The sequence below is a fragment of the Rahnella sp. PAMC25617 genome (assembly GCF_050606005.1).
GTDB classification, from domain to species: domain Bacteria; phylum Pseudomonadota; class Gammaproteobacteria; order Enterobacterales; family Enterobacteriaceae; genus Rahnella; species Rahnella variigena.
Genome location: NZ_JBOCUM010000002.1, coordinates 115,344 through 300,672, shown reverse-complemented (window position 1 = coordinate 300,672; position 185,329 = coordinate 115,344). Strand labels below are relative to the sequence as shown.

The following is a 185,329-nucleotide window of genomic DNA, read 5'->3' as shown; positions in this document are numbered from 1 at the left end:
GCCGACGCCCACGACCTTGATTTTGAATTTGACTTGAGCTTGAGCTTGAGCTTGAGCTCAAAGCACATGTGATGCGCCCCCCACATCCATTCTCATCTCCCGCAACTCCATAGCAACTATTGTTGTTTTACATCTTTTGTTCCTGACTTTAATAATCCCTGTTAACGACGTGTTGCGAATAAAGGGAAAAACGATGGGATACCGTTTAAGTTTGCTGGAAAAAAGTCCGCTGGATGAGCATGAAGATGCCGCAGGGGCATTACGCCGGACGCTGGAACTCGCCAGAAATGCAGAACGCTGGGGCTATCACCGGTTCTGGCTGGCGGAGCATCATAATACTGACAAACTGGCGATCTCTTCGCCGGAAATCGTGATCGCCTGGATCCTCGCGCATACGCAGCACCTGCGGGTGGGTTCCGGCGGCGTCATGCTGCAACATTACAGTCCGTATAAAGTGGCGGAAAATTTTAATCAGCTGGCGTCACTTGCCCCCGGCCGCGTGGATATCGGCATTGGCAAAGCGCCGGGCGGATTACCGCTTTCGACCCATGCGCTGCAATACGCGGTGGATCCGGCACGTAAGGGCGATTTTGCGGAACAATTGCGTCAGCTCGACGACTGGCTTTCAGTGCCCGTCAGAGGCAAAGACGCCGATGCGCTTTCTGCTACCCCACAGCCGCCGCAGTCCGCCTTACGTTTCTTATTAGGTGCCAGCGAACAAAGCGCCCGTCTGGCTGCCAGTCTCGGCTGGAATTTCGTCTTTGCTGCGCACCTGAATGCCGACGAGCGCGATATTTCCAGCGCCCTTTCCGCTTATTCGCACGACAGTCATGGCAAACGCGCGCTTCTGGCTGTGCCGGTAATTGTCGCTGACACCACCGAACAGGCCGCACGGCTGGTGGATAAAACGCAGCGGTATCGCGTTATCACCAGCGACGGGCAAAGCGTCAACGTCGGCAGCCAGGAACAGGTTGAGGCGTATCTGCGTCAGTCAAAAGCCAAATCTCATCGTATTGAAGAACGTCAGTCTGAAGTGCTGTACGGCACCGGTGAGGATGTTCATCAGCAACTGGAAGCGTTGCAGGCAAGGTACGGTGTGGAAGAATTTATCATTGATACGCCGGTTTCTCAGCCCCGTGCGCGCCTGCGTTCCCTCGAACTGTTAGCCACGTCCAGCGTTGCGCTGGCTTAAGGACACACGATGAGCCACGTGATCCGCCTTGCTCAGGAATCAGAAGCGGCTGCGCTGCACAGCCTTTTGCAAAAAGCTTACGCGCCGCTGCTGGAACATGGCATTCATTTCACCATCACCCGCGCCAGCGTTGAGGATGTGCGGGATGTTATCCGCAATGAAACCACGTATGTGCTGGAAAAAGACGGCGTACTGACGGCGACGCTGACCACGCGTTTTCTGTGGACGCCTGCGAAAAATCATCTTGCGCCGTGGCCGTTTGTTCACTGGTTTGCAGTGGCGGAACACGCCAAGGGTCAGGGTTTTGGCAATGAAATTATCCGCTACGTCGAAGAAACATTCTTACGCGACACGCTGAAATCACCGGCGGTGTATCTGGCGACGGCGGTAAACCATCCGTGGCTGACCGCATTGTATCAGCGACGCGGTTACGAGCCGTTTCATCGGGCGACCAATCCGCTGGGCGTCGAACTGGTGTATCTGCGCAAAATTCTCAATCAGCAGGCTTTTGATGCCCAGGAGCAGGCGCTGCTCGTTCGCTCTGTCGCTGAATTACGCACGCTGGCTTAACGGCGTCTGAATAATATAATCTTAAGGATGAATCAATGAGTCAGAAAAAACAGTTACGTCTGGGTGCCATTATTCAGGGTGCGTCCGGAAATATGTCCGCATGGCGTCATCCGGATGCCGTCGCTGATGCCAGTATTAATATTCAGTTCTGCCAGCAATTAGCGCAACGAGCCGAACAGGCTAAGTTTGATTTCTTATTTGTCGCCGACGGACTTTATATTACTGAGAAATCTATTCCGCATTTTCTCAACCGTTTTGAGCCGATTACCCTGCTTTCAGCGTTGTCGCTGGTGACTCAAAAAATCGGCCTGGTGGCGACATTATCGACCTCTTACAGCGAACCGTTTACCGTCGCACGCCAGTTCGCCAGCCTCGATCATCTGAGCGGTGGCCGTGCGGGCTGGAACGTCGTGACCTCGCCGCTGGAAGGTTCGGCGAAAAACTTCTCCCGCGATAAACATCCTGAACATGACGAACGTTACCGCATTGCCAGCGAATACGTCAGCGTGGTGAAAGGCCTGTGGGACTCGTGGGAAGAAGACGCGTTTGTGCGCAACAAAAGCACCGGCCAGTTCTTTGCGCCACAGAAACTGCACACGCTCAATCACCACGGTAAATACTTCTCGGTGCAGGGACCGCTGAACGTCGGACGCTCGCCGCAAGGCCGTCCGGTAGTCTTTCAGGCCGGAGCATCTGAACAGGGCAAAGCCTTTGCCGCCGAAGCTGCCGACGCTATTTACACCCGTCAGGAAACCCCGGAACTGGCACGCGAATTCCGTCTCGACGTCCAGCGCCAGTTAGCAGAACACGGCCGTGACGCTGAGGACATCCGCGTCTTCCAGGGTATCAGCGTGATTATCGGCGACTCGTCTGCCGATGCCGAACGCAAGTACCAGGAAACCGCGCAACTGGTGACGCTGGAAAGCGCGCTGGATTATCTAGGCCGCTACTTTGAGCATCACGATTTTGCGCAATACGATCCGGATGCTCCATTCCCGGACATCGGAGATTTAGGGCAAAACAGTTTCCGCAGCACGACAGATGAAATCAAACGCAACGCTCATGAACACGGACTGACACTACGACAGGCCGCGCTGGAAGCCGCCACTCCACGCCCGACCTTCTCTGGCACTGCCGAAGACGTCGCCGACGGTCTGGAACACTGGTTCACCTCAGGCGCAACCGACGGTTTTATCGTTCGCGGCGGCACCCCGACGGCATTCGATGATTTCATCGACAGCGTGATCCCGATTTTGCAGGCACGCGGGTTATACCGGACGGACTATGAGGCGCAGACCCTGCGGGGGAATCTGGGGTTAAGTGAGCCGGAGAATCAATTCACTGCTAAGAGTGTGCATTCCGATGCACTGACGGTTTAAGGTCAACACCTTGGGTTGCCACCCAAACCGGCCCTAAGAGGCGCCTATCGCCGCGCCTCTTAGGAATCTCCGGCTCTTTCACTGCGCGCTCCGCTCGCTGGCTATGTTTCAGGTATCGCAGCGACAGGCTGGAAATCTTGCCGCTTTGCGGTTCCTTCTCTCGGTCTTCGAGCCATAGGTCTCGAAGCCGCTCCGTTCAGCAAGATTTCTGAATCGCCCGCACGATCTTAAATTCAAAAGCGGGATTGTTTTTCATCTTTTAAAAAGGTTGATTGGCGTGATCAAAAATGGCACCGAATGAACGGTTCGAGACCCAAGGCTCGACACCTGAAATTCGGGAATCGCGCAGCGATGACATTTTGCGCCACTCACTGATGCAACAGGACATGTCCGTCGTACCTGCGACAGCGCGCAGTTAAAAAAGCGCGGAGTCCAGAGGCCCGCGCGTTACCGGGTCTCTGGTCGGTGTGGGCCGACGCCAGCAACCCTGAGTTTGAGGCAGTCACTCAAAAAACAGAGTTAGGCCGCGACGTGCTGGCGCGTATCGTTTATGGCAGCCGTTATTCCCTGCTGATTAGCCTGGCGGCGATGGTTGTCGCGGTCAGTATCGGCACCCTGCTTGGCCTGCTGGCGGGTTTATTCAAAGGGCCGCTGGATGAGCTGATCAGCCGCGCGGTGGACGTGGTTTCAGCCTTTCCGGATTTGCTGCTGGCGCTGATGCTGATTGCCTTTACCGGTCCCGGCACCACCAATCTGATTTTCGCACTCGGCGTGGCGTCAGTGCCCCGCTTCACCCGCGTAGTGCGGGCACAAACCTTTCTGGTGATGTCTTCAGGCTATGTCGAACAGGCGCGCACGCTGGGGCTGAAGCGCCATGTGCTGGTCTGGCGGCATGTGTTGCCGCACGCCATTGCGCACGTTCCGGCGCTGGCGACGCTCGGGCTGGGCACGGCGATTATCGGCACCGCCGGGCTGAGTTTTCTCGGTATGGGCCCGCAACCGCCGACCGCCGAATGGGGGCTGATGCTGGCCGAAGGCCGTAATTATCTGCGTAATGCCTGGTGGATTGGCGACTGGCCGGGCGTGGCAATCACCCTGACCGTGATTTCAGTCAACACACTCGGGCGTTACTGGCAGGCCACTTTTGAAGGAAAACGTCCATGAGCGACGAACTGTTAATTGATATCCAAAACCTGTCGATTTTCTTTCCGTCGGCAAAGGGTGAAAAAGCCGCCGTCAGCGGGCTGAATCTGCAACTGCGTCGCGGGGAATCCGTGGCATTTGTCGGTGAATCCGGCTCAGGGAAAACCGTGATAGCCCGCAGCCTGCTCGGCTTACAGGATGGCAAAGCGCGTATTACTGCCGATCGTTTTGTTATTGGCGGTGAAGACATGCTTGGCGCCAGCCAGCGGCGCTGGCGTAAAATTCGCGGCAGCCAGATTGGCTATGTATTGCAGGACGCGCTGGTGTCGCTCGATCCGTTACGGCAGGTCGGGCGGCAGCTTCGCGATGCGCTGACCGCCAGCCGCAAAACCGATCCGAAGTTGCTCAGCGAGCAGGTGATCGCCTCTCTGAAATCGGTCGGATTTCCCGATGCGCAAAACCGCCTCAGTGCCTATTCGCATCAGCTTTCCGGCGGGTTGCGTCAGCGGGTTTTGATTGCCACCGCGCTGGCCGGAAATCCCGGTTTACTGATTGCCGATGAACCGACCACCGCGCTGGACATGACGGTGCAAAAACAGATCCTGGATTTGCTGCAACAGCGGCGCGATAAAGGCGAAAGCCTGCTGCTGATCAGCCACGATTTGTCGGTGGTCGGGCAACTGGCAGACCGTATTCTGGTGATGCATCAGGGCAAAGTGGTTGAGGAAGGTTGCGGCGAAAAGCTGCTGTCCGCGCCGGACCATCCCTATACGCAACAGCTACTGGCGGCGGTTCCCAGCCCCGCGACGCGCGGTCTTAAGCTTTCTGGCAAACGTGGTGAACCGCTGCCTGCACGCAATATTTCCGTTTCTAATCCGGTGCTGGAAGCCCGTCATATCAGCAAAGCGTACGCCGGTAAAACCGTGGTCAGTCACGTCAGTCTGTAACTGTTTGCCGGTGAAACGCTGGGCATTGTCGGCGAATCTGGCTCAGGGAAAACTACGCTGGCGCGGATGATCCTCGGGCTGACCGAACCGGTATCCGGCACGATAGAAATTCAGGGGCAGCGCTGGAGCCAGGTTCCGGAAGCGCAGCGCAGACTGCAACGTCGTGGTATCCAGCTGATTGCGCAGGATCCGCTGAGTTCATTTGATCCGCGCTATAACGTGGAAAAAATCATCGGCGAAAGCCTCGACTGCGTGGGCATTTTTGATGAGGAACGGCGCAACCGCGTCCGTCAGTTGCTGGATGAAGTGCAGCTTGGCGACAGTTTTCTGCACCGTTATCCGCGTGAATTGTCCGGCGGACAGCGTCAGCGAGTGGCGATTGCCCGTGCTTTTGCGCCGAATCCTGCGCTGCTGGTGGCCGATGAACCGGTCAGCGCGCTGGATGTTTCGATTCAGGCGCAGGTACTGGATTTGCTGGCAAAAATGCAGGCCGAACACCGCACCGCGCTGTTATTTATCTCCCATGATTTAGGCGTGGTGCATCATCTGGCTGACCGGGTGATGGTGATGAAAGACGGCAGCGTCGTGGAGCACGGAAATGTCGATGATGTGTTCTACCATCCGGCGCATCCTTGGACGAAAAATCTGATTGATGCGCTGCCGGTTGTCAGTTCAAACCGGCACAATAAAGATTATCCGCTCCGGTATTATGCATAATATTACGCCCCGCATATCGTTAGCGATTTAAAGCATTTGTCGCAGGCAACCGAAAAGTTAATATTCCTTTAAGGAAATATGCGCGTTATTTATATTAACCAGCGGGAGTATGCATGATCACTGTCAGCGGACTGAATAAATCATTTAACCAATTCCCTGCCCTGTCGGATATTAATTTCACCGTAAATAAAGGTGAAGTGGTTTCGATTATTGGCCCATCAGGTTCCGGGAAATCCACTCTGTTACGTTCGCTGAATTTGCTGGTCAGGCCCGATTCCGGCCAGATCCAGATTGGAGATAAACACATTAATGCGGACACACTCACCCGCAGACAAACAGCCGATTTTCGCCGCCAGACTTCGATGGTTTTTCAGCACTACAATTTGTTTAAAAATAAAACCGCACTGGAAAACATCACTGAGATCTTACGTTTTACCCAAAAACTGAACAAAGCGCAGGCACGCGAACGGGGTGAAGAATTGCTGGCGCAGGTGGGTCTGGCGCACAAAGCGGCGGCTTATCCCGGCACACTCTCCGGCGGACAGCAGCAGCGCGTCGGCATCGCCCGCGCCATGGCCGTTGATCCGCAGGTCATTTTATTCGATGAGCCCACGTCTTCCCTGGATCCTGAAATGCGCCGTGAAGTGCTGAACCTGATTGAAGGACTGGCCGGACGCGACTTAACCATGATGATCGTCACGCATGAAATGGGTTTTGCACGGGATGTCTCTGACCGGATATTTTTCATGGAGCACGGTCATATTATCGAACAAGGCGAACCGGCCAAAATCTTCCAGACCGGCTCTTCGAACCGCACCCGTTCTTTCTTACACGATTATGCCTGATGGCCGTACACGGAACTTTGCACAATGAATTTTGATTTTCCTTATATGCTCGGCGTTATTCCGCAGATCCTCGTTTATCTTCCCGTGACCTTGCTGATTTCATTGCTTTCCATTTTGCTGGCTACCGTTCTGGGTATTATTTTCGCCCTGTTACTCAGGGCCGGTAAAATACCCGCGGCTTTCGCCCACCTTTATATTTCCTTCTTTCGCGGCACGCCGGTTCTGGTGCAGTTACTGATTATTTATTTTGGTTTGCCGCAAATTATTCCTTCGATGAATTCACTGAGCGCCATGAATGCGGTGATCCTCGGTTTAAGCTTAAACACGTCCGCTTATCTGGCGGAAATCTTTCGTGCCGCCATCGACTCTGTTGATAAAGGGCAGCTGGAAGCCTCTCTGGCCTCCGGACTGAGCATGTTTAAAGCCTCCAGCCGCATTCTGTTTCCGCAAGCCTGCCGCAATGCCATTCCGGCGACCGGCAACGTGTATATCGGCCTGATCAAGAACTCTTCGCTGGCGTTCACTTTAGGCGTTAGCGAACTGCTGGCCGCCGGAAAAATGGTGGCTACAGAATCGCTGAAATTCTTCGAAGCGTATTTCGCCGTGGCGCTGGTCTACTGGGCGCTGACCATCATTTTCAGTGAGTTACAGCGTCGCCTCGAAAAACATCTCGGCAAACCTTATGCCGGTTAAACAGGAAATTATGTTATGCGATTGTTAACACTGGCGATTTGTTCGCTCCCTCTTCTGCTGACCGCATGTGATAAACCCGCCGAAAAAGCGGATGACGAACCGGTTCTGCGGGTGGGTGCGACACCCGACGGTTATCCGCACTATTTCAAAGAGGGCGACACCATCAAAGGTTTCAGCGCGGACATTCTCAACGCCGTTGCCGGTAAGATTCACTATAAAGTTGAATGGGTAACGTCCGACTGGGTGGGCGTGCTGGGCTCTCTGGAAACCGGCAAAGTGGATACCGTGGGCAATTTCGCCGACACGCCGGAGCGGCGCAAAAAATATGATTATTCGGCGCCCTACTATTACTCAGCGGCGCAGTTAGCGGTGAGTAAAAACAACACCACCATTCATGGTTTGCAGGACATGAAAGGCAAAACCGTCGCCGCCGATCTCGGTTCGAACTATGCCAAAGTCCTGAAAGAGTTTGACCCGAAAAATGAAATCAAGCTGGTGACCTTCGAGGGGATGGATGTGGTGGTTAACAGCGTGGCGCAGGGAAAAGTGGATGCCTATGTTTCCGGCCAGGTGATCCTGCTCGGGCAGATCAAGCATAAAAATCTGCCGCTGAAAGTTGTCGGTGAACCGTTTGGCCTGAAACAGGTCGCCCTGCCGTTCAGGAAAGATGCGCGCGGAGAAGCACTGAAACAGAAAGTGGATGTCGCACTGGGCGAATTACGGGCAGACGGGACATTGAAGAAGATTTCTGAAAAATGGTTCGACCGGGATCTGAGTGTGGATACAGAATTAACGTCAGTCAGCAAAAGACAATAAACCTGCCGTCTCTCCAGTCTGAAAACCCCGCCGGAACCAGGCGGGGTTTTCTTTTACGTCCGCAACCCCTGACGACGTTTTATCGATTTACCGGCCAGATACGCCAGCGAGGCGCACAGCAGGTAATACATCAGCCCGACCAGCAGGAAGATTTCTGCCGGATAAATTTGTACCCGGTTATTCACCTGTCCGGCGACGGTGGTCAGTTCCGGCACGTTGACGATAAACGCCAGCGACGTGTCTTTCACCAGAGAGATCAGCAGCCCGAGATACGACGGCAGCAAATTCGGCCACGCCTGCGGTAACAGCACGAACAACAACACTTTGCCGTTACTCATGCCGGACGCAATTCCCGCTTCAGTTTGCCCGCGCGGCAAGGCTTCCAGACCGGCCAGCGTCGAATGCATCACCGCCGCCGAGGTAAACCAGGCCAGCGCCAGAATCACCGTCATCGGTCCGGGGATCGACCCGCCAAATACCACCGGCAGCAGGAAATACAGCCAGAAAATCACGAATATCAGCGGAATACCGCGGATAAACGATGCCCAGATAAACAGAATTTTCCGCGTCCAGCCGCCGAAACGCCACGCCAGCGCCGCCATCAGCACACCGAACACTAACGCCAGAACACCCGCCGATGCCGCCATCATTAGCGTCAGCAATACTCCGCCCGGCTCGCCATCCGCCAGCCTTCCCCACAACAGATAAGTGAAATTATCGTGTATAACGGACCAGTCAAACTCCATCGCGGGTTTCCTCCTTCATTACCACCTGCGGCCTGTGCTGCGGTCGTTTCGGGCCAAACGCCGTCATCAGCCAGCCGAGGATCAGTCCGAGCGCCAGATACAGCAGCGTCCCGACGGCGAAACTCTCAAAGGCGTGCGCGTTATAACTTTCTATCTGGCTGACCTGATACGTCAGTTCCGAAAAACCAATACCTGTCGCCAGCGAGGAAAGCTTCATCAGGTTGAGATACTGGCCGGTGATAGGCTGCCACGCGTTGATCAACGCCTGCGGCAGGAGAATCGAAAGCAGCAGCGTTTTACGGCTGAACCCCTGAGAAATCGCCGCTTCGGTCTGGCCCTTAGGCACAGAATTCAGCCCGGCCTGCACTTCTTCCACCAGAAACGCCGCCGTGAACAGTGCCAGCCCCCAGGCCGCACACAGAAATTCCGGCGTCAGCCACGCAATGTTGCCCGGAAACGTCGCCCACGGATGGTTGTCGCCGATATAAAAACGCCAGCTTTGCGGCAGCGCGCCGTACGCCGCGAAATACCAGAACAGCAGTTGTACCAGCAGCGGCGTGTTGCGAAAAACAGAGACAAAGGCTGCCACCGCACCGCGTGCCAGACGCGACGAACTCAGGCGCAGCGCCTGCAGCAACACCGTCAGTAACGTGGCGAGCAGGCTGCCAACAATGCTGACATACAGCGTGGTGAGGAAGCCGGCTATTATCCATTGCAGAGGCTGGCCGGTCAGCACGCCAGCCCAGTCGGGATGCCAGTTCATAGCGCGGCTCCGCTTTGCGGATGCAGCGGGAACAGGACTTTCTGCAGAAACCGCTGCGCACGCGGATGTTGCGGACGCAGGAAGAAATCTTCCGGCTGCGCCTGTTCAAGAATTTCACCGCCGTCCATGAAAATCACCCGGTCAGCGATTTCACGGGCAAAACTCATCTCGTGCGTCACCACAATCATGGTGATGCCGCTTTTCGCCAGTTCCTGCATCACCAGTAATACTTCGCCGATCATTTCCGGATCCAGCGCCGACGTCGGTTCATCAAATAAAATGATGCCCGGATCGGTGATTAACGCTCTGGCAATCGCCACCCGCTGCTGCTGACCGCCGGAAAGCTGCTCAGGATAATGCAGCGCTTTATCGCCCAGCCCGACGCGTGTCAGCAATGCACGTGCCTTTTCGCGTGCCTGAGTTTTCTTCCAGCCATGTACTTTGATCAGCGCCAGACTGACGTTGTCTTCGGCGGTGAGATGGGCATATAGGTTGAACTGCTGAAATACAAAGCCGATGTGCGTGCGCAACTGGCGTAATGCGGCGCCTTTGAGATTGCGCATCGGCTGGTTAGCGATAAGAATTTCACCGCTGCTGACCGATTCCAGCTGATTAATCAGCCGGATCAGCGTGGATTTTCCCGAACCGGAGGGCCCGCAAACTGCCACCACTTCGCCGCTGTCCACACGCAAATCCACGTTACGGATAACCTCATGCGGACCAAAAGATTTACTGACCTGGCGGAATTCAACGGCTGCCGTTTTTCCGGCGGATGAATGTGAAAAAACCGCAGACGTCGCTGCGGTTGAGAGAGTGTCTTGCTGCATGTGTCTTACCTTGCATAAAACAGATTATTTGGCTTCGATTTTGAACAGACGCGGCTGAGGTGATTTAGTCTGCGGACCGAACCAGACGTTATAAATGCTGACCGCCTGACCGTTTTTCTCCAGATTCAGCAGCTCGTCATTAACCACTTTCAGCAGGCTGGTTTCGCCTTTTTTCACGCCCACGCCAATCTCTTCTTTGCTCAGTAATTCAGGCAGCACTTTGTATTTTGCTTTGTCCGGCGCGCCATCCAGCAAACCCGCCAGAATGGTGCTGTCCTGAGTAATGGCCTGCACGTTGCCGTTACGCAGCGCAGAAAGTGCCAGCGGAATATCGTCATAAGACAGCACGCGGGACTGCGGGAAGCGGTTATGCAATTCCTGCTCGCCGGTGGTGCCTTTCACCGCGCCGATACGCGCCGTGGCATACGCATCCAGTTTATCTGGCGAATTTGCCGGCACCAGGAACTGCTGGCCGGTGACGAAATACGGCACGGAGAAGTCGATCACTTTCGCGCGTTCCGGCGTGATGGTGATATCAGCCACAATCAGATCCGCTTTACCGGACTGTAACAATGGAATGCGGTTCGCCGGATTAGTCGGCACCAGTTGCAATTTCACACCCAGCGTTTTCGCCAGTGCTTTAGCGAAATCTACGTCATAACCCACGATGTCATGCGTTTTGGCATCCACAGACCCAAACGGCGGATTGGAATCGAAGGTCGCGACCTTCACCACACCGGCTTTCTTGATGTCCGCCAGCTGATCTGCGTGCGCGGCAAAAGAAGAAATCGTGCTGAGCGCCAGAAATAATCCGGCGGCAATCTTGGTTTTATTTACGTTAATGACAGCCATCGTTTTTCCTTATGAATAGTCTTCAGAGGGCTTATGCCCCAATTTTTCAAAGTGGAGTATTCAGAACAAATACAGACCTGTTTTTCTTTTGTAAGTCAGAGAATTGCACAAGGGATGAAGGCGGTGCCACTAACAAAAAGGGATATAGATGGGTGATTTAGGCATAAGGAGAGGAGATGTTGGGTTTGGGGGCCAAACTGCCCCTAAGGTCAAGGTCGTGGGCGTCGGCCCACACCGACAACACCTTGGGTTGCCACCCAAACTGGCCTCAAGAGGCGCCTATCGCCGCGCCTCTTAAGAATCTCCGGCTCTTTTACTGCGCGCTCCGCTCGCTGGCTATGTTTCAGGTATCGCAGCGACAGGCTGGAAAGCTTGCCGCTTTGCGGTTCCTTCACTCGGTCCTGGAGCCTCTGGTCTCCAGGCCGCTCCGTTCAGCAAGCTTTCTGAATCGCCCGCACGATATTAAAATCAAAGGCAGATTGTTTTTCATCTTTTAGAAAAGCAGATTGGCGTGCTCAAAATTCANNGCTGAACGGAGCGGCTTCGAGACCTGTGGCTCGAAGACCGAGAGAAGGCAGTGCGAAGCACCTGGATTTGCGCCACTCACCAATGCGCCAGAACATGTCCGTCATACCCGCGACAGCGCGCAGTGAAAAAAGCGCGGAGTCCAGAGGCCCGCGCGTTACCGGGTCTCTGGTCGGTGTGGGCCGACGCCCACGGTTTTGAAGTTGCAGTTGCAGTTGCAGTTGCAGTTGCAGTTGCAGTTGCAATTGAAGTTGAAGTTGAAGTCAAAGGCCGATCACACGCCCCCCCGGCCTGTAATTCCCTGATTTTCCTAAAATCCCCCTCTTTGTACATTCCGTTACACGCCGATACCAATCACTCACGGACAGCAGCGATCCACATGCCTATTATTCTTTCACCGGCCCCGCAGTGGGGTGGACACTTAAACTAAGATTCTTAAGGAATTACACATGAAAAAAGTATTAGCTCTGGTTGTTGCCGCTGCAATGGGCCTGTCTTCAGTTGCTTTCGCTGCTGAAACCACTGCAACGCCAGCACCTGCTGCAACAGCAACTACCGCTGCTCCGGCTCATGCAACTAAGCATAAAGCGCATAAAAAACCTGTGCAGAAAGCTCAGGCTGCCAAGAAACACAAAAAAGCAGCTAAGAAAGCACCAGTAGCTCAGAAAGCTCAGGCCGCTAAAAAACACGTAAAACACGCTAAAAAAGCTGCACCAGTAGCTCAGAAAGCTCAGGCTGCTAAAAAACACGTGAAACACGCTAAAAAAGCTGCACCGGTAGCTCAGAAAGCCCAGGCTGCTAAAAAACACGTGAAACATGCTAAGAAAGCTGCACCAGCTGCAAAAGCAACGCCAGCAGCATAAGTAGTCAGTAAGAAGTCTTTGTGAGCGTATCTACTCACCATTATCAAGACTGATGATTTAACACCCGGTTCGCCGGGTGTTTTTTTCTCCGGTTCTTTATCTTGAGGTACTGATGGAAGATGCTGCGCCGCTACCTGTTCGAAATCACCCTGTGCTCTCTGATCCTCTGCGGTCTGATCACCCTGTTCTTCTACTTCTGAAGTATCCCGGATGACGTCCGTCATCTTCTCAAAAGATTGAGTTATCAGACAAATCTATCCAACACGAAAGATAACCGTCTATAATCGTTCCATAATAACTGGTTATCGGGTTCTCCCTGTTTTCAAGGTCAGAATGTTATGCGCATCGCGTTACCGCTTTTTTTGTGCTTTTTCTGTTTTACCGCCAGTCCTCTTGTTCATGCAGATTCTCCGGATGATGCAGACAGCGACACACCTTCAATCAGCTTAAAAGAAAAAACGGCCCTGTTCTTCGGTCACGATCAGCGAACTCAGGTTTCTGCGGCGGCGCACTGGCCGTGGCAGGCCATCGGTCAGATTGAAACCGAAAGCGGTAATTTATGTACCGCCACCCTGATTTCCAAACATCTGGTCCTCACCGCCGGTCACTGTGTTCTCGCGCCTCCGGGTAAGATCGACAAAGTCATTGCCCTGCGTTTTATTTCTCACAATCAGAAATGGCGTTATCAGATAACGGCATTGCAAACCCTGGTGGATCCTAAGCTCGGTAAGAAACTGAAAGCCGATGGCGATGGCTGGATCGTTCCGCCAAAAGCCGCACCGTTCGATTTCGCGCTGGTCCGTCTGACGGATGAAAAGCTGGCGTTACCGATCAAACCCCTGCCGTTGTGGGAAGGTTCACGCGATGATCTGACTGCGCTGCTCAAGCAGGAAGGCAGAAAAGTGACACAGGCAGGCTATCCGGAAGATCATCTGGATGATTTATACGTGCATCAGGATTGTCTGGTGACAGGCTGGGCACAACCGGGCGTGTTATCGCATCGCTGCGACACGCTGCCGGGCGACAGCGGTTCGCCATTGTTGCTGAAAAATGCTGACGGCTGGTCGTTGGTCGCGATTCAAAGTTCCGCGCCTGCCGCGCAGGATCGCTATCTTGCAGACAACCGCGCGCTGGCCGTTCCGGCCATTCGTGACGCACTGAACACGCTGTCTTCTGGCGTCATCAGCGCCAGCACACCGGTGAAGGCTCCCGTTCAGTAAACGTCTGAATCACCGTTACAGAGCATAAAAAAACCGCCTTAGTCTGTAAGGCGGTTTTTTAGTTTAGAGAACCGGTTAAACCAGCTGTTCCATGGTCTGCAGGATACGTTTATCCGAAATCGGATACGGCGTGCCCAGTTGCTGAGCGAAGTAGCTGACGCGCAGCTCTTCAATCATCCAGCGCACTTCTTTTACATCCTCACTTTGCTGACGCACCGGCGGCAGTTTGTTGAACCACTGCTGCCATTGCTGCTGGATGTTTTCCACTTTTAACATCTGTGCACGGTCGCGGTGCGGATCCATGGCCAGTTTGTCCATCCGGCGTTCAATCGCCTGCAAATAACGCAGCGTATCCGGCAGACGCTTCCAGCCGTTTTGCGTCACGAATCCGCGATAAATCAGCCCGGACATTTGCGCTTTGATATCAGAAAGCGCCAGCGCCATGGTGATATCAATCCGCCCTTTCAGCCGCTTGTTGATGCTGAAAACAGTCGTCAGGATTTGCTCCACCTGAATCGCAATCTGTACCACCGTCTCATTCAGGTTGGCGCGTACGTGCTCATGCAGTTTCGCAAAATCTTCCTCGCGCCACACCAGGCCGCCGGATTCAGCAATCAGTTTGTCGATACCGCAGGAAATGCAGTCGTCGATCAGATCCAGCACTTTACCGTACGGGTTAAAGTACAGCCCCAGTTTGGCTTTGTTCGGCAACTTCTCGTGCAGGTATTTGACCGGAGAAGGAATGTTCAGCAACAGCAAACGCCGCATACCGCTGAGCATCGCCTGTTGCTGTTCCAGCTCGCTGTCGAACAAACGGATCGCCACGCTGTCTTTCTCATCGACAATCGCCGGATAGGCTTTCACTTCGTAGCCGCCACGTTTTTGCTCGTAGCGTTCCGGCAACGTACCGAAACTCCAGACATGCAGATCGCGCTGTTCGATGCCGTCATCCGCCACCGCAGACAGCGTTTGCTGAACCTGCTCTTTCAGGCCGGATTTCAGTGCCAGCAGGTCTTTGCCCTCACGCAGCGTTTTGTTTTTGTCATCAACAATGCGGAAGGTCATTTTGAGATGATCGGGCACCTGATCCAGCTGCCAGTCTTCACGTGACACCGTCACGCCACTCATCTTACGCAGCTCTTTTTCCATCGCATCGAGCAATGGCATTTCGAACGGTTTAATGCGACCGAGTAAAGCGTCGGCGTAATTCGGTGCCGGAACAAAATTGCGGCGAACCGGTTTTGGCAGCGATTTAATCAGCGCCATAATCAGGTCGCGGCGAATGCCAGGGATCTGCCAGTCGAAACCTTCTTCCGTCACCTGATTGAGCAGCGGCAACGGAATATGCACCGTCACACCGTCGGCATCCGTACCCGGTTCAAACTGATAAGTGACGCGCAGTTTGAGATTGCCCTGATGCCAGAAGTTGGGGTAATCGTGGGCGCTGATGTTGCCCGCGCCCTCTTTAATCAGCATGCTTTTTTCAAAGTTCAGGCTGTCCTGCGGCTGTTTTTTCCACCAGGTATCAAAGTGGCGCGCAGACACGACTTCCTGCCCGATGCGCTGCTCATAGAACAGGAACAGGGTTTCGTCATCGACCAGAATATCGCGGCGACGGGATTTGTGTTCCAGCTCTTCGACTTCGGTACGCAGACGCAGGTTAGCGCGGAAGAACGCGTGACGCGTCTGCCAGTCGCCTTCCACCAGCGCGTGACGAATAAACAGCTCGCGGGAAACCACCGGATCAATCGTGCCATAGTTCACACGACGCGCCGCCACAATCGGCAGGCCGTACAGCGTGACTTTTTCCGTTGCCATCACCGCGCCCTGTGCCTTTTCCCAGTGCGGTTCGCTGTAACTGCTTTTCGCCAGATGCTGCGCCAGCGGCTCGATCCATTCCGGTTCGATACGCGCGGCAATGCGCCCCCACAGGCGGCTGGTTTCCACCAGTTCAGCAACCATCACCCATTTAGGCGGCTTTTTGAATAATCCGGAGCCCGGGAAGACGGCAAAACGTGCGTTGCGCGCGCCGGTATACTCCTGTTTATCCACATCTTTCTGACCGATATGCGACAGCAAGCCGGTCAGCAGCGAGCAGTGAACTTCGCGATATTCAGCCGGTTCACTGTTCACCGGCAGGCCAAGTTCTTTCACCACCTGACGCAGCTGAGTATAGATATCCTGCCATTCACGCACGCGCAGATAGTTGAGGTAATCGCTGCGGCATAATTTGCGGAACTGCGCCGAAGACAGCTCTTTCTGCTGTACTTTGAGGTGATCCCACAGGTTCACGAACGCCAGGAAATCTGAATCTTTGTCAGCAAAACGGCGATGTTTTTCATCGGACGCCTGCTGTTTGTCCATCGGACGTTCACGCGGATCCTGAATCGACAGCGCGGACGTGATAATCATCACCTCGCGCATACAGCCGTTTTTCTGCGCTTCCAGCACCATGCGTGCCAGACGCGGATCCACCGGCAACTGCGCCAGCTGGCGGCCCAGCGGGGTCAGTGTATAACGCCCGTCAACAGCATTATTGATAGCGTTCAGCTCTTCGAGCAGACGCACGCCATCCTGAATATTACGTTTGTCCGGCGCTTCCACGAACGGGAATGCGCCAATATCGCCCAGCCCCAGCGACGTCATTTGCAAAATAACGGACGCCAGGTTGGTGCGCAGAATTTCGGGGTCGGTAAACTCCGGACGCGACAGGAAATCCTGCTCCGAATAAAGACGGATACAGATACCTTCGGACACACGTCCGCAACGTCCTTTACGCTGGTTGGCGGACGCCTGAGACACCGGCTCAATCGGCAGACGCTGCACTTTGGTGCGGAAGCTGTAACGGCTGATACGCGCGGTACCGGGGTCAATCACATATTTAATGCCCGGCACGGTCAGCGAGGTTTCGGCGACGTTGGTCGCCAGCACAATACGGCGACCGGAATGCGACTGGAACACGCGGTTCTGCTCGCTGTTCGACAGTCGTGCATACAGCGGTAAAATCTCGGTGTGCGGCAGATCCAGACGGTTCAGCGCATCAGCGGTATCACGAATTTCACGTTCACCGCTCATGAAAATCAGGATGTCGCCCATGCTTTCGCGACCGAGTTCATCGACCGCATCGAAAATCGCCTGCAACTGGTCACGATCCACATCGTCGGCATCATCAACAATCGGGCGATAGCGCACGTCGACCGGATACGTCCGGCCAGACACTTCAATGATCGGCGCATTGTTGAAATGGCGCGAGAAACGCTGCGGGTCAATCGTCGCCGAGGTAATAATGACTTTGAGATCCGGACGCTTTGGCAGCAACTGACGCAGGTAACCGAGGATAAAGTCGATGTTCAGGCTGCGTTCATGCGCTTCATCGATGATCAGCGTGTCGTACTGCATCAGCATGCGATCCTGCTGGATTTCCGCCAGCAGAATACCGTCGGTCATCAGCTTAACCAGCGTGTTTTCGCTGACCTGATCGTTAAAACGGACTTTATAGCCGACCGTGTTACCGGGCGTGGTATCCAGCTCATCGGCAATACGGTTGGCCACGGTGCGCGCTGCCAGACGACGCGGCTGGGTATGACCAATCACGCCTTTGATCCCGCGACCGAGTTCCATGCAGATTTTCGGGATCTGCGTGGTTTTACCGGAGCCGGTTTCGCCCGCCACAATCACCACCTGGTGGTCGCGGATAGCGTTATAAATGTCTTCTTTTTTCTGGCTGACCGGCAGGTTTTCCGGATAGCTGATTTTTGGCCGTGACGCTTCACGGGCGCTGACTTTCTTCAGGCTCTCGTTGATAGCGGTCTGGATTTCAGCACTTAACGCGTCGAGTGCTTCGGGTTTATCAATCTTTCTGGCACCCTGCAAACGACGTTGCAGGCGTTGCCGGTCACGTAGCATCAGCCCGTCTAACTGCGCTGATAATGCCGCGAGCGGTGATTTCACGATCGGAATTCCTTGTTACATGTCAGCCGGAGAGCAAATCATCTGCGCCAGCTGAATCTGAATGGGGGATGAGGAAGGTTCACGCCTTGCCTGCTTGTGTCTATGTTAACACAAGGTATTGAAGATGCTGAAAACGGGTGATTTTGCGACCGGATTTGAAGTTGTTCAAAAAAATCGATGATAGGTCTCTAAATATTGCGCTATCACTGCATAAGCTTTCTGAATAAAGTAAGTTCCATTCGGGGAACGTTCTGGTTATAAAAACCAACACCCTATGTACCACACAGTTAAGGAACTCACTAATGAGCAAAGTACTCGTTCTGAAATCAAGCATTCTGGCTAACTTCTCTCAGTCAAACCAACTGGCCGATTACCTGGTTGCACAGTATCAGTCTGCAAACAGCGGTTCTACCGTGACAGTTCGTGACCTGGCGGCTAACCCAATCCCTGTATTAGATGGCGAACTGGTTGGCGCACTGCGTCCTTCCGATGCTCCGCTGACACCACGTCAGGAAGAAGCGCTGGCGCTGTCTAACACCCTGATCGACGAACTGCAGGCGCATGACGTGATCGTTATCGCTGCACCAATGTACAACTTCAACATCCCGACTCAGCTGAAAACCTATTTCGACCTGGTTGCCCGTGCTGGCGTGACGTTCAAATACACCGAGAAAGGCCCTGAAGGTCTGGTGAAAGGCAAACGCGTTATCGTTCTGACCAGCCGTGGTGGTATTCATAAAGACACCCCAAGCGATCTGGTTGCCCCATACCTGTCTCTGTTCCTGGGCTTCCTGGGAATGAGCGACGTAGAATTCGTTTACGCGGAAGGCATTGCATACGGTCCTGAAGTGGCGACTAAAGCACAGACTGATGCGAAAGCTGCCATCGACGCCGCTATCAAAGAGCTGGCTGCCGCATAATTGCAGTGATCACAATCTGAGCAATCATTCACTTAAGAATCTGTCCGTTACGCTCAGATGATGTTGTGATAAAACTATTGCGTGCCGAGAGGCGCGCTTTTTTTTGCCGTTTTTCCCCAAAAATTACCCGCTCTCTTCTGTAAACCCTATTTCTGCAACCACTGTCCGTTAATGCCGCGGACGTATTCACCCTTCCCGGCTCTGGCGACCAGTTTCTGTCCGGCCAGTTTTGCCACATCGTCCGTGCTGACGTTATTTTCCTGCGCCACCTGCTGGTATTGCTGTTTGCGCGCCTCGTTGATTTTTGACGCCAGCGCGACACTTTCCGCGTCTTGTTTTAGCGGTGCCAGATAACCGGACAGCGTTTCGCCCACGCGCCCCTGTTGCTTGGCTTCATTGAGCGTTAATGCGAACGCCTGACTGCAAAACAGTAAACCACCGGCCAGCAACATCAGGCTGATTCTTTTGAGGCCATTTTTATTGAAAATTATCGCGGACATAGTGGCTCCTAGAATAAATCGCTCTGATTTTTCAGCAGATCTTCCACGTCTTTATCCACTTTGATATGAATTTCGTGTTCAATTTTCACGTTCATATTGATTGTGATCGGCTCTTTCGGCGCAGCCAGTTCGATGCGCGGCACGCATCCGCTGAGCATCACTACGCAAAGCGCCACGCACGGTCCTGCAAATTGCAGTTTCATTGTTCCTTCCTCACTGTTGGATCCTTTTTCTGCCCGGCTGCAGCGGAGCCTTTTGACAGCGCATTCGCAGGCAAAGACATCTGCTGTTGCAGCCATTCCTGAAGATTGTCGCCAAAGCGCAAGCTGCGCCAGAGCTGGTAGATGTTTTCCTCGTGGGAATAGTTGAGGACGATTTCACGTTTTTCTTTGTCACCGCCGTGCGTCGTGTCGGTGTAGTTCACCCCGTCCACTTTCGCTTTCATGGACAGCACGCCAAGATTATCCAGGCTGACCAGCGCATCAGAACGGCTGATTTCCAGATAGCGCAGCAGGCCAATCACCATGTTATTGGCGAAATTCCCGCTGGCCATTGCGTCCGCGAATTGCGGATCGAGGCGCAGCGTCAGGCCACCGTCATTTCTGATCCAGCCGTTATGGATGATCCACTGCGGATTTTCCACGTACAGCGGCAGTTCACCGTAGACGACGCCCGACATCGCCAGTTGTTTCGGTTTCAGCGCCGTGAAGAGTTCGCTGAGATTGATCTTGTCGAACTTCAGCACCGCCGCATCGTGCTGCGGCATACGCAGCGCCGAGAGGCTCAGATGCCCGCGCAGCATATCGACACCGAGATTGCTCAGGGTCAGCGGCGTCTCTTCACTCCACGGATAATGACCTTGCAAATCAGCAGTCACATTCTGCATTTTGACCAGATTGTTCACTTCGCCGATGCGCAGCGTCACCGGTTTTTTCACGCCGAGCTGCCAGACCTGATCTTTCAGGCGATAAGGCAGACTGAAATCCAGCCCGCTCAGGTCGCCGTCCTTCATCCAGAAGCCGCCGTTTTTCACTACCCAGTGGCCGCCAGCGACAAATCCCTGCCCGCGTGCCGCCGAGAATGCCGACTGCGCGTAGAACGATCCTGCACGTAATTTGATGTTCAGATCCGGCGTCAGCAGTGTCTGGAACGCGGTGAGTTGTTGTTTAGGCCACCAGCCTTCGCCGCGCAGACGTTCGCCGTCCCAGCGCCCGTTGAGGCGGATCGGCCCAATCGGTTTGGCATCAAGCATTCCGCGCATCGTGAAACTGTCGGGGCTGTCGCCGCTGAGCTGTAACGCCAGCGTTGCCGGAGGCAGATATCCGCCGTTCTCCAGCGCAATTTTTTTCGCCACCAGTTTGATGTCACCTTTAAATTCTGTCGGTAAATCAGGGTACTGCGGTTTAAAACGCGAAGACGGCGGACGTTTCCACAGTAAAGGATGTTCCAGTGTCAGACGCGGCGCATCGACATCGACGAGGCCGTAATGCAGCCGGTCAAAACCGGTGGAAAGCGAATTAATGCTGATGAGATTGTCATGCCACTGGCCTTTGCCGGACATATCCCAGCGACCGTTTAGCGGCGGCAGATGACCGTTGCCCCAGTAGTTGAAATTCCACTGGCCGATATCTGGCCAGAATGTCAGCGCTTTACCGCTAAGATGTAAATCAAACGCGCCCCAGAAGCTGTGGCGTGCTTTAAGAATGGCCTGAAGTGGCCCGCTGACGCCCTCAGCCGACACTTTTACGCCCGCCAGCGGCCAGCGCGCATCGCTGATCGTCAGCTCCGGCGTCGGTTTCCCCCACGCACGCAGCAGTGAACCGCTGCGCAGTGACAGCGTCGGATTCAGAACCGAACCACTGAGCTGGCCGGGAAGCGACGCACTCAGAGAAGTGGCCTGCAAATTGGCTTGTCCGGTGAGGCGGAAATCGAGATTACTGTCGAGCAGCCCGACACGACCCGGCCCCATGGTCAGCACCACGTTCGCCTTACCATTGTGCCCCTGCGTCAGCACGTTCAGCCGCGCCGTGATATTGGTTTGATCGAACGTCGGCGTCCAGTCACTGAGCGTCAGATTTACGCCACCGGCCAGCGGTTGCGCGGCATACGGCCAGCGCCACTGTCCTTGCGTAATGTCTAAAACGTTATTGCTCAGTTTCCACGGCAGCATCAGTAACGGCTGCTGGCTGTCTTTTTCTGTCAACGTCAGCACGCCTTCAGTCGCCTGCCAGCTGAGCTGAATATCCAGCGGGTTGGGCACCTGCGCAGTTTGCATTTCGGCGTGCAGTTCGCCGGATTCCGGGAGCGTATCTAACGTCGCAGGCAGCAGCAATTTGCCGCTCAGCGTGACCGGCTGGTCGCTGCCCGGTGGCGTCAGGCTGAAGGAATGGATCGTCAGCTGACGGTTGCCGTCCAGCACCGCGTCGAGTTTCAGCGATTCGCCATTAAAGGAAAGATGCTGCGTGCCGCCAGCATTACTGATCTGCAACTGACCGGCATAGCGCTGCCAGGGCGTGACAGAAAGATGATCGATGCTGATATCGCCGGGCGGCAACATCTGCTGAATATCGGCCAGCGAAAGCGTCAGCTGACTGTCGCTTTTCGGCATTTTAGCCAGACAGGCGGTGTCGACGCTCAGGGCGTCCAGCTTCAGCGCCCATCGCCCGCCATTATGGCTGAGGCGGGTATTGCGCGCGGTGGCAAGCTGGCAGTCACCGGCGGCATAACTCACGCCCGGTAACTGAAGTACACCGTCAGCCCAGCGCGGCGCGCCTTTGAGCGTCAGTTGCGTGCCTGCGGGCAGCCAGTGCCCGGCCACAACGGGCAACCAGCGCGGCACGGTTTTCCATAACACCCACATTAGCAATGCGACAATCACCACTATACTCAGGAGTATCTGCGCGCTTCTCTTCAGTCCGTTCCTCATGACTTGCCTTGTCTTATACTTCACTAAATGACCTAACCGCCCGCAAGATATCATAATTAGCGTAACAACTGATGGCCGGATTGCCAGAACACCTGAGCCAAATAGCACGGGAAAAATTGTCTGCGCCCCTGCGCTCTGCTAGTTTGGTAGCATATTGCGAATTGTTTCTGAAACTGTTTATTCCTTATAAAACAGGTGGAAACCGTTTCGCCAGAGATTCAAACTCACTGCGGAGAAACACCATGAAAGTGGCTGTCTACAGTACTAAAAATTACGACCGGAAATATCTGGAACTGGTCAATCAACATTATGGCTATGAACTGGAATTTTTCGATTTTCTGCTGACCCCGCAAACGGCGAAAACAGCGATAGGTTCTGATGCAGTCTGTATTTTTGTTAACGACGATGGTTGCCGCGACGTGTTACAGGAACTGGCAACCCTTGGCATTAAAACCCTCGCCCTGCGTTGTGCCGGTTTTAACAATGTCGATTTAGATGCAGCGAAAGAGTTGGGGATTTCGGTGGTGCGCGTACCGGCCTATTCGCCGGAAGCGGTGGCCGAACACGCAGTGGGTATGATGATGTGTCTGAACCGTCACATTCATCGCGCCTATCAGCGCACCCGTGAAGCCAACTTCTCACTGGAAGGCCTGATCGGTTTTAACATGTATCAGCGCACCGCCGGCATTATCGGGACCGGTAAAATCGGCGTGGCCGCCATGCGTATTCTCAAAGGTTTTGGTATGCGCATTCTGGCTTACGATCCGTACCCAAGCCCGCTGGCGCTGGAACTCGGCGCTGAATATGTCGATCTGGATACGCTGTATGCTGAATCCGATGTGATTTCGCTGCACTGTCCGCTGACGCCGGAAAACCACCACATGCTGAATGCCGGTGCGTTTGCCAAGATGAAAGATGGCGTGATGATCGTCAACACCAGCCGTGGCGCATTGCTGGATGCCACCGCCGCGATTGATGCGCTGAAAAAACAAAAAATCGGCGCGCTGGGCATGGACGTTTACGAAAACGAACGCGACCTGTTCTTCGAAGATAACTCCAACGAAGTGATCCTCGACGACGTATTCCGTCGCCTGTCATCATGTCACAACGTGCTGTTCACCGGCCATCAGGCGTTTCTGACCAGCGATGCGCTTACCAGCATTTCAGAAACCACGCTGATGAATATTGATCAGCTGTCGAAAGGCGTTCACTGCCCGAATCTGCTGACCGCATAAGGATCGTAAAACGGGTAAGGCTCACTTTGGTGAGCCTTTTTTATTTCTGCTGTCGCTGTCAGCGGCTGAGTTGTCAGCGACTAAGTTGTCAGCGACTGAGCACCCGGCTGATTTCCGTGCCATAACCGGTGATGGTCAGCACGTCATCGGCCAGCGTCACCGAGGAAAACGGCAGGCTATTTTCGCCGTCGACCATTCCCTTGAGCGTTATAAAATCGGTATTCCCGACACGATCGTAGCCGCCGCGATGGTCGTGACCGGCGAAATAAGCACGCACGTCATAACGGCACAGCAGTTCGACCAGCGTCTCGCAGTTCCACAGATTATGGCTGTTTACCGGCGTCAGCGGGTAGTGCCCGAAAACCAGCACCACTTCACGCCGCTCGCGGGCTTCTCGCAGATTCTGTTCAATCCATTCAAGCTGTTTGCGACCTACCGCACCGTTCCACGGCTGCGCCTGCGACTGCTGGCATTCGGTCAGTTCTTCCAGCATATATTCAGCCAGCTGATGGTCGTCGCCGTTGGCATGATTGCAGTACAAACTGACGTCGTTGCCGTCAATGACCAGAAAACGATAGCCCGGCAGACTGAACGAATAATAACTTTTCGGCAGACCAATCGCCGGTTTCTGCGCACCGAGATGTTCAGAAATCACCTGCGCATCGTGGTTGCCGATCAGCACCGCATGCGGATGTCTCAGCGCGTCATAACGGTCAAGAACCGCCTGAAAACTGGTCCAGTCTCTGTCCACCAGGTCACCCAATGTGACGACAAAATCCAGTTTTAAGTCATTCAGCTCATTGATAGCCGTAGCCAGTTTATTCAGGCTGTTGCGGTAATAACGGATGTTATGCGGATCGGCATCTGCATATTGTGGATCCGCAATCAGCCCGAACCGCAGCCGTGCGCCGTTTACCAGCGCATCATGCACCTCCGGCGGTTCGTACAGTGAACTGACATTGCCCAGCGCCTGTGCCTGCCGCTCAGATAACAAAGGGGATGAAGTCTTGACGGTCATAATATTCTCCTGTCAGGTGCTTATCGGATCCCTGCCCGCATAAAAGATTGGACGAACTGGCGCTGAAAGATAAGAAACAGCACCAGTAATGGCAGCACGGTCATCAGCGTCGCGGCGCTGATCAGCGCCCATTGCACGCCCTGTTCCGGCGCGGAAAACAGCTGAAGTCCGACGGTAACCGGCCGCACTTTCACCGAATCGGTAATGACCAGCGGCCAGAGAAAATCGTTCCAGTGGAAACTGATGGAAACCAGCGCAAAGGCGACGTAAATCGGTTTCGCCAGCGGGATGTAGATTTTGCGCAGAATATAGAACCGGCTGGCGCCTTCCACGATGGCGGCTTCTTCCAGCACCAGCGGAATACTTTTAAACGTCTGGCGCAGCAGGAAGATGGCAAACGCCGAAGCAAAATACGGCAGCGCAATACCGGCCAGCGTGTCACGCAGCCCCAGCGCACCAATGGTTTTGTAGTTGTTCAGTATCAGAACATCGGGACTTATCATCAGTTGCAACAAAATCAGCGCGAAGATAAATCCCCCCGCTTTGAGTTTAAATCTGACCAGCGCATACGCCGCCAGGGTCGCCAGTATCAGCTGGCAGATCACAATCATCAGCACCAGCAACGTGGTGTTGAGAAAGTAACGGGCGAAGGGAGCCGCGTTCCAGGCATTGATAAAATTCTGCAAGGTCAGCGGTGCGAACAGTGAAAAACTGCCCTGCGCCGAGGCCGGATGAATGGATACCCAGACAGCCACCAGCACCGGCAAAAACCACAGCAAAGCCGCCAGCCAGATGGCGAGGTTCAGGGAAAAACGGCTGAGAGAAAAACGATTCACTGATAGTGCGCCCTTTTATCCAGCAGATTAAATTTGATCAGCGCAATGGCGGCGAGGATCACCAGCAGGACGACCGTCATGGCTGACGCGGCCGGTAAATCCCAGTAACTGAACGCTGTGCGGTAGATGTAAAAGAGCAACAAACTGGTGCTGTTATTTGGGCCGCCGTTGGTCATGGCAATCACCTGATCGACAATCCTGAAAGCATTCATCGAGGCATTGATCAGGATGAACAGCGTGGTCGGCATCAGTAACGGCCACTGCACGCGAAAGAAGAAATAGCGTTTTGACGCTCCTTCAATTTCAGCGGCTTCGGCAAGACGCGGATCGATTTGCTGTAGCGCCGCCAGATAAAAAATCATAAAGAATCCGGCTTCGCGCCACACGGAAACCGCCATCAGGCTGTAAAGCGCCGTGCCGGGCTCACCGAGCCAGTTGACCGCAGGCAGCGAAAACAGCGCCAGCAGCTTGTTGAGCAACCCGAGTTGCGGCGTGTAGAAAAACAGCCACAGGTTGGCAATCGCCACCATCGGCAGCAGCGAGGGAATGAAAAACGCCGCGCGGGTGATGGCGTTACCGCGCAGACGACGGTTCACCGCCAGCGCCATCATCAGCGCAAGAATTACCGACAGCGGAATGGTGATCACGGCATAAAGCAGGTTATTGCGCAGCGACAGCATAAAGATGTCGTCGTCGAGCAGTGCGCGGTAGTTATCCAGACCGACAAACTGCGCGGAATGCCCGCTGCGCGCGGCGCTGAACAGGCTTTCCCACACCGTCGCCAGCGCCGGATAATGGGTAAACAACAGCAAAAAACAGAGCGCGGGCAACAGCAGCAGATAACCGTAAAGCTGTAAAGACAGCCCGCGAGTGCGGGCGGCCGGTGCAACAGTGTGCAGGATGCTCATGCCGGTCCTTACTGATAAGGTTTCAGCAGGCGGTCGGCCTGTTTCTGTGCCGAACTCAGCGCGTCTGCCGGCGTTTTGGCCTGCGTCACGGCGGCTTCGATCGCGTGATTCAGCAGTTCCTGGATCTGTACGCTGTTATACGTCGACAGCTCCGGCTGGGAATATTTAAGCTGCTCACGCGCCACCAGCGCCTGCGGCACCTGTTTCACGTAATCCTGCATGACCGGCGTTTCCCAAGCTGCGGGTGATGTGGCGACGTAGCCCGTCGCGATACTCCAGCGGGCGGCCTGCTCAGGCGCAGAAACCCAGCGGATAAACGCAATGGCGGCTTTCTGCTGTTCCGGCGAGGTGTTTTTAAAAACGTACAGGTTGCCGCCACCGGTCGGGCTGCCGCGCCGGGTTTTCTCCGGCAACATCGCCACACCGAACGGGAATTTGGCGTTTTCACGCACGGTAGTCAGGTTGCCGGTGGTGGTCACCATCATCGCCGTTTTACCGTCGATAAAGTCCTGCGGCGTGGTGCCCCAGGCAATAGTGCCTTTTGGTGATACGCCGTCTTTTTGCGACAAATCAGTCAGCCATTGCAGCGTTTCGACGTTGGCTGGCGTATCAAAGGTGACCGCCGTGCCTTTGCCATTATCCAGATGGCTGCCGTTGGTGGCGGCAATCCCCTGGAAGTTCCAGTAACCATTTGGCGTTGAAGGAATTTCGATACCCCACTGCTTCACTTCATTACCGTCACGTACCACCAGTTTTTTGCCGAAATCCACCACCTGCTGCCAGTTTGCTGGCGGCGTATCGCCATTCAGCCCGGCTTTCTCAAACGCCTGTTTGTTCCAGTACATCACCACGGTTGAACGCTGGAACGGGATCCCCCACACCTTATCCTGAATATGGCGGATAAAGGCCGGATAAAAACCGTCGATCCATTTTTTGCCGTCTGCATCATTTGCCAGATCACTGACCGGCAAAATCGCGCCCGCGTCGATCAGCGAATAGGCTTCAATGTCGCCAATCACCGCGATTTGCGGGGCATTGCCGCCACGGAACGCGGTCAGCGCTTTGGTGACTGTGGTGGCGTAATCCCCGGTATACACCGGCTGAATGCTGATATCCGGATGTGTTTTTTGGAAATCTTCCACCAGCGTATCCACGGTATGGCTGATTTTTCCGCCCACGGCGATCGGGTAATACATTTGTAATTTCACAGGATCCGCCGCAAAAGCCGAGGTTCCGGTGATTAAAAGCATCGCTGCGGTCAGACGTGAGAAACGGTGCGCAATAGACATGATGTTCCCTTCGGTAATAGTCGTTGTAAGAATAAAAGTGACTCAAAAAAACCTGCTACACGGCGACGCGGTTATCTGAAGGCTGGCAGGCTTGTTCCGCCTGATAACAGCGCTTTCCGTCCGCTGTGAAGAAAAAATATTGTGCGCCCGTCGCCCACTGCAACCCGACGGACTGGCCTTCGGCGTAGCGTTTCATCCCGGCGACTTTGACCGTCAGCGGTTGCGCATATCCGGCTAAGGCGCAGGCGATGAGAGTATCCGCACCCATGTATTCGTGGCTTATCACCTGCGCGGTCAGGCTGGCGTTTTCGGCGGCAATCAGCTGAATATCTTCTGCACGCAGCCCCAGACTGATCGCGTCCTGATGAAAATTTTCCACCACCGGCAAGGACATGGTGGCCAGATAATGGTGATGACCCCGGCGTTCGAGCGGCAGAATGTTCATCGGCGGCGCACCGATGAATTGCGCGGTAAAAATGCTGGTCGGGTTGCTATAGAGATTGTCCGGCGTGTCGTGCTGTTCGATACACCCGTCGTTGAGCAGAATGATTTTGTCCGCCATGCTCATCGCTTCGGTCTGATCGTGGGTGACGTACACCATCGTCAGACCGAGCTTTTTCTGAATCGCACGGATCTCACGACGCATACTCTGACGCAGCTTGGCGTCCAGATTGGAAAGCGGTTCATCCATCAGACACAGCTTGTTATTGGCAATCACCGCCCGGCCCAGCGCCACACGCTGCTGCTGTCCGCCGGAAAGCTGCGCCGGAAGCCGGTCGAGCAAGGGTTCCAGCTCCATCAGTTTGCTGACTTCCTGTAACCGCGAAGCGAAATGACGTTTATCCTCGCCGCGCGCCCGCAATCCGAATAACAGGTTTTCGCGAACGTTCATGTGCGGAAACAGTGCGTAGGACTGGAACACCATAGAAAGCTTGCGCTGTGACGGTGTTAGCGCTGTCACGTCTGTGTGCTGGAAATAAATCGCGCCGCTGTCCGCGGATTCCAGGCCGGCAATCGTGCGCAGCATGGTGGATTTCCCGCAGCCGGACGGCCCCAGCAACGCAATGAAATCGCCCTCTTCCACATCAAAGCTGATGTCGTTGAGTGCCACTTTATTGCCCCAGGATTTTCGGATGTGGTGAAGTGATAAATAGCTCATGCCGCCGGTGTCTCTCTGACTCGTGATGGGCATAACCTATCGGGCTAAAATGACGCTTTTATGATGGGGAGATGACGGGATAAAGACGGACAAGGTTTTAAGCTACATCGCAGTGGAGGGAGTTAAGGGCTTAAAATCCCCATCCATTCACGCTATAATACTCCAACAAATATTGCATAAGTCAGTTGAATGTATCGACATGGCGAGTGCTAAAGGAATATTTCTCAGGAGAGAAGATGAAGAAGTCACTGTTTATTCTGGCCGCCGCGATGACTCTGGGTGCCTGCAGCATGAATCAAGACACTACTGTGAAACAAAACGACCTGCAGCACCACCGCTTTGAACTGCTGAGTGTCGATGGTCAGACGGTTCCTGCAGCGCAGGGACGTATTCCGGAAATTGAATTCGGCTCAAACATGCATGTTTCCGGCAAAATGTGTAACAACTTCATGGGTCAGGGCAAGCTGCAAAACAACGTGCTGACCGTGAAAGGCCTGGCGTCCACCATGATGCTGTGCCCGGATGAAAATCTGAATAAATGGGATCACGTGATCAGCGACGTTCTGAATAATGGCGCGGCAGTGACCCTGCAGGATCACAAACTGACCCTGACGCAGGGCAAACACCAGCTGGTATATCGTCTGAAAGACCGTATGTAACAGCAGGTATGTCGTAGCACGAATGCAAAAACGCCAAACATCAGTTTGGCGTTTTATCAGGCTTTACAGAGTCCCTGCATCAGCGCGCCTTCAGAGCACTGACGGCCATTCGCCATCGAACACATGCCGACACGACTGCCATCAAGCTGCGGCGCCATTCGTAACTGGCCTCCCGCCATGGAACAGGCTGCATAAGCCGGGCTGTCTATATTAACGGTGCGCTGTCCGATATTAACGCTGTTGCCTTTTTGCACAACATCAGCCGAATCGTCGTGGCTGCTGCATGCGGCTAACACCAGCACACCCGCGGCCAGTAACACGCGAAACGCAGTGATCATCTGTCCTGCTCCTGAATATGACGGGGGAATTTTTTTCGAATCGCCATCATATCCGACGTTTTTCATCGCCGTCGAGCCCTCCGGAGAAATAACATCAACTTTTTCCTAAAAAAAGGGCGTATTTAAACACTCAGACACATTTTATTTCGCCTGGTTATTTCTTCTGCTAATAAAATTAACGGTTATTAACCTCTTTTCCGTCTACATACACTGGAAAATATAATCAACAAGGAGCCTTTTTATGCTGACAGATTTTCTCCTGCGTATTGCCCTCGCCGGAGCCCTGGGTGGCTTAATCGGTATTGAGCGTCAGAAAGGAATAAAACGCATCGATATTAATTAATCGCCGTTTGATTTCCTCACTCCCCTATTTAGCCGCTGCTGAGTGTTTGTTTTCTCGCAGCGGCTAATAAAAATCCTTACACCGCGGGTCATTGCGTAACCGGTTCAAAAATAGAGCGAAATAGCCCTGCACACAATCAGGATAAATCGATTAATCCGCCCTCTGCTAAGCTTTTATCATTCTTGCCAGCAAACCGAATTTCCTGCTGGCCGCAATTGTGAGCAACGCAAAAGGGTATTCCATGATCACCACTGACGGTAATAACGCAGTCGCTTCCGTGGCTTATCGCACTAACGAAGTGATTGCCATCTACCCGATCACACCAAGTTCCACCATGGCCGAAATTGCCGGTGCGTGGTCTGGCGAAGGAAAGCAAAATCTGTGGGGCGATGTCCCGACAGTAATGGAAATGCAGTCCGAAGCTGGGGCAATTTCTACCGTTCACGGCGCATTGCAGACCGGTGCGCTGTCGACCTCCTTCACCTCGTCGCAGGGTCTGTTACTGATGATCCCGACGCTCTACAAACTGGCCGGTGAGCTGACGCCGTTTGTGCTGCACGTTGCGGCGCGCACCGTCGCCACCCACGCGCTGTCGATTTTTGGCGATCATTCCGATGTGATGGCCGTGCGCCAGACCGGTTGCGCCCTGCTCTCTGCCGCCAGCGTGCAGGAAGCACAAGACTTCGCGCTGATTTCTCAGGTCGCCAGTCTCAACAGCCGCGTGCCGTTTATTCATTTTTTTGATGGCTTTCGTACCTCGCATGAAATCAACAAAATTGCCCCGCTGAGCGATGACACGCTCCAGCAAATGTTGCCGCAGGCGCAGATTGACGCGCACCGCGCACGCGCCCTTTCGCCGGATCATCCGGTGATCCGCGGGACGTCTGCTAACCCGGACACCTATTTCCAGTCACGCGAAGCCACCAATCCGTATTACGACGCGACCTGTCAGCACGTTATCGACGCCATGAATGCGTTTGCCGCCCTGACCGGCCGCGAATATAAGCCGTTCGAATATGTCGGCGATCCGCAGGCAGAACGGATGATCGTGCTGATGGGTTCCGGCATCGGCACCGCAGAAGAAGTGATTGAAACCCTGAATGCGCGCGGCGAGAAAGTCGGCGTGCTGAAAGTGCGTCTGTACCGTCCTTTCAGCGCCGAACATATGTTATCCGTGCTGCCGCAGACGGTGAAAAGCATTGCAGTGCTCGATCGCACCAAAGAGCCGGGCGCGCTGGCTGAGCCGTTATACCTCGACGTGATGACCGCACTGGCAGAAGCGTATAGCCGTGGCGAACGGGATTCGCTGCCAAAAGTGACCGGCGGACGTTACGGGCTGTCCTCGAAAGAGTTCGGCCCCGACTGCGTGATGTCGATATTCCGCGAGCTGTCACTCAGTCAGCCACGTCCGCGCTTTACCGTCGGCATTTATGACGACGTGACAGGCCTTTCCCTGCCGGTGGTGGAAGAAGATTTACCGCAGCACGCTTCGCTCGAAGCCCTGTTCTACGGGCTGGGCAGCGACGGTTCGGTATCAGCCACCAAGAACAACATCAAGATTATCGGCAACAGCACACCGATGTACGCGCAGGGGTATTTCGTTTACGACTCCAAAAAGGCCGGTGGTCTGACGGTGTCGCATCTGCGCGTCAGCGAGAAGCCGATCAAATCCGCGTATCTGGTCAGCCAGGCGCATTTTGTCGCCTGTCATCAGTGGCAGTTTATCGATCTGTATCAGATGGCAGAACGCCTGCGTCCGGGCGGTATTTTCCTGCTCAATACGCCGTTCAGCGCCGATGAAGTCTGGGCACGTTTACCGCTGGAAGTTCAGGCGACGCTTATCCAGCGCGAAGCCCGTTTCTATGTGATCAACGCCGCCAAAATTGCCCGCGAGTGCAAACTCGGCGCGCGCATTAACACCGTCATGCAGATGGCGTTCTTCCACCTGACGCAGATCTTGCCGGGCGAACAGGCGCTGGCCGAATTGCAGGGCGCGATTGCCCGCAGCTACAGCAGCAAAGGCGAGGAAATCGTCACCCGCAACTGGATGGCGCTGGCGGCCACGCTGGAAGAACTGGTATCAGTGCCGTTACAGGCGATTCCGGAAAACCCGCGCAAACGCCCGCCGATTGTGTCCGACGCTGCGCCGGATTTCGTCAAAACCGTCACTGCCACCATGCTGGCCGGTCTTGGCGATGCCCTGCCGGTTTCGGCTTTCCCGCCGGACGGCACCTGGCCGACAGGCACCACGCAATGGGAAAAACGCAACATTGCCGAAGAAGTGCCGATCTGGAAGCCGGATTTGTGTACTCAGTGCAACCATTGTGTCGCGGCCTGTCCGCATTCCGCCATCCGCGCCAAAGTGGTTCAGCCGGAGTTTATGGAAGACGCGCCGTCTGCACTGCAATCTCTGGATGTGAAATCCCGCGACATGCGCGGCCAGAAATACGTGTTGCAGGTTGCGCCTGAAGACTGCACCGGCTGTAATCTGTGCGTGGAAGTGTGCCCTGCAAAAGACCGGCAGGATCCGTCCATCAAAGCCATAAATATGGCCGACCGCATTGAGCATCTGGAAGAAGAACGCGCCAACTATGACTTCTTCCTCAAACTGCCGGAAATTGATAAAACCACGCTGGAACGCATCGATATCCGCACGTCGCAGCTGATCACACCGCTGTTCGAATATTCCGGTGCCTGCTCCGGTTGTGGCGAAACGCCTTACATCAAACTGCTGACCCAGCTGTACGGCGATCGTTTGCTGATCGCCAACGCCACCGGCTGTTCGTCAATTTATGGCGGCAACCTGCCTTCAACGCCGTACACCACCAACGCCGATGGCCGCGGTCCGGCCTGGGCAAACTCGCTGTTTGAAGATAACGCCGAATTCGGGCTGGGCTTCCGTCTGACTGTCGATCAGCATCGCCGTCGCGTGCTGCGTTTAGTCGCCTCGCTGGAAGAACATATTCCCGCAGAGCTTTTAGGCGGCCTGCGCGATGAGACGTCCACGCCGGAAGTGAAACGCGAACATGTCACGGCGCTGCGCAAAATTCTGGCAGACATTGATACGCCGGATGCGCGTCAGCTGGCGACCGACGCCGATTATCTGGTGGATAAATCCATCTGGCTGATTGGCGGCGACGGCTGGGCGTATGACATCGGTTTCGGCGGGCTGGATCACGTGCTGAGCCTGACGGAAAACGTCAACGTGCTGGTGCTCGATACCCAGTGTTATTCCAACACCGGCGGCCAGCAGTCGAAGGCCACGCCGCTTGGCGCGGTGACGAAATTTGCCGAACAGGGTAAACGGAAATCGCGTAAGGATCTGGGCGTCAGCATGATGATGTACGGTCATGTGTATGTGGCGCAAATTTCGCTCGGTGCGCAGCTGAACCAGACGGTGAAAGCCATTCAGGAAGCCGAAGCGTATCCGGGGCCGTCGCTGATTATCGCGTACAGTCCGTGCGAAGAGCACGGTTACGATCTGGCGCTCAGCCATGACCAGATGAAACAGCTGACCACCACCGGTTTCTGGCCGTTGTACCGCTTCGACCCACGTCGCGTGGAAGAAGGTAAACCGGCACTGGCACTGGATTCAAGGCCACCTTCCAGTGGTCTGACGGATACGCTCAACAACGAGCAACGCTTCCGTCGCCTGAATTCCCAGCAGCCGGAAGTGGCAGAAATGTTGTATGCGGCGGCAGAGAAAGAGTTGCAGCAGAAATATGACTTCTTAGCCATGCTGGCCGGGAAAAAGGCGGAACCGGAGTCTTAAAACTGAAGCGCTGCCGCCCTTCCCGGGCGGCTTTTTTCATCGTAAATCACCCTGCTCGAATTCTGCTGAAATCACAGGTGAAGTTTCTTTAATTACTTAACGCGATTTCTCAGGCCAAATTTCTAAAGGGTACTAACATCGTTCCGGGAGCACGTCTCTCGTTCCAAAACTAAATTTTAGTGATCATTCACTGGCCTTCGCTCGCGAAGGCTTTTTTTTATAATTTCTGTATTAAACGATATCTGTGATCAGGACAGTTATCAGACGAATATTGCCTGCCGAAAAACTTAACACACTAAATAAATCACTCCCTGAGCGTTATTTCATTCGTGTTAAACGGCGAACCAGGTCCATTTCTGCACGACGGAACGGAATGCCGTATTCATCCAGCACATCGTGAAACCACAAATGCGCATAATCGTGATTGCCCTTACGCACCGAGGGCCACGGCAGCGTGGTCTGCGTTTTACCGCGCACTAATCCCCACTGATAACAGCCCGCATTGAATGCGCTGAACAGCGGCAGTTGCTCCTCGAACACGCTGCCGACGTGGCGAGCCAGCCATTCGGTACATAACACCGGACGGTCAAATTTCTGCCAGAAACGCAACGCCTGCAAAAGTTTCGGCGTGGCGACGTAGGCGTGGAAACTGATGATATCGGAAAGTTTTGCCGCTTCGACATCAATGGGATGAGTGAAAAACTCGTTTTCCGGCTCATCCGGATCCTGCGAGAAATGCCATGCGCAGACAGTCAGCGGCTGAAGCGGATCTTCATCCCGCGCCCAGACAAACGCTTTTTGCATCAGTTCCAGCGCAAAGACTTCGAGTTTTTCATCGTATGACACTTCCTCAAGCCCGCTGGCAAAGGTGCCACGGTTGCCCGGCTCGTTATACAAATCCCAGATGGCGATACGTTCATCGGTGCGGAAATAACGGACAATATCGCGCACATAACGCTCCACTTCCGGCCACATATCGCGGTTACACACCACATCGCGCCCCGGACTGGCTGCCGCCTGGCTGTTATGTTTACCCGGTTCCGGCGCTTTTTGCGGCCCGAGGAACGGTTCGTCACCCGAGAACCCGCAGTCATCCATCAGCGTCAGCATCACTTTAATCTGATGACGGGCGGCAATCGCCAGAAACGCGTCAATGCGCGCCAGCAAACCGTCGCGATCATCCTGCCAGACAATAAACGGCAGATTGATGCGCAGCTGGTTGTAACCCGCCTCATGCGCCCAGCCGAGTTCCTGATCGATAGTTGGCGCATCAAAAGTCTCGCGCTGCCAGAGTTCCGTCCAGTTCACTGCCGTGCGTGGCAGATAGTTAAATCCACAAATCCAGCCTTGTTGCCGGCTCCACACGGATGCCTGCTCCCTGCTCCACTGCTGTTTCATTCATCGCTCCTGAAGTTAAATGCATTAACTGACATTATTAGCTGTCTTTTATTCTCTGCAGAGAATGGCTGCAAATTAATTGCTCAGGTTATGGAGTTGAGATCACACTCTTTTTACCTGATTTGCGCAGCTATCAGGGGATTTTAATGCGGTGACAAAGTGTGAAATTAAAATAGAGCGAAGGGATAAGCCGGAGTGAAAAATTCTATTGCATACAATGAGATAATTATATTGCACGTTTGTTACGGATAATAATATTAATCACCATAAATAATGGCGGAAATAACGGCAGTAAATAAGATGAATGATTAATGCTTTCAGGTTAAGGGGAATATCGGAGATGCAGATATTCCCCTTTGCAGAATCAGTCCAGATCCACGCCGTTGCTGGCGATCACTTTCTTGTACCAGTAAAACGATTTTTTTCTCTTTCTTTCCAGCGTGCCATTTCCGGCATCATCACGGTCGACGTAAACAAAGCCGTAGCGTTTACTCATTTCGCCGGTCGAAGCGGAAACCAGATCGATACAACCCCACGAGGTGTAGCCGATCAGCGGCACGCCGTCGCTGATCGCCTCGCCCATCGCGTGAATATGCTCGCGCAGATAGCTGATGCGGTAGTCGTCGTTGATTTCGCCCTGCGCGTTGATTTCATCTTTCGCACCGAGGCCGTTTTCCACCAGGAATAGTGGTTTCTGATAGCGGTCGTACATCATGTTCATGGTGATACGCAGGCCGAGCGGATCGATTCCCCAGCCCCATTCGCTGGCGTCGATATAGGGGTTTTTCAGCGATTTGACGATGTTGGCCGCGCTGCTGTTGTTGTCGTTCATGTCTGCCGATGCGCAGCGTGACGCGTAGTAACTGAACGAGACGAAATCGACGGTGTTTTTCAGGATCTCTGCGTCGCCCGGTTCCGTCACCACGTTCACGCCCTTCTCTGCAAAGACCCGCCGGGTGTACGTCGGATATTCGCCGCGCGCCTGCACGTCGATGAAGAACAGGTTTTCGCGATCTTTCTGCAACGCTGCCCAGACATCCGCAGGCTTGCAGGTTTGCGGATAAAAATTCCCGCCCGCCAGCATACAACCGACCTGATTTTGCGGATTCACTTCATGGGCGATTTTGGTCGCTAAAGCACTGGCAACCAGCTCATGATGCGCGGCCTGATACTTCACCTGCTCCTGATTTTCACCTTCTTCGAAGACCAGACCCGCCCCGGAGAACGGGCTGTGCAGCAGAATATTAATCTCGTTAAACGTCAGCCAGTATTTCACCAGTCCGTCGAACGCCTCAAAGCAGGTACGCGCATAACGTGCAAAAAACTCGACCATTTTACGGTTACGCCACGACCCGTATTCGATCACCAGATGCATCGGCACATCGAAATGACACAGCGTGACCAGCGGTTCGATGCCGTACTTTTTGCATTCGGCAAACACGTCGCGATAAAACGCGATCCCTTCCGCGTTCGGTGTCAGTTCATCGCCGTTGGGATAAAGCCGGCTCCAGGCAATCGACGTGCGGAACACCGTAAAGCCCATTTCGGCCATCAGCGCGATGTCTTCTTTATAACGGTGATAGAAATCAATCGCCTGATGCGCCGGATAAAACTCGTCTTCTTTCAGTGAGAAACGTTTTTCCTGACCCGTTTTAACCGCCAGACGGTGCGCGCCGTGCGGGATCATATCGACCGTGGTCAGGCCTTTTCCTCCTTCAAAACTGCCGCCCTCAGCCTGATTTGCGGCAATCGCGCCGCCCCATAAAAAACCTTCAGGAAATGCTGATGCTGCCATGAGAAATCCTCTCCTTTAATTTATTTAACTGCGCTCTGCGAAACCGCAAAGACGGCAGGAACCGTTGATTCCGGCGCTGTATTTTTTGGCGCCACGGTTTCCACCGGAATATCTTCAAATCCGAGTAACAGCGTGGTGAAGAAGGAAATCACCACCGCGAGGATCATTACGCCCGCGACCCAGACAATGCTCATCGGGTTTGACGGGTCAAAGAACTGCACGCTGGTAAACAGCCCCGGCGACGCCATCGAATGGCTGGCAAGTCCGCCTAATCCGGCCACACCACCGCAGATGAAACCACTGATTAAACAGGCGATCAGCGGACGTTTCAGGCGCAGCGCCACGCCGTACAGCGCGGGTTCGGAAATCCCGGCGACAATCGCCGATGCCGCCGCCGCCAGCGCCGTCTGACGCAGCTCCGGGTTTTTGGTACGCCATGCCACCGCCAGCGAAGAACCGCCCAGCGACAGGTTCGCGCCAATTTCCGACGGCATGACCATGCCCTCTTTGCCGGTTTCGGCGATGGTCTGAATAATGGTTGGCGTGAACACGCGGTGCATGCCGGTCATCACCAGCAACGGCCAGGCCGCCCCCATAATGGCGACCGAAAGCCAGCCGAGATAACTGTGAACGGTGTACACCACCGCCGAAATCCCGGTACCGATCCAGATACCCAGCGGGCCAATCAGCATGATGGCGATTGGTGCCGCAATCAGCATGATCAGCATCGGTTTGAGGAAGTTTTTGGTCACTACCGGTGTAATACGATCGACCCATTTTTCGATGTAAGACAGCAACCAGGTCATGCACAACGCGGGAATAACCGTGTAAGTGTATTTCACCGCCGTCACCGAAATACCGATAAATTCGACTTTCTGTCCCTGCGCCGCTTTCGCCATTAAATCGATAAATGCCGGATGCACCAAAATCCCGGCAATGGCAATCGCCAGCGACATATTGGTTTTGAATTTCACTGCCGCCGACGCCGCCACCATCACCGGCAGGAAGAAGAACGCGCCGTCGCCGATGGTATTGAGGATAATCAGCGTCGACGCCCCCTTGTCGAAGACGCCGGTCATATCCAGGATCATCGCCAGCAGTTTCACCATCGACCCGCCGATAATCGCCGGGATCAGCGGTGACATGGTGCCGATCAGCGCATCGAGAATGCCGGATCCAATGCGTTTGAGCGTGATTTTGCTTTTGTCCGGCGCGTCATCGCTGGCCGCAGCAAAGCCTTCCGGCAGCAGTTTCAGCACTTCAGCGTAGGCCTGAGAAACATTGTTACCGATGATCACCTGACACTGTTTTTCATTGCGCACCACACCCATCACGCCGGTAATGGCTTTCAGCATGGCGGTATCGACGACAGATTCGTCATTCAGCACGAAGCGCAGGCGTGTCATGCAGTGCGTCACTGCTGCCACATTCTCTGCACCACCGATTGCCGCGACAACCGACTGTGATATTGCTGCAAAATTTTTAGACATGAGAACAACTCTCTCGGATTCATAGGGTTATGAATGTTTTTCAGAAGCCCTGGCTTCTGTGAAACCGCTTTTTATGCAACGTACTGGTTATTTTGTGAAAGGCTGTGAAACGATAGGTAACCGGTTTCATACGAGAATGTGCAGTTCTATTCCTGACATCAATAAAAATCTGCAACGCTGTTTTATTTTTGTGATGGCGATCTCCCGCTGGCGTTGAGCCGGGCTCAATTCATCGCAAAACGCGCGGAATGTGTAGAATGACGGATAATTTTTCTTTTTGGGGTGCGGCTGATGTCAACAATGCAGGAAGTGGCTAATAAAGCAGGAGTTTCCAAAGCCACCGTTTCCCGAGTGCTTTCCGGTAAGGGATATGTGAGCCAGGAAACCAAAGATCAGGTGTTTAAAGCGATTGAGGAAGCGGGCTACCGGCCAAATCTGCTGGCACGGAATCTGGCGACCAGCAAATCCATGTGCATCGGACTGGTGGTGACCAACACCCTGTATAACGGCAATTATTTCAGCGAGTTAATCTCACAGGCGGCAAAAAAACTCGATGCCAACGGACGTCAGCTGATCCTGGTCGATGGCAAACACAGCGCCGAAGAGGAACGCGAAGCCATTCAGTTTCTGCATGATTTGCGCTGCGACGGCATTATTATTTATCCGCGCTTTTTATCCGTCGATGAAATGGATGACATCATCGATAAATATAATAAGCCGGTGATGGTAGTGAACCGTAAATTACGAAAACATCAGAGCCACTGTATTTATTGCGATCACAAAGGTTCAGGTCTCCAGGCCACCAATGCGCTGATTGAGCGCGGCCATCGCAATATTGCTTTTATTACCGGCTCGATGGATTCCCCGACCGCGATTGAGCGCCTGTCAGGTTATAAAGAGGCGCTGATGGCAGCCGGTTTACCGGTAAATGATGCACTGATTATCCCCGGTAAATGGTCAGCAGCCAGCGGTGCCGCCGCCGTAGAAGCCCTGCTCGCCGCCGGTCAGACGTTCAGCGCCATTCTTGCCAGTAACGATGAAATGGCGATCGGCGCGATGAAGAAACTGAATGATGCCGGAATTGCCGTCCCCGCCGATGTTTCGGTGATCGGGTTTGATAATATCCCGACTGCGCCGTTTCTTATTCCGGCGCTGTCGAGCGTGAAAGATCCGGTCAGCGATATGGTCAGCGAAGTCATCAGCCAGATTATTTCCATGCTCGATGGCGGTTATTTGTCCGAACAGAATAAGTTTGTATCAGAGCTTATTTTGCGGGAATCGGTGACGAGCGGACCGGCTCTTCCTTAAGCTTTCCGTAAACGCGGTTTAAATTATCCGTTAAACACCACCGATTAAGCCTTTTCCGAATTGTCGTTTATCCCTTTGCCCTGCATTGTGCGCGTGAACATGATCCACCGTCATGACGGGACACAGGAAACAAAAATGAAAAAATCTGGAATGGTTGTTCTTTGCGCAGCGCTGCTGGTTGCGAGTGTCAGCGTCTTTGCTGAAGGCCCGCGTCAGCCGCCGGTTAAAGAGCCGCAGCCGGTACATAAAACGCACAAGCCGGTTGTTCATCATCAGCCTGCGCATCACAAAGCTAAACCGGTGCCGGTTCATCACAAGGTGAAACCAAAGCCGGAGATGAATAAGCCCGAACATCGCGGCTAAACAATTTCATGACAAGCCGCACACTGTTGCGGCTTTTTTGCATGCTGATTAAACACGTGTAACGCCTGAACGTTGTGTGCCTTTTTATTAAAGTTACTTCCCCGTCTGCCGATAACTTCCGTGCTATTTAAAACCCAAAGAGTGAATTTCACTTAAGGCCGATCTTTTTGCTAAATACGCTTAAATTTAAGCACGTTAGAAGCAAAATTTGGCGAAGTAAGAATTATCTTATGCTAACGTTTCATCCGCACATCACAGCAAAAATGCGTCGGGACAGGCGCACTATTTAGCCGGACTTTAGTACGGAAGGATCCCCGTAAAGGCGGCAGGCTAGCAGGCAAAATAAAATGAGCGAAGATTCTGATGTATTGTATCGGTTGCTGGTTCAGCGCGTAGAAGACTACGCGATTTACATGCTTAAACCCGATGGCATTATTGCGAACTGGAATGCCGGTGCGCAGAGGGCAAAGGGTTATACGCCCGAGGAAATAGTCGGAAAGCATTTTTCGTGTTTTTACACCGAAGAAGACCGCAAAAGCGGCTGGCCGCAGCACGGCCTGGAAACGGCGCGCGAAACCGGGCGCTATGAATCCGAAGGGTGGCGACAGCGCAAAGATGGCACTCTCTTCTGGGCGCACATCATTATTGAAGCATTGCGTGAAGCCGGTGAAATCATAGGTTTTGCCAAAATCACCCGCGATGTGACAGAACGTCGTGAAGCCGAACAGGCATTGTTACAGGCCAAAGAACTGGCTGAATCTAACAGTGAGCAACTTGCTTCCCTTTCGCAGTTTCTGAATACGGTCATCGCCAATATCCCGTCATCCGTGATTGTTGAGAATGCGGTTTCCCGCGAGATCTTACTGGTTAACCGTCAGGCAGAACGTTTACTGGGCATTTCACGTAAAAAAATGCTCGGTAAACGTCCGCAGGATTGCATGGGTTCAGGGCTGAGCACCTTTATCAATAAGCAGTCGGACGAGTGTCTGCGCGCAGAAGGTGTTCACCGCAGCGAACAGCAATTGCTGACCGCCATCGGCGACCGCACGTTACAAACCACCAGTTCGGTGATCCGCGGCAACGATCCGCAGACCAGCTACGTGATGATGATCGCCGACGACGTGACGGATCAACAGGCTGCACATGCCCGGATTCATCATATGGCGCATCACGATAATCTGACCAGCCTGCCGAACCGCATTCTGTTCAGCCAGCGTCTGAGCGAAGCCCTGCAACGTGACAGTTATAGCCACAGCCACACCGCCACGCTGTGTCTGGATCTCGATAACTTCAAAAACGTCAACGACGCACTGGGCCATCAGATTGGTGATGAACTGCTGCGTGCGATTTCCAAACGTCTGCGCATGACGCTGCGTGATGACGATACGCTGGCGCGCATTGGCGGCGATGAATTTGCCGTGGTGCTGCCGGGACTGAAAGACATTTCAGCTGCACATCAGATTTCTAAACGACTGATTGAATCAGTGCGCCCGCCAGTGATCATCGACGGCCATTCGCTGTCTGTCGGTCTGAGCATTGGTATTGCGCTGGCAGATTCGGCAGAAAACACCCCGGATCAGTTACTGCGTTGCGCAGATATGGCGCTGTACGAAGCCAAACGTAATGGCCGTAACCGCTACGAAGATTTCCGAATCGAAATGGATGCCGCCGCCCGCAAACGCCGCGTGGTAGAAATGGATTTACGCGATGCGATTACCTGTAATCAGCTGCGTCTTTATTATCAGCCGATCACCGATGCACGTCATGATGCCGTCATCGGATATGAAGCGCTGATGCGCTGGCAGCATCCGGAAAACGGGCTGATTATGCCGGTCGATTTCATTCCGATTGCCGAAGAAACAGGACTGATCCACAGTCTTGGCTCATTTGCCTTGCACGAGGCCTGCCGCGAAGCCACCACATGGAAAGGCAATCAGACGGTTGCGGTAAACCTTTCGCCGATCCAGTTTAAAAACAGCGGGCTGGTGTCTGTGGTGGAATCTGCGCTGGAAGCCTCGGGGCTGGATCCGTCGCGTCTGGAAGTCGAAATCACCGAATCGGTGTTGCTCGATAACACACTGGGAAACATCAGCATCCTGCGCAAACTGAAGGCGCTCGGCGTGCGTATTGCACTTGACGATTTCGGCACCGGCTATTCATCGCTGAGTTATCTGCGCTCCTTCCCGTTCGACAAAATCAAAATCGACCGCTCGTTCATCAATGACATGCAGGACAGTCGCGAAGCACTGGCGATCATCCGCGCCATCACTGGCATGAGCCGCAGTCTGGACATTCAGACCACAGCAGAAGGCGTGGAAACCGACGAGCAGTTCCGGCGTCTGAAAGAAGAAGGTTGTACGTTGTTCCAGGGATATTTCTTCGGACGGCCTCAGCCCTCAGAGTCAAGACTGGTTGGGTTTGCACCCCTCTGATGATAGCTATTAGACACGGGTTTTGTCGGGAGTGATCGGGGGAACAGCGGTATATATGGCTGTTATTTCTGACGATAACCCCAAACAAAGACCGTGGGTTGCCACCCACACTGGCCCTAAGAGGCGCCTGTCGCCGCGCCTCTTAGGAATCTCCGGCTCTTTTACTGCGCGCTCCGCTCGCTGGCTATGTTTCAGGTATCGCAGCGACAGGCTGGAAATCTTGCCGCTTCGCGATACCCTCTCTCGGTCCCGGAGCCTTGGGTCTCCGGGCCGCTCCGTTCGGCAAGATTTCTGAATCGCCCGCACGATCTTAAATTCAAAGGCAGATTATTTTGGGTTTTGCCCTGGCTACTCTGCGAAAACCTGACCAGTACTCACAAACTTGCAGACGAAACCACTGCCCGTGTCCGCTACGACTTGCGAATTATTCCTTAATACCCCGCCCGACCCTTTCCTTCTTTGGTGAAGCAACCATATAGCGAACCATTAGCCAACTTATTACGCTTATTTGATCTACTTCTCATACCGCCACACCACGCACCATTACGATCCGTTAACATTAATTTAACGCACCACGCGTGTGCATATCAGCCAGATATCAACACCTTATAAATACTGAAAGCGATCTTCCAATTAAAGTGTGTAATTTTTAGTCGTTTGAAATTAAAAACAAATTTCCCGTTCTGCCTAAGTTTCTCATGAACCATTAAAAAATTGGTTCAGAAAATGCAAAGGACTGATTAACGATTTTATTCCCAGCGGGAAACTGAAATATGCCAACAAATTCCGGGGCGCTGTCCCCTTCTAACGGGACCTCGAACTCAGCACTGGAACAGCTGCGTCAGCTGATACAGCAGCATCCGGATCAGACTCAGCCGTTACCGGCGGAACGCGATCTGATGCAGATGTTTGACGTCGGCCGCCGTGAAATCCGCCGGGCGCTGGATGTGCTGGCAGAAGAAGGCCGCGTGTGGCGCAAACAGGGGAAAGGCACGTTTATCGGGCCGAACGGTCCTGCGCAGCCGCTGAGTTTACAGACGTTACCGAAGCAATCGAACTTGCAGGAAGTGATGGAAGCGCGTTTGCAGCTCGAACCGGGGCTGGCGAAATACGCCGCACTGCGCGCCACACCGGAACAGATAAAGCTGATGCGCCGTTTGCTCGATAAGGTGAAAACCATGTCGCGCGGCGATCCGGATCAGATTGAACTGTGGGACAGCGCATTTCACCGCGCGATTGCCGATGCCGCCGGTAACCGGCTGTTACTTGGATTGTTCGATGCCGTCGATGCCATCCGCCGTGATCCAAGCTGGCTGGCGGTGCGTAACGCCGCACGAAATCAGGAGCGCCTGAACCGTTACGACGATCACCATGAGCGCATCGTAGAACACATCGCCGCACGCCAGCCCAAAGAGGCCGCCAGAGTCATGCGCGAGCACCTTCTGGCGCTGCAACAGGCGTTTCTTTCCACCCTGAATGATGATGACGAGGATTTTACTGATGACTGACCCGGCCAAACCCGTCACGCCGCTGTTACATATCAGCGACCTGCGGGTGCAGTTTTCCGGCTCCCCCGCGACCGTGCTCGACGGCATTTCCTTGCAGCTGGAAGCCGGAAAAACGCTGGCGCTGGTCGGGGAATCCGGTTGCGGCAAAAGCGTGACATCGCTGGCGCTGATGGGGCTATTGCCTGCCAGCGCCAATGTGTTGCAGGGCGATATCCGCCTGAATGACACCTCGCTGCTCGGGCTATCTGAACGCCAGTACGCCGACCTGCGCGGTCAGGAGCTGGCGATGATTTTTCAGGAACCGATGACCTCACTCAATCCGGCGCTGACACTCGGCGATCAGCTGGCTGAAGCCGTAATGCGCCATCAGGGTGCGGATAAAAAACAGGCACGAATGCAGGCGCTGGAAATCCTGAAAAAGGTGCAAATTCCTGCGCCGGAATTGCGGATGGACGCTTATCCGCACCAGCTTTCCGGCGGTATGCGCCAGCGGGTGATGATTGCGATGGCGCTGATCAACCGTCCGCAATTGCTGATTGCCGATGAACCGACTACCGCGCTGGACGTCACCATTCAGGCGCAGATCCTCGCCCTGCTCAATCGCATTCAGCAGGAAACCGGCAGCGCATTGTTGCTGATCACCCATGACCTCGGCGTGGTGGCGGAAGTCGCTGACAGTGTGGCGGTGATGTATGCCGGACAAATCGTCGAACAGGGTCTGGTGGCCGATATTTTCAATAATCCGCAGCATCCGTACACCATCGGGCTGATGGGATCGATGCCGTCGCTGGCCTCGCGTCAGGGCGCGCTTTCCACCATTCCCGGCGCCGTACCGTTGCCGAAAGACATGCCGAAAGGCTGCCGGTTTTCGACGCGCTGTCCGTTTGCCGATGCGCGCTGCCATCAGGAACGTCCGGCGTTGCGTCCGCTGCATCAGTCTTCGCACCACGTCGCCTGTTTTTATGCGCCGCTGGAAAATTTTTTTGCCCTGTCCGCTGAAGGAGCCTGCGCATGAGTCTCGCACCCCGCCCCATTCTGGAAGCCGCCGGGCTGACCAAAGTCTTCAAAGGCCCTTCAACGCTGTTCACGAAACCCAAAATCGTGCAGGCGGTGGATCGCGTTTCGCTGCGCGTCTGGCATGGCGAAACGCTGGCGATTGTCGGCGAATCCGGCTCGGGAAAATCGACCCTTGGACGTCTTTTATTACAGTTACTCAGCGCCACCGACGGCGACGTGTTTTATGAAGGCGAAAACCTGAAACTGTTTTCTGCTGACCAGATGAAAAAGCTGCGCCGCGACCTGCAAATCATTTTTCAGGATCCGTTTGCCTCGCTCAACCCGCGCATGACGGTAGAAGAAATCGTTGGCGAACCCCTGTGGTTGCACAACATCGTCAGCGGCAAAGCGGACAGGCAGGCCAAAGTGCGCGAACTGCTGACCACCGTCGGCCTGCCCGCCGCATTCAGTAACCGTTATCCGCATGAGTTTTCCGGCGGTCAGCGCCAGCGTATCGGCATTGCGCGTGCGCTGGCGTCATCGCCAAAACTGCTGCTGGGTGATGAGCCGGTCTCTGCGCTCGATGTGTCAGTGCAAGCGCAGGTAGTCAATCTGCTGGAAAATCTTAAACAGCAGTTTGGCCTGACGATGATCGTCGTCGCGCACGGTCTGGCGGTGATCCGCCATATGAGCGACCGCGTGGCGGTGATGTACCTCGGGCAAATCGTCGAACTCGCCAGCACCGATGACATTTTCGACCAGCCGCTGCATCCGTATACCCAGGCGCTGATCGCTTCCGCGCCACAGCTCGCGCCGGGGGTGAAACGTCCGGTGCCGCTGCTGCAGGGCGATATGCCCAATCCGGCCAATATGCCGACCGGCTGCCGTTTCCATACCCGCTGCGCCTACGCCACCGACGAATGTCGTCTGGTGGAGCCGCAACTTGAAACCGTCAGTGACAACCGCATGGTGGCCTGCCACCGCTGGAGCGAACTGCAACGGGATCGCACTTCGGTGCTGGTTCCGCCGCCGTCCGCCGCTTTCACCTTACGGCGTGCGCTGTTTGAACAAGCGAGCCAGAACCGGCTTTCACTTTCCACTCCGACATCAACTCTGGGAACCCGACCATGAAATTTGCACCCCGCTTAACTGCCTGCATTCCGGCCTTCATGTTGCTGACGTCTGCGGGCCTCGCCCATGCGGAAAGTACACTGCGTATCGGCCTTGGCAGCGATCCTGACATGCTGGATCCGGCCACGGCGCGCACCTATTACGGGCGTTTCGTATTCAGCGCCATGTGCGAAAGGCTGGTGGATGTCGATCAGCATCTGCAAATCGTTCCGGGTCTGGCGAAAGACTGGGCGTACAGCGAGGATGGCAAAACGCTGACCCTGAATTTGCGCGAAGGCGTGACTTTCCAGGACGGCGAAAAATTCGATGCGCAGTCGGTGAAATACAACATCGAACGTTATCTGACGCTGCCGGGTTCTTTGCGTAAAAGTGAGCTGTCCTCGGTTGAAACCGTTGAAGTCACCGCGCCGTACACCGTGGTTTTCCATCTGAAAACGGCGGATGCCGCGCTGCTGATGCAACTGACTGACCGGGCGGGCACCATGATGGCGCCAGAGGCAACGGCCAAGGGCAACGTAGCCGCGCATCCGGTCTGTTCTGGTCCGTATGAGTTTGTCAGCCGCGTTCAGCAGGATCGCATCGTGCTGAAACGGTTTGAGAATTACTGGAACAAAGGCGCGTATCACTTCGATAAAGTGGTGTTCCTGCCGATCCCGGATGCGTCCGTGCGCCTGGCTAACCTGCGTGCGGGTGATCTGGATATCACCGAAGGTATTGCCGCCAGCGACACCGCCACGGTGAAAGCCGACAGCAATCTGCAACTGGCCAGCACCACCGGACTGGGGTATATGGGGCTGACAATTAACCTCGCCAACGGCACCGCCAACACCAATACACCGCTGGCGAAAGATGCCCGTGTACGTCAGGCATTATCGCTGGCGATTGACCGCGATGCATTGAATCAGGTGGTGTTCCAGGGGCAGTACACGCCGGCGAATCAGGCCTTCTCGCCTGCCAGCCCTTATCACGCCGACATTCCGGTGCCAAAACGCGATATCGAAAAAGCCAAAGCGCTGCTGGCTGAAGCCGGTGTGAAAACGCCGCTGACCATTGATTTCCTGGTCGCCAACAACCCGACGTCCCAGCAGGTTGCGCAGGTGCTTCAGGCGATGGTCAGCGAAGCGGGCATCAACCTGAATCTGCAAATGACCGAATACGCCACGCTGCTGGATCGCCAGCAAAGCGGTGAATTCAAAATGAGCATGTCCGGCTGGTCAGGACGCCCGGATCCCGACGGTAATATCTTCTCGTTCCTCAATACCAAAGGCGGTCTGAACGATGGTAAATACAGCAATCCGCAGGTTGACCAGTGGTTGCAGGAAGCCCGTCTGACCAGCGATGTGGAGAAGCGTAAAGCCCTCTACAAACAGGTCGTCGTACAGGAAAACCTCGACGATCCGCTGGTGTATCTGTACTTCGAACCGCGCATTTTCGGAATCAACAAGAAAGTGACCGGTTTCGTGCCTTACGCCGACGGGCTGATCCGTTTGCAGGGTCTGGCGCTGAACAAGTAATTGCCTGAGGAAAGACAATGTTAGAACTGGTGGTGAAACGGCTGATTTCAGCCATACCGACGTTGTTTCTGGTCACGCTGATGGTGTTCTCTTTGCAGAAATTGCTGCCGGGCGACCCGATCACCGCGATGGCTGGCGAGGAACGGGATCCGGCAGTCATTGCGCAGTTACGCGAGCAATACCATCTGAATGATCCGATCCCCAGCCAGTATTTCCACTGGGTCGGCAACGCGCTGCGCGGTGATTTCGGCACCTCGCTGCGCACTCAGGAACCGGTGTTACAGCTGATCGCCAGCAAACTGCCGGTGACGCTCGAACTGTCGCTGCTGGCGATGATTGTGGCGCTGATCATCGGCATCACTATGGGCGTGCTGGCGGCGGTGAACAAAGGCACCTGGATAGATAACGGCACCAATTTTCTGGCGCTGTCGGGGATTTCGATCCCCCATTTCTGGCTGGGTGTGCTGCTGATTATGCTGTTCTCGGTGAAACTGCACTGGCTTCCGGCGTCCGGTTACGTGCCGTTCTCAGAAGATCCGCTGCAAAACCTGAAAACCATGCTGCTGCCTGCGGCGGTGCTCGGTACCGGCCTTTCCGCCACGCTGATGCGCCATACGCGTGCGGCGATGATTGCAGTGCTGAAAGCCGATTACATCCGTACCGCCCGTGCCAAAGGGCTGCTGCCGAAAAAGGTGATCATGAAACACGCGCTGCGCAATGCGCTGGTGCCGATCATCACGCTGACCACCTTGCTGTTCGGCGAACTGCTGGGCGGCGCGGTGCTCAGCGAGCAGGTATTCACCATTCCGGGCTTTGGCAAAATGATTGTCGATTCAGTGTTTAACCGTGATTACGCCGTGGTTCAGGGCGTGGTAATGGTGGTCGCGGTCGGTTTTCTGCTGATGAATCTGCTGGCCGACGTGTTGTATGTGCTGGTCAACCCACGTATGCGGAGAGCCTGAGATGACTGTATCTGTGATTTCCGTGACAACGTCACTTCCGGTCCGCGAACCTAACCGTGTGCTGCGCAAATTTTTGCGTAATAAAAGCGCGGTGATTGGCGCAGTACTGGTCGTCACCTTCGCCCTGCTGGCTTTACTTGCACCGTGGATTTCACCGTTTGATCCGATCAAAGCTGATTTCATGGCAGTGCGTAAAGCGCCTTCTGCCCTGCACTGGCTGGGTACCGATGAGCTGGGCCGCGACATTTTATCGCGCCTGTTCTGGGGGGCACGCACCTCGCTGATGGCCGGTTGTGTGTCGGTGATTATCGCGATTGTGATTGGCGTGCCGCTCGGCCTCATCGCTGGTTTCTGGCAGGGCTGGCTGGACAGCGTGATTTCCCGCGTGGTTGAGGCGCTGCTGTCGTGTCCGTTTCTGGTGCTGGCGATTGCGCTGGGCGCGTTCCTCGGTCCGAGTCTGGGCAATGCGATGATCGCCATCGGACTTTCCGCCATGCCGATTTTCGCCCGCCTGACGCGAGCACAGGTGATGAGTATCCGCAACGAGGAATACATTGAAGGCGCGCGGGCGATTGGTCTGCCCGACCGCTGGATCCTCTGGCGCTATGTGCTGCCGAACGTGCTGTCACCGATTCTGGTGCAGGCGACGCTGGCGATTGCCTCGGCGATCATCACCGAAGCCAGCCTGTCGTTTCTCGGCCTCGGCCAGCAACCGCCGGGCGCCTCCTGGGGTGCGATGCTTAATACTGCGCGCAGTTTCCTCGAGCAGTCGCCGTGGATGTCGATTTTTCCCGGTCTGGCGATTTTCCTGACCGTACAGGGTTTCAATTTGCTGGGTGACGGGCTGCGTGATGCGCTCGACCCGCGTTCTGAATAAAACATCTGCCGCTTTTTTAAGGAAGAAACATGTCTGAGAATTACGATTTTAACGTAGCTTATCCGACCCTGCGTCCTTCGATGATGGGGGCTAATGCGGTCTGCGCGTCACAACCACTGGCCGCACAGGCCGGTATGAAAATGCTGATGCTGGGCGGAAATGCCGCCGATGCGGCCATCGCCACCGCCATCGCGCTGACCGTGCTTGAACCGAGCGGCAACGGCGCAGGCAGCGACGCGTTCGCTATTATCTGGGACGGCAAAAAAGCCCACGGACTGAATGCTTCAGGCCGTTCACCCGCCGCGTGGACACCGGACTATTTCGCCGCTAAAGGTCTGGACGCTGTGCCGACTTACGGCTGGGATGCCGTCACCGTACCGGGCGCAGTCTCCGGCTGGGTGGCGCTGGCAAAACGCTTCGGTACCCTGCCGCTGACCACGCTGGCACAACCGGCGATTGATTATGCCCGTAACGGTTTTCCGGTATCGCCGCTGATTGGCCGCCTGTGGGAAATCGCGGTCAAAAAACTGCATAACCAGCCGGGCTTCATGGAGTGTTTCGCGCCCGAAGGTCGTGCGCCGAAAATCGGTGAAATTTTCCGTAATCCGGCACTGGCGGATTCATTAGAGCTGATCGCTAAAACTGAAGGCGAAGCGTTTTACCGCGGTGAACTGGCAGAAAAAATGGTGGCGCACAGTCAGGCCCACGGCGGCGCGCTGACGCTGGACGACCTGGCGAATCACAAAGCCGATTGGGTGGAAACCATGCAACAGTCTTTCGCGGGCGGATCCGTTCATGAACTGCCACCGAATGGTCAGGGTATCGCCACGCTGATCGCACTGGGCATTCTCGACAAACTGGATATCGGCAGCCAGCCGGTGGACTCGGTCGAAACCACGCACCTGTGCATTGAAGCGATGAAACTGGCGCTGGCGGATTTGGATCAGCACGTCACCGACAGCGAGCATATGTTCTTCGATCCGCAACTGTTCCTTAACGACGATTACCTGGCTCAACGCGCGAAACTGATCGACCGCAGCAAAGCCAGCGACGTGACCTACGGCGCACCGCGTCCGGGCGGCACTGTGTATCTGACAGCGGCCGATTCCAGCGGCATGATGGTCTCTTTCATTCAGTCGAATTACATGGGCTTTGGTTCCGGCGTCGTGGTGCCGGGCACCGGTCTCAGCATGCAAAACCGTGGCTGTGGATTTACTCTCGACACGGCACATGCCAACTGTGTCGCGCCGAATAAACGCACGCTGCATACGATCATTCCGGCCTTTGCTCAGGACGCCGCAGGTAAACCGCTGATGTCATTTGGCCTGATGGGCGGTCCGATGCAGGCACAGGGACATCTGCAACTGGCGCTGCGCGTGATGCTGTATAAACAAAATCCGCAGGCCGCGATAGATGCGCCACGCTGGCGGATCAACGGCGGGCGTCAGGTGGCGATCGAGTCGACGTTCAATCACAATACGCTGGCTGCACTGCGCGCGATGGGGCATGAGCTGATCGTCGAAGACCCGCTCGGCGGCCATTCGTTCGGCGGCGCGCAGGTGATTGTCACTAATCCGGCAGGCGGTTATCTGGCGGGCACCGAATCGCGCAAAGACGGACAGGCGCTGGTGATGTAGTTTTGGTTTTCCTTCCTCTTTTATGAGAGGAAGGAATTAATCCGCCTTTGTGACTTCCCTTCCAAATATTCGCTAAATCTATGTAATTCGATCCCATCGCTATAAAAATTTGAAACAGCGTTCTATAAATGGAGTGGCGAGTACTTTGCACTTTCATATGGAGAACGAATGTATGACCAGTCCACTGTTTCATGGCGTGATCCCACCTGTCGCGACAATCCTGAATGAGAACGAGCAGCTTGACCGTCAGGGGATGGCGCGTCTGATTGATTTTACGATTGCAGGCGGCGTAAACGGCCTGTTTTTTCTCGGCAGTGCCGGGGAATTTGCGCATATGTCACAGGCGCTGCGTCACGAAGTGGCGGAGTTCTGTACTCAGCATGTCGCAGGACGCGTTCCCGTTCTGATTGGCGCAGCGCATCCGGGCACAGCAGAAACGCTCGCGTTCGCGCAGCACGCGAAAAGCATCGGCGCGGACGGCGTGGTGGTGGTGAATCCTTATTACAATCCGGTGACTGAAGAAGCGCTGTATCTGCATTACCGCACGATTGCTGAAAACGCGGGTTTACCGGTGATTATGTACAACTATCCGGGGCTGACCGGGCAGCCGTTGCCCGTCAGTCTGATCAAACGTCTGGCGCTGGAATGCCCGAACATTGTCGGCCTGAAAGACACCGTCGACAGCCTGAACCACATCCGCGAAACGATACAGGCCGTGAAACCTGAGCGCCCTGATTTCGCGGTGTTCTCCGGGTACGATGAATATCTGTTCGGTACGCTGATCCTCGGTGGCGATGGTGCAATCCCCGCCAGCGCCAATTTCGCCCCGCAGCTGACCTGCGGAATTTACCGCGCCTTTAAAGAGAAAGATTTCGCCACCGCCGTCGCACTGCAACAACGGTTGTCATTTCTGCCGCCGCTTTACACGCTGGATACGCCAATTTACAACGTCATTAAATACGCCATTTCACAGGTCATCAGCGGAATGCCGGTGCATTCACTCAAACCGGCGCTGCCGCTGAGCAATGACAAACAGAAAATTGTGCGTGAGATTTTGAAACAAGCGGGTGTCAGCGTCGTCTGCTAAACCCCCTCCCGGCCTCCCCTGAACAGCGGGAGGCAAAAACCCTCAATCTAAATCGAAATCATTACTATTCCGCTTTAATATTCGTTACTCTATTCCCATGATTTACCAAGCCGAATGACTTCATAACGCAATGATGCAAACACTCCTCGACAGTTTCCGCGAAACGCCTGTGAGCTGGGTCGCCGACACTTTCAAACCGATGTCGCCGCTGGTGACTAACGCCGTGCCGATGTCGCATCTTACGACGGCGGAAGGTTGTGCCAGCGTGCTCAAACGCTATCTGGACGCCAATGCGGCCGATGCCGCGAAGTGCGATACACGCCGGGCGCGGATCTCGATGTGGTCACAATGGTATTTCGCCACCCTGCTGCCAAGCTGGGTGATCGTCTCCTTGCGCCATGGCTGGCAGTTACCTATCGCCGCTGAAAATGTCTATCTGTGTATGCAGGAAGAAGGCTTACCGGCGCAGATTTATCTGGATGGCGAAGGCGAAGCGCTGACGTCTGCCGAGCCTATGGCGCGTTTCGATGTGATGATCGAGCAGCAATTACGCCCTGTTTGCGAAGCGCTGGCCGAATTCTCCGGTCTGAAACCAGGCATTTACTGGAGCAACGCCGCAATACGCGTCGGCTGGGGCGTCAAACAGGCGGAACTGGTCAATGCCGATATCTCTGACGGTATGCAACTGATGGCGTCGCGGGAGCTGCGTTATGGCGGCAAAAATCCGTTATTCCAGCCGCTGCGTGCGGAAGATCCCTCCGACCCTGACAGCCCGCAATACCGCAAGCAATGTTGTCTGCGCTACGATCTGGCCGATCACGCCATGTGTCCTTCCTGCCCGTTATTGCTAGCAGAGCGAAAATCTGGCAAAAGACGTAAAACTCTCGCGGAGTAATTTGCAGATCTGCCAGCCACTTACAAAACCTGAATAAACTTAGCGTAAAAAATGATTGGATCTTAGCAGCGGATAATTATAAGAATTGGGTTATATAGACCAACGAGGTATTTATCATGACTATGAAAACACCGAAGAGCTGGCCCTCCGCTCTTAACTCGCTGGCCTCAGAGGTGATTGATTCTCTGGCGCAACCCGTTAACCGCGTATGGAATACGTTAACTGGCAAGCAAGAACCGCTCAGAGCAAGGATTGTTCATCGTTACGCGATTCCGTCTTCCCGGACGATCAGCGTCACGGAAGGATTCTTCGGATTTATTCCGGTGGAATCTTATGAGAACGAACGTTTTATTTTGGAAGTCGCTTACGCTGACAAACAGTATCAGGTAGAAGTCCCGCGGGCTTACTACCAGAAAAGCAATATCGGTGACGGCATCGACATCCACACGCTGTAATCGCACCGCGTTAAACAGGCTGCTCCTTCCGAGGCGCAGCCTTTTTTTATGTATAGTTTGATCCTCTGATGATTTTTTAGCATCCGACATAATAAGTATTCCCCGCTCTCATTTGCTCTTGACCTCGTTTTCTGCTTAATAAGAAACCAAATGACAGGAATTACTATGGTCAAGGAGTACCAAAATTAATAATTCGTATAATGCTGCTGCAGTTTACGCTGCTTTCCCGTATATTAAAGACACATGGATAAAGGCATAAAGCTTGTTAACATAAATGACGAGTTTACGTCTTATTTTAATCAGGGAACAGGTAAGATATTTATGTTAAAAACCAAAAAAAATTCAATCGCGATTTTAATAGTTTTAGGTGTGGTAGGCGTCGTTCTATCAACACGATACAGCAAACAGAATGAGTTGCCTCATATATTAATGCCAACAATAGAAAGCGGTGTTTTATATGACGTTTCTATGACATCTTCTGATTTACCCACTCTTCGGCGGGGAGTTGGGGTAGAACAGTATTATCACATATTACTGAAAGCTGGGATATCATACAAGTTTACCTCTCACGTTGATTGGTTGGGGATGGAGGCTCATTTATATGCTGACGATGGTAAGCAGATTGGTGAGATGGAGTGCGCATACCGAGCACGCTGTGATTTTTATGTTACTCCAAAGAAAGATACTTGGGGTTTATTAAGAATTGTAGGCAACTACGATGCTGTGGATACAGATAAAAAATTCACTCTAGAAGTTGGAGAGTCAGCAAGTCTTTATGGTAGTACCCCGCCCCCAAATCGAACAATTACATTACGTCCAGGCCCCCTTCCAGTTATTAATTCTAATATTGACTATACGGGAACAGTTTCTCAGAAAGACGTCCCTTTCTATAAATCAGGTGAAGGAAGTATTCAAAATTACTCTATTCATTTGCCTGCTGGTCAGAAAGTACAAGCTATTGCTAAATCATCTGGATTTGATATCTCACTTCAAATACTCGATGCGGATAGAGTATTGGTAAGTAGATTTTCTGAAGAAGATAAGCGGGATGCATGTTTGCAAGTAACGCCTCCCAAGGAGGGAATGTATATCCTGCGCGTCATGACTAGAAATCTTGATAATCTAAAGACTCCAGGAGCGGGTGACTTCACTCTCGAAGTATCTACTAATGACAAAATTTCACAGCCTTGTACTTAACAGTTCGCCATATATGGCGAGCTGTTCATGTAAAACAGTTGTCCCTATTTAGGGGGATTACTGCTTCATACATCCCAAATTACCAAAAGAACCGATACTTGCTGGGCATTAAAAAGGTTCTCGCCTAACCGCGATGAACCTTTTTTTATGCCAAAAAACCTGCCTGACCCCACACTTCCCGCTTTTATTTTGTTCAATACATGAAAATTATTGACATAATAATCACCGAAATTTAGAAAATTATTTACATCTTAATTCGCCCGCCCTTTTCTTTTTCTTGTGAGGTTTATGATGACCCGCCAGGTTTCTCCCGCAGTCGCCAGCGCCAGCCAGTCACGTCGCGCACTCGTCGCCGGTTCGGTCGGCAACTTTATTGAATGGTATGAATTCGGTGTCTACGGCTATCTGGCGACGATCATCGCCGGTAACTTTTTCACGCTGGAAGGCCAGACCGGCATGACCGGTTTGCTCCTGACGTATGCGTCGTTCGCGCTGGCGTTTTTCTGCCGTCCGGTTGGCGCGATTATTTTTGGTCGCATCGGTGACCGCATTGGCCGCAAGCCGACACTGATTGCCGTCGTTCTGCTGATGACACTCGCCACGGCGATCATTGGTTTGCTGCCGACGTACGCGCAGATTGGTGTGGCCGCCCCGCTGTTGCTGACGCTGATGCGCATGTTCCAGGGCTTGTTTGCGGGCGGTGAATTTGGCGGAGCGGTGTCGCTGATGACCGAATTTGCACCGAAAGGTAAACGTGGCATTTATGGCGCGTGGCAGTCGTTTACCGTGTCGCTGGGCTTGCTGACCGGCGTAGCGCTGGTGGCGTTGCTGGTTCAGACGTTGCCTGAAGCGCAGATGAAAGACTGGGGATGGCGTGTTCCGTTCCTGCTGGCACTGCCGATGGGGCTGGTGGCGCTGTATCTGCGCCTGAAACTCGATGAAACGCCAAACTTTGTCGCCAGTAAAAAAGCAGAGCCGAAAGTGCAGAAAACGGCGGCGGAAAAAGCCTCTGCCATTGCCACCGCTAAGGCCATCGCGCTGGGGATTGGGCGCATGATGGGCTGGTCTGCGGGCGGTTATACTTTCCTGGTGGTCATGCCCTCTTATCTGCAAACCTCGCTGCACGCCACGTTTTTACAGGCGCTGGTGGCAACCGTACTGGCAAACGTCGGTTTCGCGCTGGCTATTCTGCCCTCCGGCTGGCTGAGCGATAAAATCGGCCGCAAGAAAGTGATGATGATTGCCGTATTCGCGGTGATTGTGCTGAGTTTCCCGCTGCTGCATCTGCTGCAAAATCCTGAAAGCAGCCTGCTGGCAAAAGGCATTGCGGTGCTGATTGCCGGTGCAACGATCGGCATGATTGCCGGTCCGGGTCCGGCGATGCTGGCGGAAATGTTCCCAACCCGCGTGCGTTATACCGGTCTGGGATTATCCTATTCATTGTCGAACGCCGTGTTCTCCGGCTGTGCGGGACTTATCATCACCGGCCTGATTAAAGAAACCGGCAATCTCGATATTCCGGCGTATTACGTGGTCGCCACCTGCGTGGTCAGCCTGTTTGCGCTGATGTCGTTGCGCAAAGACGACCATTTACGCGATCTGGACGAATAACCATGAGTGACACCCATTTGCAGGCGCGACTGAACGCATTACAGGGCAGCTTTTCTCCGGCGGAAACGCGCATCATCACGATGATCCGGCTCGACCCGCCGGGCGTCGCCAATATGGGTGTGACGGAGCTGGCAAAGTCCGCGGAAACCAGCACCGCCACGGTGGTACGCACCAGCAAACGGCTCGGTTTCAGCGGCTATCCGGCGCTGCGGCTGGCGTTAGCGGCAGAATCTTCCAGCCCGATGCCTGTCGATATGCCGCTGGCCGCGAATATCGGCGAGAACGATTCGCCTAAGCAAATCCTGCAAAAGCTGCTGGAATTTGAAGTTAAAGGCGCGAATGAAACCACGCAGTTACTGAGCGCGGTGACGCTCGAACAGGCGGTGGCGTTTCTTTCGCAGGCCCGGCGGATTGATATTTACGGCGCCGGTGCGTCGGCGCTGGTCGCGCAGGATTTCTGCCAGAAACTGCGGCGTATCGGCGTTGTCGCCCAGACTTACGGCAGCACCGATGAAAGTCTGGTGAGCGCCTGTCAGCTTGCTGCCGGGGATGTCGCGCTGGCAATTTCTCACTCCGGTAAAACTGCCGGAGTGGTGGAAGCCCTGTCGCAGGCTAAAGCCGCCGGCGCAACGACACTGGCGATCACCGCCAATGGCCGCGCCGCCGTCGCCCGCAAAGCCGATGTTGTGCTGCGAACCAGCAATCGCGAAATGGGTTTTCGTGCCGCTGCCATGGCCAGCCGCACCAGCCAGTTGCTGATTATCGACTGCCTGTATATCGGCGTGGCGCAGCGTCTGCCGGGCGCGCGTGAGGCATTGCGCAAAACTCACGAGGCGGTACAACAGCACCGCCGCTGATATTCCTCCGTTACACGGCGCGCCTTCTATACTTCATAAAACACTCCGGTTTATGAGGGCATGCATGTTCACCCATCGTTTGGTATTTCCTGCCAGCGTCCTGCGCGGACGCGGCGCCATTAAACATCTGGGCGCGATGTGCGGACGTTTAGGCCAGCGGGCAATGTTAGTGGGCGGCCAACGCGCCATTGCCAGCGTCGAGGCGAAAGTCGCCGATCAGCTTGAGCAGCAGATGGTCAGTTATCTGGGCAGTGAAATCTTCGGCGGCGTCTGTTGTCAGGAGGAAATCAACCGGCTGGCCGACGTGTTCCGCACGCAGGGCGTGGAAGTGATTATCGCCACCGGCGGCGGCAAAGCACTGGACACCGCCAAAGCGGCTGGCGTGGCCTGTAATATTCCGGTAGTAACCTTACCGAGCATTGCAGGCACCTGTTCAGCGGTGACGTCGCTGGCGTTCCGTTATCATCAGGACGGCGAGTTCCGCGACATGATGCCATTACCCTGCGGCCCCGCCGCCGCGGTCATCGACGCTGATTTGCTGGCAACAGCCCCTCTTGAATGGCTCTCGGCGGGGATCGGCGATACGCTGGCAAAATGGTATGAATATCGCGCCATCAGCGACCTCAGTCAGCTTACCGGCCTGGCGGGTGTCGCCCGAACCAACAGTGAACTCTGCTATACGCTTATTGAACACTTCGCCGCTGACGCCTGTTTTGCGGTGCAGGACGGCAAAGCCAACAACGCTCTCGAACAGGTGCTCGACGCCATTTTCCTCTACGCCGGACTGACTTCCATCATGAGCAACGGCGCACACACTGGCGCTTCCCACGCATTATATGAAGGTTTCACCGCCTGCCCGAAAACCCGTCACATCGCCCATGGCCTGCTGGTCGGCTACGGCAATCTGTGCCTGCTGGCACTGGAAAACCGCAGCGACGAGGAGTTGCTGACCGCTATCGCCCTCGCCCGCGCCAGTGCCGTTCCGACTCAGTTAGCGCATATCGCGACAGATCTGACGGAGCAGGATCTGGCGGTGATTATCGACCGGAGCCTGAGCACGCCGGATATGGCGAACATGCCAGGCGATATTACATTTGAAGATGTCAGGAGGGGGATTGAGAGGGTTGAGGTGCTTGGGGCAAAAATTAATTATTTTTTTGCACATGCTGTGCAAACTGGCATTAAGGTCAAGGTCGTGGGCGTCGGCCCACACCGACCAGAGACCCGGTAACGCGCGGGCCTCTGGACTCCGCGCTTTTTTAACTGCGCGCTGTCGCGGGTATGACGGACATGTTCCGGCGCATTGGTGAGTGGCGCAAATTCAGGTGCTTCGCACTGCCTTCTCTCGGTCTTCAAGCCATAGGTCTTGAAGCCGCTCCGTTCAGCTGAATTTTGAGCACGCCAATAAACTTATCTAAAAGACTAAAATCATCGGTTTTGAATTTAAGATCATGCGGGCGTTTCAGAAAGCTTGCTGAATGAGAGGTTGCAGACCCAAGGCTGCAATCCCGAAATGAAGGAACCGCGCAGCGGCAAGATTTCCAGCCTGTCACTGCTATACCTGAAACATAGCCAGCGAGCGGTAGCGCGCAGTGAAAGAGCCGGAGATTCCTAAGAGGCGCGGCGATAGGCGCCTCTTAGGGCCAGTTTGGGTGGCAACCCAAGGTGTTGACCTTAAGGCCAGTTTGGGTGGCAACCTAAGGTCTTGTCGGTGTGGGCCGACGCCCACGACCTTGAATTTGAATTTGAATTTGAAATTAAAAACTAAACGGGATCGAAAGGCACTCCTTTCAACTCCCCCACTTTCCGCTTAATCAGTTGTCTGAGCCTGAGCGCTGCCTGCGACGCCGGTTGATCCCGGCGGCTCAGCAAAATCACCTCAAACGGCAGCGGTTCCACCACCGGCACAATCTTCAGCTGATCGACATACCGCCGGGCGGTAAACGTATCGACCACGCCGACACCGCCGCCAGCCAGCACCATGTCAGCGATCACCGAGTAGGTTTTGATGAACAGCGCAGAATGCGGCATCAGACCGTTTTCACGCAGGACGCGGTTGAGCACCTGACCCAGCGGATCCTGCTGCTGCAACATCAGCAGATCGTTGTCACACAGCCAGGCGAGCGATACCGGCCCTTCGACGTCCGAATCTTTTGGCAGCAGCGCCACCATATTGCCCTGATAAATCGACTCGGCGACCAGTTCCTGTGTGGCCTGCTCGCCGAACGCCAGCGCGAAATCCATTTTGTATTGCAGCAGGTCCTGACTCAGCGTGTTGAAATGTCCGGTCACCAGTTCGACGCTGCCGCCGGGCGTCTGACGGCGGAAATCCACCAGAACCGGTGCCATCACGCTGTGCCCCAGCGCGTGCGCAGAACCGATGCGTACATGCTGGCCTTCGCCTTGTCGCAGCTGTTCCGCCAGTTCGCCGATGGCCTGAATATGGCTGAAAAGCGCCTCGACTTCCGGCATTAACCGCCGCCCTTCCGGCGTCACGATTAATCCCTGCGGCGTTCGGTCGAACAAGGTAAAACCCAGTTGCTGCTCAGCGTGATTCAGTACGCGGCTGACGTTGGGCTGCGACACGTTGAGCAAACGCGCCGCGCCGCTGACGCTGCCCGCCTGTAAGACCGCCTGAAACACTTCGATGTGGCGTAAACGCATTCCTGCCCTATTTCTGCGTGGTCGCTAAGTACGAGAAGGCACTTAACAGGCTGATAATGTTGGCGACAGTCGGGCTGTGATACCCGACAGTGACCGCATCAAGACGCTCAACGCCCGGGATCAGACAAAACAAATCTGCCAGTACCGGTTTAGCGGTCATCAGCTCAAGATGATAAGGCGCGCTGAATCTTGCGGCGGTGAGCGGTGCAGGTTTGCTGACCGCAATCGTCGCCTGTTTGCGGATTTTGGCACAGGCGATAGACGGGCTGTCAGACTCGGCCGCATTGGCGGAAATCGCCCGTTTGACGCAGACATATTGCGATTCAGGGTAATAACGGCGGATCCAGGTTTCGAGGTGATCGTCGCCGGTCACCAGCCACAATGGAATGTTAAGTTCCGCACCGGCAGCGGCGTATAAGTCGCTTTCGCCGACCACGTTGCCGTTGAGTTTAACGCGGTAAAAGGCGCGGCCATTAATGGTGTGCGCCAGTACGCCGTTTTCGCCCGCGGCAGTGTGATAGCCGACAAACATCAGGCCGTCGTATTGCTGTTGCTGCAATCCTTCGACCATTGACAATCCGCGCGGTTTACCCTGTACCAGACGGGCACGCGGGTCGATTTTATCGGCACGCAGGTTTTGCATCATTGCGTGGCTGTCGGCAACGGTGACTTCCATCGCGCCACCGGCAAAAGCGCCGTCGATGGCGGCGTTGACTTCACCTTCCATCAGCGCACGGGCAGCGTCGTAATCCGCATTACCCGGACTGCATTGTTCCGGGCGCATTACGCCTGCAATACCTTCAATATCCGCAGAGATAAACACTTTCATCAGTTGTTCCCTTCTTGGTTTGGTTACCAGACGGAGGCGAAACCCACACCCCATCCCAGCCTTCCCCTCGTGAGAGGGGAAGGAGCCAGGCTAGTTCGCCAGATTATCTAATACTTCACTCAACCCCAGCCGGTAATGTCCGTCGAATCCGCAGACGGTTTCTGCACTCATCAAGGCATCAATAATAGCGTGTTCTGTGGCATCTGCCGCCAGCGCCAGTAAAGGTTCCAGTTCGGCATCCGGTAATGTGACACCGTCACGTTGCGTGGAAAACGCCAGCGCGATATCCCCTGAGCCATGCCCCCAGTAACTGCCGAGACGGCCTAACCCGGCACCGGCGCGTTTGGCGATGCGTCCGAGCTGGCGGCTGTCGAGATAACGGTCGCAGGCCATCACAATAATGATCGAACCCGCATCAGCCTGCGGGGCCAGTTGCGTCTGGATTTGGGCGATGGCATCTCCGGCGCGCACGCCGTCGAGGGTCAGTTCAGAGAGTTTGCCAAAGTTCGCCAACACCAGTACGCCTAATGTCGCGTTAAGCGTTTCGCACCAGCGTGAGGCCGTGCCGATGCCACCTTTTAATCCGAAGCAACTCATGCCCCGTCCGGCACCCACGCTGCCACGGGCGAAGATTTTTGTCGCGCCGTCGAGTGCGGTCAGCGCATCGTCTTCACTGACTGCCATCGCCTGAATATCGTTTAAATAGAAATCGTTGCACTCAAGGATAACCGGATTGATGGTGGAATCCGGGCGGCCAATTTGCGGGAATTGCTGGCAGCTGCGTTTCACCATCGCGTTGAATAATGTGCCAGTGGCGAAGGTATTGCTGAGCAGCACCGGCGTTTGCAGTTCGCCCAGTTCCATCACCTGAATCAGCCCCATCGGTTTGCCGAAACCGTTTAGCACCGCCACGCCGCACGGCAGTGGTTTTTCATACAGATTATCGCCGGGCGGCACGATGGCGGTGACGCCGGTCTGCACATCTCCGGCGGCCAGCGTGCTGTGTCCGACAGTCACGCCGGTCACATCAGTCAGTGAATTGGTGGCACCACAAGGGAAGCGCGGGCGAAAAATCTGGCGCGAGGTGCGCCAGCGTTGCAGCAAAGCAGACAGCGCCTGCTGCTGAAATTCATCTTCATGTTGTTGCGGATGCATCAGTTTTCCGTTTCAGCTGTTCAGTGGCTATTACTTTTTCAGTTTAGGATCCAGCGTATCCCGCAGCGCGTCGCCCAGCAGATTAAATGCCAGAACCGTGAGGAATATCGCCAGCCCCGGGAACACGCTGACGTTCCATTTTCCCGCCATCATCATATTGCGGCTCATCGCCAGAATATTGCCCCACTCCGGCACGTCCGGTTCCGGCCCCAGACCGATAAAACTCAGGCTGGCGGCCGTCAGAATACTGGTGCCGATACGCATGGTGAAATAGACGATCACATTCGACAGCGTACCCGGCAGAATATGGCGCAAAATCACCACCCTGTCTGGTGCGCCGACGCAGCGAACCGCTTCGACATAAGCACTTTGTTTAATCGATAACGTGGCGGCACGCACGATGCGGGCAAATACCGGCACGCTGAATACCGCGACCGCGATGATCACGTTATTCAGCCCCGGTCCGAGAATAGCCACGACGGCAATGGCCAGCAACATGCCCGGAAAGGCAAATAAGACGTCGGAACCGCGCATGATCAGCATATCGAGCCAGCGGCCATAATATCCGGCCAGCAGTCCGAGCAATACACCGGCGATCATGCCGAGCGTCACGGAGAAAATGCCAACATAAAGGGATATGCGCGCGCCATAGATGATGCGGCTGAGAACATCTCGTCCCAAATCGTCGGTGCCAAACCAGTGCTCCGGCGTCGGGCCTACACCCAGCGCCATCCAGTCCGGCGTCATCGGGTCGAAAGGTGCCAGCCACGGCGCGAATATCGCCACAAGCACCAGCAGCAGGATAAATCCGCCGGACACCAGCGCCATTGGATGGCGAAGAAACGTGTGGAAAAAGTCATACCACGGCGAACGGATATCATCGTTTTGCGAGGCTACCGCAGCCGGTGTGGTTTCTTCCAGCACAGAGACAGGATCGGTCATGAGCAGCTCCTAACGCAGACGGATTGCCGGATTGACCACCGCATAAAGCAGGTCAACCAGCAAATTTATCAGAATAAATTCAAACACGAACAGCATCACCAGCGCCTGAATGACCGGCTGATCCTGCGTTTTGATGGATTCAATCAGTAACCAGCCGAGCCCCGGCCAGCTAAACACGCTTTCGACGATAATTGAGCCACCGAGCAAAAAACCAAACTGCAAGCCGAGCATGGTGATAATCGGGATCAGCGCATTGCGCATGATGTGTTTCCACGTCACCAGCCGCGCACGTAATCCTTTGGCGTTGGCGGTGCGCACGTAATCTTCCTGCGCCACGTCGAGAAACGCCGAGCGGGTGAAGCGCGCCATCACTGCCGCCACCGAGGAACCGAGGGTGATCGCCGGTAAGATAATGTCAGCGGGCGAATTAAAGCCGCTGACGGCGAAGATCCCGAACGGCATGGCGACAAACTGGATCAGCAACAAACCGAGCCAGAACGGCGGCATGGAAATTCCACCGACCGCCATGCTCATCAGTGTCCAGTCCTGCCATTTTCCGCGTTTGAGCGCTGACACCACGCCAATCACCAGCCCGAGCACCACCGACCACGCGAAGCCCGCCAGCGCCAGCAACAGCGTTGGCATAAAACCGCTTTCAATCACACTTAACACCGGCTGACGCGTGCGATACGTCGTGCCCAGATCGCCGTGAACCATACCGTTCAGCCAGTGCCAGTACTGCGCGGGCAGCGGATCGTTAAGGCCAAGCAGTTGCCGTGCTGACTCAACCGCCTCAATCGGCGCATCCTGTCCGGCGTAAATACGCGCAGGGTCACCCGGCAGCAGCTTGATAAAGCCGAAAACCAGCAACGACACCACCAGTAAAACGGGGATCATTTCCAGTATCCGGCGGATAAAATAGGTCAGCATAAAAGTGTTTCCCTGAATTCGGTAAGCAGCCTCCCCGCACACGGGGAGGCGATATTGCAAAACGCTTATTTAAACTGTGCCTGATTAAAAATCAGCGAGCCGTCGGCCAGCATGTAGACGCCGGAAAGGTCTTTGCTTTTGCCGACCAGATTGTCCGGTACGCCGAGATAGGCCACCGGTGCATCCGCCCACAACAATTTCTGGGCATCGGCATACGCCGCTTTGCGTTTTTCGACGTCAGCGGTTTGCAGACCGGCGGTGATCGCCGCATCCACCTGTTTGTTGCTGTAATAAGAGACGTTATACGCCGACGGGATCCAGGATTCGGTGGCAAACAGCGGACGCAACGCCCAGTCTGCATCGCCGGTCGAGGCAGACCAGGCGCCGTAATACATTTCTACTTTCGCCTCTGCCGGTTTCGGTGTGCTCCACAGACGCTGCGTCAGCGTACCGGAATCCATCGGCACCAGTTTCACGCGCACACCAATCAGGGAAAGCTGTTGCTTCAGGAACTGCGCGCTGCGGATACGGTCGGTCTTGTTCGAGCTCCACATTTCAACGTCAAAGCCCTTTTCATATCCGGCTTCTTTCATCAGCGCTTTGGCTTTGGCAATGTTATAGCTGTAATCCGGCGTGGTTTGTTTCTGATAGAACTGGACATTTTTCGGCAGCGGCGAAGTGGATGGCGATCCCAGACCGGCGAAACCGACTTTCAGCCACAGATTGCGGTCGATGGCGTAGTTAATCGCCTGACGGACGCGCACATCCGAGAACTCTTTTTTCTGCGTATTAAAGGCGATGTAATACAGATAGATGCCCGGATCCTGCGCGATATCCAGCTTCGGATCGCTTTTCACCGTATCCACCAGATCGGACGGCAACGGATAGACCGCGTCCACGCCGCCGGATTTCAGTTTTGCCACCTGTGTGGAATCTTCCGGCGTCGGATACAGCGTGACGGAATCCACTTTCGGCCAGCCTTTCTGCCAGTAGTTGTCGTATTTCACCAGCTTGACGTCTTTACCCTGCTGCCATTCCACAAACTTGAACGGGCCGGTGCCGACCGGATGCACACTCAGATCCTGCTCATTCGGATATTGTTTCAGGGATGCCGGGCTGTGCATGACCGCAGAAGGATGCGCGAGGGTGTTGATCATCGCGCCGAACGGTTTGTTGAGGGTGATTTTCACCTGGTACGGGCTGACGGCTTCGACGGATTTAATCATGCTGAACAGCGAGTTACGTTTCAGGTGACTGGCCGGATTAGCCAGACGATCTAGGTTAGCTTTGACCGCGTCGGCGTTGAAGGGCGTACCGTCCTGGAAGGTCACGTCGTGGCGCAGATTGATGGTAAATTCGGTGGCATCGCTGTTACTGGTGTAATCGGTCGCCAGCACCGGCACGACGGCCATCTTGCTGTCGAACTGGAACAGGCGTTCAAAGATGCCGCTCTGAATGGAATAACTCAGCGTATCGGTGGTGTCGTGCGGGTCGAAACCGGTCACGTCCGCATACATGGAAATACGCAAATCTTTGGCCTGAGCGGACGCCGCAAAGCAAAGCGCCAGTCCGGCGGCAAGCAGGCTCTTACGCAGTAAAGTCGAATGCATGGTGTTCTCCTGTGTGTCCCAAAAAAGAAAGTTGAGTTATCCCTGTGCGACCCAGTGATGTTCACTGACGCGGGAATATTTGAGTTTTTCTATCTGTACACCCGCCGGATGCACCGGCGATTTCACTTCCACATCATCGAACTGACGCAACGCACGCTGCGTCGGATCCGCCACCGGCACCGAACTGAGCAGGCGTCGGGTATAGGAATGTTGAGGATTACTAAACACCGCATCGCGGGGACCAATCTCCACAATCTGTCCGCTGTACATCACCGCGACGCGGTTGGCGATACGCTCCACGACGGCCATGTCGTGCGAAATAAACAACCACGCCACGCCGGTATCGCGCTGTAAATCCATCATCAGGTTGACTACCTGCGCCTGAATCGACACATCCAGCGCCGACACCGCTTCGTCAGCAATAATCACCTGCGGCTGCAACGCCATCGCGCGGGCAATGGCGATACGCTGGCGCTGGCCGCCTGAGAATTCGTGCGGATAACGCCGCGCATGGGAAGGTTCAAGACCGACGCTTTTCAGCAACTGATTCACTACCGGCGTGGCGTCGGCCAGCGACTTTTTCAGGCCGTGCAGTAACAAGGGTTCGGCAATGGAAAAGCCGACGGTCAGGCGCGGATTGAGTGAAGCGTAGGGATCCTGAAACACCATCTGGATCTGACGGCGCACCGCCTGAAACGGCGTGTCGCGCATCAGGGTAATTTCTTTGCCTTCGAGATGAATGCTTTCGGATTCACTGCCGACCAGCCGTAAGATTGCGCGGCCGGTGGTGGATTTGCCGCAGCCACTCTCGCCTACCAGCGCCAGCGTTTCGCCCGGCCAGATGGAGAAATCAATTTGCTCAACGGCGTGGACTTCTTTGGTCACGCGTGACAATACGCCGGAACGGATCGGATAGCAGACGCGCAACCCGCGCACGTCGAGCAGCGGTGGCGCAGCATAATCAGCGGTTTTCTGGTCGTCTTCCGCTGGCGGAATGTGAGGCAGATCACCTGCAACCGATTGCTTTTCGGGCGAAATATTTTGACCGGTTTTGGCGGCTAACAGCGGGAAGCGACGCGGCCATTTCAGCCCCTGCATATCACCCAGTTTCGGTACGGCGGCCAGCAATGCGCGGGTATACGGATGCTGGGCGTTGGCGAAAATCTCGGTCACGCTGCCCTGCTCCACGACTTTGCCCTGATACATCACCACCACACGATCGGCGATTTCCGCCACCACGCCCATGTCATGCGTAATGAACAGAACCGACATCTCGGTGCCCTGTTGCAGGTCGCGCAGAATTTGCAGAATGCGCGCCTGCACCGTGACATCCAGCGCGGTTGTTGGTTCGTCGGCAATCAGCAATGCCGGATCACAGGCCAGCGCCTGCGCAATCATCACCCGCTGACGCATGCCGCCGGAGAGTTCATGCGGATAACATCTGAGGATGCGTTCGACGTCAGGAATACGAACCTGTTTCAGCAATTCACGGGCTTTATTCAGCGCCGTGGCTTTACTGGCGATGCCATGATCCAGCAGCCCTTCGGTCAGCTGATCGCCAACGCGCAGCACCGGATTGAGCGAGGTCATCGGCTCCTGAAAGATCATCGACATTTCCTGGCCGCGCAGCTTCCGGCGTGATTCTGCGGACATCGACGTCAGCGCATGACGCGTGCCGTTACGGCCAAAAAATTCGATACTGCCCGCGTCAATGTGCGCCGAATCCGGCAGCAGCCCCATGACGCTCAGTGAGGTGACGGACTTACCAGATCCGCTTTCGCCGACCACCGCCACCACTTCACCTTTATTCACCGAGAAGGAAACGCCTTTCAGCGCCTGCGTTTTGCCTTGCCGGCCGGAAAACGTCACCGACAAATCGTTAATCTGCAAAATGGGCACTGTCATCAATAAACGCCTCCTTTATAGGCTGAACTGTTAAAGCCAGACTTCACCGTTTTCATAACGCAATGCCGGTTCGGCATCCTGCGACAGCCAGATTGGCCCGTCGAGATCGACACGTTCTGCCTGCACCGCCACCGGCAGCGCGGCTTCCATGGCGATGGAAGAACCGAGCATGCAACCGACCATAATCCGCAAACCGAACTGCCGCGCCACGCCGGTCATCGCCAGCGCTTCTGTCAGGCCACCGCACTTGTCGAGCTTGATGTTGATCATCTCGTAACGGTCGCGCAGGCCTTCAATATCGGCACGCTCATGACAGCTTTCATCGGCGCAGACAGGAATGGGATGCAAACAACGCACCAGATCGTGGTCATTACCGGCAGGAAGTGGCTGTTCGATCATCGCCACGTTCAATTCATGCAGCGCCTCAAACACACTGCCGAGATCTAAACCCGACCAGGCCTCATTCGCGTCTACCACCAGCGTGGCGTGTGGCGCAGCGGCGCGGATTGCCGCCACTTTCTCTATTATCTGCTCGCGGTCGAGTTTGATTTTCAGCAACTGCGCGCCACCGGCAACGGCCACTTCTGCCGCTTTCGCCATATTTCCCAGTGAATCCAGGCTCAGCGTTTCCGCGGTAATCACGGAAACAGGCTTCGGCATATCAAGCAGTTGCCACAGGTCCTTGCCCTGTTTTGCCGCATCAAGACGCCACATTGCACAATCGAGGGCATTACGCGCCGATCCCATTGGCAACGCCTGCTGTAATGCGTCGCGGCTCAGCCCCTGTTCCACCTGCGAGCGGATAAGCTCAAGTTGTTCGCACACGCTTTGTGGCGATTCCTGATAACGGGCGGTCGGCGTGCATTCTCCGACGGCGGTAAATTCGCCGTCGGTCAGGGAAACGCGCACCACCGTGACAGCGGTGCGTGTACCACGGGAAATCGCAAACGGCTTTGCCAGCGGCAGTTCGACGGACTGGAAAGTCATCTGAGTCATCAGCCGTTGTCCTTAATCCATTGCGCGATATTTTTGATGCCAAAACGCACCGGGTCAGTGGCAGGCACGCCGAATTCTTCGCTGATTTCAGCCAGCGCGATTTTCGCTTCTTCTTCGCTGACCGCCGACGTATTCAGCGAGAAACCGGCGATTTTGACATCCGGGCTGGTGAGGCTGGCAGCCGCCAGATTGGTATCAAGGCACTGACGCAGCGTTGGCATAAACTGGTGTGGCAGATGGCGCATATGCGGGCGACCTAGCTCATGACACATCACCAATAAATGCGCCTGCGCGCCGTGGATAAGCCCCATGCTGACTCCGGCAAAAGACGGGTGATACAGCGAGCCCTGACCTTCGATGATGTCCCAGTGATCGTCGTCATTGGCCGGAGACAGCGCTTCGACCGCGCCGGAAATAAAATCGGCAATCACTGCATCAATCGCAATGCCCGCTCCCGCCACCAGCACACCGGTCTGGCCGGTTGCGCGGAAATCGGCTTTTAAATCCAGTTCACGCATGGCCGCTTCCAGCGCCAGCGAGGTGTACATTTTGCCGACCGAACAATCGGTACCGACGGTGAGAATACGTTTACCGCTGCGTTTTTTGCCGGTGCCGGTATCAAGCTCCGGTTGCATGTGACGCACGTCAAACAGCGCTACATGATGCTCTTTAGCCAGTTCAACCAGCTCAGGAATGTCGTTCAGCCCCTGATGCAGGCCGTTGGCGACGTTAAGCCCAGCGCGGATCGCCGCTTTGATCGAATCCAGCCAGTGTGTCGGTAATTTACCGCCAGAGTTCGCGGTGCCCAGCACCATGGTTTTCGCGCCCTGCGCTTTGGCCGTTTCGATGTCGAGTTCGGGCAATCCCAGTGACACAGAATCCGTCGCCAGACGAATTTGCCCGACGCAGGCTTCAGGACGCCAGACGTGAATGCCACGCGCGGTTTTCGCGGCCAGCGGATCCATCACATCACCAAGGAATAAAAGATACGGCTTTGGAATTTGCTGCATGTCAGTTTCTCCGGGATTCTTTTTTTAATGGGTTTTAATAAGACCCGGTCAATATTCCACGGGAGAAAGCGGCTGACGAATACTTGTTTGGCTTTGGGGTATAACCTGCGGCTATAGGCTTAGCTACATGAATTTATTATGGTTATTTGAAAATGAGGAACGCGGTCAGGGAGGGAGAAATGACAGGCACAAAAAAAGGCAGAGCCAATGAAACTCTGCCTTTGCGATTACCTTTTTCAGACACAGAATGGGGTAATAATTTAGTTCACTAACTTAGAAGCGGTAAGTCAGTGCTACAGCAACGATGTCATCAGAGCTTACGCCCAGTTTGTTGTTGTCATCGATCTGGTTGATCATGTAGTCAACATAGGTGTACATGTTTTTGTTGAAGTAGTAAGTCGCACCGATTTCGAAGTATTTAACCAGGTCTACATCGCCGATACCGTTTTCAACATCTTTCGCTTTAGACTGCACGTAACCGATTGACGGACGCAGACCGTTTTCGAACTGGTACTGTGCCACTAACTCATAACCCTGAGTTTTGTTCGCGTAGCCGCCTGGGATTGGTGCCAGGTTACGGGTTTCGTTATACATTGCAGACAGATAAATCTGGTTAGCATCGTATTTCAGAGCCGTTGCCCATGCAGACGCTTTATCACCGCCGCCGATAGCGGAGTCACTTTGTGCGTTAGTACGGTCAGATGAAGAACCTGCGATAACAGCACCGATGCCGGAACCTGCGATATCTTCATAATCGATGGATGCGCCGTAACCGTCGCCGTTCGCTTTAGTAGATGCACGACCGTCGCCTTCGTTTTTACCCTGGTATTGCAGGGCAATGTTCAGGCCAGTGACCAGACCGAAGAAGTCCTGGTTACGGTAAGTGGCCAGGCCGCCTGAACGACCTACCATGTAGTTATCGGAGTTAGCGGTATCACCACCAAACTCTGGCAGCATATCGGTGAAGCCCAGTGCGTCGTAAACAACACCGTAGTTACGGCCGTAGTCGAAAGAACCGAAATCTTTCACTTTCAGGCCAGCAAAGCCCAGACGGGTTTTGTTACCCAGGTCGCCCTGAGATTCTGCGTGGTTAGCCTGAATGTTATATTCCCACTGGCCATAACCGGTCAGTGTGTCGTTAATTTGAGTTTCGCCTTTAAAGCCCAGACGCGCATAAGTCATGTCGCCGTCAGAACTTTTGTCATCGGAGAAATAATGCTTAGCGGTTACGCGACCGTAGAGGTCCAGTTTGTTACCGTCTTTATTATAAATCTCAGCTGCATTCGCGGTAGAACCCACTGCAATTAAAGAGACCGCTAAGGCCAACACACTGCGCTTCATCATTATTTAAGTTTCCTTGATTTTTTTATAAAGGATTTCTCATGCCCGTTCTTTTATAGGACTGAAATATCGGGCTGTGAGTATTTGTACATGTTTTAAAATACGTCTGTCTGTAAAACGATTTGAACCTTAACACTGAGCACGAAAAGTTAAAATGGAAAAGTTCGCCTCGATAAGTCTTTTTTGAGTAAAGAGTTGTAACATTATGTTTCTACCATAAGGCGCTAAGCCCCTGATTATATGCGGTTTTCGCATAACAATTTGCACCATCACAGTGCATTGCACCATTAATGTGCAAATAGTTTGTAAATTTGTAAAGTAGTTGCAAGCGGGATCACCTTTATCAAAAGGTTTTTTTCTGTTAACAATCGTTAAGGAATTAGTGCTATCTGAAAAGGCGTTGCATTTAAATAGTGCATAGCATGGTAATCATTTTGATGTGAACTTCATTATCTAATTAATAGAAAAAGCAGCCATAAGATTTTTGTACTACGCAATTTTTTGCCGATTAGGATTTTTAATAAGGATACTGAACAAAATAAAGCCAAATTCAGAGAGGCAATAATTACCTGAGTGATTAAATTGAACGAAGTTGACTATTTCCCATTGCCCATATTGGGTTATTTTTATTCAAAACGGGCTTTTGTTTACAACGGGCATATTAAAAGAAAGAGCATATCTCAGGCGGATCAGGAAATTTTCGGGGAACATTTTGCTGTTGAGTGGCGAGAAATCCGTAAGATGGCCCTCCCCGTTACCAGGGAGGACGCTCAAGATTAGCGGAACTGCGCGGCGTGAAGTTGTGCGTAACGACCCTGTTGAGCAAGCAGAGACTCATGCGTGCCCTGCTCAACAATACCTTCTTTATCGACCACGATAATGCGGTCGGCATTCTGAATAGTTGCCAGACGATGAGCAATCACCAGCGTGGTGCGGCCTTCAGACAGTTCCGCCAGTGACTGCTGGATGGCCTGTTCGGTCGCCGTATCCAGTGCGGACGTCGCTTCATCGAGGATCAGGATCGGCGGGTTTTTGAGGAAAATTCGCGCGATCGACAAACGCTGTTTCTGACCGCCAGAAAGCTTCACGCCCCGCTCACCAATCACGGTATCCATACCCAGCGGCAACGCGTCAATCACGTCATCAAGGCGTGCGCGACTGGCGGCCAGGCGAATTTCCGCTTCGCTGGCATCGAGCTTACCATAAGCAATGTTCTCGCGGATTGTCCCGCCAAACAGGAAAACATCCTGCTGCACGATGCCGATGTTATGACGCAGCGACGTCTGGGTCATGTCACGGATATCAATGCCATCGATGGAAATGCTGCCGCTGTCCAGCTCATAAAAACGAGGCAGCAGCGAACACAAGGTGGTTTTTCCCGCACCGGAAGGCCCGACGAACGCCAGCGTTTCTCCGGCATTAATAGAAAGCGTGATGCCGTTGAGAATTTTGCTCACCGGCGTGTAGCCGAAGACGACATTGTCGTAATGAATGTCACCGCGTAAGTGACTGACCACCTGTGCGCCCGGCCGGTCAGTGATATCCGGCGAGGTATCGATAAGCTGCGTGAAGCGTTTAAAACCGGCAATCCCTTTCGGATAGCTTTCCAGTACCGAGCTGATTTTCGCCACTGGTCGGAAAAACACTTCCACCAGCAACAGGAAACCGACAAATCCGCCGTAGGTCAGCTGGTCATTAATCACATACCAGGTTCCGGCGATCATCACGATAATCTGCACCAGACGGGTACTGAGATAACTCAGCGTCAGACTTGCGGTCATGATTTTGTAGGCTTTCAGCTTAGTGATGCGGTAGTTATTGTTATCCGACGCAAACAGCTTTTGCTCATGATCTTCGTTGGCAAAGGCTTTCACCACGCGAATACCACCGATGCTTTCTTCTATACGTGCGTTGAAATTACCAACCATCCCGAACAGGCGTCGCCAGGTGTCGGTCATCTGCGCACCATAACGGCTGACCATCCAGGTCATTGCCGGAACAATAATGATGGTCATCAGCGCCAGCTGGACATGTACCGTCGCCATCAGGATAAACGCACCGATAAAGGTCATCACTGCAATGAACACATCTTCCGGGCCGTGATGCGCAATCTCCCCCACTTCTTCCAGATCTTTGGTGACGTGGGTAATGATGTGACCGGTTTTGGTGTTGTCGTAATAACGGAAAGACAGTTTCTGTAAATGGCTGAACGCCTGAGCACGCATGTCAGTTTCAATCCCGACGCCCAGCGCGTGTCCCCAGTAGTTCACAATCGCCATCAGTAAGGTGTTGATCACATAAATCAGCAGCAAACCGACGGTCGCGCCAATGATCAGCACCCAGTCGTGTGCGGGCAGCAACTTATCAATAAAGGTTTTGATCGCCATCGGGAAACCCAGTTCCAGTAACCCGGCCAGAATGGCGCATCCGAAATCCAGGAAGAACAGCTTTTTATAAGGAACGTAATAAGAGAAGAAACGGCGGAGCATCAGGCATCCTCATAGAAACGACCCGAAGGCGGGCAAGTCCGTCAGTCTAAATGAAAATGGTTATCGATAAAGATAATTTTAGACCCGCCCCGCCGGAAGACCGTTTTCACAGAAGTTTGCGTACACCGTTTAAAATCACGGCAAAGGCCGCATTCAGTGCCTGCCAGGCAATCTCCTCGGTGATCGCTTCATAGGTCGCCAGCACCGCCACAAAGGTGGATTTCTGTGTCGCCAGCAAAGATTCATATTCTCCCGACCGGAAACTGCCTTTACCTTTTTCAATCTCCCAGGTCAGCTGTAGTAAGGCTTCAATCTGCGGGACGGCACTGTTTACCACCGTATTCCAGTTTGTCCCCAGTGAAGCTTTTGCCGCCGCAATAGCCCTGTCTTTAACATCAAAAATATCACTCATCGTATTCACCTTTATTATTTATTGACTGCTTCTGTACCATTTTTTAATACCAGCTCATAGGTCAGCATCGACTGCATAATCACGGCAACCTGTTTACGCTGAAGAGTGATATACGCCGGAGAATCCTGTTGCGAACAATGCTGCCTTTTATATTTAATCTGATAGAAGATATTTCTCAGGCCAAACATCTGCTGTTCAATAGCAGGATTGTTATTTAAGATTTTGGTGCGGGATTCAATCAGTGCTAAATCCGTTTCAGCGGAATTAAAGAACGCACTGTCGGGTTCCGAAAGGGGGGAAATCAGCAAAAGCGGTTGCCCTGCGACCACGAGCGCCGCATGGCAGGCGACAACCGGCGAGGCGGGTTGCGTATTGTCAGTCATTGCCTGCGCAGTCCAGGCCACAAATTGACGGTCGGCTTTGCTCTGGAAGTCAGTAATTTGTTTATCTAAAGCAGGGTCATACTGATGCGTGGAACAACCGGTCATCGTCATTACGACAATAAAAATCGCGGTCCCGGTTTTCATTATTGATTTCAAAATGCCTCTCCTGTAACTGATTCCGAAGGTGGACATTATTCCATTGTCCCTGCCATCAAAAATTAGTCACAAGAGAAGATCGGCGCAACCGGTCAGTTAATCATTTCCAATCAAATGCTAAAGTCATTTTTATCATTAAAATAAAAAACCTGCGGATGATTATTTTAATTTCTGGCTGGCTTGCCATCGCGTACCATTATCATTGATAACGTCGTATTCCACTTTATCTGACAGGTTTCTCCCTGCCGGAATTTCCACCCGCTCTGAAGTGAAAGGCGCCACCATCACACCGGGTAACTCCGTCTCTCCCGAACGAAGTGAAGAAAGCGTCAGGTGCCACGGCGTCGGATTTTGTATCAAGAGTGTTTTACTGCCCGCCTCACGGTCGATGCTGAACTGCAATTTCTGTGCATCACTTTCCTTAAGCTCCCCTACTTTTTCCGGCCTGAAAAACACCTTCATGCGGATTTTTAACGGCAGCACGACGCATTTTTCATCTTTATGCTGTGTTTCGGTATTTGGCGGAATTTGAAAGATATTCAACCAGTAAACACTTTCGCGATCCTGTGGCAGACTTCCGGCTGAAACCATCAACAGCCGGATATTGCGCATTTCCCCCGGTTTCATTTTAAATACCGGCGGATTGATCACAATCGGCGTATGGACCTTATCCGGGCTCACCGTCGGGTCTCCGTTATCTGTCCAGACCTGCACCACTACCGGTTCTTTCTCGGAATTCACTAATGACAGTGATTCCGCGATACTTCCAGAGTTGAACACCACGCGGGTCTTTTCCGCATTAACCACCGCGCTGGCGTGAAACGCCGTGCAACAGAGCATAATCCCCGCCGCAACGGTAACTTTATTGAAAACTGACCACCACTTGTAACTGCGCATTGACGCTCCCCGCCGTAACTGTTTCGCCACTGATTGCCTCCAGAGACGCCGTAAAATTTCCGGTGTAGGTTGTGATACCGTCCGTTGAATCGCCCTGACTGGTGGTCAGATCTTTATAGGCGTACCAACCGCCGGTATTGCCTGTTGTCGCAGTTTTACTGGAAAGAAGGTTCAAAGCATTCCCACTTTCATCATAAATTCGAATTCCCACGCCTGACGCGACACCTGAACTGCCGTAATTGGTGTCAAGTAAATGCGTTAGACCACTGGTTGAGGTCAGGCCCAGAGCTGTCGCAGCTGTCACCGCTGTTGACTGATTAACTAAGAAACCCATCGCAACATTCGCAGATGAACTCGTTGATTTACCTACACTAGATATAGCTGCATCTTCACAGCTTAAGCTGATATCAAAAGTACTTTGGCTCGTTTCATCATTATTGAGTGATGAAGTACTTATTGTGGGTAATAGAACAACGGATGGATAATCTTTGACGAGGCACATTGCACCACGGACAAATGTAACTCGATTATACATATTTATCTGCCCAGGCCAATCACTATACCATCCATTATAAACCGTCTGTTCATTTGCTCCATCGACTAAAGCAGTGTTCATTCCATTTCCACGGAGAGTACTATATCCGCTTGCGTAATTATTCGCATAAAGATAGTAATTAGTTGAGTTCCCTCCCGTATATACGGTAGAGGCCGTTTTAAACAACTCAATATATACGTCACTAAATGCACTGGCAGGAATATATATATAAGTATCATCAGTCACATATTCATCTGACGTCAATGCTCTTGACTGCCAGTAAGGTGAGTAATAATTTCCCGATTTCAAATTAGTTAACCGGATTGCAACACCATTAAAATTGGTATGGTATGCGCTTTCAACATCACTGGTCTCATATCTCCCTGACATCTCTCCATTTGATTGATTCGCATAAACTTCATATAAAGTATCCGCATCTGCAAGTGCGCAACGATATAATATTTGATTTGATGTAAATGCTGTTGATGACGATGCAGTAATGAAACTGGCTGTCGAACTTGCCAATAATGTACCTGCTGGCATAAAACTATCACCTGAACTTACCGAAATAACAGATGGTAACCCAATGTCTCCTCCGGTTGTTCTCGATACACCCGTCCAGCTCTTAGCTGTATAACCTGCAGCAATAATCTCACTAGATAATGATGATGTGCTTGTAACTTTTCTACAGGTTGCATGAGATGCAATTGGCAACGCCAGCACCAGACAAGTGATAATATGTTTTAATTTAAACATTCTTTATAATCCAAAATTTAAATTTTACAAGGCAACGTCAATTGAACAAATTCATTATCCGCAGTTGCAGGTAACTGATAATTAATCTGGCACTGTTCTGCATCGCCTTTACCCCATGAAACAAACAACACACCGGAGAGATCGTTAATCCGTGCATAAATTTGCCCTGCCTGACCAACCATGCCTAAATTTTTCCCATTTTTATCGGTAACGTCAGCCCCCATCGGGATAATTTGTCCATCCTTTAGGGTTGTGTTAATCAACACCTGCTGGCCGGATAGGGTTTCGAAATTCACCTGAACGATAGCACCGGCATAAGGAACAACTTGCTGACTTCCACCCTGAATATCCACTTTTGAGTTTAGCCCCTTTGGATCCAAACTCACGGTGTTATAACGATACGGAGATAACGACGGCATGATGGCGTAACCAAAGCTATCGATTTTCGCACCCTGCCCGTTCTTTATTTCTGCCCCTTTGGCACCTTTAGCTTTAATTAGTGCAAAGGTATCGCTGACATAAGGCCCATAGGTCACGCCGCCCGGATGAATAAGTAAGGTGCCAGACGTTCCCAGACCAAATTGTTTATAACCTGTACCTTGCGAATAAGAACCACGAAATGCCCCTTTCGAAGTATTCTGTTGCAGTGAACCGCCCCAGGTCATTTCATTTCCGCTGTTCTGATAGTTCTCTACACCGCTGTATAACGAATAGGACAAATTACTTTTTTCACCCACACTGCCGGACACGCTGGTTGTCGCCGATTCTGACGTTTTATTTTTTGATACATTAAATGCAACATTAGAACGTGAGTTCGTCCAGTCCAGTGGCATCGAGAATCCCACAGAAATAGTATTCTCAGTAAATTTCTGACGATTTGTCGTATCCTCAACACCACTGTAATAATTAGTTCGGGTGGTGTAACTGGTTCTTTGTCTGCCCACGTTGACGTTATAACTGATCCTTTTGTAACTGTTGCTATACCCCAACTGCAATTGGGTAATGCGGGAGTTATTGCTGTAATAATCAGAGGTACTGGCATTGAGTGACAATGAGCCATAGTTATCGAAATTTTGCGCAATAGTGGCACTGAACTGATTCTTCTGATTTATCGTATCCGAATAATACGTGGTGGTATCTTCAGCCGCGCGCCTTACGCCCAGCACATCCTGCAAATCGCGGAAACCTTTAGTCGAGTAGCGGTATGCGGCCAGCGTCAGGTTGGTGCCGGTAGTAAAAGTCTTGCTGTAACTGGCTTCAGCCCGCCAGCCTGACTGGGTTTTATTATTTTCAGCCACGGCATGTGAATAAGTCGTGTTAAGGCCGATAGCCCCTAATGGCGTCGCCATGACACCGCCGAGCAAATAAGCCTCATAGTCTTTTGCCAGACGTAGACCGGCGTTGCCGGTAAAACGGTTACTGATCCCGCGCTGAATTACGCCTTCCACGAACTCGTTATCGACGTTGTAATAATTACGCACCCTGCCGAGTGCGACTTCATAATTCCACATCCCGGGACGTATAGAATCCGGTACGGCCGAATACGGCACAGTGAAGGATGACGTTTGCCCGTTGGCTTCAATGACCTGGACCTGTAAATCGCCCTGTCCTCGGGTATTGTTCAAATCGTCAATGACGAAAGGCCCCGGTGAAACGACGGTTTCATAAATTGTTTTCCCCAGCTGGCTGACCACCACGCGGGCTGTCGTACTGGCGACACCGCGAACTTCTGGCGCATAACCGCGTTTGCCCTGAGGCATCATCCGCGTATCACTGGCGAGTTTGACACCGTTGAAAGACAGGCTGCCGAAAAGACTGCTGTTGGTATAGCTGTCACCGATCGTGATTAAAGAATTGATCGACGGCAATGGCCGTTGTGCGTTTGTACGTACGCTGGTCCACTTTTGACGTGTACGTCCGTCCGTTTCGTTGTAACTGAAATTTGACTGATTTCTCAGCTGCCATAAACCGATATTAGTGCCACTATTAAGGCCACTCCAAAGGTTCTTAGTGGTAGATCCTCCGGTATTCTTCGTTTCATAATAGTTGGTATTATGCTTTACGAATAAGCCCAGGCTCCCGCTGTCCCACCGTGAAACAGGAATATAACCACGCGGCTGGCGATACAACGAGGCCTGAGGGATCAGTAATTTTAATTGTTGAGTCGGTTGATCAAACTCCCAGGATGCCCCTTTAGAAAGTGCAGAGAAACTGACGCATTGATCTGCGACCGGTAGCAGGGAGACAACATCCACTTTTAGCTGAATAAGTTTAATATCATCAGCTTTCAGGCAGGGTTGAGCCGCTTCACCTTTTTCATCACTGCTAAATGTAATCTCAGCATTTTCCTTCACCAGCTTATTGTTAACGTAAAGATCAACATAATATTTTCCGGATTCAATCCTGATCACTTTTTGATTTAATTTTTCGAGATTCACAGCAACACCGGAACCTTCCAGCAGACTGGGATCGAAATAAAAATCTTCAGCCTTAACGTTGGGTTGGTGGCAGGCCAAAATACCAACAGTTAATAATGAAAGTGAGGACGATATTTTCTTATTATGGATTGATTTCATACTCATGACTCACTCTTGCTCCCTGATCGTTAATATAATCAATGACCGCCGTGTCATTTTTCTGTAATTGGAGTTTTTTGAACGTCACACTTTGTTGAGAAAAGGGTGGAAGCATGTCCGCAGACTGGGTATAAAGTTTAGCTCCCTGTTTTATCTTTATACTGGCAATAGAAACAAAAAAGGGTGAATCGTTTTTTAACTGTAAAGAAGTTCCGCCAGACTGCGCTGTAGAAATCAGTTTTATTTGATCAGGAAGATTTCCAATACGACTGGCTATAGCTGCAGGTCGGTAGAATACTTTTACCCGGTTTTTAAGCATCACCAGCATTTTATTTTTATTCCGGGTCTCCTCGCCACCTGCATTGAAGGGTGGGATTTGCAGAAAGTTAAAATAAAAAACAGACTCGCGATCCTGTGGTAATTTTTTACTACCCGTAAAGGAAATCCGTAATACCTGGCCGCTGTTAGAGGCGATTTTAAACAATGATGGCGATGCGATAAAAGGTGCCTTCGCCGTCAACGCAGTCGAGTTTACATCTCCATCATCCAGCCAGGTTTGTACGGCGTATGGGATAATATCTTTGTTACTGAACTCGACATTGACTGATTGATTATCAGATGGATAAACAATCCGGTTGCCTGTCATGATCACGCTGGCATAACTTGTTGCAGAAAAGCCAAATGACAGCAACAGCATTGCATTAAATATTTTATTACTGATTGTAGAATTGAATAACATTGGTATTGCTCTTGTCATTGACACTTTAATTTAATTAACGCTAATAAGTAATATGAAAGAAAGATGGCAGAATGCCTGCCATCTTTTAAATAAAGCCAGACTTACAAATAGCTCACCGCATATTCAATAGAACCTGCTACAGTACCTGCAGTGGCCTGGCCTGTTGCATAATACTGCACATAGAATGTTGCACTGGCGCTTTCATCCCCTACAGCTAAACCAAGTTCATTCTTAGTACTGGTCCAGGTGGAACTTAAATCAATCTCATCATTAGTCGTATCCAGTAATTGCAGATTGACATTGGTTGCTGTGCCGGTATTTTTCAGTGTGCCTTTATTTGCTGTATCCACCAAGTTTCCTGAGAAAACAGTATTAATCGTTGTCGCAGCTGCTGCCTCTTCACAACCAGACAGCGCAATTTCAAAAGAAGTAGTTCCGGCAACATTACCCGCAGTCGTTAAAGAACTTACGGCTGCAGTAGGTAATAAAACAACCGGGGCAGAATCGCTGTTTACCGACACTTCACAAGTCTGATCCGCTACTTCACCCTGAAATGAAATGGTGTTATCAGATACAGCAGATGCCGTCATTGAATAACCCGCTACCAGTAAACCACAAGCCACTAAAATTTTCTTATTCACGTCTTTTCTCCATTAGATTAATTTCCTTCTGGCAGGTCCCTTCGCCGGGTACGCTGCCAGTGCTAGTCACTATAAAGTCACGACCTTTTTCGGCAATCAATCTCGTCAAAAACGCATAAATTAGTGAATTATTCTTCTGGCATGAGTTATTTCATACACTAATCCACTAAATTGATGTAGATCCGTTTTCCTGCCAGAGAAATAATCTGCAATTTTAATTAACATCTCGAAAACATATTCCTTCCTTACGATTTCTTAACTAGGAATATTCTAAATATAATTAAACGATTGCCTATAAACTGCGTCATTAAGATGATTAACAGCTCGCAAAATAATCATTCGGCGTGTTATTTAACCGGAAGATATCAATTACAACCAGATTGAATATTTTCAGAATGATGTTTATGTCAGGACTGAGTAAATATTGATGTCGCTCAAGAATCACCAAAAACGTTCAAAAGGGAAAACCATGGCGACATTGATGTGCTTTAGACAAGCAGATGCGAGATAGAAGATGGAAATCATGAGAGGTGAAAATAAAGCGGATTGACCCGATGATGGAGGTACAAAGATAAAAGGGGCACAAGGCCCCAGTCTGACACGCTCAGGAAGTGATTTTATCAATATCCACCGGCCTGCCGTAAAACCAGCCCTGTCCGACAATGCGTGGATATTCTTTCAGGAAGAAGTCCGCCTGATGCTGTTCTTCTATTCCTTCCACAATAATGGTCGCACCGGTCTGGGCGAGCATTTCCAGCATCAATTTCAACATTTTGAAACTGACTGACTGGCTGCCAACAGAATCGGTGAAGATCTTGTCAATCTTAATAAAATCAAACGATAACTTGCTCAGATAATCCAGATTGGAATAACCGGTACCGAAATCATCCAGCGCAATGCGGTAGCCGTAATCTCTCAGCCGGGCTAATGACTCTTTGAGCAGCCGATGGTCTGCCGTCGAACGTTCAGTGATTTCTAATACAATTTGTTTGCGGTGAAGCCTGCTTTTATCGACCTCTTCTTCGAGAAACACCCTGAAATCCGCCTCAGTCACATCCGCGGTAGTGATGTTAATACTCACAAATAAAGCGTTATTCTCCCGTAAGAGTGGTGCGATTTCTGCCAGCGTCCGCGTGACGACAGACCGGGTGAGTGCCTTAATCTGATGTGTCGACTCAGCCAGTTTGATAAACACATCCGGTGGTATATTGTCGCCGTTTACCTCTTTCCAGCGGGCCAGCGCTTCGTACCCAATCACCCTGCCGGTATCAATATCCACAAAGGGTTGATAGTTGATATAAATGTCATCCCGGCTGATCGCCATCCTGAGTTTATTCTGTAATGAACGGGTATTACTGATGTATTGGAGGAGTGCGAAAGTAAACATTCCACCGGCTGCTAATGCTGCAAGAATAATAAATACTGTCGCCGTGGCTGAAAGCGAAAAAAGTCCGATCTGAGTGTTTCTGGCCATCACGCAAATATCATATCGTTTACTGCATTCCGTGAACCGGGCTTTGTGCCACCACGCAAAACCTTGCATTTCGTTAACATCCCGCACCAGTCCGGCGGTGTCGCCAAACAGCCTGAAAACATGGTCGTGCCGGTGGTTGATCAGCACGGCACCGAAGCCGTTATACGGAACATAAATGTCACGAAATGCGGCCGGTGTCGGGAAAAGCAGAACGTTCTTCGATTCCATCATATCGGCGGTGATCCGCGGGTCTACAATGCCGCTGAAGGATGTCCATATGCGCTGACCATAACGGGTGATGGCATCGGGCACCGACATCGTCACCGGCTCCGGTAAACGGCCGCGCATCGCCGTACATTTCAGCTGGTGATCACGGATGTAGCCAATGTCTGAGATAAATACCGAGGTAAATGAGAGATAACGAATTTCATCGAGAAATTTATCACTGCATGTTTCATCGCGTATGGCATTCACTTTACTGACGATTTTACCGGACTCATCAGCAACTTCCAGTCCGCGCGTCATGATGTGTCGGGCATAGGAAGCCAGATAGTCACGATCATACGTCGCGATGACGAGATGTGTGACAATCAGGATAAATGTGGCTACCAGCAAGGTACCTGACAGAAATAATAAAGGCCGGCCAACAGATTTTGCGGTTTTCATGGTGTGCCTGAAATGAAAGTATTGATGCAATATTATTTTAAAGAAACCGGCGGATACTCGCCAAACTTGCTTCCGGCAAGTGCCATGAACTGACTGAATGCCACATTATTACTCACTTTAAGTTTATCCATAATGATGTGCTTCACCCGGCTGATGCGTCGATATTGGGTTTTCATTTTCGTCGCAATTTCAGTAATGCTCATTTGCTGGCTGAACATAATCAGCACTTCCCATTCATAATCGCTTAGTATTTCGAAATCGTAACGAAGTTTTCTGTCTTCGTAAAAGAGTACGCTCACCATGCTCGTTGCATTAAGGATTTGCGCTGCGGAAGCACGGCAGCCCTCAACGCCTAATTGTTTCATATAGATAGCATCTGCATTACTCTGAATCAGTAAAGCAGGAATTTCTATTTCAGTATGAATAATCATATCAATGGCGGGGAATTGTGCTTTAAGTTTTCTTAAGAAATCCAGGCCTTCAATAATAGACGTATTGACATCATAAACCTCACTGAAAACCACATCCAATTTTCGCAATTCCAGCAAAGACTTGAGGGATATGAAATTAGAAAGTGTGCCTTCAATAATAATGTCACTCTCTTCTCTCAGGATCTGCGACATTACATCACTGACCATCGAAAGTGGTTCCATAATTGCCACTTTCTCTCTTCTTTTCCACGCCATTAATTATTCCTTACTTTGATTAAATCCTCGCTTTATTTTATCAAGCCACTTTTGGAATTTTGATCTGGGAATAAATTTTAAGATTAGGTTAATAATTTCGAAAAAACCAGCGAGCGTGGGCAATATCCCAAATAATGTCAGATGTTTGTATTATTTCAGGATAAAAATCTGCCGGGATCCTGACTAAACAAAGTTTAAACAAGATAGTAATAGAATTGCAACTAGGAATATTCTTATTGAAATTAAACCGGGTGGAATTTTTTTGCTGCCAAAGCTGGCCTCAGCAGGCCAGCTTTGGGTGTGAATTTTGACAGTGAGCAGCTCGGCTGGCTCCTCAGCGAATTAACTCAGAACAACTCCTTTTGCCATATGTACGGCTCTGTCGCACATATGGTCAATCACGTCCGCATCGTGGCTGACCAGAATCATGGTCAGGTCACTGCTGGCTTTAAGATCGTTGAGCAGGTTAAGGATTTCCGCCTGCACTGACATATCGAGCGCAGACGTGGGTTCATCGAGCAATAACAGCTTAGGCTTAAGCAACAGCGCGCGCACAATCGCCACGCGCTGGCGCTGGCCACCGGAAAGCTGATGCGGATAACGGTGCATCAGCGCCGGATCCAGCCCGACCTGACGGAATCCTTCAGCAATCTTTTGTTCGATATCCTGCTCTTTGAGGATTTTTAATGGCTCAGCCAGCGTGCGCAGCAACTTGTGTTTCGGGTGCAGCGAGGCGTACGGATCCTGAAACACCATCTGTACGTCACGGCGCAGACTGCCGGTGAACGGCTTGCCGGGTTTTACTTTATGATCGAGCAGCGTCAGGCCGCCGTCCCAGTGACCGTTCAGCCCCGCCAGTACCCACAAAAGAGAAGATTTACCGCAACCGGACGGCCCGACCAGCCCGAAGCACTCACCTTTATTAATCGTCAGGTTGACGTTATGTACCACGGTGCGGACTTCAACGCCCTGACGGTGGGACACGCTCAGCTGGTGCAGTTCAGCAATTGCCTCACTCATGATTCGGCTCCTGTTTTAAAGAGGCCAGCAGCGCACGATCCAGCACCGGCAGGCGTTCGCCGTGGGTAAATTTGCTCGGTCTGCACGACCATAACGTGTGGGTATACGGATGCGTGGCATGTGCCAGCTGATCCGCAGGCAATTCATCGAGCAGTTCGCCTTTGTACATCACCAGTACGCGCTCGCAGTAGTGCGCCACCTGTTGCAGGTCGTGGCTGATCAGGATCAGCCCCATATTGCGCTGTTCGACCAGACGTTCGATTAAGCCCAGCACCTGTTCACGCATGTCAAAATCCAGGGCCGACGTCGGTTCATCGGCGATCAGCCACTGCGGATCGTTGATCAACGCAATCGCCAGCATCACGCGCTGGCCCATCCCGCCGGAAAGCTGATGCGGATATTGCTGTTGCAGAAAAGCCGGATTGGGCAAACCGACGGCATTCAGCATGTCGGCTACTTTTTCCTGACGCTCTTTACGCCCGAGACGCGTATGCAAACGCAGCGGCTCTTCGACCTGTTTGCCGATTTTTTGCGTCGGATTCAGCGCATGTTTCGGATCCTGCATGACCATCGAAACACGATTGCCGCGCAGTTTGTTCCATTCGCGTTCCTTTAACGTCGTCAGGTCGTGATCGCCCAGCGTCAGTTGCGAAGCGCGCAGCTGGCACGGATGCGGCAGCAGCCCCATCAGCGCACGGGCGGTCAGGGATTTACCGGAACCGGATTCGCCAACCAGCGCCACGCGTTCCTGCCCGACGCTGAGTGAAAGGGATTTCACCAGTTCCAGCGGACGTTCGCCCGGCAGATAAATGGTGAGATCTTTCGCGACAAGTTTGTCGGTATTTAAGGAATCAGTTGCCATGTCGTGGATCCATTTTGTCACGCAGGCCATCGCCCAGCAGGTTGAAAGCCAGGCTGGCAAACAGAATTGCCCCACCCGGTGCAGCGGCGACCCACCACTGGTCGAAAATTACTTTACTGCCTTCGGCAACCATCGAGCCCCATTCCGCGGTCGGCGGCTGAATACCCATGCCGAGAAAGCCCAGACCGGCGGATGCCAGAATAATGCCGCCGAGGCTGAGTGCGGCCCGCACCACGGCGCTCGGTAAACACAGCGGGAGGATGTGACCAAACATCAGGCGCAATCCGCCGATGCCCTGCATACGCGCCGCGGCCAGATAATCACTGCGGCGCAGTGCCAGCGTTTCCGCCCTCGCCTGACGGGCAAACGGCGGCCAGCTGGTAAAGGCCAGCGCCAGCGCCCCGTTCATCAGGCCGGGACCGAGAATAGCCACCAGCGCCAGCGCCATTACCAGACTTGGCAATGACATCACGATGTCGGTCAGACGCATCAGAATGCGCTCGAACCAGCCACCGATATAACCGGCGCTGATGCCGATCAGCAGGCCGACCGGAATGGTCAGCACCAGGATCAGTGACACCAGCAGCAGCGTCGGACGCGCGCCGTAAATCACACGGGACAGCAGGTCGCGGCCAAAACCGTCGGTGCCCAGCCAGTGCTGATGTGAAGGCGGCAGTAAGCGCAGTTCGATGTGCTGAATGTTCGGATCAAACGGTGCCAGTAAAGGTGCGAGCAGCGCGGTCAGCACCAGAATGGCGACCAGCACCAGACCGACGCTCAGCGTGGTAATGCGTCGCGCAGGCTTCCAGACGGTAGTCTCGATTTCGACCTGCGCTGGTTGTTCAGGGATCATTTGTTGTGTCATAAGCGAAAACTACCGGGTCCGCGGATCGAGCAAATAAGTAAGGGCGTCAGCCAGTGCGTTCAGCAGCACGAAACAGGTACCGATCAGCAGCGTCGCGCCAAGGATAGCTGGGGTATCTGCCGCGAACAGCGCGGTAGTCAGATAACGTCCGACGCCCGGCCAGGCGAATACGGTTTCGGTCAGTACTGCGCCTTCGAGCAGGCTGGCGTAGGAAAGCGAAAGCACGGTGATCAGTGTTCCGAGCACATTCGGGAAGACGTGGCAGAGTAAAACCCTCGCCCTGCCCGCGCCTTTGGAACGCGCCAGAATCACGTATTCTTTGTTCATTTCACCGAGCATCGAGGCGCGCAGAAGACGGGTAATGCCCGCCATCGACAACATCGCCAGCACGGTTACCGGCAGCCACAAATGGCTGATGGCGTTATAGAACATGTCGCGGTCGCCGGAAAGCCAGGTATCAATCAGCACAAATCCGGTGCGCGGCGTCATGGTGTACATATACAAGTCGTCCAGTCGTCCCGGACCGCCCGCCCAGTGCAGCACCGCGTAAAACAGCAAAAGACCGAGCAGGCTCAGCCAGAATATCGGCACGGAATACCCGAGCAGCGACACCATTCTGGCGACGTTATCCAGCCAGCTGCCTGGTTTCCAGACCGCCAGCAGCGCCAGCAAAATGCCGAGCGATCCGCCAAGCAAAATGGCACAGGTGGCCAGTTCGACGGTCGCCGGGAAAGTACGCATTAAATCGCTGGCGACCGGCTGCGCGGTAATGCGGGAAATCCCCATATCGCCGTGCGCCAGATGATCCAGATAACGGGCGAACTGCACCGGTACCGACTGGTCGAGACCTAAATCACGACGCACCTGCGCATAGGTGGCTTCACTGGCGTGATCGCCCGCTACCTGAAGTGTCGGGTCAATCGGGGCAAGATGGGAAAGCGTAAAGGTGAACGCCAGCAGGCCGAGCAACGTCAGCGCCAGCGAAATCACGCCGGTCAGCAGACGGCCTGACCAGCGCCAACCCTGCCGGACAAATCCGGCGGGTGTTGAACTGTCTGTCATTACTTGGTGACCTTGCTGTAGAAGACCATGTCAGGGTTGATGCCCTGCACGTAGCCCTTAATGTTGTCACGCACGGCGATCAGGCTTTTAGCCTGTAAGCCGATGACAAACGGTGAGTTTTTCTGCAGTTCCAATTGCAGCTGACGGTAATCCGCCACGCGTTTAGCCTGATCCGGCTCGGCAATCGCCGCCAGCGTCAGTTTATTGAGCGCAGGAATCGACCAGTTGGCGCGCCATGCCAGTGTTTTACTGCCATCTTCCGGATTGAAAGCAAACGCGGAAGCATTGGTGTTCGGGTCAAAATAGTCCGGGCCCCATGAAGACATATAGGCGTCGTATTCATGCGCTTTCACTTTAGTGGAAATCTGCGAGCTTAAACCCGGATCGAGTTTAACGGTCACGCCGCCCTGCGCGAAGCTGGCCTGCAACGCCTGAGCGATATCCAGATACGGCGGCTGGTTGGCGGTAGACAAAGTAAAGCTGACGTTGGTCAGCCCGGCTTTCGCCAGAATCGCTTTGGCTTTGGCCGGGTCATAGGTGTAAGGCGTATCGTTCAGCGCGCCCAGATAACCTTCCGGCAGGAACGACTGATGCACCTGGAACTGGTTTTTCATCAGGTCATGCGCGATGTGGTTATAGTCGAACAGGTAACGCGCCGCTTCCCAGAAGGCCGGGTTGCCCAGCGCCGGAGACGCTTTGGCGTTGAACTGCATGAAATATAACGAGGCATATGGCACGGCGAGCGGTTTTACGCCTTTTTTGCCTTCGAGCGCCGCCATCTGATCCGAACCGAGGTTACGTGCCATATCCGCATCGCCCTGCTCAATCAGCAGACGGCGAGCAGCCGGATCCGGTACGTTTTTAATCAGAATGGTTTTCAGCTTCGGCGCGCCTTCAGGAGAGGTCGGGTTGGCGGAGAGGATCACCACTTCATGCGGAATATAGTTACGGATCTGATACGGACCGGAACCGGCAGAATGGTTGCTCAGCCACTGATGGCCGAGGTCGTCAGCCGTCGCGTTAGCTTTCACCAGTTTGCTGTCGACAATCGAGGATACCGGCGCAGACAGCAGGCTCAGCACGAAAGACGGGCTGACATCGGCGGTCCAGCTGACTTTCACATGCTGATCGTCGACTTTCGTCAGGAAGGTATCGACGTTTTTATCAGTCCAGCCCAGCTGAGTCAGAATGAAAGAAGGTTCGAGATTAAGTTTCACCACGCGTGACAGCGAGAAAATTACGTCATCGGCGGTCAGCGGATTACCGCTGGCAAACACGGCTTTCGGCGACAGGGTAAACGTCAGGCTGCGGTTATCTTTACCCGCTTCCCAGGAACTCGCCAGCGTGGGTTTCAGATCAATCGGGTTATTAGGATCTGACTGCACCAGACGCTGATAAATATTGTTGAAAGCCTGAACCGTGGTCAGCTCAAAGCCCTGCGCCGGGTCAAAGCTGGAAGTGTCATCAATGGACTGGGCGATGACCAGCGTGTCCGGCGGTGTGGCGGCCTGAACCGCGAAAGTAGCCGCAATAGCCGTAAACAGGACGGACGGTAATAAAGCTTTCATCAGGTCAGACTCTCCAAAGTAGCGAAATTGCTAAAGTTTTGTTGAGTGTAAAGTTTCTTCAACTTCCCAGAAAGTCTGATAAATACTATCGTTATGCTAATTTTGAATAACGTTATCTGATTGGTTATTAAAGCCGCAGGACGGGCTCTGGCGGGGCATTGTTACTGTACAAACGGGGACGAGCTCGGGCAAAGCGACAGACACTATTACAAGGGCCATCGGCGGCTGATTATACGGGGGATATGAGTCATTTCAGCAGCCAAACCCTGCGGTTTTGGCATACACTTCATTCCTAAATTTCATACTGAGTTATGTGGCGCAGATCACATCTTAATTGTATGATGAATGCATCATTCAACTGGGTGAAACACCATGAGCAATGCAACTTCTCTGGCATTCCAATATATCCGGGCATTTATTCTGATTTATCTGTGTTTATTCGCCGGGAATGCCATTTCATCTCTTCTGCCGCTGACGATCCCGGGCAGCATTATCGGAATGCTGATCTTATTCGCCCTGCTTTCCACGCAGATTCTGCCGTTTAAATGGGTCAAACCCGGCTGCAACATTCTGATCCGCTATATGGCGCTGCTGTTTGTGCCTATCGGCGTCGGGGTGATGAACTATTACGAGCAGCTGCGCACGCAGTTCGGCCCGCTGGTGGTGTCCTGTCTGGTCAGTACGATTATCGTGTTACTGGTTGTCGCGTATTGTTCCCACTATATCCACGGTGAACGCGGCGTGGTGACAGACAAAGCGGAGAAAGAAAATGATTGATATTTTGTGGTCGCTTCCGCTGACCTTGCTGGTCTTTTTCGCCACCCGCAAACTGGCTATCAAACTCAAAATGCCGCTGCTGAATCCGTTACTGATGTCGATGGTGGTGATTATCCCGTTGCTGCTGGTGACCCATATTCCTTACGCCCGCTATTTCGCCGGCAGTAAAATCCTCAATGATTTGCTGCAACCGGCTGTAGTGGCACTGGCGTTTCCGCTGTACGAACAGCTGCATCAGATCCGTGCCCGCTGGAAATCCATCATCAGCATCTGCTTTATCGGCAGCGTCGTCGCCATGGTCACCGGCACGGCAATCGCGTTATGGATGGGTGCAACACCACAGATTGCCGCCTCGGTGTTACCGAAATCCGTCACCACGCCGATTGCGATGGCGACGGCACAGTCTATTAACGGCATTCCGGCCATCAGCGCGGTCTGCGTGATTTTCGTCGGCATCCTTGGCGCCGTATTTGGTCATACGATCCTGAACATATTAAAGATTACCACCAAAGCGTCACGCGGACTGGCAATGGGCACCGCCTCACACGCCCTCGGTACCGCCCGCTGTGCAGAAATGGATTATCAGGAAGGCGCCTTCAGCTCCCTGGCGCTGGTCATCTGCGGGATCATCACCTCCCTCCTCGCTCCGTTCCTGTTCCCGGTATTACTCGCCATGTTTGGTCATTAACGAATAATCACCTCACTCTACGCCCCTCAAAATAGTTCGGATTGGATCAAGGCGGCAACTGAGCGAATCCCCGGGAGCATACAACAAGTATGTGATCGGGGTTCGCGAAGGCAGCCAACGCTGAGCCAGTCTGAAATATGAAGAGGGAAAAAGATGTATGTCGCCAAACCTTAGAAAGACGACATACAAAGCTGAAAGTACCCGGTTTAAGTACAGTCAGAAAAATGCCTGCCGGCCCGCATTTGGCGGACTGGCAGCAGATTATGAAGAGGATAAAACGGGCGCGCGATGCGGGCGCGCCGGAGGGATTACGAGTTCATCTGGAACAGCGACATACCTTGCATGGAGCTGTAGGTCTTGTATGACGCCTGAAGTGCAACCTGTTGCAGCGTGTAGGTGGAAATCGCTGAGGTCCACTCGGTATCAACCAGATTGCTGAGCTTGGTGGAGTTGGTCACGTCGCGGTTATCACCGAGCGTATCGAGACTGTCGAGCTCACTCATTTGCGTACCGAGCTCAGAGCGCACGGACAACACGTTATTGAGTGAGTTGCTCAGGCCACGGTTGGCTTTATCGATCGCGTCGGAATATTCAGTATCCGAGGTGTAATCCGCTGAAGGCGTTTTCAGTGCGGTCAGCGCGCTGTCGATCGTCTTAAAGATATCGGATTCGCCGGTCGTGCCGTCTGGCTCTTTCTTCGCATCACCGGTCAGGGAATTGAAAATCTGATTACCCGTGTGGTTGATGGTCATGGTACGGCTGGCATCAACCTGCTGGGTGATCGCCGTATCCCCGCCGGAATACGTCACCGCACCGGTGGTCGGATCCTGTGTATAAGGCGCGGTATCACTTTTATAACCGGCGAAAATATAGCGCCCGTTACCGTCGGTGCTGTTCGCCATATTCACTAACTGCGATTTCAGACTTTCCAGCTTGGTGGCCAGAGAAGAACGGTCATCGTCACTCAGCGAGCCATCACCGGCCTGTACGATCAGCGTCTGCGCATCCTGAATGGTGGACGTCACGCTCGACAGAATCGATTCTTCCTGACTCATGCTCTGGTTAGCAAAAGTACGCGCAACAGAGAACTGGCTGTTTTCAGACTGCGCCTGACGCACCAGCACGGCCTGTGAAGCCGCCAGCGGATCGTCAGAAGGCTTACTGACTTTCGAGCCGGTAGAAAGCTGTAAACCGGTCGCCTGGAAACGGTTCTGCCCATCCAGCACCGCATCCATGTTTTGTTGGTAAATTATATTGGTACTAAGGCGCATGGCATCAGTTCCTTGTCAGTTCTGGGATCAGCGGAGATTTATAATGGCGTCGAATATCGTCGACGCCGTCTGCACAACCTGGGCATTAGCCAGATAATATTGCTGATAACGTTGCAGATCGCCGTATTCCTCATCGAGGTTAACCCCGGAAATAGACTGCTGTTGCGTCGTCAGCTGCGTCACGATATTGCTTTGCGCGGTACTGGTGGTGGTCAGTGTCGCCACCTGGTTCCCGACGTTGCTCACCAGGCTGGCGTAAGCGCCGGACAGCGTAGACTTGCCTTCCACCAGTTTGGCGGTCTGCAAGTTCAGTAATTTTTGCGCGTTGGTGTTATCGCTCACACCGCTGTCGGCTGCGCTGGCAGCGGCAATCAGTGAAGAATCGGTGATCGCCACCCCCATGCTTCCCGCCACGTTGCTGACGGTTTTGATGGTGAAGCTGTCATTGGTCGATGGCGTGCCGGAAACAGAAACCGATAATCCGTCGAATTCCATGGTCGGATTGCCGCTGCTGTCGGTGCCTGCCGTTGGCGTGATTTTTGCGCCATCGGAAACGCGGGTCACATCCCAGCTGGTGCCGTTATAGGCCATAGTGTAATCACTGGCTTTCACCGCGGTGGTATCTTTGTACGCCACGCTGACATCGGCGGTGCCGGTGTTTTTGGTGTTACCTACGGTCGTTGCGCCGGTGTAAGAGAAGAAATCTGTCCCTGCGTCACCGTTGAGATCAAAACCGGCTTTGTTGGTGCTGTTGAACGCATCAGAGAAGGTCAGCGCCAGCTGCCCGAGCTGATTGATGGCCGGCTCGAGGTTGTCTTTACGAAACGCCAGTGTGCCGCCGAGAGATCCGGTGGTCAGACGGCTTTCCTGAATTTCAGAAACAGTGCCGTCCGGCTGAGTCATACCGACGGTCAGTTTGGACGGATCCGCGCTGGAAGCCACCGCCACCACCGTTTTAGAGTTGCCGCCGCTCACCAGTGGCGTGCCGTTAGCAAAGGAGACGTTGTACGTGTCGCCGTCCTGCTGTGTCACGGTCACACCGGTAATGTCGTTCAGCTGGCTGACCAGCTGGTCACGCTGATCGAGCAAAGCGTTAGGTTCCTGACCGGTGCTGCCACGGGTTGCCGTGATCTGCGTGTTCAGTTTGGCAATCTGCGCCGCATAGGTGTTGATCTGGTCAACGTTCTGCGTGATCTGCTGATTCACCGCGGTGTTCATGTCGTTCAGGTATTTCGCTGAACTGTTGAACTGCGCGGTTAAGCCCTGCGCTTCGCCGAGAACCGCCTGACGTGCCGAGCTGTCGCTGGCATTGCTGGTCAGGGTTTGCAGGCCTTTGAAGAAGGTGGACATGGTGGCGTCGATGCCGGTTGAGCTGTCGCCCAGCAGGTCATCAATTGAGCTTGCCTGATCCAGCTGCGTTGAGAGCGCGCTGCCGGTGGCGCTGGCGCCGAGCAACTGGGTCACTACAAAGGAATTATATTCACGGTTCACGCCGGTCACGGTCACACCGTTACCGATGTAACCGGCGGAGGTGGAGTTGCCGTTGCTTTGGGTGATGATCGCCGTCTGACGGTTATAACCGGCCACACTGACGTTAGCGATGTTGTTCCCGGTGGTACTGAGCGCGGCCTGCGCTGCGTTCAGTCCGCTCATTGCGGTATTAATTAAGCTACTGGACATGAGTGACCTTTTGTCTGCCGGTGACTTTTTTTACCACCGTGTAATTAAGGGAACTGAATCGGGGCTTTCCCCTTTTCCCATTCTGATCTGGTTATCGGCCTGCACCGCCAAAACTTGAGAAAAAAAACGAGGATTTGGGGATCTAAAAGATATCTTTTAAATCATGGCCATAAGCCTTAACCGCCTGCTCGCCTGCCCCTTTAATTTTCTGGATAACGCTGACCAGTTTGTCGGCATAATTCGGGTCGGTGGCATAGCCTGCGCGTTGCAGTTCATGCGCGGCTTGTTCAGGGGTATTGGCGGAGGCCACCTGGGCATAACGCGGGTTGCTGGTCAGCAGTTTGATGTAATCGCTGATGGCTTCCACATATGAGCCGTAAACGCGGAAACTGGCCTGGACTTTTTTCGCCACGCCGTTGGTGTATTCGGTGGTGGTGATATTGGTGGTCGGGCCGTCCCAGCTGCTGCCCGCTTTGATACCAAACAGGTTGAAGCTGCGTTTGCCATCAGCGGTCGGTATCTCGCGCTGTCCCCAGCCGGATTCCAGCGCGGCTTGCGCCATGATCAGCTGATGCGAAATCCCGCTGTCTTTACTCGCCACCTGCGCCGGAATGCTCAGGCTGGACACGAACTGTCCGCTGTCAGCCGGCAGCGGTGCGCCGCCGGTGGTGCGGTCCGGGGCGGTCGGAATGACTTTACGCAGATACTGTTCCATCGCCTGCACCGGCATACTTTTCAGCACTTCACCGTCAAGCGCCATCGGCACCGTACCGGACAGCTCCGAAGGCTGTTTAGAGCCGCCGGTCAGCTGTTCCACCATCATATCGGCCATGCCCAACCCTTTGTCGGACATGTCCTGTGCAATTTGCTGATCGTACATCGATGTATAAAGTTTGGTGGACTGGTTATCGAGAATGCCCCCCTGCGGCAATGCCTGACGCATACTTTTCAGCATCATCTGGACAAAGACGCCTTCAAACTGTTTCGCTACTTCTTTGAGATGCGCCTGCGGATTTTGTCCCACATCCCGCTTCAGTTTGTTGAGGGAATTGGCATCGTACGCCGCCCCTTGCGGGTCGAAAGCACCGGACATCGACATCAGATCGCTCATCAGATAATTTCCAAATCAGCGCGCAGGCAGCCGGCTGTTTTCATGGCCTGCAAAATGGACATCAGGTCGATAGGCGTCGCGCCTAACGCGTTCAGCGTACGGACCACGTTATTCAGGCTGGCACTGGATCGCACCTGCTGAATAGAGCCACCGGACTGACGCACGGAAATATTGGTGTTTGGCGTCACCACGGTCTGACCGCCGCCGAACGGCGTGTTTGGCTGGCTGACATCGTTCTGACGATCGACCACCACAGAAAGATTGCCCTGTGCGACCGCACAGTTATCCAGCGTCACGTCGCGGTTCATCACCACCGAACCGGTACGGGAGTTGATAATCACTTTCGCATCCATCGGCCCGACGTTGACTTCGATATTTTGAATCTGCGCCAGAATGCGCACCTGCGACGTATTGCCGCGCGGCACGATGACCTGAATATTGCGGGAATCCAGCGCCGACGCGGTGCCCATCCCCTGACGGTTAATGGCGTCGCTGACCTGCTGCGCCAGATTGAAATCTTCATCGTTAAGTTGCAGGTTGATCACGCCTTCGGTGCCGAAGGTGCTTGGCAGTTCACGTTCGATGGTTGCGCCGCCGGTAATACGACCGCCGGACACCTGATTAACCGTTACGCTGCTGCCACCGGCAGACGCACCCGCCCCGCCGACCAGCACGTTACCCTGCGCCAGTGCATAAACCTGGTTATCCACGCCTTTCATCGGCGTCATCAGCAAGGTGCCGCCGCGAATACTTTTGGCGTTACCCATAGAGGAAACGACGACGTCAATCGCCTGACCGGCACGCGAGAACGCTGGCATTTTGGCAGTCACCATCACGGCGGCCACGTTTTTCAGCTGCATGTTGGTCCCGGCCGGAACGGTTATCCCTAACTGGGACAACATGTTGGTCAGGGTCTGGGTGGTGAACGGTGTCTGCGTGGTCTGGTCACCGGTTCCGTCGAGGCCGACCACCAGGCCGTAGCCGATCAGGGCGTTATCACGCACGCCTTGTACCGTCGTCAGATCACGAATACGGTCAGCGGATGCGGGCAGTACCACCAGGGCGGACATCGCCAGACAGATAACACCGGAAAGTAGTTTTCGCATGATTGCCTCGTTATAACGGCGATAAGTTTAGGAAGAACCGCTGCAACCAGCCCATGTTCTGCGCTTCATTGATGTAGCCGTTACCCACGTATTCGATGCGCGCATCTGCCACCTGCGTGGAGATAACGGCGTTTGCACCACTGATGGTGCGCGGGTTGACCACACCGGAGAACCGGATGAATTCGGTTCCCTGATTAATTTCGATTTGTTTTTCACCGACAACTTTCAGATTGCCGTTAGCCAGCACTTCCGCGACCGTCACGGTCAGGGTGCCGCTGAAAGTGTTATTGGCTGCTGCGCCGCCTTTACCGGCGAAGGTATTGGCACCGGACATATCCAGATCGGCGCGGGCATTGCCGAACAGCCCTTCCAGGTAGCGCGGCGTAGTGGCGGCGCCAAAGGTGGTTGACCCGTTGCGGCTGGCGTTCGCCGAGGAGCTTTTGCTCGCACTGACGTTTTCCTGCAAGACGATGGTCAGAGTATCCCCGATGTTACGTGGACGGCGGTCTTCAAACAGAGGCTGATAACCATAGTTCATCGGCTGAACGGACTGGAAAATCGAACCGTTAGGCACCGGCGGTGCGGCGGGCGCAGGGGTCGCTGTGGTGGTTCCGGGTACCAGCGGGGTATGCGGCATATACGCGCAGCCGTTCGCCAGTAACGTGATTAACAGCGGCAGCACCAGCTTGCCTGGTCGGTCTGTATAAGAAGTCATTACCGACGTTATTTTTTTGCTCACCACAGTTTCGCCTTAAAAAAATCGACCTGGTAGGGATCTGAACCGGTTCAGGACTGATGCCATCTGGCCCCAGTCCTCTTATTTTTGTGGCTGCCCGAATCTGCGACAGCCACTTTCACTTTGTTGTTACGTACAAAAAGTTGTTACGTACTAAAAGTTATGACGTACTAAAAGTTATGACGTACTAAACACTTACAGCTGCGAAAGTTTCTGCAGCATTTCATCCGACGTAGACACGGCTTTACTGTTGATTTCGTAAGCGCGCTGCGTCTGGATCATGTTGACCAGCTCTTCCGCCACGTTGACGTTCGAGGTTTCGACATAACCCTGATACAGCAGGCCGGCACCGTTAAGTCCCGGAGTACTTTCGGTTGGCGCGCCGGAGCTCTGGGTTTCCTGATAAAGGTTTTCACCCATGGATTCCAGACCGCTGTTGTTGATAAAGGTGCTCAGCGTCAGCTGACCAACTTGTTGTGCCGCCGTCTGCCCCTGCTGGGTCACGCTGACGATACCGTCACGACCAACCGTCATGCTCAGCGCATTGGTCGGAATAGTGATGGCCGGGATCACCTGATAGCCGCTCGACGTCACCAGCTGACCGTTCTGATCCACCTGGAAAGAACCGTCGCGGGTATACGCGGTGGTGCCGTCCGGCAGCTGGACCTGGAAGAAACCTTCGCCTTTGATGGCGATGTCTTTACTGTTGCTGGTCTGCGACAGGTTGCCCTGCGAGAACAGACGTTCAGTCGACACCGGACGCACACCGGTACCAATCTGCAAACCGGATGGCAGGTTGGTCTGCTCAGAAGACTGCGCACCTGGCTGGCGGACAGTCTGGTAAAGCAGGTCTTCGAATACCGCACGCTGGCGTTTAAAGCCGTTGGTGCTGACGTTCGCCAGGTTGTTGGCGATGACGTCCATGTTGGTCTGCTGCGCATCCAGACCGGTTTTCGCAATATACAGCGATGGGATCATGTCATTACTCCTCTGCCATCATCAGCTCATTGACAGCAGATTGTTGGCACTCTGTTCATTTTCATCGACGCTGTGGATGACTTTCATTTGCATCTCAAAGCGGCGGGCGTTGGCAATCATGTCAACCATGGTCGACACCGGATCCGCGTTACTGCCTTCAAGTGTTCCCGGCATCACGTGAATGGTCGGGTCGGCCTGTAAAGCGGCACCGCGCGCCAGCGCCGTGGCCGGGGTCGGACGGAACATGCCGTCGTCGCCACGGGTCACTTCGCTGTTTGCGGCTTTCACCAGCTTGAGCTTACCGAGCTGTCCCATGGTGTTCGGGTCAGCGCCGGCTTCGAGCACGGCGATAGTGCCGTCCGCAGAAATCGTCAGCTGTGAGTTCGGCGGAACCTCGATCGGGCCGTTATCCCCCATTACCGGATGACCTTGTACGGTCAGCTGGTTAGTCGGTGACACCTGCATGTCACCGTTACGGGTATAAGCTTCAGTGCCATCAGGCATCTGCACCGCAAGGAAACCGTCCTGCTGTAAAGCCACATCCAGCGGACGGCCGGTGTAGTTAAGTTTGCCTTGCGTCATGTCTGCGCCCGGCGTGGACGCCGTGACCAGGGTACGGGTCGGCAGGCTTTGACCTTCCACCGGCACCGCGCGCATGGCTAAAAGTTGCGAGCGAAAGCCGGGTGTATTGGCGTTAGCAAGGTTGCTTGACGTGACCGACTGCTGAACCAGTGTCTGGCTCGCTGCGCCGCTCGCGGTGTAGATAGCGTGATCCATAGTGCTGCCCTGTTCTCAAAGTAAAAAAGAGCGTCTTAACGCAGGTTAACCAGCGTGTTCAGGATGGAGTCCTGAGTTTTGATGGTTTGCGCGTTCGACTGATAGTTACGCTGAGCAACGATCATATTCACCAGTTCAGCACTCAGATCGACGTTGGAAGATTCCAGCGCACCACTGGTCATGCTGGCAAAACCACCCGCGCCTGCAACACCGTTAACGGCCTGACCGGAAGACGACGTTGCCGTCCACACGTTGTTGCCTTCAGATTGCAGACCTTCCGGGTTAGAGAAGGAGCTCAGGACAATCTGTCCCAGCAGCTGCGTTTTCTGGTTGGAGTAAGTGCCGGTGATGGTGCCGTCATCATTGATGGTGTAACCGGTCATCTGGCCTGCGGCGTAACCGTCCTGAGTCAGGGAACCGATGCTGTCGCTGCCGGTGCTCTGCTGGATACTGCCGGTGAAGTTCAGGCCAACAGACTGCGGCGTCACGGTGCCATTGGTGGAGGTATTCATCACGATCGGCAGGGAACCGTCAGCATTGACAGTGCCGTCAGCCTGGGTTGCGCTGGCGAGTGCGCCGCTGGTATCAAATTGCAGCGTACCCATTTTGGTGGCGGCAGAACCGGCCACACTGCTGTCGAGTGAGTACAAATCCCAGTTGTTAGACGCGGTTTTCACGAAGTACACGTTGTTATCGTGCGCGTTACCCTGAGAGTCATAGGTGGTGATGCTGTTGACGTAGTTGTACGTGGTGTCGTCGTTAGCATTGAACGTCTTCGCTGCCGGAATAGCCGTGTCGGTAGAGTTCAGGTTAGCGACCATGGTGGCTGCGGTAGTGGCTTTCGCACTCATCATGGTGGTCGGAACGCTCAGCGCGGTAGGCTGCGCACCGGCGGCGATGGTCGGCGGCGTACCCGTTGCCGGATAGCCTGTCACGCTCAGACCCTGCGAGTTCACCAGATTGCGGTTAGCATCAAGGGAGAACTGGCCGTTACGCGAGTAATAAACCGTACCGCTGCTGTCGGCCAGACGGAAGAAACCGTTGCCGCTCAGCGCCACGTCCAGGCCACGTGAAGTGTTGGTCGTGGTGCCATCGTTAAAGTTCTGCGTAACAGCCGCGACTTTAACGCCCATGCCTGCCTGAGAACCGGCAAACATATCGGCGAAAGAAGCGGTCGCTGTTTTGAACCCCACGGTGGCGGAGTTGGCGATGTTATTACCGATCACGTCCAGGTCGGTGGATGCCGCGCTCAGGCCGCTGACTGCTTGGGAAAAGCTCATGTTAGCTCCATTTTTCTGTGTGTAGTTGCTGCATGAAGTTAAGGATTTCAGCTCTTCTTCCTGCAAAGGAAGTGAGCCAACGGCTTATAAAATCTGGCGAACTGAATCGACGGAAGCGGTTCCCCGCACCCCGAGATCCAGCGCTGTGGTGCCTGATGAACTGGTGGTGACACCATTGACCAGCGCATAGTTAAGCGGTGTCGCGACCATTTGCTGTCCGTTGTTCAGGGCATTGATGCTGAAGGTGTAGCCGCCATCCGGTGCTTTGGTGCCATCGTCCTGCGTACCATCCCAGGTATAACTGTGAACACCGGCGGTCTGGCCGCCCAGCGAGATGGTTTTCACCACTTTGCCGGTGGAATCGCTGACGGTGGCCGTGGTGGTATCGGACGCTGTTTCCAGCTCAAAACCGAATGGCGTGGTGCTGACGGTGCCGTCAGTGTCACTGCCGACCAGAATGGCGCTGCCGGAAACCATCACGCCATGACCAATCAGGGAGCTGGCCTGTACGGAAGAACCGCTGGTGATTTGCCCCGAAATGCTGCCGAGTGTGGTATTGAGTTTTTCAATCCCGCTCACGGTGCTGATCTGTGCCAGCTGACTGGTCAGCTGACTGTTATCCATCGGGTTGGTCGGATCCTGGTTTTTCAGCTGTGCGACTAACAGCGTCAGAAAACTGCTGGATAAATCATCGGCAGAACTGGCGCCCGTAGTGGACGAACCGCCAGAACTGGTGCTGGTGATCGTGGTGTTGTCTGTGGTGTCATTAATCGACGTGGTAATGGCCATGGTTCGCTCCGCTATTGCCCCAGAGTGAGGGTTTTCATCATCAACGACTTGGTGGTGTTAAGCACTTCGACGTTGGCCTGATAACTGCGGGAAGCGGAGATGGTGTTCACCATTTCGCTGACCACATCTACGTTTGGCATCTTCACATAGCCCTTGGCATCCGCCATCGGATTGCCCGGCTGGAAGACCAGGCGGTCCGGAGACGGATCATCAACGACCTGCGCCACTTTCACGCCGCCCGTTTCCTGCCCCGGTGCCGCATCCACCTGAAAAACAACCTGCTTAGCTTTGTACGGCTGGCCATCAGGGCCGGTCACACTGTCGGCGTTGGCCATGTTACTGGCACTGACGTTCAGGCGCTGAGACTGCGCGGCAAGCGCAGAACCGGCGATATCAAAAATACCGAGCATTGACATGGGTTATTATCCTTGCAGCACCGACATCATCCCTTTGATCTGGCCGCCGAGGACGGTCAAATCGGTCTGATAGCGCACGCTGTTATCCGCGAAATTAGTACGTTCACGATCCATATCGACCGTGTTACCGTCGGCTGACGGCTGGTCAGGGATCCGATACATCAGATCCATATCTGCAGGCTGGACGTTCGACGCCGGAATATGGCGATCGGATGTCAACGCTAAAGACATACCGCTGCCACTCGCGCGCCCCTGCTCCATCACCTTCTGCAACTGACTGGCGAAATCGATATCGCGCGCCTGATACCCTGGGGTGTCGGCGTTGGCAATATTGGCTGAAAGTATTTCTTGCCGCTGGGCACGCAGGTTGAGCGCTTCCTGTTGGAACTGTAGTGCGGCGTTCAATTTGTCGAGCATGCGCCCTCCGCAAAGTGAGATTTTGGAGTCGACAGCATAAATGCGAGTGTCAACTGCCTATCGTCTGAATAAGCGCAAAATCGTCCGCTATTTGTTCCTTTAGGAATTGAAAAGTGCGCGTAGACTTGTCGCCAGTAGTAAGTTGGCACAAAGGTGAATTGCGTATGAACAGGCAGAGAATCCGTCGTTTCGGTATAACACTGGGCTGCATCTTTTTGGGTGCGACATCCGGTGCGGCGAGTTATGCACAGTCTGTGCCCGTGAAAAACGAGCAGGTCACAAGCGTGCCAGCTTCGGCGAACAGCGATACACTGCTGTCCTCGCAAATCCAGCAGTTCTTCCGCCAGCAATATTCGCAAAGCGGAATGCAGGTGACGGTGCTGGTCACCACACCTGCGGCGCGTCAGCCCCAGTGTTTGTCACCACAATTTATGCTTTCGCCCAACAGCCGTACCTGGGGCAATGTGTCAGTAGCGGTGAACTGTAACGGGCAAAAGAGTTATGTGCAGACCAAGGTACAGGTCAGCGGCACCTACTGGGTCGCGGCGAAAAATGTGCCGTCGGGCGCGCATCTGGCAGAAACGGATTTGCAGCAAAAAACAGGCCGTTTGGATTTATTGCCACCGAAGGCCATTCTCGACAGCAAACAGGCGATTAACGGCATTACGCTGCGCAATATCAGCATTGGTCAGCCGTTAACGCTTTCGATGTTACGACGTCCGTGGATGGTGCATGCAGGACAGGAAGTGCAGGTTCAGGCAACAGGCAGTGGATTCAATGTGTCGAGTGCCGGAAAGGCGATGAATAATGCAGCAGCGAATGACTCGGTGCGGATCAGAATGCCGTCAGGCGTGATTGTGAACGGGATGGTCGGCCCGGACGGCTCTGTGACAGTGGAGATTTAACCCTGTATTGCAACCACTTTTGGACAAAAAGTTGCAATAAAGGCTAAAGTTATTTCGCCACATGTCGATAACAAACGTATCAGAGTCGTCTCACGACGGCATTTTTAGGGTTTTTGTGTTAATTAACAGCCCTGAATACCCTAACCGGAGAAAAGATTATGGCTATCGATCGCACGCAAGGTGTTTCACCTTTAACTTCGATCCAGCAGCGCGATCCTTCTGAAGCTTCTGTTCAGACTGCGCGCAAAGAAGGTACCGTTTCTGGCACCACCACCAGCGGTACGGCGGTGACCCTGAGTTCAGCGCAAGCGTCTCTGACTCAGTCCAGTGCTCAGGACATCAACACGGCACGTGTCGACGAACTGAAACAAGCTATCCGTGATGGCAAACTGACCATGGATACCGGCAAAATTGCCGATGCTTTGTTGCAGGACACGCAGGATTATCTCAAAGGTCTTTAAACTGAGGCTTCAGGATTAAAGACGAATAGTTGGAAGGTATTAAGGCCCGATGAAGAACTTTATCAAGACCATGACTACCTTGGTTGAAACGTTGCAAGCTCTGGATCAAGTGATTAATCACGAACAAACGATACTTTGCTCGGGCCGCGTTAATGGTGCTGCCCTGCAACATATCACCGAGCAGAAAAGCTCACTGTTAGCTACGGTAGACTATCTTGATAAGCAGCGTCGTCAGCATGACGAGCGCCTGAAACAAAATGCACCCTACTTAGATCCACAAGGGCAGCGTCAGCCGGAAATCACGGCAATGTGGGAAGAAGTCGTGCAACTGACCACTAAACTGAGTCAGATCAATCGCCATAACGGCATGTTACTGGGCAAACAAATTGCCTATAACACCGAGGCGCTGGCTATTCTCAATGCCAGCCAGACGCAGAAATTCTACGGACCGAACGGGCAGGAAACCGTGTCGGGGCAAACCGTACGCAAGATCTCTGTGTAGAGCCAGACGGGGGGAATGCTTTCCCCTCAGCACTTCTCCCGCACGACAATTCATATCCACGATATTTATACCAAACCCGCCAGCTGCTCTAATGTCGCCGGGTCTTTTTCGACCAGCTTTATCAGCAAAATGGCCTGACGGTTAGGTTTCGCTCTGCCCTGTTCCCAGTTCTGATAGGTTGTCAGCGCGGTTTGCAGGTAATAGGCAAATACCGCCTGCGAAATATTCAGGTTCTCCCGAATCTCTTTTAATTCCACCGCGCTCAACCTCACTTCACGATCGACAGTTCTTTCCACCGTTTTAAGCGTACGCTTACCCTGACCGGCTTCACCCCATGCATTCAGGCCGTCCGCAATCTCAGTAAACAGATCCCGTTTCATCGTCATTCTTGTTTCGCCTTATGCTGTTTCAACAGCAGTCCTAACATCTTTTTTTGCGCGAATGTCAGGTCATTCACTTCGCTTTTTCCATACACCGTAATGAGAAGAAAATGCGATTTTGCGACCCACCAGTAATAAATAATCCTCGTACCACCCCGCTGGCCTTTATTCCTCTGACGATCAAGAAACCGAAGTTTGCGTAATCCCCCGGTATGCATAATCACATCCCCGCAAGTGGGGAAAAGCAATAACGCATTTTGCAGGATCCGGTATTCATCGTCGGACATATACGCCGAACGGTTTGCTTCAAAAGCGGGTAATTCAACAAATATAGCTTTCATCCATGCCCCTGAGCTTCCCTATACTGTGCCATAACTATCCCCATGTAAAGGATAGTTGAAGGCGTTGAGTGACAACAGGCGCAACAATAGCGGAATGCTTAATGGCTGCTAACTACCAATAGCCAGAGACGGGATACTGCTTCCAGAAGGATTTTTGACGTTTCAGTCGTTGCAGTCGCCTTGCGCTTCTTCACAGAAAAAACGTCAGGCAGCAAAATCGCTGGGGGATATAAGACTGCGCGGAGGGCCCGCGCAGTTTGAAGGGGGAAAGTCTTTAACTCAGGCCGGGCACATCAAAGCCGGGCGTGACCGACAGCAGCATCCGTACCTGTTTTACCAGTTCGCTCATGCAGTCATCACGCATACCGTAATTGTTGAGCTCTTTTTCCAGGGCAAACAAATACTGTGCGTTGGTGCCCAGCGGACCACTGGCCTGCGCAATCAGGGGCGCGATAACCTGATAATCGGTATCCGCTTCGTACTGCGGGTGTGAGGAGTCCATGATAAATACCAGCGCTGTCACCGTGCGGTCATCATCGAGTTCTAACTCGCACCAGGTCGGACGATAGCAGCCGGTCAGCATTTCACGCTTCCACAGCAATTCGAGTTCTTCGTGCAGTTTGTCTTCCGGCAGACGGAATGCCAGCCCGGTGGTCTGCCCGCCATCACGCAGCGCCAGCATGCGGCCCGGTTGCGCATGGGTTCCGCGCCCTGAAGTCAGACGTAAGCAGAAGGCACGGTGATAGCCGCGCAAAATGGCAGGCCGCGCCTCTTCGGAATCGAAAACCGGATTCCACATCAGCGAACCGTAGCCAAAAATCCACACGGGGCTGTTATCGGGGCGACGCGCCAGTGTGCAGCTCAGTGAGGCGGCACGTTGTTCAGGGGTCAGGAGCATCGATTCGTCAATGCTGCCGAATGCTGTTTTACAATCTGCGTTACGCAGGAAATCTCGAGTTAACATTCATTCCCCCTTTGGTACGACTTATTTTTGAACATGCCATGCTGTTGACGCTGTGTTCTCCGCTATCGTGGTTGTGGACTGATCAGGTTATCGGACAGTTTTCGCCTTAACTTGAGGCGCTGGCTGGGTTGATTCGGAATTTTATTATCACCCTGTCTGATGAAACCTTATTCGTTTCTTTCGTTGCAATCAAGATTGAGAGCGATCACAAAACGAAAATAAAATGATTATTTTGTGAACATTGTAAGAAAGTTGATATTTAAGAGGGAAATGACAGCAAAACCGGCGGATACAGGCGGATACAGGCGGGAGTGTGAGAGATAACGGGTCAGGCGTTCCCCGACCCGCCGCCGACATCAGGATTTTTTAGGATGCCATTTGTCGTCATCGCCTTTTTTATAGCTGTGTTTTACTGCGGCCCACGCGACTTTGTGCGCGGTCTCTTCGCGGGAATCATCACCCTGACGATCTTTTGGCTTTGCATACTCATCCCACGCGCTGTTAAAGGCTTCTTTATAGATATCCTGCGCATGTGCCGGAAGAACATGACGAACAGAGTCAGGCAACGCTGAGCGGTTCTGATAAGGCATAACTTGCTCCTTTTTCATGGCGTTCATGATCGTTACATTTAATGTGTGCGCTTCAGGCACACTGGGGTAAGTCTAACTGCTAACCTCAGGTGACTCAGCCAGATTATTCCAAATCTCAGCCTGCGGGCTAAAAAACGCCAGATTTCTCCGATTTTTCATGTGGGTATAGGGATGATTTACAAAAATTGACGCATTACCCGCATAAACCCATTATTAAAAATCAAACCATTGTTTTTATTATGTTTAAATAATTAACAATGAAAATTAACTTGAGATTAAACTGACATTTATTTGATTCATGCAACAAAAAATAGCTGTCATAACAGTTTTTATAGATGAGTCATGATAATAAACTGTTAACAGATTAATTTATCTACTATACTTAACGAGTTACAATTTTATGCTGCTATGCATTTTGCTTACAACCGACAGACAGGCGGTTGTAAATTCGTGAGTGTTTATAAGGAGAATAATCATCATGGTGTCTTCACAGGAACATCCAAAAGTAAAAACCCGCCATCAGGAATACTCCCTGATTTTCCCTATTGCTGCCCTTATCGTTCTCGTCTTCTGGGGCAACAGCAGTAACTTTGCCTCAGTCGTCGGCATCAATTTAATCGCGCTGGTCGGTATTCTCGCCAGCGCCTTCAGCGTGGTACGTCACGCCGATGTCCTGGCACATCGTCTGGGCGAACCTTACGGCTCACTCATCCTCAGCCTTTCAGTGGTCATCCTCGAAGTCAGTCTGATTTCGGCCCTGATGGCGACAGGCGACGCCGCTCCGGCGCTGATGCGTGACACCTTATTCTCGATCATCATGATTGTTACTGCCGGTCTGGTCGGCGTTGCCCTGCTGCTCGGTGGCCGTAAATTTGCCACCCAGTATGTCAATCTCGGTGGTATCAAACAGTATCTGATGGCGATTTTCCCGCTGGCGGTGATCGTTCTCGTTCTGCCTGCCGCCCTGCCCGCTGGCAACTTCTCCACGCCACAGGCCTTGTTCGTTGCGGTAATTTCAGCGGCGATGTACGGCGTATTTCTGCTTATTCAGACCAAAACTCACCAGAGTCTGTTTATTTACGAGCATGAAGATGAAGGCGAAGAAGACGGACATGGAAAACCGTCTTCAAAGAGTAATCTGACGCACACGCTCTGGCTGATTGTCCATCTGGTGCTGGTCATTGCCGTCACCAAATTCAATGCCAACCCGCTGGAGAGTCTGCTGACCGAACTGAACGCCCCTGCGCAGTTCACCGGCTTCCTGGTCGCGTTGCTTATTCTTTCTCCTGAAGGTCTGGGTGCCCTGAAAGCGGTACTGAAGAATCAGGTACAGCGTGCCATGAATTTATTCTTCGGTTCCGTGCTGGCGACGATTTCACTGACCGTTCCTGCGGTCACCGTGATTGCCACCCTGACCGGTCAGGAACTGATTTTCAGCCTGGCGCCAGCGAACATTGTGGTGATGCTGGCGGTTATGATCCTGTGCCAGATATCGTTCTCGACCGGGCGTACCAATGTGCTTAATGGTACTGCGCACCTGGCGTTGTTCTGCGCATATATGATGCTGATAATGCTGTAACAACAAGACCTTGGGTTGCCACCCAAACTGGCTTTAAGGTCAACACCTTGGGTTGCCACCCAAACTGGCTTTAAGGTCAAGATCGTGGGCGTCGGCCCACACCGACCAGAGACCCGGTAACGCGCGGGCCTCTGGACTCCGCGCTTTTTCACTGCGCGCTATCGCTGGAACGACGGACATGTTCAAACACAATTGTGAGTGGCGCAAAATGTCATCGCTGCGCGATTCCCGAGTTTCAGGCTTCGAGCCTAGGGTCTCGAACCATTCACTCGGTGCCATTTTTGATCACGCCAATCCACTGTTCTAAAAGATAAAAACAATCTTTCTTTGAATTTAAGATCGTACGGGCGATTCAGAAATCTTGCTGAACGGAGCGGCTTCGAGACCTGTGGCTCGAAGACCGAGAGAAGGAACCGCGCAGCGGCAAGATTTCCAGCCTGTCGCAGTGGTCCCTGAAACATAGCCAGCGAGCGGAGCGCGCAGTAAAAGAGCCGGAGATTCTTAAGAGGCGCGGCGATAGGCGCCTCTTAAGGCCAGTTTGGGTGGCAACCCAAGGTGTTGAACTTGACCCAAGTCGGTGTGGGCCGACGCCCACGGTCTTGCAGTTGAAGTTGAAGTTAAGGTTATTCAACCTCACCCTCAGATCTCCCCTTTCTTCTTCTTGTTCCTGATCACCAGCCAGCTAATCAACGCCATCACACAGCCGATAAAGATAAACCAGATGCCCAGCATCAGTTGGGGTGCCATTTCTCCCGGCGGGGTTTCAGGGCTGCCGACCACTAAACCGTGGAGGGTGGCAACAATGCCGATCACCAGCAGAATCAGGCTGTTGCGAAGTAAACGACGGGCTACGGTCATGGGTTGTCTTGGGGTGGCCATCAGATGCGTCCTTGAGCAATAAAAAAAAGATAAGGGCGCATCATAGCGCCCTTCGTTTTTATGTCAAAACCGTCATTTCACAATCCGTGAAGGTCAATCAGCGACGATTACGTACCAGCTGATAACGACGGGTCAGATATTCCACCGGCGCGCTCCAGATATGCACCAGACGGCAGAACGGGAACAGCAGGAATAAGGTCATCCCCAGCACCAGATGTATGCGGAAGATAAACGCCACGCCGTCCAGATGCGCGGCTGCACCGCCACGGAATGTCACGACCGACTGCGCCCAGCCGACCAGTTTCATCATTTCGCTGCCGTCCATATGCTGTGCAGAGAACGGAATGGTGCTCAGACCCAGCGCACATTGCACCACCAGCAGAATGATGATCATGATGTCACCAAAGCTGGACGTCGCACGCACACGCTCGTTGCTCAGACGACGCCACACCAGCATACCGCCGCCGATGAGGGTCATCACACCACACGCACCACCCGCCCACATCGCCATTTGCTGTTTCACCGGCACCGGCAGGAAGGATTCATACATCCAGTGCGGCGTCAGCATCCCGAAGGCATGACCGGCGATAATGCCGAGAATACCCACGTGGAACAACGGCGAAGCGATGCGCAGCGTTTTCTTCTCCAGCAACTGGCTGGAGCCCGCGCGCCAGCTGTACTGACCGTAGTCATAACGCAGCCAGCTGCCGACCAGAAATACCGTGCCGCACAGGTACGGATAGATATTGAAAAAGAAGTTGTTGAGGAAGTCGGTCATTTGCGTGGTTCCCCCGCAGGCATTTCATCAAGGTTCAGATACTGTGGTGCGACCGCACCGGCAAAGCGTTTCTGGTGCGCGGCTTCTTCACCCGACGCACAACTTTGCTCACCGAGGAACTTGATTTGCTCCTCTTCCCATACCGCATCCAGCGCGGCAGGCGTGTCATCACGGGCTTCCTGTTTAATCCCTTCGCGCACCGCTGCGGTGGCGATATCACTGCCGGACATCGCCAGCAGTAAATCAAACAGTTCGGCGTAATGGCTGTCACGCTCCTGCAAACGGGCACTCAGCAAGGCCAGGATTGGCGCGATATCGCGCAGGCCGTCGCGGGCCTGTTGTTCGTCATGTGTGGTGAGATATTCCAGGTACAGCGGCAGATAATCGGGCAGCTCACGGCTGTCAATTTCCAGCCCGGCTTCGCGATATTGCGCCATCAGATCAACCATCGCCTGACCACGGTCACGGGATTCGCCATGCACGTGCTCAAACAACAGTAACGATGTGGCGCGGCCGCGATCGAACAAACCGGTATACGCCGACTGCGCATCCAGCAGATCCCTTTTACAGAAATCCGTGATGTACAGCGCCAGATCCAGACGCTGCTCAGAGTCCAGTTCAGCAGACTGAGTCACTGCCTCGAGAAGCTCCATCTTGTGTTCCCACAAGTCTTCGGACGGATAATCCAGCAGCAGGCCGATGATGCGTAAACTGTTCATTAGCCCTTCCTTTCTGTTTTCGCGCCGATGTCGATGGCATCAATGCGTTTGCTGTTGAACAGGTTGAATTTGCTGTCGCTGCCGTGACAACCGTCACCGAAGCTGAAACCACAACCCTTGGCTTCCGGGAAGGCTTCACGCGCCTGTTCACGATGGCTGGATGGCACCACGAAACGATCTTCGTAGTTGGCAATCGCCAGATAGCGGTACATCTCTTCCGCCTGCGCCGCAGATAATCCAACCTGCTCCAGCGCGCTGGTATCCGTGATGCCGTCCACCGTTTCAGCACGTTTGAAGTGACGCATCGCCAGCATACGTTTCAGCGCACGCAGCACCGGTGCGGTGTCGCCCGCCGTCAGCAGGTTCGCCAGATATTGCACAGGAATACGCAGACTTTCGACGTCCGGCAGCACGCCGCTGTGCGGTAATGCACCGGCGTCGGCAGCGGACTGGATCGGAGACAGCGGCGGCACGTACCAGACCATCGGCAATGTGCGGTATTCAGGATGCAGCGGCAGTGCCAGCTTCCATTCAATCGCCATTTTATAGACCGGTGACTGGCGCGCAGCGTCCATCACGGAAATCGGAATGCCGTCTTTTTCAGCCTGGGCGATCACTTCAGGATCATTCGGATCGAGGAAGATGCTCATCTGGCTTTCGTAGAGATCTTTATCGTTCTCAACTGACGCGGCTTCGGCAATACGGTCGGCGTCATACAACACCACGCCGAGATAGCGAATACGGCCAACGCAGGTTTCGGAACAGACCGTTGGCTGGCCCGCTTCGATACGCGGATAACAGAAAATACATTTTTCTGACTTGCCGCTTTTCCAGTTGAAGTAGATTTTTTTGTACGGACAGCCGGTCAGGCACATGCGCCAGCCGCGGCATTTGTCCTGGTCAATCAGCACGATGCCGTCTTCGCCGCGCTTATAAATCGCACCGCTCGGACAGGTCGCCACACACGCCGGGTTCAGGCAGTGTTCGCACAGACGCGGCAGGTACGCCATAAAGGTATTTTCGAACTCGCCGTACATTTCTTTCTGCATGTTGGCGAAGTTCTGATCGGCAGAACGTTTGCTGAACTCGGTGCCCAGATCGTCTTCCCAGTTCGGGCCGCCGGTAATTTTCTTCATGCGTTTGCCAGTCAGCAGTGAACGCGGACGGGCTACCGGCTGATGTTTACTGTCTTTCGCGGTGTGCAGATGCTGATAATCAAAATCAAACGGCTCGTAATAATCATCGATTTCCGGCATGTGCGGGTTGGCGAAGATTTTATGCAGCAGGTTGGCTTTGTTGCCCATACGCGGCTGCAGTTTGCCGTTGATTTTGCGGATCCAGCCGCCCTTCCATTTTTCCTGGTTTTCCCAGTCGTGCGGATAACCCAGACCCGGTTTGGTTTCCACGTTATTGAACCACGCGTATTCCATCCCTTCGCGGCTGGTCCAGACGTTTTTACAGGTCACGGAACATGTGTGGCAGCCAATGCATTTGTCGAGATTCAGCACCATGCCGACTTGTGAACGAATTTTCATTTGGCTTTCTCCTGTTGCACGGCGTCCTGCATGTAGTCATTGCCTTCATCGTCTAACCAGTCGATGCGGTTCATTTTGCGCACAATCACGAATTCATCGCGGTTAGAACCGACCGTGCCGTAGTAGTTAAAACCGTATGCCAGCTGCGCGTAGCCGCCGATCATGTGAGTCGGTTTCGGGCAAACGCGGGTAACGGAGTTGTGAATACCGCCGCGCTGCTGGCTGATTTCAGAGCCCGGAATATTCACGATGCGTTCCTGCGCGTGATACATCATGGTCATCCCCGCCGGAACGCGCTGGCTAACCACCGCACGGGCGCTCAGTGAACCGTTGGCGTTGAACGCTTCGATCCAGTCGTTATCTTCGATACCCAGTTTTGTCGCATCGTCTTCACTCAGCCAGACAATCGGGCCGCCGCGACCTAAGGTCAGCATCAGCAGGTTGTCGCTGTAGGTGGAGTGAATGCCCCATTTCTGGTGCGGCGTCAGGAAGTTCAGCGCCATTTCAGGGTTACCGTTCGGCTTCGCATTCAGCAACGGCTGCGCCGCGCGGGTGTCGATTGGCGGGCGGTACACCAGCAGGCTTTCACCGAACGCACGCATCCACGCGTGATCCTGATAAATCTGCTGACGGCCGGACAGCGTGCGCCACGGGATCAGCTCATGCACGTTGGTGTAACAGGCGTTGTAAGAAACGTGTTCATCTTCCAGACCCGACCACGTCGGACTCGAGATGATTTTGCGCGGCTGCGCCTGAATATCGCGGAAGCGGATTTTCTCGTCTTCTTTATTCAGCGCCAGATGCGTATGGTCGCGGCCGGTATTTTCGCTCAGCGCCGCCCAGGCTTTCACTGCCACCTGACCGTTAGTTTCCGGTGCCAGTGTCAGGATGACTTCTGCCGCATCAATCGCGGTGTTAATCATCGGCTGGCCTTTGGCGGTGCCATCCGCTTTGGTGTAATTCAGTTTTTTCAGTAAATCGACTTCGCTGTCGGTATTCCAGCTGATGCCTTTACCGCCGTTACCGAGTTTCTCCAGCAACGGACCGACCGACGTGAAGCGTTCGTAAGTATTCGGATAATCGCGTTCAACGGCCATCAGATGCGGTGCGGTACGCCCCGGGATCAGGTCACATTCCCCTTTTTTCCAGTCTTCCACGCCAAACGGCTGCGCCAGTTCAGCGGCGGAATCATGCTGGATAGGCAACGTCACTACATCGGTTTCCACACCCAGATGGCCGACACAGACGCGGGAGAATTCTTTGGCGATGCCTTTGTAGATTTCCCAGTCGCTTTTTGAATCCCAGGCAGGATCCACAGCCGCTGACAGCGGATGAATAAACGGATGCATATCCGAGGTATTCATGTCGTCTTTTTCATACCAGGTCGCGGTTGGCAGAACGATGTCGGAATACAGACAGGTGCTGGACATACGGAAATCAAGCGTCACCACCAGATCCAGTTTGCCTTCGCCGCCCTGCGCCTGCCATTCGACTTCTTCCGGCATCACACCGCCCTGAATGCCTAAATCATCACCCTGAATACCGTGTTCAGTACCCAGCAGATATTTCAGCATGTACTCGTGGCCTTTACCGGAAGAACCCAGCAGGTTGGAGCGCCAGACGAACAGGTTGCGCGGGAAGTTCTGCGGATTGTCCGGCTGTTCAGCAGCAAAGCGCACGCTGCCTTCTTTCAGCGCTGCCACGGTGAAATCAGCCGGCGATAAACCGGCGGCTTTCGCCTGTTCCGCGATGCGCAGCGGGTTAACGCTCAGCTGTGGCGCAGACGGCAACCAGCCCATACGCTCGGCGCGCACGTTATAGTCGATCATGCTGCCGGTGAATTTGGATTTATCCGCCAGCGGGGACAACAGTTCCTGCGGCGCGACGGTTTCGTAACGCCACTGGCTGGAATGGTTGTAGAAGAACGACGTGCTGTTCATCTGGCGTGGCGGACGCTGCCAGTCGAGGCCAAACGCCAGCGGCTGCCAGCCGGTTTGCGGACGCAGTTTTTCCTGTCCGACATAGTGTGCCCAGCCGCCACCGCTCTGACCGACGCAACCACAGAAGATCAGCATGTTGATCAAACCGCGGTAGTTCATGTCGAGGTGATACCAGTGGTTCATCCCGGCACCGACGATGATCATCGAACGACCGTGGGTTTTGTTGGCGTTATCGGCAAATTCGTGGGCGATGCGCTCAATGTTCTGCTGAGAAACACCGGTAATTTTCTCGGCCCAGGCTGGCGTATAGGCTTTGATTTCGTCATAGCTTTGCGCGCAGTTTTCATCGTTCAGACCGCGCTCAATGCCATAGTTCGCCAGCGTCAGGTCGTACACGCTGGCGACCAGACCGGTGCTGCCATCCGCCAGTTGCAGGCGTTTGACCGGCAGTTTGTGCATCAGGATTTCATCCAGCGCGACGCTGTTGAAATGCTCGCTGACCGCGCCGCCGAAGTACGGATAACCCACGCTGACCACTTCGTCGTGATCGCCGAGCAGGCTCAGCTTCAGGCTAACGTCTTTATGTTCTTTCCCTTCGCGGGATTCCAGATTCCACTGGCCTTTTTCACCCCAGCGGTAACCGATAGAACCTAACGGTGAAACCAGCTCGCCGGTGTTTTCGTCAAAGGCGATGGTTTTCCACTGCGGGTTATTTTCCTGACCGAGATTGTCCACCAGATCAGACGCACGCAGCATACGGCCTGCGGCATAGGAACCGTCTTCGCGCGGTTCGAGCATCACCAGCATCGGCATGTCGGTATAGCGACGCACGTAATCAGTGAAGTACTGGCTTGGATTATCGATATGGAAAGATTTGAGGATCACGTGGCCCATTGCCAGCGCCAGCGCGCTGTCGGTGCCTTGTTTCGGTGCCAGCCACTGGTCGCAAATCTTAGCGATTTCGGCGTAATCCGGCGTAATGGCGACTGTTTTGGTGCCTTTGTAACGCACTTCGGTAAAGAAGTGAGCATCCGGCGTACGGGTCTGCGGAACGTTAGAGCCCCAGGCGATAATATATGAAGAGTTGTACCAGTCAGCCGATTCCGGCACGTCGGTCTGCTCGCCCCAGGTTTGCGGAGAAGCCGGTGGCAAATCGCAATACCAGTCGTAGAAGCTCAGACACACGCCGCCGATCAGCGACAGATAACGAGCGCCGGATGCGTAAGACACCATCGACATCGCCGGGATTGGCGAGAAACCGATAATGCGGTCCGGACCGAAAGTCTTGGCGGTATAAACGTTGGACGCGGCAATCAGCTCATTCACTTCCTGCCAGCTTGAACGCACAAAACCACCGCGACCGCGTGCGGCTTTATATTCTTTGGCCTTTTCCGGCTGATTAATGATCGAGCCCCAGGCTTCTACCGGATCGCTGTGTTTTAGCTTGGCTTCACGCCATAACTGGATCAGCTTTTTGCGCATCAGGGGATATTTCAGACGGTTTGCGCTGTAGAGATACCAGGAATAGCTGGCACCACGCGGGCAGCCACGCGGTTCGTGGTTCGGCAGATCCGGACGGGTGCGCGGATAATCGGTCTGCTGGGTTTCCCAGGTGACCAGACCGTTTTTAACGTAAATCTTCCAGCTGCATGAACCGGTGCAGTTCACACCGTGTGTGGATCGCACCACTTTGTCGTGCTGCCAGCGGCTGCGGTAGCCGTCTTCCCAGTCACGATTGGTATCCAGCGTCTGGCCGTGGCCGTCAGCGAAAGGTTCAGCTAGCTGTTTGAAATAGCGAAACCGGTCAAGAAACTTGCTCATCCGGAACTCTCCTGTGCAAAGGCTTATTTGCGCTTTGTCATTATGTGAATGGCGGGGAATACAACTTCATTGCTCAATTTGGCCTCAGGGTATTCATCCCACACGCGCGTCTACTTGATTGCGATCAAGGCCGCTCCGTCGTGTATTTTTTTACATAACGATAAATACCCCCAAAGAGGTATTAGCGAGGGGATTTCTATCTTATTGATTTACAATATTTAATTTTAAAAAGGGTAAGGCATCTAACGCAGGAAGAAAGGATATGGAAAATGAGGGGTATTTCAGAAAGCAGCCGGTTTTCTTTGAGAAAACCGGCTGTAAGTCAGAGGAAATCTTTGGCTTTATTCAGCAGTGAAGCTTTAGTGATCACGCCCAGTAACCGCCGCGATTCGGCATCTTCCAGCACCGGAAGACGTTCCAGCGGCGAGTTGCTGAACATCGCCCATGCCTGCTCGTAGCTGGCTTGCTGGAAAATCGTGGTGAACTCCTGCTCGATAAACGAGTCCATCGGGCTGTCGGATTTCACGCTGCCATCGATAAGACCGGCGGCCACCACGTTAGTCGGCACCACGCCGAGAAAACGCTCTTCCCGATCCACCACATACACATAGCGCGTGCGCTGTTTCAGCCCTTCGCTGACCACTTCAGACAGCGAGGCATCAACGTACATTTTCGAACACGGTGAAATCAGCGAGGCCACCGTGCTGTATTCAAAGGCATTTTTCGCCGCAAACCGCGCATTATGCCGTGCCAGCACCGGATAGGTTCCGCCGACTTTAAGGCGGGAAGCCACCACATAAGAGATCGCCGTCGCCAGCATCAGCGGGAACAGCAGCGAACTGTTGAGGGTCATTTCGAACGCCATCATGATTGACATCAGCGGTGCGTGACTGGTCGCTGCCAGCAGCGCACTCATGCCAATGGCGGCGTAAAGTCCGACCGGACCGGGATCAAATCCCAGCCATTGCAGGAAAGTACAGACCAGCGCCCCGCCCGCTGCACCAATCAGTAACGATGGCGTAAATAATCCGCCCACCGCACCGGAACCGATGGTGATCGCCGTCGCGACAATTTTCAGGATCAGCAGCACCAGCAACGACGTCTGTAAGTCGCCATTGTTAAGAATTAAATCGATGACTTCAAAACCGTTACCGAGCACCAGCGGCGAAATCATCGCCACCAGCCCGACACCCAGTCCCCCCAGCCCGAGACGCAGCGCGGGATGAGAAATGGGTTTCATCCACTGACGGACTTTATCGATAGACGAAATGAATAATGGCCCGAGGATCCCCGTCGCCACGCCGATAATCAGCACGGTTAAAATCGCGCCGGGAGACGGGCTGAAAGAGACCGAGGAATAAAGATAAAGCGGCGCATAATCCGTCAGGGAACGCACGGTAAGCACTGCGACCGAGGCCGAAATGAACAGCGGGATCAGCCGCTGCACGGCGGTCACGCCGAAGGCGATTTCTGCCACAAACAGCGCACCGGCAAACGGGGCGTGATACACCGCCGCCAGCCCGCCAGCCGCGGCCATCGCGATAACATCCGACTGATGGACGCCTTTAAACCGTGAAAAGCGCCCGAGCAGACTGCCGCTCAATGCCGAAAGCTGCACCATCGCCCCTTCCCGACCAATTGAACCGCCGCTGGCAATACTGGCCAGTGACGACAACCCGCGCAATACGGTGCTGACTACCGGAATGCCCGGCAAACGCTGATCAATCACATCCAGATAATCGGGCATCTTGCCGTGTTTGTTTTCGTAACGCAGCGCCAGGATCAGGATGAAACCGGCAATCACGCCACCGGCGGTGGTGATCAGCGGCCAGATGAGTTTCGGGTATTCGTTGAAAGCTTTGGTGATGTCACTGCCGTCCGTGAACATCAGGCCGTTGACACCTGAAATGGCACCGCGAAATGCAATCGTCACCAGCGCGGCGACAATCCCGGCAGGAATGGCAATCAGCAGGTTTATCAGATCGCTCTTTTGCAGGTATTCAGGATTTAGGGCTTTCAGCGTCATAAGATCTCATCGTGAGAACAAGGGGAACGAATAACTCTTTTAGGTTTGCCGTACTCCTCCCCTTCGCAGGGGAAGGAGCAGACCAGGCTTTTTAGTGAGCCAAAAACTTCTCGAGGAACTGTTTTGTGCGGGCGTGTTGCGGATTAGAGAACAGCTCTTTCGCGGGCCCCTGCTCCACGATCCGGCCCTGATCCATAAAGATCGCCCGGTCCGCGACATCGCGGGCAAAGCTCATTTCATGCGTCACGATCACCATGGTTCGGTGCTCAAGCGCCAGCGCGCGGATGGTGTTCAGCACTTCGCCGACCAGCTCCGGATCCAGCGCTGAGGTCGGTTCATCGAACAAAATCACTTCCGGGTTCATCGCCAGTGCGCGGGCAATAGCCACACGCTGCTGCTGACCGCCGGAAAGGCGTCGCGGATAGGCGTTTTCTTTGCCATTTAATCCGACCTTTTCCAGCAACTGACGCGCGGTCGCGATGGCCTTTTCTTTCGGCTCGCCCTTCACAATCACCGGCCCTTCAATGATGTTTTCCAGCACAGAGCGGTGCGGGAACAGATTAAAGTTCTGGAAGACAAAACCGACCTGTTTGCGCAGTTCGCGCACTTTATCTTTTTGCTTGCTGATCGGCTTACTGGCATCAATTTCGATATTGCCGACTTTGATGGTGCCGCCATCCGGCTCTTCCAGCAGATTAATACTGCGCAGTAACGTGGTTTTACCGGAACCGCTCGGCCCGATAATCGCCACGACTTCTCCGGCGTTCACCTGCAAATCAATACCGTGTAACACCGTCTGCTTGTTGAACTTTTTAGTCAGTTGCTTTACGTCGATAGTACTCATGAAGGCTCCTGATCCTGACGGTTAACGCGGTCTTCCAGACGGTTTTGCAGGAAGGATAAAACGGTCGCCAGCACCCAGTAGATAACGGAGGCGGCCAGATACATGGTGAACACTTCCAGCGTGCGCGAGGTAACCAGCTGCGCCTGACGGAACAGTTCCGGCACCTGAATGGTGGCGGCCAGCGAAGTATCTTTCACCAGACCGATAAAGCTGTTACCGAGCGGCGGAAGCGCCGTGCGCGCGGCCTGCGGTAAAATCACGCGGCGCAGCGTCTGCCACGGACTCATACCAATACTTGCCGCCGCTTCCCACTGCCCTTTTTCAATCGACGAAATCGCCGCACGCAGGGTTTCCGAGGTGTAAGCCGCGGTGTTTAAAGACAGGCCAATCATCGCCGCCGGAATAGGATCCAGCTCGATACCGAACTGCGGCAGGCCGTAATAAATCATGAACAGCTGAGCAATCAGCGGCGTGCCACGGAATACGGACACGTAAAAACGCGATATCCACGACAGCGGCCAGAAATGCGAAAGGCGCATCAGCGCCAGGATGAAGCCCAGAATCAACCCGAAGACCATTCCGCCCAGACTGAGCTGAAGGGTAAACAGGGTACCTTTCAATAAAAATGGTGCTGAATCCAGCACCAGTTGAATACTTTCTTGCATCTAAGACCTTTAGATTTTCTGGATCTTTGAGATATTCACATATGCTCTAAATAAATGAACTTGCATCAAGGCAGCAAGTGCGCGAGTCCCGATGAGCTTACACAGGTAAGTGATTCGGGCGAGCAAGCGCAGCTAACGCCGGGGCAAGTTCAGTTATGACGAGCATTATTTTGTGACGTCAGCACCAAACCACTTTTCAGAGATCTTCGCGAGTGAACCGTCTTTCTGCATTTCAGCAATCGCCGTGTTGATCGCCGCCAGCAGTTCAGGGTTGTCCTTACGGATTGCTACGCCGGATTCCTGACGGGAGAACGGTGCGCCTGCAACAGCCAGGGTATCACCGGTTTTCTTCACCAGATCCAGTGCCGCCAGACGGTCAACCAGAATCGCATTGATACGGCCTACGCGCAGATCCTGATATTTAGTCGGGTCATCATCATAAGTACGGACATCAACACCCGGCACGTTTGCACGCAGCCATTGTTCGTAGTTAGTACCCAGACCCACGCCGACTTTTTTGCCTTTCAGATCTTCAGGTTTGGTAATCGAGCTTTCTGCGCCCTTCTTCACCAGCGCCTGAATACCGGACACGGTGTATGGCGTAGAGAAATCGTATTTTTTCTGGCGCTCAGGAGAAATGGTCACCTGGTTGATAACCACATCAATACGCTTGGATTCCAGTGAAGCCAGCATACCGTCCCACTTGGTCGGTTGCAGTTTAGCTTTCACGCCCATGTGCTGTGCCAGCGCATCAGCGAAATCCACTTCAAAACCGGTCAGTTTGCCGTCTTCACCCTGGAAACTGAACGGAGGATAGGTGCCTTCAAGACCGACGATCAATGTGCCGCGATCTTTGACTTTCTTCAGTAAACCTTCATCCGCAAAGCTGTTGCTGATAAGCCCGGTGGATAATGTCACGGCCACTGCCCCGAGGACTAAACGACGACGTAACGCTGAAAAACCCATATTCACCTCAATTATTGTTCATTATAAAAAGTTATATGCCTTACTGATTTGCGCACAGTAGCACCGGTCGCATCAGTTATCAGGAATATAATTCTATAATCTTAGCTCAAAAAAGCATAAGCGCATTTTAGGCGATCAAACTTGCGGATGATACGCAAACAGTGCCGGTGCGCCACCCGTGTGAATGAACAGGATCGGGCCTTCATCCGGGAACAAACCACGCTCGATGCCGTCGAGCAATCCGGCCATCGCTTTGCCGGTATACACCGGATCCAGCAGCATGGCTTCCTGCTCTGCCAGCAATTTAACGGCCGCCATACCGGCTTCGTTCGGCTCACCGTAGCGCGGAGCAAAATACTCATCCCACAAAATAACCGGCGGCGCGTTGTCATCAAACTGAAGCGATGTTGCCACTTCACGGGCAATGGCTTCCACTTTCGGACGCTGATCCTGCGCACTGCGTGACACTGTCACGCCAATCAGTTGCGTGTCAGGCATTAAATGATGTAATGCCACCGCCAGCCCGGCGTGCGTTCCCGCACTGCCGGAAGCCACCACGACGGCGCTGAAATCAACAAAATTAGCCGAAGACTGCTCGGCGATTTCCAGCGCGCACTGCACATAACCCAGCGCACCGAGCGCATTTGAGCCGCCGACCGGCACAACGTACGGACGGAACCCTTGCGCTTCCAGACGTTCTGCCTGTTCTGCCAGCTGCGCCATCGGGTCATGCAGCGCGTCGCACATCACCACTTCCACATTAAATAAATCCAGCAGAAGACGGTTACCGTTAGTCAGATAATTGGCTTCGGTGGTGCCGATTGGGTTTTCCAGCAGCGCCACGCATTTCAGACCCAGTTTGGCCGCCACGGCTGCCGTCTGACGCACATGGTTAGACTGAATAGCCCCGGCGGTCACCAGCGTATCCGCGCCTTCTGCCAGCGCGGCTGCCGCCAGATATTCCAGCTTACGCAGCTTGTTGCCACCCAGAGCCAGCGGGGTGATGTCGTCGCGCTTAATGTAAATGTCGCGTCCGGTGAATTCCGAGAGACGATGAAGTTTCTCCAGCGGCGTCGGGCTGCTTAAGAGTTCGAGACGGTCAAAGGCTTCCAGCCGGGTTTTAAGCAAAGAAATTTTAGCAGGCACAATGTTCCCCTGACGCACAGACGTGTCGCCGTGCGAAGTCGTTATAGTCGAAGTTGGGTAGAGTCTGGAGAATGGTAATAAAGTCAGTATATGAAGAATTTATACTTTGCGCAGAGCGGGATGCAAGACAAAAAAACAGGCCCCCGCAGGAGCCTGTTTGTGTGTTGCGTTAAGCAGATTTCTGCCAGGCCAGATACTGGTCGTATTTGCGCAGGGCAATACGGTAGTTATCGTGTCCCGCCACCGGCAAATCACTGATGATCCGCTGGTGGATACTGTCCCCGGAAAGTTTATCCAGAGGATAGTTATTGGCAGAGAGGATTTCATCCAGACGGCGGAGGCGGACAACGTACTCGCGCACCGTGCTGTGATTCATCTCAGTCTGTTCGAACAGATATTGCTTAAACGCCATAATGTCGAAATAAGACGAATGGCTGTTACAGCTTATCTCACTGCAAAAACGACACAGTGCGGTCAGTTCCTGCGACAGGTTGTGCCACACGTCATCATCAATAGGCTGGTCCATCTTGGCGATGGCCTCTTTATTGATGATTTGCCCGCGAAACACCAAGGCCATCCTGTCGAGTTCTTTTGCACACTGTGAGCAGTGAGTCTGACTGTGTTTAAAATCTTTAAGATAACGGCTTAAAGGCCTTGTTTTGATTCCCGCTGGCATAAATTTATTCCTGATAAGGGATATAAAATGTATAACCGGCCAGGAAAAAGCGGATCAGTGGTCGTTTGCCAGACGTGTGCGCAAGCGCTTAATCGCCTGACTGTGGAGCTGGCTTACCCGGGATTCCCCGACATCCAGCACCGCCCCGATCTCTTTTAAATTCAACTCTTCCTGGTAGTAAAGCGTAAGTACCATCTTTTCCCGTTCTGGTAACGCATCGATAGCTTCCATCACCCGGTGGCGCAAATTGCCCTCCAACAGATGATGTAACGGGTTGGCCTCTTCGTGCCCTTCCATCAATGCCTCGGCAGTATCGCCGTGCTCTTCACGCCACTCGTCATATGAAAACAACTGGCTGCTGTTCGTGTCCATTAATATTTGCCGGTATTCCTCAATGGGAATATCCAGCGTCTGCGCCACCTCTCCTTCACTCGGTGGTCGCCCTAATTTTTGTTCTGCGCTATGCATCGCCTGAGACACTTCGCGCGCGTTACGTCTGACGCTGCGTGGTACCCAGTCGCGGCTGCGCAACTCATCAAGCATTGCACCGCGGATACGCTGGACGGCATACGTAGTAAACGCCGTTCCCTGCATCGCATCAAAACGCTCAACCGCATTTAACAGGCCGATCCCTCCCGCTTGCAGTAGATCATCAAGCTCTACGCTGGCGGGAAGCCGCACCTGCAAACGCAGGGCTTCATGGCGCACGAGCGGAACATAGCGCTGCCACAAAGAATTTTTGTCTATCACGCCGTCGGCGGTATACAGATCGCTCACTGTCGTAACCTGGCAAATTGAGGGTCAGTATCATTGTGCCAGTGCTCTTTGCTGTTCAATCGGCTGAATAAGGCCAGAAAAGCGCGGTTATTTTGATTATGTCTCGCACATTCTGTTTTTGACTGCCCATCACGACGCGCGAACGATGGTATAAAAAACCATCACAACATAAAGATTATCCTAAATTATACCAGCGAATGGTTTTCATTTAACCCACTGAATCGTAAATTTTGGTTAAAAAAAACCCCGCCGAAGCGGGGTTTAAGCTGTTTATGACCGGACTGCGTAATTTGTCTGCGAAGACAATTATTGCAGCAGGGACAGAACAGACTGAGGAACCTGGTTAGCTTTAGACAATACTGAAGTACCCGCCTGCTGCAGGATCTGTGCCTTAGACATTGCTGAAACTTCTGTTGCGTAGTCAGCATCCTGAATACGGCTCTGGGCAGAAGACAGGTTGGTAGTCGTGTTGTCCAGGTTGGTGATTGCAGAATCGAAACGGTTCTGAACCGCACCCAGTGAAGAACGGAAGGTGTCAACTTTAGCGATTGCAGCGTCGATTGCAGCCAGTGGATCGTTAGTTGATGCGCCAGAGAATTGGGCAGTAGCTGTTACCCCTGAGGCTGTATCTGCAGGGTCAGTCAAGCCAGTACTTAAAGCAAGGGTTGTACCGCTAGTTGTAACAGCGCCAGCAGCCCCACCATTAACTAGAACGTCCTGACCAGCAGTACCGTCAGTAAGAGCCGCATTAGCTCCAGCAATATAATTTTTGCCCTGCACTGTTACATAACCAATAGCTTTACCGTCCGCATTAGTACCAACTTTAATAGCTTGGTCTGCTTGAGATGCAGAAGCAACCCCATTTGCAGCATCAGAATAGGTAACAGTTGTAGTATTAAGAGTAACAACACCTGTTGTAGCGTTAACTGAAGCCGCATAAGAATCATTGCCAGCTTTAACAACGTAGTTAGCAGTTGCTTTACCATCGCTATCAAGAACGTTATTGAGGGTCAGTTTTGACGCGTCAGAAACACCTAATTTTTTAGCCATTGCGGCGGCGGCAGTATCATCGCCAAATGTAACAGCCACAGGTGCAGCACCATCCGCCCCTGGTACGGTGGTAATAGCATCGCTTGTTTTCAAAGCATTGCCTGACACGTTAAAACCAGACAAGCCCAATGTTGATGAATCAATTTTCTGCAAATCGATGGAAATAGTTTCACCGTCGTTCGCTCCGACCTGAATTTTCATGGTCTGGTCAGAAGCCAATACTTTCACACCGTTAAACTGAGTCTGACCCGATACGCGGTCGATTTCAGACAGACGGGAGGTGATTTCATCCTGGATGGACGTCAGGTCAGAATCAGAGTTGGTACCGTTCTGAGCTTGTACGGTCAGTTCACGGATACGCTGTAAGTTGTTGTTGATTTCGCTCAGTGAGCCTTCAGTGGTCTGCGCAACGGAAATACCGTCGTTGGCGTTACGTGAAGCCTGGGTCAGACCGTTGATGTTTGAAGTGAAACGGTTAGCAATCGCCTGACCAGCCGCATCGTCTTTTGCGCTGTTGATACGCAGACCGGAGGATAGACGCTCAATAGCGGTGCCTAAAGCGGACTGGGATTTGTTCAGGTTGTTCTGAGTCATCAGAGACAGCGTGTTGGTATTGATAACTTGAGCCATGAGTGTATTCCTTCAAATCTGGTTAAGGGTTCGGGCTTATTGCCCACGGCGTTCATCACCGTCCAAACTTGTATCGGCGCTACACCCGCAACCTTTAGAATTATTTCTCAAAAAAGATCGATTTCTTACTTTGAGAATTACCCTTCCTTATACCGCCTATTCACGCCATTACTTTTTGTTGCATTCCATTAAACTTTTTCTCCGTCGTGCCGATAGGGCTTAAAGACTCTTATACAACCCGTACAAGGATACATATGGCCACTGTCTCTTCATTAGGTATCGGCTCAGGTTTAGACTTGTCCACTTTACTGGATAACCTGACCACCGCAGAAAAGGCGCGTTTAACGCCGATCAGCACGGCACAGACCAGCTACAGCGCCAAACTGACAGCCTACGGCACGCTGCAAAGTGCATTGCAGACGTTTTCCGATGCAGCGTCCGCATTGTCGTCCACCGATACTTACGGTGCGACCAGTGCCACATCGAGCAACACGTCAGCATTCAGTGTGACAACCAGCACCGGCGCGGCGGCGGGTAAATATTCTGTTTCCGTCACACAGCTGGCGTCCGCGCAGTCTTTAGTTTCAGCGACTCAATCAAGTAATAAAACCGCGCTGGGTGCGACGACCACTGATAACACCCGCACCCTGACTATCAGCCAGGGCGACGGCAGTACCCCGCTGAGCATCAAACTCACCGATGATCAGACGTCACTGACCGGCGTTCGTGATGCCATCAATAAAGCCGGTGGCGGCGTCACCGCCAGTATCGTAAAAGTGGATGACAGCAGTTATAAGCTGGTGCTGAGCGCTAACAATACCGGTACCGATTCAGAGATGACCGTGAGCGTCGCCGGTGATGACCAGCTGAATAATATTATTGGATATGATTCATCCACCGGCACCGGTGCGATGACTCAAAACGCGACTGCCGCCAATGCCAAACTGACCTTTAATGGCATTGATCTGGAACGCCAGAGCAACACTATTAGTGATGCGCAGGACGGGATCACTTTAAATCTCACTGACACTACATCAACTGCTGCAACCTTAACCGTTGTTAAAAACACCAGTACGGCAACATCAGCAATTAAGACATTCGTTGATGCCTATAACTCATTACAGGATACGTTCACCAGCCTGACCAAGTTTACGGCAACCGCGACGAATACCGATACCGCTGACAGTACCAACGGTGCATTACTGGGCGACAGCGCGCTGCGTACTATCCAGACCCGTCTGAAGGCTGCAGTTACTGGTGTTTCAGGTTCTGGCGCGGTCAGTTCATTGCAAAGCATCGGGATTACCACTGATCCGGACACCGGTAAGCTGGAAATTGACAGCACTAAACTGAGCACCGCGCTGACCAACAATCCGAACGCCGTGCAGACCATGATGGTCGGTGATGGCAAAACGACTGGCGTGATGACCAACATCAGCAACCTGAACAGCGGGTTCCTGAACACCAGCACCGGTACGATTGCTAACGCTCAGACAGCCGTGAACACCACGCTGAAAAGCCTCACCGAGCAGTACAACAAGGTAAACACCAGCATCAACGACACCATCGCCCGTTATAAAACGCAATTCACGGCACTTGATGTCTCGATTCAGAAGCTCAACAGCACGGCAGATTATCTGACGCAGCAGTTCGAAGCCATGTCCTCATCAAGTTCAAGCTAGTAAGGAAACAGATTATGTATAACGCTAAAGGAACTCAGGCCTACGCACAGGTAGGCCTCGAAAGTGGCGTCATGAGCGCCACGCCATATCAGCTGGTCACCATGTTATTTGACGGGGCGCGCAGCGCCCTGATCCGTGCCCGTATTTTTATCCAGCAAGGCAGCATTGCCGAAAAAGGCAAATCGCTGTCTATGGCTATAAATATTATCGACAGCGGACTGAAAGCCGGATTAAGTCGCGAGAAAGGCGATCCTGAATTAGTGGATAACCTGGAAGCGCTTTATTCCTATATGGTCCGTCGTTTATTACATGCCAATTTACACAACGATCAAGAGGCCATCACGGAAGTGCTGGCCTTGCTTGAAAACATCGCCGATGCCTGGCGGCAAATCGGCCCAAACTACCACCCGTCGCAGGACCAATATAATGGATCAACATCAGTATCTGGTTAATGAATATCAACTGATCCTGTCTTTAAGCGAGCAGATGTTGCGGCTGGCGAATGAAGAGAAATGGGATGAGCTGGTCGAGCTCGAAGTCGGTTACGTTAAAGCAGTAGAAGCAACGACGAAGTTACCGATGTCAGAACAGACATCGATCATGGTTCAGAATGATATCCGCCGTTATTTGCGTATCATTCTGGACAATGAAAATACGGTTAAAACGTTATTACAAGCGCGGATGAAAAAACTCACCGAGCTGATCGGGCAGTCGTCAAAACAACAACAAGTAAATATGACTTACGGAAAGATTGATCTCCGTTCGATTGCATTTGGCGATCGCCAGTAATTATTGATCCCTGAAAAATTTAAAGTTAAGTTGGTTTTACTTTTCAATATTTCTTGTACAAAAAGTTTTCAGAGGCAGAGAGCGCCTGGCTGCCAGGGCTGGCACTCTCTGGTCTTCTCTTGTGACACACGCTCCATCCGGCAGCCTGTTTGTATCAGCATAAGCGGGAACTTTATATCAGGCAGCAAGCAACAAATTGCGGTCGTCTTTTTTCGGGCATCATCAACATGGTTCGTAAAATAAAAGTGACACCAGGGATAGGAACTATTTCACTGCTTATTCAGCACAGTGAACTTTTTATTCATGATGTTTATATTAATAAGCCACAGTTGATCCTTGTTCAGAATGGCAGTCTTTCAATAAACTATCAGGAACAACAGGTTACGCTGCAATCCGGCGAAATGCTGGTTCTTAACAGCGGACAAACCCTGAGCCTGACACACCATCTTTCCGATAACGGCCCGTTCAGCAGCGCCATTATGGCGTGGGATCATCAGTTACTCACCGATGCCGGACTCCATGCCACCGGCTTTAGTCCGCCGCTTATCTCTGTCGAAAACTTACAGGTTATTCCGCATATTCCCACCGCCTTTAAACAAAGTTTTACCGACACGCACAGCGCCATTCTCTGGCACCACGGCCTGCCCGCAGCCATTACCCGCCACCGCATGATCGAACAACTCTTATGGTTATCACAACTCGGCGTGCGTTATTCGCTGCAACACCCTGAAACCGTCACAGAACAGGTACGCGAACTGCTGATCAATAATCTGCATAAATCATTTACGGCGGCAGAAGTGGCCGAAAATCTGATGATGAACGAGGTGATGCTGCGAAGACGTCTGGCGGCAGAAGATTGTGTCCTGAGAAATCTGATGATTGATGTACGCATGAACCATGCCCTGCGGCTGTTGCAGTGCACGGATCTGGCGATTTCGCATATTGCCCATCAGGTCGGCTATGAAAGTGCGTCACGTTTTGCGGAGCGTTTTCGTAAACGTTTTGGCTTCGCCCCGACCGCCATTCGCGGACATTTGCGCCCTCTTTCGGCGCAGACGCAAGGCACAACCGAAGAAATATAACAATTCACAACAAAGCGCCACACAACAAAACCTTGAGTAACATCACACAATAATTGATTACCAGATGTTAACGGAATATCATACCCGCCGTCATTTTTATCCATATTCAGGGGTCAGTTGTGCACGTTTGGTGGGAAGTTATTAAGACGATTTACTGGGGCGGACTGGGTATTGCGGTATTGTTTACCCTTCTGGTGAGCCGTGACACGATTAAAATAAGATTGTTAACCTCCGGCATTATCGGTTTCACCTGGCCTATGAGCCTGCCCGTGGTGATGTTGTTCTCTCTGTTCTGATGCATAGTGCCTGATGCAGAGTGCCTGTAGATATTGGCCAAAAGAAAACCCGGCCTGACCTGTAAGGGTCAAAACCGGGTTACGTTCAAAACGCTGTATCTTTAGGGTTCTGACGATTACTTACGTGTCTGAACCCAGAAGCCGTGGATCAAGCCCGGCAGATAACCACACAGTGTCAGAATGATGTTCAGCAGAAACGCACCGCCAAAACCATTACCTATCAGCACGCCCAGCGGCGGCACCAGAATAGTGATTAACACTCTCCAAAATCCCATACTTATCTCCCTTTGGTTATCATTAACTTAATGATAGACCATCGCCCTGGGCCCCGGACATCAGATGAAACCTAATTGATCAGCTCGAGCATGATTTCTACGTCACGGCGGGCTTTTTCCAGTAACTGCACATCCCCGTCACGGTACTCCGCATCTGTGACCTGATGAATCTGACGCATCTGCCATCTCACCTGATTTTTTTGCTCTTCGGTCATGCTGCGGCACATCACGATGATAAAATTGCGCAACATCATTTGTTGCATGGCAGTTTCTTCGGCGTGTTTGTTGACCGTCATGACCAAATCTATAACATGTTTCTCTGCCATCGCGGGAGCCTGCCGGGTTAGTGAATCAGTCAGGCCAGACTAGCACGTGGGCATCAATGCGAAAGGCTGAGCTGATAAGGTTTGACCCGCTATTTCAGCGTGTAGATTTTTAACGGACAAATGACAATGTTTTCCACTGAAGCTGTTTTTCAGCGCCTGGCGGCCTCGCCCTTCCGCCAGCGCTTTCATCTTGGCCCGAAAGAGTATTCTTATTGTCAGGATAAAGGCGCGGCAGACATCAGCCGCCACGCTGCAGATTTTGTTGCCAGCCGTCTTGCGCCATCCGAACCGCAAAATGATGGGAAACAGACACCTATGCGCGGCCATCCGGTATTTATCGCGCAACACGCGACCGCCACCTGCTGCCGGGGATGTCTGGAAAAATGGCATGGCATTCCCGCGCATAGCGAAATGTCAAAAACCCAGCAAGATTATACCGTTACGATAATCATGCACTGGCTGAATATCGAAATGCAGCGCCCTGTTCCCGTCGCTAAGCCGCGAAAACCTAAGCAGAAAAAGCCCGATAACGGCGATGAAGCACAACAACTCAATTTGTTGTAAGAGGAATGTCACACTCAGAGAAAAATAAAAAGTGACTTTCATCACATATTTTTAGCTTTCACCAGCCAGTCCTCCATCGTGCTCTATAATTTTAAGGAATTTAAAAAAGTGTCACGGGTAGCCCTCAGCGCACCCTTTTAGCAGTGCTTCTTGTGCAGTCTTTAAGATGGTTTTTCCAGGTGAAACGAGTTCGAAACTTGTTGTCAGGATAATTGCCCACATTGGGAAAAGGAGCATGCATGTCTGAGTATCATTATTTACTGGTTGGAGGAAGTCGCAACGGACAACGGCATGTCGATAAATGCCATCAGTTTTCGTTGTGCTTCTGGGAAGATGCATCAAAGCACGCAGAGCGCGAATTTTACGGTAAGCAAAACGAGCGCTACAAAGTGAATCCGGAAAAAGGGGCAGACGGGAACTGGTATCTCGTTGGCTATTGCGGAAATTGTTCGAAAATCAAGGCTGATGAATTAAGTAACCAGGCGCTGACCAAGCACGTCAAGCCCCTGATGTAACCCGCAACACATTATGATGAAGTCATTAAACCCCGCCCGTTTCGCGGGGTTTTTGCTTTTAAGCCGCCATCCCCTGAATGTTCCTGGCAAAGAAAGCGACGTGACCGCCCAGCGTAAAGTGCGCTTCATGATGTCCCAGCCGTCCGAGGGGGGCGATGCGCAGGATTTCCCCCTCAAATTCGCCGTCCTGAATGCTGGTGATCACGACATCAAGCTGATAACTGGCCGGATGAACGCCCACCGGAAACGTGAGTAATTTTACCCGGTCGCCTACCTGAAAACGTGTAAGCAACGGCAACGGTGCCTGTTCGAACAGATCCTGATCCATATGTGACTCCTTGTTTTCCAGTGAGATTAATTAAAGGATAGAATATGTCACCGCGTCCTGCCGGATACCGGCGTGAAGCACTTCTCTCTTTCAGCATTTATTGTGCTCAAAACATCATAAGGATTGGCCGTGAAAAAATTAACGCCAGAGCAATGCATCATCCTGACCGGTTTTACCGGCATTCTGCATGGCGAATTTGAGTGGTTTCACGAGGATTTGGAAAAACGCCTGGGCCGCGAAGTTCAGACGTCAGAACTGGGCTACCCGGAATTTATGCAAGAGTGCCGCGGCCTCTATGAAGAAGATTTTAACAACCTGATGCCTGATTAACCTGAACGCGGATCCGTGTTTCCTGATAAACGTGTTTCCTGATGAATAAGAAAGGCCGGACAGTTTTCCTGTCCGGCCTCTGATCTCTTAAGCTTAATGCGTTGAAGTTTAGGGTTTTATAATCCCCCGGATGAAGTTTTCATTCACCCGGATCACATTCCCGGTCTCCACATTCATGACCTGGTATTGCACTGGCGTAAGCTCATCCAGCACAGCGACAACTTCAAACAAACCTGGTGTAAAAGTAAGCGTGACAAAAACGCCAACAGGATAGACAGCCATATTTTTATCCTTAGAATCAATTTCTTATATTTTACTTCTTTGCACCCTGAGTGATCATGCGCCTTCTATTAATCACACAGAGTTATTTCATTGTATACATTAATCACGTTGGATAAATGTTACTGAAATGAATTAGGTATAACCTATAAAAAGAACGCAGTGGTTGAAAATCAGACAACTCTGACAGACGTTTCCAGATCATCATTAAATTTTACACTCTTCCTGCGTCTGCACGGCTTTCAGGCCACAGTTCCCTCATTTGCTCCCTTGTTTTTGGTGTAATTCCGGTTAAGAATACGTGTCCATTTTGTTGCGATGAGAGCCCACGCTGTGAGTGCCCAGATTTTTGAAACCGATGCCACCCACCCGCATTTAACCCGGCTTATTGCAGAGCTGGACGCGTATCAATACCCGCTTTATCCGCCTGAATCTTTTCAGGGGATTAACATCACTGAGCTTGATGAAGGTGAAATTACCTGTTTCATGGCGAAGGTAGATGACGACTGGGCCGGTTGCGCCTGCCTGTATATTACCCGACAGGGGCTGGCTGAGATGAAACGGGTTTATGTAAATCCTTTGTTTCGCGGGCAAGGTATCGCATCACTGCTGATCGCCGCAATGGAAAAGAAACTGAAAGCGCTGGGACACCGGGAGCTGTTTCTGGAAACGGGCGTGTTTCAGGAAAAGGCCATTACCCTGTATGAGAAACTCGGTTATTCACGGACGCAGGCGTTTGGGGATTATCAGCAGGCACCGGATCCGCTCAGTGTTTATATGATGAAAGCGGTGGCATAAAGCGTTACAGGCAGGAAAACAAATATCTCCATAACGCTGCCTTCTGACAGGGTTATGGAGACGCGAAAAGCCATTACATCAAAACGTTGCTTTTCGTTGCCGTGAGATCATTGGAAGGAATAACCCACTTTTTGAAGGTGATAACAAAGTGTTCTTTGCCCTTAGTGATTTTCGCACCCCGGTCACCGCATTCCAGCGCGAGTTTAAAAAACTCATCACTGTTAATATTAAAAGCCAGTTCGACTTTTTTCACTATACCGGAATTAAGCAGGTCTTCGGCTTCGTGCAATGATTTGGCCTGAATGACTGACATAAATACCTCGTGAGAACAGATTGGATTTGTGTTTGCCCCAATAGGTTATTTCACTTTTGTTTCGTAATTATGACAGTCTTGTGAATATTAAAAATTTCGCCCATTCATCGCACAAATAATGTTCATTCCGTGCAATCCGTCACATCTAGCTGAGACGAAAATGTTTATCCGGCACTGGCGTATCCGGCAGCTGCGTCTGGTTGTTCATCTCACGCAAGTTAATCTCGATATTGGTACACATGGCATCCATCGGCAGGTGGTTATTGGCATAAGCAAATGGCATTTCCAGCTCTTCCGCCAGCGTGTCCAGCGACAGGAAAGTGTAGGAAATAAATCCCGACACCAGCAACGTCATGTAATGCAGATCAACGACCAGCGCGAACGGCAACAGGCTACAGAATAAATAGACCGTCCGGTGCAGCAACAGACCGTAAGCAAACGGGATCGGCATACTGACGATGCGCTCGCACCCGCCGACCACCTGAGAAAGCTGTAAAAGCGTGGTGTCCATGTGTGCATACACCACATCTGACAGCTCGCCGGTCCGGCGACGTTCGGCCAGCCATTGCGACAGCCGCAGCTGCACCATGTTGGTTTGTGCGCGGCGCGACAGAATGTCTTCCGCATCCTCACCCAGCAAACGTTCCAGATCAGGACGCGGATCGCTGTGGCGCAACTGATGTTTAAGACTGTAACAAAATGCCAGCAACAGTGCTGTCACACGCTGCGCCTCACCCGGACATACCGCCATCACCTGACTTTGCAACGTACGACAGGCAATCAGCAATCCGCCCCACAGCTGCCGGGCTTCTGTATAGCGTGAATAGGCCACGCTGTTTCGAAAGCCAAGGAAGATTGCGATAGACACCCCGAGCAGGCTGAAAGGCGCCAGCGTGAGCTTAACGCCCAGCGTCTCGTACCAGGGCAGACTGAGGATAGCAGCCAGTGACATCAGCAGATTGAGACTCAGACGGAACAAAATACTGGGCAGGACGGAGCCATGCCAGGCGAACAAACGCAAGAACCAGTGACGGGGAGGACGGATTATCATTTTGAGCAGGTGCTTTATGCAGGTGAAGCGATTTTTTTTGCGATTCTTGCAAATAAACATGCACATGCAAAGGACAATTTTGTGACATTGGTAACATTTTTTCTTGAATCCGTTTACAACCCATTACATTGCAATAATAACGTAACTAAACAATTTGCAACAATTCTCCTCTGCCCCTCACGTTGTGGTTACTTCGTGCCGATAATAGTATTGAGCCGCAATTCTTGCATTCACTGAATGATGTTCATTTTCGCCGCAGTGCTTCAACTGCCGCTATAGTTTGAATATCCTTTTCAGTATATGGCGACAGTCCACGGCAACCTTCCAAATACATTGAAGGATTAGGGCTTTGACAATTTTACTTATTTCTCTGGTTATCTTTATTCTGCTGGCAGCGCTGGTGGCATGGAGAGTAATGAAATCAGCGGCTAAAGACGCTGAGGACAATTATTAATCGTTTTATAAATTTTAGCTTTGTAAAGTTCCCTGCATCTTTCAATTTGTTTCCCTTCCTGTTTGCGGTAACCCGTCTCCCCCTACCGCGAAAACCTCCATACTCATCAAAAGATGACATACAAATCTTTACTGTTCTTGCCTTCATGCGAACAAATGTTAGGATCTAGTATCTGTCTTTTTGAGAATGCTCCAACATGTTTAAAACGTTAGCCAAATATGCTGTTGTCGGCGGTTTCAACACCTTCCTCCATTGGGTGACTTTTGCAGCAGTTTACTACTCGTTCAGTCATGATCAAATGATCAGTAACTTCGCTGGTTTCTGTGTAGCAGTAACATTTAGCTTCTTCGCTAATGCACGCTGGACGTTCAAAAGTGACCATACCGCAGTGCGGTATTTCATGTATGTAGGCTTCATGGGACTTCTTGCGCTGGCGTGTGGTTATATGGCCGACAGGATTGGCCTGAACCCTGTGATTACCTTGGTTGCATTTTCTGCAATCAGTCTTTTAGTTGGTTTCATCTATTCAAACTATGTTGTGTTTCGGGAAAAGCAATAATGAAAATTTCTCTGGTCATTCCAGTCTTCAATGAAGAAGACACAATACCGATTTTTTACAAGACTGTACGAGAGTTTGAAGGGCTAAAACAATACGATGTCGAGATGGTCTTCATCAATGACGGCAGTAAAGATTCTACCGAAGCTATTATTAATGCCCTGGCTTTGTCTGATGATAAAGTGCAGGCGATCAATTTCTCCCGCAACTTTGGTAAGGAGCCCGCGTTATTTGCCGGACTTGAACATGCAACAGGTGATGCAGTTATCCCTATTGATGTAGACCTTCAGGATCCAATTGATGTTATTCCACGTCTCATCGAAAAGTGGAAGACAGGTGCTGATATGGTGCTGGCAAAACGAACTGACCGCTCTACCGACGGACATCTCAAGCGTAAATCTGCTGAAATGTTCTATAAACTGCATAATCAAATCAGCAACCCTAAAATTGAAGAAAACGTGGGAGATTTTCGCTTAATGTCTCGCGAAGTTGTTGAAAACATAAAATTATTACCTGAACGTAATCTCTTTATGAAAGGGGTGTTAAGCTGGGTAGGCGGCAACATAGAAATCGTTGAATACTCCCGAGCCGAACGTATTGCAGGTACATCCAAATTTAATGGCTGGAAATTGTGGAACCTCGCGCTTGAGGGCATAACCAGTTTCTCTACGTTCCCGTTGAGAGTCTGGACATATCTTGGTTTAGCGATCGCTGGAATATCTTTCTTTTACGGCGCCTGGCTGATTATCGATACTCTCATCTGGGGCAATGCTGTTCGTGGCTATCCCTCACTCATCGTTTCGATTCTTTTCCTTGGTGGTATCCAGCTTATCGGGATTGGAGTTTTGGGAGAGTATATCGGGCGAATTTATATCGAAACTAAACAACGCCCAAGATATTTGATTAAAAAAACCCGAGATTAATATTACTTTTATCTTAGTAGCGTACAGATTTAATTTTTCTAATTAGAAACGCTACATGATTGATTTTAGCACAATGAATTTATCAGAATTGAACTTGCGTTGCATAAAGCATTTGTTAAGAGATTTGGTGGGAGAGTGTTTATGAATTCAGTACCAACGGCAAAAATAATCATTTTTTGGTTCATGATTTTCTGCCTGATCTTTATAGCTATGACAGCAAGGAGGCCGGATGTTATTTTTAATGCGCAGCCTTGGGCTGAAGATGGTCGCATCTGGCTCAAGGGTGTTTATGATAGTGGATTGTGGAATTCATTGTTTAAGCCTCAGGATGGTTATTTCCAAACTATCCCAAGATTAACGTATGGGATTGCTCTGGCATTCGGTCTTGGCAAAGCCGCTTTAGTCTCAAATGTAATTTCTATAAGTATCCGGGTATTTTTCCTTTTATTTATTTTGTCAAAAAGATTTAGCTTCATTGACATGAAATTCAGAGTCATTGCTGCGATTTACTTTATCATGATGCCAAATGTAGCTGAAGGTTTTGTAAATATCACTAATGTGCACTGGTATTTATCAATGTATTTGCTGGCGGTAATTATCGCCAGTCCCGCACCCACCACAATTTCAAAAATCCATGATACTTCCGTTATGGTTCTCAGCGGATTAAGTGGCCCATTTGTTATATTCCTGGCTCCCTGCCTGATTATAAAGCGTCTTCACGAAAGAGGCGGCTTCTTAAATGCGTTAAAGGGCATCAATATATTTGATGTCACAATGGCAACTTGTTGCGTGATTCAGATTTTATCTATTTTAACAGCAGGAGGCGGTTCGCGTTCTCCTGCGCCATTGGGTGCCAGTTTTGATCTTTTTACACATATCATCACTGCGAAGTTATTTTTTGGTACTTTTTTTGATAATACGTTTTCTGCAAACTTCTCAAAAATCTACGCCGTCAGGATCTCTGTTTTCATCTTGCTTTCACTAGCCATCCTTTATTCTATTGCCACGTCAGGTTGGAGAGTCCGCAGCATTGCTGTTTTCCCGATTATTATGCTTTCTTTTGCTTTGGCTGAACCCATGGTGAGCTTTATTGAAGCACAATGGCCACCGATTATAAATCCGGGCGTGGGTGAGCGTTATTTCTTCATCACAAATTTTTGTTTTTTCCTTTATTGTTTATTTATAATTAGTAAAATACGGAAACATCAAAACCTTGTGCTCCTCGCATTTTTCTGCGTGCTTATTCCTTTTCTGATATCTAGTTTTAGAATCCCAGCTTTAGCAGAGGTAGGATATAAAAGTGACATACTAAAATTTAATAACGCCCGTACTGGTGAACCTGTCAACATAAGGATAAACCCACCAGGATGGAGTATGGATTTAATAAAAAAATAAGTAAAAATATAGAGTTACGCCCAGCATATAAAGAGGGTGATTCTTAAGTTTACAGATTTTAAATTCAGATAGTTTCTGTATTGAGTTTAAGGAGATTATATGTATAAAGTTATTATTTCGCGAAGAACCTTATTATGGATCTTGCTGTTTTTGTTAGTTTTCATTGCCATTACTGCCAGAAGACCTGACATTATACTTCATGCTCAACCATGGGCAGAAGATGGAAGAGCTTTCTTTCAAGGTGTATATAACAGAGGTTTTATTTCTTATTTAATATCTCCTCAGGATGGATACTACCAAACGCTCCCTAAGTTAGCATTTGGCATTGGTCTTCTATTTGGAGTAAGTAAAGCAGCTCTGGTAGCCACCATCATTGCAATTTCTCTTCGTTGTGCTTTTGTAATGTTTGTTCTATCTCAGAGATTTAATTTCATCAAGTTGCAATATAGAATTGTGTTTTGTATATATTTTATCTTGATGCCAAACGCTATAGAGGGATATGTTAATATAACAAATGCCCACTTCTACCTATCATTTTATTTATTAACGATAATTTTGGCAAGGCCACCGACCTCCTTACCTGACAAGATACATGACCTTTCCATACTTATTTTAAGCGGTCTTAGTGGCCCCTTCATCATTTTTCTTGCACCAAGCTTATTCATAAAAAGATATTCCGAGCACGGTGGGATAATGAATGCAATAAAAAAAATAAATAGTTTTGATGTTATTTTCACATGCTGCGTACTCATTCAGGCATCATGTATTATATTTGGTGGTGTCGACAGACCTCATACACCGCTGGGTGCTTCCCTGGGTTTGCTGGCTGATATTATTTCCTACAAGGTATTATTTGGAACTTTTTTTGACCTGAATTCGGTTCAATGGGTCATCGATACTAAAATCGCTAACAAAACTATTTTTGTTTTCCTTGTCGCTACACTTTGTTACTTCACCATTAAGTCCGGTTGGAGATTTAAGGCATTCATTGTATTTCCTGTCATTGCCTTAGCTCTGGCACTTGCTAAGCCGATCATAACGTTAACCGGTGTGCAATGGCCTTTGTTTTTTATTCCTATTGCTGGCGGAAGATACTTTTTCATTACGGGAATGGCTGTTTTCTGCTTCACTATTTTCCTGATCGATCAAAACTTTAAAAAACCAACAATTGCTTTAATTATAATGATGATTCTTTTAGCACCTGGTTTTTACCGTTCATTTAAAATGCCACCTCTCATAGATGTCGGTTATAATGAAGGAATTAATAAACTACAAAATGCATTACCGGGAGAAAAAGTAATAATAAATACCAACCCTCCTGGTTGGTCTATGGAGTTAATAAAAAAATAACAGGTCGATAAAGAACGGGGCTTCGGCCCCATTCATTTAACGCATATATATTCTTAGTACATTCACACCCTTAATACATTAACGAATAATTCAATTATTACTTGTTTTCAGCATACTGATGCGTAAATTATCATTTCGTTGCTGATCTATAAATTTCAATGGAGTGATCATAATGCATAGCTACAAAAATCCAGCTTATAACCCGATGAGGGAAGATCTAGGCCCGTCACGTTTACGTGCTGAAAGCCTCATCAGTCATGTGGGAAATTACAAAATTTATAAAAGAAATCAATCGTATGATGTTGTGGAAGATGGCGTACTGATGAGTATAAAAAAATCTAAGGGGGAGGCAGAAGAATATTGTGTCATCCTTAGCAAGAATTTCAAAATTTACATGTAATCAGCTATATGTCTGAAATATAGCGCTTGGGGCGTGAAACGAAACGCCCCCAAGTATGACGTTTAAATGGATTCCTAAGAGCTTAAGCTTTGAAATAAATACCCACTTCAATTTATGACGGTGCTAAACCGACATGTTCATCACATCCTGATACGCCGCCACCAGTTTGTTTCTGACCTGAACCCCCAGTTGCAGTGAAATTGACGATTTTTGCAGATCGACCATCACATCGTTCAGGCTGACGCCGGGAACGCCCATCTCGAGCTTTTCAGATTCCAGTTTTGCGTTGTTCTGCGTTTCGCTGATCTTGCCTAATGCCGCTTTTAATTCGCTGGCGAAACCCGCTTCTGATGCCGTATCGGTCTGCGGTGCCGCGCCTGCCTGGATGGCAGTGGCCTGCATCTGCTGTAAAACGCTCTCAATGCCTTGAATTGACATGTTTTCTCCGTCTGTCGGGGTGTCACGGTACAAATGGCCTATTTCATGGAATGACACCCTATCACATCAGTTTTTTCCTAAACGCGGTAATTGAACCTAAAAACCATGGCTTATCGGGCCATTAACTTTGCCTTGAGGGGCAAATAATGGCTCACCTAGAAAATAGGCCTGCCTTTACGGAGGACTGATAAATGTCACGCTTCAACGATTGCGCCACCTGGGAGTCTGTTTTGTTAAGAGACAACATGAACACCACCATCCAACAGCTAAATAGGGATCTTGTATGAGTTCCGCAATAGCCGGCGCAGAAACCCCTCGAAGCGGTTTTACTGCGTTGCTTAATCGCCTGCGCGCCAACCCAAAAATTCCTATCGCCATCGCTGCTGCGGCCGCCGTGGCTATTGTTGTTGTGATGATGCTGTGGGCCAAACAGCCTACTTATAAGGTGTTGTTTAGCAACCTCGGTGACCAGGATGGCGGTGCAATCGTCACTCAGCTGACTCAGATGAATATCCCTTATCAGTTTTCTGATAATGGCGGCGCACTGCTTATTCCTGCTGATAAAGTGTATGAAACGCGTCTGAAACTGGCGGCTGCCGGTTTGCCGAAAGGTGGCGCTGTTGGTTTTGAACTGATGGATCAGGAAAAGTTTGGTATCAGTCAGTTCAGCGAGCAGATTAATTACCAACGCGCGCTGGAAGGTGAACTCTCCCGCACCATCGAAACTCTCGGTCCGGTGTCCAGCGCCCGTGTGCATTTAGCTATTCCTAAGCCTTCCCTGTTTGTCCGCGAACAAAAAAATCCTTCCGCTTCCGTAACGCTGAACCTGCAACCGGGTCGCGCGCTGGATGACGGTCAGATCAACGCCATCGTTTATATGGTGTCGAGCAGCGTTTCAGGATTGCCTCCGGCTAACGTCACCGTGGTTGACCAGAGCGGTCACCTGCTGACGCAATCCGATAACAATGGCCGCGACCTTAATGCTTCCCAGCTGAAATACGCCAATGAAGTGGAAGGCCGCCTGCAACGTCGTATCGAATCCATCCTGCAACCGGTGGTCGGTAACGGCAACGTTCACGCACAAATCACCGCGCAGATTGATTACGCCAGCCGCGAACAGACGGATGAAAATTATCAGCCGAACGGCTCGCCGGATAAAGCAGCAGTGCGTTCGCGTCAGTTAAGCACCAGTGATCAGACTGGCGCAACTGCTGTGGGTGGCGTGCCGGGCGCGCTGAGCAATCAGCCAGCACCGGCTGCAACCGCGCCGGTGACCAATCCGCCAGCGGCTAACAATGCTAACGGCACACAGAATCAGGCCGGTAATAACGCGCAGAACACTGCCAGCAATACCAGTTCTTCCGGTCCGTCTAACCGTCGTCGTGATGAAACCACGAACTATGAAGTGGATCGCACCATCACTCACACCCAGCACAGCGCCGGTGCCGTTCAGCGTCTGTCTGCGGCAGTCGTCGTTAACTATCAGGTTGGTACGGACGGCAAAGCCAAACCGCTGACTGACGATCAGCTGAAGAAAATTGATGATCTGGTGCGTGAAGCGATGGGCTTCTCGCAGGAACGCGGCGATACGCTGAACGTGGTGAATACACCGTTCAACGAAGCGGCCGACGACACCGGCGAATTGCCATTCTGGAAACAACAGGCGTTCTTCGATCAACTGCTCAATGCCGGTCGCTGGTTACTGGTGCTGATTGTGGCCTGGCTGCTGTGGCGCAAGATGGTTCGTCCGATGCTGCGCAAACAGCAGGCAGAGAAAGATGCCGCAGCTGCAGCCGCTCTTGCCGCGTCCCTGCCGCAGCCTGAAGGCAGCAAACCGGTCAAACTCAGCAACGACGAGCTGGAGAAACGTAAGCGTTCACAGCAACGCGTCAGCGTCGAAGTGCAAACTCAACGTGTTCAGGAGCTGGCCGATAAGGATCCTCGTATCGTCGCCCTGGTTATCCGCCAATGGATGAGTACCGAACAACCATGACTATGACCGGAACCGAAAAAAGCGCCATTTTAATGATAACCCTGGGCGAAGACCGCGCGGTGGAGGTGTTCAAGCACCTCTCCCCTCGCGAAGTCCAGCAAATCAGTGGCGCGATGGCCAACATCCATCAGATTTCTAACAAGCAACTGGCGGAAGTCCTTAACGAGTTTGAAGACGAATCCGAGCAGTACGCGGCGCTGAGCGTGAACACCAGCGAATACCTGCGTGCGGTTCTGACCAAAGCGCTCGGCGAGGAACGTGCGTCGAGCCTGCTGGAAGACATTCTGGAATCGCGCGAAACCACCAGCGGCATGGAGACACTGAACTTCATGGAACCGCTGATGGCTGCCGATCTTATCCGCGACGAGCATCCGCAGATTATCGCCACCATCCTTGTCCACCTCAAACGAGGTCAGGCGGCAGATATTCTGGCGCTGTTCGACGAGCGTCTGCGTAACGACGTCATGCTGCGTATCGCCACATTCGGCGGTGTCCAGCCAGCGGCGCTGGCAGAACTGACCGAAGTGCTCAACAACCTGCTCGACGGCCAGAACCTCAAACGTTCGAAGATGGGGGGTATTCGTACTGCGGCAGAAATCATCAACCTGATGAAAACGCAGCAGGAAGAAGCGGTTATCGAAGCCGTTCGTGGTTACGACGGCGAGCTGGCACAGAAAATTATCGACGAGATGTTCCTGTTCGAAAACCTGGTGGACGTGGACGACCGCAGTATCCAGCGCCTGTTGCAGGAAGTCGAAGGCGAATCGTTACTGGTGGCACTGAAAGGGGCGGAACAACCGCTGCGCGACAAGTTCCTGCGCAACATGTCCCAGCGTGCGGCCGATATCCTGCGCGACGACCTGGCGAACCGCGGTCCGATGCGTATGTCTCTGGTCGAGAACGAACAGAAAGCTATCCTGCAGACGGTGCGTCGTCTGGCAGAATCCGGCGAAATGATGGTTGGCGGCGGCGAGGACTCTTATGTCTGATAACCCGATGTCCGACAAACCTGCGCCGGAAAAGAAAACCGCTGAAGAGCGCAACGCCGAACGTATTAATGCCTTGCCGTGGCAGCCGTGGAGACCGGGCGACCTCGCAGTCCCTGTTTTCAGCAAACCCGATGAACCTTTGCTGGCTGACAGCGAAGAGGAGCCGGACGACGGACAACCCAAACTTCAGGTCGATCAGAACGAATTGCTGAATCTGCAACGTCGCGCTGAACAGCAGGGTTTCCAGCAGGGTCTGGAAGCCGGTCAGAAACAAGGCTACGCCGCCGGTTTCCAGCAAGGTCAGGAAGCCGGACAGCAACAGGGTTTGCAGGAAGGCCAGCAACAGCAGGCCGTACTGACTGAGCACTGGCAGCATATGGTGTCGGATTTCCAGCAAACGCTGGATGCCCTGGACAGCGTGATCGCCTCGCGACTCATGCAGATGGCGCTGACCGCTGCCAAACAGATTATTGGTCAGGCACCGATTTGTGACGGTTCTGCCCTGCTTAATCAGATTCAACAGCTGATCCAGCAGGAGCCGATGTTTAAAGGCAAACCGCAGCTGCGTGTCAATCCGGCCGATTTCGAGCGCGTCGAGCAACAGCTTGGTGCCAGCCTGAGCATGAACGGCTGGCGTTTGCTTGCCGACAGCCAGATCCACAGCGGTGGCTGCAAAGTCAGCGCGGAAGATGGCGACATGGACGCGTCACTGGCTACCCGCTGGCATGAACTGTGCCGTCTTGCGGCACCGGGAGATCTCTGATGACCGCCCGCCTGAGCCGCCTGCTGAAAACGCTTGATGACGCGGAAAAACGCATGGCCCGCACGCCGTCGGTTCGCCGTTATGGCCGTCTGACGCGGGCAACGGGTCTGGTCCTTGAAGCCACCGGCCTGCAGTTACCTTTGGGCGCAACGTGTCTGATTGAGCGCCACGACGGGCCAGCAGTGCAGGAAGTCGAAAGTGAAGTGGTCGGCTTTAACGGACAAAGTCTGTTCCTGATGCCACTGGAAGAAGTCGAAGGGATTTTGCCAGGTGCGCGGGTTTATGCCCGTATCGCCGCGGATGGTCAGAGTGCCGGCAAACAACTGCCGCTGGGGCCGCAGTTGCTGGGCCGCGTGCTGGATGGCAGCGCCAAACCGCTCGATAGTTTGCCGCCGCCGGACACCGGTTATCGCGCTGCACTGATCACGCCACCGTTTAACCCGCTGCAACGTACACCGATCACCGATGTGCTGGACGTCGGCGTCCGCGCCATTAACGCCCTGCTCACCGTCGGTCGCGGTCAGCGTATGGGTCTGTTCGCCGGTTCCGGCGTCGGTAAATCCGTGCTGCTCGGCATGATGGCGCGCTACACCAAAGCCGACGTGATCGTCGTCGGGCTGATTGGTGAACGTGGTCGTGAAGTAAAAGATTTTATCGAGAACATTTTAGGTGACGAAGGTCGCGCCCGTTCGGTGGTTATCGCCGCACCGGCTGACGTTTCCCCTCTTCTGCGTATGCAGGGTGCGGCGTATGCCACACGTATCGCCGAAGATTTCCGTGACCGCGGTCAGCACGTGTTGCTGATTATGGATTCCCTGACTCGTTATGCGATGGCGCAACGTGAAATCGCGCTGGCTATCGGTGAACCTCCGGCCACCAAAGGCTATCCGCCTTCCGTGTTTGCCAAACTGCCTGCGCTGGTCGAGCGCGCCGGTAACGGCATCAGCGGCGGTGGTTCTATCACCGCGTTTTATACCGTCCTGACCGAAGGCGACGACCAGCAGGATCCGATTGCTGACTCTGCCCGCGCCATTCTTGACGGGCACATCGTGTTATCACGCCGTCTGGCGGAATCGGGACATTACCCGGCGATTGATATCGAAGCGTCTATCAGCCGTGCCATGACATCGCTGATTGATGACGCGCAGTACGGGCGTGTGCGTAATTTCAAACAACTGTTGTCCAGCTACCAGCGCAACCGCGATTTGGTCAGCGTCGGCGCTTACGCCGCAGGCAGCGATCCCATGCTCGACCGCGCGATAAAACTGTATCCGCAAATGGAGAACTTCCTCCAGCAGGACATCATGGAACGCAGTACCTACGAAGACGCCTGTCTGGAACTGAATATGTTGTTCCCGGGCTAACTTTTTAACCGATAAAGGTAAATCAGATGGAAAACGCATCACCATTGATCACCCTTTGTTCTCTGGCGCAAAAAGCGCTGGATCAGGCCACCAGTCATCTGGGGCAAATCAGGCAGTCACATCATCAGGCTGAAGAACAGCTCACCATGCTGCTCAACTATCAGCGTGAGTACCGGGAAAAGCTCAATACCACCATGACCGGCGGGATTGCGGCGAATACCTGGCAGAACTACCAGCAGTTTATCGGCACGCTGGAAGTGGCGATTGATCAGCACCGCAAACAATTACAGCAGTGGGATCAGCGGCTTAACGCCGCCGTAAACCAGTGGCAGGACAAGCAGCAACGGCTCAATGCCTACCAGACGTTGCAATCCCGCGCCAGTGAGCAACAGCGTTCTCTGGAAAACAAGCTCGATCAAAAACAGAACGATGAGTTCGCCCAGCGCAGCGCACACAGGAAGAAACAATCATGAATCTGAATATTTTGCCTGCTGCCGTGACCACGGCAAAGACCACCGCGAGCGCGGCGTCCGGCAGTTCATCATCAGCAACCGCTTCTGCGGCTGACGCATCAGCGATCAGCGATAGCACGGCGACTTCGCCGGCCGATTTCGCCAGCCAGCTGGAAGCCCAGCTCGGCTCGAAACTCGACCCTAAACTGACCAGCACGTTAGCCAAACTCGGTCAGCAGATTTCAGCCAAAGGCGAAACTGTCGATAAAGCCACGCTGACTCAGGCGGTGACCACCGGCGAAAACGACGGCAGTCTGATGCTTGATGAAAGTGATTTGAGCAAAATGATTGCCGCCATTCAGGTATTGCCGAATGGCAGCCTGAAAGGCAGCGATGCATCGACGGTAAAAAACGCCGGGCTGAGCGATAAAGACAAAGACAGCAAAACTGACGATGCCAATACCCTGCCATTGCAGGCGCTGTTCGCGCAGTTAGCCGCGCAGCAGCAACCGGCACAGCAGGTGCAAACCGCCAGTGCGATGGCAACGCAGACCCCCAGCGATGACGCCACCAGTGCAGACAAAAAAAGCTCGCTGCTTTCTGGTCTGACCGCGTCTTCTTTACTGACCGGTGACGGTAAAACTGCCGTCACCGATACCGATCCGAAAGCTGCCACTGCGGCGAATACGACGACCGCGTCATCACAACATGCCGCCAGTAAAGCCACGACCGCAAATACACCTGATTTCAGCAGTGCGCTGGCTTCAATGAGCGCCGCCAGCGGCAATGCCGCAGCGTTACAGCAGAACGACAGCAGCGCGCTGGATAACAGCACGCAGTCGCTGAATCAGCTGAACACCGCGGCGGTTGCCGTTTCATCAGCGCCGGTTTCCACCACGCCGACCACCACCACCGCGGTTACCGCCCCGTCTACCCCGCTGCTCAACGCACAGCTCGGTACGCCGGAATGGCAGCAGCAGCTCGGTCAGCAGGTGATGATGTTTAACCGTCAGGGACAACAAACCGCTGAACTTCGTCTGCATCCTGAAGATTTAGGTTCGATACAAATCAGCATGAAGATTGAAAACAATCAGGCGCAGCTGCACTTTGTCTCCGGCCATAGCGGCGTGCGCTCTGCCATTGAAGCCGCGTTACCGGATCTGAAAACGGCGCTGGCCGACAACGGCATCAGCCTCGGTCAGAGCAGCGTCGGCAGCGACAGTTCGCAGTGGCAACAGGCGCAGCAGCAAAGCGGTCAGTCCGGTTCACAACAAGGGAATGCGGCCAGCTGGGCAGCATTTAATGGCGGCGGCACGACATCTGCCAGCGACGCCCTGCCGGTTCCGTCGTCTATCGCCCAGCGGATCGGTGGCAACAATAGCGTGGATATCTTCGCATAATCGTTACCTGATGTTTCAGCCCTGCCTGTGCGACCTTAATTCAAACGGCAGAGCTGACCTTATTTTTCCCGCCTATTCTGACTATTGAACAACAGGATAAGCGGGATAATCATTGTCAGAATTGACTCAGCAGCTTCGCGGTTCCCTCGCAACTCTGCTCATACTTACAGGAAATCGCCTCATCCATGTCTGACTCTGCTCTCTCGGCGTCGCGTAAGAAAAAGCGCCCGTTAATGATGATTCTGCTGTTACTGATTGCCATCGGAGCCTGTGGTGCAGCCGGTTACGCCTGGTGGATGTTGCATAAACAGCCCGTAACTGCAGCGCAGGCTGCGGAAGCGAAGAAGAATGAACCGCCTGCGGCCCCTATTTTCCTGGCGCTCGACACCTTCACCGTTAACCTGCAAACGCCGGATAACGACCCGGATCGCGTGCTGTATATCGGCCTGACTCTGCGTCTGCCGGATGAAAAGAACCGCGCTACGCTTAATGAATATCTGCCTGAAGTCCGCAGCCGTTTGCTGTTGCTCCTGTCCCGTCAGAAAACCTCTGATTTAGTCAGCGAAGCCGGTAAACAACAGCTGGTTCAGGACATCAAACAAGTTCTGGATGCGCCACTGGTCAAAGGTCAGCCCCCTCAGGTGATCAACGACGTGCTTTTCACTGCTTTCATACTGCGATAAACAAATTATGGGCGACAGCATTCTTTCACAGGCCGAGATCGACGCGCTGCTCAATGGTGACAGTGACAGCGCACCCGATAATACGGCAACCGCACAGGCCGCCGCGGCTGATGACGGCGTAAAACCTTTTGATCCCACGACGCAACGCCGCGTTGTTCGTGAACGGTTGCAGGCGCTGGAAATCATTAACGAGCGATTTGCCCGTCATTTCCGTATGGGGCTGTTTAACCTTTTACGCCGTAGCCCGGACATCACCGTAGGGCCGATCAAAATCCAGCCTTACCACGAGTTTGCCCGCAACCTGCCGGTACCGACTAATCTCAACCTGATCCACCTGAAACCCTTGCGTGGCACCGCTCTGTTTGTGTTTGCGCCAAGCCTGGTGTTTATCGCGGTGGATAACCTGTTCGGTGGCGATGGCCGTTTTCCGACAAAAGTGGAAGGACGCGAGTTCACCCACACTGAACAGCGGGTCATCAAACGCATGCTCACGCTGGCACTCGATGCCTACGAAGATGCCTGGAGCGGTGTTTACAAGCTGAGCGTGGAATATGTCCGTGCGGAATTGCAGATCAAATTCACCAACATCACCTCTTCCCCGAACGATATCGTGGTGACCACGCCGTTCCACGTGGAGATTGGTGCGCTGAGCGGTGATTTCAACATCTGTATTCCGTTCAGCATGATCGAACCTTTGCGTGAGTTACTGACCAATCCGCCGGTCGAAAACTCACGTAATGAAGAAAGTCAGTGGCGCGAAAATCTGGTCACTCAGGTTCAGCAATCAGAGCTGGAACTGGTGGCGAATTTCGTCGAAATTCCGCTGCGCCTGTCGCAGATCCTCAAGCTTCAGCCGGGCGATGTTCTGCCGATTGAAAAACCGGATCGTCTGATTGCCCATGTCGATGGCGTGCCCGTGCTGACCAGCCAATATGGCACCTTAAACGAACAATACGCCCTGCGCGTTGAACATTTGATCAACCCAATTTTAAATTCTCTAGATGAGGAACAGCCCCATGAGTGACACCAATAAACCGTCTGACGCCGGATCGGATAACGTTGACGATTTATGGGCTGATGCGTTTAACGAACAACAGTCTGCGGGCGGCGCGAAAGCGTCAACTGACGGTGTTTTCGCCGCGCTGGGTGCCCAGGACGGAACCGGCAGTTTGCAAGATATCGACATGATCCTCGATATTCCGGTGAAACTGACCGTTGAATTAGGTCGCACCAAAATGACCATCAAAGAACTGCTGCGACTTTCGCAGGGTTCGGTGGTGGCACTCGACGGTCTGGCCGGAGAGCCGCTGGATATCCTGATCAACGGCTATCTGATTGCCCAGGGTGAAGTGGTTGTGGTCGCCGATAAATACGGCGTGCGCATCACCGACATCATCACGCCATCCGAACGTATGCGTCGTCTGAGCCGCTGATGAGCCAGAATACCGCGACGGATTCTCCGTACATTTCCGGCCCGGTAAACCATGCCACCACGCAGGCAGCGCCTCAGGCAATGCCCGCCGGTTCTGTGCTGACGCAGGTCAGTTCCGTGCTTGGCGGCATTCTGTTGCTGATCCTGTTTATCGGCTGGGTGGTGAAGCGCGCCGGTTTCGCGCCACAGTCGAAAAATAACAAGCTGCTGAAAGTGACTGCCAGCGTGCAGGTCGGACGCAGTGAGAAAGTGGTGATTGTTGAAGTCGATAACACCTGGCTGGTGCTGGGCGTGACCGCGCAAAACATCACCCCGCTGCATACCCTGAGCGCGCCGCCGGTTGAACAGACGCCGGATTCAGGCCATCCCAATAACGCACCCGCTGATTTCCGTCAGCTGATGCAGAAAATGTTGAAACGTCCGGGAAAGCAGGCATGACTCTGTCCGTCGTGAAGAAAATAATGAAATCCCCCCTTACCTTTTGCCTGCCGCTGCTGCTGTTAATCAGCCCGTCGGCATTCGCGCAACTGCCGGGGATCATCAGCCAGCAGATGTCAAACGGTGCACAAAACTGGTCACTGCCGATCCAGACGCTGGTGTTTATCACCACGCTGACGCTGTTACCGGCAATGCTGCTGATGTGCACCAGTTTCACCCGCATCATTATCGTGCTCGGCCTGCTGCGCAATGCGCTGGGTACACCCTCTGCGCCGCCAAACCAGGTATTACTGGGGCTGGGTTTGTTTCTGACCTTTTTCGTCATGGCGCCGGTATTCGACAAAATTTACAGCGATGCCTATCAGCCGTTTACTGAAAACAAAATCACCATGCAGGAAGCGATGGACAAAGGCGCTCAGCCTTTACGCCAGTTTATGCTGCGCCAGACCCGTGAAAGCGACCTTGCGCTGTATGCACGACTGGCGAACATCCCTCCGCTGGCGGGCCCGGAAGCGGTGCCGATGCGTATTTTGCTGCCGGCCTACGTGACCAGCGAACTGAAAACGGCGTTCCAGATTGGCTTCACCGTATTCATTCCGTTCATGATTATCGACCTGGTGGTCGCCAGCGTACTGATGGCCCTCGGGATGATGATGGTGCCACCTGCCACCATCTCGCTGCCGTTCAAGCTGATGCTGTTCGTCCTGGTCGATGGCTGGCAACTGCTGCTCGGATCACTGGCGCAGAGTTTTTACAGTTAATTCAAAACGCAAACTTAATGGGCGTCAGCGTCGCAGCCAGTTTGTTCGCCGCCAGCGCGGAGCACCCGCAGCGTACATAAGTACGTGAGGAGTGCGAGCACTGCCGGAGGACAAAATGGCAAGTGAGCTAGCCCAAGCAGGTTCGCATTTTACGAGAATCTTATGACTCCTGAATCGGTAATGGCACTGGGCAATGAGGCGATGAAAGTGGCATTAGCCGTTGCTGCGCCTTTGTTGCTGGCCGCGCTGGTCACCGGGCTTATCGTCAGCCTGTTGCAGGCGGCGACGCAGATCAACGAACAAACGCTGTCATTCATCCCTAAGATCCTGGCCGTGGTAGCGACTATCGTTATCGCCGGTCCGTGGATGCTAAATCTGCTGCTCGATTACATGCGCACGTTGTTTTCCAACCTGCCGTACATCATCGGGTAATCTATGGTTTCCTTCGACAGCACCCAGCTCGCCGGATGGCTGAGCATGTATTTCTGGCCTCTGCTGCGAATTCTGGCGCTGATCAGCACTGCGCCGATCACCAGTGAAAAGTCAGTCCCTAACCGGGTGAAACTCGGTCTGGGGATGATGATTACCTTCCTGATTGCCCCTTCTCTGCCACCGGTGGACACGCCGATTTTCTCCACCCCCGCGCTGTGGCTGGCGATGCAGCAAATCATGATTGGCACCGCGTTAGGCATCACCATGCAACTGGCATTTGCGGCTATTCGTATGGCGGGTGAGATTATGGGTTTGCAGATGGGGATTTCTTTTGCCACGTTTTATGACCCGAGCAATCGCCTGAACACTCCGCTGCTGGCGCAGTTTTTAAACCTGCTGGCAGTGCTGTTGTTCCTGACGTTTAACGCGCATCTGTGGCTGATTTCCCTGCTGGCTGACAGCTTCCACACCCTGCCTATCAGCCATAATCCGGTCAATGCCGAAGGGTTTATGGCGGTCGCCAAAGCGGGCAGTATCGTGTTCAGCGGCGGAATGATGCTGGCATTACCGATTGTGACATTGCTGCTGACGCTGAACATGGCGCTCGGCCTGTTAAACCGTGTCACGCCACAGCTTTCCGTTTTCGTTATCGGTTTCCCGCTGACGCTCAGCATCGGTATTCTGGCGATAGGCCTGATGATGCCGATGCTCGCCCCGTTCAGCGAGCATCTGTTCAGTGAGATCCTGGATAAGATCGTGCTGATCATGAATCAGCTGGCGATGGATTAACGCCTAGCTTTTAGTACTGCACAGTTATTTACAACAACAAACCCAGGTTTTCGCTGCCATCGGGGTTAAATGAGCTCAGCTCCACTCAGGCACGACCCGGGAAGCCTTATCCATTTCTTCAGGCCAGCGGACGGTTCTGAACGGCGTCCAGTCCGGCGGTGTATCGGTTCGAAGCGGTTTATCAGACACGGCTTTTCCCTGCATATACTGGCAACAGGCGCTCCATAGTCCATACACGTCATGGATACTGCCCACGGTCCAGGTCAGGACAAAGCGATCCGCCACCTGATACGTGCCCGGACGGCAAACCGCGCAGTAAACACGGTGCCCCCAGTCCGCATGTCCGGACATCTCAACCCGCTCGCCCTGAATATCCGCCCAGTCAAATACCTTGATCGTCACCGGCCAGCGAGCCCACGGCCAGATGCTTTTTTTATACTCGTAGACATACACTTTTTGCTGCTTTCGGTTAAAGCGAACAGGTGCGCCTCTGGTAGCAAAAAGTACGGTTCTAAAAACCATAACGACGAATGAAAGCAATACAAAAAGAAATAATAAACCCACGGGATTAGACAGCAGATCAATGTAGTCATAAAGCCAGAGCAAGAATGCAAAGCCAGCCAGACTGATAAAACCAGCAAACCATTGCCCACCCCATCCGTAATTGACATAACGCGGAATTTCCATCCACACATCATTAATTTCATTCACCCGGATCAGACGCGGGTACACCCTTTGTTCTTCTTCCGGATCAGGCAGGTCTTCACTCCAGCCTCTGACCGGTTTAATCAGCCGGGATGTTCTCCTCCCCATCATTTGAAGCTCCACTCAGGCACGGCCCGGGAAGCCTTATCCATATCTTCAGGCCAGCGGACGGTTCTGAACGGCGTCCAGTCCGGCGGTGTATCGGTTCGAAGGGGTTTATCAGACACGGCTTTTCCCTGCATATACTGGCAACAGGCGCTCCATAGTCCATACACGTCATGGATACTGCCCACGGTCCAGGTCAGGACAAAGCGATCCGCCACCTGGTACGTGCCCGGACGGCAAACCGCGCAGTAAACACGGTGCCCCCAGTCGGCATGTCCGGACATCTCAACCCGCTCGCCCTGAATATCCGCCCAGTCAAATACCTTGATCGTCACCGGCCAGCGAGCCCACGGCCAGAGACTACGCTGCTGTTCGTAAACATAGACTTTTTGCTGCTTACGGTTAAAGCGAATAGGTGCGCCTCTGGTAGCAAAAAGTACGGTTCTAAAAACCATAACGACGAATGAAAGCAATACAAAAAGAAATAATAAACCCACGGGATTAGACAGCAGATCAATGTAGTCATAAAGCCAGAGCAAGAATGCAAAGCCAGCCAGACTGATAAAACCAGCAAACCATTGCCCACCCCATCCGTAATTGACATAACGCGGGATTTCCATCCACACATCATTAATTTCATTCACCCGGATCAGACGCGGGTACACCCTTTGTTCTTCTTCCGGATCAGGCAGGTCTTCACTCCAGCCTCTGACCGGTTTAATCAGCCGGGATGTTCTTCTCCCCATCATTTGATGCTCCACTCAGGCACGGCCCGGGAAGCTTTATCCATATCTTCAGGCCAGCGGACGGTTCTGAACGGCGTCCAGTTCGGCGGTGTATCGGTTCGAAGCGGTTTATCAGACACGGCTTTTCCCTGCATATACTGGCAACAGGCACTCCATAGTCCATACACGTCATGGATACTGCCCACGGTCCAGGTCAGGACAAAGCGATCCATCACCTGATACGTGCCCGGACGGCAAACCGCGCAGTAAACACGGTGCCCCCAGTCCGCATGTCCGGACATCTCAACCCGCTCGCCCTGAATATCCGCCCAGTCAAATACCTTGATTGTCACCGGCCAGCGAGCCCACGGCCAGATGCTTTTTTTATACTCGTAGACATACACTTTTTGCTGCTTACGGTTAAAGCGAACAGGTGCGCCACGAGGTTCAAATAGCACCGATTTTAGAAAGAAAAAAATCACTAAAAAGCCTGAAAAAAGCACAATTAAACCGGTAAAAAATGACGCTGGATTTAAAAATAAATGAGAAAAAACGCCGAGTGCGAAGAGTATTCCAAAAGAGAATAAGCCAAGCAAAACTGCAAACCATTGCCCACCCCATCCATAATTGACATAACGCGGAATTTCCATCCACACATCATTAATTTCATTCACCCGGATCAGACGCGGGTACACCCTTTGTTCTTCTTCCGGATCAGGCAGGTCTTCACTCCAGCCTCTGACCGGTTTAATCAGCCGGGATGTTCTTCTCCCCATCATTTGATGCTCCATTGCTGCGTGGTGTCACTGTTCACCCACGATGGTTCAGCTCTTACTGTCAGGCTCATTTGTGTATCCGGCTTTGCGCTGTCTACCCAGTAGTCCGCCACCATCGTCACGCCCGGTGTCCGGCTCTGTTCCGCCCAGACACTGCCCTTCATCACCAGCGTCCCCTGCTCGACCGTCAGCTCATGGGTACCGGCGTAGTAATCCGATGCACGCATACTCTGCTGATGGTCATCCAAGCCAGGCGCACCCTGTGACTCAGAAAACAGCACCCGGCTGTCACCGTCACGGGTCACTTTCACCGACCAGCCTCCTTTCGCGGCATCCCAGCCAGGCAGCGCCACTCTAAACTCCACCCGACTATAGGGCACCGTCTGGAGCGTGGTGGTGCCCCCGAATGCCACATCCGCCACCATTCCGCTGACAATCGCCCGGTAATCCACCATGGCCTCCGCCAGATCATCCATGCTTTCTGCATGCCAGACGATATCCCCGGGATGCCGCCTGGCCGGAACGCCAAAGCAGGTCCGCCGCAGCCAGATTTCAAGCGGTGTACTGCGCAGGGCACTGGCTTTCGCCGCCAGCATAGCTCCCGCGATCAGCATGAGGAACGCGAAACCAAACGGGGTCAGCATAATTCCGGTTTCAGTGATAATCGTTAGAGCAAAAGCCCCCTGAGCACCATAAAAGATTGAAACAAAGCCGCCAATAGTAGCCGCACCCGCTGATGCAACATAATAGTTACCAGCCGTATCATCACCTGCAGCATAGGCTTCCGTAGAATGTATTCCTTCTCTTATCCCCTCAACAACCCCCGCAATCCCACCCAACACGGCGCCAAACCGCACGGGCACCGGTACCTGCTCCGATGCACTCAGTACCAGCCAGTTTTGTTTTATCGACAGCTTGTAGGCAAAACCCATCACTTCAGAGAAGCCCTCTATCAGCAGCAGCGTGCTGATTGCCGTGTCCGCCGTCACATCTACATCGTTACCCACTGACGCTTTCAGCCGGGCCGACAATTCCTGCCAGTGGTACATCTGCAGCCCCATCAGCCCGGCCCCCAAAATCAGGCCAGCACTGTCGCCGCTGACCATCCGGCGCCCCAGCTCACGGTAATACCTCAGGCCCTCCGGCGTTGTGCGCAGCACCGCTTCGCCTGTGCCTTTCTCCGCCAGTGACAGTCCGGAGATAAACACGTCATGGTATGCACTGAGCAGCCGCGGGTTGCTGGCCACTTTTTGCGTAACACCCGCAGCCGGGGTCATCTTGCGCAATCCTGCAACCGTTCCCGGCGCACTGAATTCGACGTCGACGACCCTATCCCGCATTTTCCCCTGAGCCGCCATAATGGCGGTTATCCGTGCTGCACTGCTCCCCTGATGACCTGTTCCGCCAAAGACGTCGCTATGACTTGCCACCGACAAGGCCAGCGCCGGAGAATGCTGCAGTTGCGCCTGCAACTCACCCACCGTCGTCCGGTAGCGCAGGAGCACCACCGGCTCGCCGGCGCTTAGCATCGCGGCCTGGGTCATCCACATAAACCCCTTGCGGGCCGACTCGTCCAGCTTGTCCCCCAGTCGCCCGACGGATCCGCTGGCCGCCAGCATCCTGCTACTCAGGCTTCGTTGCACAATCGGGCTTTTCAGCGCATTCGCAAAATCATCCGAGGTCAGGAGAGTTTTGTAGTTACCAAAGTTGAATACGCTGTCCAGCTGTGATGGATCCATGCCGGTAAAGCCCAGATAGGCAGGAGAGGTGCCTTTCGTCAGCCACTCTTCCTGCCAGACCTTATCTGTCGCCGCGCCCATCGCGCCCCCCTGTACACAGGCCGCCAGCGTGCAGGTCTGTGCCACCCAACTGTTTACGCTGGTCTCCGGGGAGTAGTCATGGTGGATAAGCGACAGCCATTCCTCAGACCGGTACCAGGCCGCGAGGTCATTATCGATCGCCGTCAGCAAACGCTGGGGGGTGCTGAAATAGTCTTCAAATTCCTGCGCAAATTTCGCCCTTGCAGGTTCATCATAGTTGGTCATCAGCCGGGCACGCTGCTCTGAAAAGCTCGCTTCCGCCACATCATCTTTTGAAATCATGCGCGGTGCTTTTCCGAATGATGGTCCGGCCAGCACATACATTGACGGGTCAAGGTCAAATTCAGGATGCGCGTTTTCAGCGATGCCGGTTTTTAGCTTCCGGAGGTAATCCGTGATGGCTTCAGAAATCATATGCCGGTGAAAAACGCCGGGTTGCTCAATATAGGCCTGGGTGTACTCGGCTATCTGCATCCGGCTGTTGTTCAGCTCCTGCACCACGCCCACACTATCATTCAGCGGCAGTGCCACTATCCGGCAATCGTAGCGCATCCCCATTTCCGCGATTTTCATCCCCATCAGGCGCTGTTTGTCCGGATCCCGGCGCGGATAAAAACCGTGTACGCTGCCCGATACCTTCTCACCAATCCGGATCACGTCCGGGAAAAACACCGTCGAAAACTCCGCCACGTTCTCTTTCAACGACGTTAGTGACGGATCGATAACCAGCGCCCCGGGCAGGTTTGCCGGTGCGTTCTTCAGATCAGAGAGAGAGATTTTGGTAAAACGACGGTCCGGGCGCAGAGAGTTTTGGTAATCATCCAGCACGGTTTGCGTCCACGGATCAGAACTGAACGCCAGCCAGGCCTCGCTGTACAGGTTGTCATCGAGATTAATAAAGCTTGCGATGATGTCGTGACCCGCTGTTCGGCAGGCTTCTGCCAGCGGATTTACCGTCATTCCTTCGGGCATCTCATGGGCATTAAACTGCCGCAGGCAACCCTCGGCGGTCACCTCGTACGCCTGCCAGACACTTTTATCGAGCAGCACATACAGGTAGCCCATGCGCAGAGTACGCAGGGAATATTTGAATTCACGGCTGGCGAGGGTAACAGTCTGTTCAGGAACCGACGGATGCCAGTCGGTTCGCATCAGGCTGCCGGGAACCACGGCCACACGTAACGGAAATACCGGAATGCCGGTACGCTGGCAGGCCTTACAACCTGATGGGGTAGCCGCCGCCTGATGGGCGGCATCGCTGTTTCGCTGCGCCTGCTCTTTCATATCCATGAAAATAATTCCCTTATGATTAATGCGGTTAATGTACCACATCAAACTCGCCGGGAGACATTACGAAAATTTATCCGCGGGCACAAATGAGGAAAAAATATCCTTATATCACAATATGTTGTAGCTTTGCGAATTGGATCAGCCGCAGCTATCTGAGCTGATTATATGTTCTGATAAATCGTTACGCTGACCAGTCGGGATATATTATCGCCGCTCTAATAACGCCATCACTTCGTAATGCGCGGTATGCGGGAACATGTCGAAAAGCTGGACACGCAGAATGTGATAATCCGGCAGTAATGCCAGATCCTGCGCCATGGTGTTAGCGTTACAGCTTGAATAAAGAATGGTGTCGGGCGCCATGTGGCTCAGGTACTCACACAACGCTTTACCGATGCCGCGACGTGGCGGATTCACCAGCACCAGATCCGGCACCTCGCCTTTGCCGGTCGCGAAACCGGTCGAATCCAGCGCCTGAAACTCGACGTTTTGCAACCCCAGACGCGCCGCCGATTCTTTTGCGCAGGAAATAGCTTCTGCGCTGATTTCGATACCGGTCAGTTTCATCTGCGGCGTTGCGCAGTGCAGACCAAAACCGCCGACGCCGCAGAACAAATCCCACATGCTTTGAATATCACCCCGCGCCCTCACCCAGTCACGCGCCGTAGCGTAGAGTTTTTCAGCCACCACCGGGTTGGTCTGGAAGAAACTCTGCGGACGGATAAACAGCGGCACATGGTTAAAGTCTTCTTCCAGACGCTGCACGTCCGTCAGCGGGATTTCGGTATCGCCTTCGAGGATCGCCATATGTACCGGCTGTATGTTGGCGGAAATTACCCTGAGCTGCGGCAACTGTTGTTGCAACCACGGCAGCGCGGCGCGCAGTTGCGCCAGTTTTGTTTCCGAACGCAATACGAAACGCAGCATCATGCCGCCGTCTTTCTGGCTTTCGGTCAGTAACAGGAATTTGAGCTCACCGCGTTTTCGCGCCACGTTATAAGGCGTCAGTCCGGCGCGGGCAATAAAGGTTTTCAGGACTGAAAATACTGCGGGGAAACTGGCCGGATAAAGAGGACATTCACACAAATCCACCTGCGTGCCGTCGCGGTGCAACATCCCAAGTAAAGGACGCTCCACGCTGCCGCTGACCACCATTTTGGCTTTATTGCGAAAGGCACTTTCCGCGCCGGTGACCGGTTCACACCATTCACCCACCGGCAAATCTGACAGCAAATCACTGAGATCCTGCTGCTTGTCGGCTAACTGTTGTGAATAAGGTTTGTCGAGCCACTGGCAGGAACGGCAGGTTCCTGCGGTGTAAAGTGCGCAATGCATGAAAAAGTCCGGTCAGATTATGCGGAAAAAACTGGCGCGCAGTTTACCACTGCGCGCCGGAAAAGGCTCACTTACGCTTTGGCTATTTGTGACGGGCTGCTTTTTTCGTTCGACTTTTTACGCGAGAAGTATCTGCGGCTGCTGGCAGGCGCATACAACAGGAAAAGCACCACCATATCGGGGATTTTTTGCATCAGCAGCGCATAGAGAAATTCGCCCTGAGTTTCGACGTTAAAGCGAAAGATGCGTGGCCCGAACCAGTCAAATGAGGCCAGCAGCATGTAACCGACCACAATCACCTGACAACCGATAAACGCCCGGCGCCCCCAGCGACGGCCGCGCATCATGGCATAGGCAGCACGGCATTCGACCAGAACAATCAGCAAGCTGGCCAGCATGATGAAACAGTTCAGCCAGGACTCTGCACTGACTTCGATAAAACTCATCAGCCCTGAAAAGCCCATGGCATCGAACAGTAAAATGAATTCGAGTAAGCGCGTCGCGACAATTGCCGACGCACCTATCATCACGGGAACAGGGATAAATGCCAGTTTCACTTCCTCATGATTTCCTTATTGTTGTGAATACTCATACAATCCCCTAAATCATTCGCGCTGCGCAGCGCGCTGAATTTCCTTTCTTCTCTGCTTTTCGGCACGCGCCATAAACCACCAGGCAATCATGCCGATGATCCCAACCACCAGCAGGATCAACGTCGCCAGCGCATTTATTTCAGGGTTGACGCCCATACGCACGCTGGCAAAGACCAGCATCGGTAAAGTGGTCGAACCCGGTCCGGCGACAAAACTGGCAATAACCAGATCGTCGAGCGACAACGTAAACGCCAGCAACCAGCCGGAAATCAGCGCCGGTAAAATCATCGGCAGCGTGATAATAAAGAACACTTTCAGCGGCGCTGCACCTAAATCCATTGCCGCTTCTTCAATCGAACGGTCCAGTTCACGTAAACGCGCAGAGACCACCACGGCTACGTACGCGCTACAAAACGTCACGTGCGCCAGCCAGATGGTGAACATGCCGCGCTCCGCAGGCCAGCCAAACGCGTGGCCCATCGCTACAAACAGCAACAACAACGCCAGACCGGTAATGACATCCGGCATGACCAGCGGCGCGGTCAGCATAAAGGCAAAACCGGTCGAACCACGAAAACGCTGAAAACGCACCATTACCACCGCGGCCAGCGTCCCAACAATCACCGCCATTGTGGCGGCAGCGGTGGCAATGGTCAGACTGGTTCCGACTGCACTTATCATCGCGGAATCGTGAAAAAGCTGAGTATACCAGCGGGTAGACCAGCCCGCCCAGACCGTTACCAGCTTGGAGCTGTTAAACGAATAAATAACCAGCATCAGCATCGGGGCATACAAAAACGTAAAGCCGAGCACCAGAATAAGAATTCGCCACGGCGAACGGACAACCGGTAACTGATTCATTCTTTGTCTCCCAGCTCTTTGTTTTGGTATTTCTGGAACCACAAGATGGGCATGATCAACAGCAACAACATGACCACTGCGACAGCGGAAGCCACCGGCCAGTCGCGGTTGTTGAAGAATTCCTGCCACAGAACACGACCAATCATATTGCTGTCCGGCCCGCCGAGCAGTTCCGGGATCACGTATTCTCCTACCGCCGGAATGAAGACCAGCATCGAACCGGCAATAATCCCGCCTTTGGTCAGCGGCATAATCACTTTGAAGAAGGTTTTCATCGGACGAGCGCCCAGATCCTGCGCCGCTTCCACCAGCGAGTAATCCATGCGGGTCAGCGCGGTGTAAATCGGCAACACCATAAACGGCAGATACGAATACACAATGCCGATATAAACCGCCAGATTGGTATGCAAAATTACCAGCGGCTGATCGATAACATGCAGCCACAGCAGCACGTTATTCAGCACACCGTTGTCTTTGAGAATGCCAATCCAGGCATAGACGCGGATCAGGAATGAGGTCCACGACGGTAAAATCACCAGCAACAGCAGGATATTGCGCGTCGAAGTGCGGCTATGCGCCACCGCCCACGCCAGCGGATATCCAATCAGCAGACAAAGCAGTGTCGATATGGCCGCCACTTGCAGTGATTGCAGATAGGCATCGATATACAGCGGATCCTGCGTCAGGCCGATGTAGTTGGCGATGTTAAGCGCGATATCCAGCATACCGTCTGACCAGGAGACCAGATCGGTATACGGCGGAATAGCCCGCGCCATTTCTGCAAAACTGATTTTGAAAACAATCAGGAAAGGCAGTAAAAACAGCAGCAGGAACCACACCAGCGGCAGCAGGATAACCAGTTTGCGGCCATGGCGTTGTTGCAGACGACCCGTGAAAGCTTTAAATCCGCCCGGAGGTTTACTGGCCGGCGCTTCGGAGATTACAGACATTTTCATCCCCCCTAAACAGTCAGCACGACACAGCTGTCGGCTTCCCAGCACAGGCGCACTTCGTCGCCCCAGGTTGGCATGCCTTTGCGGAAACGATGACCGTTCTGCAATTGCGCGGTGATCATCTGTCCGCTGTGCAGCCGGACGTGGTAAATCGACAGGTCGCCGAGATAAGCGATGTTTACCACTTCACCGACAGCAAAGTTGCAACCGTCTTCCGGCACTTCCTCGCATAACATGATTTTTTCCGGACGCAGTGCCACAAACACCGGTACACCGTCGACCACGGAGACATCCGGATCCACTTTCAGCGGATGCTTCAGCCCAGGCGAGGTCAGTACCAGCGCATCCTCCAGACGCTCTTTCAGCACGCCCTCGAAAACATTTACAGAGCCGATAAATTCGGCGCTGAAACGGCTGGTCGGATGCTCGTAAATTTCTTCCGGCTCACCGATTTGCACGAACTTACCGCGGTTCATGATGGCGATACGCCCGGCCATAGTCATCGCTTCTTCCTGATCGTGCGTGACCATGACGCAGGTCGCACCAACGCGCTCCAGGATATCCACCACTTCCAGCTGCATGCGGTCGCGCAGTTTTTTATCCAGCGCGCCCATCGGTTCGTCGAGGAGTAATAATTTTGGCCGTTTCGCCAGACTGCGGGCTAACGCCACACGCTGACGCTGACCGCCGGAGAGCTGATGCGGCTTACGTTTAGCAAATTCCTGCATGTGAACCAGCGTCAGCATTTCCGCCACGCGGCTTTTGATTTCCGCCGACGGCAGTTTGTCCTGCTTAAGGCCGAACGCGATATTTTGTTCGACCGTCATGTGCGGGAACAAGGCGTATGACTGAAACATCATATTGATCGGACGCTGATAAGGCGGCACCTGCGAAAGATCTACGCCATCCAGTACGATTTGGCCCTGCGTAGGCTGCTCGAAACCGGCCAGCATACGCAACAGGGTCGATTTTCCACAGCCGGACGCGCCGAGCAGTGCGAAAATCTCGCCTTTGTAAATGGTCAGGCTCACGTCATCAACGGCGGCCTGACCATCAAAAGATTTGGTCAGATTGCGGATTTCCAGCAAAGGCGTGAAACCCTTCTGGGATTTAGGCTGCGGGCGGGGGATAGCGTCGTTCACTCAGAGAAATCTCCGGTATCAAAATGAAGCAATTCAAATAAGCATAACAGTCAGGGGGAAAAGTGCCTGATCTGTATGCCCAAAATACAGCCGGAAGCAAAACGTCAGCGGCCCCGCCATCAATAAGCGGAGCCGCTGAGAAGTCTTCCTGACCTTTTTTAAACGGTACTATTTGCCCGTCTTAACTTTGGTCCATGATCTTGTGATCACCCGGTCGATTTTCGGATCCTGAACTTTCAGGGTGAAAAGCTTCGCCTGAACGTCTGCCGGTGGATAAATGCCCGGGTTGTTACGCACATCTTCGTTCACCAGTGGTGTCGCGGCTTTGTTGCCGCTGGCGTAGTAAACAGTGTTACTGATTTGCGCGATAACTTTCGGTTCCATCAGGTAATTCAGGAACTGATAGGCTTCATCGAGATTTTTGGCATCTGCAGGAATAGCAAACACGTCGAAGAAGGCCAGCGCCCCTTCTTTCGGAATGCTGTACGCCACGTTCACGCCATTTTTCGCTTCTTTCGCGCGGTTAGACGCCTGCATCACATCCCCTGCCCAGCCGATAGCGACGCAGATATCGCCATTCGCCAGGTCGTTAATGTACTGGGAAGAGTGGAAATAACGGATGTTCGGACGCAGTTTCAGCAGCAGATCGTTGGCCGCACCGGTGTAATCAGACGCTTTGGTGCTGTTCGGATCCAGATGCAGGTAATTGAGCACGGTAGCGTAAATTTCCGCAGGTGCATCGAGGAAGGAAACACCGCAGCTTTTCAGTTTCTCGAGGTTTTCAGGCTTGAGTACTAAATCCCAGCTGTCGACCGGCGCATCTTTACCCAGAACCGCTTTCACTTTATCAACGTTGTAACCAATGCCGGTGGTCGCCCACAGATAAGGGATTGCGTATTTGTTACCCGGATCGTGCTGCGCCACCATCTTCAGCAGATCAGGATCCATATTTTTGTAATTAGGCAGTTTGCTCTTGTCGAGTGGCTGGAAGACGCCTGCCGCCAGCTGACGCTCAAGGAAACTGGCCGATGGCACCACCAGATCGAAACCGGTGCTGCCTGCCATGAGTTTGCCTTCCAGCACTTCGTTGGAGTCAAAGACGTCGTAAACCACTTTAATGCCGGTTTCCTTCTGGAAATCAGGCACGGTATTTGGCGCGATATAATCAGACCAGTTATAGATATGCAGCGTTTTTTCTTCCGCAGACGCTGTGACGGACGCAGCCATAACCAGGCCGGCGACAACACCCGATAACCACTTTTTACGCAGGGTGAACATCCGTTACTACCTCCAAGACAGGGGAATATAAAATTGAATTTGTATCACTGGAACGGATACAAAACCTTTCACACTAAGGCCAACTGCCGTCCACGAATGTGCATAGGCATTCAACGTTGACGCATACGCTGCCTGCGAATTAACCGTTTGGTTTTACGACGTAATCACGCGTGATGCAGAGTCAGAAGCATAGCGCCTGCAACCCCCGCGCACCAGCCTCCCGAGGCAAAACCGGCGTTTATCGATTAATTATGCAGATTTAGTCTATACCGTCTGGCATTTTGCCTTTTAACAAAGTGAAATATCTGGCAACAACGGCACAATACCAGCATAACTTATGGCGAAAGCGAATAAAGGCAGCGGAGCCGCAATAAACACGGCTCGCAGAAAAGGATCTTCAAAGGGGAAAAGGTCTTTACAGAAATAACCGCCATCAGGGAAATGGCAGATGACACAAAAATCAGTGCAGCAAAGGTAAATTCACGGAAGTCACCGGCGTACCTTCTTCTTCATCACCCAAAAACAGCAAGTCATTGGCGTGCGCTTCGAGAATAATCATCGACATCTGCTCTTCTGCCTGTTGCAGGAAGAAAGCAAACTGCTCTTCAGTCACGCCTACCGCGATAGTCAGCGACTGGCAGACAATCAGTTTCGGCAGATTATCATCCTGAATATCGACAAACGCTTTGATGGTCAGCGAGCTGGCATTAATTGAGCTCAGGTCAGCGACCAGCGGGATGAGCGCCGTCGGTTTTACTTCGGCCAGCGCAGAGAACAAAATAACGTTATCTACGATATCGAGTTTGGCATCAAAAATGCCATCAAAATTCTGCATATGCGGCAAATGGAGAGCCTGACAGGAATCACACTCGAAAAAAGAGATGCCCAGCTGATCCAGCCAGCGCCGAAGCAGCGCTAAATCAGGGACGATGAGCGAATCCATAGAATGCCTCACGAGTTCAACACAACGGAAAAAACAAACCCTTCGTAACGCTATCGGCATTACGAAGGGGTCATAGCTTACGGAATTATGCCGGTAAGCGCTACGATCAATACCGGATTGATGGACATTAGCGCGGCTAAATAAGAATTAGCCCCCGGACTTCAGACGAAATCCGGGGCGAGCCCGTTGCTCAATGTAGTCGATCATCATACCGGCGATATCCAGTCCGGTCGTCGTTTCGATACCTTCCAGCCCTGGTGACGCGTTGACTTCCATCACCAGCGGGCCACGGTTTGCCCGCAGAATATCCACGCCGGCGACGTCCAGCCCCAACGTCAGCGCGGCTTTCACTGCAATCTCTTTCTCTTGTGACGTAATGTTGACCTTAGCCGCCGTGCCGCCGCGATGAAGGTTGGATCGAAAATCACCCGGTTTGGCCTGACGCTCAATGGCCGCCACCACTTTCTTACCCACGACCAGACAGCGGATATCACGCCCCTGCGCTTCACGAATATATTCCTGCACCAGAATATGCGCGTTCAGGCCACGAAATGCGTCAATCACGCTTTCCGCCGCCTGACGGGTTTCCGCCAGCACCACGCCGATGCCCTGCGTGCCTTCCACCAGTTTCACCACCAGTGGCGCACCGCCCACCAGTGCAATCAAATCCGACGTATCATCCGGAGCATTGGCAAAACCAGTGATCGGCAAATCGATGCATTCGCGAGCCAGAATCTGCATAGAGCGCAATTTATCGCGCGCGCGGGTAATGGCCACTGATTCATTGAGCGGAAAACTGCCCAGCATTTCAAACTGGCGTAAGACCGCAGTGCCATAAAAAGTGATGGCAGAACCGATACGCGGGATCACCGCCTGATAAATATCGAGCTGACGTCCACGGTAATGCACACTTGGCGCGGCCGGATTGATATTCATATAGCAGGAAAGCGGGTCAATAATATCTATCTCATGCCCGCGGGATTCTGCTGCTTCCTTCAGCCGCTTACACGAATACAAAGACCCGTCACGGGAGAGAATTGCAATTTTCATCCGACACTCCGTCGCCGTTTTAGCGTGTTGCCCAACCTTGCTTGTGCAAAGCGTCCAGCATAAACGGACGCTGTTCCTTTTTCAGCGTGCGCATAATCAGGTCGCTCCAGGTATCGCGACGCGCATTGCTGTCCCGTTGCAGATAATACTCGCTTAATTGTTCGTCGTACTCTGCCAGTACCGCTTTATCCAATGGCTGATAACTGTTTTCGTGAACCAGCATGGATTGTGGCATACGCGGTTTCACCTGATGATCCTGTGCTGGCGTACCGATGCAAAAACCAAACAGCGGCATGACAAATTTTGGCAATTTCAGCAGCGTGACAACATCTTCAACCTGATTACGGATCCCGCCTATAAATACCCCGCCCAGACCGAGCGATTCTGCCGCCGTCATGGCATTTTGCGCCATCAGCGCGGTATCCACGCAACCCAGCAGCAGCTGTTCTGCAAGGCCAAGTTCAGCTTCGGGATTGATCTGCAAATTACGGTTGAAATCGGCGCAGAAAACCCAAAATTCTGCCGCACTGGCGACATATTTCTGGCCGCCGGTGTACTGCACAAGCGTTTCGCGTAACGCAGGATCGGTGACGCGAATAATAGAAGAACATTGCAGGAAACTGGAAGTCGATGCTGATTGCGCAGCGCTAATAATGGCTTCGCGTTGTTCTTCGGATACCGGCTGGTCGGTGAAGGCGCGAATTGAACGGTGAGAGCGCAAAAGGTCGATAGTCGGCGTCATTAAAAAATTCCTGAATGGTGTAAGTGAGGAGAAATCTGAGTCAATCATTCATGCTGTGAGCACCGTTTGCAAGGCTTGCGGCATCAATTGGTGCAACAATGTGTAGCAGCTAAAAACAGCAGCAGGTTCATTTGGATAGGTCAAAGGTATCGAACTGACAGGTAATTCCTGCTTTTTTTTATGGTTTGCAACAGGCATAGTAGCGACATCAAAAAGGTGATGTGGATAACAAAAATAGTCACTCCCCTTTCATTTTATCTTGCTGGTATTAACAAAGGAGTCTCCATGTTTGCAGTAATTTTCGGGCGTCCTGGCTGTCCTTATTGCGTGCGCGCTAAAGAGTTGGCTGAAAAACTGACTGAAGAACGTGATGATTTCAACTTCCGTTACATCGACATCCACGCGGAAGGCATCACTAAAGCCGACCTGGAAAAAACCGTGGGTAAACCGGTTGAAACGGTTCCACAGATTTTCCTGGATCAGAAACACATCGGCGGTTGCACTGATTTTGAAGCCTATGCCAAAGAGCATCTGGCGTTGTTCAGCAACTGACCCGCAAAAAAATAAAGACATACACACAGCAAAAAGGCGCTCAATGAGCGCCTTTTTTATGGCCTCGACATCATCACATGTCAGTGTTGCCTGAACTGCTGGTAAGCGATGAGCAGCATTTGCACCAGCATAGCGCCCAGAACACACCAGAATATCGCGCTGGTGGCATAAGCTAATTCCTGAACCAGTGGACGAACGCGTGGGTAAAAGGCCAGACGCAATAAAAAACAGACAGGAATGGAAACCAGCCCTCCGACAAGGGAGGAAAATATCGCCGAGTCGCGGGAAATCAGCGACGTCACCATGCCGGGTAGTAAAAATAATAGCAGCCCGTATTCAGGGCCCGGGGCGATACTTATAACAACAATCCAACCATTCCTTAATATAATATAAAGAATTAAGAACATCATGAAACAAATAAACGTCGCTAGTACCTTTCGCCAAATGGCCATTTTACTTCCTCCTTAAAGTTGGCGAGATTCACAGGTTCTCTGCACAAAATGCGTTCTTTATTACCTGTCAGAGCCTTCTGGCTCATTTCCCCAGCGCGTTCCGCAATCCCGCGAAACACAAAAAAAGCTTTCAGAAGATTTATACGGGCATTTCTCTGGCTGAACTGGCGTTCTGTGACTAAAATGACGCCCGAAACCCAATTTCCACTTCCCTGGTCTGTTCAGACGGTGCCAGCTAAGTAGGAATTTTCCGTTTCTGAATTTATCCTTTACATTCTCCTATATCAAGAATTTGTTGGTAAACAATAAGTTATCCTTGTGAATATAAACGTCGCTAGTTTGTTAAACGGGAATTACATCCTGTTATTATTTGTGGTTCTGGCACTCGGTTTGTGTCTGGGGAAAATTCGTCTGGGTTCCGTCCAGCTCGGAAATTCTATTGGCGTATTAGTGGTTTCGCTGCTTTTAGGTCAGCAGCATTTCAGCATCAATACCGAAGCGCTGAACCTCGGCTTTATGCTGTTTATTTTCTGTGTTGGCGTGGAAGCCGGACCGAACTTTTTTTCGATTTTCTTCCGCGACGGCAAAAATTATTTCATGCTTGCACTGGTAATGGTCGGCAGCGCCATGTTGCTGGCTCTCGGGCTCGGGCGATTGTTTGGCTGGGATATCGGCCTTACCGCCGGTATGCTCGCCGGTTCCATGACCTCGACGCCGGTTCTGGTCGGCGCCGGGGATACCCTGCGCAACACCATGGGCGGCAATAATCTTCTCGGTTCTGAGCTGGACAATCTGAGTCTCGGTTACGCCCTGACCTATCTGATCGGACTGGTCAGCCTGATTTTCGGCGCGCGTTATCTGCCGAAGCTACAACATCAGGATTTACCGACCAGCGCCCAGCAAATAGCACGCGAACGTGGCCTGGATACTGACAGCAAACGCAAAGTCTATCTTCCGGTGATCCGCGCCTATCGCGTCGGACAGGAACTGGTGGCCTGGGCGGATGGCAAAAATCTTCGCGAACTGGGCATTTATCGCCAGACCGGATGCTATATCGAACGCATCCGCCGTAATGGCATTCTGGCGACGCCGGACGGTGACGCAGTGTTGCAGGTCGGCGATGAGATCTCGCTGGTGGGTTATCCGGATGCGCATTCGCGTCTTGATCCGAGTTTCCGAAACGGTAAGGAAGTCTTCGACCGCGACCTGCTCGACATGCGCATTGTGACCGAGGAAGTGGTGGTCAAAAATAACCATGCCGTCGGTAAACGTCTGAGCCAGCTCAACCTGACCGATCAGGGTTGTTTCCTGAACCGCGTGATCCGCAGCCAGATTGAAATGCCGATCGACGACAGCATCGTTCTCAATAAAGGTGATGTCTTGCAGGTCAGCGGCGATGCGAAACGCGTCAAAAGCGTGGCGGAGCGTATCGGGTTTATCTCCGTTCACAGCCAGCTCACCGATTTGCTGGCCTTCTGCGCCTTCTTTATCGTCGGCCTGATGATTGGTCTTATCACCTTCCAGTTTAAAAACTTCAGCTTTGGTATCGGCAATGCAGCAGGCCTGCTGTTCGCCGGGATCATGCTGGGCTTCCTGCGGGCCAATCACCCTACTTTTGGTTATATCCCGCAGGGTGCGCTGAATATGGTGAAAGAGTTTGGCCTGATGGTGTTTATGGCGGGCGTCGGCCTGAGTGCCGGTGCAGGTATCAATAACGGGCTTGGCGCGGTTGGTGGTCAGATGTTGCTTTCGGGCCTGATCGTCAGCCTGGTACCGGTGGTGATCTGCTTTATCTTCGGGGCATATGTGTTACGCATGAACCGCGCATTATTGTTCGGCGCGATCATGGGCGCACGAACTTGTGCCCCTGCGATGGAAATCATCAGTGATACCGCACGTAGTAACATTCCGGCACTCGGTTATGCAGGAACCTACGCGATTGCTAACGTATTGCTGACACTCGCCGGGACATTGATTGTCATCATTTGGCCCGGGGCATGACGTAACTCATTGAACCGTAATGTGGCAAAAAAAAATCAATAATTTTTTTAAATTTTTGCCACATGGAACGAACTTTTAAAGTTACCTGTAGTCTTAATTAGTGCCACTGCTTTTCTTTGAAGTCCCCAAATTTGGAGAGCCCGTCAATCCCGCCTCGTTAGGTTCAAGATTGATGGGTTTTTTCTTTTCTGCTTCAAAATCCCTTTAAAATCAACTCAATTATCTGTGATCGATTTTTCCTGACGGATAAACGCTGCCAGTTCATCTTTTTTGTTAACCAGATAATCAGGGAAGAACTCTTTGGTCATCGGGATCACTTTCATGACTCTTTGCCGGTTCCATAAATCCTGATTATTTTCAACGCAGCGGCGGATATGATCAGGGTTGTTGAATTCCGGGGTGTTATGTTCTGTGTGAGAGATGGTAGACATTTTCTCTGAGATCCGCTCATCAGTCATAACCCACGAGAAATGCCATCCCCCATTATTCAGCGTTTTGGTTCTGTACTTCAGCCAGTTCCAGCGCAGCCAGCTCTCCCTGATGACAGATCCCCTTCGCTTCACATTTCTTAGCAAATCAGGTTGGGATAAAAAGAATTTCTTCAGCACTTTGAACTTAACCATCTTCGGCAACTTACATTTGCGCGCCGACCCGTCATTGTTTAGTACCTGAATATTAAATTTATAGTTGTAGAAATTCTGATGCAGGATGGTACAAAGATGGAAATGGCTGAACTGAGAAATGCTTTCCGGGTTTATTATTTCATCAACGTCAGAAATGATGATGATGTCATTATCCTGCGCATTTTTAAGTCCCAACATGATGGAATTGCGTGCCACAGTCTCATTTTCCCAGGGATCAGATTGTCCAGCTTCAACGACTGAGCAATTAGACTTAAAGGATTTATCATGAATGACGGGGACAGCTTCATTGATTACATAAATAATCTTGTCTTTGAATTTCTCATATTTGCTGATATCGAAATGGAGTTTCTCCCGCTTCTTACCCGTAAATGTGTATCGCGACTCAACGATGACAAACCAGTCAACATGCGGATAGAGTGTGTTAAGACGGATATCTAACAACATATCCTCGTCATAAAACAAAAAGCAATCGTAAATCATGAGCCAACATCCTGTTGGTAAATTGTAAGGAAACAGAAATAATTTGTGCGTAATGATATCAATAAATTTCCATTTCTACCCTGGTGATATCTCAGCCTGCCACAAATTATTTCTTTTGCTCCTTTAACTATCTCCCGTTCTGCTATGACTCATTCTCAATCACCCGCACCAATGTTCCATCGATATCAATCATGACGCCCATTCTCATCCCTGACTGGATTTGAGGCAGATGAACGCAGGGACGTGAATGAGGATCCTCGCCGATACCTGCGGCTTTAAAAGCAGCAAACATGGCATCGGCGTCATCGACGCGTAAACAGCAACTGAACCAGCTTGTGAGCGGATCAAGATCTGTGTGCAGGAAGAATTCCAGCGTGAGGGTTCCGCGGGTCATTATCAGCCAGCCGTCATCGACATAGGTCGTGGTGAAGCCAAAACTGCCATAGAAATCTTGTGTCGCGCTGAAATTTCGGGAAGGGAGATTAGGTGTAGCAAAATCGGTCATAGCGGCTCTCTGTCGTCGGAAGATGTCGTTAAACGTTCACGCCATCATGCCTGAGCCATCAATGTGAAGAAAGGTTGAATGTAAACGAAAATCCCCCACCTTTCGGCAGGGGATCCAGACACATGAGACGCAGGTGCCCTCACCAATAAGGGCAGCGTCGGTTTATCAGAACTGATAAACCAGACCAACAGCCACAACGTCATCGGTGTTGATGCCGGCGTCGCGGGTCAGACGGGTGTCGTCCATCAGGTTGATTTTGTAATCAACGTAAGTGAGCATGTTTTTGTTGAAGAAGTAAGACGCGCCAACATCAACATATTTGGTCAGGTTCTGGTTACTGTAACCCGGGATATTACGTGCGTGGGACTGAACATATGCGATAGACGGGCGCAGACCGAAGTCGAACTGGTATTGCGCTACCGCTTCAAAGTTCTGCGCTTTGTCCGCGTAACCGTAAGCGGTGCTGCCTGCTTTACCGAAGCGGTTTGCGTTGTAGCTCTGGGTGTACATCGCGGCCAGATAGATGTTGTTCGCATCGTATTTCAGACCACCGCTGTAAGCAGTCGCTTTGTCGCCGTTACCGATGATTGCCGGATTGTTACGGCCATTTTGCTCGGCGGTACGGTCTGAAGCCATCATGGCTGCTGCAGCGCTGAAGCCTTCGCCCAGGTCATAAGACAGGGACATGCCGTAGCCGTCGCCGTTTTGAGCCAGTACGTCACGGCCGTTGTTAGATTCGGTCGCGCTGCCGTTTTTGCCCTGATACTGAACAGCAACATCCAGGCCATCAACAACACCGAAGAAATCTTTGTTACGGTAGGTCAGCACGCCGTTAGCACGCTGGAACATGAAGTTGTCTGCACCGTAAGTATCGCCGCCGAATTCAGGCAATACGTCGGTCCATGCCGCGACGTCGTACATCACGCCATAGTTACGGCCGTAATCCAGTGAACCCCACTGGCCGAATTTCAGACCTGCAAAACCAACACGGGTAAAGTTGTTGTTATCAGCGTTTTCCGGAGAATTCAGAGCTGCCTGATATTCCCACTCACCGTAACCGGTCAGTTCGCTATTAATTTGGGTTTCACCGCGGAAACCCAAACGCATATATGACTGGTCGCCGTCAGTGCTGTCATCGCTGGAGAAATAATGTAAGCCGTCGACTTTACCGAACAGATCGAGTTTGTTGCCGTCTTTATTATAAATTTCGGCAGCGCCAGCAGTGCCGGCCATCATCAGAGCAGGAATTACCAGAGAAAGTGCGCGTAATTTCATCATCAATATCCTTGATTATTTGGAAGCTATCTACATTGCCACCCGGCAAGTTAATTCTCAGCCCACCGTGAAGTTATATTTCTTCTTTAGGGTCTGGAACTGATGGCCGTCAAAATAATCCAGGATAAGTTCCGTTGCAACCGAAAAAAATTTGAAGTTGTTTTCGTTTGGCATTGGTTTAAGTTTAAAAAATCATCAACTCATAATAATAAAACCATATAAAACATAATCTTGACTACGATTATCCCACCCAGTAATTACTATTATTTTTGCAGTGATGCCTGATGATAATAATCATTTCACTGCGGAACTATGGCATGGAAACATAATCTGGATATTGATAAGCCTAATGTAATGTTTTGTATATCTGCGGTGGCAGGGTTGCAATTTCATCCACAAAAAAGCCTCCGGGTTGGGAGGCTGATGGATCTATTTGTACACATGTTTATTACATAATACGTTCGAGATGTTGATCTTTACCGCCTAACCGCCCGTCGGTCTGATTCCATTCATTTTGGTACGCCTGATAAGCAAATACAAATGCCTGATGTCCGTCTTCAAATAACTGGTCCGGGCGTTTATGCCAGCCAGAATATGCATCGTAACGCAAAATTTCATAGCCGCCTTCTACCGGATGAAAAAGGTAAGTGTAATGTTCACAATATTCCGGCGCGTAAGGAATATCTTCTCCCGCTTCCAGTGTAATAAACAGGCCGCCCAGGCGTATTTTAATCATTGATATCCTTTTTCATCATCCACAATTTAGTCGTCTGTGTGGCCGTCACATAGGCAGTCTCAGCCATCTGATGCATCCAGCTCGTCACTATTTTGCCACAAACTACCAAAATAATGGCGACAGGTCTCCCGCCCGAGACGTTGTAATACACTTAAATCAGCAAAAACGGCCTTACGAAACTCCATTTCATTGCTCTCTTATGAAATTTTTCACTACACTATTCAGGCCAAAATGAATTGGCAGTTAAGACTATTTTTATAGGAGTCATTCTCATGACGCAAAATATTTACGATGATCAGGCCTTTTTCGATGGCTATGCCCAACTCGGACGCTCGCAGTTCGGGCTGGACGGCGCACCGGAATGGCCTTCCCTGAAAGCATTGCTGCCAGACATGAAAAACGCGCGCGTGGTCGATCTGGGTTGTGGCTACGGCTGGTTTTGCCGGGCTGCACGTGAAATGGGCGCAGATGACGTTCTCGGCCTGGATGTCTCAGAGAAAATGCTGGATAAGGCCCGTTCCATGACCCCGGATACGGTTATCCGCTATGAAAGACGCGACCTGGAGACGCTAACCTTACCCGAAGCTTCTTTCAACCTTGCCTACAGTTCCCTGACTCTGCATTACATTGACGCACTGCCCGCGATGTTCCGTACTGTTTATCAGGCGCTGGAAGCAGGGGGGCATTTCGTCTTCTCCGCCGAGCATCCGGTGTATACCGCGCCTTCAGAGCCGGGCTGGAAACTCAACGGGCAAGGTCATAAAACCTGGCCGGTGGAAGGTTATCAGCGTGAAGGCCAGCGCGTCACTGACTGGTTTGCAGAAGGCGTTATTAAGCAGCACCGGAAGCTCGGAACTTATATCAATTTGTTGATTGAAGCAGGATTCGTTATCTGTCATCTGGATGAATGGGGCCCTTCTGCTAAGCAGATTGCCGCTTATCCGGACCTTGCTGAGGAAGCCGAACGACCAATGCTGTTCCTGATGTCAGTGCGAAAACCGCGTTAATCGTTCCCCCCCTGATACCCCCTCTTTCTGAAATCTTTTCTTTCATTTATCCAGTCAGGCATCACCGCCGGGAGGCTCGTCCTCCCGCCTGCTTAAGGCTTCCTTAAGTTCTTCTGTTTACACTTCATTTCATCGCGAAACTATACCGTTGCTCAATGACTGCGGATATTCAGATGACGTCCACTTTACCTCCGTGACCACGCCAATTAACGTATCCGGCGTTTATGAAGGGTGACTGATTGATCGCAATTTTTTGAAGGCTATTTTGGCCTGTTTATTCGAGGGTAGTTTAATGGAACAGCTGAACCATCTGGTTTTTCTCTGGATTAATGCGACGCCGGCCTCGCCGGAGATGCTGATCAAGTTCGCCTCATTTCTGGCCAATGACCTGATTATCATTGTCCCCCTGCTGATTGTTGGTCTATGGCTTTGGGGACAGCGCGAGAACATTGGCCAGCAACGCGTTCTGGTCAGCAAAACAGCTATTGCCCTTCTTTTTGCGATGGCGACCGCTAAGTCGTTATCGCTGTTATTCCCTCATGCGCGCCCTTTCGTGGAAGGGTTCGGACATACCTTCATCCAGCACGCCCCTGACAGTTCATTCCCGAGCGATCATGGCACCGCCATCTTCACCTTCGCCCTGTCGTTCCTGTTCTGGCACCGCCTGTGGTCCGGCGCAATACTGATGGTGACCGCCGTGGGTATCGCCTGGTCACGCGTCTATCTGGGGGTTCACTGGCCGCTGGATATGGTCGGCGGTTTACTGGTGGGGATGCTCGGCTGCCTGTTCGCACAGCTGGTGTGGAACCTGTTCGGTGAGCAGATTAACGCGATGATGTGTAAGGTTTACCGCTTCGGATTTGCCTTCCCGATTAAGAAAGGCTGGGTACAGAACTAACAACTGAAACACCCCCCTGAATCATTCGAGTTGCTTCAAGGCGGCAAGTGTGTGAAACCCCGGAGCTTACATCAGTAAGTGACCGGGGTGAACAAACGCAGCTACCGCAGAGGCAGCCTGAGGGATGACAGGGTTTTATTTCCCAAAAATACTTGCCCACAGACCGCTGATTTTCATCATCACGAAGTCCCAGATACGACCAATAAAGCCGGTTTCCTTCACTTCCTGCAATGCGACCAGCGGACGCTGTTCAATCACTTTACCGTCCAGACTGAAATCTACCGTACCCACCACCTGATTTTTCGCCAGCGGCGCTTCAAGTTGCTTATTGGTCAGATTAAAGCTGGCTTTGAGATTCTTCAGCTGCCCTTTCGGCATCGTCAGCGACGCATTTTCCGCGACGCCCAGCGGCACCATTTTTTCCTCACCAAACCAGACGCGCTGACTGGTAAATGCATCACCGGCTTTAATCGGCGTCAGCGTTTCGTAAAAGCGGAAACCCCATGTCAGCAGGCTTTCGCTTTCGCTGAAGCGGATACGGTCGCTTGGCGCGCCCATCACCACGGCAATCAGTCTCATGCCGGTTGAATCGCTGGCCGAGGAGACTAAGTTATAACCCGCGCCTGACGTGTAGCCGGTTTTAATCCCGTCAACGTTCAGGTTTGAGCTCCACAACAGGCGGTTACGGTTGATCTGTTTGATGTGGTTGAAGGTGAATTCTTTCTCTTTGTGCAGCGCATATTCATCCGGCGTATCGCGGATTAAGGCCTGTGACAGCAGCGCCATATCGGTGGCGGAGGTGTACTGACCATCCGCATCAAGCCCGTGAACTGTTTTGAAATGCGTATTTTGCAGTTTCAATTGTTCTGCGTAACGGTTCATCAGATTGACGAATGAATCCTGGCTACCCGCGACGTAATCGGCCAGCGCGATACTGGCATCGTTACCCGACTGAATGACGATGCCTTTATTGAGTTCGGACACCGGCACGCGGTCGCCCGGTTTAAGGAACATCAGCGAGGAGCCGCGTAATACCGGATTGCCGGTTGCCCAGGCATCGTTGCCGACAGAAACCAGATCATCGGATTTGATTTTGCCAGATTTGATCGCCTGTCCGACCACATAGCTGACCATAATTTTACTCAGGCTGGCCGGGTCGAGACGGGCATCAGGGTTAGATTCGGTGATGATTTTCCCGCTGTTGTAATCCATTAACACCCAGGATTTGGCATTAATCTGAGGGGCGACGGGGCCGGTATCCGCCTGAGCGGCGGGAAGCGCCAGCAGGAGTATTCCACTGCCCAGCGCGTAAATGAAAGTCCGTTTGAATGGGGAAGAAATTGTCATAGGTATCAGCGCTTTTGTCCGGGTAACTGAAATTTATCTTATCTTTCAATCAGATTGTGCAAGTCTGTCAGGTGTAAAACCTACTGCTTTCCGCGTCGGGAATAAACCTAAATAGTGTAAAGATCTTAAGAATAGTAAAGTTTTCCGCTGCTTGCGCAGATTCACCTGGCGATAAAAACGGCAGTCAGTACTTGACCATTTCAAACATGTGCGGCAATTTGGCATACAAACACATACAAAATATCTATAACAATAAACGGCTTATTCACAACGTGACTTCAACGTGGGTGAACTGATGGCAGGGGCAGAAATGGCAGGTTTGGTCTTTAAAGCGCTGACTGGCGCACTGGTCGTGATCCTGATCGGAATACTCTCTAAAACACGTAACTATTACATTGCCGGGCTGGTGCCGTTGTTCCCGACTTTCGCTCTGATCGCCCATTATATAGTCGGCACTGAACGCAATATCGAGGCACTACGCACCACCATCATTTTCGGCCTGTGGGCCGTCATCCCCTACATGGTGTATCTGCTTTCCTTATATTTTTTCATCGGTTCGATGAAATTACCTTACGCTCTGATTGCCGCCGTCGCCTGCTGGTCGCTGGCCGCCTGGGCACTGATCAGCCTGTGGACACGTTTTCACGCCGGGTAAATCGGTTTATTAAGATTACGTGGCAATATCGTTCACAAAACACTCAAACGCCAAAATTGCGCTACGCTGAATGAAGACTGTCAGCTGAGGGAATCCGCACCATGGATCTCGCCATTTTTGAGCTCGACCATACCCTGATTTGTGATGACAGCCACAACCTGTGGCTGCACTGGCTGATTTCTCAGGGTTATGCCTCTTCGGATGAACTCTGTCATTACCGCCTGCATGCCCTGCCTGCACAAAATTCAGTCGCCGGTGCTCAGTTTTCCCCGCAATCTGCCGCCCACTACAGTGATTATCTTGCCCGTGCCTTTGTCCCGATGAGCGGTCTGAGCTGCCCGACCGTGGCGAACTGGGTTCAGCGGTTTATTCACCGCGATATCATGCCGCGTGTGTATCCGCAGGCACGTGAAAAGCTGGAGTGGCACCGGGCGCGCGGGGATGAAATCCTGATTGTCTCGGCCTCCGGCGAACATCTGGTGAAACCGGTGGCGAGACGTCTTGGCGCGCAGGCTGGTATCGGGTTAAAGGCGGGCGTCAGTAATCAGCGGTTCAGCGGTGTGGTGGAAGGCCATCTGACGTTTCATCAGGGTCGCCTCGACCGGCTGAAACTCTGGCTGGAAACCCGCAAGCCCCCTGCTTATCAGCAAATATTTGCCTACAGTCACACGTTATACGATCAGCCTTTGCTGGAATTTGCCGACGTGTCGACGGTGATTAATCCCGGCGAGGCGCTGCAAAATATCGCGGCCGAAAAGGGCTGGCTTTCTCAGCACTGGTCGCGTTATCCACATCTGCAACAGGCCACCTGCTGAAGAAAGATGTTTTTACCTACAGACCAAAATCACGGATAAACGCTTCGCTTTCCCGCGCTATCTCACCGCGAACAAACTCGATGAATTGCGTCAGCGCAGCGGAACGCCGTTTTCCAGCCGGTGACTGCAACTGCAACGTCCGCTGATTCAGCTGTTCAATGTTCACCGGTTTGACGCGCAGATTGTCGCGGCGCGCTTTATACATAATGGAAAAATGGCTGCATGCCGCAATTGCGCCGGGCGTATGCACCATAAAATCGTACAACACAGAGAAACGGTTACAGCTCACCGCCGGTTCGAGAAAAACGCCGCTCATCCGGCATGACAAATCAAACAGCTGACGGATGGTGCTGCCCTGCTCGTTCATCGCCAGCGGATACGGATGTAAATCAGTCAGTTGCACATGGCTTCCAGCCAGCGGATGATCCGGCCGCATGACCATCCTCACCGGTGCGGGAAAAGAGGCCATGATATCCACGCCGCGCTCGGCCACCAGGCTGAACTGCAAGGCGAAATCCACTTCCCCCTTATGGATCATTTCCGACACTTCCACCGCCGTACCGACATTGAGGTAAAACATCACGCCGGGATGATCGTGTCTGAACTGTGAAAACAACTGCGGCAGCAGATCAAACGCCAGCCCGTCGGTACAGGCCATGCGGATCACCGTGCGGCGTACCGCATTCAGCCCCTGAATTTCCGCTATTGCATGTTCCATATCCATCATGCTTTTACGCACGTGGTTTTCGAGGATCTGCCCGGCATCGTTAAGCACCATCCCGCGGGCATGACGTTCAAACAGCGGCGCACCGATGCGCTCTTCAAGCCGCTGGATCTGGCGGCTGATGGCAGATACGGCGACAAATAATTGCTTACTCGCCCCGCTCAGTGACCCCGTATTCGCTACCGCCAGAAAATAGCGGATCTCCGAACTTTGCATGACTTTATTGCCTCATAACTGTGCAGATGAGCATTACAATAAAAGCAACGCTAAGTTGCAATTATTATTATTGTGGCAACGCTTGCGCAGCGCTTAGAGTGAAACTGCTAAAAAAACCAACAATAAATCCTCAAAACAATTACAAGCAGGTTTCATATGACAGCGGAAAATATCGTTGAACAGGCGCTGGCCTGGTTCGATCAGGGTGAATATAAACGAACTCTGGCACGCAGGGTCGCTATTGCGACTGAAAGCCAGAGTAATCAGCGCGACGCAGAACTGGCGCGCTATCTCGATGAAGAGATTAAACCGGCACTTTCCGCGATGGGTTTCAGCCTGCTCAGCGTGGAAAATCCTCATGCCTCACACCGTCCTTTTCTGATTGCCACGCGCATTGAAGACAGCAACCTGCCAACCGTACTGAGTTACGGCCATGGTGATGTGGTATTTGGCGACGATGAAAACTGGCGGCAGGATTTATCGCCCTGGGAGCTTAAAGAGGAAGGTGACCGCTGGTACGGACGCGGCAGCGCCGACAATAAAGGCCAGCACAGCGTCAACATCGCCGCGCTGGAGCAGATTTTCAAAGCCCGCGGCGGCCGCCTGGGATTCAACTGCAAACTGCTGTTTGAAATGGGCGAAGAAATCAGCTCTCCGGGACTGGCTGAACTTTGCCGTGATTATCGTGAACAACTGAGCGCCGATATTTTTCTGGCCTCGGACGGTCCGCGTCTGAGCGCAGAACGCCCGACATTATTCCTCGGCTCACGGGGCGCGGTGAATTTCCGTCTGACGATTAACGCACGCGACAATGCCTATCACTCCGGAAACTGGGGCGGTCTGCTCACTAATCCGGGTACGCAGCTGGCGAATGCGCTGGCATCGCTGGTGAATCAGCACGGTCAGCTGCAGGTTGCGGCACTGAAACCACCGGCGGTCAGCGAGGCTATCCGTGAGATCCTCAGTGATGTCGATGTGGGTGGTGGTGCCAGCGATCCGCAAATTGACCCGAACTGGGGCGAAGCGGGTCTGACGCCAACCGAGCGTTTGTACGCGTGGAATACGCTGGAAGTGCTGTCGTTCCTGACCGGTAATCCGCAGCGCCCGATGAACGCTATTCCGGGCAATGCTACAGCAGTTTGTCAGCTGCGGTTTGTGGTCGGTACCGACTGGCAGAATCTGGCAGAGCACGTGCGCGCACATCTGGATGCTCACGGTTTCCCGCAGGTCGATGTGGAATTTGTACGCGGCTCACCGGCGACACGATTTGATCCGACCGACCCGCTGGTCGGCTGGGCGCTGGATATCATGCAGCTGACAACCGGCAAAAAACCGGCACTGCTGCCAAATCTGGGCGGTTCGCTGCCTAATGATGTCTTTGCCGACATTCTCGGTTTGCCGACGCTTTGGGTTCCGCACTCTTATCCGGCCTGCGGCCAGCATGGCGTTAACGAACATATGCTGATTTCCGTGGCCCGCGAGGGGCTGGCTATCATGACTCATCTTTTGTGGGATCTCGGTGAGCGCGGTCCCCGCCTGCTGGAACAGCATCTTGCCCACGCCGGAGGTGCAAAATGAGCCAGTTAAGCGCCACATCTCAACACGCAGGCTCAACGGCAGAAAAGCCCAGCCTGATGAAAACTTTGTTCGCGACCTGTATCGGTAACGCACTGGAATGGTTTGATATCGCTATTTACGGCTTTTTCGCCAGCTATATCGCCCATGCGTATTTCCCGACGTCAGACCCAACTGTTTCCCTGCTGCTGGCATTTGGCAGTTTCGGCGTTTCATTTTTGATCCGCCCTCTGGGTGCCATTGTTCTGGGCGCTTACGCCGATAAACACGGTCGCAAAGCCTCGTTGCTGATGTCCATCAGCCTGATGATGATCGGCGGGCTGATTATCGTTATCACACCTTCTTACGCCACTATCGGCATGGCAGCACCGCTGCTGATACTGGCCGCCAGGCTGATTCAGGGATTTTCCGCAGGCGGGGAATTCGGCAGTTCGACGGCGTTTCTGGTCGAACATTTTCCGGAGCGTAAAGCGTTTATCGCCAGCTGGCAGTTCGCCACGCAGGGTGCCAGCACGCTGCTGGCCTCGGCTTTCGGGCTGGGGTTATCCGCCGTCCTGAGCGAAACGCAGTTACAGGACTGGGGATGGCGTATTCCGTTTATTTTCGGTCTGCTGATCGGCCCGGTCGGGCTGTATATCCGCCGCCATATCAAAGAATCGGAAAGCTTCAGTAAAGCCGAAAAGACGGCCTCTCCGCTGAAAGAAATCGTCCGTTCACAGAAAGGTCTGTTCTTTACAGCCATCGGCCTGATGGTGGTGTCTACCGCCATCAACTACATGCTGAACTATGTTCCAACATACGCGACCAAAACGCTGCATCTGCCTGCTTCCGCCGGATTCAGCGCCACGCTGGCCGCCGGGATCATCCTGACCGTAGTCACGCCGTTTATGGGGCTGTGGGCAGAGAAAATTGGTCGTCTGCCGCTGATGTGGGGCTCATTGATTCTGTTGCTGCTGACCATTTATCCGGCGTTCTGGCTGATGCTGCAATACACGTCGGCGATGTCATTGCTGCTGCTTATTAGCTGGCTGGCACTGCTGAAATCGGTGTATTTCTCTACCGTGCCTTCGATGATGGCGGATTTGTTCCCGATAACCACCCGCGCCAGCGGCATGGCGATCAGCTACAACGTTGCGGTGACTGTTTTCGGTGGTTTTGCACCGTTCATCTGTACGCTGCTGATCTCCGCCACCGGCAGCAGTCTGGCGCCGGGGTACTATCTGATGGTTGTCGCCCTGCTCAGCGTCTGGTCACTGTTTAAAGCACAAAAAACTCAGCGCTGATTTCGCCTCAGCAGCACTCAGCGGCGGGAGATCCTGTTGCTGAGTGTTACTTTTTTCACGTCGCTTAATCACTGACCGTGGCCTATAGTCTTAGCCAGAAAGGTGTACACCTTCTGTTTTCCCCTATTAAAAACAAGGAGTTCCGGATGCTCACCCTATGGGGCCGCGAAAATTCAAGCAATGTCAAAAAAGTACTGTGGCTGCTCGATGAACTGAATGTGACCTTTCAGCACATCAATGCCGGCGGCGTGTATGGCAAAAACAATGAACCGCTTTATCTGTCGCTTAACCCGAACGGGCTGGTGCCTTGTCTGCAGGACGACGATTTCGTGTTGTGGGAATCCAATGCCATTCTGCGCTATCTGGCAGAACGTTCCGGCGAAGAAGCCTTCTGGCCGGACAATCTGCAACAACGGGCAGCGGCGGATAAATGGCTGGACTGGTGCAGTAACTCGCTGACCGTACCGTTTCGTCAGGTGTTCCTGACGCTGGTGCGCACGCCGGAAGCAGAACGCGATATGTCGGTGGTCGCGGCGGGGATGGCGGCATTTGAAAAATACTGGGCGATTGCCGACGCCGTGCTGGCGAAGCAAAAATGGTTCTCCGGTGAGCAGTTCGGCATCGGGGATATTCCGGTTGCCTGCTACGCCGATACCTGGTTCCGCCTGGATATTGAACGTCAGGCGCATCCGAATCTGGAACGCTGGTATCAGCAACTTCAGCAGCGTCCGGCTTTCTGTAAGCGCGTGATGTTGCCCCTGAGCTGACCGGTCTTCGCGTCGGTTAATCCTGGCTTCGATTTAACCTTCAACAGGCGGTCATTTCTCACCGCCTTTTCCTTTAAATAACTTCAGTTTTGTGGCGCAACTTTCAGCAACTTACCGTCGCTCTCATCCGTCAGCACATACACAAACCCGTCGCTGCCGATCTGCACCTCACGGATACGCTCTTTACGATCGCTGAGCAGCCGTTCCTCATGGGTGACTTTATCGCCGTCAAGCGTCAGGCGGATCAGTGATTCACCCGCCAGCGCCCCGACGAAAAGCGAGTTTTTCCACTGCGGGAATGTCTGCGCGTTATAGAACGCCATTCCGCTCAGCGCAGGCGACACCTCCCAGTAGTAAATCGGATCTTCCGCGCCCGCCAGCGTCGTCCCTTTCGCTTCAGGGATCGGCTGACCGGAATAGTTAATCCCAAACGTCGCCAGCGGCCAGCCGTAGTTTTTCCCCGGCTGCGGTAAATTCACTTCATCGCCACCGCGCGGCCCGTGTTCGGTTTCCCACAGCGCTCCGCTCCACGGATTGATGGCCAGCCCCTGCGGATTGCGGTTGCCGTACGTCCAGATTTCAGGCTTCGCATTCTTGTCGTGCACAAACGGATTGCCCTGCGGAATGCCGCCTTCCGGCGTGAGGCGCAAAATCTTGCCCTGTAGCTGATTCAGATGCTGGGCATTAATGCGCTGATTGTTATCGCCGGTGGACAGATAAATATTGCCCTTATCATCAAACGCCATGCGACCGCCAAGATTGATACCGCTTTGCAGGGCCGGTTGCTGAATGAAGATCACTTTAAAATTACTCAGCGTTTTATTATCCGCCGACAATGTGCCGTAGCCGAGCGCAGCATGAGGTTCGCCCTTTTCACCCGGCTGCGAGAAAGTCAGATACACCCGACGATTGCTGGCAAAATCCGGCGATAAACGCACATCCCACAAACCGGCCTGTCCGCTGCCCCAGACGCGTGGCACGCCCTTCAGCGGCGAAGAAAGCCCGCCGTCCGGCTTCCATAAACGAAGCTGTCCGCTACGTTCGGTGATCAGCGCCCCCTGATTATCCGGCAAAAAAGCCAGCGACCAGGGATGATCTAAGCCATTCGCCAGTTCCTTCACTTGTGCGCCCGCTGCGGGTGGCGGAATCGGTGACTTCGTCGCGGCACCGGCGTGAGCGGATATCAGGACAAGGGTAAAAACAGGCAATAATGTGTCGCGGAAAGAAAAGGACATAAGGCTTCTCCCGGAGGCATTGTTAAGAATGAAATTCAGAGGTGAAGTTTCAGTTTAGGCCATGTGACTGATTTTGCTGTGCGACGGTTCGTTCCCTATAACCAACAGGAATAACGCCTGGCCGAAATATAATAACAACAAGGCATTCCCTCTTTCTTAACATACCGGTAAACTGCCCCGACAGAATAGACGTCTGGACAGACAGACTTCTGTACATCCTCAGTTAAAAATGACACCAGAAAAACCGCGTCCGACGGACCTCTTTAATAATAAGAGCAATATAATGAGAACAGTATAATGAGAAAAATATCCGCATCCCTTCTGGCATTGAGCCTGTTTTCAGCTGTACCCGCCTTCGCTGCCGGTGAAACGCCTGCGCCCGTTCCGGCGACCATTGCCCAGCACAACGGCCCTGTCCGCATCGCGGTTATCCGTAATCTCGGCTCCGACGACAACACCACCCAGTTTCTGGCCGGTGCCATCAAACAAGGCCGTGCGCTTGGGTTTAAAGTCGATACCTTCCTGAGCAACGGCGATGACGCCAAATTCCAGGATTTCGTCAATCAGGCCATTAGCCAGAAATACGACGGCATCATCCTTTCGCAAGGTCGCGGACCTTACTCTGAAGCGCTGGTGAAACGCATCGCCGCTGCCGGTATTGCGGTGTCTGCCTTTGATACCGAAGTGCCGGAGAATATTCCAGGCGTCACGGTGACTCGTCAGGACGATGCTTCGCTGGCAAAAGCGTCTGTGGGTCAGCTGGTGAAAGATTTCAACGGTAAAGCCAATATCGTCAAATTGTGGGTAGCCGGTTTCCCGCCAATGGAACGTCGCCAGAAAACTTACGAAGCCATTCTGAAAGAGAATCCGGGTATTCATCAGCTGGAGTCTATCGGCGCGGTGTCATCTGACGTTCAGGGCGATACGGCGAACAAAGTCGGCGCGATACTGGCGAAATACCCAAAAGGTCAGATTGATGCGATCTGGGGTGCATGGGATGCCTTCAGCCAGGGCGCATATAAGGCCCTGAAAGAGAATGGCCGTACTGAAATCAAACTCTACAGCATCGACGTGTCAAATCAGGATCTTCAGCTGATGCGCGAAAAAGGCAGCCCATGGCAGATGACCGCCGCTGTCGATACTCAGCTGATCGGCGCCGTGAACCTGCGTATCGTGGCCCTGAAAATTGCCGGTGAGAAAACGCCTGCCACTTACGAATTCCCGGCACAAACCATTCCTCAATCCCTGCTGCTCAGCCAGCCGGAGGGCATCAACGTGACCGGCCTGAGTAAAATCATTCCGGGCTGGGGAAAATCTGAAGATTTCACTGCGCCGTGGTTTGCGACGCTGGAAGCAAAATACAAAAAGTAACCGCCTCAGACCTCCCGGAAACGGGAGGTTTTACTTCGCTGTTCAGTACTTCGCCCGTTTGTTCCGCTCAACTTTTCCCCGTTTGCCCCGCGCGATCACAGAAATAAAGAAACATAATTTCAGAAACAAAAATCTCAATAGCCTCAACGCCTTGTAAACGTTAAAACTCCTACTCTCCCATTTCATACGGACATTGAAGCAATGAGTACTGAGATCCTTTCGGTCAAGGAAAAGATTGGATATGGATTAGGCGATGCGGCCAGTCACATAATTTTCGATAACGTCATGCTTTACATGATGTTCTTTTATACCGATATCTTCGGCATTCCGGCCGGTTATGTCGGTACCATGTTCCTGCTCGCCCGCGCGCTGGACGCGATTTCTGATCCCTGCATGGGATTACTGGCCGACCGCACCCGCACCCGCTGGGGGAAATTCCGTCCTTACGTACTGTTCGGTGCTATCCCGTTCGGTATCGTCTGCGTCTTTACCTACACCACGCCTGAGCTCAGCATGACCGGCAAAATGATTTACGCCGCCATCACTTATACGCTGCTGACGCTGATGTATACCGTGGTGAATATCCCTTATTGCGCGCTGGGTGGCGTGATCACCTCTGACCCGACACAGCGTATTTCGTTGCAATCGTACCGCTTCGTGCTGGCCACCGCCGGCGGGATGCTGAGTACGGTGCTGATGATGCCGCTGGTGAATTACATCGGTGGTGAAGATAAAGCACTCGGCTATCAGGGCGGGATCGCGGTACTGGCAATTGTCGCTGCCGTCATGCTGGCGATCTGTTTCGCGACCACCAAAGAGCGTGTCGACCCGGGCAAACCGACCGGCACCATGCGCGAAGATTTGCGTGATATCTGGCACAACGATCAGTGGCGCATTGTCGGCCTGCTGACCATCCTCAATATTATGGCGGTCGCGGTTCGCGGTGGCGCCATGATGTATTACGTCACTTATATTCTCGGCAATCCGGTGCTGTTCGCCTGGTTCCTCGGCGTGTATTCGGTCGGCAACCTGTTCGGTAGCGCACTGGCTAAACCGCTGACTGACTGGAAATGCAAAGTCAGCGTGTTCTGGTGGACCAACGCCATTCTGGCGGTACTGAGCATCGGCATGTTCTTCCTGCCGGTGAACGGCAGCGTGCTGATGTTTATCTTCATCTTCGTCATCGGTGTTCTGCACCAGCTCGTGACGCCAATCCAGTGGGTCATGATGTCCGACACCGTCGATTACGGCGAATGGAACGACGGCAAGCGTCTGACCGGTATCAGTTTCGCCGGCACCCTATTTGTACTGAAACTCGGTCTGGCACTGGCCGGCGCGATGATCGGCTGGATGCTGGCAGGTTCCGGTTATCAGTCCGGTGCCACGACTCAAAATGCGGCCACCATGACCAGCATTATCGCGTTATTCACTCTGGTTCCGGCAGTCTGCTATCTGCTGAGCGCCATCATCTGCAAACGCTATTACATTCTGCGCACCCCGCTGCTGCGCCGCATTCTCGATGAAGTGGCTCAGGGCATCCGCCGTAATCAGCAAGAGTTTATGAAATGAATTTGTTTTTGAAAAACTGAAATTGATTTAACTGAACATGCCCAAAATCATTCGTGCTGAATCAAGGCGGCAACTGAGTAAATCCCCGGGAGCATACACAGGTATGTGACCGGGGTTGGCGAAGGCAGCCAACGCAGAGTCAGCGCGAAGGATGAAGGGCTAAAGGAGAAATTCATTATGAAAATCAGTGACGGTAACTGGTTGATCCAGGACGGTCTCACACTCACACACCCGCTACAGGTGTTTGAGGTACAGCGCTCAGGCAACGACATGGTGGTTTATGCCGCGCCGAAAGATGCGTCAGAGCGTGCCAGCCAGCTAGATTCACCGCTGTTCACGCTGCGATTTTTCTCGCCGCAAACCGGTGTTATTGGTGTGCGCATTACCCACTTTGACGGCGAAACCGATAAAGGCCCGCACTATCCGCTGCTGCAATCCGACACACCGGAATTGCGGTTTGAAGATAACGAGGAATTCGCTGCTTTGCACAGCGGTGACCTCTGTGTGCGTGTGACCAAAGGCAATAACTGGACGCTGGATTTCCTGCGCAATGGCCGCCGGATAACCGGCAGTGTCGCGAAATCTAACGGCTACGTGCAGGACGCGAACTCGCAGAAAACCTACATGATGGAGCGTCTGGATCTCGGCGTCGGCGAAACGGTCTACGGTCTCGGTGAGCGTTTCACCGCACTGGTTAAAAACGGTCAGACTGTCGAAACCTGGAACCGCGATGGCGGTACCAGCACGGAGCAATCCTACAAAAACATTCCCTTCTATCTCACCAACCGCGGCTATGGCGTGCTGGTGAATCATCCAGAATGTGTATCTTTTGAAGTGGGCTCGGAGAAAGTCTCTAAAGTGCAGTTCAGCGTGGAAGGCGAGTATCTGGAATATTTCGTCATTGATGGCCCGACACCGAAAAAAGTGCTCGACCGCTATACCCGTCTGACCGGCCGCCCTGCGCTGCCGCCTGCCTGGTCATTTGGTCTGTGGCTGACGACCTCTTTCACCACCAATTACGATGAAGCCACGGTGAACAGCTTTATCGATGGCATGGCAGAACGCCAGCTGCCGTTGCACGTTTTCCACTTCGACTGCTTCTGGATGAAAGCCTTCCAGTGGTGTGATTTCGAGTGGGATCCTCAAACCTTCCCGGATCCGCAGGGCATGTTGCAACGCCTTAAAGCGCGCGGTCTGAAAATCTGTGTGTGGATCAACCCGTATATTGGTCAGAAATCACCGCTGTTCCATGAAGGCAAAGAAAAAGGCTATCTGCTTAAGCGCCCGGACGGCCGCGTGTGGCAATGGGACAAATGGCAGGCCGGAATGGGCATTGTGGATTTCACTAATCCACAGGCCTGCGAATGGTATGCAGGACATCTGAAACGTCTGGTGGATATGGGTGTGGACTGTTTCAAAACCGATTTCGGCGAGCGCATCCCGACCGACGTGGTCTGGCATGATGGCTGCGACCCGCAGAAAATGCACAACCATTACGCGTTCGTGTACAACAAACTGGTGTACGAAACATTGCAGGACAAACTCGGCGAATCGGAAGCCGTGCTGTTCGCCCGTTCAGCATCGGTCGGTGCCCAGCAATTCCCGGTTCACTGGGGCGGTGACTGTTACGCCACCTACGAATCGATGGCGGAAAGCCTGCGCGGCGGGTTATCTATCGGATTGTCTGGCTTCGGTTTTTGGAGCCACGATATCGGTGGATTCGAAAATACCGCACCGGCACACATCTACAAACGCTGGTGCGCTTTCGGCCTGCTATCAAGTCACAGCCGTCTGCATGGCAGCAAATCCTATCGTGTGCCGTGGGTCTATGACGATGAAGCCTGTGATGTCGTGCGCCAGTTCACGCAACTTAAATGCCGCCTGATGCCGTATCTGTATCCTGCGTCTTCACAGGCAGCCAGCCACGGAACGCCAGTCATGCGCGCCATGATGCTGGAATTCCCGGAAGATCCGGCCTGCGATTATCTCGACCGCCAGTATATGTTGGGCGATGATTTGCTGGTTGCGCCGGTCTTCAGCGAAGAAGGCGACGTCGATTTCTATCTGCCGCAGGGCCGCTGGACGCATCTTCTGAATAACGAAGTCGCAGAAGGTTCACGCTGGCATCGTCAGCAGCATGGCTTCGACAGCCTGCCGCTGTATGTCCGCCCGAACACGTTGCTTGCACTCGGCAGTAACGACCAGAAACCGGATTACGATTACAGCCAGCAAACCGAATTCCATCTTTTTGAACTGGAAGACGATGCGGTAGCGGAAAGCACCATCACGGATCTGAACGGGAAGAAGGTCTTCAGCCTCAGCGCGGCGCGCAACGGCAACACCATTACCCTGACCTGTGAAGGTGACGCGCCTGGCTGGACAATTTGTCTGCGCAATATCGCGCAGATAAGCGGTTTCAGTCAGGGTACC

General features: G+C 52.8%; 175 protein-coding genes (1 of these 175 running past the window's edge). 77 read left to right on the top strand and 98 right to left on the bottom strand.

Translation table 11 applies throughout. The annotated features are described in order from the left end of the window. Nucleotides 1-193: 193 nt before the first annotated feature. The 9 genes from ACM615_RS02225 (at nt 194) to ACM615_RS02185 (ending at nt 8,302) form a co-directional block, all read left to right on the top strand. On the top strand, nt 194-1,192 hold the full coding sequence (locus ACM615_RS02225) for an LLM class flavin-dependent oxidoreductase (RefSeq protein WP_431011363.1): 999 nt from the start codon (nt 194-196) through the stop codon (nt 1,190-1,192). A gap of 9 nt (nt 1,193-1,201) precedes the next feature. Then, nucleotides 1,202-1,762: a GNAT family N-acetyltransferase gene (locus ACM615_RS02220; protein WP_120162462.1), complete on the top strand. Its 561-nt coding sequence runs from the start codon at nt 1,202-1,204 to the stop codon at nt 1,760-1,762. Between the two features lie 35 nt (nt 1,763-1,797). Next, complete coding sequence (locus ACM615_RS02215; RefSeq protein ID WP_431011362.1) at nt 1,798-3,141, top strand: LLM class flavin-dependent oxidoreductase; 1,344 nt, start codon at nt 1,798-1,800, stop codon at nt 3,139-3,141. A 465-nt stretch (nt 3,142-3,606) separates the two neighbouring features. After that, nucleotides 3,607-4,305 carry an ABC transporter permease gene (locus tag ACM615_RS02210; RefSeq protein WP_431011361.1) on the top strand — a complete coding sequence of 233 codons (699 nt, stop codon included), beginning with the start codon at nt 3,607-3,609 and terminating at the stop codon, nt 4,303-4,305. Continuing rightward, nucleotides 4,302-5,231 (top strand): ABC transporter ATP-binding protein, encoded by a 930-nt coding sequence (locus tag ACM615_RS02205; RefSeq protein ID WP_431011360.1) that lies wholly within the window; start codon nt 4,302-4,304, stop codon nt 5,229-5,231. Before ACM615_RS02210 ends, ACM615_RS02205 begins: the two co-directional genes overlap by 4 nt. Next, the gene (locus tag ACM615_RS02200; RefSeq protein WP_431011369.1) at nt 5,232-5,948 is read left to right on the top strand and encodes an ABC transporter ATP-binding protein; all 717 of its coding nucleotides are present in this window, start codon (nt 5,232-5,234) and stop codon (nt 5,946-5,948) included. A 113-nt stretch (nt 5,949-6,061) separates the two neighbouring features. Next, nucleotides 6,062-6,793 (top strand): amino acid ABC transporter ATP-binding protein, encoded by a 732-nt coding sequence (locus ACM615_RS02195; RefSeq protein ID WP_431011359.1) that lies wholly within the window; start codon nt 6,062-6,064, stop codon nt 6,791-6,793. A gap of 24 nt (nt 6,794-6,817) precedes the next feature. Further along, a complete protein-coding gene (locus ACM615_RS02190) occupies nt 6,818-7,486 on the top strand; it encodes an amino acid ABC transporter permease (RefSeq protein WP_112288533.1) in 669 nt (222 codons plus the stop codon). Between the two features lie 15 nt (nt 7,487-7,501). After that, nucleotides 7,502-8,302, top strand: coding sequence for an amino acid ABC transporter substrate-binding protein (locus ACM615_RS02185; RefSeq protein WP_132966138.1), 801 nt, complete (start codon nt 7,502-7,504; stop codon nt 8,300-8,302). 53 nt (nt 8,303-8,355) lie between these two features. On the opposite strand, the gene ACM615_RS02180 is transcribed toward ACM615_RS02185, so the two are convergent. The 4 genes from ACM615_RS02180 to ACM615_RS02165 are packed head-to-tail and all read right to left on the bottom strand — an operon-like array spanning nt 8,356 to nt 11,490. Next, nucleotides 8,356-9,048: an amino acid ABC transporter permease gene (locus ACM615_RS02180; RefSeq protein ID WP_431011358.1), complete on the bottom strand. Its 693-nt coding sequence runs from the start codon at nt 9,046-9,048 to the stop codon at nt 8,356-8,358. After that, on the bottom strand, nt 9,038-9,811 hold the full coding sequence (locus ACM615_RS02175) for an amino acid ABC transporter permease (protein ID WP_431011357.1): 774 nt from the start codon (nt 9,809-9,811) through the stop codon (nt 9,038-9,040). The genes ACM615_RS02180 and ACM615_RS02175 overlap by 11 nt, the downstream gene beginning before the upstream one ends. Continuing rightward, on the bottom strand, nt 9,808-10,638 hold the full coding sequence (locus tag ACM615_RS02170) for an amino acid ABC transporter ATP-binding protein (protein WP_431011356.1): 831 nt from the start codon (nt 10,636-10,638) through the stop codon (nt 9,808-9,810). The genes ACM615_RS02175 and ACM615_RS02170 overlap by 4 nt, the downstream gene beginning before the upstream one ends. Nucleotides 10,639-10,662: 24 nt before the next feature. Then, nucleotides 10,663-11,490, bottom strand: a complete 828-nt coding sequence (locus tag ACM615_RS02165; RefSeq protein WP_112288538.1) for an ABC transporter substrate-binding protein — start codon at nt 11,488-11,490, stop codon at nt 10,663-10,665. A 974-nt stretch (nt 11,491-12,464) separates the two neighbouring features. Between ACM615_RS02165 and asr the strand changes: the two genes are divergently transcribed. Together asr and ACM615_RS02155 are read left to right on the top strand one after the other, a co-directional pair. Further along, entirely contained in the window at nt 12,465-12,878 is a 414-nt protein-coding gene (asr, locus tag ACM615_RS02160; RefSeq protein WP_159281118.1) for an acid resistance repetitive basic protein Asr, read from the top strand. A gap of 338 nt (nt 12,879-13,216) precedes the next feature. Beyond that, nucleotides 13,217-14,098: a trypsin-like serine peptidase gene (locus ACM615_RS02155; protein WP_129639942.1), complete on the top strand. Its 882-nt coding sequence runs from the start codon at nt 13,217-13,219 to the stop codon at nt 14,096-14,098. 75 nt (nt 14,099-14,173) lie between these two features. Here the strand turns inward: ACM615_RS02155 and hrpA are convergent, their stop codons facing one another. After that, nucleotides 14,174-18,049 (bottom strand): ATP-dependent RNA helicase HrpA, encoded by a 3,876-nt coding sequence (hrpA, locus tag ACM615_RS02150; protein ID WP_159281116.1) that lies wholly within the window; start codon nt 18,047-18,049, stop codon nt 14,174-14,176. Between the two features lie 302 nt (nt 18,050-18,351). Here hrpA and ACM615_RS02145 point away from each other — a divergent pair, with 302 nt between their 5' ends. After that, nucleotides 18,352-18,969 carry an FMN-dependent NADH-azoreductase gene (locus tag ACM615_RS02145; protein WP_112287253.1) on the top strand — a complete coding sequence of 206 codons (618 nt, stop codon included), beginning with the start codon at nt 18,352-18,354 and terminating at the stop codon, nt 18,967-18,969. A gap of 146 nt (nt 18,970-19,115) precedes the next feature. Here ACM615_RS02145 and ACM615_RS02140 read toward each other — a convergent pair whose 3' ends face one another. The 3 genes from ACM615_RS02140 to ACM615_RS02130 are packed head-to-tail and all read right to left on the bottom strand — an operon-like array spanning nt 19,116 to nt 22,383. Beyond that, the gene (locus ACM615_RS02140) at nt 19,116-19,421 is read right to left on the bottom strand and encodes a YdbL family protein (RefSeq protein WP_112287266.1); all 306 of its coding nucleotides are present in this window, start codon (nt 19,419-19,421) and stop codon (nt 19,116-19,118) included. Between the two features lie 56 nt (nt 19,422-19,477). Further along, nucleotides 19,478-19,672, bottom strand: coding sequence for a YnbE family lipoprotein (locus tag ACM615_RS02135; RefSeq protein WP_112287254.1), 195 nt, complete (start codon nt 19,670-19,672; stop codon nt 19,478-19,480). After that, nucleotides 19,669-22,383, bottom strand: a complete 2,715-nt coding sequence (locus ACM615_RS02130) for a YdbH family protein (protein WP_431011368.1) — start codon at nt 22,381-22,383, stop codon at nt 19,669-19,671. The genes ACM615_RS02135 and ACM615_RS02130 overlap by 4 nt, the downstream gene beginning before the upstream one ends. Before the next feature lie 254 nt (nt 22,384-22,637). On the opposite strand from ACM615_RS02130, the gene ACM615_RS02125 reads away from it, so the two are divergent. Then, nucleotides 22,638-23,630 carry a 2-hydroxyacid dehydrogenase gene (locus ACM615_RS02125; RefSeq protein WP_129639939.1) on the top strand — a complete coding sequence of 331 codons (993 nt, stop codon included), beginning with the start codon at nt 22,638-22,640 and terminating at the stop codon, nt 23,628-23,630. 88 nt (nt 23,631-23,718) lie between these two features. Here ACM615_RS02125 and ACM615_RS02120 read toward each other — a convergent pair whose 3' ends face one another. From ACM615_RS02120 to ACM615_RS02100, 5 genes are read right to left on the bottom strand one after another with little or no spacing between them, the layout of a single operon-like run. After that, nucleotides 23,719-24,648: a metallophosphoesterase gene (locus ACM615_RS02120; RefSeq protein WP_431011355.1), complete on the bottom strand. Its 930-nt coding sequence runs from the start codon at nt 24,646-24,648 to the stop codon at nt 23,719-23,721. 20 nt (nt 24,649-24,668) lie between these two features. Next, nucleotides 24,669-25,484, bottom strand: a complete 816-nt coding sequence (locus tag ACM615_RS02115; protein WP_129639937.1) for a carbohydrate ABC transporter permease — start codon at nt 25,482-25,484, stop codon at nt 24,669-24,671. After that, nucleotides 25,481-26,392 carry a carbohydrate ABC transporter permease gene (locus tag ACM615_RS02110; protein WP_112287259.1) on the bottom strand — a complete coding sequence of 304 codons (912 nt, stop codon included), beginning with the start codon at nt 26,390-26,392 and terminating at the stop codon, nt 25,481-25,483. The genes ACM615_RS02115 and ACM615_RS02110 overlap by 4 nt, the downstream gene beginning before the upstream one ends. 8 nt (nt 26,393-26,400) lie before the next feature. Continuing rightward, on the bottom strand, nt 26,401-27,681 hold the full coding sequence (locus tag ACM615_RS02105) for an ABC transporter substrate-binding protein (RefSeq protein WP_431011354.1): 1,281 nt from the start codon (nt 27,679-27,681) through the stop codon (nt 26,401-26,403). A 55-nt stretch (nt 27,682-27,736) separates the two neighbouring features. Beyond that, nucleotides 27,737-28,840 carry an ABC transporter ATP-binding protein gene (locus ACM615_RS02100; RefSeq protein ID WP_431011353.1) on the bottom strand — a complete coding sequence of 368 codons (1,104 nt, stop codon included), beginning with the start codon at nt 28,838-28,840 and terminating at the stop codon, nt 27,737-27,739. A gap of 236 nt (nt 28,841-29,076) precedes the next feature. Between ACM615_RS02100 and hslJ the strand changes: the two genes are divergently transcribed. Continuing rightward, on the top strand, nt 29,077-29,499 hold the full coding sequence (hslJ, locus tag ACM615_RS02095; protein ID WP_120163981.1) for a heat shock protein HslJ: 423 nt from the start codon (nt 29,077-29,079) through the stop codon (nt 29,497-29,499). Nucleotides 29,500-29,555: 56 nt separating this feature from the next. On the opposite strand, the gene ACM615_RS02090 is transcribed toward hslJ, so the two are convergent. Then, nucleotides 29,556-29,837, bottom strand: coding sequence for a putative hemolysin (locus ACM615_RS02090; protein ID WP_112287263.1), 282 nt, complete (start codon nt 29,835-29,837; stop codon nt 29,556-29,558). A gap of 584 nt (nt 29,838-30,421) precedes the next feature. Between ACM615_RS02090 and nifJ the strand changes: the two genes are divergently transcribed. After that, a complete protein-coding gene (gene nifJ / locus ACM615_RS02085) occupies nt 30,422-33,952 on the top strand; it encodes a pyruvate:ferredoxin (flavodoxin) oxidoreductase (protein WP_431011367.1) in 3,531 nt (1,176 codons plus the stop codon). Nucleotides 33,953-34,270: 318 nt separating this feature from the next. On the opposite strand, the gene ACM615_RS02080 is transcribed toward nifJ, so the two are convergent. The 3 genes from ACM615_RS02080 to ascF form a co-directional block, all read right to left on the bottom strand. Then, nucleotides 34,271-35,350 carry a cellulase family glycosylhydrolase gene (locus ACM615_RS02080; protein ID WP_314723373.1) on the bottom strand — a complete coding sequence of 360 codons (1,080 nt, stop codon included), beginning with the start codon at nt 35,348-35,350 and terminating at the stop codon, nt 34,271-34,273. Nucleotides 35,351-35,714: 364 nt separating this feature from the next. Continuing rightward, a complete protein-coding gene (locus tag ACM615_RS02075) occupies nt 35,715-37,145 on the bottom strand; it encodes a 6-phospho-beta-glucosidase (RefSeq protein ID WP_431011352.1) in 1,431 nt (476 codons plus the stop codon). Between the two features lie 20 nt (nt 37,146-37,165). Then, nucleotides 37,166-38,635: a PTS cellobiose/arbutin/salicin transporter subunit IIBC gene (gene ascF, locus ACM615_RS02070; RefSeq protein ID WP_431011351.1), complete on the bottom strand. Its 1,470-nt coding sequence runs from the start codon at nt 38,633-38,635 to the stop codon at nt 37,166-37,168. Nucleotides 38,636-38,926: 291 nt separating this feature from the next. Between ascF and ACM615_RS02065 the strand changes: the two genes are divergently transcribed. The 17 genes from ACM615_RS02065 (at nt 38,927) to ACM615_RS01985 (ending at nt 58,696) form a co-directional block, all read left to right on the top strand. Beyond that, on the top strand, nt 38,927-39,943 hold the full coding sequence (locus tag ACM615_RS02065; RefSeq protein ID WP_431011350.1) for a LacI family DNA-binding transcriptional regulator: 1,017 nt from the start codon (nt 38,927-38,929) through the stop codon (nt 39,941-39,943). Between the two features lie 135 nt (nt 39,944-40,078). Continuing rightward, the gene (locus ACM615_RS02060) at nt 40,079-40,306 is read left to right on the top strand and encodes a hypothetical protein (protein WP_112288513.1); all 228 of its coding nucleotides are present in this window, start codon (nt 40,079-40,081) and stop codon (nt 40,304-40,306) included. A 347-nt stretch (nt 40,307-40,653) separates the two neighbouring features. Continuing rightward, on the top strand, nt 40,654-42,738 hold the full coding sequence (locus tag ACM615_RS02055) for a putative bifunctional diguanylate cyclase/phosphodiesterase (RefSeq protein WP_129639931.1): 2,085 nt from the start codon (nt 40,654-40,656) through the stop codon (nt 42,736-42,738). Between the two features lie 773 nt (nt 42,739-43,511). Continuing rightward, the gene (locus ACM615_RS02050; RefSeq protein WP_431011349.1) at nt 43,512-44,246 is read left to right on the top strand and encodes a FadR/GntR family transcriptional regulator; all 735 of its coding nucleotides are present in this window, start codon (nt 43,512-43,514) and stop codon (nt 44,244-44,246) included. Next, nucleotides 44,236-45,261 (top strand): ABC transporter ATP-binding protein, encoded by a 1,026-nt coding sequence (locus ACM615_RS02045; RefSeq protein WP_430320245.1) that lies wholly within the window; start codon nt 44,236-44,238, stop codon nt 45,259-45,261. The genes ACM615_RS02050 and ACM615_RS02045 overlap by 11 nt, the downstream gene beginning before the upstream one ends. Beyond that, the gene (locus ACM615_RS02040) at nt 45,258-46,373 is read left to right on the top strand and encodes an ABC transporter ATP-binding protein (protein ID WP_129639929.1); all 1,116 of its coding nucleotides are present in this window, start codon (nt 45,258-45,260) and stop codon (nt 46,371-46,373) included. The genes ACM615_RS02045 and ACM615_RS02040 overlap by 4 nt, the downstream gene beginning before the upstream one ends. After that, complete coding sequence (locus ACM615_RS02035) at nt 46,370-47,887, top strand: ABC transporter substrate-binding protein (RefSeq protein ID WP_431011348.1); 1,518 nt, start codon at nt 46,370-46,372, stop codon at nt 47,885-47,887. Before ACM615_RS02040 ends, ACM615_RS02035 begins: the two co-directional genes overlap by 4 nt. 17 nt (nt 47,888-47,904) lie before the next feature. Then, complete coding sequence (locus ACM615_RS02030) at nt 47,905-48,849, top strand: ABC transporter permease (protein WP_013575713.1); 945 nt, start codon at nt 47,905-47,907, stop codon at nt 48,847-48,849. A 1-nt stretch (nt 48,850) separates the two neighbouring features. Beyond that, a complete protein-coding gene (locus tag ACM615_RS02025; RefSeq protein ID WP_431011347.1) occupies nt 48,851-49,726 on the top strand; it encodes an ABC transporter permease in 876 nt (291 codons plus the stop codon). Nucleotides 49,727-49,755: 29 nt separating this feature from the next. Further along, nucleotides 49,756-51,363, top strand: a complete 1,608-nt coding sequence (locus tag ACM615_RS02020) for a gamma-glutamyltransferase family protein (RefSeq protein ID WP_431011346.1) — start codon at nt 49,756-49,758, stop codon at nt 51,361-51,363. 172 nt (nt 51,364-51,535) lie between these two features. Continuing rightward, complete coding sequence (locus ACM615_RS02015) at nt 51,536-52,450, top strand: dihydrodipicolinate synthase family protein (RefSeq protein WP_129639926.1); 915 nt, start codon at nt 51,536-51,538, stop codon at nt 52,448-52,450. 130 nt (nt 52,451-52,580) lie between these two features. Then, on the top strand, nt 52,581-53,345 hold the full coding sequence (fhuF, locus tag ACM615_RS02010) for a siderophore-iron reductase FhuF (protein ID WP_112291665.1): 765 nt from the start codon (nt 52,581-52,583) through the stop codon (nt 53,343-53,345). A 116-nt stretch (nt 53,346-53,461) separates the two neighbouring features. After that, entirely contained in the window at nt 53,462-53,800 is a 339-nt protein-coding gene (locus ACM615_RS02005; RefSeq protein WP_013575718.1) for a hypothetical protein, read from the top strand. 243 nt (nt 53,801-54,043) lie between these two features. Further along, the gene (locus tag ACM615_RS02000; RefSeq protein ID WP_431011345.1) at nt 54,044-54,997 is read left to right on the top strand and encodes a hypothetical protein; all 954 of its coding nucleotides are present in this window, start codon (nt 54,044-54,046) and stop codon (nt 54,995-54,997) included. Between the two features lie 291 nt (nt 54,998-55,288). Continuing rightward, entirely contained in the window at nt 55,289-56,608 is a 1,320-nt protein-coding gene (locus ACM615_RS01995) for an MFS transporter (protein WP_112291667.1), read from the top strand. A gap of 2 nt (nt 56,609-56,610) precedes the next feature. Then, nucleotides 56,611-57,465: a MurR/RpiR family transcriptional regulator gene (locus ACM615_RS01990; RefSeq protein ID WP_132966100.1), complete on the top strand. Its 855-nt coding sequence runs from the start codon at nt 56,611-56,613 to the stop codon at nt 57,463-57,465. Between the two features lie 64 nt (nt 57,466-57,529). Then, complete coding sequence (locus ACM615_RS01985) at nt 57,530-58,696, top strand: iron-containing alcohol dehydrogenase family protein (protein ID WP_431011344.1); 1,167 nt, start codon at nt 57,530-57,532, stop codon at nt 58,694-58,696. A gap of 533 nt (nt 58,697-59,229) precedes the next feature. Here ACM615_RS01985 and ACM615_RS01980 read toward each other — a convergent pair. The 25 genes from ACM615_RS01980 to ACM615_RS01860 all read right to left on the bottom strand — a co-directional run bounded on the left by ACM615_RS01980 (nt 59,230) and on the right by ACM615_RS01860 (nt 88,634). After that, nucleotides 59,230-60,129: a LysR family transcriptional regulator gene (locus ACM615_RS01980; protein ID WP_431011343.1), complete on the bottom strand. Its 900-nt coding sequence runs from the start codon at nt 60,127-60,129 to the stop codon at nt 59,230-59,232. Between the two features lie 7 nt (nt 60,130-60,136). Then, on the bottom strand, nt 60,137-60,958 hold the full coding sequence (locus ACM615_RS01975) for a M55 family metallopeptidase (RefSeq protein WP_431011342.1): 822 nt from the start codon (nt 60,956-60,958) through the stop codon (nt 60,137-60,139). A gap of 90 nt (nt 60,959-61,048) precedes the next feature. After that, nucleotides 61,049-62,113: a P1 family peptidase gene (locus tag ACM615_RS01970; protein ID WP_129639919.1), complete on the bottom strand. Its 1,065-nt coding sequence runs from the start codon at nt 62,111-62,113 to the stop codon at nt 61,049-61,051. Between the two features lie 30 nt (nt 62,114-62,143). Next, a complete protein-coding gene (locus ACM615_RS01965; RefSeq protein ID WP_112292021.1) occupies nt 62,144-63,055 on the bottom strand; it encodes an ABC transporter permease subunit in 912 nt (303 codons plus the stop codon). Between the two features lie 9 nt (nt 63,056-63,064). Further along, on the bottom strand, nt 63,065-63,985 hold the full coding sequence (locus ACM615_RS01960; RefSeq protein WP_112292023.1) for an ABC transporter permease subunit: 921 nt from the start codon (nt 63,983-63,985) through the stop codon (nt 63,065-63,067). A gap of 65 nt (nt 63,986-64,050) precedes the next feature. After that, on the bottom strand, nt 64,051-65,595 hold the full coding sequence (locus ACM615_RS01955; RefSeq protein ID WP_129639918.1) for a glutathione ABC transporter substrate-binding protein: 1,545 nt from the start codon (nt 65,593-65,595) through the stop codon (nt 64,051-64,053). A gap of 36 nt (nt 65,596-65,631) precedes the next feature. Further along, on the bottom strand, nt 65,632-67,500 hold the full coding sequence (locus tag ACM615_RS01950; protein WP_129639917.1) for an ABC transporter ATP-binding protein: 1,869 nt from the start codon (nt 67,498-67,500) through the stop codon (nt 65,632-65,634). A gap of 30 nt (nt 67,501-67,530) precedes the next feature. Further along, on the bottom strand, nt 67,531-68,496 hold the full coding sequence (dgcA, locus tag ACM615_RS01945) for an N-acetyl-D-Glu racemase DgcA (RefSeq protein WP_129639916.1): 966 nt from the start codon (nt 68,494-68,496) through the stop codon (nt 67,531-67,533). Next, nucleotides 68,496-69,506: an N-acetyltransferase DgcN gene (gene dgcN, locus ACM615_RS01940; RefSeq protein ID WP_129639915.1), complete on the bottom strand. Its 1,011-nt coding sequence runs from the start codon at nt 69,504-69,506 to the stop codon at nt 68,496-68,498. Before dgcN ends, dgcA begins: the two co-directional genes overlap by 1 nt. 273 nt (nt 69,507-69,779) lie before the next feature. After that, complete coding sequence (locus ACM615_RS01935) at nt 69,780-70,850, bottom strand: porin (RefSeq protein WP_120162993.1); 1,071 nt, start codon at nt 70,848-70,850, stop codon at nt 69,780-69,782. A 773-nt stretch (nt 70,851-71,623) separates the two neighbouring features. Beyond that, nucleotides 71,624-73,336 (bottom strand): ABC transporter ATP-binding protein, encoded by a 1,713-nt coding sequence (locus tag ACM615_RS01930; RefSeq protein ID WP_120162994.1) that lies wholly within the window; start codon nt 73,334-73,336, stop codon nt 71,624-71,626. Between the two features lie 106 nt (nt 73,337-73,442). Then, entirely contained in the window at nt 73,443-73,748 is a 306-nt protein-coding gene (locus ACM615_RS01925; protein WP_129639914.1) for a hypothetical protein, read from the bottom strand. Between the two features lie 14 nt (nt 73,749-73,762). Continuing rightward, nucleotides 73,763-74,287, bottom strand: coding sequence for a hypothetical protein (locus ACM615_RS01920; RefSeq protein ID WP_240783373.1), 525 nt, complete (start codon nt 74,285-74,287; stop codon nt 73,763-73,765). 159 nt (nt 74,288-74,446) lie between these two features. Beyond that, the gene (locus ACM615_RS01915) at nt 74,447-75,127 is read right to left on the bottom strand and encodes a fimbria/pilus periplasmic chaperone (protein ID WP_431011366.1); all 681 of its coding nucleotides are present in this window, start codon (nt 75,125-75,127) and stop codon (nt 74,447-74,449) included. Between the two features lie 22 nt (nt 75,128-75,149). Continuing rightward, entirely contained in the window at nt 75,150-76,475 is a 1,326-nt protein-coding gene (gene stbD, locus ACM615_RS01910; RefSeq protein ID WP_431011341.1) for a fimbrial usher protein StbD, read from the bottom strand. Nucleotides 76,476-76,492: 17 nt separating this feature from the next. Continuing rightward, a complete protein-coding gene (locus ACM615_RS01905; RefSeq protein WP_431011365.1) occupies nt 76,493-79,051 on the bottom strand; it encodes a fimbrial outer membrane usher protein in 2,559 nt (852 codons plus the stop codon). Further along, complete coding sequence (locus ACM615_RS01900) at nt 79,035-79,790, bottom strand: fimbria/pilus periplasmic chaperone (protein WP_167459641.1); 756 nt, start codon at nt 79,788-79,790, stop codon at nt 79,035-79,037. Before ACM615_RS01900 ends, ACM615_RS01905 begins: the two co-directional genes overlap by 17 nt. Before the next feature lie 101 nt (nt 79,791-79,891). After that, a complete protein-coding gene (locus ACM615_RS01895) occupies nt 79,892-80,431 on the bottom strand; it encodes a fimbrial protein (RefSeq protein WP_431011340.1) in 540 nt (179 codons plus the stop codon). Between the two features lie 604 nt (nt 80,432-81,035). Then, entirely contained in the window at nt 81,036-82,571 is a 1,536-nt protein-coding gene (locus ACM615_RS01890) for an EAL domain-containing protein (RefSeq protein ID WP_431011339.1), read from the bottom strand. A 32-nt stretch (nt 82,572-82,603) separates the two neighbouring features. Then, complete coding sequence (locus ACM615_RS01885) at nt 82,604-83,257, bottom strand: hypothetical protein (protein WP_431011338.1); 654 nt, start codon at nt 83,255-83,257, stop codon at nt 82,604-82,606. Nucleotides 83,258-83,599: 342 nt separating this feature from the next. Continuing rightward, on the bottom strand, nt 83,600-84,277 hold the full coding sequence (locus tag ACM615_RS01880; RefSeq protein ID WP_159281092.1) for an ABC transporter ATP-binding protein: 678 nt from the start codon (nt 84,275-84,277) through the stop codon (nt 83,600-83,602). Beyond that, the gene (locus ACM615_RS01875) at nt 84,270-85,139 is read right to left on the bottom strand and encodes an ABC transporter ATP-binding protein (RefSeq protein WP_132966070.1); all 870 of its coding nucleotides are present in this window, start codon (nt 85,137-85,139) and stop codon (nt 84,270-84,272) included. Before ACM615_RS01875 ends, ACM615_RS01880 begins: the two co-directional genes overlap by 8 nt. Continuing rightward, nucleotides 85,129-85,992 (bottom strand): ABC transporter permease, encoded by an 864-nt coding sequence (locus ACM615_RS01870; protein ID WP_132966207.1) that lies wholly within the window; start codon nt 85,990-85,992, stop codon nt 85,129-85,131. Before ACM615_RS01870 ends, ACM615_RS01875 begins: the two co-directional genes overlap by 11 nt. Nucleotides 85,993-86,013: 21 nt before the next feature. Next, complete coding sequence (locus ACM615_RS01865) at nt 86,014-87,066, bottom strand: ABC transporter permease (RefSeq protein WP_112289823.1); 1,053 nt, start codon at nt 87,064-87,066, stop codon at nt 86,014-86,016. Then, a complete protein-coding gene (locus ACM615_RS01860; RefSeq protein WP_431011337.1) occupies nt 87,066-88,634 on the bottom strand; it encodes an ABC transporter substrate-binding protein in 1,569 nt (522 codons plus the stop codon). Before ACM615_RS01860 ends, ACM615_RS01865 begins: the two co-directional genes overlap by 1 nt. 372 nt (nt 88,635-89,006) lie before the next feature. On the opposite strand from ACM615_RS01860, the gene ACM615_RS01855 reads away from it, so the two are divergent. Together ACM615_RS01855 and ACM615_RS01850 are read left to right on the top strand one after the other, a co-directional pair. Continuing rightward, a complete protein-coding gene (locus ACM615_RS01855; RefSeq protein WP_112289820.1) occupies nt 89,007-89,411 on the top strand; it encodes a CidA/LrgA family protein in 405 nt (134 codons plus the stop codon). After that, entirely contained in the window at nt 89,404-90,099 is a 696-nt protein-coding gene (locus ACM615_RS01850) for a CidB/LrgB family autolysis modulator (protein ID WP_129639905.1), read from the top strand. The genes ACM615_RS01855 and ACM615_RS01850 overlap by 8 nt, the downstream gene beginning before the upstream one ends. A 308-nt stretch (nt 90,100-90,407) precedes the next feature. On the opposite strand, the gene flgL is transcribed toward ACM615_RS01850, so the two are convergent. From flgL to flgB, 11 genes are all read right to left on the bottom strand, one after another. After that, nucleotides 90,408-91,370: a flagellar hook-associated protein FlgL gene (gene flgL / locus ACM615_RS01845; RefSeq protein WP_112289816.1), complete on the bottom strand. Its 963-nt coding sequence runs from the start codon at nt 91,368-91,370 to the stop codon at nt 90,408-90,410. Between the two features lie 27 nt (nt 91,371-91,397). Then, a complete protein-coding gene (flgK, locus tag ACM615_RS01840; protein WP_129639904.1) occupies nt 91,398-93,050 on the bottom strand; it encodes a flagellar hook-associated protein FlgK in 1,653 nt (550 codons plus the stop codon). Between the two features lie 142 nt (nt 93,051-93,192). Then, a complete protein-coding gene (gene flgJ, locus ACM615_RS01835; RefSeq protein WP_120163008.1) occupies nt 93,193-94,161 on the bottom strand; it encodes a flagellar assembly peptidoglycan hydrolase FlgJ in 969 nt (322 codons plus the stop codon). Next, a complete protein-coding gene (locus ACM615_RS01830) occupies nt 94,161-95,267 on the bottom strand; it encodes a flagellar basal body P-ring protein FlgI (protein ID WP_129639903.1) in 1,107 nt (368 codons plus the stop codon). Before ACM615_RS01830 ends, flgJ begins: the two co-directional genes overlap by 1 nt. 10 nt (nt 95,268-95,277) lie before the next feature. Beyond that, the gene (locus ACM615_RS01825; protein WP_120163010.1) at nt 95,278-95,982 is read right to left on the bottom strand and encodes a flagellar basal body L-ring protein FlgH; all 705 of its coding nucleotides are present in this window, start codon (nt 95,980-95,982) and stop codon (nt 95,278-95,280) included. A 216-nt stretch (nt 95,983-96,198) separates the two neighbouring features. Then, nucleotides 96,199-96,981 (bottom strand): flagellar basal-body rod protein FlgG, encoded by a 783-nt coding sequence (gene flgG / locus ACM615_RS01820; RefSeq protein WP_120163011.1) that lies wholly within the window; start codon nt 96,979-96,981, stop codon nt 96,199-96,201. A 21-nt stretch (nt 96,982-97,002) separates the two neighbouring features. Next, nucleotides 97,003-97,758, bottom strand: a complete 756-nt coding sequence (locus tag ACM615_RS01815) for a flagellar basal body rod protein FlgF (protein ID WP_112289805.1) — start codon at nt 97,756-97,758, stop codon at nt 97,003-97,005. Between the two features lie 35 nt (nt 97,759-97,793). Beyond that, nucleotides 97,794-99,038 carry a flagellar hook protein FlgE gene (flgE, locus tag ACM615_RS01810; RefSeq protein ID WP_112289804.1) on the bottom strand — a complete coding sequence of 415 codons (1,245 nt, stop codon included), beginning with the start codon at nt 99,036-99,038 and terminating at the stop codon, nt 97,794-97,796. A gap of 84 nt (nt 99,039-99,122) precedes the next feature. Further along, nucleotides 99,123-99,827, bottom strand: coding sequence for a flagellar hook assembly protein FlgD (flgD, locus tag ACM615_RS01805; protein ID WP_112289802.1), 705 nt, complete (start codon nt 99,825-99,827; stop codon nt 99,123-99,125). Between the two features lie 11 nt (nt 99,828-99,838). Further along, nucleotides 99,839-100,243 carry a flagellar basal body rod protein FlgC gene (flgC, locus tag ACM615_RS01800; protein WP_112289801.1) on the bottom strand — a complete coding sequence of 135 codons (405 nt, stop codon included), beginning with the start codon at nt 100,241-100,243 and terminating at the stop codon, nt 99,839-99,841. A 6-nt stretch (nt 100,244-100,249) separates the two neighbouring features. Beyond that, complete coding sequence (flgB, locus tag ACM615_RS01795; RefSeq protein ID WP_112289799.1) at nt 100,250-100,660, bottom strand: flagellar basal body rod protein FlgB; 411 nt, start codon at nt 100,658-100,660, stop codon at nt 100,250-100,252. A gap of 164 nt (nt 100,661-100,824) precedes the next feature. Between flgB and flgA the strand changes: the two genes are divergently transcribed. The 3 genes from flgA to ACM615_RS01780 all read left to right on the top strand — a co-directional run bounded on the left by flgA (nt 100,825) and on the right by ACM615_RS01780 (nt 102,528). Beyond that, entirely contained in the window at nt 100,825-101,565 is a 741-nt protein-coding gene (gene flgA, locus ACM615_RS01790; RefSeq protein ID WP_165929041.1) for a flagellar basal body P-ring formation chaperone FlgA, read from the top strand. Nucleotides 101,566-101,723: 158 nt separating this feature from the next. Beyond that, on the top strand, nt 101,724-102,026 hold the full coding sequence (gene flgM / locus ACM615_RS01785) for a flagellar biosynthesis anti-sigma factor FlgM (protein ID WP_112289796.1): 303 nt from the start codon (nt 101,724-101,726) through the stop codon (nt 102,024-102,026). A 49-nt stretch (nt 102,027-102,075) separates the two neighbouring features. After that, nucleotides 102,076-102,528 carry a flagella synthesis protein FlgN gene (locus tag ACM615_RS01780; protein WP_112289795.1) on the top strand — a complete coding sequence of 151 codons (453 nt, stop codon included), beginning with the start codon at nt 102,076-102,078 and terminating at the stop codon, nt 102,526-102,528. A gap of 65 nt (nt 102,529-102,593) precedes the next feature. Here ACM615_RS01780 and ACM615_RS01775 read toward each other — a convergent pair whose 3' ends face one another. The 4 genes from ACM615_RS01775 to chaB form a co-directional block, all read right to left on the bottom strand. Further along, nucleotides 102,594-102,908, bottom strand: coding sequence for a helix-turn-helix domain-containing protein (locus tag ACM615_RS01775; RefSeq protein WP_374756883.1), 315 nt, complete (start codon nt 102,906-102,908; stop codon nt 102,594-102,596). A 2-nt stretch (nt 102,909-102,910) separates the two neighbouring features. After that, nucleotides 102,911-103,249, bottom strand: coding sequence for a toxin (locus tag ACM615_RS01770; protein WP_120163016.1), 339 nt, complete (start codon nt 103,247-103,249; stop codon nt 102,911-102,913). Between the two features lie 274 nt (nt 103,250-103,523). Beyond that, nucleotides 103,524-104,213 carry a gamma-glutamylcyclotransferase gene (locus ACM615_RS01765; RefSeq protein WP_132966060.1) on the bottom strand — a complete coding sequence of 230 codons (690 nt, stop codon included), beginning with the start codon at nt 104,211-104,213 and terminating at the stop codon, nt 103,524-103,526. A gap of 356 nt (nt 104,214-104,569) precedes the next feature. Beyond that, the gene (gene chaB / locus ACM615_RS01760; protein WP_112289791.1) at nt 104,570-104,803 is read right to left on the bottom strand and encodes a putative cation transport regulator ChaB; all 234 of its coding nucleotides are present in this window, start codon (nt 104,801-104,803) and stop codon (nt 104,570-104,572) included. Nucleotides 104,804-105,281: 478 nt separating this feature from the next. Here chaB and chaA point away from each other — a divergent pair, with 478 nt between their 5' ends. Beyond that, entirely contained in the window at nt 105,282-106,382 is a 1,101-nt protein-coding gene (gene chaA, locus ACM615_RS01755; RefSeq protein WP_129639898.1) for a sodium-potassium/proton antiporter ChaA, read from the top strand. A 639-nt stretch (nt 106,383-107,021) separates the two neighbouring features. Here chaA and ACM615_RS01750 read toward each other — a convergent pair. From ACM615_RS01750 to ACM615_RS01690, 13 genes are all read right to left on the bottom strand, one after another. After that, nucleotides 107,022-107,261: a hypothetical protein gene (locus ACM615_RS01750; RefSeq protein ID WP_129639897.1), complete on the bottom strand. Its 240-nt coding sequence runs from the start codon at nt 107,259-107,261 to the stop codon at nt 107,022-107,024. A 97-nt stretch (nt 107,262-107,358) separates the two neighbouring features. Beyond that, complete coding sequence (narI, locus tag ACM615_RS01745; protein WP_431011336.1) at nt 107,359-108,039, bottom strand: respiratory nitrate reductase subunit gamma; 681 nt, start codon at nt 108,037-108,039, stop codon at nt 107,359-107,361. Continuing rightward, nucleotides 108,036-108,758: a nitrate reductase molybdenum cofactor assembly chaperone gene (gene narJ, locus ACM615_RS01740; RefSeq protein WP_431011335.1), complete on the bottom strand. Its 723-nt coding sequence runs from the start codon at nt 108,756-108,758 to the stop codon at nt 108,036-108,038. The genes narI and narJ overlap by 4 nt, the downstream gene beginning before the upstream one ends. Next, nucleotides 108,758-110,293, bottom strand: coding sequence for a nitrate reductase subunit beta (narH, locus tag ACM615_RS01735; RefSeq protein WP_120163019.1), 1,536 nt, complete (start codon nt 110,291-110,293; stop codon nt 108,758-108,760). Before narH ends, narJ begins: the two co-directional genes overlap by 1 nt. After that, a complete protein-coding gene (locus tag ACM615_RS01730) occupies nt 110,290-114,054 on the bottom strand; it encodes a nitrate reductase subunit alpha (RefSeq protein WP_431011334.1) in 3,765 nt (1,254 codons plus the stop codon). Before ACM615_RS01730 ends, narH begins: the two co-directional genes overlap by 4 nt. 322 nt (nt 114,055-114,376) lie before the next feature. After that, on the bottom strand, nt 114,377-116,080 hold the full coding sequence (locus ACM615_RS01725; RefSeq protein ID WP_431011333.1) for a chloride channel protein: 1,704 nt from the start codon (nt 116,078-116,080) through the stop codon (nt 114,377-114,379). A 91-nt stretch (nt 116,081-116,171) separates the two neighbouring features. Continuing rightward, a complete protein-coding gene (gene tcyN / locus ACM615_RS01720) occupies nt 116,172-116,924 on the bottom strand; it encodes an L-cystine ABC transporter ATP-binding protein TcyN (protein ID WP_120163022.1) in 753 nt (250 codons plus the stop codon). After that, on the bottom strand, nt 116,921-117,589 hold the full coding sequence (gene tcyL / locus ACM615_RS01715; RefSeq protein ID WP_112291747.1) for a cystine ABC transporter permease: 669 nt from the start codon (nt 117,587-117,589) through the stop codon (nt 116,921-116,923). The genes tcyN and tcyL overlap by 4 nt, the downstream gene beginning before the upstream one ends. Nucleotides 117,590-117,754: 165 nt before the next feature. Beyond that, the gene (gene tcyJ, locus ACM615_RS01710; RefSeq protein WP_120163023.1) at nt 117,755-118,555 is read right to left on the bottom strand and encodes a cystine ABC transporter substrate-binding protein; all 801 of its coding nucleotides are present in this window, start codon (nt 118,553-118,555) and stop codon (nt 117,755-117,757) included. 135 nt (nt 118,556-118,690) lie between these two features. Then, the gene (locus ACM615_RS01705) at nt 118,691-119,683 is read right to left on the bottom strand and encodes a D-cysteine desulfhydrase (protein ID WP_374756882.1); all 993 of its coding nucleotides are present in this window, start codon (nt 119,681-119,683) and stop codon (nt 118,691-118,693) included. A gap of 187 nt (nt 119,684-119,870) precedes the next feature. After that, nucleotides 119,871-120,377 carry a flagella biosynthesis regulatory protein FliZ gene (gene fliZ, locus ACM615_RS01700; protein WP_095922218.1) on the bottom strand — a complete coding sequence of 169 codons (507 nt, stop codon included), beginning with the start codon at nt 120,375-120,377 and terminating at the stop codon, nt 119,871-119,873. A gap of 54 nt (nt 120,378-120,431) precedes the next feature. Continuing rightward, entirely contained in the window at nt 120,432-121,154 is a 723-nt protein-coding gene (locus tag ACM615_RS01695) for an RNA polymerase sigma factor FliA (protein WP_112291754.1), read from the bottom strand. A gap of 306 nt (nt 121,155-121,460) precedes the next feature. Then, nucleotides 121,461-122,834: a FliC/FljB family flagellin gene (locus tag ACM615_RS01690; RefSeq protein ID WP_431011332.1), complete on the bottom strand. Its 1,374-nt coding sequence runs from the start codon at nt 122,832-122,834 to the stop codon at nt 121,461-121,463. A gap of 254 nt (nt 122,835-123,088) precedes the next feature. Here ACM615_RS01690 and fliD point away from each other — a divergent pair, with 254 nt between their 5' ends. From fliD to ACM615_RS01665, 5 genes are all read left to right on the top strand, one after another. Then, nucleotides 123,089-124,516 (top strand): flagellar filament capping protein FliD, encoded by a 1,428-nt coding sequence (fliD, locus tag ACM615_RS01685; RefSeq protein WP_431011331.1) that lies wholly within the window; start codon nt 123,089-123,091, stop codon nt 124,514-124,516. Between the two features lie 14 nt (nt 124,517-124,530). Continuing rightward, nucleotides 124,531-124,968 (top strand): flagellar export chaperone FliS, encoded by a 438-nt coding sequence (gene fliS, locus ACM615_RS01680; RefSeq protein ID WP_159281084.1) that lies wholly within the window; start codon nt 124,531-124,533, stop codon nt 124,966-124,968. Beyond that, nucleotides 124,943-125,305, top strand: a complete 363-nt coding sequence (gene fliT / locus ACM615_RS01675) for a flagella biosynthesis regulatory protein FliT (RefSeq protein WP_112291762.1) — start codon at nt 124,943-124,945, stop codon at nt 125,303-125,305. The genes fliS and fliT overlap by 26 nt, the downstream gene beginning before the upstream one ends. A 227-nt stretch (nt 125,306-125,532) precedes the next feature. Further along, a complete protein-coding gene (locus tag ACM615_RS01670) occupies nt 125,533-126,387 on the top strand; it encodes a helix-turn-helix transcriptional regulator (protein ID WP_431011330.1) in 855 nt (284 codons plus the stop codon). A gap of 119 nt (nt 126,388-126,506) precedes the next feature. Then, nucleotides 126,507-126,683: a GhoT/OrtT family toxin gene (locus ACM615_RS01665; RefSeq protein WP_112291764.1), complete on the top strand. Its 177-nt coding sequence runs from the start codon at nt 126,507-126,509 to the stop codon at nt 126,681-126,683. A gap of 116 nt (nt 126,684-126,799) precedes the next feature. On the opposite strand, the gene ACM615_RS01660 is transcribed toward ACM615_RS01665, so the two are convergent. Further along, nucleotides 126,800-126,958, bottom strand: coding sequence for a YqaE/Pmp3 family membrane protein (locus ACM615_RS01660; RefSeq protein ID WP_015690040.1), 159 nt, complete (start codon nt 126,956-126,958; stop codon nt 126,800-126,802). A 71-nt stretch (nt 126,959-127,029) separates the two neighbouring features. Further along, nucleotides 127,030-127,284, bottom strand: coding sequence for a hypothetical protein (locus ACM615_RS01655; RefSeq protein ID WP_112291766.1), 255 nt, complete (start codon nt 127,282-127,284; stop codon nt 127,030-127,032). Nucleotides 127,285-127,410: 126 nt separating this feature from the next. Between ACM615_RS01655 and ACM615_RS01650 the strand changes: the two genes are divergently transcribed. Then, nucleotides 127,411-127,848 carry a DUF4186 domain-containing protein gene (locus ACM615_RS01650; protein WP_198659765.1) on the top strand — a complete coding sequence of 146 codons (438 nt, stop codon included), beginning with the start codon at nt 127,411-127,413 and terminating at the stop codon, nt 127,846-127,848. Between the two features lie 239 nt (nt 127,849-128,087). Then, nucleotides 128,088-128,363, top strand: a complete 276-nt coding sequence (locus ACM615_RS01645) for a hypothetical protein (RefSeq protein ID WP_112291770.1) — start codon at nt 128,088-128,090, stop codon at nt 128,361-128,363. A 58-nt stretch (nt 128,364-128,421) separates the two neighbouring features. On the opposite strand, the gene ACM615_RS01640 is transcribed toward ACM615_RS01645, so the two are convergent. Beyond that, nucleotides 128,422-128,691, bottom strand: a complete 270-nt coding sequence (locus ACM615_RS01640) for a hypothetical protein (protein WP_112291772.1) — start codon at nt 128,689-128,691, stop codon at nt 128,422-128,424. A 129-nt stretch (nt 128,692-128,820) separates the two neighbouring features. Here ACM615_RS01640 and ACM615_RS01635 point away from each other — a divergent pair, with 129 nt between their 5' ends. Beyond that, complete coding sequence (locus tag ACM615_RS01635) at nt 128,821-129,021, top strand: hypothetical protein (RefSeq protein ID WP_120163030.1); 201 nt, start codon at nt 128,821-128,823, stop codon at nt 129,019-129,021. 108 nt (nt 129,022-129,129) lie between these two features. Here the strand turns inward: ACM615_RS01635 and ACM615_RS01630 are convergent, their stop codons facing one another. Further along, nucleotides 129,130-129,303 (bottom strand): hypothetical protein, encoded by a 174-nt coding sequence (locus tag ACM615_RS01630; RefSeq protein WP_165353196.1) that lies wholly within the window; start codon nt 129,301-129,303, stop codon nt 129,130-129,132. Between the two features lie 330 nt (nt 129,304-129,633). Between ACM615_RS01630 and ACM615_RS01625 the strand changes: the two genes are divergently transcribed. Further along, nucleotides 129,634-130,098, top strand: coding sequence for a GNAT family N-acetyltransferase (locus tag ACM615_RS01625; RefSeq protein ID WP_112291776.1), 465 nt, complete (start codon nt 129,634-129,636; stop codon nt 130,096-130,098). 73 nt (nt 130,099-130,171) lie between these two features. Here the strand turns inward: ACM615_RS01625 and ACM615_RS01620 are convergent, their stop codons facing one another. Beyond that, nucleotides 130,172-130,411, bottom strand: coding sequence for a hypothetical protein (locus ACM615_RS01620; RefSeq protein ID WP_112291778.1), 240 nt, complete (start codon nt 130,409-130,411; stop codon nt 130,172-130,174). Nucleotides 130,412-130,556: 145 nt separating this feature from the next. Beyond that, complete coding sequence (locus ACM615_RS01615) at nt 130,557-131,462, bottom strand: bestrophin family protein (RefSeq protein WP_112291802.1); 906 nt, start codon at nt 131,460-131,462, stop codon at nt 130,557-130,559. Between the two features lie 650 nt (nt 131,463-132,112). On the opposite strand from ACM615_RS01615, the gene ACM615_RS01610 reads away from it, so the two are divergent. From ACM615_RS01610 to ACM615_RS01590, 5 genes are all read left to right on the top strand, one after another. Further along, nucleotides 132,113-132,475 (top strand): GtrA family protein, encoded by a 363-nt coding sequence (locus ACM615_RS01610; protein ID WP_431011329.1) that lies wholly within the window; start codon nt 132,113-132,115, stop codon nt 132,473-132,475. Next, nucleotides 132,475-133,395: a glycosyltransferase family 2 protein gene (locus ACM615_RS01605; protein WP_431011328.1), complete on the top strand. Its 921-nt coding sequence runs from the start codon at nt 132,475-132,477 to the stop codon at nt 133,393-133,395. Before ACM615_RS01610 ends, ACM615_RS01605 begins: the two co-directional genes overlap by 1 nt. A 141-nt stretch (nt 133,396-133,536) precedes the next feature. Then, complete coding sequence (locus ACM615_RS01600; protein ID WP_431011327.1) at nt 133,537-134,790, top strand: glucosyl transferase; 1,254 nt, start codon at nt 133,537-133,539, stop codon at nt 134,788-134,790. Nucleotides 134,791-134,889: 99 nt separating this feature from the next. Continuing rightward, on the top strand, nt 134,890-136,140 hold the full coding sequence (locus ACM615_RS01595; protein WP_431011326.1) for a glucosyl transferase: 1,251 nt from the start codon (nt 134,890-134,892) through the stop codon (nt 136,138-136,140). Nucleotides 136,141-136,312: 172 nt separating this feature from the next. Continuing rightward, complete coding sequence (locus tag ACM615_RS01590; protein WP_431011325.1) at nt 136,313-136,540, top strand: hypothetical protein; 228 nt, start codon at nt 136,313-136,315, stop codon at nt 136,538-136,540. Between the two features lie 123 nt (nt 136,541-136,663). Here ACM615_RS01590 and fliE read toward each other — a convergent pair whose 3' ends face one another. Continuing rightward, a complete protein-coding gene (fliE, locus tag ACM615_RS01585) occupies nt 136,664-136,978 on the bottom strand; it encodes a flagellar hook-basal body complex protein FliE (RefSeq protein ID WP_120163032.1) in 315 nt (104 codons plus the stop codon). A gap of 283 nt (nt 136,979-137,261) precedes the next feature. On the opposite strand from fliE, the gene fliF reads away from it, so the two are divergent. The 13 genes from fliF (at nt 137,262) to fliR (ending at nt 148,474) form a co-directional block, all read left to right on the top strand. Continuing rightward, nucleotides 137,262-138,971: a flagellar basal-body MS-ring/collar protein FliF gene (fliF, locus tag ACM615_RS01580; protein ID WP_431011324.1), complete on the top strand. Its 1,710-nt coding sequence runs from the start codon at nt 137,262-137,264 to the stop codon at nt 138,969-138,971. Then, nucleotides 138,968-139,960, top strand: coding sequence for a flagellar motor switch protein FliG (gene fliG, locus ACM615_RS01575; protein ID WP_112291784.1), 993 nt, complete (start codon nt 138,968-138,970; stop codon nt 139,958-139,960). Before fliF ends, fliG begins: the two co-directional genes overlap by 4 nt. A 7-nt stretch (nt 139,961-139,967) precedes the next feature. Next, nucleotides 139,968-140,723: a flagellar assembly protein FliH gene (gene fliH / locus ACM615_RS01570; RefSeq protein WP_165929045.1), complete on the top strand. Its 756-nt coding sequence runs from the start codon at nt 139,968-139,970 to the stop codon at nt 140,721-140,723. Beyond that, complete coding sequence (fliI, locus tag ACM615_RS01565) at nt 140,723-142,087, top strand: flagellar protein export ATPase FliI (RefSeq protein WP_112291788.1); 1,365 nt, start codon at nt 140,723-140,725, stop codon at nt 142,085-142,087. Before fliH ends, fliI begins: the two co-directional genes overlap by 1 nt. Before the next feature lie 26 nt (nt 142,088-142,113). Then, entirely contained in the window at nt 142,114-142,560 is a 447-nt protein-coding gene (gene fliJ / locus ACM615_RS01560) for a flagellar export protein FliJ (protein ID WP_112291790.1), read from the top strand. Next, nucleotides 142,557-143,939 (top strand): flagellar hook-length control protein FliK, encoded by a 1,383-nt coding sequence (locus ACM615_RS01555; RefSeq protein ID WP_431011323.1) that lies wholly within the window; start codon nt 142,557-142,559, stop codon nt 143,937-143,939. Before fliJ ends, ACM615_RS01555 begins: the two co-directional genes overlap by 4 nt. Nucleotides 143,940-144,124: 185 nt before the next feature. Further along, nucleotides 144,125-144,622 carry a flagellar basal body-associated protein FliL gene (gene fliL, locus ACM615_RS01550; RefSeq protein ID WP_120163038.1) on the top strand — a complete coding sequence of 166 codons (498 nt, stop codon included), beginning with the start codon at nt 144,125-144,127 and terminating at the stop codon, nt 144,620-144,622. A 7-nt stretch (nt 144,623-144,629) separates the two neighbouring features. Further along, nucleotides 144,630-145,646, top strand: coding sequence for a flagellar motor switch protein FliM (gene fliM / locus ACM615_RS01545; protein ID WP_112291794.1), 1,017 nt, complete (start codon nt 144,630-144,632; stop codon nt 145,644-145,646). Further along, nucleotides 145,639-146,055: a flagellar motor switch protein FliN gene (gene fliN / locus ACM615_RS01540; RefSeq protein WP_112291796.1), complete on the top strand. Its 417-nt coding sequence runs from the start codon at nt 145,639-145,641 to the stop codon at nt 146,053-146,055. The genes fliM and fliN overlap by 8 nt, the downstream gene beginning before the upstream one ends. An 80-nt stretch (nt 146,056-146,135) precedes the next feature. Then, nucleotides 146,136-146,492: a flagellar biosynthetic protein FliO gene (gene fliO / locus ACM615_RS01535; RefSeq protein ID WP_232829993.1), complete on the top strand. Its 357-nt coding sequence runs from the start codon at nt 146,136-146,138 to the stop codon at nt 146,490-146,492. 23 nt (nt 146,493-146,515) lie between these two features. Beyond that, nucleotides 146,516-147,253 (top strand): flagellar type III secretion system pore protein FliP, encoded by a 738-nt coding sequence (gene fliP / locus ACM615_RS01530; protein WP_120163065.1) that lies wholly within the window; start codon nt 146,516-146,518, stop codon nt 147,251-147,253. A gap of 162 nt (nt 147,254-147,415) precedes the next feature. Continuing rightward, nucleotides 147,416-147,685: a flagellar biosynthesis protein FliQ gene (fliQ, locus tag ACM615_RS01525; RefSeq protein WP_104922231.1), complete on the top strand. Its 270-nt coding sequence runs from the start codon at nt 147,416-147,418 to the stop codon at nt 147,683-147,685. 3 nt (nt 147,686-147,688) lie between these two features. Continuing rightward, nucleotides 147,689-148,474 carry a flagellar biosynthetic protein FliR gene (gene fliR / locus ACM615_RS01520; RefSeq protein WP_120163041.1) on the top strand — a complete coding sequence of 262 codons (786 nt, stop codon included), beginning with the start codon at nt 147,689-147,691 and terminating at the stop codon, nt 148,472-148,474. Nucleotides 148,475-148,549: 75 nt separating this feature from the next. Here fliR and ACM615_RS01515 read toward each other — a convergent pair whose 3' ends face one another. The 13 genes from ACM615_RS01515 to nfsA all read right to left on the bottom strand — a co-directional run bounded on the left by ACM615_RS01515 (nt 148,550) and on the right by nfsA (nt 162,792). Further along, nucleotides 148,550-149,290, bottom strand: a complete 741-nt coding sequence (locus tag ACM615_RS01515; protein ID WP_431011322.1) for a DUF6708 domain-containing protein — start codon at nt 149,288-149,290, stop codon at nt 148,550-148,552. Then, nucleotides 149,287-150,033: a DUF6708 domain-containing protein gene (locus ACM615_RS01510; protein WP_431011321.1), complete on the bottom strand. Its 747-nt coding sequence runs from the start codon at nt 150,031-150,033 to the stop codon at nt 149,287-149,289. Before ACM615_RS01510 ends, ACM615_RS01515 begins: the two co-directional genes overlap by 4 nt. Next, the gene (locus ACM615_RS01505) at nt 150,030-150,659 is read right to left on the bottom strand and encodes a DUF6708 domain-containing protein (protein WP_431011320.1); all 630 of its coding nucleotides are present in this window, start codon (nt 150,657-150,659) and stop codon (nt 150,030-150,032) included. The genes ACM615_RS01510 and ACM615_RS01505 overlap by 4 nt, the downstream gene beginning before the upstream one ends. Nucleotides 150,660-150,784: 125 nt before the next feature. Then, on the bottom strand, nt 150,785-153,895 hold the full coding sequence (locus ACM615_RS01500; protein ID WP_431011319.1) for a T6SS effector BTH_I2691 family protein: 3,111 nt from the start codon (nt 153,893-153,895) through the stop codon (nt 150,785-150,787). Between the two features lie 204 nt (nt 153,896-154,099). Further along, nucleotides 154,100-155,230 carry a 23S rRNA (uracil(747)-C(5))-methyltransferase RlmC gene (rlmC, locus tag ACM615_RS01495; RefSeq protein ID WP_431011318.1) on the bottom strand — a complete coding sequence of 377 codons (1,131 nt, stop codon included), beginning with the start codon at nt 155,228-155,230 and terminating at the stop codon, nt 154,100-154,102. Between the two features lie 71 nt (nt 155,231-155,301). Then, nucleotides 155,302-155,787: a YbjO family protein gene (locus ACM615_RS01490; RefSeq protein WP_112289371.1), complete on the bottom strand. Its 486-nt coding sequence runs from the start codon at nt 155,785-155,787 to the stop codon at nt 155,302-155,304. Nucleotides 155,788-155,835: 48 nt separating this feature from the next. Next, on the bottom strand, nt 155,836-156,684 hold the full coding sequence (potI, locus tag ACM615_RS01485; protein ID WP_129639878.1) for a putrescine ABC transporter permease PotI: 849 nt from the start codon (nt 156,682-156,684) through the stop codon (nt 155,836-155,838). Continuing rightward, a complete protein-coding gene (gene potH, locus ACM615_RS01480) occupies nt 156,681-157,634 on the bottom strand; it encodes a putrescine ABC transporter permease PotH (RefSeq protein WP_112289373.1) in 954 nt (317 codons plus the stop codon). The genes potI and potH overlap by 4 nt, the downstream gene beginning before the upstream one ends. An 11-nt stretch (nt 157,635-157,645) precedes the next feature. Next, nucleotides 157,646-158,779 carry a putrescine ABC transporter ATP-binding subunit PotG gene (potG, locus tag ACM615_RS01475; protein ID WP_129639877.1) on the bottom strand — a complete coding sequence of 378 codons (1,134 nt, stop codon included), beginning with the start codon at nt 158,777-158,779 and terminating at the stop codon, nt 157,646-157,648. A 168-nt stretch (nt 158,780-158,947) separates the two neighbouring features. Then, the gene (gene potF / locus ACM615_RS01470) at nt 158,948-160,057 is read right to left on the bottom strand and encodes a spermidine/putrescine ABC transporter substrate-binding protein PotF (RefSeq protein ID WP_112289375.1); all 1,110 of its coding nucleotides are present in this window, start codon (nt 160,055-160,057) and stop codon (nt 158,948-158,950) included. A 460-nt stretch (nt 160,058-160,517) separates the two neighbouring features. Beyond that, nucleotides 160,518-161,000, bottom strand: coding sequence for a YbjN domain-containing protein (locus ACM615_RS01465; protein WP_112289376.1), 483 nt, complete (start codon nt 160,998-161,000; stop codon nt 160,518-160,520). 147 nt (nt 161,001-161,147) lie between these two features. Then, on the bottom strand, nt 161,148-162,050 hold the full coding sequence (gene rimK, locus ACM615_RS01460; RefSeq protein ID WP_129639876.1) for a 30S ribosomal protein S6--L-glutamate ligase: 903 nt from the start codon (nt 162,048-162,050) through the stop codon (nt 161,148-161,150). Nucleotides 162,051-162,069: 19 nt separating this feature from the next. After that, nucleotides 162,070-162,792, bottom strand: coding sequence for an oxygen-insensitive NADPH nitroreductase (gene nfsA, locus ACM615_RS01455; RefSeq protein ID WP_132966023.1), 723 nt, complete (start codon nt 162,790-162,792; stop codon nt 162,070-162,072). Nucleotides 162,793-163,077: 285 nt separating this feature from the next. On the opposite strand from nfsA, the gene ACM615_RS01450 reads away from it, so the two are divergent. Beyond that, entirely contained in the window at nt 163,078-163,344 is a 267-nt protein-coding gene (locus tag ACM615_RS01450; protein ID WP_013575818.1) for a GrxA family glutaredoxin, read from the top strand. A gap of 80 nt (nt 163,345-163,424) precedes the next feature. Here the strand turns inward: ACM615_RS01450 and ybjM are convergent, their stop codons facing one another. Then, a complete protein-coding gene (ybjM, locus tag ACM615_RS01445) occupies nt 163,425-163,796 on the bottom strand; it encodes an inner membrane protein YbjM (protein WP_129639874.1) in 372 nt (123 codons plus the stop codon). 318 nt (nt 163,797-164,114) lie between these two features. Here ybjM and ACM615_RS01440 point away from each other — a divergent pair, with 318 nt between their 5' ends. Beyond that, nucleotides 164,115-165,797, top strand: a complete 1,683-nt coding sequence (locus tag ACM615_RS01440; RefSeq protein WP_112289380.1) for an aspartate:alanine antiporter — start codon at nt 164,115-164,117, stop codon at nt 165,795-165,797. Nucleotides 165,798-166,012: 215 nt separating this feature from the next. Here ACM615_RS01440 and ACM615_RS01435 read toward each other — a convergent pair whose 3' ends face one another. The 4 genes from ACM615_RS01435 to ACM615_RS01420 form a co-directional block, all read right to left on the bottom strand. Then, nucleotides 166,013-166,921, bottom strand: a complete 909-nt coding sequence (locus tag ACM615_RS01435) for a benzoate transporter (protein ID WP_129639873.1) — start codon at nt 166,919-166,921, stop codon at nt 166,013-166,015. Between the two features lie 142 nt (nt 166,922-167,063). Then, nucleotides 167,064-167,426, bottom strand: coding sequence for a bleomycin resistance protein (locus ACM615_RS01430; protein WP_431011317.1), 363 nt, complete (start codon nt 167,424-167,426; stop codon nt 167,064-167,066). 165 nt (nt 167,427-167,591) lie between these two features. Then, nucleotides 167,592-168,701 carry a porin OmpC gene (gene ompC, locus ACM615_RS01425; RefSeq protein WP_112289383.1) on the bottom strand — a complete coding sequence of 370 codons (1,110 nt, stop codon included), beginning with the start codon at nt 168,699-168,701 and terminating at the stop codon, nt 167,592-167,594. A 448-nt stretch (nt 168,702-169,149) separates the two neighbouring features. Beyond that, entirely contained in the window at nt 169,150-169,437 is a 288-nt protein-coding gene (locus ACM615_RS01420; RefSeq protein WP_112289384.1) for a hypothetical protein, read from the bottom strand. A 272-nt stretch (nt 169,438-169,709) separates the two neighbouring features. Here ACM615_RS01420 and ACM615_RS01415 point away from each other — a divergent pair, with 272 nt between their 5' ends. After that, complete coding sequence (locus tag ACM615_RS01415) at nt 169,710-170,444, top strand: class I SAM-dependent DNA methyltransferase (RefSeq protein ID WP_159281080.1); 735 nt, start codon at nt 169,710-169,712, stop codon at nt 170,442-170,444. Between the two features lie 292 nt (nt 170,445-170,736). Then, nucleotides 170,737-171,342: an undecaprenyl-diphosphate phosphatase gene (gene ybjG / locus ACM615_RS01410; RefSeq protein WP_129639871.1), complete on the top strand. Its 606-nt coding sequence runs from the start codon at nt 170,737-170,739 to the stop codon at nt 171,340-171,342. A 135-nt stretch (nt 171,343-171,477) separates the two neighbouring features. Here the strand turns inward: ybjG and ACM615_RS01405 are convergent, their stop codons facing one another. Further along, entirely contained in the window at nt 171,478-172,689 is a 1,212-nt protein-coding gene (locus tag ACM615_RS01405) for a serine hydrolase (RefSeq protein WP_112289387.1), read from the bottom strand. A gap of 310 nt (nt 172,690-172,999) precedes the next feature. Here ACM615_RS01405 and ACM615_RS01400 point away from each other — a divergent pair, with 310 nt between their 5' ends. After that, the gene (locus tag ACM615_RS01400; RefSeq protein WP_132966014.1) at nt 173,000-173,344 is read left to right on the top strand and encodes a GlpM family protein; all 345 of its coding nucleotides are present in this window, start codon (nt 173,000-173,002) and stop codon (nt 173,342-173,344) included. 101 nt (nt 173,345-173,445) lie between these two features. Further along, nucleotides 173,446-174,159 carry an HAD family hydrolase gene (locus ACM615_RS01395; protein ID WP_431011316.1) on the top strand — a complete coding sequence of 238 codons (714 nt, stop codon included), beginning with the start codon at nt 173,446-173,448 and terminating at the stop codon, nt 174,157-174,159. Nucleotides 174,160-174,175: 16 nt separating this feature from the next. Here the strand turns inward: ACM615_RS01395 and ACM615_RS01390 are convergent, their stop codons facing one another. Next, nucleotides 174,176-175,099 carry a LysR family transcriptional regulator gene (locus tag ACM615_RS01390; RefSeq protein ID WP_129639868.1) on the bottom strand — a complete coding sequence of 308 codons (924 nt, stop codon included), beginning with the start codon at nt 175,097-175,099 and terminating at the stop codon, nt 174,176-174,178. 156 nt (nt 175,100-175,255) lie between these two features. Here ACM615_RS01390 and ACM615_RS01385 point away from each other — a divergent pair, with 156 nt between their 5' ends. The 3 genes from ACM615_RS01385 to ACM615_RS01375 all read left to right on the top strand — a co-directional run bounded on the left by ACM615_RS01385 (nt 175,256) and on the right by ACM615_RS01375 (nt 178,724). Further along, complete coding sequence (locus tag ACM615_RS01385; RefSeq protein ID WP_431011315.1) at nt 175,256-176,677, top strand: M20 family metallopeptidase; 1,422 nt, start codon at nt 175,256-175,258, stop codon at nt 176,675-176,677. Next, nucleotides 176,674-177,957: an MFS transporter gene (locus ACM615_RS01380; protein WP_120163057.1), complete on the top strand. Its 1,284-nt coding sequence runs from the start codon at nt 176,674-176,676 to the stop codon at nt 177,955-177,957. Before ACM615_RS01385 ends, ACM615_RS01380 begins: the two co-directional genes overlap by 4 nt. A gap of 146 nt (nt 177,958-178,103) precedes the next feature. Beyond that, the gene (locus ACM615_RS01375) at nt 178,104-178,724 is read left to right on the top strand and encodes a glutathione S-transferase family protein (RefSeq protein ID WP_129639866.1); all 621 of its coding nucleotides are present in this window, start codon (nt 178,104-178,106) and stop codon (nt 178,722-178,724) included. A gap of 83 nt (nt 178,725-178,807) precedes the next feature. Here ACM615_RS01375 and ACM615_RS01370 read toward each other — a convergent pair whose 3' ends face one another. Continuing rightward, nucleotides 178,808-179,959 (bottom strand): PQQ-dependent sugar dehydrogenase, encoded by a 1,152-nt coding sequence (locus ACM615_RS01370; protein ID WP_431011314.1) that lies wholly within the window; start codon nt 179,957-179,959, stop codon nt 178,808-178,810. Nucleotides 179,960-180,256: 297 nt separating this feature from the next. On the opposite strand from ACM615_RS01370, the gene ACM615_RS01365 reads away from it, so the two are divergent. The 3 genes from ACM615_RS01365 to yicI all read left to right on the top strand — a co-directional run. Beyond that, nucleotides 180,257-181,330, top strand: coding sequence for a sugar ABC transporter substrate-binding protein (locus tag ACM615_RS01365; protein WP_132966004.1), 1,074 nt, complete (start codon nt 180,257-180,259; stop codon nt 181,328-181,330). Nucleotides 181,331-181,531: 201 nt separating this feature from the next. Next, nucleotides 181,532-182,899 carry a glycoside-pentoside-hexuronide family transporter gene (locus ACM615_RS01360; protein ID WP_112289396.1) on the top strand — a complete coding sequence of 456 codons (1,368 nt, stop codon included), beginning with the start codon at nt 181,532-181,534 and terminating at the stop codon, nt 182,897-182,899. Nucleotides 182,900-183,076: 177 nt separating this feature from the next. Then, nucleotides 183,077-185,329, top strand: partial view of an alpha-xylosidase gene (gene yicI, locus ACM615_RS01355; protein ID WP_431011313.1) — the 5' portion only. Its footprint extends 72 nt past the window's final position; 2,253 of the gene's 2,325 nt are visible here — the first part of the coding sequence; its start codon is at nt 183,077-183,079; its stop codon lies beyond the right edge, outside the window.

What these genes read in the sequence shown, in the direction of transcription:
- ACM615_RS02225 (WP_431011363.1), top strand. Translation starts at nt 194, where the DNA reads ATGGGATACCGTTTAAGTTTGCTGGAAAAAAGTCCGCTGGATGAGCAT.
- ACM615_RS02220 (WP_120162462.1), top strand. Translation starts at nt 1,202, where the DNA reads ATGAGCCACGTGATCCGCCTTGCTCAGGAATCAGAAGCGGCTGCGCTG.
- ACM615_RS02215 (WP_431011362.1), top strand. Translation starts at nt 1,798, where the DNA reads ATGAGTCAGAAAAAACAGTTACGTCTGGGTGCCATTATTCAGGGTGCG.
- ACM615_RS02205 (WP_431011360.1), top strand. Translation starts at nt 4,302, where the DNA reads ATGAGCGACGAACTGTTAATTGATATCCAAAACCTGTCGATTTTCTTT.
- ACM615_RS02195 (WP_431011359.1), top strand. Translation starts at nt 6,062, where the DNA reads ATGATCACTGTCAGCGGACTGAATAAATCATTTAACCAATTCCCTGCC.
- ACM615_RS02190 (WP_112288533.1), top strand. Translation starts at nt 6,818, where the DNA reads ATGAATTTTGATTTTCCTTATATGCTCGGCGTTATTCCGCAGATCCTC.
- ACM615_RS02185 (WP_132966138.1), top strand. Translation starts at nt 7,502, where the DNA reads ATGCGATTGTTAACACTGGCGATTTGTTCGCTCCCTCTTCTGCTGACC.
- ACM615_RS02180 (WP_431011358.1), bottom strand. Translation starts at nt 9,048, where the DNA reads ATGGAGTTTGACTGGTCCGTTATACACGATAATTTCACTTATCTGTTG.
- ACM615_RS02175 (WP_431011357.1), bottom strand. Translation starts at nt 9,811, where the DNA reads ATGAACTGGCATCCCGACTGGGCTGGCGTGCTGACCGGCCAGCCTCTG.
- ACM615_RS02170 (WP_431011356.1), bottom strand. Translation starts at nt 10,638, where the DNA reads ATGCAGCAAGACACTCTCTCAACCGCAGCGACGTCTGCGGTTTTTTCA.
- ACM615_RS02165 (WP_112288538.1), bottom strand. Translation starts at nt 11,490, where the DNA reads ATGGCTGTCATTAACGTAAATAAAACCAAGATTGCCGCCGGATTATTT.
- asr (WP_159281118.1), top strand. Translation starts at nt 12,465, where the DNA reads ATGAAAAAAGTATTAGCTCTGGTTGTTGCCGCTGCAATGGGCCTGTCT.
- ACM615_RS02155 (WP_129639942.1), top strand. Translation starts at nt 13,217, where the DNA reads ATGCGCATCGCGTTACCGCTTTTTTTGTGCTTTTTCTGTTTTACCGCC.
- ACM615_RS02145 (WP_112287253.1), top strand. Translation starts at nt 18,352, where the DNA reads ATGAGCAAAGTACTCGTTCTGAAATCAAGCATTCTGGCTAACTTCTCT.
- ACM615_RS02140 (WP_112287266.1), bottom strand. Translation starts at nt 19,421, where the DNA reads ATGTTGCTGGCCGGTGGTTTACTGTTTTGCAGTCAGGCGTTCGCATTA.
- ACM615_RS02135 (WP_112287254.1), bottom strand. Translation starts at nt 19,672, where the DNA reads ATGAAACTGCAATTTGCAGGACCGTGCGTGGCGCTTTGCGTAGTGATG.
- ACM615_RS02125 (WP_129639939.1), top strand. Translation starts at nt 22,638, where the DNA reads ATGAAAGTGGCTGTCTACAGTACTAAAAATTACGACCGGAAATATCTG.
- ACM615_RS02120 (WP_431011355.1), bottom strand. Translation starts at nt 24,648, where the DNA reads ATGACCGTCAAGACTTCATCCCCTTTGTTATCTGAGCGGCAGGCACAG.
- ACM615_RS02110 (WP_112287259.1), bottom strand. Translation starts at nt 26,392, where the DNA reads ATGAGCATCCTGCACACTGTTGCACCGGCCGCCCGCACTCGCGGGCTG.
- ACM615_RS02105 (WP_431011354.1), bottom strand. Translation starts at nt 27,681, where the DNA reads ATGTCTATTGCGCACCGTTTCTCACGTCTGACCGCAGCGATGCTTTTA.
- ACM615_RS02100 (WP_431011353.1), bottom strand. Translation starts at nt 28,840, where the DNA reads ATGAGCTATTTATCACTTCACCACATCCGAAAATCCTGGGGCAATAAA.
- hslJ (WP_120163981.1), top strand. Translation starts at nt 29,077, where the DNA reads ATGAAGAAGTCACTGTTTATTCTGGCCGCCGCGATGACTCTGGGTGCC.
- ACM615_RS02090 (WP_112287263.1), bottom strand. Translation starts at nt 29,837, where the DNA reads ATGATCACTGCGTTTCGCGTGTTACTGGCCGCGGGTGTGCTGGTGTTA.
- nifJ (WP_431011367.1), top strand. Translation starts at nt 30,422, where the DNA reads ATGATCACCACTGACGGTAATAACGCAGTCGCTTCCGTGGCTTATCGC.
- ACM615_RS02080 (WP_314723373.1), bottom strand. Translation starts at nt 35,350, where the DNA reads ATGAAACAGCAGTGGAGCAGGGAGCAGGCATCCGTGTGGAGCCGGCAA.
- ACM615_RS02075 (WP_431011352.1), bottom strand. Translation starts at nt 37,145, where the DNA reads ATGGCAGCATCAGCATTTCCTGAAGGTTTTTTATGGGGCGGCGCGATT.
- ascF (WP_431011351.1), bottom strand. Translation starts at nt 38,635, where the DNA reads ATGTCTAAAAATTTTGCAGCAATATCACAGTCGGTTGTCGCGGCAATC.
- ACM615_RS02065 (WP_431011350.1), top strand. Translation starts at nt 38,927, where the DNA reads ATGTCAACAATGCAGGAAGTGGCTAATAAAGCAGGAGTTTCCAAAGCC.
- ACM615_RS02060 (WP_112288513.1), top strand. Translation starts at nt 40,079, where the DNA reads ATGAAAAAATCTGGAATGGTTGTTCTTTGCGCAGCGCTGCTGGTTGCG.
- ACM615_RS02055 (WP_129639931.1), top strand. Translation starts at nt 40,654, where the DNA reads ATGAGCGAAGATTCTGATGTATTGTATCGGTTGCTGGTTCAGCGCGTA.
- ACM615_RS02050 (WP_431011349.1), top strand. Translation starts at nt 43,512, where the DNA reads ATGCCAACAAATTCCGGGGCGCTGTCCCCTTCTAACGGGACCTCGAAC.
- ACM615_RS02040 (WP_129639929.1), top strand. Translation starts at nt 45,258, where the DNA reads ATGAGTCTCGCACCCCGCCCCATTCTGGAAGCCGCCGGGCTGACCAAA.
- ACM615_RS02035 (WP_431011348.1), top strand. Translation starts at nt 46,370, where the DNA reads ATGAAATTTGCACCCCGCTTAACTGCCTGCATTCCGGCCTTCATGTTG.
- ACM615_RS02030 (WP_013575713.1), top strand. Translation starts at nt 47,905, where the DNA reads ATGTTAGAACTGGTGGTGAAACGGCTGATTTCAGCCATACCGACGTTG.
- ACM615_RS02025 (WP_431011347.1), top strand. Translation starts at nt 48,851, where the DNA reads ATGACTGTATCTGTGATTTCCGTGACAACGTCACTTCCGGTCCGCGAA.
- ACM615_RS02020 (WP_431011346.1), top strand. Translation starts at nt 49,756, where the DNA reads ATGTCTGAGAATTACGATTTTAACGTAGCTTATCCGACCCTGCGTCCT.
- ACM615_RS02015 (WP_129639926.1), top strand. Translation starts at nt 51,536, where the DNA reads ATGACCAGTCCACTGTTTCATGGCGTGATCCCACCTGTCGCGACAATC.
- fhuF (WP_112291665.1), top strand. Translation starts at nt 52,581, where the DNA reads ATGATGCAAACACTCCTCGACAGTTTCCGCGAAACGCCTGTGAGCTGG.
- ACM615_RS02005 (WP_013575718.1), top strand. Translation starts at nt 53,462, where the DNA reads ATGACTATGAAAACACCGAAGAGCTGGCCCTCCGCTCTTAACTCGCTG.
- ACM615_RS02000 (WP_431011345.1), top strand. Translation starts at nt 54,044, where the DNA reads ATGGATAAAGGCATAAAGCTTGTTAACATAAATGACGAGTTTACGTCT.
- ACM615_RS01995 (WP_112291667.1), top strand. Translation starts at nt 55,289, where the DNA reads ATGACCCGCCAGGTTTCTCCCGCAGTCGCCAGCGCCAGCCAGTCACGT.
- ACM615_RS01990 (WP_132966100.1), top strand. Translation starts at nt 56,611, where the DNA reads ATGAGTGACACCCATTTGCAGGCGCGACTGAACGCATTACAGGGCAGC.
- ACM615_RS01985 (WP_431011344.1), top strand. Translation starts at nt 57,530, where the DNA reads ATGTTCACCCATCGTTTGGTATTTCCTGCCAGCGTCCTGCGCGGACGC.
- ACM615_RS01980 (WP_431011343.1), bottom strand. Translation starts at nt 60,129, where the DNA reads ATGCGTTTACGCCACATCGAAGTGTTTCAGGCGGTCTTACAGGCGGGC.
- ACM615_RS01975 (WP_431011342.1), bottom strand. Translation starts at nt 60,958, where the DNA reads ATGAAAGTGTTTATCTCTGCGGATATTGAAGGTATTGCAGGCGTAATG.
- ACM615_RS01970 (WP_129639919.1), bottom strand. Translation starts at nt 62,113, where the DNA reads ATGCATCCGCAACAACATGAAGATGAATTTCAGCAGCAGGCGCTGTCT.
- ACM615_RS01965 (WP_112292021.1), bottom strand. Translation starts at nt 63,055, where the DNA reads ATGACCGATCCTGTCTCTGTGCTGGAAGAAACCACACCGGCTGCGGTA.
- ACM615_RS01960 (WP_112292023.1), bottom strand. Translation starts at nt 63,985, where the DNA reads ATGCTGACCTATTTTATCCGCCGGATACTGGAAATGATCCCCGTTTTA.
- ACM615_RS01955 (WP_129639918.1), bottom strand. Translation starts at nt 65,595, where the DNA reads ATGCATTCGACTTTACTGCGTAAGAGCCTGCTTGCCGCCGGACTGGCG.
- ACM615_RS01950 (WP_129639917.1), bottom strand. Translation starts at nt 67,500, where the DNA reads ATGACAGTGCCCATTTTGCAGATTAACGATTTGTCGGTGACGTTTTCC.
- dgcA (WP_129639916.1), bottom strand. Translation starts at nt 68,496, where the DNA reads ATGACTCAGATGACTTTCCAGTCCGTCGAACTGCCGCTGGCAAAGCCG.
- dgcN (WP_129639915.1), bottom strand. Translation starts at nt 69,506, where the DNA reads ATGCAGCAAATTCCAAAGCCGTATCTTTTATTCCTTGGTGATGTGATG.
- ACM615_RS01935 (WP_120162993.1), bottom strand. Translation starts at nt 70,850, where the DNA reads ATGATGAAGCGCAGTGTGTTGGCCTTAGCGGTCTCTTTAATTGCAGTG.
- ACM615_RS01930 (WP_120162994.1), bottom strand. Translation starts at nt 73,336, where the DNA reads ATGCTCCGCCGTTTCTTCTCTTATTACGTTCCTTATAAAAAGCTGTTC.
- ACM615_RS01925 (WP_129639914.1), bottom strand. Translation starts at nt 73,748, where the DNA reads ATGAGTGATATTTTTGATGTTAAAGACAGGGCTATTGCGGCGGCAAAA.
- ACM615_RS01915 (WP_431011366.1), bottom strand. Translation starts at nt 75,127, where the DNA reads ATGCTCTGTTGCACGGCGTTTCACGCCAGCGCGGTGGTTAATGCGGAA.
- stbD (WP_431011341.1), bottom strand. Translation starts at nt 76,475, where the DNA reads ATGTTTAAATTAAAACATATTATCACTTGTCTGGTGCTGGCGTTGCCA.
- ACM615_RS01905 (WP_431011365.1), bottom strand. Translation starts at nt 79,051, where the DNA reads ATGAAATCAATCCATAATAAGAAAATATCGTCCTCACTTTCATTATTA.
- ACM615_RS01900 (WP_167459641.1), bottom strand. Translation starts at nt 79,790, where the DNA reads ATGTTATTCAATTCTACAATCAGTAATAAAATATTTAATGCAATGCTG.
- ACM615_RS01890 (WP_431011339.1), bottom strand. Translation starts at nt 82,571, where the DNA reads ATGAAAACCGCAAAATCTGTTGGCCGGCCTTTATTATTTCTGTCAGGT.
- ACM615_RS01885 (WP_431011338.1), bottom strand. Translation starts at nt 83,257, where the DNA reads ATGGCGTGGAAAAGAAGAGAGAAAGTGGCAATTATGGAACCACTTTCG.
- ACM615_RS01880 (WP_159281092.1), bottom strand. Translation starts at nt 84,277, where the DNA reads ATGAGTGAGGCAATTGCTGAACTGCACCAGCTGAGCGTGTCCCACCGT.
- ACM615_RS01875 (WP_132966070.1), bottom strand. Translation starts at nt 85,139, where the DNA reads ATGGCAACTGATTCCTTAAATACCGACAAACTTGTCGCGAAAGATCTC.
- ACM615_RS01870 (WP_132966207.1), bottom strand. Translation starts at nt 85,992, where the DNA reads ATGATCCCTGAACAACCAGCGCAGGTCGAAATCGAGACTACCGTCTGG.
- ACM615_RS01865 (WP_112289823.1), bottom strand. Translation starts at nt 87,066, where the DNA reads ATGACAGACAGTTCAACACCCGCCGGATTTGTCCGGCAGGGTTGGCGC.
- ACM615_RS01860 (WP_431011337.1), bottom strand. Translation starts at nt 88,634, where the DNA reads ATGAAAGCTTTATTACCGTCCGTCCTGTTTACGGCTATTGCGGCTACT.
- ACM615_RS01855 (WP_112289820.1), top strand. Translation starts at nt 89,007, where the DNA reads ATGAGCAATGCAACTTCTCTGGCATTCCAATATATCCGGGCATTTATT.
- ACM615_RS01850 (WP_129639905.1), top strand. Translation starts at nt 89,404, where the DNA reads ATGATTGATATTTTGTGGTCGCTTCCGCTGACCTTGCTGGTCTTTTTC.
- flgL (WP_112289816.1), bottom strand. Translation starts at nt 91,370, where the DNA reads ATGCGCCTTAGTACCAATATAATTTACCAACAAAACATGGATGCGGTG.
- flgK (WP_129639904.1), bottom strand. Translation starts at nt 93,050, where the DNA reads ATGTCCAGTAGCTTAATTAATACCGCAATGAGCGGACTGAACGCAGCG.
- flgJ (WP_120163008.1), bottom strand. Translation starts at nt 94,161, where the DNA reads ATGAGCGATCTGATGTCGATGTCCGGTGCTTTCGACCCGCAAGGGGCG.
- ACM615_RS01830 (WP_129639903.1), bottom strand. Translation starts at nt 95,267, where the DNA reads ATGCGAAAACTACTTTCCGGTGTTATCTGTCTGGCGATGTCCGCCCTG.
- ACM615_RS01825 (WP_120163010.1), bottom strand. Translation starts at nt 95,982, where the DNA reads ATGACTTCTTATACAGACCGACCAGGCAAGCTGGTGCTGCCGCTGTTA.
- flgG (WP_120163011.1), bottom strand. Translation starts at nt 96,981, where the DNA reads ATGATCCCATCGCTGTATATTGCGAAAACCGGTCTGGATGCGCAGCAG.
- ACM615_RS01815 (WP_112289805.1), bottom strand. Translation starts at nt 97,758, where the DNA reads ATGGATCACGCTATCTACACCGCGAGCGGCGCAGCGAGCCAGACACTG.
- flgE (WP_112289804.1), bottom strand. Translation starts at nt 99,038, where the DNA reads ATGAGCTTTTCCCAAGCAGTCAGCGGCCTGAGCGCGGCATCCACCGAC.
- flgD (WP_112289802.1), bottom strand. Translation starts at nt 99,827, where the DNA reads ATGGCCATTACCACGTCGATTAATGACACCACAGACAACACCACGATC.
- flgC (WP_112289801.1), bottom strand. Translation starts at nt 100,243, where the DNA reads ATGTCAATGCTCGGTATTTTTGATATCGCCGGTTCTGCGCTTGCCGCG.
- flgB (WP_112289799.1), bottom strand. Translation starts at nt 100,660, where the DNA reads ATGCTCGACAAATTGAACGCCGCACTACAGTTCCAACAGGAAGCGCTC.
- flgA (WP_165929041.1), top strand. Translation starts at nt 100,825, where the DNA reads ATGAACAGGCAGAGAATCCGTCGTTTCGGTATAACACTGGGCTGCATC.
- flgM (WP_112289796.1), top strand. Translation starts at nt 101,724, where the DNA reads ATGGCTATCGATCGCACGCAAGGTGTTTCACCTTTAACTTCGATCCAG.
- ACM615_RS01780 (WP_112289795.1), top strand. Translation starts at nt 102,076, where the DNA reads ATGAAGAACTTTATCAAGACCATGACTACCTTGGTTGAAACGTTGCAA.
- ACM615_RS01775 (WP_374756883.1), bottom strand. Translation starts at nt 102,908, where the DNA reads ATGAAACGGGATCTGTTTACTGAGATTGCGGACGGCCTGAATGCATGG.
- ACM615_RS01770 (WP_120163016.1), bottom strand. Translation starts at nt 103,249, where the DNA reads ATGAAAGCTATATTTGTTGAATTACCCGCTTTTGAAGCAAACCGTTCG.
- ACM615_RS01765 (WP_132966060.1), bottom strand. Translation starts at nt 104,213, where the DNA reads ATGTTAACTCGAGATTTCCTGCGTAACGCAGATTGTAAAACAGCATTC.
- chaB (WP_112289791.1), bottom strand. Translation starts at nt 104,803, where the DNA reads ATGCCTTATCAGAACCGCTCAGCGTTGCCTGACTCTGTTCGTCATGTT.
- chaA (WP_129639898.1), top strand. Translation starts at nt 105,282, where the DNA reads ATGGTGTCTTCACAGGAACATCCAAAAGTAAAAACCCGCCATCAGGAA.
- ACM615_RS01750 (WP_129639897.1), bottom strand. Translation starts at nt 107,261, where the DNA reads ATGGCCACCCCAAGACAACCCATGACCGTAGCCCGTCGTTTACTTCGC.
- narI (WP_431011336.1), bottom strand. Translation starts at nt 108,039, where the DNA reads ATGACCGACTTCCTCAACAACTTCTTTTTCAATATCTATCCGTACCTG.
- narJ (WP_431011335.1), bottom strand. Translation starts at nt 108,758, where the DNA reads ATGAACAGTTTACGCATCATCGGCCTGCTGCTGGATTATCCGTCCGAA.
- narH (WP_120163019.1), bottom strand. Translation starts at nt 110,293, where the DNA reads ATGAAAATTCGTTCACAAGTCGGCATGGTGCTGAATCTCGACAAATGC.
- ACM615_RS01730 (WP_431011334.1), bottom strand. Translation starts at nt 114,054, where the DNA reads ATGAGCAAGTTTCTTGACCGGTTTCGCTATTTCAAACAGCTAGCTGAA.
- ACM615_RS01725 (WP_431011333.1), bottom strand. Translation starts at nt 116,080, where the DNA reads ATGACGCTGAAAGCCCTAAATCCTGAATACCTGCAAAAGAGCGATCTG.
- tcyN (WP_120163022.1), bottom strand. Translation starts at nt 116,924, where the DNA reads ATGAGTACTATCGACGTAAAGCAACTGACTAAAAAGTTCAACAAGCAG.
- tcyL (WP_112291747.1), bottom strand. Translation starts at nt 117,589, where the DNA reads ATGCAAGAAAGTATTCAACTGGTGCTGGATTCAGCACCATTTTTATTG.
- tcyJ (WP_120163023.1), bottom strand. Translation starts at nt 118,555, where the DNA reads ATGGGTTTTTCAGCGTTACGTCGTCGTTTAGTCCTCGGGGCAGTGGCC.
- fliZ (WP_095922218.1), bottom strand. Translation starts at nt 120,377, where the DNA reads ATGCCAGCGGGAATCAAAACAAGGCCTTTAAGCCGTTATCTTAAAGAT.
- ACM615_RS01690 (WP_431011332.1), bottom strand. Translation starts at nt 122,834, where the DNA reads ATGGCTCAAGTTATCAATACCAACACGCTGTCTCTGATGACTCAGAAC.
- fliD (WP_431011331.1), top strand. Translation starts at nt 123,089, where the DNA reads ATGGCCACTGTCTCTTCATTAGGTATCGGCTCAGGTTTAGACTTGTCC.
- fliS (WP_159281084.1), top strand. Translation starts at nt 124,531, where the DNA reads ATGTATAACGCTAAAGGAACTCAGGCCTACGCACAGGTAGGCCTCGAA.
- fliT (WP_112291762.1), top strand. Translation starts at nt 124,943, where the DNA reads ATGGATCAACATCAGTATCTGGTTAATGAATATCAACTGATCCTGTCT.
- ACM615_RS01670 (WP_431011330.1), top strand. Translation starts at nt 125,533, where the DNA reads ATGGTTCGTAAAATAAAAGTGACACCAGGGATAGGAACTATTTCACTG.
- ACM615_RS01660 (WP_015690040.1), bottom strand. Translation starts at nt 126,958, where the DNA reads ATGGGATTTTGGAGAGTGTTAATCACTATTCTGGTGCCGCCGCTGGGC.
- ACM615_RS01655 (WP_112291766.1), bottom strand. Translation starts at nt 127,284, where the DNA reads ATGGCAGAGAAACATGTTATAGATTTGGTCATGACGGTCAACAAACAC.
- ACM615_RS01650 (WP_198659765.1), top strand. Translation starts at nt 127,411, where the DNA reads ATGTTTTCCACTGAAGCTGTTTTTCAGCGCCTGGCGGCCTCGCCCTTC.
- ACM615_RS01645 (WP_112291770.1), top strand. Translation starts at nt 128,088, where the DNA reads ATGTCTGAGTATCATTATTTACTGGTTGGAGGAAGTCGCAACGGACAA.
- ACM615_RS01640 (WP_112291772.1), bottom strand. Translation starts at nt 128,691, where the DNA reads ATGGATCAGGATCTGTTCGAACAGGCACCGTTGCCGTTGCTTACACGT.
- ACM615_RS01630 (WP_165353196.1), bottom strand. Translation starts at nt 129,303, where the DNA reads ATGGCTGTCTATCCTGTTGGCGTTTTTGTCACGCTTACTTTTACACCA.
- ACM615_RS01620 (WP_112291778.1), bottom strand. Translation starts at nt 130,411, where the DNA reads ATGTCAGTCATTCAGGCCAAATCATTGCACGAAGCCGAAGACCTGCTT.
- ACM615_RS01615 (WP_112291802.1), bottom strand. Translation starts at nt 131,462, where the DNA reads ATGATAATCCGTCCTCCCCGTCACTGGTTCTTGCGTTTGTTCGCCTGG.
- ACM615_RS01610 (WP_431011329.1), top strand. Translation starts at nt 132,113, where the DNA reads ATGTTTAAAACGTTAGCCAAATATGCTGTTGTCGGCGGTTTCAACACC.
- ACM615_RS01605 (WP_431011328.1), top strand. Translation starts at nt 132,475, where the DNA reads ATGAAAATTTCTCTGGTCATTCCAGTCTTCAATGAAGAAGACACAATA.
- ACM615_RS01600 (WP_431011327.1), top strand. Translation starts at nt 133,537, where the DNA reads ATGAATTCAGTACCAACGGCAAAAATAATCATTTTTTGGTTCATGATT.
- ACM615_RS01595 (WP_431011326.1), top strand. Translation starts at nt 134,890, where the DNA reads ATGTATAAAGTTATTATTTCGCGAAGAACCTTATTATGGATCTTGCTG.
- ACM615_RS01590 (WP_431011325.1), top strand. Translation starts at nt 136,313, where the DNA reads ATGCATAGCTACAAAAATCCAGCTTATAACCCGATGAGGGAAGATCTA.
- fliE (WP_120163032.1), bottom strand. Translation starts at nt 136,978, where the DNA reads ATGTCAATTCAAGGCATTGAGAGCGTTTTACAGCAGATGCAGGCCACT.
- fliF (WP_431011324.1), top strand. Translation starts at nt 137,262, where the DNA reads ATGAGTTCCGCAATAGCCGGCGCAGAAACCCCTCGAAGCGGTTTTACT.
- fliG (WP_112291784.1), top strand. Translation starts at nt 138,968, where the DNA reads ATGACTATGACCGGAACCGAAAAAAGCGCCATTTTAATGATAACCCTG.
- fliH (WP_165929045.1), top strand. Translation starts at nt 139,968, where the DNA reads ATGTCCGACAAACCTGCGCCGGAAAAGAAAACCGCTGAAGAGCGCAAC.
- fliI (WP_112291788.1), top strand. Translation starts at nt 140,723, where the DNA reads ATGACCGCCCGCCTGAGCCGCCTGCTGAAAACGCTTGATGACGCGGAA.
- fliJ (WP_112291790.1), top strand. Translation starts at nt 142,114, where the DNA reads ATGGAAAACGCATCACCATTGATCACCCTTTGTTCTCTGGCGCAAAAA.
- ACM615_RS01555 (WP_431011323.1), top strand. Translation starts at nt 142,557, where the DNA reads ATGAATCTGAATATTTTGCCTGCTGCCGTGACCACGGCAAAGACCACC.
- fliL (WP_120163038.1), top strand. Translation starts at nt 144,125, where the DNA reads ATGTCTGACTCTGCTCTCTCGGCGTCGCGTAAGAAAAAGCGCCCGTTA.
- fliM (WP_112291794.1), top strand. Translation starts at nt 144,630, where the DNA reads ATGGGCGACAGCATTCTTTCACAGGCCGAGATCGACGCGCTGCTCAAT.
- fliN (WP_112291796.1), top strand. Translation starts at nt 145,639, where the DNA reads ATGAGTGACACCAATAAACCGTCTGACGCCGGATCGGATAACGTTGAC.
- fliO (WP_232829993.1), top strand. Translation starts at nt 146,136, where the DNA reads ATGCCCGCCGGTTCTGTGCTGACGCAGGTCAGTTCCGTGCTTGGCGGC.
- fliP (WP_120163065.1), top strand. Translation starts at nt 146,516, where the DNA reads ATGAAATCCCCCCTTACCTTTTGCCTGCCGCTGCTGCTGTTAATCAGC.
- fliQ (WP_104922231.1), top strand. Translation starts at nt 147,416, where the DNA reads ATGACTCCTGAATCGGTAATGGCACTGGGCAATGAGGCGATGAAAGTG.
- fliR (WP_120163041.1), top strand. Translation starts at nt 147,689, where the DNA reads ATGGTTTCCTTCGACAGCACCCAGCTCGCCGGATGGCTGAGCATGTAT.
- ACM615_RS01515 (WP_431011322.1), bottom strand. Translation starts at nt 149,290, where the DNA reads ATGATGGGGAGGAGAACATCCCGGCTGATTAAACCGGTCAGAGGCTGG.
- ACM615_RS01510 (WP_431011321.1), bottom strand. Translation starts at nt 150,033, where the DNA reads ATGATGGGGAGAAGAACATCCCGGCTGATTAAACCGGTCAGAGGCTGG.
- ACM615_RS01505 (WP_431011320.1), bottom strand. Translation starts at nt 150,659, where the DNA reads ATGGAAATTCCGCGTTATGTCAATTATGGATGGGGTGGGCAATGGTTT.
- ACM615_RS01500 (WP_431011319.1), bottom strand. Translation starts at nt 153,895, where the DNA reads ATGGATATGAAAGAGCAGGCGCAGCGAAACAGCGATGCCGCCCATCAG.
- rlmC (WP_431011318.1), bottom strand. Translation starts at nt 155,230, where the DNA reads ATGCATTGCGCACTTTACACCGCAGGAACCTGCCGTTCCTGCCAGTGG.
- potI (WP_129639878.1), bottom strand. Translation starts at nt 156,684, where the DNA reads ATGAATCAGTTACCGGTTGTCCGTTCGCCGTGGCGAATTCTTATTCTG.
- potH (WP_112289373.1), bottom strand. Translation starts at nt 157,634, where the DNA reads ATGTCTGTAATCTCCGAAGCGCCGGCCAGTAAACCTCCGGGCGGATTT.
- potF (WP_112289375.1), bottom strand. Translation starts at nt 160,057, where the DNA reads ATGTTCACCCTGCGTAAAAAGTGGTTATCGGGTGTTGTCGCCGGCCTG.
- ACM615_RS01465 (WP_112289376.1), bottom strand. Translation starts at nt 161,000, where the DNA reads ATGGATTCGCTCATCGTCCCTGATTTAGCGCTGCTTCGGCGCTGGCTG.
- rimK (WP_129639876.1), bottom strand. Translation starts at nt 162,050, where the DNA reads ATGAAAATTGCAATTCTCTCCCGTGACGGGTCTTTGTATTCGTGTAAG.
- nfsA (WP_132966023.1), bottom strand. Translation starts at nt 162,792, where the DNA reads ATGACGCCGACTATCGACCTTTTGCGCTCTCACCGTTCAATTCGCGCC.
- ACM615_RS01450 (WP_013575818.1), top strand. Translation starts at nt 163,078, where the DNA reads ATGTTTGCAGTAATTTTCGGGCGTCCTGGCTGTCCTTATTGCGTGCGC.
- ybjM (WP_129639874.1), bottom strand. Translation starts at nt 163,796, where the DNA reads ATGGCCATTTGGCGAAAGGTACTAGCGACGTTTATTTGTTTCATGATG.
- ACM615_RS01435 (WP_129639873.1), bottom strand. Translation starts at nt 166,921, where the DNA reads ATGATTTACGATTGCTTTTTGTTTTATGACGAGGATATGTTGTTAGAT.
- ACM615_RS01430 (WP_431011317.1), bottom strand. Translation starts at nt 167,426, where the DNA reads ATGACCGATTTTGCTACACCTAATCTCCCTTCCCGAAATTTCAGCGCG.
- ompC (WP_112289383.1), bottom strand. Translation starts at nt 168,701, where the DNA reads ATGAAATTACGCGCACTTTCTCTGGTAATTCCTGCTCTGATGATGGCC.
- ACM615_RS01420 (WP_112289384.1), bottom strand. Translation starts at nt 169,437, where the DNA reads ATGATTAAAATACGCCTGGGCGGCCTGTTTATTACACTGGAAGCGGGA.
- ACM615_RS01415 (WP_159281080.1), top strand. Translation starts at nt 169,710, where the DNA reads ATGACGCAAAATATTTACGATGATCAGGCCTTTTTCGATGGCTATGCC.
- ybjG (WP_129639871.1), top strand. Translation starts at nt 170,737, where the DNA reads ATGGAACAGCTGAACCATCTGGTTTTTCTCTGGATTAATGCGACGCCG.
- ACM615_RS01405 (WP_112289387.1), bottom strand. Translation starts at nt 172,689, where the DNA reads ATGACAATTTCTTCCCCATTCAAACGGACTTTCATTTACGCGCTGGGC.
- ACM615_RS01400 (WP_132966014.1), top strand. Translation starts at nt 173,000, where the DNA reads ATGGCAGGTTTGGTCTTTAAAGCGCTGACTGGCGCACTGGTCGTGATC.
- ACM615_RS01395 (WP_431011316.1), top strand. Translation starts at nt 173,446, where the DNA reads ATGGATCTCGCCATTTTTGAGCTCGACCATACCCTGATTTGTGATGAC.
- ACM615_RS01390 (WP_129639868.1), bottom strand. Translation starts at nt 175,099, where the DNA reads ATGCAAAGTTCGGAGATCCGCTATTTTCTGGCGGTAGCGAATACGGGG.
- ACM615_RS01385 (WP_431011315.1), top strand. Translation starts at nt 175,256, where the DNA reads ATGACAGCGGAAAATATCGTTGAACAGGCGCTGGCCTGGTTCGATCAG.
- ACM615_RS01380 (WP_120163057.1), top strand. Translation starts at nt 176,674, where the DNA reads ATGAGCCAGTTAAGCGCCACATCTCAACACGCAGGCTCAACGGCAGAA.
- ACM615_RS01375 (WP_129639866.1), top strand. Translation starts at nt 178,104, where the DNA reads ATGCTCACCCTATGGGGCCGCGAAAATTCAAGCAATGTCAAAAAAGTA.
- ACM615_RS01370 (WP_431011314.1), bottom strand. Translation starts at nt 179,959, where the DNA reads ATGTCCTTTTCTTTCCGCGACACATTATTGCCTGTTTTTACCCTTGTC.
- ACM615_RS01365 (WP_132966004.1), top strand. Translation starts at nt 180,257, where the DNA reads ATGAGAAAAATATCCGCATCCCTTCTGGCATTGAGCCTGTTTTCAGCT.
- ACM615_RS01360 (WP_112289396.1), top strand. Translation starts at nt 181,532, where the DNA reads ATGAGTACTGAGATCCTTTCGGTCAAGGAAAAGATTGGATATGGATTA.